Genomic DNA, 222,205 nt, shown 5'->3' on the forward strand with positions numbered 1-222,205 from the left:
ACCATAGCGTGCGGGAACCACCTGATCCCTTGCCGAACTCAGCAGTGAAACCGCTCAGCGCCGATGGTAGTGTGGGGCCTCCCCATGCGAGAGTAGGTCATCGTCAGGCACTTATTCTGAAACCCCGGCCATTGGTCGGGGTTTGGCATGAAAAACCCCGAGTTCATTAGAGCTCGTGGTTTTTTCATGCGCGGCCCGTGAAAGTGTCACCTGTTATCATGGCGTTGCGAATCACAACCGGAGATCGTACGTGACGCTGACCACCCCGGCCCTGCTCTTTCCCGCCATCTCGCTGCTGCTGCTGGCCTATACCAACCGCTTCCTGGTGCTCGCCCAGCTGATCCGCAAGCTGGCGGACGAGGAGCGTGACCGGCATCAGACCGGCACCGCCCGACAGATCGTGTTGCTGCGTCGGCGCATCTCCCTGACCAAGCGCATGCAGGTGGCGGGGGTGCTGAGCTTCCTGCTCTGTACGCTGTCGATGTTCGCGCTCTTCCTGTCGCTCGAACTGCTGGGCATGCTGCTCTTCGGCGTGAGCCTGGTGACCCTGTCCATATCGCTGATCTACTCGCTCTGGGAGGTGACCATTTCCACCAATGCACTCAATGTCCAGTTGCAGGATATCGAGGATCAGAGGAAGGGCACTTCCCCGGTGGCGCCCGAGGAGGCCAGCCCATGACAGTGCCCGGTGAGCTGCTGCTCTATTGTCGTCCGGGGTTCGAGCCGGACCTGGCGGCAGAACTCGCGGAGAAGGCCATGGCGCTCGGCTGGCAGGGAGAGGCCGACGTCAGCCCAGACGCCGGTTTCGTGCGCTTCATCGCCGCCGGGGATGCACCGGCCAATGCCCTGCATCGGGCATTGCCGCTGGAAAGCCTGGTGTTTGCCCGCCAGAGCCTGCTCGCGCTGCCGCCCCTTTCGCTTCTGCGCGAGGATCGCCTCACCCCGATCATCGAGCAGGTGGTGGCGAGCGGCTGGAGCTTCGATTCGGTCTGGCAGGAGACACCGGACACCAACGAGGCCAAGGCCCTCGCCGGCCTGATCAAGGCCCTGAAGCGGCCGCTGGAGTCGCTGCTCAAGAAGCGGGGCGCCCTGCGGCGCAAGGCCGGCGGGCGCCGGCTTCACCTGCTGTGGAGTGACGGGGACCGCGTGCAGCTGGGCATGAGCTTTCCCGGCAACCGCAGTGAACTCCTCGGAGGGATTCGCCGGCTGCGCTTTCCCCATCGTGCGCCCAGCCGCTCCACCCTCAAGCTGGAGGAAGCCTGGCACGAGTTCATCCCGCGAGATGAATGGGACGAGCGCCTGGGGGAGGGTATGCAGGCGGCCGACCTGGGCGCCGCCCCCGGCGGCTGGACCTGGCAGCTGGTGCAGCGCGGCATGCATGTCTATGCCATCGACAACGGCCCCATGGACAAGGGGTTGATGGCCACGGGGCTGGTGGAGCACCTGTGCGAGGATGGCTTCGTCTGGGAGCCGCCGGGTCGGCTCGACTGGCTGGTGTGCGATATCGTCGACAAGCCGTCGCGCGTGCTGTCGATGGTCCAGCGCTGGCTGGTGCGTCGCTGGTGCCGGGAGGCGGTCTTTAACCTGAAGCTGCCCATGAAACGGCGCTGGCAGGAGGTCTCCCGCTGCCTGTCGGGCCTGGAGTCGGCGCTCGCCGAGGCCGGCGTCCGTGCCGAGGTGGCGTGTCGCCACCTCTACCATGATCGCGAAGAGGTGACGGTACACGTGCGGATCCTGGACTGACGCTGATCCGCGAGCCGTCAGTGGGTCGTCGGCTCGTAGATGCGGATACGTTCCTCCTCGGTCAGCAGCGGCAGCAGGCTCTGCATGACCCGGGCGCGTGTCTCGCTTTGGTACCACTCCTTCCAGGCGCGCATGTCACGCCACTTGGTGATCATCAGACGGCGATCGCTGTGGCCAAGCTCGACGAGGCTCTCGCCGCCGACGAAGCCACGCGCGCCGAGAGAGTGGCGCATGGCCTCCCGGGCGGCTGCCTCGTATTCCTCCTCCAGGCCGGGCATGATACGACGTTCGATAATGATCTTGATCATCCGTTACTCCCTTACTTAACTGTCCTGCAACGAGGTCATCGATGGTTGATTCCGCGGATTCCCTGCCGGCCTGTGATGTGCAACTCGATACCACGGGGCTCTACTGCCCTGAACCGATCATGCTGATGCACAACAAGGTGCGTGACATGCACTCGGGAGAGGTGCTCAAGGTGATCGCCAGCGACCCGGCCACGACCCGTGACATCCCCAAGTTCTGCAGTTTCCTCGGGCATGAGCTCCTGCATCAGCAGGAAGACGACGGCCGCTACCTCTACTTTATCCGTCTCGGCTGAGCCGCGACCAGCCCGTCAGTCGGTCGACGAGTCAACGTCGCCGCCGGGCATGACCATCAGCGCCAGGGCCTCGAGGGTGGTGGGGTCCTCGTGGCGGATGCGGTTGGCGATCTGCCGCTGGAAGAAGTAGACCACCTGGTGGCGGCTGTGGCCGGGATAGAGGCAGGGGTCGCCGGGAAGGATCGGGGTGGTCTCGATCAGCCGCTCGTCGACGAGCAGGGCCTCCACGGTGCCGTCGCTGTAGAGGCGCCAGCCGAAGACCTGCTTCAGCTGCCAGGGAGCATCGCTCTCGTCCATGCACAGAGCATGGGTCCCCTGGGTCTCGGGCAGCTGCTGGATCAGCGTGGTCTCGTCGGTCTCCTCGTAGTCGAAGTAGGCGGCGGCGTGCTCGAGTTCCAGCACCTTGTGCTCGGGGGGCTGCTCGAAGAGCTCCTCGGTCTCCGGGTCGCGATAGCCGATGAAATGGCCATGCTCGGCGTCATCCAGGCGACGGCAGGGTGTGAGGGCCTCCATCCAGGGCACCAGGCCGACTACCTCGCCATCTTCCTGCAGCCCCCAGGCCAGCAGAGGCATGCCGTACAAGGTGTCGGTATCTGAGGCGAGCCGATAGACCATTTCCAGATTGTCCAGCTCGGGCGAAAGGCGAACCAACCGGCGCCGGGCCAGTTGACGTTGGCGCATGGCCTCGAGGTCGATGACCCGGGCGGAGCGGGGTGACTGCGGGATTCCCATGATGTCCCTCCAAGTGCTGCGTGGTCACGGCATCGGCCTGGTAAGCAGCGCACTGCGTCACTATTTATCTCATCAATAGCACAGAGTGATTGCCAAGGTTAAGTCCCGGCGGCTCATCTGCAGTGACGGGCGAGACGGTTGCGCAGTGCAGCGTGGCGCTCGCGGGCCGCCGCGAAGGCCGGCAGCGGGGCTTTGGGGGCGGTCAGCGACAGCCAGCGTCGCCGGTAGTCGGCCACCGCCGGTGGGGACGCCACATGCACCTCGAGGAGGGCGTCGATGGCCCCGAGCCAGTGCCGGGCGGCGCGGTCGAGGTCCTCCAGCCAGGTCGCCAGTCGGGTCGCCTCTGGCGATCCGGCCAGGCGGTCGGCCGCCCCGCGACAGGCTGCGCGGTCCTCGCGCCTCAGGGCGCCCTCGATCAGCGTCGAGGCCTCGGCCAGGCGCTGTTCGGCGAGCAGCAGGGTGCGCAGAAGCTCGGCAGACAGCGGGCGTTCCTGCAGGGTCTTGAGGTGGCCCTCGAGGGTGGCCGAATCGGCCATCCAGTCGCGGTCGAACTGATGCAGGGTCGCCTTGCGCAGATAGCGCAGCGCGGCACTGCGCGGCTCGATCTCGTCGAGGGCCTCGGGGGAGAGGGGAGAGCTCGCCCGGGAGAAATTCTTGACCCACTCCTCGGAGGCGAATAGGGCGTTCCAGCTGACCCGGGGCAGCTGTTCGGTCTTGGTGCCGGTGAGCCGGGCCAGGCGTTCACGGCTGTCATCGGAGAGGGCGTCCGGGACGTCGCCGTTCCAGCAGCCGCTCAGCCGGCGCCACAGCTGGAGTTCGTAGAGCCAGCGCTGGCTGGGGGCCGCCACCTTGCCGAGCTGGTTGTTGCGTCCCGCCACGAGGTTGGTGATATGGCACTCGCGCAGGGCATAGATGTCGAGCATGCCCTCGCGGGTCTCGGCGACTTCGAACAGCCGCTGGTCGTGTTCGGGGAAGGCCGCGATGTTGTCCGGGGTCGAGCGCGGCGGCGCCTCGAGCGAGACGGTCTCGGCGAGGCGCTGCTGGTAGTCGCTCAGCAGGGCCTCGCTGTCGCCCTCGCCGCAGCCGGCCAGCAGCAGTAACGGCAGCGCCATCAGCCTCCGGATCCCGCGGCGGCGGGATGCACGGCCGGCGTCACTCGGCAGGAATCTCGATCTGTCCATGGGTCGTCGCCTTGCTGATGCGCCTGAGTCGCTCGCCCAACAGCACGGCTGCCGTGGTCAAGCCGGCAATCAGGCCGATCCAGTAGCCGTACACGCCCAGCGGGCCGAGCCATCCGAACAGGCCATGTGCTCCCAGCCAGTGGCCTCCGCCGAGCCCCACCAGCCAGTAGGCCAGCAGGGTGATCAGCATGATGATGCGGGTGTCCTTGTAGCCTCGCAGGGCCCCGGCCAGGTTGACCTGCAGGGCGTCCGACACCTGGTAGAGCATCGCCAGGCCGACCAGCGTTAGGGTCAGGCGCTGCACCTCGCTGTCATGAGTATAAAGCCCGATCACCGGCTCGGTGGTGAGCCACAGCAGCAGGCTGTTGAGCCCCGCCACGGCCAGCGCCACCAGGATGCCGTGCCAGGCCACCAGCCGGGCGGCATCGGGGCGGCCCTGTCCCAGGGTGTTGCCGACCCGCACGGTCAGGGCCATGCCCAGGGAGAGCGGCAGCATGAACAGGATCGAAGTGTAGTTGAGCGCCACCTGGTGGGCCGCCACGGTGATCTCGCCGAGGCTGGCGATGAACAGGGCGATCAGCGTGAACAGCGTCACCTCCACGAAGATCGCCACGCCGATGGGCACGCCCACGTGCAGCAGCTCGCCGATCAGCGGCCAGCGCGGAGGCGTGGGCGAATGCCACAGCGCGACGTCGCCGTAGGCCCGGGAATGCCGGGTGTAGGCGATCATCGCCAGGCCCATCACCCACATGGAGAGCGCCGTGGCGATGCCGCAGCCCAGGGCGCCGAGGGCCGGCAGACCCTGCACGCTGCCGGGTAGCCAGTCGCCGAACAGCCCCGCCAGCCCCTCGCCGCCGTAGATCAGCACGAAGTTGCAGGGGATGTTCACGCCGAGGCCAACCAGACTGATCCACAGTGACGGTCGGGTATGGTTCATGCCGTCCGAGAAGGCGCGTAGCGCCTGGAAGAGCGCCACCCCGGGCATGCCGAAGGCCACGGCGGCCAGGTAGGCGGCGGCGCGCCCGGCGACCTCCTCGGGCACCGCCATCAGGCGAAAGATCGGCATCACCGTGAACCACAGCAGCACCGCGGCGACCATGCCCAGGGCGAGGGCGATCCACAGCGCCTGGTGGACGCTGGGGCGGATCCCTGCCGTGCGGCCGCCACCCAGCAACTGGGCGACGATCGGCGTCAGCCCCATCAGGGTGCCGGTCATGAACAGCATCAGCGGCAGCCACAGGCTGGAACCCACCGAGACGGCCGCCAGGTCGGTGGCACTGAGTCGCCCGGTCATCATCACGTCGACGACGCTCATCCCGGCCTGGGCCAGCTGGGACCCGCAGATGGGCAGCGCCAGGCGCATCAGGGGGCGCGTTTCCTGGCGGCTGGTGGCCAGCAGGCGTGAGGCGAACGAGGCCAAGGCAGCAGCTCCATGCGTCAAGGGTGAGTCGGCAGCGTCCGGCCCGGGACGAGCGCCGGCAGGCCGTCCAGTCTATCAGGAGGCAACGATTTTCGCGCCGCGCGGCCTTGCCTCTATAATGGCGCCCTTTACGCCTTCCAGGAGCCTGCGTGAGCCACCGACTCGAGGATGTCATTGCGCTGTTCGACGGTCTCTTCCTGTCCCGCTACCAAACCCACCTGGTGCGCGGCGGAGACGAGCCGCTCTACCTGCCGGCAGACGAGGTCTCCCCCTGGCATCGGGTGATCTTCGCCCGCGGCTTCTACGCCAGCGCCCTGCACGAGGTCAGCCACTGGTGCATCGCCGGAGCCCGGCGGAGACAGCTCGAGGACTACGGCTACTGGTACCTGCCCGACGGCCGGGATGCCCGCCAGCAGCGCGTCTTCGAGGCGGTGGAGGTGGCGCCCCAGGCACTGGAGCGGCTCTTGTCGCAGGCCTGTGGCCTGCCCTTCAACGTCAGCGTCGACAACCTGGGCGAGGTGGAGGTCGACCGCGAGGGCTTCCAGGCGCGGGTCGAGGCGTGGGCCGAGCGCTACCTGCGCGAGGGTCTGCCGGGGCGCGCGGCGGCCTTCCGGCAGACGCTGGCGGCCTTCTACCGGGAAGGGGCCAGCCTCGAGCAAGCCGTGGCGGCCGGGCACCGTCGGCTCGAGTCGGCAGGATCGCGGCCCCTCGGGGTGATCGACTAGGCTGTAGGGCAATGTCCCGCCGACCGGAGGCCGACCGTGGCCGACTCCCTGCCCCAGGAACAGCGCTTCCTCGCCGCCCTGCATGACGACACCTGGCCCGCCCCGTCACACGACGGCTCCCTGGAGGCGGCCGGGCTCGACACCGAGGGGCTCGTCGAGCTCTTCGAGTCCCAGTTGACCAGCCGCCACCTCGACCTCCAGGCCCGGCGGGTCCAGGCACGGGGCGAGGGCTTCTACACCATCGGCAGTGCCGGCCACGAGGGCAACGCCGCCATCGCCCGCGCCTTCCGCCCCGATGATCCCGCCTTCCTGCACTACCGCGATGCCGCCTTCCTGATCCAGCGCAGCCGCGCCGTGCCGGGCCAGACGCCGATCCGCGACCTGCTGCTGAGCTTCACCGCCTCGTCGGAGGACCCGATCTCCGGTGGGCGCCACAAGGTGCTGGGCTCCAGGGCGCTCAGCATCCCGCCGCAGACCAGCACCATCGCCTCCCACCTGCCCAAGGCGGTGGGGGCGGCCCACAGCCTCGGCCTGTGGCGTCGCCTGGGCGGTGGCGGCGAGTGGCCGCCGGACAGCGTGGTGATCTGCAGCTTCGGCGATGCCTCCTTCAACCACTCCACCGCCCAGGGCGCCCTCAATGCCGCGGGCTGGGCCGCCTGGCAGGGCGCGCCCATGCCGCTGGTGATGGTCTGCGAGGACAACGGCATCGGCATCTCCATGCCCACGCCGCCCGGCTGGATCGCCGCCAGCATGCGTGCCCGCCCCGGCTTCCACTATCTCGCCTGTGACGGTCTCGACCTGCTGGACACCTGGCAGGTGGCCCGCGAGGCGGCGCACCTCGCCCGCAGCCGTCGCCAGCCGGTGTTCCTGCACATGCACTGCGTGAGGCTGTTCGGCCATGCCGGCTCCGATGCACAGCAGGCCTACCTGTCGACCGCGCGCATCGAGGCCGACGAGGCCCGCGACCCGCTGCTGGTCAGCGCCGGGCTGCTGCGTCGCCACGGCGTGCTCTCCGTGGAGGAGATCGCCCAGCGCTACCGGGCGATCGGCGAGCGGGTGGCCCGGGAAGCCGAGGCGGTGATCCAGCGACCCAGGCTCGAGAGCGCCGCGCAGGTCATGGCGAGCATCGTGCCGCCGCCGCGCCCCGGCCGGCAGACCCCCTGGCAGGGGGAGGTCGATGCCACCCCGTCCCCCATGGCCAGGCTGATCAACCAGGCGCTGGCGAGGCTGATGACCCGCTACCCGCACCTGGTGATGGCCGGCGAGGACATCGGCCGCAAGGGCGGCGTCTACGGGGTCACCCAGCGCCTGCAGGCGCAGTTCGGCCCGCACCGGGTGATCGATACGCTGCTCGACGAGCAGAGCATCCTGGGGCTGGGGATCGGCCTGGCCCAGAGCGGCCTGGTGCCGATCCTGGAGATCCAGTTCCTCGCCTACCTGCACAACGCCGAGGACCAGCTGCGCGGCGAGGCGGCCACGCTTAGCTTCTTCTCCGCTGGCCAGTTCACCAACCCGATGGTGGTCCGAATCGCCGGGCTCGGCTACCAGAAGGGCTTCGGCGGCCACTTCCACAACGACAATGCCATTGCTGTGCTGCGCGACATTCCCGGGTTGCTGGTGGCCTGCCCGTCCAGCGGGGCCGAGGCGGTGGGGCTGCTGCAGGAGGCCGTCCGCCTGGCCGACGAGGAGCAGCGGGTGGTGGTGCTGATCGAGCCCATCGCCCGCTACCACGCCCGGGACCTGCTGGAGGAGGGGGATGATCGCGGCTGCTGCGCCGACCCGGGGCCGGACTACCGCCTGGCGGTGGGCGAGCTCGGCCAATGGGGGGAGGGACGCGACCTGGCCATCGTCAGCTACGGCAACGGGATGCACCTGTCACGGCAGGCGGCCACCCGCCTCGAGGCCGAGGGCATCGCGCTGCGCCTCATCGACCTGCGCTGGCTCACCGCCATCGACCACGATGCCCTGCATCGCCGGGTGGCGGATTGCTCGCGAATCCTGGTGGTCGACGAGTGCCGGCGGTCGGGCTCGCCGAGCGAGGAGCTGATCACCGGCCTGGTCGAGCGCGGCGTGGCGGGCCAGCGCCTGGCGCGGCTGACCGCCGAGGACAGCTTCATTGCCCTGGGGCCGGCCGCCACGGTCACGCTGCCCTCGGTGGCGGGTATCGTCGAGCGGGCCCTGGCGCTGCTGGGACGCTCGGGGGCGTAGTTGCCGTGGGGCCCCTCAGTCGTCGACGTCATCGCCGTCCAGCAGACGGCCATCGAAGGGACTGGCCTCGGGGGGTGCGACGCCCGGGGCGAGGCGCTGGTGCAGGTTGAGCATCACCGCCACCTCGTGCTCGGGGCGCAGTGGCTCGAGGCCCAGCTCGCCGAAGAGTTCGCCCCTTGCCCGGGCCCAACCGCCGGGCTCGAGGTCATCGTAGAGGCTCTCGGCCGGGGCCAGTTCGACGAAGGGGTCGAGGCCGTAGGTGTCGAAGAGTCGCGAGATCGTCGCCTCGTCATCACTCACGCCGGCCGTGAAGAGGGTTTCGCTGAAGTGGTCGTTCTCCAGCTCGCGAATAACGTCCAGCGGGCTTACGCCCATGCTGTTGAGCTCCTCCAGGCTGTACTCGCCCAGCGAGACCATCTCGCTGTCCAGCCAGTCGTCGTCCGGCTGGATCAGGGTGTGCTTGACCCGCCCGTCGGGCAGCGTCCAGGCGATGGCCAGCGGCAATCCGCCGTCCTCGCCGGTCTCGACGGCGATGAAGCCGGGGATCTCTTTGCTCTCGGGGCCGGCCATGTCAGGACTCCTCGTGTTCGGTGGCTGGGCGCGCCTCGCCTGCCGGCAGGCGGAAGAAGGCGAGCGCGGTCGCGGTGGTGGCACGGGCCAGTTCGGCCTCGTCCATGCCCCGCCAGTGGGCGATCTCCCGCACGATCCAGGGCAGCAGCGCCGGTTCGTGGCGTCTGCCCTTGAGTTTGGCAGGTAAATTGCGCGGCAGCAGGTACGGGCAGTCGGTTTCCACCATCAGCCGGTCCAGGGGGATCTCGTTGACCAGCTCGCGCAGGTGGTGGCCGCGACGCTCGTCGCACAGCCAGCCGGTCAGGCCGATATGCAGGTCCAGGTCCCGGTAGCCGTAGAGGGTCTCGCGGTCGGCAGTGAAGCAGTGCACCACGGCGTCGGGGATATCGTCTCGCCAGGCATGCAGCATCTCGCGCATGCGGCGCCCGGCGTCCCGCTCATGGAGGAACAGCGGCTTGCCGCTCTGGGCCGCCAGGCCGAGCTGGGCCTCGAAGGCACGCTCCTGCTCGGCGGGGGTGGAGAAGTTGCGGTTGAAGTCCAGGCCACATTCACCCACCGCCACCACCTCGGGCTGGCAGTGCAGGTCGCGCATCGCCCGCTCCAGCGCCGGGTCCCAGCGGCTGGCGTCGTGGGGATGCACCCCGGCGGTGGCGAAGAGCCCCGGGTGGCGGCGGGCCAGCGCCACCGCCTGTTCGGCATGCTCACGGTCGGTGCCGGTGAGGATCAGGGTGGTGACGTTCGCCGCCCGGGCGCGGGCCAGCACCGCCGGCAGGTCCCGAGCGAAACTGTCGTGGGTCAGGTTGGCGCCGATGTCTACCAGCGGCGCGGGCGAGGTGAAGCGCAGGGCCTCGGGCAGGACGTCGTCGCAGGTGTCGGTCGGGGCAACCAAGGCGGAACTCCTTCAGGGATCAGGCGCGTATTGTACCCGTCGCCACGCCGGGCCGGCCATGCGTTACACTAGCGCCCTTGATGAATGAAGAGGTGAGCGCGTGACCCTGCTACGTCTGGAACAGCTGCAACTGGCCTATGGTACCCAGGTACTGCTCAACGGCGCCGATCTGGTGCTGGAGAAGGGCGAGCGCCTCGCCCTGGTGGGGCGCAACGGCACCGGCAAGTCGACCCTGCTGAAGCTGGTGGCCGGCGAGGTCCAGGCCGATGGCGGCAACATCTGGCGCGCGCCGGGGTTGAAGATCGGGGTGCTCGCCCAGGAACTGCCGGATGCCACCGGCCAGACCATCTTCGACGTGGTGGCCCAGGGCCTGCCTGAGGCCGGTGAGTTGCTCTCCGAGTATCACCACCTGATCCACGACGAGGACCCGGACATGCGGCGCATGGCCGAGTTGCAGACGCGGATCGAGGCGATCGACGGCTGGTCGTTCCACCAGCGCATCGACGTGGTGCTGACCCGGCTGGGGTTGCCGCCCGACGCCGAGATGGCCGCGCTCTCCGGTGGCTGGCGCCGCCGCGTGGCGCTGGCCCGGGCGCTGGTCGCCGAGCCCGACCTGCTAATGTTAGACGAGCCCACCAACCACCTGGATCTGGACACCATCGCCTGGCTGGAAGAGCAGCTGCTGGACTTCAATGGCGCCGTGCTCTTCATCACCCACGACCGTGCCTTCCTCTCGAAGCTCGCCACGGCGATCCTCGAGCTCGACCGCGGCCGCCTGGGCCGCTACCCCGGGGATTATGCCGCCTACCAGGAGCAGAAGAACCACGAGCTGGAGGTCGAGGCCCGCGAGCATGCCGAGTTCGACAAGAAGCTCGCCCAGGAGGAGGCCTGGATCCGCCAAGGCATCAAGGCACGCCGCACCCGCAACGAGGGCCGGGTGAGGGCGCTGGAGCAGCTGCGCCGGGAGCGCAGCGAACGCCGCGAACGCCAGGGCAAGGCCTCGCTCGCCGTCGATAGTGGTGGGCGCAGCGGCAAGCGGGTGGTGGGTCTCGAGCACGTCACCCAGCGCTTCGGCGATGAGGTGGTGATCGACGACCTCAGCCTGGAGATCCAGCGCGGCGACCGCATCGGCTTCATCGGCCGCAACGGTGCCGGCAAGACGACGCTGCTCAAGATTCTGCTCGGCGAGCTCGATCCGACCGAGGGCAAGGTGCAGTTCGGTACCAAGCTGCAGGTGGCCTATTTCGACCAGCTGCGTGCCGGCCTGGAGCCCGAGAAGAGCGTCTACGACAACGTCGCCCAGGGCAGTGATCGCATCAGCGTGGGGGGGCGCGACCGTCACGTGATGAGCTACCTGCAGGACTTCCTGTTCACCCCCGAGCGGGTGCGCCAACCGGTCAAGGCGCTCTCCGGTGGCGAGTCCAACCGCCTGCTGCTGGCCAAGCTGTTCACCCAGCCGGCCAATGTCCTGGTGCTCGACGAGCCGACCAACGACCTCGACGTCGAGACCCTGGAACTGCTCGAGGAGCTGCTGCTCGACTTCGACGGCACCCTGTTGCTGGTCTCCCACGACCGTGCCTTCATGGACAACGTGGTGACCAGCGTGCTGGCCTTCGAGGGCCAGGGGCGGGTGCGCGAGTACGTGGGCGGCTACAGCGACTGGGTGCGCCAGGGTGGCCGGCTGCCCCCCGCGCCCTGGGAGGGGGCGGCGCGTCAACATGCCGAACCCGTGGCCCCGGCGGCGAGCGACACGTCGGCACCGGCCAGGGCGTCCTCCGGCGCGAGCTCGGCGAATCGGCCGGTCAAGCTCTCCTACAAGCTGCAGCGCGAGCTCGATGGCCTGCCGGCCGAGATCGAGCGCCTCGAGGGAGAGGTGGCCGCCTTCGAGGCACGGGTGGGCGACCCGGCCTTCTACCAGCAGGAGGCCGAGACCGTTTCGGCAACCCTGCAGTCGCTGAACGACACCCAGGCCACGCTGGAAGCGGCCATGGAGCGGTGGATGGAGCTGGAGGCGATGGCGGCCGGGGAGTGATACCGGGCACCGCATCCGCACGGCGATGGTCGCGGTGGTGGTCCGCCGTCGCCTCACCTGCGGGCATCAACACCAAAGAAGGCGCCCTCGGGCGCCTTCGCAGTGGAGCGGGGCGAGGCGCGTTATTCCTCGCTCTCCTCGCCCTTGGCGCCGACCCGCACGGCCAGCACGTCGCACTGGGCGCCGTGCAGCACGCCGGTGGAAGTGGAGCCGAGCAGGAGGGCGAAGCCATGGCGGCCGTGGGAGCCGACCACGATCAGGTCAACGTCATGCTCCTCGGCGAAGCGGTGGATCTCGGTGTCGGGCATGCCCACCACCACGTGCTGGTTCTCGCGGGGCACATGGGTGTCGGCGATTTCGGCCAGGCGCTGCTTGGCATGTTCGTCGAGCTGGTCCTGGATGCTGGTGAGGTCCATGGGGATGTCGCCGCCATAGGCGAAGCCCAGCGGCTCCAGGGTATGCATGATCGACAGCGTGGCCTGGTTGCGGTCGGCGATCTGCATCGCCCGCTCCAGGACCTTGTGGGAGTCCTTGGTCAGGTCGACGGCGACCAGGACATGGCGATATTCGTTGCTCATGGTGTGACTCTCCGTACAGCATCCAGCGTGTTGGGGGATGCTTCCACTCTAGGACGCCTTGCGTGACAAGACAACGACTTGCATCAAGATTCACAGGGAGAACCGCATGGCCTGGTTGATCATTCTTGTCTCGGTGATGCTGGTGATCTCACCGGCACTCTGGCTCAAGCCGAACCCGCGCCAGAAGCGGGTGGCACGGATGCGCACGGCCATGAACCGGGCTGGCGTCACCGTCAAGCTGGCCCGGCCACCGCTGCATGATATCAAGGGCGTCATGCCCCACTACCGTTGGCCCTATCCGCCGCAGCAGCCTGGGCCCGACTTCATGCTGGTGCGGGACACCGAGGCCGGACCGGCGCTCAAGCCGTTCCGGCATGGCTGGTACTGGCGCTTCGAACCGCTGCGGCCGCTGCCGGCGGGGGCCGAGGCGCCGCTCGAGGCGTTGCTGACGCGCCTGCCCCTGGATGCCCTGGTGCTGGAGTCGAACCGGACGGCTCTCGGCCTCTGGTGGTGGGAGTCACAGGATGCCGAGCGTTTCTCCCGCTACCTGGAGGACTTCACGGCCCTGCGCGACGCCCTGGCCGGGCATCCCGACTATCCCGGGAGGGACGTGCCCCTGGAGGGGCCGCGCGCCTGAGGGCGATCACTCCGCATCCTCGCGGGCCTGGATCGCCAGGCCGTTCTCCTCGATGCGCGACAGCAGACTCGCCAGCTGGCCGACCTCCGCATCGTCGAGGCTGGCCAGCATCTCGCTGCGCGCCTGGCTGACCACCGTATCGATCTGCTCCAGCAGCGGCGTGGCCTTGGGTGTCAGGTAGATGCGCTTGGTGCGGCGGTCCTGCTCGCAGCCGCGCCGCTCGATCAGCCCCTGCTCGGAGAGCTGGTCCAGGGTGCGGACCAGAGAAGGGGCCTCGACGCCGATGGCGCGGGCCAGGTCGCACTGCGGCTGGCCGTCACCGAGCTGCCAGAGGTGGTAGAGGGTGATCCAGCGGGTCTGGGTCAGGCCCAGCGGCGCCAGTCGCCGGTCGATGACCGCGCGCCACAGGCGCGGCACGCGGGACAGCTGGAAGCCGATGTTCTGGTGCATGGTCTGTGCATCCGGGAGAAGCCTGACCGGATTGTCCGAACCGGCGACGTGGAATGCAAGCAGGCTTATCATTGCAGGTCATCGGCCATCCCCGCGTCATCCCCGCGTCATCCTCTGCCTCGCCTGCCTCGCCTGCCTCGCCTGCCTCGCCTGCCTCGCCTGCCTCGCCTGCCTCGCCCTCGGCGTTTCTCGGTTCATCCGTCGAGTCTAACAGCGCCCGTCCCGCTGGGGTGAGCCGTCGGGACCTGCCATGATGTCGGTAGGGGCTTGACGTTCGGGCTCGGCTGCACCAAGCTGTCGAAAATCAAACGACCGTATGAATTTCTGTAGGGAGGTTCGTGGATGATCTATCAAGGCAATGCCATCACGGTGGCGCGCGGTCTCGAGGACGGGGGCGATGCCATCGCCACGCTCACCTTCGACCTGAAGGATGAGTCCATCAACACGCTCTCCAGCGCCGTGGTCGCGGAACTGGGCGAGGCCGTCGCGGCCATCCGCGCCGAGAAAGGCCTCGAGGGCCTGGTGATCGGCAGCGCGAAGGAGGCGTTCATCGTCGGTGCCGACATCACCGAGTTCCACGGCATGTTCGAGCAGGGCGCGGAGCAGATCGAGGCCATGCTCGAGCGGGTGCACGACATCTTCAATGCCATCGAGGACCTGCCGTTCCCCACGGTCACCGCCATCAATGGCCTGGCCCTGGGCGGGGGCTGCGAGATCACCCTGACCACCGACTTTCGCGTCATGGCCGAGTCCGCCAGGATCGGCCTGCCCGAGACCAAGCTCGGCATCCTGCCCGGCTGGGGCGGCTGCGTGCGCCTGCCGCGGCTCATCGGCGCCGACAACGCCATCGAATGGATCGCCGGCGGCACCGAGAACCGCGCCGAGGCCGCCCTCGAGATGGGGGCGGTGGACACCGTGGTGCCGGGCGAGCAGCTGCAGGCCGCGGCCCTGGACATCCTGGCCCGCGCCCAGGCCGGCGAGCTCGACTATCGGGCCCGCCGTGCCGAGAAGAGCGCGCCGCTCACGCTCGGCCCCATCGAGCAGATGATGACCTTCGAGACCGCCAAGGGCTACGTCAAGGGCAAGGCGGGGCCGCACTACCCGGCACCGGTGGAGGCGATCAAGGTGATCCAGAAGGGCGCCGGCGAGTCGCGCGCCCGGGCCCAGGCCATCGAGACCAAGGCCTTCGCCAAGCTGGCGCTCTCCGAGGTGGCCTTCAACCTGGTCGGCCTGTTCATGAATGACCAGGTGGTCAAGAAGAAGGGCAGCCAGTACGCGAAGCAGGCGCGGCCGGTCGAGCAGGCGGCGGTGCTCGGCGCCGGCATCATGGGCGGCGGCATCGCCTACCAGAGCGCCTCCAAGGGCACGCCCATCCTGATGAAGGACATCAAGGAGGAGGCCATCGAGCTCGGCCTCAAGGAGGCCCGCAAGCTCTTCGCCAAGCAGGTGGAGCGGGGCAAGCTCTCCACCGGGCAGATGGCCGAGAAGCTCAGCAACATTCGCCCGACCCTCTCCTATGGCGATTTCGGCCACGTCGACCTGGTGGTCGAGGCGGTGGTCGAGAACCCCAAGGTCAAGGGCAAGGTGCTGGCCGAAGTGGAAGAGGCGGTCGGCGAGGAGGCGATTCTTACCACCAATACCTCGACCATCTCCATCACCCGCCTGGCCGAGAACCTCAAGCGGCCGGAGAACTTCTGCGGCATGCACTTCTTCAACCCGGTGCACCGCATGCCCCTGGTGGAGGTGATCCGCGGCGAGAAGTCCTCGGATACCGCCGTCGCCGCCACCGTGGCCTACGCCCGTGCCATGGGCAAGACGCCCATCGTGGTCAACGATTGCCCGGGGTTTTTGGTCAACCGCGTGCTCTTTCCCTACTTCGGCGGCTTCAGCCAGCTGGTGGAGCAGGGCGCCGACTTCCAGCGCATCGACAAGGTGATGGAGACGTTCGGCTGGCCCATGGGCCCCGCCTATCTGCTCGATGTGGTGGGCATGGACACCGCGGTGCACGCTGGCGAGGTGATGGCCGAGGGCTTCCCGGAGCGGATGGCCGGCATGGCCGGTGAGCGGGGAGACGGCCAGGGCAAGAGCGCCATCCAGGTCATGGTGGAGAACGACCGCCTGGGCCAGAAGAGTGCCAAGGGCTTCTACGCCTACGAGGAGGATCGCAAGGGCAAGCCCCGGAAGGTCACCGACGAGGCCGCCATCACGCTGGTCAAGGGCGTGGCCGGGGAGCGCCGCGAGTTTTCCGATGAGGAGATCATCGCCCGCATGATGGTGCCGCTGTGCCTGGAGACCGTGCGCTGCCTGGAAGACGACATCGTCGGCAGCCCCGCCGAGGCCGACATGGCGCTGATCTACGGCATCGGCTTCCCGCCGTTCCGCGGCGGCGCGCTGCGCTACATCGATGCCATGGGCGTCGACGCCTTCGTCAGCCAGGCGGAGCGCCTGGCCGAGGAGCTCGGCCCGCTCTACGCGCCCACCGAGAAGCTGCGCCAGATGGCCGCCTCCGGCGAGACCTTCTATGCCAGCAAGGCCCAGGGCTGACGCGTCCCCAGGATATGCCACGCAACGGTCAGGACGTTCCGGACACTATTTAAGGAGTTATCGATGAGCTTGAATCCGAGAGACGTGGTGGTGGTCGACTGTGCCCGTTCCGCCATGGCCAGGGCGAAGCAGGGCGCCTTCCGCCATGTGCGCGCCGAGAACCTCTCCGCCGCGGTGATGCAGGCACTGTTCGACCGCAACCCGGGGCTCGACCCGGCCGAGGTCGACGACGTGATCTGGGGCTGCGTCAACCAGACCCTGGAACAAGGCATGAACATCGCCCGCAATGCGGCGATCCTCACCGGGATCCCGCACACCGTGCCGGCGCAGACGGTCAACCGCCTGTGCGGCTCCTCGATGAGCGCGCTGCACATCGCCGCCGCCAACATCCGGGCCGGCATGGGCGAGTTCTACATCATCGGCGGCGTGGAGCACATGGAGCATGTGGGCATGACCCATGGCGTCGACGTCAACCCGGCGGCCAGCAAACACGTGGCCAAGGCGGCTATGATGATGGGGCTGACCGCGGAGCTGCTGGGCAAGATGCACGGCATCTCCCGCCAGGAGCAGGACGCCTTCGGCGTGCGCTCGCACCAGCGGGCCCAGGCGGCCATGGAGAACGGCGGGTTCGACCGCGAGATCATTGGCATCGAGGGCCATGACGCGCGCGGCTTCCGGGTCCGGGTCGATCGCGACGAGGTGATCCGCGGCGACGCCAGCCTGGAGAAGATGGCCGAGCTCAAGCCGGCCTTCGACCCCCGCGGCGGCACCGTCACCGCCGGCACCTCCTCGGCGCTCTCGGTGGGGGCGGCCGGCATGGCGGTGATGAGCGGCGAGCGCGCCCAGGCCCTGGGCCTTGCGCCCATCGCCCGGGTGCTCTCCACCGGCCTGGCGGGCTGTGATGCCTCCATCATGGGCTACGGCCCGGTGCCGGCCTCGAAGAAGGCGCTGAAGAGCGCGGGCCTGACCATCGACGACATCCAGACCGTGGAGCTCAACGAGGCCTTCGCCGCTCAGGCGTTGCCGGTGCTCAAGGACCTGGGCCTGCGCGACGCCATGGACGATAAGGTCAACCTCCACGGCGGCGCCATCGCCCTGGGCCACCCGCTGGGCTGCTCCGGGGCGCGCATCAGCACCACCCTGCTCAACGTGATGCAGGAACGCGATACCACCCTGGGCCTGGCCACCATGTGCATCGGCATGGGGCAGGGCGTGGCCACGGTGTTCGAACGCCTCAGGTAACCCGCCCGGCCTGATAAGCGTCGCGGTGATACGCACAACGGCACCCCTCGGGTGCCGTTGTGCATTGCGCGCTCGAATCTCAGTCGGGACTTGCCGCGTCGTGCACGGCCAGGCGGGGTTGCGCGTGGCGTTCGGACATCATGCTTTCGGCCTCGACCCATCCCTGTTCGCGGTAGTAGCGCAGCGCCCCTTCGTGCAGAGGGGCGCTGAGCCCTTCCTGGATCATCGCCTGGGGCGTCAGCTCGCCCAGGGCGGGATGGGCCGCCTGGAAGCGTGCGAAGTTGTCGAACACGTTGGAGACCAGCCGGTAGACCAGGTCGGGGTCGGTGTCCGCCGTGGTGACCAGGGTGGCCTTGACCCCGAAGGTCTCCACTGCCTGCTGGTCCGGGCCGTAGAGGCCGGCGGGGATCGAGGCCCGCGTGAAATAGGGGTAGGCATCCACCAGCAGGTCAACGAAGTCGCCCTTCACGTCGACGATCTCGGCATCGCACAGCCGGATGGCCTGGGCCACCGAGGCGTTGGGATGGCCCACGGTATAGACCATGGCGTCGATGTTGCCGTGGCAGAGCTCCATGGACTGCTGGTCGGCCGGCAGGTCGTGGGTCTGGCGGAAGTTGGTGCGGCTCCAGCCCCGGGCATCCATCAGCCTGAGCATGGTGCCGCGCTGGCCGGAGCCCGGGTTGCCGATGTTCACCGAGCGCTGCTGCAGGTCCTCGAAGTCCCGAATCTCGGCATCACGGCGCACCACCAGGGTGAAGGGCTCGCTGTGCAGCGAGAAGACCGAGCGCAGCGCCTCGTTCGGGCCGTCATTCCGGAAGCCCTCGGTGCCCAGGGTGGCATACAGGTGCAGGTCCGACTGGGCCATGGCGAGCTGCAGGTCACCGCGTCGCAGCCCGCGCAGGTTGGCACTGGAGCCCTCGCTGGGCTGCGCCCGGCAGGGCGTCTCGACGACACGGCACAGCGCCCGGCCGACCACGTGGTAGACCCCGGCGGGGCTGGCGGTAGCGATGATCAGGGGGTCGTCGGCCTCTGCCGACGGCGGGTTCCAGAGGAACAGGCTGGTCAGGCCGATGCCCAGCAGCCTTGCGGTTGTTTTCATGACTCACCTCGCGTCAGTGAGTCGGCCAGAGGCACTCCAGGTCCAAGGGGGGCTGGGCGGAAGCCGAAAGGAGGGACTTCACATCGCGTCTGGTCGACGTGTCGTGTTGTTCTGTTGATCTTGTTGTTGTCTTGTTGTCGCGCGATCAGCCGATGCGGCGTTCGACAAGGCCCGAAAGTCCCTGAAATTGGACGGGCCTCCTCGAGGTATAGCAGCTGTTCAAGGATCGGAAGGGACTATCAACGGAATTTAATCGTATATGGTTAGAGCACGCCGGCGTCGAGTCCCGCAGCCATCGCCATGCCCAGCTCCTCCACCTGGTCGACGAACCCCTGCTGCCATTCGCCGCGCAGGAGCAGCGGTTCCTGCACCCACTTCCAGCGCAGGCCGGTGACGATCCCCTCCACGGCCCGGCGGGTGCCGGTGCCGTCATGGCCGGCGCGGATATAGAGGGCACAGGGCAGACCCTGTTTCTCCTCCAGCACCGGGTAGTAGCTGCGGTCGAAGAAGTCTTTCAAAGCGCCGCTCATGTAGCCCAGGTTCTCGGTGGTGCCGAGCAGGATGGCATCGCAGGCCAGCACATCCTCGGGGCCGGCCTCCAGCGGCGCCTTGACGGTGACCTCGACGCCCTCGATATCGGGATGGCGTCCCCCGCGCTCGGCCGCCTCGCGCAGCCGCAGGGTATTGGGCGAGGGGGCATGGGCGACGATCAGCAGGCGAGGCATGGCGGTCTCCCGGGTTGAGCTCGTGGCTGTCGGTCATCATGCCATGGTCAGGTGGCGTTGACAGGCGTCGAGCTTTCTCCGACGCTGAGTCAGCGCTGTCGCACCGTCACGCCGAAACGTTGACATCTTGAACATCCAGGGAGGTTGATCACCATGGCCTTTGCACTCTCGACCATGCAGCTCGAAAGCTCCGCCTTCGCGGCGGGGGGTGCCATTCCGACGCAACACACCGGCGAGGGGGACGACATCTCGCCGGCCCTCTCCTGGCAGGGCGCCCCGGAGGGCACCAAGGGCTTCGCGGTGATCTGCCACGACCCGGATGCCCCCCTGGTGCAGAACGGCAGCTACGGCTTCGTGCACTGGGTGCTCTACAACCTGCCGGCCTCCACCAGCGCGCTCAAGGAGGGTAGCGGCGAGGGCACCGCAGGGCTCAACGATTTCGGCAAGACCGGCTACGGGGGCCCCATGCCGCCCGACGGTCACGGGGTGCACCAGTACTACTTCTGGGTGCTGGCGCTGGACAAGGCCACCGACCTGCCGGGGGGCTTGTCGCTGCCCGAGCTGCTCAAGCAGGTCGAACCGCACCTGATCGGCATGAACCGCCTGGTGGGCACCTACCAGCGCGACTGATCCGGGCGGCGTTGCGTCGTCCCTGCCGAGCCAGAAAGCAAGCGAGCCCGCGTCGATCGTCGACGCGGGCTCGCGGCGTCTAACGCCCATGGCTCAGGTGACGGCCTCGCTCGGCGCCGGGGCGGCCACGTCGTGGTGGTCGATCACCAGGTACTCCAGTTCCTCGCAGAAGGCGTCCAGGGCCTCGCTGGTATGCCCCGGCCGGCGGTGCAGCTCGATCTCCACCTGCCCCAGGGGCGGCAGGCCTTCCGCTTCGCCGACGATGCGACACCCCTCGGGCACGCTGCGCGGGGTCTTCACCGTCATCGCCAGGCCCGCCTGGACCGGCAGGTTGATGCCGGTGGGCGACTGGCTGGAATAGTGGACCTCCCAGCGCCGCTCCTCGCGGCCCAGGGCCGAGAGGGCATGGGCGCGGAAGATGCATCCCTCCGGGTTGAGCGCCAGAGGCAGGGTCGCCCAGCCGGCCGGCGAGATGCCCTCGGCCACCACCCAGACCATCGGCTCCCAGCCGAGCAGCTGGCCCGACTGGGTCGGCAGGTGGCGGATCGACAGCACCACGTCCAGCAGCCCCTCCTGGAAGCGCTTCACCAGGCTGGCGCTCATGTCGCAGTGGATCTCCAGGCGCGTGTCGGGGAAGCGCTCGGCATAGCGGGGCAGCAGGGCGGGCAGGTAGGCGGCGGCCTGCTCCTCGGAGGTGGCGAAGCGGATCAGCTCGCCGCGTTGTGTCTCGCCCAGGGCCTCCCGGGCCTCGTCCTCGAGCTTGAGCATGTGACGGGCATAGGGCAGCAGTCGCTCCCCCGGGGCGGTCAGCAACACGCTGCGGCTGGTGCGCTCCAGCAGCGCCTGGCCCATCTGGTCCTCGAGACGCTTGATCTGCAGGCTCACCGCCGACTGGGTGCGGTGCAGCACCTTGCCGGCGGCGCTGAAGCCCTGGCACTCGGCCACGGTGACGAAGGTGCGAAGTAGCGCGGTATCCATGATCAATGAGCTCTTGAAATTAGTTGTATCTCAATCATTCATTTTTATTATGAATGAGGCGTCACTATGCTGTCCAACATGTACTCGAAACCGGAGCCATCAATGTCTGTGGACACCTCGGTCAACGCCAGCAACGCTTCCCTGCAAGGCCTCATCGACCTGGCCCGCTATCCCGTCGATGACCTGGACGGCGAGGCCGGCCGCGCCCTGATCGAGCAGTGCCGTCACCAGCTCGACGAGGACGGCTGCGTGGTGCTCAAGAATTTCGTCCCGCAGGACGCCCTGGCCCGGCTCGAGCGCGAGACCGAGCGCCTCTCGCCGGAGGCGCACTACAACCAGACCGAGACCAACCCCTACAACAGTGCCGGTGATCCCGAGAAACCGGCCCACCATCCGGTGAACCGCTTCGACGACCGCACCAACGGCTTCGTCGCCGGCGACCGCATCGATGGCGATACCATCATCCGCCAGGTCTACGAGCATCCCGGTTTCCAGCGCTTCATCGGCGCCGTGGTGGGCATGGAGCAGATCCACCAGTACGCGGACCCGCTGGCCGACCTGGTGGTCAACGTGCTGCGCGAGGGCTGCCAGCATCCGTGGCACTACGACACCAACGAGTTCATCGTCACCATGATGACCCGCCAGTCCCACGCTGGCGGCCGCTTCGAGTACGCCCCGGGCATCCGCAGCCCCGAGGGCGAGAACTTCGACGCGGTCGAGAAGGTGATCGACGGCGACCGCACGCGGCTCAAGAGCCTCGACCTGTCGCCCGGCGACCTGCAGGTGTTCTTCGGCCGCTACTCGTTGCACCGGGTCACCCCGGTGGAGGGCGACAAGGAGCGCCACACCGTGATCTTCGCCTACGCCAAGGAGCCGGGCTTCATCGGCCGCCCCGAGCGCGCCCAGCGCATCTTCGGGCGCATGGCGCCGATCCACGAAAGGCTGCTCAAGGACGGCATGAACCGCAGCGACAGCCTGGCCGACTGAGCCCCCGCCCTGAACCAACGCCTGGACCGCCACTTCCAGCGGCCAGGCCCCTGACGACACCCGCAAAGGCCTGACATGAGCATCGTCGAATCCGAGAAGCTGACCGATAACGAGCCCGATCAGATCCCCGTCGTCCCTTCGGCCCCCATGGCCAATGGCGACAGCATCCCCACCGCTTTCGACCCCAAGCAGCTGCGCGCCGGGCGCCTTGAGCGCCTGCGCGCCATGATGGCCGAGCAGGGCTATGCCGCCCTGGTGCTGTTTGACCCCAACAACCAGCGCTACGCCACCGGCTCGCGCAACATGTTCGGCTATTTCCTGCGCAACTCCTCGCGCTACATCTATGTGCCGCTGGACGGGCCGGTCATCCTCTTCGAGTACCCGGGCAGCGCCCACGTCTCCACCTGGCTGGAGACCATCGACGCCTCGCGCACCTCCAAGGTGGTCTGGTCGGCGGTGAACCAGCGCGACAACCTCTCCTCGGATCCCTTCGGCGTGGAGATCGCCGAACTGGTGGAGGAGCACGGCCGCGGCAACAGGAAGGTCGGCATGGACCGCTGTACACTGAACCTGGCCCGTTCGCTGGAGGCCCAGGGCCTCGATGTGTACGACTGCATGCAGGACACTCTGTACTGCCGGCGCATCAAGACTCCCGAGGAGATCGCCTGCCTGGCCCAGTCCATGGCCGCGAGCGAGGCCTCGGTGGCCGAGGTGGAGGCGGCCATCAAGCCCGGCGTCACCGAGAACGAGCTGTTCGCCATCATGTACGGCGAGGTGATCCGCGGCGGCGGCGAGTTCATCGAGACCCGCCTGCTCAACTCCGGGCCGCGCACCAACCCCTGGTTCCACGAGGCCAGCGACCGCAAGATCCGCCCCGGCGAACTGGTGGCGCTGGACACCGACACCATCGGCTGTCACGGCTACTACTCCGACTTCTCGCGCACCTTTCACGTCGGGCCGGGCCGGCCCAGCGCCTACCAGCGCGAGCTCTATCGCATGGCCTATGACCAGGTGCACCACAACATGGGCATCCTCAAACCCGGCATGAGCTATCGCGAGATCGCCGAGCAGGCCTGGAAGATCCCCGAGCGCTTCCTCGACCGGCGCTATCCCTCGATCATCCACGGGGTGGGCATGCACGGCGAGACGCCGCTGGTGGCGCACCACATGGATTTTGACCGCTTCTCCAAGGACGGCGTCCTCGAGCCCGGCATGGTGGTCTCGGTGGAGAGTTACATCGGCGAGGTCGGTGCCGCCGACGGCGTCAAGCTCGAGGAGGAGGTGCTGATTACCGACACCGGTATCGAGAAACTCAGCCGCTACCCCTTCGACGAGGCATTGCTCGGCCGTGAATTCTGAACCACAAGGACACGAGATGCAGACCCTGAAGACCGGCCCCGGCACTGAGAAGGGCCTCGACATGGGCGACCTGGCCAACGCCGCGCACCGCGACAAGGTTGCCGGTTATACCGAACAGGGCGAGGCTCCACGGCGCGTTGCCGATGCCATCGAGGTTGGCATGGTGGGCACCAACGTGCCGGCGCCCACGGTCTGATGACGTTGAAGTGGGCCGCGTGAATGCACTCGAAGGCGATAGATGCCTTGACAACTATCGCTGCCGGCTCAAAGCCGAAGCGGGCAACCCAGCAAACGAAGTCACATTGATGGACGGTGTTGAAGTGCGACCAAAGATTGCTTTGTTGTTCTGATCAATTCGATCGTGCTCGTTATTTGATCAACCGAGTCGGCACCCAGCGCAGAAAAGCCACCATCCCAAGCAGCTCCACCAGCGATTGCAGCACGATCACCACGACCGCTGCGCTCCAGGCTTCCGGCAAGGACAGTGCCAGTGGCAGCATGACGAAGGAGTTGCGTGTGCCCAGACTGAAGGTTAGCGTACGCCCCGTGGCAGCAGGGAGCCGGAACACCTGGCTGAGCAGTTTGCCGATGGCCGCGGCGACCACCAGGTAGAGCAAAAAGACCATCACGACCCGCCACAGCAAGGTGCCGTTTTCGATCACTAGGCTGACCTGGGAGCCGGCGATCAGGAATACCGCCAGTGCCAGCAGGGGGATGGGGAGCCAGCCCACCTCATCGATGATTCCCTTGATGGCGACGTGTCGCTCGGCCAACCGTTCGGTCAGCCAGGCCAGCACCAGAGGAGTGACGATCAGCCCAAGGAAGGCGGGCAGCAGGTGGCCCCCGGTAGTCAGTTCGATGGCCAGATCCCCCATGAACCACCACACATACACCGGCAGCATCAACAGCTGAACCAGCAGCAGCAAGGGGGCCGCTGCTATCGCCCGCGCGCTGTCTCCTCTACCCATATGGGCAAAACTGATAAACCAATCCGTGCAGGGGACCAGCAGCACCAGGAGTACGCCGAGCCGAATGGCGGGCTCCTCCGGCAACAGCAGTAGCAGGGCGCCGACGGCCAGCGGCATCAGCAGGAAGTTGCCTACCAGTAGCGCGGTCATGAAACGCCGGTCACGAAAGGCATGGCTCAGATGAAGCAGTGGCACCTGGGTGAAGGTGGTATAGAGCAGCACGCCCAGCAGTGGCCAGAGGAATGTCTCCCAGCCTTGAGTGATATCTGGCGAGTCCCACCCGATCGCCATGCCGATCAGAATGGCGATGAGATAGATCCAGACCTGATGCTGCTCCAGTGTGGCGCGCATGGTGTAAGCGATGGCCTCGTCGAGGGCGGAACTGCTACTGCGGCAAAAGGCCCATCAGCCTAGGTATCACCGGCAAGCCTTTCAAGGTCGGCAACCATGGCTTCCATGGGGTCGCTGTCGCGGATCAACAAGCGGGCCTCTCCCTGGTCATTGAAGGCGAAGACGGCGCTGGAGTGCGACACATCGTAGTTGCCGTTGCTGTCTTCTTCGCCGTACCCGTAGGTAACCCGATAGCGACGTGTCAACTCTTCGAGGGCCTCTTTATCACCCGTGAGACCGATGAACCGAGGACCGAAGGCATCGGTGTAGGTGCGGAGCGTCTCGGGGTCATCGCGGCGGGGATCCACCGAAACGAAAAGTACCTGGATGTCATCGCGGGCCGCCTCATCCATGCGTTGAGTGGCGGCGTCGAGGCGCGCGAGGGTGGTAGGGCAGACATCGGGACAGTGGGTAAAGCCGAAGAACAGCAGAGTGCTCTTGCCGAGGAATCGTTCGGCGTTCACGGTATTGCCATTCTCGTCGACAAGCTCGAACGCCAGGGGTGGCATCAGCCCGGAGATATCCTTGGTCTGCCATGCTTGTTCGCCGCATCCCACCAGCCATAGCGATGCGAATGCTGTCATGATCCATCGGCGCATCCTGCTACTCCTACTGTATTGTCGGTGATACGGCGCGAAACGTGATGCTCTGTTGCTGCCCGTTGGCGAAGAAAAGGGTTACCTCGATGTCGTCACCGATGGCGAGGGAGCGGGTACGCTTCATGAGCATGAGATGATACCCGCCCGGGGCGAACTCGATCTGCTCACCCGCCGCCAGTTCTATCTGGGCGACGGGCTGCATGCGGGTGACGCCATCCTGATTGACGGTGCGATGCATCATGACGTTGCCGAAGGCGGGGCTATCCGCCCCTGTCAGGGTGATATTCGTCTCACTGGGGTTCACAAGGATAAAGTAGCCCGCCGCGGGAAGATCTCCCGGCAACAGTCGCAGGCGAGCCTCGTTGACCTTCAATTCTGCAGCGGATAGCGTGCCGGACGTCCCGATCAGCAGCAGAAAGATCCCGCACCAGGGGCGCGCCATGCGCGGTAGCCTAGCGAGTGGGGTGAGTGACATAAGCGGCATCCTCATTACGGGCGTCACGGTTAAGCAAGCCGAGAATGATCAGAACCCCGATGGCACTCATCATCGTGGCCGGAATCCAGGTCAGTAGACCGCCGAGGCGCTGATCATCCAGGGGATCAAACGGCCAGGCACGGCCGCAAACCTCATAGACATCGAAAATCACCTCCTTGCCGAAGGCGATATAGGCGCCCAGGAGAATCTGCGGCGGGATCACCGCCAGCATAATGGCGATTCGCTTGCCATAGCCCAGACCGCCCTGTTGCGGCGAGCGGCGATCCAGGATCAGCCACCAGAACAGCAGGCCATCCAGCGCCATGCTCCAGTTCATCACCTGATAGAGATCAGCACTGAGCATGGCGTCGAAGTGAATCTCGGGAATCAGCCAGAAATAGATTAGCCCGACGAACAGCACGGGGGCGATCAGCGGATACTGAAGGGTCCGATAGACGGGGCGCAGCAGGCGCGTAGCCAGGCTCCGCCCGGGGAATTGCCTGATTCGCGTCGGTAGGCCATCGGCCAGTACCGGCAGGGGTGCGGCCAAGGCGATCAGGAAGGGGCCGGCGTGATGCAGTACCAGGTGCTGGGCCCGATGGGTAAAGAACATGTACTGGGCGAGGTAGTCGTAATGCGTCTGGGTGACGCCATAGATCGCCACGACCCCCAGCAGGTAGAGTAGGATTCGGCCCACGCCAGTGGCCTCGCCTCGCCGTTGGCGCTGCCGCAGGCCTCGCAGGTAGATCACGATGGCCAGCAGGCAGGTCGCAAACCAGGTCAGTGAGAACTCCCACGGCAGCAGGTAGCGCAGAGCGACGTCGAGCTCGATAGCCCTTCCCTCCCCAGAATTGGCACGCCAATAATGACCTTAGGGGCCAAACGTAGCGTGCGGCAAGGTGGGCCTGTAAACGCAGGCGTCACCGGTGTTCGCGCTTCTTTGCCAGTAGCCTCGCTCTCTCATGCCGCTGCGGTACCGTGCTGCTGGCTCGTCGGGGCGGTGCCGGGGGAAAAGCGATAGCCCAGCAGCCGCATGGCATTCAGGGTCACCAGCACGGTGGCACCGGTATCCGCCATCACGGCAATCCACATGCCGGTGATCCCCAGCGCCGTGGTGACCAGGAAGATGGCCTTGAAACCCAGGGCCAGCACCACGTTGGTCTTGACGTTGCGTAGGGTGGCGCGGGACAGATCGATCAGTTCGGCAATCCCGGTGACGCGGTTCTTGAGCAGTGCCGCATCCGCGGTTTCCAGTGCCACATCCGTGCCGCCGCCCATGGCGATACCCACCTCTGCCACGGCCAGTGCCGGCGCATCGTTGATGCCGTCGCCCACCTTGCCGACCGGGCCCCGGCCGGCGGCTTGCCAGTCGCGAACGCGCTGGGCCTTGTCCTCGGGCATCAGTTCGCCGTACGCCTCGATGCCCAGGCTGTCACCGATGGCCGCGGCGGTCCGGGCGTTGTCGCCGCTGAGCATTACCGCTTGCACGCCCAGGCGCGACAGCGCCGCCAGGCCATCGCGGGTATCTTCACGCGTTTCATCGCGCACGGCGATCAGGCCCAGCGGGCGCTCGCCTTCGAAACGCTCACTTTCAACCAGGACGGCCAGGCTCTTGCCGGCTTCTTCCAGCTCGGCGATTCGGGTGCTGAACGCGTCATCGAGCGTGACCTGGTCTGCAAGGTGGCGAGGAGTGATCAAGCTCAGCTTACGCCCCTCGACCTGGCCGGCGATCCCACGCCCGGCCAGGGCCCGGCTGTCGCTCACCCTGGCCAGTGTCAGGCCAAGCTGCTCGGCCTGCGTCAGGATGGCCATGGCAATGGGATGACTGGAGTCACGCTCCAGCGCGGCCGCCAGCCTCAATATCTCGTTTTCGCCCTGACCGGTGGCCCAGTCTTCCACGTCGGTGACGGTTGGGGAGCCTTCCGTGAGCGTGCCGGTCTTGTCCAGGGCGATCAGGCGCAGCTTGCCTAGCTGTTCAAGCACCGCGCCGCCCTTGATCAGCAGGCCCTGACGGGCACCCGCCGAGAGACCTGCGGCGATCGCTGCGGGGGTCGAGATCACCAGCGCGCAGGGGCAAGCGATCAACAGCAGGGCCAGGGCGCGGTAGATGGATTCCGACCAGGCCATGCTCCAGACCAGCGGCGGCACCACCGCCATCAGCAGGGCGAGCCCGACCACCGCAGGCATGTAGTAGCGAGCGAAGCGGTCGATGAAGCGCGCCACCGGTGCCTTGGCGGCCTGGGCTTCCTCGACCAGGCGGATGACCCGGGCGATGGTGTTGTCCTCGGCGCCGCGTGTTACCTCTACCTCCAGGGCGGCATCGAGGTTCACCGTGCCGGCAACGATGTCATCGCCAGGCGCACGCGAGCGGGGCATGGATTCACCGTTCACCGGTGACTCATCCAGGTCGGATTCACCGGCCAGGATGCGACCATCGCAGGGAACGCGGTCGCCGGGGCGCACCAGCACTCGCTGCCCGGGCTTGAGAGAGGCAGCCGAGACCTCGCGGGTACCTCCCTCTTCCATCAGCCTCGCCGTTGACGGGGTCAGATCCGCCAGGGCCGAGATGCTGCGTCGCGCCCGTGAGGCGGCCACGCCCTCCAGTAGTTCACCCACGGCGAACAGCAAGACCACCACCGCCGCCTCGGCGGCGGCATCGATGGCCAGTGCGCCCAGGGCGGCGATGCTCATCAGCATTTCGATGGTGAAGGGGTTGCGCATCTTCAGCGCGCCCCAGGCGCCCTGTGCGATGGGCACCAGGCCGACCAGGGTGGCCGCCACGAAGGGCCAGTTGCCCAGGGTTGGCCAGACCCAGCGGAGGACCAAGGCCAGAGCCAGCAGGCCGCCTGTGACGAGCACCAGGCGTCCCTTGGCGGTTCGCCACCAAGGCGCTGGAGACGCATCTGCGTCATCCGTCTCATCATTGTCGGCAAGCTGGTAGCCGAGCTCGTTAAGGGTCCGCTCGATCGTCTCGTGAGAGGGCGCCGTGTGCTGTTGGGGATGGATCCTCACTGAACCGGTGACCGAGCTGGCCGACACCGCCTCGATGCCCTCCAGACGGCCCAGGGCGGCTTCGACCTTGCGCTCGCAGCCGCCACAGTCCATGCCCTCGATACGGAACCGATAGGGCTCACCAGCGGGAAGGTTTCGCGATTGATCGACCATGGAAATTCTCCAGGTATTCGTTCAGGGTCATGCCTCACAGGGTATTCCCTACAGCGACTAGAGGTTCAAGCCGTGATTGGAGACGCGCTCCGCCGCACGCTCTCGAGCCTGACGATCGAGGGAATGGCAAAGTGAATCGCCCTGCATCGGCTAAGCCTGGGGAGGTGGAGCGGGGGGTTGCCGGATAGCGAAGGTACGGTCTGCATCAGGAGATGGAATAAAGGCGGAGCGCTTCGATGGTCCTCTCTTGAAGCCTCATATCGGCACCAGAAAGGCCGTGGTGTACATGATCACCACCCCCAAGGCAAAACCGGCCGACGATATGCCTGAGACAGGGGAATTCCCACTAGTCCCACTCATACGTCGCAAATAGTCTCCAACTTCCACCAAAACCTGCAGGATGGCACCAACACCAAGGCCGAGGAAGAGTGCCGACCAGTGAGGGGCAAACGCATAGGCACCCATCCAGATGCCCAACACCGCGGGCAAGCCGGCAACAGCGACCAGGCCCCCCCATACTCTGGCGGGTACGGGTTCGTGGGTCACAGGGGCGGCGATGGCAATCCCTTCTGTTAGATTATGCAGCGTAAAGCCTATCACCAGGAAGGTGCCGAGTGCCCCAGCACCGGCGGCGAAGGCCCCGCCGATGGCAAGGCCCTCACCAAGGTTGTGTAGACCGATACCCAGGGCAATATACCATGCGAGGATCCTGCCATTCGGCGGTCGACCGTGGCGCCGACCGATCGCCATCAGCATGAAGAAGGCCACCAAGGCCGCCAGCCAGACGGTAACTTGCCCCTGGAACAGAGAGGCCGCTTGTGCCCCCAACTCGAGCCCCGCGTCGAGGGTATCCACCAACAGGAAGGTGAGTAGTCCCAGCGTCAACGCCAGGACGAATTGAAATGCGTTCCGCCCGGCTCGTTGTAATGCAGGACGGAAGCACAGCCCCAACGCCACGGGAAACACCCCGACGAAGAGACCGAGCAGCCCGTATCCCGATAGTTGGCTGGCATTCAGCCGCGGTGTCGCCTCAGCCACCTCGATGGTGTGTCCAAACGTCATGCCGGTGTTGGTGACAAAGGTGATTTCGTGCAGCTCGTCTTCCACCCAAGGATAGGCAAGACGAACCCACGTCACCTCGCCTCGGGACAAGGCACCAGGAGGATCCAGGCTGAATCGCCAGTAAGCCCCGTCAACCATTACCTGTCCTATCCGCATGGGCTCGGATCCCACCGCGCGTATTTTCAAGGCAATGCCGTCACCATCGAGCACCGTACGTTCCACCGTGAGCTCTTCCAATGGCGGTGGTGACACGCCAAGCAATGCGAGCGGATTCGCCAGTTGAAACAGTGCGATGGCCGCACCGAGTATCACCAGCGGAAGCAGCAGCGAGGACCACCGACGCAGATCCATCAGACCACCTCGAAATGGCTCATCCAACCGAGTTCCACGAATTCGCTCTGGTGAGCATGGAACATATACAGGCCCGGTTCATGATCGGAGAAGGAAAATTCCAGAATCCCGCGCTGCGCCTGACACTGCATTACCGTATCCACGGTGCGCAGGGTCGGCGTCAGCGTCGTCCCATGGTCATAATAATCGAAGAAATTCGCGTGCAGGTGCAGCGAGTTCACCGGATCGAATTCGGTGACGTTGATCAGATAGATCCGTACCGGTCGGTCACGCTGGATGCGGATTGGTCGATTGACATAGGCATGGGCAACGGTGTTGACCGCATAGACTTCGTTTTCCTCATCGAAGTTGGTGTCGAAGCCATTCATGACCATTACCAGCTCCTGCCAGCGCATATTTTCCGCACTGCCGAGCAGGCGTGATGAGGCTGCCACTCTGTGCTCAGCATGAAGCTCTGGAGCCGGATCGACGATGAAGGCGCCATACAAGCCCTTGTGTATATGACGTTTCAGCGGTACAGAATGACAATGATACAGATGGCAACCGAAGGGCTTGGCATCGAATTCATAGGTGAAGGACTCACCGGGCGCTACCTCTCCGGCTCCCGGGACGCCATCCATCCGCGCCGAGTGGATGCCATGAAAATGCAGGGTATGCGGGTGGCTGCCATAGTTGATGAAGCGGATACGAACGCGGTCTCCCTCGGTAACCCGCAGGGTCGGTCCAGGTACCCGACCGTTGTAGGTCCAAGCGGGGAAAAAGATCCCGGGTGCAATCTCGATCTCCTTGTCCACGGCAATGATCAGGAACTCCCGCAAGCGCCGTCCATCAGCCAAGCGGCTTGTCTTGCCTGTCGCCCAACTGGAAAGGATGTCACTCGGATCGAAGCCGTTTCGCACATGGTCTACCTCGCCCACCGTGACCATGCCTCCGGTACGACCCTCATGGGCGCCGGGATGATAAGCGCTTGTTCTCCCTGGACGCTCGGTCTCGGCGACAGCGGGTCGCAATGTTGTCACGCTAAGCGTCGAGGCCAGGCTCCAACCCCATGTCTTGAGGAAATCACGACGATTGAGGCGCGGTATCTTCATGGAAGTGTTTCCTGATTGCTTCCTTATCTGATCACACTATAGGATAGCCTATGAGAATAAGTATCAATGTTCTTAGCATCCGCTGTTAACGCCACTGAAAGCTGGCGGTGATTCGCCAGCTGGCCGCCGCAGTCCTGGCCGAATCCAGGGGGCACCTGCCTTGACGGACGCTTCCCCAGCGTGGCGACATCGGGTGATAACCCGGGATAGGAGAGAAGCCCGATGTGTGAGTTGCCACCGCTGAAGGTCTACTACGACGGCATCTGTCCCGGCTGCCGGCGGGATCGCGCCCGGTACGAGCGCTGGGCAGGGGAGGCCGGTCGTCAGGTGACGTGGTGCGACGTGACCGAGTACCAGGCGACGCTGCGCGAGAAGGGCGTCGACCCCCAGGCGGCGCTGCTCTCGCTGCATGTGGAGGAGGAGGGCGGGCGCATCGAAGAGGGTATCGACGCCTATGTGCTGCTGATGCGCCGGGTGCCACGCCTCAAGCCGCTGGCCTGGCTGATCGGCCTGCCGGGGCTCAAGCCGGCGCTGCGCTGGTGCTATGACCGCTGGGTGCGAAAGCGCCTGGCGCGAGAGGGGCGCCTGCCCTGAGCCGGTGCATGCAGCACGGGGTAGCATGCTCCTCGCCGGGTCTCGCTCAGCGCTCCTGCCGGGCCGACCAGTGACGCTGCATTTCGAGGAAGGTCAGCGAGGCCGACCAGGTGATCAGCATGAAGCCGGTCAGTGCCTCGGTGCCGGTGACGAAGCGGATAGGCCCTGTGGCAACGAGATCCCCATAGCCCAGGGTGGTGTAGGTGATCGCCGAGAAGTAGACGTAGTCCAGGAAGTCCATCGTCTCGCGGCCCACGACCTCTCCTGCCAGGGGGTGGGCGCTGAGCAGGGCCATGGCGGTGGCGAAGATCCATATCTCGACCACATGGGTGCAGAGCAATCCGACATTGAGCTTGAAGAAACGCCGGCGCAGGCTGCCGTGAGACTGCTCCAGGCGCCGCCAAAGTCGCAGCGATACCTCGTAGTGCAGCAGGATGCAGATCAAGACGGCGATCAGGGTGATGGCCACGGCCCAGAGGTGGCCGGCATCCAGGGCAGCATCGAGCACGGGCGGTGGTCCTTCTGTCGAGATGTGACAAGCCTAGCGCGATCCCGGGGCCGCCGTCACGGCTCGAGCCGCGCCCGAATGACGCCTCGGCGGGGCGCTGCTAGGATGGGCTATTCGTCACTCGTGTGACGCGCGGTCGGCAGGCCAACACCCGCCGCAAGGAAGGCTGTCATGAAGACGACCCATGCCACCCGGGCGGAAGCCCTGGACGATACCCTCTCGCCGCTCTCGCTCAAGCGGGTCGGCATCGACACCTACCGCGAGAGCGTGGCCTACCTGCACCGCGAGTGTGACCTCTATCGTGCCGAGGGCTTTCAGGCGCTCTCCAAGGTGGAGATCCGCGCCAACGGCCAGCGCATCCTGGCGAGCCTCAACGTGGTGGACGATGCCGCCATCGTCGACTGCCAGCAGCTCGGCCTCTCCGAGGACGCCTTCGATGCCCTGGGCGTGGAAGAGGGCCATCCGGTCAGCGTCTCCCAGGCGGAGCCCCCGGCGTCGATTCCCGCCCTGCACCGCAAACTCGCCGGCGAACGGCTCTCCCGGGACGACTTCCGGCACATCATCCGCGACATCGCCGAGCTGCGCTATTCCAAGATCGAGCTGACGGCCTTCGTGGTTGGCTGTGACCGCGGCGAGCTCGACCGCGAGGAGGTCTTCTACCTGAGCGATGCCATGAGCCGAGTGGGGCGCCGCCTCAACTGGCACGAGCATCCGGTGGTCGACAAGCACTGCATCGGCGGTATCCCGGGCAATCGTACGTCCCTGCTGGTAGTGCCCATCGTCGCCGCCCACGGCCTGCTGTGCCCCAAGACGTCCTCGCGGGCCATCACCTCACCCTCGGGCACCGCCGACACCATGGAGGTGCTAGCCAACGTCGATCTGCCCTTCGATGTGCTGGGCGATATCGTGCGCACCCACCGCGGCTGCCTGGCCTGGGGCGGCACCAGCGAGCTCTCGCCCGCCGACGACGTGCTGATCTCGGTGGAGCGCCCGCTTTCCATTGATTCGCCGGGCCAGATGGTCGCCTCCATTCTCTCCAAGAAGGTAGCTGCCGGTTCCAGCCACCTGCTGCTCGATATCCCCGTGGGCCCCAACGCCAAGGTGCGCTCCATGCCCGAGGCGCGGCAATTGCGCCGGCTCTTCGAGTTCGTGGCCGGGTGCATGGGCCTGACCCTGGACGTGGTGATCACCGACGGCAGCCAGCCGGTGGGGCGCGGCATCGGTCCCGTGCTGGAGGCCCGCGATGCGATGCGAGTGCTCACCAACCACCGCGAGGCGCCCATGGACCTGCGCCTGAAGGCGCTGCGCCTGGCCGGGCGAATGCTGGAGTTCGACCCGGACGTGCGTGGTGGCGCCGGTTTCGGCATCGCCCGGGACATCCTCGACGACGGCCGGGCTGCCGAGAAGATGCAGGCGATCATCGCGGCTCAGGGCGCCAAGCCCTTCGACCCGGACAACCCGCCGCTGGCCCCCCACAGCTTCGAAGTGCTGGCCGCGACGGACGGCGTGGTTACCGGCATCGACAACCTCAAGCTGGCGCGTATCGCCCGCCTGGCGGGTGCCCCCAAGGCGGCCGGCGCCGGGGTCGACCTGCTGATGCGCATCGGCGACCCGGTGGCCACGGGCCAGCCGCTCTATCGTGTCCATGCCGCCTATCGCAATGAGCTGACCTTCGCGCACCAGTCCACCGAGCGGGAGTCCGGCATCGCCATCGGCCGCGCCGAGGAGATCACCCGGCTCAACGTCGAGTTCTGAACAGGGAGGCCCGATGACCCGCGCACTGCTGCATTTCCCGGACGAAATGGCCCCCGCACGGCGCCTCGCCGAGGCGGCGGGCCTGCCCACCCACGCCGTCGAGCGCCACCGCTTTCCCGACGAGGAGCTCAAGCTCCGGCTTCCCTTCGCCGAGACGAGCGCCTTTCCCGAGACCCTGGTGCTCTATCGCAGCCTCGACCGGCCCAACGACAAGCTCGTCGAGCTGCTGCTGCTGGCACGACACGCCCGACAGCAGGGCGTGACCCGCCTGGTGCTGGTGGCGCCCTATCTCGCCTACATGCGCCAGGACATCGCCTTCCATCCCGGCGAGATCGTCAGCCAGACCATCGTCGGCGGTTTCCTCGCTGAGCTGTTCGACGCCGTGATCACCGTGGACCCGCACCTGCACCGCATCGAGTGCCTCGACCAGGCGATTCCCCTTGAACACGCCATCGCGCTCTCCGGCGCCCCGCGCCTGGCCGAGCTGATCGCCGAGAAGCGCCACGACCCCCTGCTGCTGGGCCCGGACGAGGAGGCCCTGCAGTGGGTTCAGCAGGCCGCCGAGGTCACCGGCTTCGATGTTGGCACCTGTCGCAAGACCCGCAACGGCGACCGCAACGTGCGGGTCGAGCTGCCGGACATCGCGATCGCCGGCCGCCAGGTGGTGCTGATGGACGACGTGGCGAGCTCCGGCCACACCGTCGCCCGTGCCGCCGAGGCGCTGCTTGACGCCGGGGCCGCCTCGGTGGACGTCGCGATCACCCACGCGCTGTTCGCCGGCGATGCCCTGGCGGTGATCCAGGCCGCCGGCGTCGGTGAGGTCTGGAGCACCGACTGCATCGCCCACGACAGCAACGCCATCGCCATGGCGCCGGTGCTCGCGGAGGCGCTGGCAGGGCTTTCAGAACGAGAAGGATGGGCAAGACAGGCCAGCCGCAGGCCCGGTAAGCGGTAGCCTACCGGGCGGGCCGCGCCGGATGCGCCTTCGGCGTATCCGGCCTACTCGCATGCCAGGTGTTTGCCAGGAGCGCTTATTTCTCTTTCTCCTGTTTCTCTTTCTCCTGGGCTTCCGGCTTGTCGCCGCCGCGGTGGGCGAGCGCCCCGGCCTGGTCCAGTCGCGGGTGGTTGTCGCGGAACTCGCGGTGCGGATCCGGCAGGGCGTCCAGCGCCTGCACGGTATGGGTGATGGCGTGGATCGCGGCCAGCACGTCCTTGGTGTAGCCGGTCTCGGAGATGGTGTGCATGTTGCGGATCGGGAAGCCGATCGAGGTGGCGACGCAGTCCACAGCGGCGAGCACCCCGGCCATGCCGTCGGTGCCGGTGTCGGGCCCCACGATGTCGCGCTGCATGGGAATGCCCCGCTCCCGGGCGGTGGTCTCGACGATCCGGTTGAGCTGTTCGCTGGCGATGGCGCCCACCGACAGGGTGAATCCCTTGCCCATCTCCAGCGGCTGCATGCGCCGATCTCCGATGCCGGGGGCGGCCACGTAGTCGTGGTTCACGTCCACGGCGATGATGGCGTCGGGGCGCAGTTCACCGGCCAGCACCCGACTGCCGAAGCGGCCGATCTCCTCGTAGCTGGCGATCGCGAACAGCACGCGCACCTGCTCGGTGCCGCCCGCCTCGGCGATCAGCCGCGCCACCTCGGCAGTGACGAAGCAGCCCAGGCCGTTGTCCAGGTAGGCGCCGTAGAAGGTGTCCGGGCTGAAGCCGGGGCGGATGGGCCGGTCGAGGAGGATCGAATCCCCGGGCCGCACGCCAAGGTTCTCCACCTGCTGCTTCTTGTTCTCGCCGTGGATCTGCAGGTCGAGGTAGATCTGCTCCTTCTTGATGCCCTTCTCGCCGGAGCGCTGCGCCGGGTCGGAGAAGTGAATGGCGCCCAGCGCCTCCACGGTGCCGCCCTCGATGCGTCGGTAGCTACCGGGCGCCTCGGGGTCCTCGCTGAACAGCGTGACCTCGTGGCCGATCAGCACCGTGGGCAGGAAGGAGTCGGTGTTGATCCAGATCTTGCCGTCCTCGCCGATGGAGCGGACCTGCATGCGGATCTTGTCAGCATGGCCGATGATCATCACCTTGAAGAGATCGTCGCGGCCCGGGTGGGTGTCCAGCACCACACCCGCGTGGCCCATGAACTGCTGCAGCTGCCAGCCGGCGGGGGCAAAGCTCTCGAAGTGGGGCTTGAGGACGCCGTAGGTCATGGCGGCCTCGAGCCCCACCGGGCTGGGCGCGGAGAGGATGCGCCGCATCAGGTCGAACTGCGGCTCGGGCATGGGGCTGTTCCAGGGCTTTGGCATATCGCTCATGGCGTTCTCTCGCTCGTTCAGGAAGTGGGGGAAAATAGGGCAATCGCATCAGCGCTGGCGACCCATCCAGTAGCGCCGGCCCATCGGGCCCGGGCGCTCGTTGATCACCGGGGGCTCGTGGGCGTGGTCCTCGTGGTGATCATGCAGGGGCGGTTGCGGTGGCTCGTCGACACTCATCAGCCGGCGAATGCGCTCCTCCGTCGGCGGGTGGGTACGCAGCCAGTCGAATCCCGCGGGCGGATAACGGCCGAACAGCGTGGCCAGCCAGCGGCCCACGACGCCGAACCCGCCGGCCAGCAGGTAGCCGGGCACGGCCAGAATCGGGGCCAGGCCCGCCATGATCAGCAGGGGCTGCAGGCCGTTCTTCATGCGGCTTCGCCAGAGTCGTTGTGTCCCGATCGGCATGGCGCCCTTCGTCACTCCCAAATCTCGGCAATGACCTCGCCGGTCTCCTCGCTCAGCCCCGTCTCCTGGAAGCCGAGGCTGGCGTAGAAGTCCCGGGCGACCTGGTTGGTGGCCACATAGCAGATCGCGATGCGCTCGAAGAGGCCCTGTGCCCGGATCTCGTCCAGCACGCACTGCATGGCCCGGTATCCGATGCCTCTGCCCTGGTGGTGTCGGTCGACCATGAGACGGAAGATGTTGTAGGCCGGCGGCCGGTCGTCGTGGTCGAAGGATTCGTACATGAGAAAGCCTACCACCTCCCCGTCGCAATAGATGGCGCGAGGCCGGTAGGTCGGATGCAAGCTCGATTCGGCAATGGAATAGAGGTTGTCAGCGACATAGCCACGCTGTGATGCCGCGACCTCCAGCGCAATGACGGACTCGAAGTTCTCGCGGATGACGTCCTTCAGTGCGATGTCCATCGCCTGCTCCTCCCGTTGGGGGGCATGACCCGTCGCATGGGGTGAGGCGTCGCGGTTGCTCAGCCAGGGCCCGGTGCACCGGGTTCCCCGGGGATCGGGATCGTCTGGTGCACCTCACCCAGCCGCGAGCGGCCGACCCGCACGGTCACCTCGCCCTCGCCCAGTATCACCCAGAGGATCGGGGTAGCGCCACCAGTCGGGCAGCGGGTCCTCCACCCGGCGCGGTAGCATCAGTCCGGGGTAGTCGGGAGACGCGATGAAATCGCCCGCCTCGCCGTGCCGTATTGCGCTGTCAGTATGGTGCATCCTTCGGGAACGGGATGTCGGCTTACCCGTCTCGGGCCGGCTGTGCCAAGCTGGAGCCAGGATGAATCACCCAGCGACGGGAGGCCCCATGAACGATCGGCGGCGCGAGGCGCTGGAGCACGAGCATCGCCCGGAGGTGATCGAGCGGCGGCTGCGCGCCCCCTCCCGGTTCCGGCACCTGCCCGATGCCATCCTCGGCGGCATCGACGGCTGCGTGACCACCTTCGCGGTGGTCTCCGGGGCCTTCGGCGCGGGGTTCTCGTCCACGGTGGCGCTGGTGCTGGGGGTCGCCAACCTGCTGGCCGACGGCTTCAGCATGGCGGTCAGCAACTACGAGGCGATCCAGGCCCAGCGCGAGCATGTCGAGGGGGTGCGTCGCACCGAGCACCACCATATCGACGAGGTGCCGGAGGGCGAGCGCGAGGAGATCCGCCAGATCTTCCAGCGCAAGGGGTTCGCCGGCGAGACCCTGGAGCGGGTGGTGGAGACCATCTGCAGCGACCGCGAGGTGTGGGTGGAGACCATGGTCTCCGAGGAGCATGGCCTGCAGACCGTGGGGCTGAGCCCGCTGCGCTCGGCACTGGCCACCTTCCTCGCCTTCCTGGTGGTGGGCGCCATGCCGCTACTGCCCTATGCGATGCCGGGGCTGGATACCACCCGGCAGTTCCTGGCGAGCCTGGCGGTAGCCGGGCTGATGTTCTTCCTGATCGGCATGGGCAAGAGCCTGGTCTACCACCAGCCGGTGCTCAAGTCGGGGCTACGAACCCTGCTGATCGGTGCCGCCGCGGCGGGGCTGGCCTACCTCACCGGCCACCTGGCGCAGGCGCTGTTCGGCGTGGCGCCGTAGCTCTCCCCTGACCACGTTGGGTTCAGTCGATTTGGTCTGCGGGGTCGCGCTGGCGACGAACCGGCCACCCGAGTCACTCACGAGCCTCGCGAGGGTGAGCGGGACGGGGTGGCCTGGTGGCTGGCATGCTCCGGCCAGGGCGGCGTAGGCTGGGTGGTACCGCCACGCTAGGGAGTCAACGAATGGATCGCTTCATGCAGGCCGCGCTCGAGGAGGCCCGCCATGGCCTCGAGGAGGGCGGCATCCCCATCGGCTCGGTGCTGGTGCACCGCGGAGTGGTCATCGGACGTGGCCACAATCGTCGCGTGCAGCTGGGCAGCGCGGTGCTGCACGGCGAGATGGATGCCCTGGAGAACGCCGGGCGCCATCCGGCCGAGACCTACCGCGAGAGCATCCTCTACACCACCCTCTCGCCCTGCCCGATGTGCAGTGGCGCCATCCTGCTCTACGGCATCCCCAAGGTGGTGGTCGGCGAGAACCGCACCTTTCTGGGCGAGGAGGCCCTGCTGCGGGAGCGCGGCGTCGAGGTGGAGGTGCTCCAGGATCCCGAGTGCATCGCGCTGATGGAGGGCTTCATCGCCGCCTCGCCCGAACTGTGGCACGAGGACATCGGCGAGTAGCGCCTGCTCGCAAGGGCATGACGAGAATCATGCTGATCTGGGTCAAGTCGGCCGGGCAGGGCTGGACTACCTTTGAGGATGAGGCGGGCCTGCTCGAGGAGTGACAGCTGGTGATTGCCGGTATCCGGCTCCTCGAGTTCCCATGGGCCACGCCATTCCTGATCCGAATTGCTGACCTGCATCACAGGAGTCATCGCCATGGCCAAGAAAGCGTCCAAGGATGTCCCGGTCTCGACCGAGAAAACTTCCCAGCCGTCGGAGTCCCGGGCGATGAGCCCGTTCCGGGAGTTCGATCGGATGCTCGATAGTTTCTTCGACCGCGGCTGGATGCCCTCGCGCTGGGAGCATCCCCTCTGGCAGCGCTTCGCCGCCTTCGAGAAGGGCATGCCGAAGGTCGATGTCATCGACCGCGATGCCGAGGTGGTGGTGCGCGCCGAGGTCCCGGGTTTCGAGCGCGAGGAACTCGACGTCTCGGTGACCGACGGCGCGGTGACCCTCAAGGGCGATCACCGTGAGGAGAGCAAGAAGGAGGAGGGTGAGTACTTCCACTCCGAGATCTCCCGCGGTTCCTTCACCCGGACGGTGGCCCTGCCCAGCGAGATCGATGCCGACAAGGCGGCTGCCAGCTTCAAGAACGGCGTCCTCGAGCTGACGCTGCCCAAGCTCAAGCAGGCCAATCGCCGCAAGATCGAGGTCAAGTAACCATCCGGGATGACCGGCAGGCCCGGGACCCCGGCCTGCCGGCTCCCCTCGCGTGAGGGAACGACATGGATACCATCTGGGTAGTAGTCGCCGATCAGGCACGGGCACGGCTCTTCTCGGCGTCCGACCAGAGAGGGCCGCTGGAGGAGGTGGAGGACCTGGCCAATCCCGAGGGCCGCCTGCATGACCAGGACTTGAATGCCGACAGCCCGGGACGCGCCTTCGATTCCATGGGCGAGGGGCGCCATGCCATGGGCAAGCACCATTCGCCCAAGGAGCAGGAGGCGATCCGCTTCGCCCATGAGGTGGGGGAGCGCCTGGCGGCCGGCCTGCATGACGGCGCCTATCGGCACCTGATCATCAGCGCCACGCCGCGCTTCCTGGGGCTGCTGCGCGAGACGTTGCCCGATGCTGTCGCGAAGCGCGTCGTGCTCGAACTGCACAAGGACCTCACGGCACTGAGCCGCGACGAGATCCGGGCCCACCTGCCGGAGCGACTGCCCCGGGCCCCGCTTTCCTCGCAGGGCTAGGGGCCGAGACCCGGGTACGGCACGATGGCCCTGACCGGCGGGTGCTCGAATGGCAAGCCGAGCAATGAAGCCGCTCAACTCATGTCGTGCCTGATGGCCCGTCCGAACCGGCGTCGGGTGGAGTGCTCGGTGCATCCGGTTCGGTGACGAAGGCACTGCGATGGAAGGCCGCCGCGGCCTCCACCTCGACAAGACCGCGCAGGCCGGGTTCCCGTGGCTCATCGCCGGCCAGCACCTGGAGTACCGACCTGACGCCGCGCGACAGCGATATCAGGTTGTAGCCGCCTTCCAGCACGAAGACCAGCCTTCCTCCGCACTGCCGGCGTGCCAGGCGCTGCAGGATGCCGGTCATGGCGGCAAAACCGTCATAGGACACGTTCAGCGCCAGGTCATGGCTGTGGGGATCGAACCCTGTCGAGACCAGGATCAGGTCGGGTCGGAACCACTCGGCCGCCGGTACCAGGATCTCGCGGAAGGCCTTGAGATAGGCGGCGTCGCCGGCATCGGCAGGCAGCGGCACATTGACGATGGCGCCTTCCCCGAGGCCCACCCCGACCTCCTCGAGACTCCCCGTGCCGGGATAGAAGGGAGCGGCACGGTGGATATCGAAGAACAGCACATCCGGGTCGGCCCAGAAGATGTCCTGGGTACCGTTGCCGTGATGGGCATCCCAGTCGACGATCATGACCCGCTGACAGCCCAGCGCCGCCCGGGCATGGGCGGCCGCCACCGCCACGTTGTTGAAGAGGCAGAAGCCGCGGGCCCGCACCGGCTCGGCATGGTGGCCGGGGGGCCTGACCAGCGCGAAGCTGCTCTCGGCGCGCCCCGCTACCACGGCCTCGACGGCGGCGATCGCCGTGCCGGCTGCCACCTCGGCGGCATCGACGCTGCCGGGTGACACGGCCGTGGTATCCACGTCCAGCCAGGCGCTCTTGCCGCGCAGCTGGTAGATGCTGTTCAGGTAGGAGTTGGTGTGGACGCGCCCCAGCTGCTCGCGAGTGGCCGGCATGCCGGCCTCGAAGATCACCCCGGGGAGCGGTTCGAGTTCCAGCAGGTGCCGGATGGCGGTGAGACGGGCGGGGTGTTCGGGATACTTCCAGGGGACGCCCAGGCCCGACAGCAGGGAGCGGACTCGCTTGTCCATGCGCCCCGGCAGGAAGGGCACCTCGATATCCGGTTCATGGGCCAGCATCCGCTCGTCATAGAAGGCGATCACGCTGTTCTGTTCGGCCACTGCAAGGCTTCCTGTTGTGCGCAACATACGGGCGAGACCTGGCTACAGCATATCAGGGGGATGGCGCCGGGGGGGGAATGGCCCGTCACATCAGCGCGCGGCATCGAGCAGGCGTTCCACCGCCAGCAACAGCTGGCGGCGCGGCTGGGCACCCTCGAGCACGCCGGCGTGCTCCCCATCCAGCGAGAAGCGCAGGCCCGGCACCCCGCCGATGCCGAGCTCCCGGGCGGTCTGCTGGTCGATCCGTACCTGCTGGCGGAACTGGCCCTGCGCCAGGGCCTGGCGCAGGGCCTGACCATCCAGCTCGAGCGTCTGCGCCACGCGGACCAGTGCCTCGGGGTCGGCCAGGTCGAGGCTCTCCTCGAAGAAGCCGCGGAACAGCGCCGTGCGCATGGCGCCGTCGGCCCCGGGCCGGACGACCTCCTGCGTCCGGGCCCAGGCACTGGCCTCGTGGGCCAGCCGTGAACGGGGCTGCAGGCGGGGCAGGCGCAGGGTCATGCCGCGCTCCGCGGCCATCGGATAGACCGCCCGTTCCCAGGTGTCGTGCAGGTAGTCGCCGTCGGGGTCGAGGGTCGGTTCGGGCTCGGGGCGCAGCTCGAAGGCGCGCCAGCGGATCGCCACGACGTCGCCGAAGTGCTCTTCCAGGGCGTCGAGCTCCGGGACCTCCAGGTAGCAGAAGGGGCAGACGAAGTCGCTGAAGACGTCGAGGGTGATGCGCGGCCGGGTCATCGGGCCTCCTGGGGCGTTGCGGCAGGGTACGACAGGGTAACAGCCGGTCGCCCACAGGCAACCCCGGCAGGAGGGGCGGGAAGGGCGGTCTCAGGCACTGCAGGCGGCGGGTTCGGCGCGAATGTGCAGGTGCACGGCGCAGGCGACCCGCAGCATGGAGGTGAGGTTGGGCACCGCACCCTTGGTCGCCATCACCTCGCCGTAGAGCTCGCTGATGAACTGCCCGGTGGAGAGCTGCTGGTCGTGGGCAAGGTGGTCGAGGATCTCCCAGAACTCGTTCTCGAGCCGCACGCTGGTCACGCTGCCCTGCAGGCGCAGCGAGCGGGTGGTGCATTCGTAGCGGTGGGGGTCGGTGGAGGCATAGACGTGGCACATGGTTTTCACTCCGCAGGAAACAAGGTGCCGGATCCGTCCCGGCTCGTTCGACCTTGCCTGCTGTGGCCACCCATGAGCATTAGACCATCGTCGATGTAGTAACCCGCTGTTACCCGGCCGACACCGCTTGCGCCTACTCTCAAGTTAGGTGGTCGGTACCTGGGCCACCCTACAACAAGAGGCAATGCGCGGCTCACCTTCTGGGGGCGCTGCGCCATCCACCCCGGAGAGGTCAGCGATGAGTTCACCCAATATTTCCCGCCGCGTCTTTCTCAAGGCGAGTGGCGGCGTTCTGGCCGGCACCCTGGCCTTCGCCAGCGGCCCCATCGCGCTGCTGGCGCCCTCGCGCAGCTGGGCGATGCCGCTCGACAACCTGACGACCCGCCAGGGCGAGGTCCTGCTGGCCGTCACGCGGCAGATCTTTCCCCATCCCGATCTCGAGGACGCCGTCTACGCCTATGTCGTAAAGAGCCTGGATCGCAAGACCCAGGCAGCGGATAACCTGGACCAGAGGAGCGTCCTGGGTCATACCCTTGACGAAGGCATCGCTGAGCTGGATGCCGCCGCCGGTGGTGACTTTCTGGCGCTGGACAATGCCGGGCGGCTCGAGCACCTCGCTCCCATGGCCGGCACGCCCTTCTTCGAGGCCATCCGTGGCGATGCGGTGGTCTCGCTCTACGACAATCCCCTGGCCTTCGCCCACTTCGGCTATGAGGGCGCGGAGGGCGACGGCGGCTACCTGACCAAAGGCTTCAATGACCTCACCTGGCTGCCTGACCCGCCCCAGCCCGAGGGCGGCTACCTGCCCTTCGAGGAACCCACGGCCTGACGGGGCCGCCGAGCGATCGACGACCAGAACAACAACGCATGTGGAGACGCCAAGATGGCAATGACCGACAACCAGAAGACCTTCGCCCACGATGACGACAGCGTCGTGGTGGTGATCGGATCGGGTGCCGGGGGCGGGACCCTGGCCAACGAGTTGGCCCAGCAGGGCATCGACGTGGTGGTGCTGGAGGCCGGTGCCCTGCACACGACCGGTGACTTCCTGGCCGACGAGTGGGCCTCCTTCGCCCAGCTCGCCTGGCTCGATCCCCGCACCACCTCGGGCAGCTTCCGCCTGGCCAGGGACTTTCCCAACCTGCCGGCCTGGATCGTCAAGTCGGTGGGTGGCACCACCGTGCACTGGGCGGGGGCGAGCCTGCGCATTCAGCCCCATGAGTTCGCGGCACTGACGAATTACGGAAATATCGAGGGTGCCAACCTGCTCGACTGGCCGCTCACCTACGACGACCTGGCCCCCTACTACGACCGCGCCGAACGGCGCATGGGGGTGACCCGGACCAACGGCAACAAGGGGTTGCCCGGCAACAACAACTTCAAGGTGATGTATAACGGCGCCAAGAACCTCGGCTATTCGTGCAACACCGGCCATATGGCCATCAACAGCGCACCGCGCGACGGACGTGCCGCCTGCCAGCAGCGCGGCTTCTGCTTCCAGGGCTGCACGACCGGCGCCAAGTGGTCGACGCTCTATACCGAGCTGCCGGAGGGGATTGCCACCGGCCACCTGGAACTTCGGCCCGAGTCTCACGTGGCGCGCATCGAGCACGATGACACTGGCAAGGTCACGGCGGTGGTCTACTTCGATGCCGCAGGCAAGGAGCAGCGTCAGAAGGCGCGGCTCGTGGCGGTGGCCGGCAACTCCATCGAGACGCCGCGCCTGCTGCTCAATTCGGCCAGCACGATGTTCCCGGAGGGGCTCGCCAACTCCTCGGGCCAGGTGGGACGCAACTACATGCGTCACATGACCGGCTCGGTCTACGCCACCTTCGAGGAGCCCGTGCACATGTATCGCGGCACCACCATGGCCGGCATCATCTCCGACGAGGCCCACCATGACCCCGCTCGAGGCTTCGTCGGTGGCTATGAGATGGAGACCCTGTCGCTGGGCCTTCCCTTCATGGCGGCCTTCCTCGACCCTGGTGCCTGGGGGCCACGCTTCACCGGCGCGCTCGACCAGTACGAGAACATGGCCGGCATGTGGTTGGTGGGCGAGGACCTGCCCCAGGAGAGCAACCGGATTACGCTCAACACCGAGGTGACTGACCGCTACGGCCTGCCGGTGGCCAACGTTCACTACGACGACCATCCCAATGACATCGCCATGCGCGAGTACGGCTACCGTCAGGGCGCCGAGCTCTACCGCTCGGTGGGCGCCAGGGACATCTACGAGGTGCCGCCGTATCCCTCGACCCATAACCTCGGCTCCTGCCGGATGAGCGAGCGACCCGAGGACGGCGTCTGCAATGGTTACGGCCAGGCCCACGAGATTCCCAACCTGTTCATCTCGGATGGCAGCCAGTTCACGACCTCTGCGTCGGAGAACCCCACCCTGACCATTGTCTCGCTGGCCATCCGCCAGGCCGAGCACATCGGCCAGCGGATACGGCAGGGCGAGGTCTGACGCGCGCCCGTGACGCGCCTGGCAGCATCAGGCGCGTCTCTCGTCAATTCACGTCATCGATCAAGGAGTTGCGACATGAGCTTTGCAGGTGAGCAGTATCCCGGCGTCCAGGCGCCGCCCCCCGAGGCCGAGGGCTTTCGCCTCAACCACACCATGCTCAGGGTCAAGGACCCCGAGGCATCGCTGGGCTTCTATACCCGGGTGTTCGGCATGCGCGTGCTGCGCCGGCTCGACTTCGAGGAGATGCAGTTCTCGCTCTACTTCCTGGCCCAGCCGGAAGCCGGCGAGGCTGTTCCCGAGGATGCGGGCGAGCGAACCGTCTGGACCTTCAGCCAGCGTGGCGTGCTGGAACTGACCCACAACTGGGGGACCGAGAGCCAGGAGGGTCGGATCTATCACGATGGCAATGCCGAGCCCCAGGGCTTCGGCCACATCTGCTTCTCGGTGCCGGACCTGGAGGCGGCCGAGGCCTGGTTCGACGCCAACCAGGTGGAGTTCGTCAAGCGCTCGGACCAGGGCAAGATGAAGGACGTGGTCTTCGTCAAGGATGTCGACGGCTACTGGATCGAGGTGGTCCAGGCTGATCGGCTCGCCGCCCTGGGCGACTGAGCCCGGCCTACCTGGCGGCAACGTTCTGGGCTTCCAGCTCGGAGGGGCGGCCCGCCATGGGCGCGCCCCGGCGATGGCCGGACTGGAGCGGCGGGGCCGGTCGGTGTAGGCTTGCCGCCCTCGTTCACAGCACAGGACCCGATCATGAGTGACCTGCCCAACTGCCCCGAGTGCGGCTCCGAATTCACCTACGACGACGGCCTCCAGCTCGTCTGCCCGGAGTGCGGCCACGAGTGGTCGAGGGATGCCGGTGCCGAGCCAGCCGAGGACGAGGCGGTGGTCCGCGATGCCAATGGCAACCCCCTGGCCGACGGCGACACCGTCACGGTGATCAAGGATCTCAAGGTCAAGGGCAGCTCCTCGGTGGTGAAGGTCGGGACCAAGGTCAAGGGCATCCGCCTGGTCGACGGCGACCATGACATCGACTGCAAGATCGAGGGCATCGGGGCCATGAAGCTCAAGTCCGGGTTCGTCAAAAAGGTGTGATACCCTCTCGCCACGACGGGAGGTGCCCCCCATGGCCGAGGATTCACTCCACAAGGCTGATGCGGCCGCAAACGATGTCTCGCTCCGGGACAAGGTCGCGTTCCTGTCGAGTGCCCGGGCTTACCCCGGGTTCGAGGATGAGGTCGATGTCCGGGAGACCCATATGGCCTGGGTCTTCCTGGTGGGGGAGCGCGTCTACAAGCTCAAGAAACCCGTCGAGTACAAGCATCGTGATTGTCACTTCCTGCGCGACCGCGAGCTGCTCTGCTACGAGGAGGTCCGGCTCAACCGTCGCCTGGCGCCGGAGGTCTACCTCCGGGTGGCGGCCTTGCGGTTCGATCCCGCGGGCCGGCTGGTGCTCGATGGTGGGGGCGAAGTGGTCGACTGGCTGGTCGTGATGAAGCGGTTGCCCGAGCATCTCATGCTGGATGCGGCGCTGTTTCGGGGCACCGTCACCGGGGCCAGGGTGACCCGGGTCGCTCGACGGCTCGCCGCCTTCTATCAGGGGCTCGAGCCGGTCGAGATGCCGGTAGCCTCCTACCTTGACCGTTTCAAGCGCGAGCTCGACCGCAACCGCGAGGTCATCGCCGATACCCGGTTCTCCCTGGCAAGCGATGGAGTGGCGGCCATGCTCGACCGTCTCGACCGCCTGCTCGAGGAAGAGCCCGACCTGCTGGGGGATCGCCCTCGCCAGGGACGGATCGTCGAGGGGCATGGTGACCTGCGCCCCGAGCATGTCTGCCTCTCCGAGCCCCCCGTTGTCATCGATTGCCTCGAATTCAGCCGTCCCCTGCGGCTGGTGGACCCCTTCGACGAACTGTGTTTCCTGGGCCTGGAGTGCGAGCGACTCGGGGCTGCCTGGATTCTCGAGCGACTGGTCAGCGAATGCGCCCGGACGCTCCGGGACCGGCCAGGAAAGTTGTTGCTGGCCTTCTATACGGCCTATCGTGCCTGCCTCAGGGCACGACTGTCCCTTTGCCACCTGCTCGAGCCGGACCCGCGCACCCCGGAGAAGTGGGAGCCGCAGGCCAGGGAGTATCTGGCGTTGGGGCTGCGGGCCTGTCGTGAACTGGACTAGCGAGGGGCCCTGTACGGATCCCTGGCCACCGGGGCAAGGAGGGGGCTGGTGTTACGAAGGGCCCTCGAGCAGTTCGGTGAGCGAGCCATTCTCATGGACGCGGCGAATCGCCTCGGCAAAGAGCGGGGCGGCGCTGACCACCTCCAGGTGTCGGCTGGCCACCCCGGCATCGAGGTGGGTCGGCGGTACGGTGTCGGTAACGACAAGCTTTGTCAGCTGCGGGTCACTGACCACCCGGTCGGCATCACCGACGAAGAGGCCATGTGCCGCCAGGCCGTATACCTCCTTTGCGCCCCGGTCCAGGCAGGCCCGGGCGGCGCGCAGCAGGGTGCCGCCCGTGCTGATCAGGTCATCCACGACCAGCACCCTGGCCCCTTCGACCTCGCCGGTCAGCAGGGTGCCGCTGACCTTGCCCTCGCTGCGGCGTTTCTCCATGTAGGCCGAGCCGACCTCGCGACCCAGCATGGGCTCGAGCATTTCCCTGAAGCCCTGCGCTCGCTTCACGCCGCCCGGGTCGGGGGAGGCCACCACCACCGGTCCGTTGCCGCAGCGCTCCCGCATGTGATCGGCGAACAGGCGACGGGTATCGAGAGTATGGGTAGGGCAGCGGAAGGCGTTCTGGAAGGCCGCGGGATTGTGCACATCCAGTGTCATGACGGCGTCGATGCCCATGGCCTCCAGCAGCATGGCCAGATAGCGGGAGGTGAGCGGGTCGCGGGGCTTGGTCCGGCGGTCCTTGCGCGCATAGGCCATATAGGGAATCACGGCAGTCACCCGCCGGGCTCCCGCGTCGCGGACGGTGCCCAGGAAGAACAGCAACCGGCAGAGCCGTTCGTTGACTCCCTGCTCCGGGTCGCCATTGAGGCTCTGCAGGACGTAGACATCCTCGCCACGCACGCTTTCCAGTGGTCGCGCCTTGTGCTCGCCGTCCTCGAAGTCGCGTTCCTCGTGTTCGGCAAGCGAGATGCCAAGCGCCTGTGCCACCTTCTCGCCGAAGGCTCGGCTGGGATTGAGGGAGAAGAGTTTCATGCCCTGCAGCATAGACGCTGGGTCCCGAACCTGGCGAGCACGCAGTTGGGTGGGGATCAGGAGCCGGAAGCGGACAGGCAGCTTGGCAGGCTCTCGCGCAGCGAATGGGGCAGGATGCCCAGGTCGTGGAAGCCGCCGATGTCCTCGTCGGCGACGTTGTCCGTCTGCATCAGGATCACCTGGTCGCGCGTCAACGGCGGGCCGGGCAGCCAGGCGGCCAGGGCCGCCATCAGTCGCCAGGCGAGGAAGGGGAGCGGCACCAGCGGCCGCTCGCGCTGCAGGTGGGCGAGCAGCGTCGCGAGGATCTCGCGGTAGCTCAGTACCTCGGGGCCGCCGAACTCGAAGAGGCGCCGTGCGGTGGCGGGGTGGCCGGTGAGCCGGGCGATGGCCCGCGCCACATCTGTTACATGTACCGGCTGCAGCCGGGTCGTGCCGCGACCGAAAAGCGGGACCAGCGGAAGCCGGGTGAGGCCCTCCAGGCCGGTGAGGAAGGCATCCCCGGGGCCGAACAGCACGCTGGGCCGCACGATGATCGCCTTGGGCATGGCCTGGAGTACCGCGTCCTCGCCCCGGGCGCGGGCCCGCACATAGGCCGAGGCCGAGTCGCGACGAGAGCCGATCCCCGAGACCAGCACCAGCCGCTCGATGCCCGCCGCCCGGGCTCGGCTGGCCAGCCGCCTGGCCCCCGTGACATGGATGGCCTCGAAGCTGGCATCGCGTGTTTCCACATAGAGGCTGACGGCATTGACCACGGCGCTGGCGCCCTCGAGGGCCGCATCGATGCTCGCCTCGTCGCGCAGGTCGGCGGTGGCGAGTTCCACCGGATCGCCGTCTTCCAGCCAGGCGGGCAGGGCCGGGTGGCGGGCGGCGATACGCACCCCGCGGCCGGCCTCGATCAGCTCCCGGGCGATGGCGTCGCCGAGAAAGCCGGTGCCGCCGAAGACCGTGACCGGACCCTCGCGCATCATCGTCCTCCAGCGTGGCCGCTCAACGGTAGCCGGCCATCAGCTCGCGCACCAGCGGCGTATCGGCATCGCGGTGGGTGGGCAGCTCGAAGCGGGCCCGGGCGATGGCGGTGCGTGACAGCTCGGCGGTGATCAGCATCTCGCCTTCCTCGGCCTCGGCGAGCAACTCGCCGCGCGGGCCGAGGATGCGCGACCCGCCCCAGAAGTGGCTCTGGCCCTCGGGGCCGAAGCGGTTGGCCATGATCACCGGCGTGCCGTAGGTCATGGCGTAGAAGCGCACGTTCAGGGCCCAGTTCTGCTCGTTGGAGAAGTCATCGCTGACGATGCCCGAGGCCGAGTTGATCGGCGCGCAGAGCACCGTGGGACGGGGCAGCAGGGCGGCATGGACCAGTGCCGGGTTCCACAGGTCGGCGCAGATCAGCTGGGTGGCCGACCAGCCGGGGCGCACCGGGGTATGGGTGAGCGCGCTGCCGTGGGTGAACCACTTGCCCTCCTCGAGACCGCCGTAGGTGGGCAGGTTCAGCTTGCGGTGCACCGCGGCGATCTCACCGTCCTGGAGGATGGCCAGGGCGTTGTAGTACTCGCCGGGACTCGCTTCCTCGACGAAGCCCACCACCGTCTGCATCTCGCGGCAGGCCAGGGCCAGCTCGCGCAGGCGCGGGTCCTCCAGTGGCATGGCCACCTGCATCACCCGGCTGCCCAGGCCGTAGCCGGTCAGCGAGAGCTCGGGGAAGACCAGTAGCTCAACGCCTTGATCGCAGGCGTCCTGAATGGTGTCGAGATGCTGCGCCAGGTTGGCATCCACCTCGCCAAGGGTGGTGTTGATCTGGGCGGCGCCGACCCTGAGTCTGTCCTGATAGTGCATCTCATCCCCCTAGAAAGAGGGAAGGCCACCCGTGGGCGGCCTTCCTTGCCGTAGGCAATGGCCGGCATTATGCCAGCCATGTCGGGGCGCGTCACAGCAACTCGTTGTCCTCGAGGAAGGACTGGGACACGTCTTCGATGTTCTCCCGTTCGACGTCGACCCGTGCGTTGAGCTCGGCCATGGTCGCGTCGTCAAGCAGCGCCGACAGCGCGTTCATCTGCTCGGCGAGCTCGGGATTTTCTTCCAGGGTCTCCTGGCGCACCACCGGGGTCAGGGCATAGGCCGGGAAGTAGCCCTGGTCGTCCTCGAGGACTCGGAAGTCGAAGGCGGGGATGCGACCGTCGGTGGCGAAGACCAGGCCGACCTCGACATCGCCGTCGCGCAGGGCCGGGTAGACCAGGCCGGAGTCCATGCGCTTGACGTCGCCGCGGTCGACGCTGAAGTCATAGGCCTCCTGCAGCGGCCGCCAGCCGTCCTCGCGGGCATAGAATTCCGCGTTCAGGGCGAAGGTCAGCTCCTCGCCGTCATTGACCGCCTGGGCCAGGCCGGAGAGGGTGGCGATGCCACGCTCCTCGGCGTCCTCCTCGCGCATGGCCAGGGCGTAGGTATTGTTGGCATTGGAGGGCTCCAGCCATACCAGGCCCTTCTCGGCGTCGAGCTCCTTGACCCGCGCGTAGGTCTCCTCCGGCGACAGGCGCTCGGTGACGTCGTTGTAGTTGATCAGCGAGGTGCCGGTGTACTCCCAATAGAGATCGATCTGGCCATTCTCCTGGGCCTGTCGCAGCACGGCGGAGCCCATGCCGGAGCGATTCTCCACATCGTAGCCGAGCCCCTCCAGATACTGAGTGGTCATGTTGGAGAGGATCTGCTGCTCGGTGAAGTTCTTGCCCCCGACGGTGATCTCGGCGGCGCCGGCGGTGGTCATGGCACCGGCCAGGGCCAGGCCGGACAGGGTGGTCATCAGGCGTTTCATGGGGTCTTCTCCTCGTGTGCCTTGAAATGGTGTAGCACGTTTCGAATGATCAGGCGCGCGACGGGTTGACCCCGCGCGGCACCACTAGATAGGCGACGGTGGCGATCAGGGCATCGACGATGATCGCCAGCAGGGCGGTGGGGATGGCACCGGCCAGCATCATCACCGGATCGTACAGGTCGATGCCGGTGAAGATCAGCTCACCCAGCCCCCCGGCACCGATCAGGAAGGCCAGCGGCACGGTGCCCACGTTGATGGTCAGGGCGGTGCGCATACCTGCGAAGATCACGTAGAGGGCGTTGGGCAGTTCCACGCGGAGCAGGCGCTGGTTCGACGACATGCCAATGCCGGCGGCGGCCTCCATCAGCGCGGGATCGACCCCCTTGAGCCCGGTATAGGTGTTGCGGGTGATCGGCAGCAGGGTGGCGACGAACAGCCCGAAGACCGCCGGTACCGTGCCGATGCCCAGGAAGCTCATGGAGAGTGCCAGCACCGCGAGTGTGGGGATGGTGGTGCCGACGTTGAGCACCTGCATCAGCGATTCCGCCCAGCGGGTCATGCTGGGGCGCGACAGCACGATGCCCAGCGGGATGGCTGCCAGGATCGCCAGGCTGCCGGAGATCACCGTCAGCCACAGGTGCTGGACAGCCAGGTACTGCACGTCGGGCAGATAGAAGATGAAGTCATCGATGACCCCGGTCGATTGGCTCCACACCCCGGCGAAGAAGATCGTCACCAGCAGGAGTGCACGCAGGGCCCCTTTCAGGCTCTGGATGGGCATCGGCTCACTCCTTGACGGCGCTGTCGGGATTCCGGGTGGCGGCCTCGCGGGCACGGAAGCGTGAACCGAGGTGATGCGTCATGGCACGCTGGGTGATCTGGCCGCAGACACGACCGTCATCGTCCACGCAGGGCAGCCAGGTGGCGTCCTGAGAAAACATCAGCGAGGCGACCTTGCGCAGGTCGTCGTCCAGGGTCACCGTGCCCGGGACGTTCTCGTAGTGGTCACGACAGTAGCCCTTGGTGGTGCGCGCCTTGGCCCGGGTGATCAGGCCCACCGGCTGGCGCTGGTCGTTCACCATCAGGATGGCGTTCTGGTAGCCGTAGTCGTCGATGCGGGCCAGCGCCGTCTCCAGGGTGTCGCCGGGGCTCACCGTGGCGATCTCGTCGGAGACCACCTCGTGCACCTTGACCAGGTTGAGCCGCTTGAGCGCGCGGTCCTCGCCGAGGAAGGACTCGACGAAGGCATTCTTCGGCGCGGCCAGCAGGTCGTCGGGCGAGGCGTGCTGCACCAGCTTGCCCTCGCGGAATATCGCCACCCGGTCGCCCATCTTGATTGCCTCGTCGATGTCGTGGCTGACGAACATGATGGTCTTCTTCAGTTCCTGCTGCATCTTGAGGAACTCGTCCTGTATCACGGCCCGATTGATGGGGTCGATGGCGCCGAAGGGCTCGTCCATCAGCATCACCGGCGGGTCGGCGGCGAGCGCTCGAGCCACCCCGATGCGCTGCTGCTGGCCGCCGGAGAGCTCGCTGGGAAAGCGCTTGAGGAAGGCGTCGGGTTCCATGGAGATCATCGCCATCAGTTCCCGGGCACGTTCCCGGTAGCGGGCCTTGTCCCAGCCCAGCAGCTGGGGCACCACCGTGATGTTCTCCTCGATGGTCATGTTGGGGAACAAACCGATCTGCTGGATCACATAGCCGATGTTGCGGCGCAGGTCCTGGGTGTTCATGCCGGTGGTGTCCTCACCGTTGATGAACACCTTGCCGGAGGTCGGCTGCACGATGCGGTTGATCATCTTCAGGGTGGTGGTCTTGCCGCAGCCCGAGGGGCCGAGCAGGATGCAGATCTCGCCGCTGGGCACCTTCATGCTGATGTGGTCGGCGGCGACCACCGCACCCTTGGGCGTGTCGAAGACCTTGGTCAGGTTATCGAGTTCGATCATTGGGATGTCCTTGTCGTCTCGGTCGTCAGGGGCTTGTCCTCAGGCGGTGGAGGTGTCGAGCTCCATGCCCCTGGGCGTCAGGCGCTTCTGAACGTAGAGCAGGCTGTAATCGACGATGATGGCCAGCAGGCTCACCGCCACGGCGCCGACGATCAGCTGGCGCGGATCCGACTGGGAGATTCCCCGGCTGATGAAGGTGCCCAGGCCTCCGGCGCCGATATAGGCGGCGATCGCCATCACGCCGATGTTGAGCACCACGGCGGTACGGACCCCAGCCATGATCACGGGTACCGCCAGCGGGATCTCCACCCGCCGCAGCCGCTGGTTCGGACTCATGCCGATTCCCCGGGCCGCCTCGCGCAGGGCCGGGTCGACGTTGTTGATGGCGGTATAGGTGTTGCGAATGATCGGTAGCTGGGAGTAGAGCAGCACGGCGATGACCGCCGGCACATAGCCGATACCGTGGCCGATCAGGGAGAGCACTGGAATCATGATGCCGAACAGGGCAATGGAGGGGATGGTGACGATGATCGAGGCCACATACAGCACGATACGTGCGGCTTGCTCGTTCTTGGTGATGGCGATGCCGATCGGCACCCCGGTGAGGGTGGCAATCCCGACGGCCACGCCCACCAGGGAAATATGCTCGAGGCTCCGCGTGAGCAGCAAGTCAATGTTGTCCAGTGCGTAAAGAATCAGTTCCACGTCGTTTCTCCTTGCGAGCCCCGGTCCCTTGGCAAGCATAGCCGCCGGGCAACGACCCTGCGGTGCCAAGGTGTGACGATGTCGCGGAAAGGGGCGAGGGGGGCGACGAATTGCCCCATGCGAGGCGTCACAGCATAGCAGAGCGCCCTATCTATTTGTTTTTCCGAGAATGAGGATGCGCAATGAGTCGAATTGGGAGTGCTGATGCCTCCCGGGAAGCCGGCTGCGCCTGCTAGATCCTTCAAATGGGACTGATTATCGTTATTGTCGGCAACGTCCGTGAACGTGCTGCGATCCGCTCGATTTAGCGGCGGGGCTTCACATCAAAATCATACAGGACTAAAATGGTCCCCAATCGAATCTGAGGGGGAAATGCCCCCGGGGAGTCAGGCCTTGCTCAAGCTTTCGCGGCTGACCGACTACGCCGCCGTGGTGATGGCGCAGATTGCCCGTCACCCGGAGCAGCCCCAGGCCGCGGCGGAGCTCGCCGAGGCGGTCCAGCTGCCCCATCCCACGGTCAGCAAGACCCTGAAGATGCTGGTGCGTGCCGGGCTGCTGGAGTCGCGACGCGGCGCCCAGGGCGGCTACTCGCTGGCGCGTCCGGCGTCCCGGATCACCGCCAGCGACATCATCTCCGCCATCGAGGGGCCGGTGGCGATGACCGAGTGCAGCCAGGCCGGCGGCGACTGCGACCTGGCCGCCACCTGCGGGGTCGCCGACAACTGGCAGCGGGTCTCGCTGGCCATCCGCACCCTGCTCGACAGCGTGACCCTGGCCCACCTGGCCGACACCAGCCCGATCAAGCTGCCGGTGCAGCTGCCCATTCAGAGCGTGAATCTGGCCGCCGAGGCCTGACGCACTCGAGCATTTCACTACCCGTGGCGAGCTTCGCTCGCCGACCCAACCGCCCGGGAGGGGACACATCATGGCAAGTCAGGAAATGGAACAGCTTGTCCGTCGCGAGTACAAGGAAGGCTTCGTGACCGACATCGAGAGCGACACGGTACCGCCCGGCCTGGACGAGAGCACCATCGCCTTCATCTCGAACAAGAAGGGCGAGCCGGCGTGGATGCTGGAGTGGCGCCTGAAGGCCTACCACCAGTGGCTGAAGATGACGCCGCCCTCCTGGGCTCACCTGGACTATCCGCCGATCGACTACCAGGCGATCTCCTACTACAGCGCGCCCAAGCGTGATGAGGACCGTCCCCAGAGCCTCGACGAGGTGGATCCCAAGCTGCTCGAGACCTACGAGAAGCTTGGCATTCCCCTGCACGAGCGGGCGGCGCTGGCCGGCGTGGCGGTGGATGCCGTGTTCGACTCCGTCTCGGTGACCACCACCTTCAAGGAGAAGCTTCACGAGGCGGGCGTGATCTTCTGTTCCATCTCCGAGGCGATCCGCGACTACCCGGAGCTGGTCCGGCAGTACCTGGGCAGCGTGGTGCCCCAGGGCGACAACTACTTCGCGGCGCTCAACTCGGCGGTGTTCACCGACGGCTCCTTCGTCTTCGTCCCGGAAGGCGTGACCTGCCCGATGGAGCTCTCCACCTACTTCCGCATCAACGCCGCCAATACCGGTCAGTTCGAGCGCACCCTGATCGTCTGCGAGAGCCGTGCCCAGGTCTCCTACCTGGAGGGCTGTACCGCGCCGCAGCGCGACGAGAACCAGCTGCATGCGGCGGTGGTGGAGCTGGTGGCGCTCGAGGATGCCTACATCAAGTACTCCACGGTGCAGAACTGGTACCCCGGCGACGAAGATGGCAAGGGCGGCATCTTCAACTTCGTCACCAAGCGTGGCGATTGCCGCGGCGACCGCTCGCGCATCAGCTGGACTCAGGTCGAGACCGGCTCGGCGATCACCTGGAAGTACCCCTCCTGCGTGCTGCGCGGCAAGGACAGCATCGGCGAGTTCTACTCCGTGGCGGTGACCAACGGCCGCCAGCAGGCCGATACCGGCACCAAGATGATCCACATCGGCGAGGGCACCCGCTCGAGCATCATCTCCAAGGGCATCTCCGCCGGGCGCAGCAACCAGTCCTATCGCGGCCTGGTGAAGGTGGGTCCGCGGGCCAAGGGCGCGCGCAACTACACCCAGTGCGACTCGCTGCTGATCGGCGACCAGTGCGGCGCCCATACCTTCCCCTACCAGGAGATCGGCAACAGCACGGCCACCGTCGAGCACGAGGCGACCACTTCCAAGATCGGCGAGGACCAGCTCTTCTACTGTCAGAGCCGAGGCATCTCCGAGGAGGATGCGGTCAGCATGATCGTCAACGGCTTCTGCAAGGACGTCTTCCAGGAGCTGCCGATGGAGTTCGCCGTGGAGGCCGAGGCGCTGCTCAATGTCACCCTCGAGGGTGCGGTGGGTTAGGCGCCGCTCGCGCATTTCTCCGGATTCGCGAAAAGGTCAAAACATTCAAGGAGTCGCGCCGGCGGCTCACCACGAATCAAAGGTAGTCAACATGCTCGAAGTCAAGGATCTGCACGTCACGGTCGAGGGTTCCGAGATCCTCAAGGGCCTCAGCCTGACCATCAACGCCGGTGAAGTCCACGCCATCATGGGCCCCAACGGGGCCGGCAAGTCGACCCTCTCGGCGGTGATCGCCGGCAAGGACGGCTACCAGGTGACCCAGGGCTCGATCACCTTCGAGGGCCAGGACGTGCTGGAGATGGAGATCGAGGAGCGGGCCCGTGCTGGCCTGCTGCTGGGCTTCCAGTACCCGGTTGAGATTCCGGGGGTGAAGAACATCTACCTGCTCAAGGCAGCGCTCAACGCCCAGCGTGAGGCGCAGGGCCTGGGTGAGATCCCGGCACCGGCGTTCATGAAGCTGATCAAGGAGAAGGTCGCTTCCATGAAGATGGATACCAGCTTCCTGCAGCGTGCCGTCAACCAGGGCTTCTCCGGCGGCGAGAAGAAGCGCAACGAGATCCTGCAGATGCTGGTGCTGCAGCCGAGGCTCGCGATGCTCGACGAGATCGACTCGGGCCTCGACATCGACGCCATGAAGGTGGTCGCCGACGGCGTCAACTCGCTGCGCGCCGAGGACCGGGCCATCCTGCTGGTGACCCACTACCAGCGCCTGCTCGACTACATCGTGCCGGATCGCGTGCACGTGCTGGTCGATGGCCGCATCGTCAAGAGCGGCGATGCCGAGCTGGCCCGCGAACTCGAGAGCCGTGGCTATGACTGGGTGCAGGAGGAGACCGCCGCATGAGTGAAGAAGTGCAGAGCGATGTGAAACGTTTCCTCGACCGGCTGGACGAGCGCGTTGCCGAGCGTCTTGCAGCACAGGGAACTGAGCCGAGCTGGATCGCTGCCCGGCGCCAGGCGGGGGCCGCGCGCTTCGAGGCGCTGGGCTTTCCCCACCGGCGCATCGAGGAGTGGAAGTACACCGACGTGCGGGCCATCGCCCGCGGCGACTTTCGCCTGGCCACGGATGCCGACTTCTCCCCGGCCACGGCGGCGCGCCTGACCCTGCCCGTGGAGGCCCACCGCCTGACCTTCGTCGATGGCGTCTTCGCCCCGGCCCTGTCGAGGCTCGATGACCTGCCCGGCGGCGTGCAGCTGGTGCCGCTCTCCCGCGCACTCGAGGAGAACCACGAGGCGGTGGGCGGCCCGCTGGGCCGGCTCACCGGGGTCGAGTTCTCACCCTTCGCGGCGCTCAACACCGCCTTCATGGAGGAGGGCGCCGTGCTTCGCCTGGCGCCGGGCACCGTGGTGGAGAAACCGATCATCCTGCAGTTCCTCTCCCGTGCGGGCGAGGCGCCGGTGATGAGCCACCCGCGCATCCTGCTCGAGATGGCCGGGCGCAGCCAGGCCACGGTCATCGAGCATCACGTGGGCGAAGAGCAGGCCGCCAACTTCACCAACCTGGTGGAGGAGATCATCCTCGATCGCGGTGCGATCCTCACCCACTACAAGCTGCAGGAGGCGCCGCTCGGTGACCTGCACGTGGCCAGCATCCACATCGAGCAGGCCCGCGACAGCCGCTACACCTCGTTCAATCTGAATCTGGGCGGCGGCCTGGTGCGCAACGACCTGGTGGCCGAGCTCAACGGCCAGGGGGCCGAGACCCACTTCAACGGCCTCTTTTACGGCCAGGGGCGCCAGCACGTGGACAACCACACCCTGGTCAACCACAACGCGCCCCACACCTTCTCCCACGAGAACTACAAGGGCATCCTCGACGACCGCGCCCATGGCGTGTTCAACGGCAAGGTGATCGTCAAGCGCGACAGCCAGAAGATCGAGGCCGAGCAGAGCAATGCCAACCTGCTGCTTTCCGACCGCGCCGAGATCGACACCAAGCCCGAGCTCGAGATCTACGCCGATGACGTCAAGTGCGCCCATGGCGCCACCACCGGCCAGCTCGACGAGGAGGCGGTGTTCGCCCTGCGCACCCGCGGCATCGACGCGCAGACGGCCCGTGGCCTGCTGACCCTGGCCTTCGCCGGCGAGGTGCTGGAGCAGGTCGACCTCGACGCCATCGCCGAGCGGGTCGAACTGGCCGTGGCGGGCAAGCTCCCCGAGCGCTTCAACCTGGCCGGCCTGGTGGAAACCGCCGCCGCCCTGAACGAGGAGTGAACCATGGCCGACTTCAGCGACCTGACGCTGGACGTGGCAAAGGTGCGACGCGACTTCCCGATCCTCGAACGGGAAGTCCACGGCAAGCCGCTGGTCTACCTGGACAACGCCGCCACCAGCCAGACCCCGCGCCAGGTGATCGCGATGTTCGACGACTACTACGCTCGCTACAACGCCAACATCCACCGCGGGCTGCATACCCTGGCCGACGAGGCCACGGCGGCCTTCGAGGGGACTAGGGAGACGGTGCGTGCCTTCCTGAACGCGGCCGAGACCCGCGAGATCGTCTTCACCCGCGGCACCACCGAGGCGATCAACCTGGTGGCCAACAGCTGGGGGCGCGCCAACCTCGGCCCCGGTGACGAGGTGCTGATCTCGCGCCTCGAGCACCACTCCAACATCGTGCCCTGGCAGCTGCTGGCCGGCGAGCGGGGGTTCACCATCAAGGTGATTCCGGTGGACGAGCGCGGCGTGCTGGACATGGCGGCCTATCGCGACCTCGTCACCGAGCGCACCCGGCTGGTAGCGGTGAACCATGTCTCCAACGCCTTCGGCACCATCAACCCGGTACGCGAGATGGCGCGGGTGGCCCACGAGCAGGGCGCGCGGATCCTGGTCGACGGTGCCCAGGCCGCACCCCACCAGGCCATCGACGTGCGCGACATCGATGCCGACTTCTATGCCTTCTCCGGCCACAAGGTCTACGGGCCCACCGGGGTGGGCGTGCTCTACGGCAAGGCCGGGCTGCTCGAGGCGATGCCGCCCTGGCAGGGCGGCGGCGAGATGATCAAGACGGTCTCTTTCGAGACGCCCACCACCTTCGCCGACATCCCCCACAAGTTCGAGGCCGGGACCCCGGCCATCGCCGAGGTGATCGCCCTGGGGCGTGCCCTGCAGTGGGTCCAGCAGATCGGCCTCGAGCTGATCGGCGCCTGGGAGTCGCGGCTGCTCGAGCATGCCACCGAAGGCGTGCTAGGCATCGAGGGGCTGCGCGTGCTGGGGACCGCGCCGGACAAGGCGAGCGTGCTGTCGTTCGTGGTCGACGGGGTGCACGCTCAGGACATCGGGCTGCTGATCGACCAGCTCGGGGTGGCGATCCGCACCGGCCATCACTGTGCCCAGCCGCTGCTGGCCCAGTTCGGGCTGGACGCCACCTGCCGGGCATCCTTCGCCGCCTACAACACGCCCGAGGAGATCGAGGTCTTCGTCGAGGGGCTCGAGCGTGTCGTCGGCATGCTGCGCTGAGGTCTATCAAGGAGCGACATGAGCGATATCGAGCAGATTGCCACCCTCCACAAGGGCCAGCAGCTGCCCCTGCAGCGTGACGTGGAGGCGATCTCCATTCCCTTCGGCAAGACCGTGACCCTGCCGGAGGACAGCATCGTCAGCGTGATGCAGGCCAAGGGCAGCACGGTCAGCGTGGGCTTCGAGGGGCGCCTCTACCTGATCGAGGGGGCCAACCTGGATGCCCTGGGCCTCGAGGCGCTGCCGCGCCCGACCCTGCCCGAGGATGCCTCGGAGGACGAGATCGAGCAGTTCGTGTGGGACCAGCTGCGTACCTGCTTCGACCCCGAGATTCCGGTCAACATCGTCGACCTGGGTCTGGTCTATGGCTGTCGCATCGAGCGGCTGATCAGCGGCGAGCGCATCGTCACCATCCGCATGACACTGACCGCGCCGGGGTGCGGCATGGGCGACGTGATCGCCGCCGATGCCCGCAACAAGGTCCTCGGTGCCCCGCAGATCAGCAAGGTCCATACCGAGATCGTCTTCGATCCCCCCTGGAGTCGTGAGATGATGAGCGACGAGGCCAAGCTGGAACTCGGGATGTTCTAGCGCCTCCTCCGGGGAGAGCGATGCACCGGCCATTCTGGAAGGTCTTCAAGGCGGTACTGATGTCGCTGGGAGCGCTTGCGCTGCTGGCGACGTTGCTGTTCGTGCTGGCCAATCTCTATGTGCTGGGCCGCACCCAGGGGAAGATCGAGGCCGAGCTGTCGCGCTGCGGCAGTGAGCCCGTGGGCATCGTCTTCGGCACCTCCCACTGGACGCGCAGCGGGGCGCGCAATCCACACTTCGAGGGGCGCATGGGCGCCGCCGCCCAGCTGATCCATCTCGGGCGGGTCGACCACCTGCTGATCTCCGGCGACAACAGCACCCGCTACTACAACGAACCGGTGACCATGTGGCGTGACCTGCGCGGCCGCGACGTGCGCGACGCGGACATGACCCTTGACTATGCCGGCTTCAGTACCTTCGACACCCTGGCGCGGGCGCGAGACGTGTTCGGCGTGGAGCGGGCGCTGCTGATCACCCAGGACTGGCACCTGCCGCGGGCGCTGTTCATCGGCGAGGCGCTGGGGCTCGAGGTGAGGGGCTGTGCGGCGCCCGAGCGCGTCGTGGCCGGGCTCTGGCGGCTCAAGCTGCGCGAGTGGGTGGCGCGGGTGGCCACCCTGGGGGATCTCTACCTGTGGGAGCGCGAGCCGCATTTCCTGGGGCCGCTCGAACCCCTGCAGATCATGCCGCGGGAGCGTGACCGCCTGCGGCTCCCGTCGGGGATGTTCAGCGCTTCGGATGCTGCTTCTGAAGACGATACAGCTCGCGGATCAGCGCTCGACAGCCCATCCAGCACTCCTCGATGACCGGCTCCATCGGCTCGGGCAGGGGGTGGGTGAACAGCGTCGAGAGCGACTGCATCAGCACCCGCTCCTGTTCCAGCAGCTCGCCGATCACCACCTGGCTTTCGTTGCCGACGAAGCTCTTCAGCCGGCTCCACAGCCACATGTAGTCGTCGCGCTCGACATCGGCGTCGCGGGGCAGCAGGTTGAGGTGTTTGCGCGACAGCTCCTGGAGCTTGTGCATCGACGTCGCCCGCGCCTCGTAGTGGGGTTTCAGGCTGTCGCGCAGCGCGGGACGCAAGCGCTCCAGGTTGTCCTGAAAGTAGTCGATGCTATCAGCCATCGCCTCTAGGGCGCTGTCCATCGCCACCTGGCGATTGTCGAGAAACATGAGCGGTCACCTCCTCCGGTGACGCAGATTGTGGGGCTGTCGCCGCCCATTTGCCACCCCCGGGGATCAATAATTTGCCGCTTCCCCGTTAGCCTTTGGGCTGAGGATTCAGCCCCTGGGGCGAGGCGGGACCTTGCGGCGCGGGGCGGCATTCTTCTCCAGGTGCTCGATGACCAGCCCGGCGATGTCATTGCCGGTGGCCGTCTCGATGCCCTGCAGCCCCGGCGAGGAATTGACCTCCATGATCACCGGGCCGTGGTTGGAGCGCAGCAGGTCGACGCCGGCCACCCGCAGCCCCATGGCCTTGGCGGCGCGGATCGCCGTGGAGCGCTCCTCCGGGGTGATGCGGATGACGCTGGCACTGCCACCGCGATGCAGGTTGGAGCGGAACTCGCCCTCGGCGGCCTGACGCTTCATCGAGGCCACCACCTTGTCGCCGATCACGAAGCAACGGATATCGGCGCCCTTCGCCTCCTTGATGTACTCCTGCACCATGATGTTGGCCTTCATGCCCATGAAGGCCTGGATCACGCTCTCGGCGGCCTGGTTGGTCTCGGCCAGCACCACGCCGATGCCCTGGGTGCCCTCCAGCAGCTTGATGACCAGCGGGGCGCCCCGGACCATGGTGATCAGGTCGGGAATATCGTCCGGGGAGTGGGCGAAGCCGGTGATCGGCAGTCCCAGCCCCTTGCGCGAGAGCAGCTGCAGCGAGCGCAGCTTGTCGCGGGAGCGGGTGATGGAGACGTTGTCGTTGAGCACATAGGTGCCCATCATCTCGAACTGGCGCAGAACCGCACAGCCGTAGAAGGTGATCGAGGAGCCGATGCGCGGGATCACCGCGTCGAAGGGCTCGAGCTCCTTGCCCTTGTAGTGGATCGAGGGGTGGTGCGAGGCGATGCTCATGTAGCAGCGCAGGGTATCGACCACCCGTGCGGTGTGGCCGCGCAGCTCGGCCGCCTCGATCAGGCGCCGCGTGGAGTAGAGGTTGCGGTTGCGGGACAGCAGCGCGATATGCATTCGGGGCTCCAGGGTCGATGGCCGGGAAGGGTCAGGGTTCGCCATGCAGGAAGGCCACGCCGGGCGCCACCAGCAGGCGGCGCAGGGCCCGACGGCCCAGCAGCATGGGGTGGCGCATGTCGCGGCGGTCGGTCAGGCTCAGCTCCACCGGGAACGCCAGGCTGCCCAGCTGCATCGTCGTGCGGATCACGTAGCGCCATTCGGCCTGGCCGTTGGAGCTGGTCACCCGCCGGCGGTCATGCAGGTGCATGCGGTGGACGTGGGACGGCGTGCCGGGGCCACCGCTGCGGGTCGTGAAGCCGACCCAGAGATGGCCATCCTCCTCGTAGGATTCGATGTCCTCGGCATGCAGCGCCGAGGTCCGGGCGCCGGTATCGGCCTTGGCGCAGAGCGTCAGGTGCAGTTCCGGCAGGGTGACCATCTCGCGGCGGCCGATCACCGCCTTGGGCGTGTAGGGCAGTTCTTTCATCATTTCCTCCCAGGTCTCTGCACTCAACGTGACAGGCCGGCCAGACGGCGGCCGATGGCGGAGTCCGCCCCGGCCTCGCGCAGCGTCATCAGCAGCGGCAGGCGCAGTCGCGGGATCAGCGCCAGGTCACGGGCCACGGCCGTGAAGTCGGCCCCGGGGGTCTCGGCCAGGCGGTTGAGGAAGCGGGGCAGGCGCTCGGCATCCTCCAGGTGGTGCCAGCCGCGTCCGGCGATGGCCGCCAGCAGGTCGGGGCCGCAGGCGTCCGGGTCATCGAGCAGCACGTCGAACCAGGCGCCGGCCAGCTCGCTCGAGGCGCCGCCCATGGCCCGCACGCAGGCGCAGAAGGTCTCGATGTCCCCGGCGCGGCCCGCCGCTTCTCCGCGACGGCGCAGGGCGCGGGCCAGGTCGTCGGCAATCGCCACATGCTCCAGACAGTAGCACAGCGAGGTCAGCACCTCGCCGGGCAGGGTGTCGAGGCGCGCGGCCAGCGTTCGGCTCGTGTCCGCGTCCAGGCGCACCGCGACATCGGCCAGGCCCTGCAGGCCCAGAGCGCGCCAGTCGATCGCCTGTTGCCCGGTCAGGTAGGCCTCGGCCGGCTCGAAGTGCTGGCTGGCGGGAAGGCCCGCATCCCGGCTGGCGCGCGCATGCAGCACGGCCTGGAAAGGCAGCGTGGGGCTGAAGGCCAGGGGGTTGTCCTGCATCAGGTTGTCGATCCCGGCACTCTGCGTGCGCCCCAGGTCCTGCACGCCGTGGCCGAGGGTCTCCAGCAGGCGCTGCACGAAGGCGTCCCGCGGGGCCGGGTCGAGATGGCCCTGCTCGTCCAGCGGCAAGGCCAGGAACCAGATCAGTGGGTCCTCCAGGTCGCCCAGGCGGAACACCATGGCCAGGCGTGCCGTTCCCCGCCAAGGTGCCGGCCAGGCCAGATCGCCGGCCTCGAAGGCGGCCAGGGTGTCGAGCGAACAGGGCTCGACCCGGCGGCCCAGGTGGTAGAGCCTCACCTCGGCACCGCTGCGCAGGAAGAAGTCGTGAAGGCTGTGGATCGGTTGCATGCTGTCTCCCGGTCAGGAACCGTGCACTCTACCGCGGTGTCGGGGTGCTGTCAGCCGCCCGTGAGGGTCGTCGTCGCGACCCGTCGTTGGTCAGTTGTTGACCAGTCTGCCCCACGGCCCATGGGAAGCGGCCAGGGGAGATCTTTCCAACGTTTATCCACAGGCCCGTTCAGGATATCTGTGCACTGTGCACAAGGCGGGTAACGGGGACGCTTCCGGATGGGCCAAGGCCCGCGGGGTGGCCAGCGGCGGGGCCGAACGGGGATAATGGCCCCACATGCACCGAAGAGATTGCTGATGACCGTTCACGACGAACTCGGCGCCGCCCTGCGCGAGCTCGAGGCCACCATGAAGGCCGCCGACCTGTGGCGCATGGAGCGACCCGACCCGGAGGCCTACCGCAGCGTCCAGCCGTTCTGCATCGACACCATGACGCTGCCCCAGTGGCTGCGCTTCGTGCTCATCGTGCGCCTGGAGGCCCTGGTCGAATCGCGCTCGCCGATGCCATCGACGTGCGACGTGGCGCCCGCGGTGGAGGCCTGGCTGACGCAGGAGGGCGCGCGCGTCAGCGACCGGCTGCTGCTATGTCGCGTGGTTGAGGAGATCGACCGCCTGGTCACCGAGAACTGAGCCATGCCCTGGTCCTTCGCCTACGGCAGCAACATGAATCCTGGCCGGGTCGCGGCTCGCATCGGCTCTGCCCGCCGGGCGAAGTGGCTCGGCGGTGGAGGCGGTCACCGGGCTCGACGAGGCGACCCTGGTAGAGTTGGATCTTTCGCGGCATTCGCCTCGCTAGGCGCCTGAAGGCACCGAACGCAATGAGGCCCGCCGAATGGCGGGCCTCGTGGTGTTGGGCGGAGCGATCAGAAGCGGAAGCTGAGGCCCGCCATCACCACCACCGGGTCGATCTCGACCGTGCCGATGTCGTCACCGTCGAGGCTGGCATCGGTATCGATATCCAGGTACCAGGCGGCGGCGTTGAGCGCCCAGTGGTCGTCGATCAGCAGGTCGACGCCCAACTGGCCGGCGGCGCCCCAGGAGTCATCCAGCTCAAGGTCACCGCCGCCCACGATCTCTTCATCGGAGAACGTGGTGTAGTTGACGCCGATGCCGGCATAGGGCTGGACGCGGGCCGCGGTGCCGCCCAGCGGGTAGTACTGCACGGTCAGGGTCGGCGGCAGATGGTCGGTGGAGCCGGTAACAGCCCCGTCGGCGATGTTGAAGTTGTGGTCGAAGGGCTCGGCGGCCAGCAGCTCGACGCCCAGCTTGTCGGTGAAGCGATAGCCCAGGGTAAAGGCAAAGGCGCTATCGTCCTCGACATCGATCTCAAGATTGTCTGCGGTGAGTTCGCCGTTGTCGCTCTTGGGCTCGACCTTGGCCACGCCCACGCGGGTGAAGAAGTCGCCGGCGCCGTAGGCGAAGGCCTGGGTGCTGGCGGTGAAGGCGGCCGCCGCGATGCCGGCGGCGAGCAGGGTGGGGAGGGCGGTCTTGTGCATGGGTCGACTCCTGGTTGACGAAGGTGCGGCCGCTTGCCGCAACGGAACATGCCGGCAGTCTATCGCGGCAGGGGTGGGGAGTTATTGATCCAGCGCAAGGGTCGGTTGTCAGTGCCATGAAGGTGCGAAAGGTAAGACGCCAGGGGCGGTGGCATGCCGCGCTGGGAACTCGCATCCTGGCCGTGAATCGTCTTGACTGGGAGCAGGCGACAAGGAGAGCCGAGATGGAGATCAAGATACGTCGACGCCTGCCCGGCGTGACCCTGGGGGCGATGCTGCTGGCGGCGGCGCTGGCGCTGTGGCTGCTGTGGCAGCCCGCCCTGATCAGCGCGCTGCCGATGGGGCTACGCCTGCCGCTGATCGGGCTGGGCGTCTGGGCGTTGGGCGCGGCCTTCATGGCACCGATGGGGCTGGAGGCGCGCCAATACTGGCTGCGGCGGATGACCACGCCCCCCTGGAGCCTGGTGGCGCTCGGTGCCTTCACCCTGGTGCTGCTGGTCCGGGCGGCCATGGCCTGATCCGTCGCGACGGGCAGCGCGCCGCTTTCGAGCAGAAGGCCAGCCAGAAACGAGAAAAGCCGCCCGAAGGCGGCTTTTCTGCGTGTGCGCCAGACAGTCGCGGACAGCGATGCCTGTCGCCCCGATAACGGCAAGGGCTCCCGCAGGAGCCCTTTCTTTACCTTCAGTGCGTTAGACGCGCTCTCGCGCTCTGTTAGCGAGTGATGTGCTGATACTCACCGGCGTCGGCAGTCACGCTGCTCACCACCAGGATGGCGATGAAGGAAGCGATGAAGCCAGGAATGATCTCGTACACGCCGGGTCCCCCCATGAACTTTCCGTTCCAGCCCAGTGAGATCCAGAGCATGACGGTGAGGGCACCCACCACCATGCCCGCGAGGGCGCCAGCCCCATTGGTGCGCGGCCACATCAGCGACAGGATAATGAGCGGGCCGAACGCCGCACCAAAGCCTGCCCAGGCGTTACTGACCAGCCCCAGAACCTTGGAGTTCGGATCGGATGCAATGATGGCGGCAACCAGACCCACCAGTACGACACAAGCCCGGCCGATGGCGACGACCTCCTTTTCCCCAGCCTTTTTACGCAGGAACAGGCGGTAGAAGTCCTCGGTCAGCGAGGAAGACGACACCAGGAGCTGGCTGGAAATGGTGCTCATGATCGCAGCGAGCAGTGCCGCATAGAGGAAGCCGGTAACCAGCGGATGGAACAGCAGGTCCGCCAGGATGATGAAGATCGTTTCCGGATCTTCGACATTCATGCCGTTGCGTACTGCATAGGCACGCCCGAAGATGCCAAGAGAGATCGCGCCGATCAAGGAGATGAGCATCCAGCTCATGCCGATGTTACGGGCAATCGGAACATCCTTCTGAGACCGGATGGCCATGAAGCGCACGATGATGTGCGGCTGCCCGAAGTACCCCAGACCCCAGGTCACCGCAGACAGCCAGCCGACAATGGTCAGTCCCTCCGTCCACGAGAGTAGCGTAGGATCGACCTCGTTCAGGGTTTGTGAGGCCTGGGAGAAACCCCCGCCACCTTCGCCAAAGAGCACCACCGCCGGCATGATCACCAGGGCCAGCATCATGATGCAGCCCTGCACGAAGTCCGTCATGCTCACGGCCAGGAAGCCGCCAACTACCGTATAGGCAAGCACCACGCCCAGTGTGATGACAACGCCCGACGCATAGTCACTCATGCCACCAATGTTGAGAACGCCGGCAAACGCACTTTCGAACAGCTTGCCGCCTGCCACCAGGCCAGAGGCCGTGTAAACCGCGAAGAAGATCACGATGACGATAGCGGATACCGTTCTCAGCGGAATGGCCTGAGTCGGGAACCGGTTCCCGAGGAATTCCGGAATGGTTATCGCATCATTATAGTGAAGCGTCTGCTCGCGAAGGCGGGGTGCGACCAGCGTCCAATTGAAGAACGCACCCACGAGCAGGCCGATACCGATCCAGGCAGACCCCAGCCCCGATACGAACATCGCCCCGGGGAGGCCCAGCAGCAACCAGCCACTCATGTCCGACGCGCCGGCCGACAGGGCCGCCACTTGTGGGCTGAGGGCTCGGCCACCCAGCATGTAATCCTCAGAGGTGGACGTGGACTTGCGCATGGCATAAAAGCCGATAGCGATCATGAGCGCAAAGTAAGCGAAGAGACTGATCCAAACGCCAGTAGCCATAAAAACTTCTCCCGTTTATTGGGCCGGATGTAGCTCCGACATCTTGTTGGTAGGCGTGCCGGCCAGAACACTGGTGGCGAGCACCACGATCGGGTCGGGCGCTAGCGTGAGGCCGTTATTGGCATTGTTTTCAATCATTAGGGGGTTCCTTCAGTTTCTTGTTGATGATGAGTGAGGTTCACTCGTTTCCCAGCGCAAGCAGTGACGCATTGCCACCCAGGGCGGCGGTATTAACGGTCACTGTCTTCTCGGTGGCGAAGCGCAGCAGGTAGTGCGGCCCGCCGGCCTTGGGGCCGGTGCCGGAGAGACCCTGGCCGCCGAATGGCTGAACGCCGACCACGGCACCGATGATATTGCGGTTGACGTAGACATTGCCAACACGAACCTTCCGGGCGATCTGCTCGGCGAAGGATTCGTTGCGACTGTGCACGCCGAAGGTCAGGCCATAGCCCCGCCCGTTGATGGCGTCGACCACCCGGTCGATCTCGCTGGCCTTGTAGCGCACGATGTGCAGCACAGGGCCGAACTGCTCGCGCTCCAGCGCCTCGATGCCATCGATCTCGAAGGCCACCGGCGCAACGAAGGTGCCGTCGGCGGTCTGTGCCGGATCGAGGCGTGTCTCGGCCACCAGGCGACCCTCGCCCTTGAGCCTGTCGATATGGGCGGTGAGTCCCTGGCGGGCGTCCTCGTCGATCACCGGGCCCACGTCCGTCCCCAGGTCGCGGGGATCGCCGACCTGCAGCTCGTCCATGGCCCCTCTCAGGATCTCGATGACCCGGTCGGCCACGTCCTCCTGGAGGTAGAGCACCCGCAAGGCCGAGCAACGCTGGCCGGCACTCTGAAAGGCCGAACGGACTGCGTCCACCACCACCTGCTCGGGCAGGGCGGTGGAGTCGACGATCATGGCATTCATGCCGCCGGTCTCGGCGATCAGCGTGGGCAGCGGGGCATTGTCGCGTGCGGCCAGGGCGCGGTTGATGATCTGGGCGGTGTCGGTGCCACCGGTGAACACGACCCCGGTGATGCGCGGGTCGCTGGTCAGCACGCTGCCTACGGTGGGACCGTCGCCCGGCAGCAGCTGTACCACGTCACGGGGCATGCCGGCCTCAAAGAGCAGTTCGATCACCCGGTGGGCGATCAGCGAGGTCTGCTCGGCGGGCTTGGCGAGCACGGTGTTGCCGGCCACGGCGGCGGCGACCAGCTGGCCGCAGAAGATCGCCACCGGGAAGTTCCAGGGACTGATGGCGGCGAACACCCCCTTGCCGCCCATCATCAGGTCGTTGGACTCGCCGGTCGGCCCGGGCAGGCGGGTCGGTTCGGCGAAGAGCTCCTCGGCCTTCATGGCGTAGTAGCGGCAGAAGTCCACCGCCTCGCGCACCTCGTCGATGCCATCAGTGAGCAGCTTGCCGCCTTCCCGGGAGCAGAGCGTCATCAGCTCGGCCATGTGTTCTTCCATCAGGTCGCCGAGGCGCCGCACGATGGCGGCGCGTTCGGCCACGGGCGTGGCCTCCCAGCGCGGGAAGGCGGCCCAGGCGGCGTCCAGGGCCTTGCCGGCCTGCTCTCTGGTGGTCCACTGGATGGTGCCGACCTGGCGGCGGCGGTCGTAAGGGCAGGTCACCTCATGGGTATTGGCCGGGTCGGCCTTCACCTCGAAGGCCAGCAGGGGGGCGGCCTGCCAGGTCTTGTCCATGGTCGTCGCCATGGCGTCCATCAGCGGCTGGTACTGGCTGCGAATGTTGAGGTCGAACCCGCGGGAGTTGCGACGCTTGGGTCCATAGATGTCGGTCGGCAGCGGAATCTGCGGGTTCGCGTAGCTGCCGTATTGGCGCAGGGTATCCACCGGGTGCACGCAGAGCGACTCCACCGGCACCTTGGGATCCACCAGCTGGTGCACGAAGGAGGAGTTGGCGCCGTTCTCCAGCAGGCGGCGCACCAGGTAGGGCAGCAGCTCCTTGTGGGCCCCCACCGGCGCATAGATACGGCAATAGGTGCCCTCGGGGGCGCGCTTGAGGGCGGCATCATAGAGCGCCTCGCCCATGCCATGCAGGCGCTGGAACTCGAAGGCGCGGGTGGCCTCGTTGGCCAGCTCGAGGATGGTGCTGATGGTATGGGCGTTGTGGGTGGCGAACTGCGGGAAGATGCGCCCGCGGGTCTCGTCGGAGAGCAGGAAGCGGGCGCAGACCAGGTAGGCGACGTCGGTGGAGGCCTTGCGGGTGAAGACCGGGTAGCCGTCGACGCCGAGCTGCTGGGACTCCTTGACCTCTGTGTCCCAGTAGGCCCCCTTGACCAGCCGCAGCGGGATCTCGTCGCCCTGGGACTCGGCCAGGCGATTGATGTAGTGCAGCACCGGCAGGGCGCGCTTGGCGTAGGCCTGCACCACCAGGCCGAAGTGGCCCCAGCCCTTGCAGGTCTCGCTCTCGTAGACGGCGCGGAACACCTCCAGGGAGATCTCCAGGCGGTCGACCTCCTCGGCGTCGATGGTCACCGCGACGTTACGCTCGCGGGCCAGGGTGGCGAGTTCACGCACGCTGTCGACCAGTTCGCGCAGTACCTGCTCGCGGAGGCCGAACTCGTAGCGCGGGTGCAGGGCCGAGAGCTTGATGGAGACCGACGGCGAAGGGGTCTTCGAGGACAGCGCCTTGCGGGTCTTGCCGACCCGTTCGATGGCGCGGGCATAGTCGTCGAAATAGCGCTTGGCATCGGCGCGGGTGCGGGCGGCCTCGCCGAGCATGTCGTAAGAGTAGGTGTAGCCCTTGTCGAACAGCGGCTTCGAGCGCTTCAGCGCCTCGTCGATGTCACGGCCGAGCACGAACTGCCTGCCCATGATCTTCATGGCCTCGACCATGGCGCGGCGGATCACCGGCTCGCCCATGCGGTTGACCAGCCTGTTGATGAAGCTCGACGGCTTGCCCTCGCGTGACTTGTCCATGGTCACCACGCGCCCGGTCATCAGCAGGCCCCAGGTGGAGGCGTTGACCATCCAGGACTCGCTCTTGCCGATGTGGGCCTGCCAGTCGGCGGGGCCCAGCTTGTCCTCGATCAGGGCATCGGCGGTGGCCTTGTCGGGGATGCGCAGCATGGCCTCGGCCAGGCACATCAGCATCAGCCCCTCGTGGGTGTCCAGGCTGTACTGCTGGAGCAGCTCGTCGATGGTGTCGACGGCGGTGTCCATCTCGCGGACTTCGCGCACCAGCTCGGCGGCCTTGCCGGCGATGCGCCGGAAGTCCTCGTTGTCGGCATCGAGGACCTTGACCAGTTCGCCGACGAAGGCATTCTCGTCGACGATGTAGTGGTCACTGATGCGTACGAAGAGAGTGTCGAGCTCATGGCGCCAGGTGCTGGCGTCGAGCATGTTGTTGGCGTTGAGCATCTAGGTCCCCTGGTTGTCACCCGTCGTCAGAGGGCAGGACCCGGCCGCTGTGGCGAAGAGTTGCAGGCGGGCGCGGGGCATTCAATGAGGGTAGGGCGGCAGGCGCTGTCTTGCTTGCCGAAATCCCGGCACTATTTCACGATTCCACGGTTTTTGGCCGCGGCAGGATTGAAGTTTCGACCTTCGTCTAGCGACATGGGGTGGGCGAAGCGAGCCGTTGGCCCTGGACGCGGCGCAACTGGCTGGGAGGGTGACCGAAGGCCTGGCGGCAGGCCCGCGACAGGGCGCTCTGGCTGGTGAAGCCGGTCAGGGCGGCGATCTCGGAGAGCGGCAGGTGGCTCTGCTGCAGCATCTGCCTGGCGCAATCCAGTCGGCGGCGCATCACGTACTGCCAGGGGGAGAGGCCCGTGCGTTGGCGGAAGCGTTCGCTGAAGTGCGTCTCGCTCAGGCAGGCCACGGCGGCCAGGTCGGCCACGCGCAGTCGGCTGCCCAGGTGGTGGTCGATGAAGCGGTCGAGGGCAGCCAGGTCGAGGGCGCGACCCGGCGCCGGCGACTCGGCAGCCAGGCGGGCATGCAGGGAGCCCAGCAGGGTGCCGGCCAGACGCTCGTTGTGGATGGGGTCGATGGGCGCCTGGCGAGAGAGCAGGCTCAGTTCCTGGAGCAGGAAGTCCAGGTAGTGGCGCAGCGAGGTGTCGAGCGCAAAGAAGCGCGGGGCATCGAACAGCCGCACCAGTTCGTGGTGATGCCCGGTGACCGCGAAGGCATCGCTGGGCAGGTCGAGGATCAGCTGGCGGTTGTCGCCGGTCCCGGCATAGTGGTGCAGGTGGTTGGCCGGCACGATGCATCCCGAGCCGGCCGCGATGGAGCCCCCGAGCCCCTCGATCTCGAACTCCGCCTCGCCGCGCAGGCCGATCACGATCTGATGGAAATCGTGGGCATGGTGGTGGATCGCGGTGTCGAGCGGGATCTGGCGGATGGCACTGGTCATGGATGGCCTCCGGCTGGGCATGTCAGGGGCATGACACCACAGTCTATCGGATGCTTCATCAACGCTGGGCTCAGTCCTGGCGGCGCTGCAGCGAGGTATGCGCCGCCAAGTGGTCGCGTAGTGCCGCGAGTTCCTCCTGGCCGATGGTGTCGAGCAGCGGCTTGCCGCGGGTCACACGGCCATGTCGCCCGTGTTCGTCCATCAAGCGCTGGGCGCGGCGACGGATCCCGTCCAAATAGTCGTCATGGCGGATCGGGTAGCCGATGATGGTGTTCCATTCGGTCTCGCCGACGCGACTCTCCAGGGCCTTGTCGAATAGCTCCAGCAGGTGCTCGGGCTCGGTGCGGTAGCGCGGAGTCCCGGATAGCATCAGCAGGGCGATCATGCCGCCGAAGATGACCAGGCAGACGACGAGGACCAGCAGGAACAGGGCCATGGTTCGCGACTCCGGATGGCCGGGCCCGGTCGCTGCCGGGCCCGGTGGTGCGCGGGGTGTCAGGGCATCGGGATGTCGAGGATCTGGCGGGCCTGCTGCCAGGTGGCGACAGGTCGACCATGTTGCTCGCACATCTCGGCGACGCGTTGGACAAGGGCCGCATTGGAGGGTGCCAGGGTGTCCTTGTCAAGGCGCACGTTGTCTTCCACTCCCGTACGGGTATAACCAACGGCGGCGATCGACCCCTCGTTGAGGGTCTCCTGGTGGGCGCCTATCTCGGCGCCGCACCACTGGGAGTCAGGTGCCATGCTCGATACGCATCCTTTTTTGATGGTATTCGCTCGGCAGCGCGCTTGTGATGCTAACGGAAAAAAATCAATAGCTTATGGCCATCGAGAATGGCATGGCGCAAGGCGAGGAAAGAAAGCGGTGCGGGCAGGGTGGGCCTGGAGCGGGTGAAGGGAATCGAACCCTCGTCTTAAGCTTGGGAAGCTTCTGCTCTACCATTGAGCTACACCCGCGAGGCGATTTCGATAGTAAAACCAATCGGTTAGCCTTTGCAAGCCGTCGCGGAAGTTTTTTGCTTCCTCCCCGCTAAGTCGCTGTTTTTCTCTGTCTTACCGATAGGTATAAGAGGTTGGTGCGCCCGGAGAGCGTCCCGTCACCGATATTTTATGACTGCCTGACGAACTTTTCTCCGTGGCGCTGTCTGAATGAGCGTAGGCAGCAACGCGATAGCAGTCGCTAACACTGTTGCCTCAGCTTGCACTTTCGATTTTGCCGCCCCATGCCTCATGGGGCGGCTTTTCTTTGTCGCCGCCCCTTTCGGTATCGCCGCCCCTTTCCGTATCCCGGAAACGACGACACCCGGCGCCGGGCCGGGTGTCCAGGGAGAGGGGCAGGGCGGTTCAGGTGTGGCGCATGCGTAGCAGCGCGCTGAGCACGTCGCGGCGGGTGACGATGCCCACCAGTCGGCCTTGCTCGACCACCGGGTAGACCTTGGGCTTGGCGCCGAGCATCTCCTGGGCCAGGTCGGTGATGCTCTTGTTGGGCGGTACCGAGAGCACCTCGTTGCGCATCAGTTCCCGAACCAGCGGCGGCTCATCGTTGAGGTAGGAGCTTTCCAGCACCTTGCCCATCACGTCCTGTTCGGAGATGAAGCCGATCAGGTGGTCCCGCTCGTCGACCACGGGCACCCCGGGCAGGCGATGCAGCGCCAGGCCCTCGGCCAGGGTGGAGACCGAGGTCTTGCCGGTGACCCGGTAGCAATCGCGGGACATGATCTCGCGCACGATGGTAGGGGCCTTGTTGGGCATGGCGTGTCTCCTTGTGCCGGACAGTAATGGCCTGGGCTGCAGCCAGCGTTTGCGATGCCAGGCACGGGCCGCAGCCGTATCTCGTCTCCAGCATAGCCGACTCGCGGGAATCGCCGGTACGCGAGCCGCCAACGCTTCTCCACGCTGGCCAGGGCCTTGGGCCAGCGGTCGGGAACCCGGCCTCGGTTACCGGTTCCAATGTGTCACACTCTGGAGAACACGGGCCGGCCGTGGCGCTGGCATGCAACGATCAATGGAGCTGCCTCATGGATGCTCGGGAGTACATGGCCAGAAAGGGGCTGGACGGCGAGCAGGACCAGGAGCGCCCCAACACCCTGGAGGAGAAGGCCTGGTCGCGGGCACGGGAAGCCGGGGAACACCGCCCCCGTGCGGGGACACCCTTCGACTGGGAGGAGTGGGAGCGCTACCACGAGACGCTGGCCGAAGGCGCCGGCGCACTCGACCAGAAGATCGACCACGAGGCTCATCGCCGGGCGCTCGAGCACGAGTCCCGGGAGGCCGTTCAGCACTTCACCCCGGCGGCGGGCGACCGGGCCCGGGTCGACCGGACACCGGCATCGTCTGAGCGGGACGAAGGGCAGGCGCCGGCCGCCGAGCCGCGGCGCGGCCTGCATGTCCTGGCGGTGCTGCTGCCGCCGCTGGCCGTCGGTCTCTCGCAAGGTGGCAAGGGGCGGGTGGCGGCCAGCCTGGCACTGACCCTGCTGGGCTGGCTGCCCGGGGTCGTGCATGCGCTGTGGTGGCTGCGCCGCGCCTCGCATTGATGGGGCGGATCACGCAGGGCAATCGCACGTAGAGAAGGCTTCTCATTCCAAGCCAAGTAGATGAGCGCGATATTCATCTGAGGTGGCCGCAATGATTCGCTTGGTCTTGAAGCTTCCCTTGCGTTTTACCGGATCCAAGCGAATCAGGTTGAGCGTCAACCGCTTGAGAATCGCCAGGTTATGCCCCGCGTGCGCCGTTCATGCCTGCATCTGGTCATTCGCAAAGGTCACGTCCAGGCACCAGTGCACCGGGTTCTCGATGCGCCAATGCTGTCGAACCGCCTTGGCCAGCTGGTTGGCGCCGACGAGGACCCCGAGACGGCAACGGTGAGCAAGTCGGGCAAGGGGTGCTGCACCTTGCTGGGATGACGCGGATCGGTAACGGTGGCGAAGATATTCAGGATTGGCACGGCAGTCTGGGGCAACGCATCCTCCGATCAAATGCCCCAGCTATATCGAATCATTCTTTATGAAGCAATTGCCAATTGCGAACGAATCTCTACGTACGATCACCCTGTGCTACGGGGTGTATCGGTCACACGACCCAATCAGGTACAATTTAGTAGGGCATATTTCCAATATTTCAGGCTGATACCAAGGCTTGAGAATGGTATCATAAGAGACTTTTTTGAGAGCCCGGAATCAGAATCAGGCCTTCCATGATGCAAAATTTCCAAGAAGTAGAATGACTAAACCCAAGAGTAAAAGTCAGACGATTGAACGTGCTTTTCTCATTTTTGATGAGCTGATGATCGCTGACCAAGATATTCCGACTCTGGCCGAACACTGCAAGTTGACCTACAGCACGGCGTACCGTATTGTGCAGTTTTTGTACGATCAGGGCTATGTCCAGAAAGCCAATGGCAAGAAATACAAGCTTGGCTCTAAGCTGATTCAGCTGGGTTTTCGTGCTTATGACAGTACCAATCTGGTTCGCTCGGCCCGGCCCTATTTGGAAGCACTTAATGAGCAGACACAAGACACCGTCCATCTGGCGGTGCGCGAATCTGGTAAAGTCGTGTACCTGGACAAGCTTGTCGGTTACCGAGCCGTTAACATCAGCTCCAGTATCGGTGGCCGCAAGAACGTGCACAACACCGGCGTAGGTAAGGCGCTGGTGTTGCTGGACACACCCGAAGAATGGGCCAAGGTATACGAAAGGGAGGGCGGGACTCCAAAAAAGAAAGCCGAGTTTCTGGCCAACATGCAGCAGTATGCCCGGATCGGTTATGCGCTGGATATCGGCGAAGACAGCCGGAATATCCGTTGTGTGGCTGCGCCCATTCTGGCTAAACCGGATCGTCTGGTTGCCGCGATCAGTGTTTCCAGTGCGGTAGAGTACATGAACGATCAGAGAATCGAGGAGTTGATTCAAACGGTCAAAAATACCGCTACCGATATTAGTTCAGAGGTCTATGGATATCGGCCGGACTGAGTCCGGCTGGAATTCAAGTCAATCCAGAACCTTGCCGGGGTTCAGCAAGCCCTGCGGGTCTACCGCCTGTTTAATCAATTTCATTAAAGCCAGCTCAGCCTCCGAGCGGGAATAGCCCAGCCATTTTTTCTTGTGCAGTCCAATGCCGTGTTCGGCAGAGATAGAGCCTGAGAAGTCCCGGGTAGTGCGGTAGACCTCGGTTTCAATGGCGTGCTCTATCGCCTTGCCTCCCTGCACCGGCCCGGCCACCAGGTGCAGGTTGCCATCACCAACGTGGCCGAAGAACAACTTGTTTAGATCTGGGAAGCGTTCATCCAGGGTGGCTCTAAGCTGGTCGGCAAAAATACCGATCTGGTTCAGACCCACAGAGACATCAAAGTTAATGGTCGGCGCGTTGATTGACAGGATTTCCGAGACGCAATCGCGCAGTTGCCAGAGTTCCTCAATTTCCCGTTCTGAAGTGGCCAGTACGGCGTTGTCTACAGTGCCGTTCTCGAAGGCATCGGCCATCAGTTGTTCAAACTGCGGATAATCCTGTTCTGGGTGACTGCTTTGAACGTCGAATAGCAGGTAGTAGCCGTATTCACGGTCAAATTGATCGGCTTGACAAAGGGTTTTCAATGCAAACTGATAGTAATCAGGCCACATTAGTTCGAATGCGCTGACGTGTCCAGAAAAGGCCGTTTGTGCCTGCTTCAAGAATTGCAAAGCCTGATCGTAGTTGGTAAAGGTAATCAGGGCAGTATTAGCCCCTCTTACACCCGGACTAAGTTTCAGAACCGCCCGGGTGATAATACCCAAAGTTCCCTCGGAACCGATGAATAACTGTCGGAGATCCAGCCCGGTGTTGTTCTTTTTCATCGATTGCATCAGGTCCAGCACCTGGCCATCGGCCAGAACCACTTCCAAGCCCAATACCAGATCACGCATCACGCCATAACGTATGACCCGATTGCCTCCAGCATTGGTGGCGATGTTACCGCCGATCTGGCAGGAGCCGCGGGCACCCAGATCAAGCGCAAACATCCAGCCTTCTGACTCGGCCTGCTCCTGAATGGTTTGCAGAACCGCACCGGTCTGCACACGCATGGTGCCAACGGCGGAATCGAGTTCTTCAATGGCATTCATGCGTGCTAGAGACAGCAGCAGGCAACCATCGGAGGGTACGGCACCACCAGCCAAACCACTGAGCCCACCCTGGGGTACCACGGGTATGCCATGGCGGGCACAAACAGCCATCACTGCTGACACCTGTATGGTTGAGCGAGGGGTGACCAAGCCCAGAGGCTGGCCAGCGGCCTCGTCACTCCAGTCATGTAGGTGCGCCGGCGGCACCTCCTGATGTAGATCTCTGGCGTCGATACAGTCTGTCAGTTCGGCAAAAAAGATCTTCGGATCAGTACTTGGCTTCATGACATATCCAATTTCTGCGTGGTTTCAGCTGGACTGACGGTTCTTGGCCATAGTCAGTGCCAGATCCTCAATCATGTCTTCCTGGCCACCGACGGTGCCGCGGCGGCCCAGTTCCACGAGGATGTCACGGGCAGACACGCCGTATTTCTTGCCGGCACGCTGGGCAAATAGCAGGAACGAAGAATAGACTCCGGCATAACCCAAGGTCAGCGCGTCACGATCAACCCGGATCGGCTGGTCCATCATCGGCACCACACAGTCTTCGGCTACATCCATGATCTTGTACAGATCCACCCCGGTTTCTACACCCATGCGGTCAAGCACCGCACAGAAAACTTCCAGCGGCGTATTACCGGCACCGGCACCTAGGCCCGCAACTGACCCGTCAATCCGGGTGGCGCCGGCCTCAATGGCTGCTAGCGAGTTGGCAATGCCCATGCCTAAATTGTGGTGGCCGTGGAAGCCGACCTCCACCTCGGCAGGTAGTTCTTTACGCAGCAGGCCAATGCGGTCGGTAACGTCGTCCGGCAGCATGTAGCCGGCGGAGTCAGTGGCGTAGATGCAGTTGGCGCCAAAGGATACCATCAGTTTGGCCTGCTCCAGAATGTTCTCCGGGCTGATCATGTGCGCCATCATCAGGAAGCCGACAGTGTCCATGCCCATGTCTCGGGCCATGCCTATGTGCTGTTCGGAGACATCGGCTTCGGTGCAGTGAGTGGCCACACGAATTGTGGAAACTTCGCAGTCCCGGGCCATTTTCAGGTGATCGACGGTGCCAATCCCGGGTATAAGAAGCGCCGATACTTTAGCGTTCTTCATTTTCGGGATCACGGCGTTGAGGTATTCCTCATCGCTGTGGGCGGGGAACCCGTAGTTCACTGAGCGCCCACCAAGGCCATCTCCATGGGTGACCTCAATCAATGGCATGCCGGCCTCGTCCATACCGGTGGCGATATCTACCATCTGTTCCAAGCTGATTTGGTGGCGCTTGGCGTGCATGCCATCGCGCAGGCTCATGTCGTGCAGTATGACTTTTTTACCTTTAAGATTCATTGGGATATCTCCTGCTTAGCGGCGATCGGGTAATGAAATGACGCCGCTATGGGCTTCTTTGGCAAACATTTCTGCTGTCCGCAGGCCCGCTGCGGTCATGATGTCGAGGTTACCGGCGTACTTGGGTAGGAAATCGCCCAATCCTTCCACCTCCATGAACATGGATACCCGGTTGCCGTCGAAGACCGGGCCATTGACCAGGCGGTACCCGGGAACATACTGCTGAACTTCTTTCACCATCGTATGGACTGATTCGGTAATGGCATCCTGGTCTGGTTGACTTTCGGTAAGACAGTGCACTGTGTCGCGCATGATCAAGGGAGGCTCAGCCGGGTTGATGATAATGATGGCCTTACCTTCTTTGGCTCCGCCGACTTTCTCCACGGCTCCAGCGGTGGTACGGGTAAATTCGTCGATGTTCTTACGGGTGCCCGGGCCGACAGAGCGGCTCGACACAGTGGCAATAATCTCACCGTAGTCGACCGGTTGTATCCGGGACACCGCCGCAACCATAGGTATGGTGGCCTGGCCACCGCAGGTCACCATGTTGACGTTCATTTCCAAATTACGGGCATGGTCCGCCAGGTTTACCGGCGGGACACAGAAAGGGCCGATGGCGGCGGGCGTGAGATCCACCATGATGACGCCCAGCTCGTTCAGCTTACGGCTGTTTTCAGCATGGACATAGGCTGAGGTGGCATCAAAAGCAATGCGGATGTCGTCTTCAATCACATGTTCGAGCATGCCTTCCACGCCAGTGGCGCAGGTCTTGATACCCATTTCAGCTGCGCACTTGAGGCCTTCTGATTCAGGGTCAATACCCACCATCCACACGGGCTCAATCCACTCGGACCGTTGCATTTTCATCAGCAAGTCGGTGCCGATATTTCCGGGGCCAATGATGATTGCTTTCAGTTTTTTACTCATATCTATCTCTCGCCTTTCAGCTATTTATCAGGTTACCAAGGCCCAGGGAAATGGCGGGCACGTAGGTGATTAACAGCAATGCAGCCAGCATCACAATCAGGAAAGGAATAGCGCTGTGCATGACTTTCTCAAGCGACAACGATGCCACCCGTGAGGCGACAAAGAGGTTGACGCCCACTGGCGGAGTGATCATGCCGATCGCTAGGTTTACGATCATGATAATGCCGAAATGAATCGGATCGACGCCGATGCTATTGGCGATGGGCAACAGAATCGGAGTCAGAATGATGATCGCTGCGAGGGTTTCCATGAAGGTGCCGATGATCAGCAGCAGGATGTTGATCAGCAGCAATAGTATCAGCGGATCACTGATAATTTCTACAACCCATTCAGTTAGCTGGATCGGAATGCGTTCGATGGTCAGCACCCGCCCAAAGATGGTGGCAGCGCCTACGATGATCATAATGGTGGCGGTCACCAAGGCAGAGTCCGCCAGGATGTGGTATAGAGATTTGAGGGTCAGTTCCCGATACAGCAACAGACCGACAATCAGACCATAGAACACCGCTACCGCAGCGGCTTCGGTGGGGGTAAAAACGCCGCCGTATATGCCGCCGAGAATGATGACAGGCACCAGCAAAGCCCATTTGGCATCCCATACTGTGGCGAGGGCTTCCGTCATACTGGGACCAGGCTCTTTTAGATCCACACCTTCACGCCGGCTTACAAACCAGGCATAACCGATCAGAAACAGGCCGATAATCAGGCCTGGAATAATGCCTGCCAGGAACAAGGAGGTTACTGATACGTTAGCTGATGAGGCATAGATCACCATCGGAATGCTAGGAGGAATGACAATGCCAAGGCCGCCGGCGGAGGCAATCAGGCCGCTGGAAAATGCTGGTTGATAACCGTTCCGGGTCATTGCTGGCAGCAGAATGGCACCTACCGCGGCTACCGTGGCAGGCCCGGAGCCTGAAATGGCACCAAAGAACATGCAGGTAACCACTGCGATCACCGCCATGCCGCCATTAAACCGACCGAACAGAATCTTGCCCACGGCCAGCAGGCGCTCGGACAAGCCGCCGTGGCTCATCAGGTTGCCGGCCAGGATAAAGAAGGGCACCGCCATCAGTGGGAACGAGTCGATCGAGGTCACTAGTCCCTGGGCGACGTAACTTGAGCTGACTTTACCGCTGAATAACAGTGCGGCGCTGGAGGCCAGACCCAGGGCGATGGCTATGGGGACGCTCAGCAACAAAAATAGACCGAACAAGCCAAACAGGATCAGGGCGGTCATGCGGTTGTACCTCCACGGTGGATGGCGCGGATCTCCTGATAGATAGCCTGTAGTAACCGCAGGGCGGTCAACGCCAGTCCGAATACAGGGGCGATATAGACATACCCCATGGGCACCCTGAGGGACGCGGATTGCTGGTTGAAGCGGAAGATTTTCTCTGTCAGGGCAATGCCTTCCTTGATAACCAAGCCGCAGAATACTAGAAATACTATGTAAACCAGGATGTTGAAGTGGTGGCTAAAGCGCAGCGGGAACTTTTGTGAAAATGCGGTTACCCGGATGTGTGCGTGTTTCTTCACGGCATAGCTGGTACCAATCCAAGTCATCCAAATAAATAGGTACCGAGCGAGTTCTTCCGACCAAGTGATGGACGAACCGATAACAAAACGCATGAAAATCTGCGCGATAATCAGGGCAGACATGGCGCTGATCAGGGTAACCAACAGGATTTCTTCAAAGTATTTGTCAAGGAACTTCATGGCGAGGCCTCTTCCCGGGCAGGCACAGGACCTGCCCGGTGGTGCGATTATTGAGCTGCCTCGATCACGCGGTTGGCAAAGTCAGAACCAACAATTTCTTTGATGCGGTCGTAGACCGGCTGCATTTGTGATGAGAAGGTCTTGAGCTCTTCCGGTGTCAGGGTAGTGATGGTTACGCCCTTTTCTTCCAGTTCGATTTCTGCCGCCTCGTCGGCTTTCTGGGCCAGACCGCGCTGGTAGGCTTTGGTATCTTGAAATACTTGGCGGAAGATCTCTTGCTGATCGTCACTCATCTGGTGTTGCACTTCCGGGTTCATCAAAACCACGAATGGGGAGTAAATGTGGTTGGTTTTACTGATGTACTTCTGTACCTCATCAAAACGCATGTCCCGGAACAGGTTGATGGGTCCTTCTTGGGCTTCGAAAGTGCCTTGTTGTAGTGCGGTGTAGAGCTCGTTGAAGGCCAGTGGTGCGGGGTTGGTGCCCAGCTCGCGCCAGGTCATCAGGTGGATCTGGTTTTCCATTGTGCGCATATCCAGACCCTTCACGTCTTCGGCAGTGTGAACAACTTGACGGTTGTTGGTGAGCTGGCGGAAACCGTTTTCCCAATAACCCAAACCAACCATGCCGACGTTATCCAGACTGCTCAGCAATTCCTCACCTATATTACCATCAAGCACTTTGTAGACTGACTCGCGATCCTGGAATAGAAACGGCATGTCCAGGGCGAAAAACTTCTTGTTGAAGCTGGCCAGTGGCGCGGAGGACACAAACACCATGTCGATGTTGCCCAGCTGAATACTCTCGATTAGTTCACGTTCACCGCCGAGCTGGCCGTTGGGAAAAATTTCCAACCCAATGGCACCATCGGTGCGTTCGCGGAGTTCCTTGTCCATATATTCCAGCGCTAGGTGGCCGGTATTGGTGGTGGAGGCAGCGTGGGCAGCCTTGATGGTCAATTCAGGCGCAGCCTGTACTTGGCTGAAGGTAAAAGTGGTAGCCAGCGCGCCGGCCAAGACAAGTTTACTGCTAATTTGTAACAAATTTTTCATGCTTACCCCGTTTGGTTATCATTGCCGTTGTTCTTGTCAATGCGCCAAGAGTGTTGAAGCTTTGATTGACGAAGTATAACAGTAAGGGAAAAATAAAAATCTGTCAAATAGCGAATGAATATTTCATTATGTGGAAGATTCGGCATCTTCTGGATTAGCAGCGAACATTAGCTGGCCAAATTGCCCGCTGCGGGTGCAGCCCACAGTTGGTTGCACGATGACCAACGCCCTATGGTCGACCTGCCGGTGCCCGCGAACGCGCTGACACCAGCCGAAGAGCAGGAGATCCCGACGTGTGCCACCGCCCCGAGTCCACTAGTCTGCCACTTGAGCAGATCGTGGTGCGCCTAGTGGTACAACCATGAGCACCGCCACAGCGGGATTCGCTTCGTGACACCGGCACAGCGGCATGCCGGAGAGGATACCGAGGTGCTGGCCAAGCAGCATGCCATCAATCAGGCAGCGTGTGCGTCTAACCCTGCTCGCTGGAGCGGCGCCACCCGCAACTGGTCGGCGCGTCGGACGGTCTGGCTGAATCCGGACCAGGAAGATCCGCTTGTTCAACACGATCAGCGGTTAGAATAGAGCAATCGCACGTAGAGAAGGCTTCTCATTCCAGGCCAAGTAGATGAGCGCGATATTCATCTGAGCTGGCCGCAGTGATTCGCTTGGTCTTGAAGCTTCCCTTGCGTGTTACCGGATCCAGGCGAATCAGGTTAAGTGTCAACCGCTTGAGAATCGCCAGGTTATGCCCAGCGTACGCCGTTCGTGCCCGCATCGGGTCATCGGCAAAGGTCACGTTCAGGCACCAGTGCACCGGGTTCTCGATGCGCCAATGCTGTCGAACCGCCTTGGCCAGCTGGTCGGGATTCGGCTCCAGACTACTGAGGTAGTAACGGCGCTGATGTTCCGTCTTGCCTTGTCTTTCGCGTGTTGACTCGATGACGGCGAAGCAGCGCAGGTCCGGCCAGCGAGCCGGCTTCGGCAGGCAGTCCAGCGCATCGAACACGTAGCAGCGTCGTGTCTCCAGGCGGCCATGCGCCTTGCTGACCTCCTCCTTGAGCTGGTGTTGGTTCTCCTTGACGGCCAGTACATAGTCGGGCCGACGGTCGCGGATCGCCTGGGCAATCGAAGGCTGGGTGCCCATGGCATCAATGGTGACAATGCAATCTTCCAGTGCCAGGGTGACCAGCAGGTCCGGAATGGCGGTCTTCTCGTTCGACGTGGTGGCGGTCGCCTGTTGGCCGAGAATGACGTGCGCATCAGCGGCAAAAGCGCTGACGAGGTGCAAGGGTGCCTGGCAGGCCTTGGCCGACCGTCGGCTGGTCTTGCCATCCAGCGCAACGACCTGTGGCGAGACGCTGGGCAAGACGCCTTCTACTCAGCGGCGGAAAGCGGCTTCAAACGCGTGCGGGTCCATCAGGCCGAAGAGCCGGGCGAAGGTGTCATGCGAGGGGACCCCATTTTGGGCAAAGCGAGGTACTGGCGGAGCCAGGGGAGCTTCTCCTTGGCCCAGAGTTCGATCTCCTCAAAGGTGTCGGCGCTCACGAGGACCCCGCAGACGGCAACGGTGAGCAAGTCGGGCAAGGGGTGCTGCACCTTGCTGGGATGACGCGGATCGGTAACGGTGGCGAAGATATCCAGGATTGGCACGCCAGTCTGGGGCAACGCATCCTTCGCTCAAATACCCCAGCTATATCGAATCATTCTTTATGAAGCAATTGCCAATTGCGAACGAATCTCGTCGTGCGATTGCCCAGCCGTATCACGCCGGTGGGCTTTGTTCTGCGCCCACGCCGGGTATAATCGGTGTCAACTCACTAATCAGCAGGAGTTGACCTTGGGCCTTCTCGTCGGTGTCACCGCCCTCTGGGCGTTCTCGTTCTCGTTGATCGGCGTCTACCTGGCTGGCCAGGTGGACAGCTACTTCGCGGTCCTGATGCGGATCGGTTTGGCGACGCTGGTCTTCCTGCCCTTCCTGCGCCCCTCGCTATTGCGCGGCCGCCAGCGGCTCGCGCTGATGGGGCTGGGGGCGGTGCAGCTGGGCGTGATGTATATCTTCTTCTACCAGTCCTTCCTGCTGCTCTCGGTGCCGGAGGTACTGCTGTTCACCATCTTCACACCGATCTACATCGCCCTGCTCGACGACGCCCTCTTCGGGCGCTTCACACCTTTCTATCTGGTGACCGCGTCGCTGGCGGTGTTGGGTGCGGCGATAATCCGCTACCAGGGCCTCGACAGCGGTTTCTGGGTGGGCTTCCTGGTGGTCCAGGGGGCCAACCTCTGCTTCGCCCTGGGGCAGGTGGGCTATCGGCGCCTATCGGCGGGCCTGCCCGCCTCGCTGCCCCGTCACAGTGTGTTCGGATGGTTCTACCTCGGCGCGCTGGCGGTGGCCGTGCCTGCCTTCGCGCTGCTGGGCAATGCCGCGGCACTGCCGGCTTCCGGGGTCCAGTGGGGCGTGCTGCTGTGGCTGGGGCTGGTGGCCTCGGGCCTGGGCTACTTCCTGTGGAACCTGGGGGCCACCCGGGTCGATGCCGGAGCCCTGGCGATCATGAACAATGCCCTGATCCCCGCCGGCCTGCTGGTCAACCTGGTGATCTGGAACCGCGATGCCGACCTCGCGCGCCTGGGACTGGGGGGGGCCATCATCGTCGGCTCGCTGGCGCTCAACGAGTGGTGGCTGAAGCGCCGCAGCCTCAAGGCAGCCTGACCAACGCGTTTGCCCGCCTCGTGGCCAGTCGCCATACTGAGCGGCCGCGAAGCGAGAGGCCTGCGCATGCCAACCTTCAAGAACATCGGTCTGATCGGTCGCCTGGGCAGTGCCAATGTGGTCGACACCCTCAAGCGCCTGATCCGCTTCCTCGACGCCGGTGGCTATCATGTCATCATCGAGGACAGGACCGCCACGGTACTGCTTGACCATGGCCATCCCGAGGCCAGTCGACGCCTGCTCGGCGAGCTCTGCGACCTGGTGATCGTGGTCGGTGGCGACGGCAGCCTGCTCGGCGCCGCCCGTACCCTCTGCCACAGCGGCACCCTGGTGCTGGGCGTCAACCGCGGTCGCCTGGGCTTTCTCACCGACATCTCGCCCGACGAGATCGAGGCGCGTGTCGGCGAGGTGCTCGAGGGCCGCTATGAGCTCGAGGAGCGCTTTCTGCTGGATGCCGAGCTCTACCGGGGCGACGTCCAGGTCGGCAATGGTGATGCCCTCAACGAGGTCGTGCTGCATCCGGGGAAGGCGGTGCGCATGATCGAGTTCGAGCTGTTCATCGACGACCAGTTCGTCTACAGCCAGCGCAGCGACGGCCTGATCATCGCCACGCCCACCGGCTCCACGGCCTATGCGCTCTCCGGCGGCGGGCCGATCATGCATCCCAAGCTCGATGTCATCACCCTGGTGCCGATGTTCCCGCATACCCTGTCGAGCCGCCCCATCGCCATCGATGCCGCCAGCGAGATCCGCATCCATATCGGCGAGACCAACCAGACCTATCCGCATATCAGCTGCGATGGCCAGACCCGCGCGGTGGCCAAGCCCGATGATGTGCTGGTGATCCGGCGCAAGCCCCGGCGGGTGCAGCTGGTCCATCCGCTGGGCCACAACTTCTACGAGGTCCTGCGCAGCAAGCTGGGCTGGAGCAATCGCCTGGGGGACTGAGGTGAGGAGAGCGACGTGAGCATGCAAGGTGGCCTCGAAGGCTACGACCTGATCGGCGATGTCCACGGCTGCGGTGCGACCCTGGGCTCACTGCTCGAGCGGCTTGGCTACCATCGACGTGGCGGCGTCTATCGCCATCCGCGCCGCAAGGTGATCTTCCTCGGTGACCTGATCGACCGGGGGCCGCGCATCCGCCTGGCGGTCAGCATCGCCCGGCGGATGGTCGAGGAGGGGGAGGCCCACATCGTCATGGGCAACCACGAGGTCAATGCCCTGGCCTACTGCCATCGAGCCCCGGGCGGCCTGGGGCGCGAGTGGCTGCGCGAGCACACGCCGCGCCACAATCGCATCATCCAGGAGACCCTGGAGCAGTACCGCGACCATCCCGAGGAGTGGGAGGAGGCGCTCGCCTGGTTCCTGGACATTCCCCTGTGTCTCGAACTCGACGGCCTGCGGGTGGTGCATGCCTGCTGGGACCCGCCGCTGGTGGAGGCGCTGCGCCGCGAGCATCCCGACGGCCGCATCGATGAGGCGTTCCTGGCCGCCTCGGTGGTGCCGGGGACCCTGGAGTTCCGTATCCTCGACCGCCTGACGCGTGGCACCCATGTGCCCCTGCCGGAGGGCGTGGAGATCCAGTCGGGTGACGGCTTCACCCGGCGCAGCTTCCGTGCCCACTTCTGGGCCCGGCAACCGCAGACCTGGGGCGACGTCATCTTCCAGCCGGACAACCTGCCCGATGACCTGGAGCGTCGCGAGCTCTCCGCCGAGGAGCGCGCCCGATTGAGCTACTATGGGCCCGAGCAGCCGCCGCTGTTCATCGGCCACTACTGGTGCGAAGGTATCCCGGCCCTGCCTGCCGCCAACGTCGCCTGCCTGGACTACAGCGCGGTCAAGTTTGGTCGCCTGGTGGCCTACCGCTGGAGCGGTGAGTCGACCCTCGATGCCAATCACTTCGTGTGGGTCCGCGTGCCTCGCGAGGAAGAGGCCCGGCCGCAGCCCTGGGAGATCGATTTCGATTGATACAATTCGTTACAAGAAAGTCATGTCATCGGGCTGAACTCTCGCCCACCCACGCCATCAGAGTAGGTGTTCCCTTGAATGATCCCTTGCTCTTGTCCGGCGGCCCCCTCCGCCGGACTTTTTCTTTGCGTGGCCTGCACGCGCCGTCACGCCGGGCTCGTCACCTGCTGGAGAGGCCATGTACCGGGTAATCCTGCTGCCCCACGATGTCGACACCCGTGAGCTGCGGCGTGCCCTGTGGGCCCATCGCATCGGCCACCGCGTCACCGAGGAGAGCGAGGGGCAGGTGCTGTGGCTGGTCGACCCCGAGCAGCACGAGGCGATGCTCAGGCTGCTAGAGCACTGGCGGCAGGGCGAGCCGCTGATGCCCGAACAAACGCCGGCCGCGAGGCGCTCGCCCGGCGAGCTGCTCGGCCCCTTTCGCCAGGTGCCGGTGACGTCCCTCGCGCTGGTGCTGTGCCTGATGGTCTTCGCCGCCATGGGGGTACTCGGCGACCGGGTGGTCGCGGCGCTGACCGTCGTGCCGGTGGTCGTGGCCAATGGCGGCCTGGCCTTCGGCAACCTCGGTGAGGCGCTCGCCTCGGGCCAGGTATGGCGGCTGCTGTCACCGGCCTTCCTGCACTTCGGCTGGATGCACCTGATCTTCAACATGCTGTGGCTCTGGTACTTCGGTCGCCAGGTGGAGGCGCTGCAGGGCAGCAGGCGGATGTTGACGCTGTTGCTCGTCGCCGGCATCGGCGCCAACCTGGCCCAGTACGCCGCGGGGACCGTGCTGTTCGGCGGCATGTCCGGCGTCGATTTCGCGCTGCTGGCCTATGTCTGGCTGATGTCGCGCCGCGCGCCGCGCAGCGGCTTCTTCGTGCCCCAGATGCTGGTGGTCTTCATGCTCGGCTGGCTGGTCTTCGCAATGACTGACATGGCCGCCATGGTCGGGTTCGGCAACGTGGCCAACGAGGCGCACCTGGGCGGGCTGGTCGTGGGCCTGGCGCTGGGCTGGTATCATTCCGGCCGCGCCCGCCGTCAATCCTGAGAGACCCCGTCATGAGCGAGATGTCCTTCGATCGCATGATCCAGCAGATGACCCCCTCCATCTACGAGAGCCTCAAGCGGGCCGTATCGCTGCGCAAGTGGCCGGATGGCCGGATGCTGACGGCCGAGCAGACCGAGCTGTGCCTCGAGGCGGTGATGCGCTATGAGGCGGAGAACCAGGTGCCCGAGGAACAGCGGGTCGGCTACCTGCAGCGACGCACCTGCGGCAGCGCCAGCAGCGGGGTTGACGTGCCCCCCGAACGGGCCGGCCTGGCCCGGGATGCCAGCCGTGACTGAGCCGATCGATACTGCCACGGTGGTTCAGGGTTGCCTGAACAAGATGGCTGTCGAACCAGGGACTCCGGCCCGCTACATGCTGCGCGCCGGCGAGGCGAGAATCGACCTCAATGCCTGTCTCGGCAAGCCCTTGCGGCTGGAATGGACCGGGGCCATCGCCTGCACGCACTGTGGCCGGGCCACCCGGAAGAGCTTCGCCCAGGGCCACTGCTACCCGTGTTTCAAGCGGCTCGCCCAATGCGACACCTGCATCATGAAGCCGGAGCTCTGCCATTTCTTCGAGGGCACCTGTCGCGAGCCCGATTGGGGCGAGCGTCACTGCTTCCAGCCCCATGTGGTCTATCTGGCCAACGCCTCGGGCCTCAAGGTGGGCATCACCCGCTCAAGCCAGATGCCGACCCGCTGGCTCGATCAGGGCGCCGTGCAGGCGCTGCCGATTCTCGAGGTGGACACCCGCCAGCAGTCGGGGTTCGTGGAGGTGCTGTTCAAGGAGGAAGTCTCCGACCGCACCAACTGGCGGGCCATGCTCAAGGGCGACACCCTGGCCCTTGACCTGGTGGCCGAGCGGGACCGCCTGCTGGCGCGCCTGGAGGCTGGCCTGGCCAACCTGCGCGAACGCTTCGGGGCCGACGCCATCCGCCTCCTCGACGAGGCGCCGCTGAGCTTCGACTATCCGGTGCTGGCGTTTCCCGCCAAGGTGGTCTCCCACAATCTCGACAAGAATCCTGTGGTGGCCGGCATCCTGCTGGGCATCAAGGGCCAGTACCTGATTCTCGACAGTGGCGTGATCAACCTGCGCAAGTTCACCGGCTACGAGGTCAAGGTCGCCGCCTGATCCCTGCGCTATGCTTCTGGTACCCCAGGCATTTTTCTGCAGGAGAGCAACCGATGAGCGAGTCCATGCGTGCCATGTGCCTGCATGCCCCGGGCAGGCCACTCGAACTGGAGCGGGTCGCGCGCCCCGTGCCCGGGCCCGGTGAGGTCGAGGTGCGCGTGCTGGCCTGCGGGGTCTGCCGGACCGACCTTCATGTCCTCGATGGCGATCTCACCGAGCCCCGCCTGCCGCTGATCCCGGGCCACGAGATCGTCGGTGAGGTGACGGCGCTGGGGGAGGGCGTCCAGGCGCCGGCCCCGGGAACGCGGGTCGGGGTGCCCTGGCTGGGCTGGACCTGCGGCGAGTGCGAGCCCTGCCGGGCCGGTCGCGAGAACCTCTGCGAGCGGGCCGAGTTCACCGGCTACACCCGCGATGGTGGTTACGCGGAGTACTGCGTGGCCGATGCCCGCTACTGCTTTCCCCTGGATGTCGAGGATGCCCAGGCCGCCGCCCCGCTGCTGTGTGCCGGCCTGATCGGCTATCGCACCTGGCGGCTGGCCGGTGGCGAGGCGAACCGCCGGCTCGGCATCTATGGCTTCGGTGCCGCGGCACACATCCTCGCCCAGCTCGCCGTCGCCCGGGGGCAAGCGGTCTATGCCTTCACGCGCCCCGGGGACACCCAGGCCCAGGCGTTTGCCCGTCGCCTGGGTGCCGTCTGGGCCGGCGGCAGCGACGAGGCCCCGCCCGAGCGCCTGGACGCCGCCCTGCTCTTCGCTCCGGTGGGTGAGCTTATCCCCACGGCACTGGCCGCGGTGCGTCCCGGCGGGGCGGTGGTCTCCGGGGGCATCCACATGTCCGATATTCCTTCCTTTCCCTACCGCCTGCTCTGGGAAGAGCGCTCGGTGAAGTCGGTGGCCAACCTGACTCGCCGCGATGGCGAGGAGTTTCTGACGCTCGCGCCCGAGGTGCCCATCAACACCGAGACCCAGGCCTACCCGCTGGAACAGGCCAACCAGGCACTGGAGGATCTGCGCGAGGGGCGCCTCTCCGGGGCCGCGGTGCTGATTCCCTGAACCGTTCCCTGACCCGGTGGCCCACGCCGAGTCTGTTCTCGAGGTGTCAATCGAACAGATCTCCCTGGGCATGGGGCGGTCGGAAGGCCGAGGTATCCAGTCTCTGGGCCGCCTCGGCCGCCGGGTCATTGAGGCCGAAGCGGCGGCAGGCCTTGCGGAAGCGTTGCTCCAGCAGCTCCGCGAACACCCCCTCGCCGCGCATGCGCTTGCCGAAACGCGAGTCGTAGTCCGCGCCGCCGCGGTACTGGCGGATGAGGCTCATCACCTTGCTGGCCCGTTCGGGGTAATGCGTCTCAAGCCACGACTCGAACAGCGGGGCGACCTCCCGGGGCAGGCGCAGCAGCATCCAGCCGGCGGTGGTGGCTCCGGCGTCCGCGGCGGCCTCGAGCAGGCGTTCGAGCTCGTGGTCGGTCAGCCCCGGAATCACCGGCGAGACCAGGGCACCCACCGGAATGCCGGCGTCGGCCAGGGTGCGGATCACTCTGAGCCTCGTGGACGGGGAGGCGGCCCGCGGCTCCAGGGTTCGCTTCAGCTCGGTATCGAGGCTGGTGAGGCTGACCATCACCCGCACCAGGCGCTGTCTGGCCAGGGCCCGCAGCAGGTCGAGGTCGCGCAGGATCAGCCCGCCCTTGGTCACCAGGGTCACCGGATGGCGGCACTCGAGCAGCAGCGCCAGGATGGCGTGGGTGGTGGTGTAGCGGGCTTCCAGGGGCTGGTAGGCATCGGTGTTGCCGGCAAGATTGATGGAGCGGCACTGGTAGCCGGGCCTGCACAGCTCTTCTCGCAGTCGCTCGACCAGCCCGGTACGGGCGATCAGCCGGGTCTCGAAGTCCAGACCCGGCGAAAGATCCCAGTAGGCATGGCTCGGCCTGGCGAAGCAGTAGATGCAGCCATGCTCGCAGCCACGATAGGGGTTGATCGAGCGGTCGAAGGGCAGGTCGGGGGAGCTGTTCCAGGACAGCGCGCTGCGAGTGCGTTCCTCGCGCACCTCGGTGGCCAGGCTCGTCGGCGACTCCTCCTGCCACCAGCCGTCGTCGACCGGCTCGCTGGTGGTCGGGGCGAAGCGGTTGTGGGGGTCGAAGGTGGCGCCGCGGCCCTTGCGCGCCACCCCGTCGCGGTTCGGCTGATGGACCATCGGGGGTGCCTGTTTGCTGTATTTATAAACAGTATATGTGCACAGTGATGGTCTGTCAGCTCATCGGCAAATCGGCTGCGCCAGGTCAATCCGCCCGAGGGTGCGCGTTGACGCTTCATCGGAGGGTTGCTAGCTTACGCGCACTCTCAGGTGCTGGTGGATGCTTCTGCCAGTGAAACGGGAAGTCGGTGACTCATTCCGACGCTGCCCCCGCAACGGTGATCGAGGAAAGAACGGCCATCACGCCACTGTGCTGCTGCACGGGAAGGCGGTCGTTCGGGACGTCGGGTCTGCTTCATGCCCGGCACTCACTCGTCAGCCCGGAGACCGGCCCGAGAGTTCATGCCGAGTTGCGGTGGGCAACCTCGAAGCAGGGCCGGCGCCACTTTTCCGTTTGTCCTTCTTCCTCGATCCCTCGCCGCCTCGGTACTCAACACGCCATCACGCCGTGCGGGTGAGTACGGTGAGCAAGGGACACACCATGAAAAGTAGACACCACGCCGTCCAGGGCCTGGCCGCCGTTGGCCTCGCCGCACTTCCGCTGGCCGTCCACGCCCAGGCGACCAGCGACGACCAGGCGTCCCCCACCGTCGAGCTCAATCCGATGGTCGTGACCGCCGCCCTGTCGCCGCGTACCGCCGACCAGAGCCTCTCCTCCGTCACCGTGATCGACGAGGCCACCCTGCGCCGCCAGGATCCCGCCAGCATCACCGATGTGCTGCGTGGCCAGCCCGGGGTGGATGTCAGCACCAGCGGGAGCTTTGGCAAGGTCAGTAACGTCTATATCCGCGGTACTTCCAACAAACAAAGTTTGCTTATGATCGATGGCATCCGCCTGCGTTCAGCGACAGCCGGAGGAGCTGCCTGGCAGTTTCTCGATCCACGGATGTTCGCGCGTGCCGAGATCGTGCGCGGGCCGCGTGGCAGCCTCTACGGCGCCGATGCGGTGGGCGGCGTGGTCCAGTTGTTTACCCCGGAAGGGGAAGAGGGCGAGCCCATGCCGAGTATTTCGGTGGGCGGCGGCTCCTTCGAGACCCAGCGATACAGTGCCAGCCTCTCCGGCGCCGAGGACGGCACCCGCTACCACTTCGCCGCGAGCCGTTTCGATACCGAGGGCGCACCGGTGCGCCGCGGTGGCGACGACAAGGGCTACGACAACACCACCGGCCTGGTGCGGCTCTCGCATACCCTGCAAGGCGGCGCCGAGGTGGGCATGCTCGCCCTGCGGGGCAAAGGTGAGACAGAGATCGAAGCTGGGAGCACGGATTATATCCAGCAGGTGGCGGGTATCTACGGTGAGGTTCCCGTAACCGAAAATTGGCGTAGCCGTCTAACCTTAAGCGATGCAAGAGACGAGCAGGAAACAGCTGCTTATAGCGATGCATACCTTACAAAGACTCAAACGGCTAGATGGAAGAATACTTTTGATATTGGTGCCCATGAACTGATTGTTGGCGCTGAGCACACAGAGGATAGTGTAGGCGGAAGCAATACGGGTAGTGGGGCTTACGACGTCGAGAGTCGTTATAATTCGGCAGTATTCGCCCAAGGGCTTCTCGATTTTTCGCCTTTTTCGCTCCAGGCTAGCCTTCGACACGACAGCAACGAGGCATTCGGTGACGAGGTGACGGGAAGTGTGGCTTTGGGGTATGAGCTGAACACTTATCATACCCTTCGGGCTAGCTATGGTACGGCATTCCGAGCACCAAGTTTCAACGAGCTTTACTTTCCTTACACTGATTATGGTTATGGCTATACATTTGAGGGTAATCCTGACTTGAAGCCCGAGTCATCCTACACCGCGGAGATTGGTATTCGTGGCCAATATAGCGACCACTTCTGGGACTTCGTCGTTTACCAGACTGATGTTGATGACTTGATTGTGTCTGCTGGGAATTCGGTCGACAATATTGATAGTGCGAAGATAAAAGGCGCTGAGCTCTCGGCTGGCACCGATCTTGCCGGTTGGACATTGCAAGCCGCACTTACCTATACGGACGCTCAAGACTCTGATTCTGGCGAAAGGCTTTCGAATAGAGCCAAGCGGAGTTTTCGGGTCGATATCGATCGCTCAATTTCTGACTTCGATGTTGGGGCATCCTGGCTTGCGCAAAGCGATCGGATCGATGGGTTCAGCCAGGAGCGTGTAGCAGGTTATGGCATCGTCAACCTGCGCGCCGGCTGGGAGTTTGCGCCGATGTGGTCTGCCCGTCTGACAGTCGATAACGCCCTGGACAAGGAGTATGAGACCGTGAAGGACTTCATCAATGCCGGCCGGGCGGCCTTTGTCAGCGTTCACTTTGGCCAGTAGGACCTCGTCAGTGCCCCGCCGTCTGTTCGGCTGGCCTGGGCTCTGGTTCGTGCTGCTGTGCGGCCTGGCCGGGCAGGCGTCTGCCGATGAGGTCTGCGCCATCGATGATACCGACCGCGAGGTCTGCCTGGCGGCGCCCGCCGAGCGGATTGCCGCGTTGTCCCCCGGCGCCACCGAGCTGCTTTTCGCCGCCGGGGCGGGGGAGCGGGTGGTGGCGGTGGTGGATCACAGCGACTATCCGCCCGAGGCCAGCGAGCTGCCCACGGTAGGCAGTCATGCCCGCCTGGACCTGGAGCGGTTGGTGGTCCTGCAGCCGGACCTGGTGATCGGCTGGGTCACCGGCAATCCCGCCGAACAGATGGAGCGCCTCGAGCGGCTGGGGGTGCCGGTGTTCCGCATCGAGCCTCGGGACTTCGAAGGCATCGCCTCGGCCCTCGAGCGGCTGGCGCGTCTGGCCGGCAACGAGGCGCAGGGACGCCTGGCCGCCGAGCGTTTTCGCCAGGGGCTCGCTGAGCTGGCGGCGCGCCATGCAGCCGCGCCTCCGGTGCCTGTGTTCTACCAGGTGTGGGACGCGCCGTTGATGACCGTCAACGACGACCATCTGATCGGCAAGGCGATCACGCTGTGCGGCGGCGTGAACATCTTCGGCGGCCTGTCGCGACTGGTACCGCGCATCGACGATGAGGCCCTGCTGGCGGCCGATCCCGAGGTGATCCTCGCCGGTGGGCGGGGGGAGGAGAACCGCAGCTGGCTGGAATACTGGCAGCGCTTTCCCGAGCTGACGGCGGTGGCCCGTGACAACCTCTTCTTCGTGCCCCCGTCACTGCTCCAGCGCCCCACGCCGCGCCTGCTCGAGGGCAGCCGGCGGCTCTGTGACAGGCTGGAGGTGGCCCGTGGGCGGCGCTAACCCGAGCCAAGGCCAAAGTGCCAGGGCCCACGGGCACCTCACGCCGGGCCAGCTGGCGTTGCCCCTGGGCGTGCTGGCCGCGCTCGCCCTGGCCGCCCTGGTGCTCGCCGTTGCCCTGGGCAGCGCCGATGTATCCCTGGGGGAGAGCCTCGCCGTGCTGGCGGGCGGTGGCGAGGTCCTGTCACGCACCCTGATCCTTGAGCTGCGCCTGCCGCGGGCCCTGGCCGCCTTTGCCACCGGCGGCCTGCTGGCAGTGGCCGGTGCCCTGATGCAGGTGTTGCTGCGCAACCCGCTGGCGGACCCCTATGTGCTGGGGCTTTCCGGCGGCGCAGCGGTGGGCGCCCTGCTGGCGATGCTGGCGGGGCTGGGCAGTGCCCTGATCTCGGGATCGGCCTTTGCCGGCGCCCTGACGGCGACCCTGCTGGTGTTCGGCCTCGCCCATGGGACCGGCAGCTGGACCCCCTCGCGGCTGCTGCTCACCGGGGTGGTCGTCGCGTCCGGCTGGGGGGCTTTGATCACTCTGATCCTGTCGCTCAGCCCGGCCCGGCAGCTGCCGGGCATGCTCTACTGGCTGATGGGCGACCTCGCCCATGCGCGGGGCCCCGGCGTCGCGCTGGGCCTGCTGGCCCTGGTCTGCCTGCTGGTGGTGCCCCTCGGGCGAAGCCTCAACGTGCTGGCCCGGGGCGGGCTGCAGGCCGCGGCCCTGGGCGTGGCGGTCCGGCGCCTGGAGTGGCTGATCTACCTGCTGGCGAGCCTGGTCACCGCCGTGGCGGTGACGACGGCGGGGAGCATCGGCTTCGTGGGGCTGGTGGTGCCGCACATGCTGCGCCTGGTGCTGGGCAACGACCAGCGGCTGATCCTTCCCGCCTGTGCCCTGGCCGGCGGCACCCTGCTGGTGCTGGCCGATACCCTGGCGCGGACGGTGATCGCCCCCGAGCAGTTGCCGGTGGGGGTGATCACCGCCTTGCTCGGGGTGCCGACCTTCCTCTACCTGCTGCATCGGAGCCGCTGATGAGTCGCCTGGAGACCCGCGGGTTGGTCATCGATATCCCGGGCCGCGACGGGGGAGATCCCCTGGACCTTGCCGTGCTGCCGGGCCAGGTGTGGGGGGTGCTCGGCCCCAATGGCGCGGGCAAGACCACCCTGCTGCATACCCTGGCCGGACTGCGCTCGCCGCGGGTCGGCCGGGTGGAGGTGGATGGCGTGCCCTTGACGCGCCTGCGCCGCCGCCGACGGGCCCAGTGCCTGGGGCTGGTCTTCCAGGAGCATCACGACGGCTTCCCCGCTACGGTGGAGGAGAGCGCCCTGATCGGCCGCCATCCCTGGCTTTCCCCGTGGCGGATGGAAACCGCCGAGGACCTGGCACTGGCCCAGCGTGCCCTGGCGCGGCTCGACCTGGCCGCGCTGGGCGGTCGCCAGGTGGCCACGCTCTCGGGTGGTGAACGCCAGCGGCTGGCGATCGCCACTCTGCTGGCCCAGGATCCGGGCGTCTGGCTCGCCGACGAGCCCACCAATCATCTGGACCTTCACCACCAGGTGGCGGTGATGCGGCTGCTGGCCGAGCAGGCGGCCGGCGGCCGCGCCGTGATGATGTGCCTGCATGACCTCAACCTGGCCGCTCGCTGGTGCGATCACCTGCTGTTGCTCTATCCGAACGGTGAGGCCTGCTGGGGCCCGGCGGAGAGCATGCTGGTCCCCGCGGCCCTCGAACGGCTCTATGGCCAGCGCCTGGCCAGTGCCGAGGTGGAGGGCTCGAGGGTGTTCGTCGCCGTTCCCTGAAGCCTGGCGCCGGGCCAGCTCAGGCGGGCAGGTGGCCGGCGAAGCGCGCCGGGTCGTCGCTGATCACCGCCTCGACGCCCCATTGCCAGCGCGGGGCGAAGGCGGTGGGATCGTTGGCCGTGTAGCAGAGCAGCCGGTAGCCCGCCGCGACGACCTCGCGAACGCGTGCCGGCTTGAGGCGCTTCCAGTTGGCATGCACGCTGTAGGCCTGCACCGGTTCGCAACGCCGCCGCCAGTCGCGGGAGATGCCCTCGAAGAGCACGCCCAGCGCAAGCGTCTCGGGCCCGGCCAGCGCGCGTGCAAGGGCCAGGGCGGTGTCGTTGAAGGAGGAGACCAGGCACCGCGCCGGTGGCAGTGCCTCCATCACCGCGGGCAGGGCGGTTTCCACCAGAGCCCGGGGGTCCCGGCCGCGATTCACCTTGAGCTCCAGGTTCACCCCCATCTCGAGCTCGTCGAGCAGGATGAGCATCTCTTCGAGGGTGGCCATGCGCTCGCCCAGGAAGTCATCGCCGAACCAGCTGCCCGCGTCGAGCCGGCGGGCCGCGGCCAGGTTCAGGTTGGCCAGTCGGCCGCGGCCATCGGAGCAGCGCCGGATGTTGGCGTCGTGCCAGATCACTGGTGTCCCGTCGCCGAGCAGCTGCACGTCCAGCTCCACCCAGGAGACGCCCGCGGTGTGGGCGGCGCGCACGGCGGAAAGCGTGTTCTCCGGAGCGTGGGCGGAGAGGCCGCGATGGGCGATCAGGCGGGGCAGGGGGATGTCGGGATGGGGCATGCACGGTCGTCCTGGTCAGCGAGGCGCCGTCCACTGGCGGCGAGGAAGCGGCCTACAGCGTATCGCCATCCGCCATGGACTGGATATGGTAGGCTGCGCGATTTCGACGCCGGTGATGGTGCCGGACTCGACGATGCGAGGACAGTGAGATGAGAGTCGTGCATATCAACAATCCCCGGCAGCGCGAGGCCTGCCTCGCTCGCCTGTGTGCCGAGGCCTATGGCCAGGAGGCGGGTCTCCGGCCGCTGGCGACCTTCGCCGGCACCTTGGGGGTGCTGGTCAAACAGGAGGCGGCCAGGGTGCTGGCGCTGGTGGATGACCAGTCGCATCCCGTGGCGCTGGCCCTGCTCGTGCTCGATGAGCTCGGCAGCAGCATGACCGTGATGCTGCTGGCCGAGCTTGACCAGGACCCGCAACAGGAGGGCGTGGTGCGGCCGGCCGAGCGCCTGGTCGCCGAGCTGGCGCTCAAGGCCCCCCTGCGGGTCGATGCCGTGGACGCCGAGCAGGTGGCTCGCTTTCGCGACGCCGGGATCACGCGCTGGCTGGACGGCAAGGCCGGGGTGCGGATCGGGCTGGGCCCCAAGCATCCGGCCACGTCTGTCGAGGACCTGCCTCGGGCCTTGACCTTCGACGAGGAGGCGGTAATCCAGTCCTTCAAGCGCGACCGCCCGCAGTTCGATGACTACAAGGCGCGCTTCATCCGCGGCCTGGAAACCTTTCCCGCCACGCTCTGACCGCGGCGCGACTTGACCCTGGGCAGCCACGGCGCTTGACTGGTGGGCCCATCCCGCAGGCAGCACAAGGAAAGCACTCCCATGGCCAAGCGCATCCAGTTCGCCCGTACCGGCGGGCCCGAGGTCCTTGAACTCGTCGACGTCGCCCCGGCCGAGCCGGCGCCCGGTGAGGTCCGCGTCAGGAACCAGGCCGTCGGCCTCAACTTCATCGACATCTACTTCCGCACCGGCCTCTATCCGGCGCCGTCGCTGCCCTCCGGCCTGGGCACCGAAGGGGCCGGCGTGGTCGATGCAGTGGGCGAGGGCGTCACCCATCTCAAGGCGGGGGACCGGGTCGCCTATGCCCAGGGGCCGCTGGGCGCCTATGCCGAGCAGCATGTGCTACCGGCGGAGAAGGTGGTCGCGCTGCCCGCCGCCATCGACATCGAGACCGCCGCCGCCAGCATGCTCAAGGGGCTGACCGTGCAGTACTTGCTGCGCCAGACCCACGAGCTCAAGGGCGGCGAGACGATCCTCTGGCACGCCGCTGCCGGGGGCGTGGGCTCCATCGCCTGCCAGTGGGCGAAGGCGTTGGGCGTGAAGCTGATCGGCACCGTGAGCTCGCCGGAGAAAGCAGCACTGGCCGAGCGTAACGGTGCCTGGGCGACCATCGACTATTCGCGCGAAGACGTCGTCGAACGGGTGCGCGAGCTGACTGGCGGCGCCATGTGCGACGTGGTCTATGACTCGGTGGGAAAGGACACCTGGGAGACCTCGCTGGACTGCCTGAAGAAGCGCGGGCTGATGGTCAGCTTCGGCAACGCCTCGGGCGCCGTGGAGGGGGTCAACATCGGCATCCTCAACCAGAAGGGGTCGCTGTTCGTCACCCGGCCAAGCCTCAACGGCTATGCCGACACCCGCGAGCGGCTGGAGTGGATGGCCGGCGAGCTCTTCGAGATGCTGGAGAGCGGCAAGGTGAGGGTCGATATCGCCCAGCGCTACCCGCTGGCGGAGGCCGGCAAGGCCCAGGAGGCCCTCCAGGGGCGCCAGACCACCGGGTCCACCATCCTGCTGCCCTGAAGGCCTGCGGGCAGCGCCCAGCTGCAAGCGCCGAGCGCCCAGCTGCTCAGTGACGGGCGGCAGGTGTTGAGGTAGACAACGAGAACCCCCGCCGGATGTCGAGTCCGGCGGGGGTTCTCGTTGACGCCGCTAGCGTAGAGGCATCAACTTGCGGCGCTCGGCGCTCGGCGCTCGGCGCTCAGCCGTTCTCTACATAGGCCCCCATCTCCCGCATCCGCGACTCGAAGCGTGCCACGTTGTCGACCAGGTCGTCGGGGCCGAAGGCCACGCACTCCGCCAGCAGCACCTCGATCAGGGTGATCGCCGAGAGGATCGAGGGGAAGAAGTGCGGCGTGGCGTTGGCCACCGGGAAGGTGATGCTGGCGCCGGGGACCAGCGGCGAGCGCAGGGTGTCGGTGACCACGATGGCATTCACGCCGTTGGCGCGGGTGATCTCCAGGGCGCGCATGGTCTCGGCACAGTATGGCTCGAAGCCGAAGGCGATCACCACGTCGCCCTCGCCGAAGGGGGCCAGCTCGGTGAGCAGCCCCCCCTCCTGTCCACGGATGAGGTGGACGTCGGGCATGGCGATGCGCCCCACGTAGGCGAAGTGGTAGGCGCAGGCGAATGTGTCGCGAAAGCCGACCACCGCCACCTTGCCGGCGCCCAGCAGTAGCCGGGCCGCCTCGCGGACCTTCTTCTGGTTGTCGGCGGTGAACAGCCGGCCGATGTTGTCGAAGGCCGCGTCTCCCACGTCCAGGAACACCTGATCGTCGGTCTGGCTGGCCAGGCTGCGCAGCTGGCTGGCCCGCCCCGAGAGTTCCACCGGGCCGGCCTGTACCGCCGACTGGAACACCTCGCGAAACTGCTCATAGCTCTCGAACTCGAGCCGCTTGGCCAGTCGCATCAGCGTCGAGGGGGTGACCTCGGCGGCGGCAGCCGACTTGCGGATCGACTGGAAGGCGATCTCCACCGGGTGTTCCAGCACGTAGCCGGCGGCCAGCTTGAGCTGCGGGCTCAGTTCCGGATAGGCCTCGGCCAACTGCTGGTTGACGGCATCCAGTCCCGCCGGGGCCTCCAGCGCAGCATCCGGGCTCGGGGTCTGCGGTTCCAGCACGCGGTTCTCCTCAGCTGTTCATGTTGATGGCATCCGCCCATCGCGCAAGCGCGCATTGTACCGCAAGCGGACCGGTATGAATGAAACGACTGTGTCTCATGACAAAAAATAATGGCACATATGTGTTGACGCCTGTCGGGACCTTCGTCTAGGATTTCCGCAAAACAGGCGTGCCTCATTGTCATGGTGACTGATACGTTTGTTTCGTCTATCGTCAACCACGCCCAGGAACCACCGAACCCGACATGAGCCACTCCGCCAAACATCCCGCCTACGAGACCCTGATCACCCAGCGCCACGGCCAGGTGATGGAGATCCGCTTCAACCGGCCCCATCGCCTCAATGCCGTGGTCGAAGCGCTGTATACCGAGCTGCTCGATGCCCTCGCCGTCGCCTCCGCCGATGTCGATATCCGTGCCGTAATCCTCACCGGCGAGGGGCGCGCCTTCTGCGTCGGCGCCGACATGAAGGAGCATGGCAGTGCCAAGCGTTCGCTGTTCCAGCGCCGCCAGTACCTGCAGCTGGGCAACGACGTCTGCGAGGCGATCCTGCGCCTCAACAAGCCCGTCATCGCCGCCGTCAACGGCTATGCCCTGGGGGCCGGCGCCGAGATGGCGGTCTCCTGCGACTTCATCCTGATGGCCGACGACGCCCAGATCGGCTTCCCCGAGACCAGCATCGGCACCTGCGTGGGTGGCGGCGTCTCCAAGCTCCTGCCCGAGCTGGTAGGCCTGGCCCAGGCGCGCCGGCTGCTCTTCACCGGCCGACGCATCGATGGCGAGGAAGCCGCCCGCATCGGCCTGGCAACCTCCAGCTGGACCACCGACTCCCTGCTCGACGAGGCCCGGGCCCTGGCCGGCGAGCTGGCGAAGCAGGCGCCGGTCTCCATCGCCATGCTCAAGAGGCTGGTCAACCAGGGCAGCGACACGAACCTGGAGAGCCAGTTGCAGCAGGAGCTCGATGCGGTCTTCACCTGCTCCACCACCGAAGACTGGCAGGAGGGCGTCGACGCCTTCGCCGAGAAGCGCGCGCCCCTGTTTCAAGGGAAATGAGTCCAGGGCAAGTAATCCCGATCTCTCGTGCCCGGCCATTCCCCGGGCCCGTTGTCACCGTTCAACGACCCTTGCGGTCAAGGTCAGCAGCACATGAATCCCATCGAAGGACACCTCCCGACCCGCAGCCCGCTGCACGACATCCTGGCGCCCACCGGCATCGCGGTGATCGGTGCCTCCGCCGACCCCACCAAGCGGGGCTACAAGGCCATGGTCGGCCTGATCAAGGACGGCTATCGCGGCGACATCTATCCGGTGAACCCCAAGGCCGACCTGATCCTCGGGGTCAAGGCCTGGCCCTCGGTCACGGCGATCCCCGGCAACCCGGAGCTGGCGCTGATCTGCACGCCGGCGCCCACGGTGCCCGGGCTGATCGCCGAGTGTGGCCGCCGCGGCATCAAGGGGGCGGTGATACTGGCCAGCGGCTTTGCCGAAGTCGGCGGGGAAGGTGCTGCCCTCGAGCGCGAGATGATGGCCAAGGCCGAGGCGCACGGGGTGCGCATCATCGGCCCCAACACCTCCGGCATCTTCAACCTGCACCACCGGATCAACCTGCTGGCGCTGGACAACGTCAAGCCGGGCGACGTGGGTATCATCTCCCAGTCTGGCAACATGCTGCTGTCGCTGGCCCTCGAGGCCCAGCACAACGGCCAGGTGGGCTTCTCCACCTACGTGGGCCCCGGCAACCAGAGCGACATCGGCTTCAACGACTACCTGCGCTACCTGGGCGAGGATGAGCACACCCGGGTCGCCACCCTCTACGTGGAGGGCTTCCGGGACGGCCGCAAGTTCCTCGAGGTGGCCCGTGACGTCACCGCCATGAAGCCGGTGGTGGTCTACAAGTCCGGCTCCACCGAGCAGGGCCAGAAGGCCGCCAGCTCCCACACCGGGGCCCTGGCCGGCAGCTACGCCATGACCGTGGACCTGCTCAGGCAGTCCGGGGTCAGCGTGGTGCAGTATTCCGACGAGATCCTGCCGGTGGCCGAGGGCCTGGGGCTGCTGCAGAAGTCCCGCGGCAAGCGGGTGGCAGTGATCTCCGACGGTGGCGGCCAGGCCACCATCGCCTCCGACCGCCTGGCCGAGGCGGGCCTGGAGCTCGCCGAGCTCTCCGAAGCCACACGCCAGAAGCTGCGCGAGGTGCTCTTCCCCCAGGCATCTACGGTCAACCCGGTCGACGTGGCCGGCTCCACCGATGCCAACCCCTCGCTGCTCGCCACCTGCATGGAGATCGTCGCCGCCGACGACAACGTCGACAGCGTCTTCCTGGTGGGCATGTTCGGCGGCTACAGCATCCGCTTCGCCGAGTCGCTGCTGGGCGACGAGATGCGTGGCGCCGAGGCGATGGTGGATCTGTCCAATGCCACCGAGAAGCCGCTGGTGATCTACAGCCTCTATACGCCGATCAAGCCGCCGGCGCTGCGTCGCCTGCACGAGGCGGGCCTGCCGGTCTATGCCTCCATCGAGCAGTCGGTCCGGGTGCTCGCGGCGCTGGGCGAGCGCGGCCAGTACCTGGCGCAGTCGCATGGCCAGTCCCGCGAGACGCCGGTGGAGGCCCGTCTCGAGCTTACCGCCATGTTCCGGCAGGCCCGGGCCGAGGGGCGTGACCTCTTCGAGTACGAGGCCAAGCAGCTGCTGCGCGATCACGGCGTCGATGTGCCGCTGGAACTGGTGGTGCGCAACGAGGCGGAGCTGGCCGAGGCGGCGAGCCGGTTTGCAGGAGAGAGTGGCGAGACGCCGCTGGCCATGAAGGTGGTCTCGAAGGACATCCTGCACAAGTCCGACGCCGGCGGCGTGATGCTCAACGTGGTGGGCGAGGCTGCCATGCAGGATGCCCGCGAGGCGATCCTTGAATCCTGTATGGCCTACGACGCCAATGCCGAGATCGAGGGCGTGCTGGTGGCGCCCATGGCGAAGAAGGGCGTGGAGGTAATCGTCGGGGTGATCCGCGACCCGATCTTCGGCCCGGTGCTGATGTTCGGCCTCGGCGGCATCTTCGTCGAGATCCTCGAGGACGTGGCCTTCCGCGCCATTCCGCTGTCGCGCCACGACGCCCGCTCCATGGTGGAGCAGATCAAGGCGAAGCGGATCCTCGAGGGGGTGCGCGGCGAGTCCGCCGTGGACAAGGAGGCGCTGGTCGAGCTGCTGCTCAAGGTGTCGAGCATCGTCGCCGCCTACCCGGACCTCAAGGAGCTCGACCTCAACCCGGTGATCGTCAATGCCGACGGCTATGCGGTGGTGGATGCCCGGGTTATCGTCGACCGTGACAGCGATGCCACCGACAAGGACGCCCGAGCATGAGCATGAGCCTGCCGTCACTGACCGATGCCCGCCTGACGCTTGAGGGACGGGTGGCCACCCTGACCCTGGACCGCCACGACGTGCGCAATGCCCTGACCGGCACTGCCCTGGTGGATGACATCGTGGCCGTGGCCGACTGGGTCAATGCCTGCGACGAGGTCTCCGTGCTGGTCATCACCGGGGCGGGCTCGGCGTTCTCCGCGGGAGGCAACGTCAAGGACATGGCCGAGCGCGACGGCGACTTCGCCGGTGACGTGGCCGAGGTCGCCAGCCGCTACCGGCGTGGCATCCAGCGTATCCCGCTGGCTCTGCAGGGCGTGGAGGTGCCGATCATCGCCGCGGTGAACGGCCCGGCGATCGGGGCCGGCTTCGACCTGGCCAACATGGCCGACGTGCGCATCGCCTCCCGCAAGGCCAAGTTCGGCGAGACCTTCCTCACCCTGGGCATCATCCCCGGCGACGGCGGCGCCTGGTTCATGCAGCGCCTGATCGGCTACCAGCGTGCCTTCGAGCTGACGCTCTCCGGCCGGGTGATCGACGCCGAGGAGGCGAAGGCGTATGGCATCGTGCTGGAGGTCACCGAGCCCGAGGCGCTGCTCGAGCGGGTCGGCGAGATGGCCGGGCAGATGGCGGCCCAGCCGCCCAAGGCGACGCGCCTGACCAAGCGGCTGATGAAGATGGGCAGCCGCATGGAGCTGCCCGACTTCCTCGACCTCTGTGCGAACTTCCAGGGCATGTGCCATAACGAGCCCGAGCACCTCGAGGCCGTCAATGCCATGCTGGAGAAGATGGCCAGGAAGTAGGCGTTGCGGCCAGTCAATCTGCGCAGAGCCCGGCATCGGCCGGGCTCTGCGCATCCGGTCGGGGGCGAAAGGTCTGGCTTTTCTGTCCCGCGGCTGATGTGCTTGAATCTCCATGAAGGGACAGGGAGGTGTCATGGCCGACAGCACGCTGGTCTTCATTGTCCTGGGGCTGACGCTTGCCGCCTTCGTCTGGGGGCGCTTCCGCTACGACCTGGTGGCGCTCTCGGCGTTGCTGGGCTCGGTGATCCTGGGGCTGGTGCCGGGCGATGTTGCTCTGTCGGGACTGGCTTTCATCGTGATCGTGGGTTGAATCATTAACCTCAGGCAAAATCTAGCTCCCAGGAATGTACTAATGACCATCGAAATCGCGCTCGTTTTTCTGATTACAGCTGGTGGACTATATCTGTTCGCCTCACAGAAACTACCGATCGATGTCACTGCCATGACCATCTTGACCACCGTGATGGCCATTCCTCAGCTTTTCCATTCGCAGTGGCTTATGGAGAGAGGGGTCGACCTGAAGTCTTCATTTCCGAGCATATCCGAAAGCCTGTCGGGTTTTTCCAGCACGGCAACGGTGACGGTGTTGTGTATGTTCATCCTGTCGGGCGGCATCCAGCGTTCGGGAATGGTCAATCTGCTGGCCAAGAAACTTATACCCCTGATCGGCAATTCCGAGACGCGACAGATTATTGTCGTGGGCGTGATGATCGGCTTGGTATCAGGTTTCATCAATAATACGGCTGCGGTGGCAATGGCCATCCCGCTGATGCTGAATCTTGCCAGAAACAGCGATTTCAAGGCCTCCCGGGTGCTGATCCCTCTCAGTTTCTTCGGCATGATGGGCGGCACGTTGACGCTGGTCGGTACCTCTACGAATATCCTGACCTCTTCCATTCTCGCCGATGCCCCGTCGTTCGGCCGGCCGCTGATGATGTTCGAGTTCACACATATCGGCACTCTGGTCCTCCTTAGCGGACTGGTCTACTTCCTGTTTATCGGGCGCTGGCTCTTGCCAAAGGAGGATGCCAACCCGGTGGTCAACGAAGAGGAACAGGAATTCGTCACTGAACTCACGGTTAACCATGACAGCAAATTGGTCGGCAAGACGCTGGAAGATGCAAATTTCGAGGCTATCAGCGGCGTAGAGGTCAAGCGGCTGATCCGTGGTGGAAAGACCTGGACCGATAAGGCGACCGAAACTGAAATAAAGCCTGATGACGTCATCATAGTCTGTACTTTCGCGCACCAGATCATGGATCTGATCAAGGAAGACGGGGTAGATGTGCTTTCAGAATTCAACGATAGCGGTAAGGCACGCACCGATACTCAGGTGGTACAGGTGCTGCTGCGCAACCGGCTGCTGTTCGACGGACGCAAGGCGAGTAAAGTAGATCTCTGGAGGCGTTTCAATGCGCACCTGATCGGCCTGGGTACCAATGAAGTGACTTCCACGCGCCTGGCTGACCAGGAACTCCATGTCGGGGAGGTCGTCTTGCTCGACATCTCGAAAACCGCCCTGAAACGGCTGCAGAGGAGTTACGATGTCGTTCTGCTCGATCAGTTCGAGGATGAATTCAGCTCACGCCGCATGATCACCGCCGGTGGCATCGTGGCAGCCGTGATCTTCCTGGCGGTTCTGACGCCGATGCCTATCGTGCTGACTGCGATCGCTGGCGTTATCGCCATGGCCGTGACAGGTTGCATCCCCTATCAGGAGATGTATGAGGATGTTTCCTGGAGTGTGATCTTCCTGCTCGCCGGTGTGATTCCCCTGGGTATCGCGATGACCAAGTCCGGGGCGGCCGACTGGGCGGGTTCCCTGATCGCCCAGTATGCGGGGGCCTGGCACCCTATATTCATCCTGATGGCCTTGTATGCCATGACCACGGTGCTAACTGAGATCGTCAGTAACAATGCGTCCGCCGTGATACTGGTGCCGGTTGCCATCTCGCTGTCCCAGCAACTGGCACTGGAGCCACTGGCCCTGGTGATGGCCATCATGTTCGCGGCATCGACCAGCTTCCTGTCGCCTATTGGTTATCAGACCAATACCATGATTTATGGCACGGGGGCGATGAAGTTCACCGATTTTGCGCGCGTGGGTGCGCCACTGAACCTGATGCTGATGGTGGTAACGAGCTGCGCGATCTACTGGACAATCTAAGTCGTTCTCCACACGCCGCCTATCTTTTCGCCGAAGAAACCCTCACCGGCAATGCCACCTCCTTTCCGATGTATTCTCCTCTTGAAGATGGCATTGACTCGCGCGGGCTGGTTGATGTGCTTCAGGCGGCGTTATGGCGCGGTACCTGGCTCTTGTCGATGACGAAGGCATCGTACTCGAAGTCGTCCACGCTGAGCAGTTCGAGTACCTCGGCCTCGCGCTCGCGCATGAAGGTGGCGTCTTCCGCGGAGATCAGCCCCTTCTCCCGTGCAGCCTCCACCTTCTGCTCGGGGTGCAGGGCGTCAGCCGGCAGCTCGCCCTTGGCATGGGCCTTCTGGACTCGGCGGTAGAGCTCCTCGGCGCGTTCCTGGCTGACCAGCAGGGCATTGTAGTGGGCGAGGGGATTGTCCCGGCTGCCATCGTTCTCCTGCCAGGTGGTTTCCAGCAGGTAATGGCGCAGCGCCGTGTCGCGGGAGACGGCCTGGGCGATCTCGCGGGTCAGGTCATCCTGGGGGCGCTTCCAGCGGCGCCCGGCGGGCATGACCACGACGCGCAGCAGCCGACCCAGGGCACGGTTCGGCAGGTTGTCGAAGAGCTCGTCCAGGGCCTGCTCGGCACGACCCAGCAGGAAGCGGCAGCCATAGTGCAGCAGGGCGGCCTCGCCCTCGACCTTGTCGCCCTCGTGCCACTGCTTGAGCGTCATCGAGGCGAGGTAGAGGTTGGAGAGCACGTCGCCCAGGCGCGCCGAGAGCATCTCCCGCTGCTTGAGGGTCGAGCCGAGGCTCGCCATGGCGGCATCGGCGCACAGCCCGAAGCCGGCGGAGAGGCGGGCGACATCCCGGGCATAGGGCGCGGCGACCTCGTCGAAGGGCACGCCTGGCCGGCCGAGTCCCAGGCCCTGGGTGAGAGCACGGGCGGCGTTGCCGAAGATCAGCCCGGCATGGCCGAAGAAGGCGCGGTCGAAGGCTGGCAGGTTGTCGGCCTCCTTGGCGGCCAGCTCCTCGAGCACGTAGGGGTGGCAGCGGATCGCTCCCTGGCCGAAGATCATCAGGTTGCGGGTCATGATGTTGGCGCCTTCCACGGTGATCGCCACCGGGTTGGCGCTGTAGCCGATGCCGAGGTAGTTGCGCGGCCCCAGGGTCACCGCCTTGCCGCCGTGGATGTCCATGGCGTCGCCGAGGATCTGGCGCTGGAACTCGGTGAGCTGGCTCTTGAGGATCGCCGAGGGCACCGCCGGCTTCTCGCCGTGGTCGATGGTGTTGGCCGTCTGGTAGACCGCGGCCCGGGAGACGTAGGCCAGCGCCGCCATGCGCGCCAGGGGCTCCTGGACCCCCTCCATCTCGGCCACCGGCACGTTGAACTGGCGACGGATACGGGCGAAGCCGCCGCTCCAGCCCAGGGCGTAGCGGGCGGTACCGGTGGCACCGGAGGGCAGGGTGATGCAGCGGCCGATGGAGAGGCACTCCACCAGCATCCGCCAGCCCTGGCCGATCATCTCGGGCCCGCCGATGATGGTATCGAGCGGCACGAAGACGTCCTTGCCCTTGATGGGCCCGTTGAGGAAGGGGCTGCCGATGGGGTGGTGGCGGCGGCCGATCTCCATGCCCGCGGTGTCGCGCGGAATCAGCGCCAGGGTGATGCCGCGATCGCTCTCCTCGCCCAGCAGGTGGTCGGGGTCGAAGAGCCGGAAGGCCAGGCCCACCACGCTGGCGATGGGCGCCAGGGTGATCCAGCGCTTCTCGAAGTTCAGGCGCAGGCCCAGCACCTCCTCGCCGTCGACCTCCTGCCGGCAGACCACGCCGGTATCGGGGAGGGCCGTGGCGTCACTGCCGGCACGCGGGCCGGTGAGGCCGAAGCAGGGGATCTCGCGCCCGTCGGCCAGCCGCGGCAGGTAGTGGTCCTTCTGGGCCTCGGTGCCGTACTTGAGCAGCAGCTCGCCCGGGCCCAGGGAGTTGGGCACGCCCACCGTGACCATCAGCGTCTCGCTGACCGAGAGTTTCTGCAGGACCAGCGACTGGGCCTTGGCGGAGAAGCCGAGGCCGCCGTACGCCTGGGGGATGATCATGCCGAAGAAGCCTTCCCGCTTGAGGTAGTCCCAGAGTTCCTGGGGCAGGTCGGCGCGCTCCCGGGCGATCTCCCAGGCGTTGCACATGCCGGCGGCCACGCTGCACTGGTGGTCAAGGAAAGCCTGCTCCTCCGCCGTGAGCCCCTCATCGTGGAAAGCGAGCAGCGTCTGCCAGTCGGGGCGCCCGGTGAAGAGTTCGCCGTCCCAGGCCACGGTGCCGGCCTCGAGCGCCGTGCGTTCGGTCTCCGAGACTCGGGGCGCGACCTTCTTGAACAGGGCGAAGAGGCGCGGCGAGAGCCAGCGGATCCGCAGGGCGGGAAGGCCGGTCACGGCCACCAGCGCGGCCGCGAGCAACAGCACCACGCCCAGCAGCGAGGAGGCGAGGAGCAGGCTGGCCAGGCCGGTGACGGCGAGCAGGACCAGGGCGGGCAGGGCGCCCGCCTCGCGGCGCATTATCGCCGGCAGGCCGACCACGGCCACGATCAGCAGGATCAGGGTGAGCATGGAGTGACTCCGGTTATTGTGGAACGCAAGGATTCGAACAGACGTTTGAATTCTTGCAGACTAGTCCACTTTCCTGCAACTGGCCAGCCATGGTCTCGTGCCTTAGACGTCGGCAGGAGCGAGAGGCGCCGGGGGCAGGTCATAGAGGGGGGCCTACGCCAGGAATGGCGTCGGTAGTGCCAAGTGAGGGGTTTACAGCGCCCCCTCGCCCTCGCTGTCGCCGGAAAAGCCCGAGCGTGGTAGTCATCCGCGATGGTCTGTAATCCAAAAACGCCCCGCGCTGCAGGGCAGGGCGGGGCGCATGGGAGCCGAGGGACTGGCGCTGTCAGTCGAGGCGGCGCTGGGGCTCGCCGCGGGCCGGGGCGTCACCCGCCACGTAGTAGGGGGCGTCCGAGCGCGGCAGGGGCTCGCGGCCGCGGATACGCTCGGCGATCTTCTCGGCGAGCATGATGGTCGGCGCGTTGAGGTTGCCGGTGGGAATCAGCGGGAACAGCGAGGCGTCCACGACCCTGAGCCCCGCCACGCCGTGCACCCGGCCCTGGCCGTCCACCACGGCATCGTCGCCCTCGCCCATGCGGCAGCTGCCGCAGGGATGGTAGGCGGTCTCGGCATGGGCCTTGACGAAGGCATCCAGCTCGGCGTCGGAGGCCACGTCCGGCCCCGGCGAGATCTCGCGGCCGCGATAGGGGTCGAAGGCGGGCTGGGCGATGATCTCGCGGGTCAGGCGGATGGCATCGCGGAACTCCTGCCAGTCCTTCTCCCTGGACATGTAGTTGAAGAGGATGCTCGGCGCGGCCTCGGGGTCGCGCGAGGCCAGGCGGATGCGCCCGCGGCTCTCGGAGCGCATGGAGCCCACGTGGGCCTGAAAGCCGTGCGCCTGCACCGCGCTCTTGCCGTTATAGCTGATGGCGATGGGCAGGAAGTGGTACTGCAGGTTGGGCCACTCCTCCTGGTCATTGCTGCGGATGAAGCCCGCCGCCTCGAACTGGTTGCTGGCCCCCACGCCCTTGCCCAGGAAGAGCCACTCGGCGCCGATCTTTGGCTGGTTGACCCACTTCAGCGCCGGGTAGAGCGAGATCGGCTGGGTGCACTCGTACTGGATGTACATCTCCAGATGGTCCTGGAGATGGGCGCCGACGTTGTCGTTGACGTGCACCGGGGGAATGCCGAATTCGTCCAGGACCTCCTTCGGCCCGATGCCGGAGCGCTGGAGGATCTGCGGCGAGGCGATGGCCCCGCCGCACAGCAGCACCTCGCGGCGGGCGCGGGCCTGGCGCGGCTCGCCCTTGCGATCGCCGTTGAGAAAGTAGCGCACGCCGGTGGCCCGTTTGCCCTCGAACGCGATGACGTCGGTGAGCGCGCGGGTCTCGATGGTCAGGTTTGGTCGCCCCTTGGCCTGGTCGAGGTAGCCGCGGGCCGTGGAGGCACGCCGGCCGTTCGGGGTGACGAAGCGGTCCATGGGACCGAAGCCCTCCTGCTGGTAGCCGTTGACGTCCTCGGTCTCCGGGTAGCCGGCCTGCTTGCCCGCCTCGATAAAGGTCCGATACAGGGGGTTGTTGCCCTCTTTCGGGGTGGTGACACTCACCGGCCCGTCGCCGCCATGGTAGTCATCGGCACCGATGTCGCGGGTCTCGGACTTCCGGAAGTAGGGCAGGCAGTCGGCGTAGCTCCAGTCCGCAAGGCCCGGCGCCTTGGCCCAGTGGTCGTAGTCCAGGGCGTTGCCGCGGATGTAGCACATCCCGTTGATCAGCGAGGAGCCACCCAGCCCCTTGCCGCGGCCGCACTCCATGCGTCGGCCATCCATGTGCGGCTCGGGGTCGGTCTCGAAGGCCCAGTTGTAGCGCTTGCCCTGCAGCGGATAGGCCAGCGCCGCCGGCATCTGAGTGCGGAAGTCGAAGCGGTGGTCGCGGCCGCCGGCCTCGAGCAGCAGCACCGAGACATCTTCGTCTTCGGTCAGGCGCGTGGCCAGCACGTTGCCGGCAGAGCCGGCGCCGATGATGACGTAGTCGAATTCACGGATCTGGGACATGGAGTCTCCTGAGGCAACATCTATACGGGGCTGTTCCGGCGGCAGGCCTTCGCGAGGGCGCTGTGACCCCATCCCTGGGCGCTACCGATGCCGTCCCTGGCACAGGACCCTCGCTACGACCTGCCCCCGGCGCCCCTGGCAGTGGGGTAGGCGGCGCTAGAGGTGACGGAAGGCTTAGAACACCGACTCGAAGGGGCCCATCTCGATCTGCACCGACTTGGTCTGGGTGTAGTGGGCCAGGGTCTCGAGGCCGTTCTCGCGGCCCACGCCGGACTGCTTGACACCGCCCACCGGCATCTCGGCGGGGGATTCGCCCCAGGTGTTGATCCAGCAGATGCCCGCCTCCAGGCGGTGGATCACCCGGTGGGCGCGGTTGAGATGCTCGGTGAAGACGCCGGCGGCCAGCCCGTAGTGGGTATCGTTGGCGCGGCGGATCACCTCCTCCTCGTCATCGAAGGCGAGGATCGCCATTACCGGGCCGAAGATCTCCTCGCGCACGATGCGCATCTCGTCCGTGCAGTCGGTGAACACCGTAGGGGCCGCCCAGGCGCCTCTTGACCATTCGACCCCGCCGTGCTCGCCCTGGTCCCAGGCCTCGCCGCCGGCCAGCACCGTGGCTCCTTCCTGCTTGCCCAGGGCGATGTAGGAGAGCACCTTTTCCTGGTGCTCGAAGCTCACCAGAGGGCCGAAGTTGACGCTCGGGTCCAGCGGGTCGCCGGCGCGGATGCGCGCCACGCGCTCGGTGATCTTCGCCTCGAAGGCTTCTTTCACCGAGCCCTCGACGAAGACCCGCGTGCCGTTGGTGCAGATCTGCCCGCTGGAGTAGAAGTTGGCCATCATGGCGGCGTCGGCGGCGCGATCCAGGTCGGCGTCGGCGAAGACGATCAGCGGCGATTTGCCGCCCAGTTCCATGGTCACGTCCTTGAGGGTGGAGCCCCCGGCGGCGGCCATCACCTTCTTGCCGGTGCCCACCTCGCCGGTGAAGGAGATCTTGTCGATGCCGGGATGTCCGGTCATCAGCGCACCGACGCGGCCGTCGCCGTGGACGACATTGAAGACGCCGTCGGGCAAGCCGGCCTCGGTGAAGACCTCAGCGAGCTTCATGACGGTGAGCGGAGTGACTTCGCTGGGCTTGAAGACCACGGCGTTGCCGGCGGCCAGCGCCGGGGCAGTCTTCCAGCAGGCGATCTGGATGGGGTAGTTCCAGGCGCCGATGGCGCCAATCACGCCCAGTGGCTCGCGGCGCGTATAGACGAAGGAATCCTCGCGCAGCGGGATCTGGCTGCCCTCGATGGCGGGCACCAGGCCGGCGTAGTACTCGAGAACGTCGGCGCCGGTGACGATGTCCACCGCGGCCGTCTCGCTGATCGGCTTGCCGGTGTTGCGGGTCTCGAGTTCGGCGATCTCATCGTTGCGTTCACGGAGCAAGGCCACGGCGCGATTGAGGATGCGGCCGCGCTGCATGCCGGTCATCGCCGCCCAGGTCCGCTGGCCCTTGCGGGCGGCGGCCACGGCGGTGTCCACGTCGGCCTCGGCGGCCTGCTGCACCTCGGCGAGCGGTGAGCCGTCGAAGGGGTTGACCACGGTGAAGGTCTCGCCGGAAGTGGCGGCGGTGTGACGGCCGTCGATGTAGAGGGTCTGGGTGTCCAGAGATGGCATGTGGCTATCCCTTCAAGAAGAAGTTGTGTGGTGGGTATCCAGCAGGCGATCGAGATAGTCCCGGGCCAGGCGGCGCGCCTCGTCACTGTCCAGGCCTTCGTGGGTCAGGGCGCCGCGTAGCCAGAGGCCATCGATCAGCGCGGCCAGCGCTCGGGCACAGGCGCGGGCCTTGTCACGGGGCATCACGCGGCGGAACTGGTGGCAGAGGTTGGCGTAGAGGCGCCGGTCATTGACCTGCTGCAGGCGCGCCAACTCCGGCTTGTGCATGCTGCTGGCCCAGAAGGCTAGCCAGGTCTTGGCCACCGGCCCGGTGACCTGGCTGCGGTCGAAGTTGCCGTCGATGATGGCGCCGATGTGGTCCCGGGGGCTCGTGGTGGAGAGCTCGCGGCGCCGCGCCGCCACCGCTTCGCCAAGATCGCTGAGGATCTGGCGCATGGTGGCTTCCAGCAGGCCGTCCTTGCCGCCGAAGTAGTGGCTGATGATGCCGGCGGATACGCCCGCGTGGCGGGCAATACGCATCACCGTGGCATCGGCCAGGCCGACCTCGTCGATCGCCGCCATGGTGGCCTTGATCAGTTGCTGGCGGCGGATGGGTTCCATTCCAACCTTGGGCACCGTTGCTGGCTCCTTTCCCGGGGAATTGATCTTGCAACCACCACATGAAGCATGGTTACCATGTGCACAGCTTGCCAGACCTTTATTGAACGTTCAATCAATAAAGGTCTGGCAGACCAACCCGCTGACCGGTGGTACTGCCACTGCGGCTATACTTCAAGTGCCACAAGAGGAGTGTCTTCATGCTCACCCGCAACCTGAATCGTCGCCTGACCCTGGGGCTCGGCGCCGCCGCCCTCGGTCTCTCCGTCTCGCCGCTGCAGGCCGCCGAGCCCGAGAGCTGCGAGACCGTACGCTTCGCCGAGGTCGGCTGGACCGACATCACCGCGACTACCGCGCTCACCACCGAGGTACTCGAGGCGCTGGGCTACGACACCCGTATCGATACCGTCTCAGTGCCCATCGCCTACCAGGGCATGAAGAACGGCGACTTCGACGTCTTCCTGGGCAACTGGATGCCCTCCATGGCATCGATCAGTGACCCCTACGTTGAGGATGGCGATATCGATCGCCTGGGGGCCAACCTCGAGGGCGCCAAGTACACCCTCGCGGTACCGCAGTATGTCCACGATGCCGGCGTCACCTCGGTGGCCGATCTCGCCGAGCATGCCGAGCAGTTCGACAGCCGGATCCACGGCATCGAGGCCGGCAACGACGGCAACCAGCTGATCCAGCAGATGATCGACGATGACGCCTTCGGCCTGGGCGACTGGCAGCTGATCGACTCCAGCGAGGCCGGCATGCTCGCCGAGCTGAGTGCCCGGGTGCCGGAAGAACAGTGGATGGTGTTCCTCGGCTGGGAGCCGCATCCGATGAACACCAACTTCGACATGGCCTACCTGGAAGGTGCCGATGATTACTTTGGCCCCGACCTCGGCGGCGCCACCGTCTACACCAACACCCGTAGCGGCTATGTCGAGGAGTGTGCCAACGTCGGTGCGCTGCTGGAAAACCTCGAGTTCACCCTCGAGATGGAGAACCAGCTGATGGGTGAGATCATGGACGCGGGCTCCGATCCCCGCGATGCCGCCCGTACTTACCTGCAGGCCAACCCCGAGGTCCTGGAGGCCTGGCTCGAGGGCATCGAGACCCGTGAGGGCGAGCCGGCGCTGCCGGCGGTCAAGCGCGCCCTCGACATCGAGGCGTGAGGGCGCGCGCGGGCTTGCCATGCGGCGGGCCCGCGTGCATAATCCTTCCCCGTTGCCCGGCCTCGGCCGGGCAAGCCGTTGATAAGGCTACGTAGCTCAGCTGGTTAGAGCACATCACTCATAATGATGGGGTCCCCTGTTCGAATCAGGGCGTAGCCACCAGGACACACAAAAAAACGCCCGCCAGGCCTCGCCCTGGCGGGCGTTTTTTGTGTGTCCCGGTGCTCCTCGCGAGGGGGCAGAATGCCAATCCCCGCTTGACCTTTCGGGCCCGATCCGTATAATACTGCCCGTGCTTGAGGTCGTTCCCCGATAGCTCAGTTGGTAGAGCAAATGACTGTTAATCATTGGGTCGCAGGTTCGAGTCCTGCTCGGGGAGCCAGCTTCGCTCATGCGGCGAAGGATCTCGTGAATGTGAAGAGCACAGTGCGGCATGCGGTCATTCCCCGATAGCTCAGTTGGTAGAGCAAATGACTGTTAATCATTGGGTCGCAGGTTCGAGTCCTGCTCGGGGAGCCAACCGCTCCTAACTGCCTGCCGCATCATCCTGCATCGTTCCCCGATAGCTCAGTTGGTAGAGCAAGTGACTGTTAATCACTGGGTCACAGGTTCGAGTCCTGTTCGGGGAGCCAGTCCTGTCTGGCCGTCATCCCTTCTCATCTTGCCTGTCGCACCGATGCCTCGCCGGCTTCTGGCCGGGTAGCGTCTGCCCTTTATCACGCCGCATTGTCACCGGGGCCGCCTGCGGCCTGATGTCTGCCGCCGTGGCGCTTGCCTGCGAGGCGAGCAGACAAGGACGCCGGGCTCGAGGCCCGGCGTCGCATGTCGCACCCGCTGACAGGGGAGGGGGGGTCAGCTGCCTTTCGCGTAGCGCCAGGTGCCCTCGAGCTGGGTGTAGTCGAGCAGGATCTGGGCCGTCTCCAGGATCTGGACGCGGTCGACCGGTTCCTCGTCGCGCGCATCGTTTTCGGTATCCGCCTCGTCGCGGGCATCGACCCACTCCTCCAGCGGGTCCAGGCCAAGGGCGCGTCGGCGCTGGTTCTCCAGGGCGAGCTGTTCGGCCTCCCGGGCTTCCACCTCGCGCTGGCGCTGCTCGCGATTGAGGCTGACGCTGGTGTGCTGCTCGCGAAGTCGGCTGGCCAGCGCTGACTGCTGCTCGAGGTAGTGGAAGTTCGGCTGCTGTTCGGCACGCTCGCGATGGCGGCTGCGAAGCGTCTCCAGGTACTGTCGGGGCTCGCCGTAGGTGCGATACTGCACCTCGCGCACCGTGTCCCATTCCAGGGCGTTGTCGAGGCTGCTCTCGCCGATCAGTTGCGGGTCGATCAGGCTCGGGAAGCGGATGTCCGGCTCCACGCCACGGTGCTGGGTGCTTTCCCCGGAGATGCGGTAGAACTTGGCGCGGGTCAGCTTGATCTCGCCATGACTGAGCTCGTTGAGAGTCTGGACCGTGCCCTTGCCGAAGGTGTCGGTGCCCACCACCAGGCCACGGCCGTAGTCTTGGATGGCCCCGGCGAAGATCTCGGAGGCCGATGCCGAGAGGCGGTTGACCAGCACGGCCAGCGGGCCGTCGTAGAGGGTGCCGCTCTCGGTATCGCCGTAGAGGCTGATGCGGCCGCGGGCATCGCGGACCTGGACGGTGGGGCCGCGGTCGATGAACAGGCCGATCAGCGAGTTGGCTTCCTGCAGGGCGCCGCCGCCGTTGTTGCGCAGGTCGAGCACGATGCCCTCGACGCCCTCGGCCTGGAGTCGCTCCACTTCCTTGGACACGTCGCGGGTGGTGCTGCGGTAGTCCTCCTCGCCGGCCTGCCAGGCATCGAAGTCCACGTAGAAGGTGGGGATCTTGATTACCCCGAGGCGGTGGGTGCCGTCGTCCCGCGCGATCTCGACTACCTCGCCCTGGGCGGCCTGGTCCTCCAGGTCCACGGTGTCGCGGGTGATCTCGATGACCTTGGAGCGCGTCATGTCGACGGCCTGGGCGGGCACCACGTCGAGACGCACCACCGAGCCCTTGGGGCCGCGAATCATGTCGACCACGTCATCGAGGCGCATGCCCACCACGTTGACGATCTCCTTGCCCTCCTGGCCCACGCCGACGATGCGGTCGGCCGGCTGCAGGGCCCCGGCCCGCTCGGCGGGGCCACCCGGCACCAGGCTCGATACCTTGACGTACTCGCCGTCGGCCTGGAGCAGGGCGCCGATGCCCTCCAGGGAGAGGCGCATCTGGATATCGAAGGATTCGCCCTGGCGCGGCGAGAGGTATTCGCTGTGGGGGTCGATGCTGCCGGTCACCGCCGACATGAAGAGGCCGAAGACATCCTCGTCGTTGGTCTGGCGCAGGCGCGACAGCTGCCCCTCGTATCGCTGGCGCAGGGTGGCTTCCACCTGCTCGGCGTCCTGGTCGCTGATGGCCAGGGTCAGGGCGGCGTTCTTTAGCCGCTTCAGCCACAGCTCGTCCAGGGCCGCCTCCCGGCCGGCCCAGGGGGCTTCCTTACGCTCCAGCTCCAGGCGCTTGTCGCTGTCGAAGGAAAAGTCGATGCCCTCGTCGAGTCGGTCGAGCAGCCATTCGAAGCGTGACTCGGCGCGCTCGTGGTAGCGCTGATAGAGGGCAAAGGGGCGTGCCAGGTCGCCGTCGAGCAGCGCCTCGTCCATGCCCGTTTCCAGGTCGCGGAACGTGGCCACATCGCGGTCGAGCAGGTAGGCGCGCTGGCTATCGAGGATGTCCAGGAAGCGCGAGAAGGCCCGCCGTGACCAGTCGTCGTCGAGGCTGACATCTGCATAATGGCCATAGCGCAGCGACTCGGCCACTTCCACGGCCACCTGGCGCTGGGCGTCGCTCGGCTCGACGGCGGCCAGTAGTGGCGTGGCCAGCAGCAGGGCCAGGACCGCTGAACGCCCAAGGGTGACTAACAGGCTCATCGATGAAGCACTCCCCGATTCGTGTACACTCACTCTCAATCCAGACCCCGACTCGGCCGTCGAGTTGCATGGACCGACAGGTCATTGTATCAGCTTGGTCGTGCCGCCAAGACCCCTGAAATGCCCCGCGATAGAGGAATTCCATGTCCCAGGATGCCCGACTCGAGCGCCTGCTCGACTTCCTGCGTCGATCCCCCACGCCTTGGCATGCCACGGCCAACATGGCCAGGCGCCTGGAGGCGGCCGGCTACCGGCGTCTCGAGGAGACCGAGGCCTGGCGGCTGTCGCCCGGCGAACGTGTCTACGTCACCCGCAACGACTCCTCGATCGTCGCCCTGCAGCTACCCCGCGAGCGACTCACGGCGCTGCGCCTGGTCGGTGCCCATACCGACAGCCCCGGCCTGCGCCTCAAGCCCAACCCCGCGCAGAGCGCGGCGGGCTGGCTCCAGCTCGGCGTCGAGGTCTACGGCGGGGCCCTGCTGGCGCCCTGGTTCGACCGTGACCTGGGGCTCGCCGGGCGGGTGCACCTGCGCCACGCCGACGGCCGCATCGAGGGTGTGCTGCTCGATGTGGAGACGCCGCTGGCGATCATCCCGAGCCTGGCCATCCACCTGGACCGCGAGGCCAACAACGGCCGTGCCATCAATGCCCAGACCGAGATGGCCCCCGTCTTCCTGCAGGGCGGGGAAAAGCCCGACCTCGAGCGGCTGCTCGCGGGCTGGGTCGCCGAGCAGCACGGCCTCGAGGACGTCGAGCTACTCGACTTCGAGCTCGCCTTCCGCGACATGCAGCCGCCGTCACGGGTCGGCGTCGACGGCGAGCTGATCGCCGGTGCCCGCCTCGACAACCTGCTCTCCTGCTTTATCGGCCTGGAGGCCCTGCTGGAGAGCGACGGCCAACAGGGAGCGGTGCTGGTGGCCAACGACCACGAGGAGGTAGGCAGCGCCAGCGCCTGCGGCGCCCAGGGGCCCTTCCTCCGCGACGTGCTGCGGCGGGTGAATGCCCAGCTCGGCGAACCCGGCGACGAGGGCTTCATCCGCCTGGTTCAGGCCTCGCGGCTGATCTCCTGCGACAACGCCCACGCCCTGCATCCCAACTTCCCGGACAAGCACGATGCCGGCCACGGCCCGGTACTCAACGGCGGGCCGGTGATCAAGGTCAACGCGAGCCAGCGCTATGCCACCAACAGCGCCACGGCGGCACTGTTCTGGGATCTCTGCCGCGCGGCCGAGGTGCCGGTGCAGAGCTTCGTGACCCGGGCCGACATGGGCTGCGGCAGCACCATCGGCCCCATCACCGCCACCGAGCTCGGCGTGCCGACCCTGGACGTGGGCGTGCCCCAGTGGGCCATGCACTCGATCCGCGAGACCGCCGGCGCCCGGGACGTGGAGTCCCTGACGCGGGTGCTGACCGCCTTCTTCGATCGCCCCGAACTGGTCTAGAGCGGTATGGTATAGAGGAAGACGAAAAAACCCGGCGCCAGGGGCGCCGGGTTTTCGGTATCTGGTGGCTACGCCCTGATTCGAACAGGGGACCCCATCATTATGAGTGATGTGCTCTAACCAGCTGAGCTACGTAGCCGAACAACGGGGGCGAAGTCTATGGAGTTTGCCCCCTCGGGTCAAGGCCTGCGTGCCTCAGACATTGAAGCGGAAGTGGATCACGTCGCCATCCTGGACGATGTACTCCTTGCCCTCCAGGCGCCACTTGCCGGCGTCCTTGGCCCCCTGTTCGCCGCCCAGCGCGACGAAGTCGTCATAGGCGATGACCTCGGCGCGGATGAAGCCCTTCTGGAAGTCGGTGTGGATCACCCCGGCTGCCTCGGGAGCGGTGGCCCCGACCTTGACCGTCCAGGCACGGACTTCCTTCACCCCCGCGGTGAAGTAGGTCTGCAGGCCCAGCAGGGCATAGCCGGCGCGGATCACCCGGTCGAGACCGGGCTCTTCCATGCCCATCTCGTCGAGGAACATGGCGCGCTCCTCGTCCTCCAGCTCGGCGATCTCGGCCTCGAGCTGATTGCACACCGGCACCACCACGGCGCCTTCCTCGGCGGCGATCTCGTTGACTACCTCGAGGTAGGGATTGGCCTCGAAGCCGTCCTCGTTGACATTGGCGATGTACATGGTGGGCTTGAGGGTCAGGAAGCCGAAGCTCTTGAGCTGTTGCTTCTCCTCCTCGTCGAGGCCGACGCTTCGCAGCGGCAGGCCCTCGGCCAGGTGGGGCTGGATGCGCTCGAGGATCGCCTTGGTGGCAATGGCCTCCTTGTCGCCGCCCTTGGCCACGCGTACCAGGCGCTGGATGGCGCGCTCGACGTTGTCGAGGTCGGCCAGCGCGAGCTCCATGTTGATGATCTCGATATCGGCCCGCGGGTCGACCTGGTTGGCCACGTGGATCACGTTGTCGTTGTCGAAGCAGCGCACCACATGGGCGATGGCCTGGGTCTCGCGGATATTGGCCAGGAACTTGTTGCCCAGCCCCTCACCCTTGGAGGCGCCGGCCACCAGGCCGGCGATGTCGACGAACTCCATGGTCGTGGGCAGTACCTTCTGCGGCTTGACGATCTCGGCCAGCCGGTCGAGGCGCGGGTCGGGCATCGGCACGATGCCGACGTTGGGCTCGATGGTGCAGAAGGGGAAGTTCTCGGCGTCGATGCCGGACTTGGTCAGCGCATTGAACAGCGTGGACTTGCCGACGTTGGGTAGGCCGACGATACCGCAGTTGAAACCCATGGGATCTTCCTGGAAAGCGTGTTCGGGAATGGAGAATGGCCGGCATTCTACGCGACCAAGTGGTAAGCCATAAGCTGTAAGCCGTAAGAAAACCATCCCGGCCAGCAGTCGGGGTGACTTACAGCTTATAGCTTCAAGCATACAGCTAGCTTTTCCGCGTCAGGCGGAAAAGCTGTGCAGCCGGTTCATGGCCTTTGCCCAGTCGCCGGCCATGGCCTGGGGCAGGGTGGCCAGGCATTCGTCGATGGCGGCGTCGATAGCGCTACGCTCGGTCTTGCCGGGCCGACCCAGCACGTAATTCGTCACCTGGCGGCTATCGCCGGGATGGCCGATGCCGATGCGCAGGCGATGGAAGGCCCGGTCGTTGCCCAGGGCGCGGATGATGTCGCGCAGGCCGTTGTGCCCGCCGTGCCCGCCGCCGGTCTTGTAGCGCGCCGTGCCCGGCGGCATGTCGAGTTCGTCGTGGGCCACCAGCAGCTCGCCCGGTGCCAGCTTGAAGAACTGGCAGAGGGCCGCCACGGCGCCGCCGCTGCGGTTCATGAAGGTGGTGGGCTCGAGCAGGTGCAGCTCCTGGCCGTCGAGCCTCACCCGCGCGTGCAGGCCCAGGAACTTCCTGTCGGGGCGCAGCTCGCCGCCCGCCGCCCTCGCCACGGCCTGCACCAGCCAGGCACCGGCGTTGTGGCGGGTGGCCTCGTAGTCGGCCCCGGGGTTGCCCAGGCCGATGATCGCCTTGACCTGGCTCATCTCGTGTCTCCAAAAAAAATCAAGCGCCGAGGCGCTTGATGGATGAAAGGAGGGCCATGCCGCGCATGGCCCCCGGCAGGCGCGATTACTCGGCGCTGCCTTCGCCTTCTTCGCCCTCGGCGGCTTCACCGCCTTCCTCGTCCTCTTCCGTACCGCGGACCTTGGGCTTGGTGATGCTCAACACGGCGTTGTCGTGATCCTCGCCATGGGTGAGCGCGACCAGGGTCACGCCGGCCGGCACGTTCAGGTCGGAGAGGTGCAGGGTGGTGCCCAGCGCGACCTCGGCGATGTCGACCTCGATGTAGTCGGGCAGGTCCTTCGGCAGGCAGCTGACCTCCACCTCGTTGGAGAGCAGGTGGAGCTCGCCGTCCTCGTCCTTGATGCCCTTACACTGGTCCTCGCCCACCACGTGCAGTGGCACGCGCAGGGAGATCTCGTGGGTGGCATCGACGCGCAGGAAGTCGGCATGGGTGATCAGCGGCTTGAAGGGGTGACGCTGCAGGTCCCGCACCACCACCTGCTGGGCCTTGCCATCCACGTGAAGGTTGATCACGGAAGAGAAGAATGCCTCGTCTTCCAGCGCCTTGTAGAAGCTGGTCTTGTCGACGGCAATGGGCTGCGGCGCCTGCTCACCACCATAGATGATGGCCGGCACCTGTTCGTTCGCACGACGCAGGCGGCGGCTCGCACCTTTCCCCAGGTCGTTGCGAACGCTGGCATTGAGTGTGTAATCGGACATGGAATTGCCTCTTTCTGGAAGTAAGGAAAGCGCCGTGGCCCGCGACCAGACCACGACGTTTCCGGGAGCCCCGCAGGGCATGTGTCCCGCGCCTCGTCCCACCGAGCGAGTCCCGGTGGGCCCGCGTTCAGTGGAACATGGCGCTGACGGATTCCTCGTTGCTGACCCGGCGGATCGCCTCGGCGATCAGTCCGGCGACGCTGAGCTGGCGGATCTTGCCGCTGCGCCGCGCGATCTCGGAGAGGGGGATGGTGTCGGTCACCACCACCTCGTCGAGCACCGAGCCGGTAATGTTGTCCACCGCCGGGCCCGACAGGATCGGGTGGGTGGCGTAGGCGACCACGCGTCGGGCGCCCCGGGCCTTGAGGGCCTCGCCGGCCTTGCACAGGGTGCCGGCGGTATCGATCATGTCATCCACCACCACGCAGGTGCGGTGCTCGATCTCGCCGATGATGTGCATCACCTGGGCCTGGTTGGCCGAGGGGCGACGCTTGTCGATGATCGCCAGGTCGGCGTTGAGCTGCTTGGCGATGGCGCGGGCCCGCACCACGCCGCCGACGTCCGGCGATACCACCACCAGGTCGTCGTAGTTCTGGCGCTCGATGTCGTCGAGCAGGATCGGCGAGCCGTAGACGTTGTCCACCGGCACGTCGAAGAAGCCCTGGATCTGGTCGGCGTGCAGGTCCATGGTCATGACCCGGTCGACGCCGGCCTTGACCATCATGTCGGCGACGATCTTGGCCGAGATCGGCACCCGCGCGGAACGCACGCGGCGGTCCTGGCGAGCGTAGCCGAAGTAGGGCACCACGGCGGTGATCCGGGTGGCGGAGGCCCGGCGCAGGGAGTCCACCATCAGGATCAGTTCCATCAGGTTGTCATTGGTCGGTGCACAGGTGGACTGCAGGATGAACACATCCTTGCCGCGCACGTTCTCGTTGATCTCGACCGCGACCTCGCCGTCGCTGAACTGGCCGACCGTGGCATTGCCCAGGTAGGTGTCCAGACTCTCGGCGACCTTTCGGGCGAGTTCGGGATTGGCATTCCCGGCGAAAACCATCAATTTTGACACGCGCAGCCACCTTTGCTGTGTTGGGTCTTCAGGGATTCGGGTCGATGGTTGTTCCGGGGTGTTCAGGGATGCCTCGGCGCCCGTGGGCGGGTGAGGGTCATCGACCCAGCGCAGCATGGAGAGGTGAGCGATTCAGCCCGTGGGCCTTGAAGGCTTGCCAGCCCTCGGGCGTCTCGGCCAGGAGTTGGTCGGCCTGCGCCTCGCTGCCGAGCCGGGCAAAGACACAGGCGCCGGTGCCGGTCAGCATGGTCGGCGCTCGGGTCGCCAGCCAGTCGAGCGCATGCGCCACCTCGGGATACAGTTCCCGGACGGTGGGCTCGCAGTCGTTGCTCCAGCTCTCCGCTCCCCCCTGCAGTGCGCGCGCCATGGTAATCGGGGGGGTGTGGCGTGTCAATTGCGGCGCCCCGAACACCGCCGCGGTGGCGACCGTCACGCCCGGGTGGATCACCACGAACCAGGGAGTGTCGAGCGCGACCGGGGTGAGGCGTTCGCCGACCCCCTCGGCCCAGGCGGCACGGCCATGCACGAACACCGGGACGTCGGCTCCCAGGGCGAGGCCGAGGCCGGCCAGGTGCGCGAGGCCGAGGCCGAGTCCCCAGAGGGCATCCAGGCCGAGCAGGGTGGTAGCGGCATCCGAGCTGCCGCCGCCGAGCCCCCCGCCCAGGGGTAGACGTTTCTCGAGGTGGATGTCCGCGCCCAGGCGGCAGCCGCTCTCGGCCTGCAGCAGGCGAGCGGCGCGCACGACCAGGTTGTCCTCGGCCGCCACCTCGGGCAGGCGGGGGGAGAGGCGGATCTCGCCGTCCTGACGGCCGCGCAGGGTGAGGGTGTCGCCGTGATCGAGGAACTGGAACAGCGTCTGCAGCGTGTGGTAGCCATCCGGCCGGCGGCCGGTGATGTGCAGCAGACGATTGAGCTTGGCCGGCGCCGGTAGCACCAGCGCCTCGGCAAGGGGAGGGGTCCGTGGCATGTCAGTCGTCGAGGGCCGGGCGCCAGTCGGTGACCACCAGGGTGACCCGCAGGTCGTCATAGGTCATCACCAGGCGCCTGGGCAGCCAGAGGTCGGCGACGCGCACCCAGTCGCGGTACGCGATCTCCCAGCCATCCTGCTCGAGGCGAAGCGGGAAGCCCAGTTCGTCCTTCTCCAGTCGGTGGGGCGTGTCGTCCGCCGGCAGGCCGCGGATCCAGTCGGAGAGTGCGCTGACCGGCAGCGACCAGCCCAGCTGCTGTTCCATCAGTGCCTCCGGGGTCTCGGCCTCGAAGCGCCCCTCGGCGGTGGTCAGCGAGAAGCGCCCCTCGCGTCCCTCCAGGGTGCTGCGCCCGCTGCCGAAGGGCCCGCTGATCAGCAGCCGGTAGTAATGGGGGTGCTGGCTCCAGTCCAGGTTGGCGCTGGTGGAGTCCTCGGGGGTGCGCAGGCCGGCCTTGCCCACCAGTATCCAGGTGTCGAGTTCGGCCAGGCGCTCGGCCTGGGCCTGCCACTGGCCCGCGGCGCGTTCGCCCTCGGGAGCGGGCGCCCGGCCGGCACAGCCGGCCAGCAGGGCCAGGGCGAACAGGGGGATCAGCAGTCGCGGCAGTGTCGTCATGGCGAGTTCCGTTCGTCAGGGTCAGTCGTCACGCCCGGGAACGCCGAGCTCTGGGTAGCGTTGCAGCAGTTCGTCGATCAGCGGGCGCTCCTCGAAGCGTCGCTGGGATTCCTCGAGCAGGTCGCGTGCGCGCTCCTCCTGGCCCAGCGCCCAGAGCACCTCGATGAGGTGGGCGGCGATCTCTTGGTCGGGCATCGCCGACCAGGCGCGCTCGAGCCAGGGCAGGGCGCCCTCGGGGTCGCCCTGGCGGTAGCGGACCCAGCCCTGGCTGTCGAGGATCGCCGGGTTGCCCGGTTCGAGGGCGTGGGCCCGCTCGATCAGCTCGCGTGCCTCCTCCAGACGGCCCTCGAGGTTGGCATCGGCGAGGGTGTAGCCCAGGGCGTTAAGGGCATGGGCGTTGTCCGGGGCGGCCTCGATGACATGGCGAAGGTCCGCCTCCATGGCGGCGAGGTCACCGTCGGTGAAGGCACGCATGGCCCGCTGGTAGCGCAGCTGCTCGTCGTCGGGGCGCCGGGAGAGCTCACTGTCGAGCAGGGCATCGGCCTGCTCGTCGAGTCCCGCCTCGTCGAGCAGCTCGACCTCCAGGGAGACCAGTTCGCTGTAGTAGGTCTCGTGGCGCAGCCGCTCGAGGCGCAGGAAGGTGCGCGCGTCGAGCAGCCGGTCATCGGCGATCAGCATCCGAGCCGCACTCAGGCGGGCGTTCAGGAACTGCTCGCCCTCGGGCACCTGGCGATAATAAAGCAGGGCGTTGTCCACCTCGTCCTCCTCCTCGGCGATGGCGCCCAGCAGCAGGAAGGCCAGCGGCGGGGCCTCGTCATCGCCGACCAGAGGCAGCAGCAGGCGGCGCGCCGGGGGCAGGTGCTCCTCCTCCAGGAACAGCCGTGCCAGGCCGAGGCGAAGCTCGGGATCGTCACCGTGGTCGTCGAGCAGGGCGTCGGTGGTGGCCTCGGCGGCCTCGATGCGGCCCAGCCGGATCTCGGCGCGCGCCAGCAACAGCATCAGGCGCGGGTCGCCCGGTGCCACCTCCAGGCCGCGCCGCGCCGCCGACCGAGCGCTCGCCGGATCGTCGGCCTCCAGCGCCAGGCGGGCACGGATCTGCCATAGCTCGGGAAGCTCCGGAGCCGCCCGGGCCAGTCGCGCCAGGCGTTGCTCGGCCGCCCCGCGCTCACCGGTGGCGGCCTCCAGCAGGGCGGTGGCCAGTTCGCTGTCGTGGCGTGTCTCGTCGAGGTTGGCCAGGTGTTCACGCATCCTCGCCAGCAGTGGTACCGGGTCGGTCCCGGCCTCGAGGGCGCTCTCCACGAAGCCGGTCAGCTCCTCCTGGGCGCCACGCGAGATGGCGGCCAGGCGTTGCGCCAGGGCGGCATCCCAGTCGCCGCGCTGGATGGCGAGGCTGGAGAGCAGGCGCGCGGGAGCATCGCTCTGGGGGGCCAGGGCCTGCCAGCGTCGTGCGGTGTCCTCGAGCAGCCGGGCATCCTCGCTGAAGCGGGCGGCCAGGGTGGCGCGCTCGGCGAGGGCCGCGGAGCCGTAGCGCTCGGCGACGTCGAGAAAGCCGCGGGTGGCACGCGGATAGTCGCCGCGCTGTCCGGCCAGCTCGGCCTCCAGCAGGCCCGAGAGGCTGTCGGCATCCAGGCCGCGGGTGACCGGGGGCGCATCCGCCATCGGGTCCTCGGCGGGTTCGGCGGCCGAGGAGGCCCCCGGCATGCCTTGGCAGCCGGCGAGCAGAGTCGCCAGCACCAGCGGCGCCAGGGGGAAGCGGCGAGTGATTCGGGGGAGCGTTACGCGGGGCATGCGCGTCTCGTGCCAAAGGACGAGTGGCCAGCATAACGGCTCGCCTCCCCCGGGCAAAGCATGATCCTGATCACGGGATGCCATTGCGCCCCGGACGGGTGGCCTGTGGTAGAATGCGGCGCTTCGAGGATGGGCGGTCCGCGTCGGCGGACATCACCACTGCGCCCCTGCCGGAACCACGACTCGCGAAGACCCCGAACGCATGACGCTTCTTGCCCTGGGAATCAACCACCGGACTGCCACCATCGAGGTGCGCGAGCAGGTCGCCTTCTCGCCGACTCAGCTTGAGGCGGCGCTGGTCGAGCTGCGTGCCCTGCCGGAGGTGCGCGAGGCGGCGGTCCTTTCCACCTGCAATCGCACCGAGCTCTACTGCGTCACCGATGCCGTCGGCGAGCGCGAGATCCTCGACTGGCTGGGTCGTTTCCATGGGCTGAGGGTGGAGGACCTCACGCGCTGTGCCTATCACTTCCACGAGAACGACGCGGCCCGACACCTGATGCGGGTGGCGGTGGGGCTGGACTCCATGGTGCTGGGCGAGCCGCAGATACTGGGCCAGCTCAAGGAAGCCTACCAGACGGCCCGCCGGGCCCGTGGCCTGGGCGGTGAGCTGGAGTGCCTGTTCCAGAACACCTTCGCCGTGGCCAAGCAGGTACGCACCGAGACGGGCATCGGTCGCAACCCGGTGTCGGTGGCCTATGCGGCGGTGAGCCTGGCCAGCCGTATCTTCGGCGACTTCACCCGTTCGCGGGCGCTGCTGATCGGCGCCGGCGAGACCATCGAGTTGGTGGCGCGCCACCTTCACGAGGCCGGCGTGCGCCGGCTCACCGTGGCCAACCGCACCCGCGAGCGGGCCGAGACGCTGGCCGGCCCGCTGGGCGGCGAGGCGATCACCCTCGATGCGATCCCCGAGGCCCTCGTCGAGGCCGACATCGTGATTTCCTCCACCGCCGCGCCGCTGCCGATCCTCGGCAAGGGCATGGTCGAGCGGGCGCTGAAGAAGCGCCGCCATCGCCCCGTCTTCATGGTCGACATCGCCGTGCCCCGGGATATCGAGCCCGAGGTGGGCGAGCTCAGCGATGTCTTCCTCTACACCGTCGATGACCTCCAGGAGGTCATCGAGGAGAACCGCCGGCATCGCCAGGTGGCCGCCGACCAGGCCGAGTCGTTGATCGAGCACGGCGTGGGCAACTGGCAGCACGAGCGGCGGATCCGCAGCGGCGGCGAGCTGATCCGCGACGTGCGCGCCCGCGGCGAGGCCATGCGCGAGCTCTCCGAGCAGCAGGCCCTGGCGCGCCTGGCCCGCGGCGAGGACCCCGAACTGGTGATCCGCCGCCTGGCCCACCAGCTGACCAACCGACTGATGCACCGTCCCACCGTGGCGATGCGCGAGGCGGCCTCCCTGGAGCGTCGCGACCTGCTGGAGGCCGCCACCGCCCTGCTGCTGGATGAATCCACCGACCACCCCCGATAGGATGCGCCGATGAAAGCCACCCTGCGCCAGCGCCTCGATGCCTTCGTCGAGCGCTTCGAGGAGCTTTCCGCCCTGCTGGCGGAGCCCGAGGTGATCAGCGACCAGACCCGCTTCCGCGACTACTCGCGGGAATATGCCGAGCTCGAACCCCTGGTGGAGGCCTGGCGCGAGTATCGCGCCGTGGAGGCCGACATCGCCTCCGCCGAACAGTTCCTCGGCGATGCCGACGCCGAGATGCGCGAGCTGGCCGAGCTCGAGCGGGACGAGGGGCGCGACAGGCTGGAGGCCCTCGAGGTCCGGCTCAAGCAGCTGCTGGTGCCGAAGGACCCCGACGACCGGCGCAACGTCTTCCTCGAGATCCGCGCCGGCACCGGCGGCGACGAGGCGGCGCTGTTCGCCGGTGACCTCTTTCGCATGTACTCGCGCTACGCCGAGCAGCACGGCTGGAAGGTGGAGGTGGTGAGTGCCAGCCATGGCGAGCAGGGCGGCTACAAGGAGATCATCTCGCGGGTCAGGGGCGAGGGGGTCTATGCCCGGCTCAAGTTCGAGTCCGGCGCCCACCGGGTGCAGCGCGTGCCGGCCACCGAGTCCCAGGGGCGCATCCACACCTCCGCCTGCACGGTGGCGGTGATGCCCGAGGCCGACGAGGTGGGCGACATCGATATCGACCCGGGCGACCTGCGGGTCGACACCTTCCGTTCCAGCGGGGCCGGCGGCCAGCACGTCAACACCACCGACTCCGCGATCCGCATCACCCACCTGCCCAGCGGCGTGGTGGTGGAGTGCCAGGAGGAGCGCAGCCAGCACAAGAACCGCGCCAAGGCGATGTCGCTGCTCGCAGCAAGGCTCAAGCAGTCGGCCGTGGCCAGCCAGCGGCAGCAGCAGGCCGATGCCCGGCGCAGCCTGGTGGGCTCGGGTGATCGCAGCGAGCGCATCCGGACCTACAACTTCCCCCAGGGCCGGGTCACCGATCACCGCATCAACCTGACGCTCTACAAGCTCTCCGAGGTGGTCAGCGGCGAGCAGCTCGACGACGTGATCGAGCCGCTGATCCACGAGTACCAGGCCGAGCAGCTGGCGGCCCTCCAGCAGGACGCCGGATGACCCTCGACGATCTGCTGGCGCGGGCGGCTCGGCGCCTCGTTGATGCCGGCTCGCCGAGCGCACGGCTCGATGCCGAGGTGCTGCTCTGCCACGTGCTGGGCGTCGATCGCACCTGGCTCTACACCTGGGGCGACCGCGAGGTGCCGGTCTTCGAGCGGGCCCGCTTCGAGGCGCTGCTGGCGGCGCGCGCCGCCGGCCAGCCGGTGGCCTACCTGACCGGTGAGCGCGAGTTCTGGGGGCTGCGGCTTTCCACCTCGCCGCACACCCTGATTCCCCGCCCCGATACCGAGCGGCTGGTGGAGGCGGCCCTGGCGCATGGTGCCTCCCCGCAGGGACGGCTGCTGGACCTCGGCACCGGCACCGGCGCCATTGCCCTGGCCTTCGCCAGCGAGCGACCCGGCTGGTCGGTGGTCGGCATCGACCTTAGCCCGGAGGCGGTGGCCCTGGCCCGGCACAATGCCGAGCGCCTCGCCATCGGCAACGTCGACTTCCGTGCGGGAGACTGGTTCGCGGCGCTGGACCGCGAGGCCGGCGGCGAGCGCTTCGCGCTCATCGTCTCGAACCCGCCCTATATCGCCGCGGACGACCCGCACCTGCGCCAGGGTGACCTGCGCTTCGAGCCGCACAGCGCCCTGGTGGCCGCCGAGCAGGGGCTGGCCGACCTGTGCCACCTGGTGGGCGAGGCCCGTGCCCACCTCGTCCCCGGTGGCTGGCTGCTGCTCGAGCATGGCCATGGCCAGGGGGAGGCGGTGCGCGACGCCCTCGCCGATGCCGGCTATGGGGAGGTCGCGACCTTACGCGATTTCGGCGGTCACGACCGGGTCAGCCTGGGGCGTCACGTTGAGGGCGAGACTGGAGGGGAGGGGGCGTGATGTGGTACATCTTGGTCAGTAAAAAACGCCACGTCTCGTTGACTTTGCATTCATGAAACCCAAGACCCGCTCGCTCGACCGCATCGACCTCAAGATCCTGCGCTGCCTGCAGGAGAACGCCCGCATCTCCTATGTCGACCTGGCCTCCCGGGTCGGGCTTTCCACCACGCCCTGCCTGGAGCGTGTCAAGCGTCTGGAGCGCGCCGGTATCATCCGCGGCTACAAGGCCCTGCTCGACCCCCGGGCGCTCAAGGCCAACCTGCTGGTGTTCGTCGAGATCAGCCTGGAGACCCAGTCGCCGGCGGTGTTCGACGAGTTCCGTCGCGCCGTGGCCAAGCTGCCGCAGATCCAGGAGTGCCACCTGGTGTCGGGGCAGTTCGACTACATCCTCAAGTGCCGGATTCCCGAGATGTCCGCCTATCGCCAGCTGCTCGGCGACGTGGTGCTGACCCTGCCCGGGGTGAAGGAGTCCAAGAGCTATGTGGTCATGGAGGAGGTCAAGGAGGACTTTAGCCTCCACGTGCCCGATATCGAGGAGTTCGACGAGAAGTGACCATCGATGGATGACCAGGCCCTGCTGCGCTACAGCCGCCAGATCATGCTCGACCCGATCGACATCGACGGCCAGGAGCGGCTGCTGGCCGGCCACGCCCTGGTGGTCGGCGCCGGCGGGCTGGGCTCGCCGGTGGCCCTCTACCTGTCGGCCGCGGGCCTCGGCCGGCTGACCCTGGCCGACGCCGACGAGGTCGAGCTCTCCAACCTGCAGCGCCAGATCGCCCACGCCACCGCCGACCTCGGTCGCAACAAGGCCGAGTCGGCCCGGGAGGCGGCGCTCGCCCTCAATCCCGGCTGCGCCATTCAAGCGATCACCGAGCATCTCGACGGCGCGGCGCTGGCGCGGGCGGTCGCCGAGGCGGACGTGGTGCTCGACTGCACCGACCGCTTCTCCAGCCGCTATGCCATCAACGCCGCCTGCCGCACGGCGCGGGTGCCGCTGGTCTCCGGGGCGGCGATCCGCTTCTCCGGCCAGCTCGCCGTCTTCGATGCCCGCGACCCCGACTCCCCCTGCTATGCCTGCCTCTATCCGCCTGGGGGAGGGGAGAGTGGGGAGAGTGGGGAGGGCGACGAGGCGCTGAGCTGCGCCGAGAGCGGCGTGGTGGCGCCCCTGGTGGGGCTGATCGGCAGCTTCCAGGCCCTCGAGGCGATCAAGCTTCTCAGTGGCGCCGGCACGCCCCACCGCGGGCTCTCCACCTTCGACGGCCTCGGCGGCCAGTGGCGCCACTTCCGGGTGCCTCGCGACCCCGCCTGTCCGGTCTGCGGCCCGGCCTGAGGCGAGGTCGATGGTCGATGCTCCCCGGAGCTGCTCGTCACGCCAGCCGGTCCAGGGTCGTGGCCACGGCATCGAAGAGCCGCTCGAGCTCCGTCTCCGTGCTGGCGAAGGGTGGGCCGAACTGCAGGGTGTCGCCGCTGTAGCGCACGTAGAAGCCCGCCTCCCACAGCGCCAGGTGGGCATCCCGCGGGCGGATGGTCGGGTCACCGTCGCGGGGAGCGAGCTGCACGGCCCCGGCCAGGCCGTGGTTGCGGATATCCACCACATGAGGACGGCCCCTGAGGGCGTGGAGCTTCTCCTCGAACGCCGGGGCGATGGCTCGTACCTGGCCGGGGAAGTCCTCGCGCTCGAACAGGTCCAGGGTCGCCAGCGCCGCGGCGCACGCCACGGGATGGGCGCTGTAGGTATAGCCGTGGGGGAACTCGATGGCATGCGCCGGCCCGCCTCCCGCCGTGAAGGTGTCGAAGATCTCGCGGGAGGCGATCACGGCCCCCATGGGCACCGCGCCGTTGGTAAGCTGCTTGGCCACGTTCATGATGTCCGGGGTGACGCCGAAGGCCTCGGCCCCGGTACGCGCCCCGGCGCGGCCGAAGGCGGTGATCACCTCGTCGAAGATCAGCAGGATGTCGTGGGCGGAGCAGATCTCGCGCAGCCGTTCCAGATAGCCCACCGGCGGCACGATGACCCCGCCCGAACCGGACATGGGCTCGACGATCACTGCGGCGATGTTTGAGGCGTCGTGCAGGGCGATCTGGTCGAGCAGGGCGTCGGCGAGCTCCGCCCCGCTCTCCGCCTGGCCGTGGGTGAAGGCGAGTGCCGGCTGGAGAGTGTGGGGCAGGTGGGTGACGTCCAGCAGCTGGCCGTAGGGCTTGCGGTTGGCGCCGATCCCGCCGAGGCTGGTGCCGCCCACGTTGACGCCGTGGTAGCCCTTGGCGCGGCCGATCAGCCGGGTCTTCTCCGGGCGCCCCTGGAGTCGCCAGTAGGCACGCGCCATCTTCACGGAAGTGTCAGCGGACTCGGAGCCGGAGTCGGTGAAGAACACGTGGTCCAGCCCCGGCGGGGTCAGCGTCGCCACCCGTTCGGCCAGCTCGAAGGCCAGCGGGTGAGCGACCTGGAAGCCCGGGGCGTAGTCCAGCCGGCCCAGCTGGGCCGCCACCGCCTGCTGGATTTCGGCGCGGTTGTGGCCGGCGCCGCAGGTCCAGAGCCCGGAGAGGGAGTCGAACAGTCGCCGTCCGCGGTCGTCGATGAAGTGGCGTCCCTCGGCGGCCGTGATCACCCGCGGATGGGCATGGAAGTCGCGGTTGGCGCTGAACGGCATCCAGTAGTGGTGGTTCAGCGGGCTGGCTCCCTTGCCGTTCTCGACGGCATGGGGGGTAGGGGCAGTCGACGTCTTCATGGTGGTCTCCTCGGTCGGGGCGTGGTCTTGATGAGAGGATGGGGGGTGTGTCGAGTCGATGAAAGGGATTTCTGCTGAGCCTTGCGTGCTGAGCCACGCCTGGGTGATGGTGATTAATTGACGACACCTGCCTGGATTTGCGGATGCCTGCCTGACGTTCACCTGTCTTTTCTTTCTGTGACTTTCGTTATTTTACTTTGGAAACAAAGTTTTGTGAAAATATCGTGGAGTTGCCATCTGATCTCGTGTGGAGCCCGGCATCCTTCAAGGTATTAAATACTTGACAGCTGTTGTGGTGCTGGTGTCAAACTGAGGTGGCCTGCCCGGGCCCGTTCGCCGGGCGAGTGATCCAATAACAACCAGCGCACCGCGCATCACAGACAGGTGTCACGCATGACGACCCCGCCACCACCACCCGCCTCCTGGTATCGCGACTCCATCGCCGTCGAGCTCGGTGACTGCCCTCCGCTCGAAGGCGAGGTGCGGGCCGATGTCTGCGTGGTCGGCGGCGGCATCACCGGCTGCTCGGCGGCACTGCACCTCGCCGAGCGGGGTTACTCGGTGGTGCTGCTGGAGGCCGGGCAGATCGGGCATGGCGCCTCCGGGCGCAGCGGGGGGCAGATCCTCCCCGGCCTGGGTACCGACATCGGCACCGTGGAGAAGGCCCTGGGCCGAGAGCGTGCCCGGGACATCTGGGAGATGAGCCGCGAAGCGGTTCGCCTGACCGCCGAACTGGTCGAGCGCCATGCGATTCCCTGCGAGTTGGCCTGGGGCTACCTGCATGCCGCGGTCAAGCGGCGCCACGTGCACGAACTCGAGGCCTTTCGCGAGCGCATGGCGCGCGATTACGGCTACTCGGCGCTCACCATGCTCCAGGGCGATGCGCTGCGCGAGCATGTGGCGACCGAGGCCTATCCGGCCGCCCTCCACGATGCGGAGGGCGGCCACCTGCACCCCCTCAATTACACCCTGGGCCTGGCGCGGGCGGCCCGCCAGGCCGGGGTGACCATCCATGAGCGAAGTGCCGCCGTGGAGATCCGCCACGGTCAGCCGGTCAGCGTGATCACCGCCGCGGGCCGTGTGACTGCCGACTTCGTTGTGCTGGGTACCAACGCCTATCAGGCTGGCCTCGTGCCCGAGCTCTCCGGCCGCATCATGCGCGCCGCCAACTACATGATCGCCACCGAGCCGCTCTCGCCCGAGCGGGCGGCTCGGGTGCTGCCCCGCAATGATGCCCTGTCGGATGCCAACTTCGTGCTCGACTACTATCGGCTCTCGGCCGACCGGCGCCTGATCTATGGTGGTGAGGTCAGCTACGACGGTCGCGAACCGCGAGGCCTCGAGGCGCGCATGGACGCCAAGATCGCGCGGATCTTTCCCGTGCTCAAGGGCGTGCGCATCGACTACCGCTGGGGCGGGGACGTGGCCATCACATTCGATCGGGCGCCCGACTTCGGCCGGCTTGGCAGCAACGTCTATTACGCTCAGGGCTACTCCGGACATGGAATGGCCCTGGCGGGGCTGGCGGGCAAGCTGTTGGCCGAGGCTATCGCCGGGCAGAGCGAACGCTTCGACGTCTTTGCCTCCATGCCCCACCGGCACTTTCCGGGCGGTGCCCTGCTGCGCAAGCCCCTGCTGGTGCTGGCCACCAACTTCTACAAACTGCGAGACCGGCTGTGAACCGGGCCATCGAGAACCGAGAGGGCACGCCCATGAGCGACACCATCGCGACGGAAGCCACCGAGTCACCGGGAGCGCGCCCGGCTGGGGAGACGACGCAAGCCGAGGCGACCCGAGAGGCCTCCTCCATCGAGATGAAGGGCCTGCACAAGCGCTTCGGCCGCGACACCGTGGCACTGGACGGCGTGGATCTGACCATCGAACCTGGCGAGTTCTTTACCCTGCTCGGCCCCTCGGGCTGTGGCAAGACGACCTTGCTGCGCATCCTCGCCGGCCTCGAGGAGGCCGACGATGGCCGCCTCGCCATCGGCGGCAGGGACATCACCGAGGTGCCGCCCCACAAGCGCAGCGTCAATACCGTCTTCCAGTCTTACGCGCTCTTCCCGCATCTGTCCGTACGCGAGAATCTGGCTTTCGGCCTCAAGATGCGCGGCATGTCCCCCGCGAGACGCGAGGCCCGTGTGGCGAAGATCGCCGAGTTCATCCAACTGGGCGATCTGGTGGACCGTCGCATCGACCAGCTCTCCGGTGGTCAGCGCCAGCGCATCGCACTTGCCCGCGCCCTGGTCAACGAGCCCGACGTGCTGCTGCTCGACGAACCCCTCTCGGCCCTGGACGCCGGCCTGCGTAGCCAGTTGCAGGTGGAGCTCTTGCGCGTCCAGAAGCGGCTGGGGATGACCTTCGTCTTCGTCACCCACGACCAGCAGGAGGCGATGGTGATGTCGGATCGCATCGCCGTGCTGAACGGCGGGGTCATCCAGCAGGTCGGGCCGCCTCGCCAGGTCTACGAACATCCGGTGAATGCCTTCGTCGCCCGTTTCATGGGCCACGACAACCTCTACCCGATTACCGCTCGCGACGGCGGCCGGCTGACCACGTCGCTGGGCGAACTCACCGCCGAGGAGGCCGGGCAGGGCGAGCTCTTGCTGATCCGTCCCGAGACCCTGGACCTGCTGCCCGGCGAGGTGGCGGGCGAGAACCACCTGCCCGCCGTGGTAAGCGAGCGGCTCTACCGCGGCAGCCATGCCGAGTATCGCCTCGAGATCGGCGCAAGCACCCTGCAGGCAACCCTCAACAACAGGGGCAGGCACCTGCCCGAGGTGGGGGATCGGGTCACGGTCTCGGTGGCCCCCGAAGACCTTGTCACCCTGAGCGAGTGAGGAGACGCACATGGCCTACACCGGCGTAACGCCCTCCGCCCGCAGCCGTGGCATGGTGCGGGAATCACGGCACCTGCTGTTCACCGTGGCCCCGGGGGCCACCTGGATCGTCATCTTCCTGGTGCTGCCCAGCGCCTACCTGATGGGCGTGGCCTTCATGACCAACGGCCCCTATGGCCTGCCGGAGATGCCGCTGTCGCTGGAGTCCTTCCGGCGCCTGGCGGGCTTCGGTTTCCTGGGCTGGAGCCCCGGCAACCTCTATACCCTGCTGCGCTCGCTGTGGCAGACGCTGGTTTCCACCGGCCTGGTGGTGGTCGTCGCCTATCCCATCGCCTACTACATCAGCACCTGCCGCGCCAGATGGCGGCCGATCATGCTGCTGCTGGTAGTGGTGCCGAGCTGGACCAACCAGGTGATCCGCACCTTCGGCTGGATGAACCTGCTCGCCCCGGGCACGCCGCTGTCCAACCTGGCCGAGAGCCTCGGTTTCATTGCCCCCAACATGGGGCTCTACCCGTCGAACTTCGCGGTGACCCTGGGCCTGGTCTACAACTTCCTGCCGTTCATGGTGTTGCCGCTCTACGCCGCCTTCGAGAAGCTCGACACCGCCCAGGTGGAGGCCGCCCAGGACCTCTTCGCCTCGCCGGTGCGGGCCTTCTGGCACGCCGTCTTCCCCCAGACCCTGCCGGGGCTGCTGGCCGGCATCGTGCTGGTGGCGATCCCTGCCTTCGGCATGTACGTGATCCCCGAGCTGCTCGGCGGCGGCAAGGGCATGATGCTCGGCAACCTGGTGGCCAACCAGTTCGCCGGCGGGGCCAACTGGCCGCTGGGCGCGGCTGGCGCGATCCTGATGCTGATCGCCACCTTCGTGGGGCTGTTCGCCATGCGTCGCATCGGCAAACGCCTGGGTGGCGGCGAGGAGGTGGTGATATGAGAAAGCGCACGCTCAAGCGCGGCCTGACCGGCTTCTGGTGGTTCACTCTGGCCTTCCTGTATCTGCCGCTCGCCGTGGTGGTGCTGTTCTCCTTCAATGCCTCCAACAGTGCGGCCACCTTCACCGGCATCTCGCTGCGCTGGTATGGCCGCCTGATGGGCAACGAAGAGATCCTCTCGGCCTTCGCCAACAGCATGATCCTGGCGATCACTTCGTCGGTGATCGCGCTGGGGGTCGGCTGCCTGATCGGCTACGGCATGTATCGCCATCGCCACCGCAAGCTGGGGTGGCTGATCGTGCTGATCTACCTGCCCATCGTGCTGCCCGACATCGTCTTCGGTATCTCGGAGATGACCTTCTTCGTGCAGATCCATCGCCTGACGGGATTGCTGCAGCCGGGCCTCGGCACCATGATCATCGCCCACATCACCTTCCAGATCCCCTTCGTGGCGCTGATCGTCTACTCGCGCTTCGTGGGTCTGGATCCGACGCTCTTCGAGGCCGCCAAGGATCTCTACGCCACGCCGGTCAAGCGGGTCGTGCATTTCATGCTTCCGACCATCAAGCCAGCGTTGATCTCGGCGTTCTTCCTCTCCTTTACGCTGTCGGTGGATGACTTCGTGATCAGTTTCTTCACCGCGGGGCCGGAGAGCGCGACCCTGCCCATCTACATCTGGGGAGCGATCAAGAAGGGCGTGTCGCCCGAGATCAATGCCATCGCCACGCTGATGATCGGCGCGGTGGCCCTTGCCGCCCTCATCAGTCTGGTGTTCAGCCGTCGCCGGCAGGCATGAGCCGGCCAACCCTTCCCTTAGGGGAAACGAGGAGAGTCCGAGATGACAATCAACAAGACCGCACTTGCCCTGTCCGTCGGCGCTGCGTTGCTGGCCGGCAGCGTCCAGGCCCAGGAGAACAAGCTTTACCTGTTCAACTGGACCGAATACATGGACCCCGAGATCATCGAGGCCTTCGAGGAGAAGTACGACGTCGACGTCGTGCAGAACTACTTCAACTCGCTGCCCGAGATGTTCGCCAAGCTCAATGCCGGCGGGGTCTCGCAGTACGACATCATCGTGCCGTCCAACTACTATGTGCCGCGTCTGATCCAGACCGGCCTGGTGCAGAAGCTCGACAAGTCGAAGCTCGATAATCTCGACAACGTCATGCAGCAGTTCCAGGATCCGGCCTACGACCCGGGGGCCGAGTACACCGCCCCCTACCAGTGGGGCACCACCGGGGTGGTCTACAACACCGAGACCTTCCCAGACGCGCCCAAGAGCTGGTCGCTGCTGTTCGATCCCGAGGTCAATCCCGACCATCCCTTCGCCCTGATGGGCGATGGCCAGGTGAGCCTCGGTGGCGCCTGCGCCTACCTGGGGCACGGCTACGACTGCACCGATCCTGAGGCCTGGAAGGAGGCCGCGCGCCTGCTGATCGACACCAAGGGGCGCGACACCTTCAGCGGCTTTACCGATGGCACCCCGGCGCTGCAGCAGCTGGCCCGCGGCGTCACCCATGTGGGGCTCTCCTACAATGGCGACTACCTCTTCTTCAAGGATGAGAACCCGGAGTCCTTCGAGAACCTCGCGTTCATGATCCCCGACGAGGGCGCCGAGATGTGGGTGGACTCGATGCTCATCCCCGCCAAGGCCCCCAACCCGGACATGGCGCACAAGTTCATCGACTTCATCCTCGACGCCGAGGTGGGCGCCCAGCTCTCCAACTACAACTACTACGCCAGCCCCAATGCGGCCGCCAAGCCCTACCTGGACGCGGTGCTGATCGAGCCGCCTGTCCAGCCCAGTGAGGCGGACATGGAGCGACTGCGCTTCACCCCCAGCCTGGAAGGCGATGCCCTGCAGACCTTCCAGCAGCTGTGGTCCGAGGTCCAGTCTCGCTGAGCGCAGGGCCCCCGGCATCGGGCCGGGGGCTCGCCATTCCGAGCAAGGAAATTTCCCATGAGTAACCGACAGGAGCAGCCGCTCCTCAACGACTGGTTCCAGAGTTACGGCATCACCGAGGTCGAGTGCCTGGTCAGCGACCTGACCGGCATCCTCAAGGGCAAGATCATGCCCGCCGGCAAGTACCTCAACGGTGGCCGCCCGCGGCTTCCCGACTCGATCTTCATCCAGACCGTCACTGGCGGCTATCCGGACGACGAGGACATCCGCTTCTGGAATCCCGCCGAACGGGACATGGAACTGGTGCCCGATGCGAATGCCATCTATCTGGTGCCCTGGGCCGAGGATCCCACGGCACAGATCATCCATGACTGCTTCTACCTGACCGGCGAGCCGGTGGAGCTGGCGCCACGTTATGTGCTCAAGCGGGTGCTGGAGCTCTATGCCGCCCGCGGCTGGACGCCGGTGATCGCCCCGGAGGTGGAGTTCTACCTGGTCAAGACCAATACCGACTCCGACTACCCCCTGGAGCCGCCGATCGGTCGTACCGGTCGCCAGGAGAGCAGCCGCCAGTCGTTCTCCATCGACGCGGTCAACGAGTTCGATCCGCTGTTCGAGGAGATGTACGACTACTGCGAGGCCATGAACCTGGACCTCGACACCCTGATCCACGAGGAGGGGGCCGGTCAGATGGAGGTCAACTTCCAGCACGGCGACCCTCTCTATCTGGCCGATCAGGTCGTGATGTTCAAGCGCACCCTGCGTGAGACCGCGCTGCGCCACGGCATGTATGCCACCTTCATGGCCAAGCCCATGGCCAATGAGCCGGGCAGCTCCATGCATATCCACCAGAGCCTCCTCGACGCCAAGGATGGGCACAATGTCTTCGCCGACGCGGACGGCCAGCCCAGTAAGCTATTCCACCACTTCATCGGCGGCCTGCAGCGCTACCTGCCCGCGGTGATGCCGCTGCTGGCGCCCAACGTCAACTCCTACCGCCGGCTGATGCGCACCGAGACCAGCGGCTCGGCACCGATCAATGTGGAGTGGGGCATGGACAACCGCACGGTGGGGCTGCGGGTGCCGGTCTCCACCCCCGAGGCGACGCGGGTCGAGAACCGTCTGGCGGGCGCGGATGCCAACCCCTACCTGGTGATGGCGGCGTCGCTGGCCTGCGGCTATCTGGGCCTGATGGGACACCTCGAGGCGCGCCCGCCGATGGTGGGCTCCGCCTGGTCCGGCGGCAACAAGCTGCCCGACGACATCGGCCCGGCGCTGGACCTGCTGCACGACAGCCAGCCCCTGGCCGACATCCTCGGCGAGCGCTTCATCCATAGCTACCTGGCGGTCAAGCGTGCCGAGCATCGCGCCTACTTCCAAGTCATCAGCTCCTGGGAACGCGAGCATCTGTTGTTGAGGGTATGACCCATGTCCATGTCATTAATCAGTGATCACGCCGCGTCCTGGTACGCTGCCACCGCCAACGCCGCACCCGAGCGAGCTGCCCTGGAGGGCGAGGTAGCCTGCGACGTCTGCGTGGTGGGCGCCGGCTTCACCGGTATTTCCGCCGCCTTGCACCTGGCCGAGTGTGGCCTCTTGGTGGTGGTGCTGGAAGCGGTGAGGGTCGGCTATGGCGCCTCGGGTCGCAATGGTGGCCAGATCGTCAACAGCTACAGCCGCGACCTGGACGTCATCGAGGAGAAGTACGGCGCCGATACTGCCCGAGCCCTGGGCGACATGGCCTTCGAGGGCAACCGCATCATCCGCGAGCGGGTCGAGCGCTACGCCATCGACTGTGACCTCAAGGACGGCAATCTCTTCGCCGCCTGCAACGTCAGGCAGATGCAGGGGCTGCGCGAGCACAAGGCGCTGTGGGAGCGCTATGGCTATCGGGAGCTCGAACTGCTGGAAGGCGAGGCAGTGACGCGCGAGGTCAACTCCCAGCGCTACACCGGCGCCCTGGTGGACCACGGCGGCGGCCACCTGCACCCGCTCAACCTGGTGCTGGGCCAGGCGGCGGCCGTCGAGTCGCTGGGCGGGCGCATCTTCGAAGCGTCGCCGGTCACTGGCGTGGAGCACGGCGAGCCGGTGCTGGTGCGCACCGCCCGCGGCCGCGTGAGGGCCGAGCGGGTGGTGATGGCCGGCAATGCCTACCTCAAGGGCGTGCTGCCGGAGATCGAGGGCCGGTCGATGCCCTGCGGCACCCAGATCATCACCACCGAGCCGCTGGGCGAGGAGCGGGCCCGCGCCCTCATCCCCAATGGCCTGGCGGTGGAGGACTGCAACTATCTGCTCGACTATTACCGCCTCACCGCCGACAACCGACTGCTCTATGGCGGTGGCGTCAATTACGGCGGCAGCGACCCGGCCGACATCGAGGGTGTCATCCGGCCCAAGTTGCTCACGACCTTCCCGTCGCTCGACGACGTCAAGGTGGACTTCGCCTGGAGCGGCACCTTCCTGATGACGCTCAACCGCCTGCCGCAGTTCGGGGTGGTCAACGACAACGTCTACTATGCCCAGGGCTACTCGGGGCACGGCGTCACCTGTACCCACCTGGCCGGGCGGCTGATCGCCGAGGTGATGACGGGGCGCGAGGAACGCTTCGATGCCTTCGCCGGCCTGCCCCAGCTGCCGTTTCCCGGCGGCCGCCTGCTGCGGGTACCGCTGTCGGCCATCGGCGCATGGTACTACCAGACCCGCGACAAGCTCGGGGTCTGAGCACCCCCCCGTGCCTTGCCTCGGCGTTGGCCTCCTTGAACCCGGGACAACGATCGATCCGTATAACGATCGAATACCAGGCGAGGAGCTGGCGATCAGGTGAACTTGCGGAAGAAATGGGTCATGTCGAACAATTCATCCAGTCGTTCATAGCGATCACGGGCTTCGGGCCAGCGCTGCTCCTGGACGGCGGCGATCATGGTTTCCAGCAGCATCATGGTCGCCACGCTGGAATCCCATCCTGAGGGAATCTCACCCCAGCAGTTGAAGGTGAAGTCGGCCAGTGACGAGATGGGGGATCCCCACTGATCGGTGAATAGCACCACTCGCACGCCGCGCTTGCACACCATTTCCGTGAGGCGCAGCAGGTTGGTCTCATAACGCCGGATATCGAAGATCAGCAGGGTTTCACCCGGCTCCATGTCCAGTACGTAATGTGGCCACGTGCCCGAAGACGAGGTCATGTGGGTCACGCGGGGGCGCACCGCCTGGAAATGCGTGAAGGCATAATCGGCGAGCGCCTGGGTGATGCGCCCGCCGACAATGTAAAGCCGTCGGTCGGTATCGGCCAGTTGGCTGGTTGCCTGATCGAAGCGTTCCGTCTCGATATGCGCAAAGGTCTGCTGCAGGTTGCTCGTGACCGCCTGAGCGAACCGGTTCAGCAGATGCGTTTCGGGGGCTTCGGATGACCAGTTGGCGCGCCTCTGGGTGGGCCCGACCCCCGTTGCCTCCAGCTCGCGCAAGAGGGCCTTGTGGAACTCCGGATAGCCCTTGAACCCCAGCTTCTTGACCATCCGCGCCACCGTGGGAGATGACACGCCCACCTTGCTCGCCACGATAGTGATCGAGGCGAGGCCTGCCGCTGGGTAGTTGTCGAGCAGCGCGTTGGCAAACTTTCGTTCCGACTGCGTCAGCGCCGGGTAATGCTGCCGGATCAGTTCGCGCACGGTGGAGGTAGAGTCGGTGGTCGTCATAACGCCCCCTTCATAACGAGTCCTCCGGCTATGCCCGGGCCTTCGATTGCGGCTGCGGATCGACGTGGAAACGGTATTTGAAGAAATATTGACACAGTGGCTTTTCGACGTCTATATCTTTACAGGACCGTGGAGGAGTCCTGATGGCCAGCAAAATCGAGCAGTCGTCCCCGAGCGTCGAGATCCACAATCGTCAGGCCAACGGCCCTGTCGTTATCCTGTGTGAGCATGCTTCACATCATATACCCGAGCCATATCATGACCTTGGTCTGAATCCCGCGCATCGGTGCAGTCATGCGGCATGGGATCCCGGCGCCCGCACCGTGGCCGTGAAGTTGTCGGAGATGCTGCATGCACCGCTGGTGGCGAGCCGGATCTCGAGGCTTGTGTACGACTGCAATCGCCCCCCCGAGGCAGCCAGCGCGATGCCTCAGCGCGTGGAAATCATCGATGTGCCGGGCAATCACAAGCTGACCGCAGCGCAGCGTTCTGCCCGGGTCGAGGCGTTCTATCGTCCGTTTTGCGACGCCGTGACGAGCGTGCTGGTAGAACGAGAAGCGCACGATATCCCGACGGTGCTGATCACCATACACAGCTTCACACCGAACTTTCATGGTCGGGCCCGTGCGGTCGAGATCGGCATTCTCCATGATGCCGACCAGCGGATGGCCGATGCGATGCTGGCGCATTCCCAACTCCTGCCGCATCGAAGGATTCAGCGCAACGTCCCTTATGGGCCCGAGGATGGCGTGACCCACTCCCTGAAGCTCCATGGTATCGACAACGGGCTGGCGAATGTGATGATCGAGATTCGCAATGACCTGCTGGCCACGCGGGAAGGGGAAGACACCTTGGCCAGGGAGTTGTCGCAGCTGATCCTGCCCGCGCTGGTCACCCTGGGATTCGAGCCATCGCCCCGGGAGGGCAAGCCAGATGCCTAGGGCCATCCTGATCTATATCAGTGCCATCGATGCGATGAACCGCGTTATCGGTCGAATGGCGATGTACCTGATATTTGTCCTGATGGGGGTGCTGCTGTGGTCATCGGCCTCCAAGGTGTTCATGACACCATCGATGTGGACGCTGGAAACCGCGCAATTCGTCATGGTGGCGTATTTCGTGTTGGGTGGACCCTACTCGATCCAGCTGGGGTCGAATGTTCGCATGGACCTCTTCTATGGTGAATGGAGCCCGAAAACCAAGGCATGGGTCGATGCCATCACGGTCTTCTTCCTGATCTTCTATCTCGGCGTCCTTCTCTATGGCGGCCTGGTGTCGACGGCATATTCGCTTGGGTACTTTGGTAGTGAGCCATTCACTTTCTTCCTCGATCTCATCGGTACCTTCTTCACCGAGGGTCCGTCAGCGGCTGGAGAGGAGCTTGGCTTCATGGAGCGAAGTCCTACGGCTTGGCGGCCCTGGTTGTGGCCCATCAAGACGGTACTTTGTCTCGGAGTGTTTCTGATGATCCTTCAATCTCTTGCCGAGTTTTTCAGGGATATCGGCCGTCTCCGCGGGGTGATCGACTGATGCCGTATGAGATGATCGCAATCGTGATGTTCAGCGCGATGATGCTGATGCTGCTCACCGGTCAGCGTGTGTTTGGCGCTATCGGATTTGTCGGGGCGTTAGCGGGTGTCCTGTTGTGGGGGACCGGTGGGGTCGATATTCCATTCTCATCCGCGATGAAGTTGATGAAATGGTATCCACTACTGACCCTTCCGATGTTCATCTTCATGGGCTATGTGCTGTCGGAAAGCCGTATTGCAGATGACCTTTATCGGATGTTCCATGTCTGGATGGGGCCGGTCAGGGGTGGCCTTGCCATCGGCACGATCGGGTTGATGGTGCTCATCTCGGCCATGAACGGGTTGTCGGTGGCCGGGATGGCGATTGGCGCCACCATCGCCTTGCCCGAATTGCTGCGGCGGGGCTATGACAAGATCATGGTCACTGGCGTCATCCAGGCGGGCTCCAGTCTCGGGATTCTCGTGCCGCCTTCGGTGGTGCTGGTGCTGTATGCGATGATCGCGCGCCAACCCGTGGGGCAGCTGTGGCTTGCCGGGGTGTTGCCGGGGCTGATGATGGCGACGCTGTTCATCATCTATATCTATGTCCGTTGCCGCCTGCAGCCATCTCTGGGCCCCGTCCTGCCCGCCGAAGAGCGCGATGTATCCCTTTCCGAGAAGCTACGTCTGCTGAGAGCCGGTTTGCTGCCGCTGGCGATCTTTGCGGTGATGATGGTCCCCTTCGTCAAGGGCTGGACATCACTGGTCGAGAGTTCGGCTGTCGGGGCGATGGCCGCGTTACTGGCCGCAACACTCAAGGGGCGAATGACGCGCAAGGTGTTCGAGGTGTCGGTACGACAGACGCTGGCCATCTCCTGCATGTTCATGTGGATCATCCTGGCCGCGCTCGCCTTTGGTGCCATCTTCGACGGGCTGGGCGCGGTCAAGGCCATCGAGGACCTGTTCACCGCTCGCCTGGGGCTGTCGCCCTGGATGATCCTGATCCTGATGCAGCTCAGTTTCATCGTGATGGGCACCTTCTTGGACGATACTGCCATGCTGGTGATCGTGGCGCCGCTTTATGTGCCGCTGGTCGATGCGCTTGGTTTTGATCTGATCTGGTACGGGGTGCTCTACACGATCACGACACAGATCGCCTACATGACGCCACCGTTTGGTTATAACCTGTTTTTGATGCGTGCCATGGCGCCGCCCGAAATTGGGCTTCGCGATATTTACTGGTCGATCCTCCCCTTCGTATTGGTGATGACGGCTGCCCTGAGCCTGGTGATGGTCTTTCCGCAAATCGCACTCTGGCTTCCGGGCTACATTTATGGGAGTTGACCACAGCGGGAATGAACAACAAGAGCCTCACCAAGGGCCGAATCCATGTCACATCCGGTAGTTAACACCAGGAGAGCGAGAAAATGACAACAAGACGCAAGTTTCTGATCACGGCCGCGACCGGTGCTGCCATCGCGCCACTGGCTTCAAGGGTCATGGCCCAGTCGTCGTCCGAGCCCGCCATCACGTGGCGCATGCAGACCTATGCCGGTGCCGCCTTGGCCGAACATGTCGCCAAGCCTGCCATCGACCTGTTCAACAGGATCGCCGGGGATCGTATGCAGATCGAGCTGTACTATGCCGATCAGCTGGTGCCGACGGGCGAACTCTTCCGGGCGATGCAGCGCGGCACCATCGATGCTGTGCAATCGGACGACGATTCGATGGCATCTCCCACCGAGGTCGCCGTCTTTGGTGGGTATTTTCCCTTTGGCTCACGTTACAGCCTCGATGTGCCGGTGCTGTTCAACCAGTATGGGCTCAAGGAGATCTGGGAGGAGGAGTATGCCAAGGTCGGTGTCAAGCATGTCAGTGCTGGCGCCTGGGATCCGTGCCATTTCGTCACCAAGGAGCCGATTCGCAGCCTCAAGGATCTGGAGGGAAAGCGCATCTTTACCTTCCCCACCGCGGGGCGCTTCCTGTCGCAGTTCGGCGTGGTACCGGTAACCCTGCCTTGGGAGGATATCGAGGTTGCCGTACAGACCGGCGAGCTGGACGGCATAGCCTGGTCCGGTATCACCGAGGATTACACGGTGGGTTGGGCCGATGTCACCAACTACTTCCTGACCAACAACATCTCGGGTGCCTGGATCGGGCACTTCTTCGTCAACATGGAGCGCTGGGAAGAGTTGCCTGAAGACCTCAGGCTGCTGTTCGAGGTGTGCTGTGAACAGTCCCACTATTATCGCCAGCATTGGTATTGGGGCGGCGAGGCCAGTCTGCGCGTCCATGGTGACAAGCTGGAACTTACCACGATTCCCGATGCCGAGTGGGATCAGGTGGAAAATGCCGCTCATGAATTCTGGAACGAAATTGCGGCGCAATCCGAGACCAAGGCCAAGGTGGTCGAGATCTTCAAACAATACAATGCCGATATGCGCAAGGCTGGCCGGCCCTATCGCTACAGCGATGCGTGACCAGATCACATGCCCCGGCGCATGCCGGGGCATTCCGCTTGAGGAAGGTTCCTGACTGAGCGCTGGGCCTTGATATCTTGATGCGATGAGGAGCGTCGGTAATGACCAACGCGCTGGCTTTGGATGCCCTGGAGGACCTGAAGGCCAAGGTGGGGAGTGGTGAAGTGGATACGGTGCTCGTGTGCATCGTCGACATGCAGGGGCGCCTGATGGGCAAGCGACTCCATGCGCGTCACTTCGTGAATGATGGTTGGGACGAGACGCATTGCTGCAACTATCTGCTGGCCACTGATCTCGAGATGGAAACGCCTGATGGCTATGCCAGCACCTCCTGGAGGGCCGGCTATGGTGATTATGTCATGAAGTCGGACCTCGCCACGCTACGACCCGTGCCATGGCTTGATGGCACGGTCATGGTGCTGTGCGATGTGCTGGATCATCACACCCATGCCCCGGTGCCCCATTCGCCGCGCGCCATTCTCAAGCACCAGCTCGCACGGCTGGACGAGATGGGGTTCGACGCGGTAATGGCAACCGAACTGGAGTTCTTCCTGTTCGAGAAGAGTCTCGACGAAATTCGCAAGAACGGGTTCCGCGATATCGAGCCGATCAGTGGATATAACGAAGACTATCACATCTTCCAGACCACCAAGGAAGAGCACGTATTGCGCCCACTTCGCAACCATCTATACGCGGCTGGCATCCCTGTAGAAGGTACCAAGGGTGAAGCCGGCTCGGGTCAAGGGGAGCTCAATATCCACTATGCGAAGGCACTCGATACGGCGGATTATCATACTATCGCCAAGCATGCGACCAAGGAGATTGCTTGGCAGCAGGGGCGCGCGGTAACCTTTCTGCCTAAATGGCATCACGACCATTCGGGTAGTTCCACCCATATCCACCAGTCGCTGTGGCAGGGGGGCTACCCCACCTTCTTTGACGAAAGCGATGTGCATGGCATGTCCCCGCTGATGAAGCATTACCTGGCCGGCTTGCTCAAATACGCGGCTGACTATACCTACTTCCTGGCCCCTTATATCAACAGCTATAAGCGTTTCCAGAAGGGCTCCTTCGCTCCCACACGTACGGTTTGGTCGGTTGACAATCGCACCGCGGGGTTTCGTCTGTGCGCCGATAACACCCAGGCGGTGCGTATCGAGTGTCGCATCGGTGGGTCAGACTTGAACCCCTATCTGGCCATGGCCGGACAGCTGGCTGCCGGCATCAAGGGAATCGAGGAACGGCTGGAATTGCCCCCACCCGCCGAGGGTGACACCTATGAAGGAGAGACTGGCCTGATCCCGAAAAACCTGCGCGATGCCATGCAGGCCCTGAAGGATTCCGCCATGCTGCGCGAGGCCATGGGGGATGACGTGGTCGATCACTATACCCGTGCCGCCGAAGTGGAGCTGGAAGACTTCGCACGGGTGGTGACCGATTACGAGGTGGCACGCGGCTTCGAGCGTTCATGACGAGAGCCCATGACGAGAGCTCATGACGAGCCCGTTACGAGAGCCCGGTGACATCGGGGGCCTGGCGGACGAGAGCTGCCGGAGCGCACCTTCCACAAACTGGAGAAGACGATGGGTCATATCCTGCAATGTATCTCACCGATCGACGGGTCGGTCTTCGCCGAGCGTGACGCCCTGTCGCCCGAGGCCGCGCAACAGGCGGCCGCACGGGCGCGGTCGGCTCAGGCGAGCTGGGCCGCACGGCCTATCCGGGAGCGTATCGAACTGGTTCGGGCCGGCATCGCCGCCGTGGGTGGCATGAATGACGAGGTGGTGCCGGAGCTGGCGCACATGATGGGCCGCCCGGTTCGTTATGGTGGCGAGTTCGGCGGCTTCGAGGAGCGTGGTGGCCACATGGCGACCATTGCCGAGGAGGCGCTGGCCGATATCGCGGTGGGTGAGGATGCCACGGTCAAGCGCTATATCAAGCGCATCCCACACGGCGTGGTGCTGGTGGTGGCACCCTGGAACTATCCCTACATGACGGCGATCAATACGGTGGCGCCGGCGCTGATTGCGGGAAACACGGTACTGCTGAAACATGCCACCCAGTCCCTGCTGGTCGGCGAGCGAATGGCGCGTGCCTTCCATTCGGTCGGCGTGCCCGAGGATGTGTTACAGAATGTCTTTCTGGATCACGATACCACCTCGGCCTTGATCGCCGATCGGGCATTCGATTTCGTGAACTTTACGGGTTCCGTGGGCGGCGGGCGCACCATGGAACAGGCGGCAGCTGGCACCTTTACCGGGCTTGGCCTGGAGCTGGGCGGCAAGGATCCGGGCTATGTCATGGACGACGCCGACCTCGATGCAGCGGTCGCGACCCTGATCGACGCAGCGATATTCAACTCGGGGCAATGCTGCTGCGGGATCGAGCGCATCTACGTGCATGAGAGCCTTTATGAGGCCTTCGTCGAAAAGGCAGTGGCGATCGTCGAGGGCTACAAGCTGGGCAATCCTCTGGCCGCCGATACGGATATAGGCCCGATGGCAAATATCCGCTTTGCCAAGGAGGTTCGTGACCAGATTGATGAGGCCTTGGCCGCCGGTGCGAGGGCCCATATCACGCAGAAGCTCGAAGATGACGGTGGCGCCTATCTGACCCCGCAGATCCTGACCCAGGTGACCCATGACATGCGCGTGATGCGCGATGAGAGCTTCGGTCCGGTGGTCGGCATCATGAAGGTGGCGGGAGATGATGAGGCGATCCAACTGATGAACGACAGCCGGTTCGGCCTGACGGCCAGCCTGTGGACGGCCGATATCGAGCGCGCCCAGCGTGTGGGTGACCGCGTCGAGACCGGTACCGTGTTCATGAACCGCGCGGATTACCTTGACCCGGGCCTCTGTTGGACCGGCTGCAAGGATACGGGCCGCGGCGGCGGCTTGTCGGTGATCGGCTACCACAACCTGACAAGGCCAAAGTCCTACTACCTGAAGAAGGTGACGAAATGATGCTGACGGGAAACTGGACCTATCCCACCGCCATCAGATTCGGCGCGGGCCGTCTCGATGAGTTGCCCGAGGCCTGTGCCGAGGCGGGCATCACCCGTCCTCTGCTGGTGACGGACCGAGGCCTGGCCGATCTGCCGATCACCCGGGCCGCGCTGGACATCCTCGAGGCGTCAGGCCTTGGCCGTCGTCTGTTTGCCGAGGTCGACCCCAACCCGAATGAACAGAACCTGGAGGCAGGGGTCGAGGCCTACCGGGCGGGGGGCCATGACGGGGTGATTGCGTTCGGCGGCGGCTCGGGGCTGGATCTGGGCAAGATGGTAGCCTTCATGTCCGGCCAGACGCACCCGGTGTGGGATTTCGAGGATATCGGCGACTGGTGGAGGCGGGCCGATGCCGATGCGATCGCGCCCATCGTGGCGGTGCCCACTACCGCCGGGACCGGTGCGGAAGTGGGCCGGGCCAGCGTCATTACCAACTCCCGAACCCATGAGAAGAAGATCATCTTTCACCCCAAGGTGTTACCCACTGTGGTGCTCTGTGATCCCGAACTGACGGTAGGCATGCCCAAGCCGATCACCGCCGGTACCGGGCTGGATGCCTTTGCCCACTGCGTCGAGGCGTTCTCGAGTCCGCATTATCACCCGATGAGCCAGGGCATCGCGCTGGAAGGCATGCGGTTGGTCAAGGATTACCTGCCGCGCGCCTATGCCGACGGCACGGATCTGGAGGCACGTGCTCACATGATGAGCGCGGCGATAATGGGCTCCACCGCGTTTCAGAAAGGGTTGGGGGCCATCCATGCGATGAGCCATCCCATCGGCGCGGTGTTCAACGCCCACCACGGCACCACCAACGCGATCTGCATGCCGGCGGTGCTCGAGTTCAACTCCGACAAGATCCGCGCGCGATTCGACATGGCGGCCGATTACCTGGGTATCGAAGATGGCTTCGATGGTTTCAGGGCTTTCGTGCAGGAGCTCAACGATCAGATGGGCATCCCAGGCACCCTTTCGGAGATCGGCGCCACACCTGACCGCATCGACGATCTGGCCGAAATGGCCATTCAGGATCCCAGCTGTGGCGGGAACCCGGTGACGTTGACTGTCGAGGATCTCAAGGCGCTGTTCCGCCAGTGTATGTGACTGTCGCTCGACAACATGCACTCTTTTCAGCCCTTTGGGAGCCAGCGCCACCCGTTTACCCCCTGTGACTGCAGAGGTCAGTACAGTCCCGTGATCTCGCCGTTGTCGTCGATATCGAGCCGCGTGGCGGCCGGCGAGGCGTTGAGCCCGGGCAGGGTGCGGATGTCGCCGGCCAGGGCGTAGACGAAGCCGGCACCAGCGGAGAGTCGCACCTCGCGCACCGGCAGCCGCCAGCCGGTCGGGGCGCCGAGCCGGCTCGCATCGTGGGACAGCGACATGTGTGTCTTGGCGATGCACACCTGAAAGGACCCGTACCCCTGGCGCTGCCAGGCCTCGAGCCGCTCCCGGGTGCCGGGGGCGAAATCGACCCCCTCGGCGCCGTAGAGGCGCGTGGCGATGCGCTCGATCTTCTCCGCCAGAGCCATCTCGGCGGAATAGAGGAAGTGGAAGCCGTTGCCGGCCTCGTTGGCCTCGTCAATCGCCTCGATCAGCGCCTCCGCGAGGGCCAGGGCGCCCTCGCCGCCGTCGCGCACATGGCGGGAGACCTCGGCGCGCACCCCCACCGAATCGCATAGCTCGCGGATGGCGGCGTATTCGCTGGGGTGGTCGCCGGGGAAGGCATTGATCGCCACCACGGGCGAGAGGCCGTGGGCGCGCACGTTGTCGATCTGCTTGAGCAGGTTGGCGCCGCCTTCCCGGACCTCGTCGGGGGACTCCGTCAGCAGCGAGTCGGGCAGCGGCTGTCCGGGCACCACCCGGTGGCGGCCGCTGTGGTACTTCAGCGCGCGCACCGTGACCACCAGCACCGCGGCATCGGGGACGAGGCCCGAGGCCCGGCACTTGATGTTGAAGAAGCGCTCGGCGCCCATGTCGGCACCGAAGCCCGCCTCGGTGACCAGGAAGTCGCCGGCGTGCAGGCCGATGCGGTCGGCGACGATCGAGGAGTTGCCGTGGGCGATGTTGCCGAAGGGGCCGGCGTGGATCAGCGCCGGGGCGTGCTCCAGGGTCTGCAGCAGGTTGGGCTTGAGCGCCTCCTTGAGCAGCACCGTCATGGCGCCGGCGGCGCCGATCTGCTCGGCGGTGACCGGCTCGCCGTCGCGGTCCAGGCCCACGATCAGCCGGCCCAGGCGGCGGCGCAGGTCGGCCAGGGAGTCGGCCAGCGCCAGCACCGCCATCACCTCGGAGGCGGCGGTAATCTCGAAGCCGCCCTGGCGGGGCACGCCGTCGCCGCGCCCGCCGAGACCCAGTACAAGATGCCGCAGGGCGCGGTCGTTGAGGTCGATGACCCGCTGCCAGCACACCTCGCGAGGATCCAGCTCGGGCTCCAGGCGATGGTGCAGGTGATTGTCGACCATGGCCGCGAGCAGGTTGTGGGCCGCGCCCACCGCGTGAATGTCGCCGGTGAGATGGAGGTTAATGCGCTCCATGGGCAGCACCTGGCTGTAGCCGCCGCCGGTGGCGCCGCCCTTGAGCCCCAGGGTGGGGCCCATGGAGGGCTGTCGCAGGGCCACGGTAGCGGTGTGGCCGAGCCGCTGCAGCCCCTGCACCAGGCCGATGGCGGTGGTGGTCTTGCCCTCGCCGGGCGGGGTCGGGGTCATCGAGGTCACCACCACATAGCGTCCTCGCGGGCGCTCGGCCAGGGTCGCCACGGCCGCCAGGTCGAGCTTGGCGATGCCGCGGCCGTAGGGCTCCACCGCCTCGCCGGGCAGACCCAGGCGATGGGCGATCTCCTCAATGGGCCAGAGGCGCACCGCGCGGGCGATGCTCAGGTTGTCGGCGGGCCGGGATGGGGCCTGCTGGGTCGCTTGGGGTGCCATCACCGTCTCTCCTCCTGGGCGTCGGCGGATCATGCCTCGCATCTCGTTCAGTATCGTGCGCCTGACGCTGCCCTCTTGCCTGTCGACGTCCGCGGCCTTGGGCGCAGCGACACGCGGCGTAAACTCGCTGCCCTTGCCGAGGGTCGAAGGGATGGGCTATTCCTGATGACAACGTCGCCCGGCCGAGCGCCGGCGAGGGGAAGGAGGGGTGATGGAAGCTCCCGTACCGGCCAAGGACCACCATGACATCGGTTTCCTGCTGCTGCCGGGCTTCTCCCAGCTCGCCTTCTCCGCGGCGCTGGAGCCGTTGCGCATGGCCAACCACCTGGCCGACCGACCTCTCTATACCTGGCACCTGGTGAGCGCTGACGGTACTGCGGTGACGGCCAGCAACGGCCTGGCCATGGCGGTGGATCAGGCGCTGGAGCCCATGCCGGCCCTGGACCTGCTGCTGGTGTGCGGTGGGGTCGAGGTGCAGCGCCACGACGATCGCGCGACCCTGTCCTGGCTGCGGCGCCTGGCCGAGCGACACATCCCCTTGGGGGCGGTGTGCACCGGCGGTTATGTGCTGGCCCGTGCGGGGCTGCTCGACGGCTATCGCTGCACCCTGCACTGGGAGCATATCGGCAGCCTGCACGAGGCGCGGCGCTTCCCCGCGGTGACCTTCACCTCCCAGCTCTTCGTCATGGATCGCGACCGCTACACCTGTTCGGGCGGCATTGCCCCCCTGGACATGATGCTCAACCTGATCGGTCGCCAGCAGGGGCTGGCCGTGGCCGAGGCGATCGCCGAGGAGTTCATCCACGAGCGCATCCGCGGCGTGGGCGACCGCCAGCGCAGCCCGCTGCGGGTGCGCCTGGGCCACAGCCATCCCAAGCTGGAGGAGGTGGCCACCCTGATGGAGGCCAACCTCCAGGAGCCGCTGGCCCTGGACGAGCTGGCCCGCTATGCCGGGCTGTCGCGACGCCAGTTGGAGCGGCTTTTTCAGCGCTATGTGGGCTGCTCGCCGCTCAAGTACTACCTCGAGCTGCGCCTGGCCCGGGCGCGGTTGCTGCTGCAGCAGACCCATATGCCGATCACCGAGGTGGCCCTGGCCAGCGGCTTCGTCTCGCCGCCGCACTTCACCAAGTGCTACCACGACCATTTCGGCCACTCGCCGAGCGGGGAGCGCAAGCGCCGCCACGACCGCCAGGCCGATCTGGCATCGCCGCCCGGCGATCGGACGCTGGACGGCTGAGCCCTCAGCCGCGCGGCCGGGCGTTGTCCGGATCGTAGAGTGGCCGGTAGCCCACCGCTGCCACCCGCATCGGATAGTGCTCGGCGAAGTACTCCAGCAGCAGGGTGCGCCCCTCCTCGGCATAGTCGACGGGCAGATAGCCCAGGGCGATGTTGCGCCCGATGGATGGCCCGTAGGCGATGCTGGTCACGTAGGAGCGTCGGCCCAGGGCGTCCACCGGCACCTCGCCGCTCTCGGGGTCGAGCAGCGGCGACTGGCCGACCGGGAAGCGCTGGGTGCCGGCGGCATCATGGTGATCCTCCATCACCAGGGTACACAGGGTGGCCGGCTGGCCGTGCCGTTCGCGCTGTTCCAGGTAGGCGGCCTTGCCGTGGAAATCCGCGGCCTTGACCCTGGGCCGTGCAAGGCCCGCTTCGACGAGGTTGTAGTCGGTGAGCAGGTCGACGTTCTGCAGGCGCAGGCTCTTCTCCAGGCGGCGGCTGTTGGCGTAGGCCTCGATGCCCACCGGCGTGACCCCGGCCTCGAACAGCCGATCCCAGAGCGCCAGGCCGTAGTTGAAGGGCACATAGAGCTCCCAGCCCTGCTCGCCCACGTAGGAGATGCGAAAGGCCCATGCCGGCAATCCCTGGATGCGGATCTCGCGGGCGGTGGCGAAGGGGAAGCGGGCGTCGTCCAGGCCCTCGGGATCGTCCGCCAGGGCCTGCAGGGTACGCCGGGCGTTGGGGCCCCACAGGCCCAGGGTGGCCAGGCCGTCGCTGCGATCCTCCAGGTGCCAGCGGGTCAGGCCGGCCGCCTCGGCGCGGCGGGTGATCCACATCAGGTCGCGGTGGCCGGTGTCGCCGCCGCAGATCACCCGCCAGGCGTCCCTGGCCAGGCGCACGATGGTGAGGTCCGAGTGGACGCCGCCGGCGGCATCGAGGAAGTGGGTATAGACCCCCTTGCCGACGGGGGTGTCGCCGCCCACGCGGGCCACCGAGAGCCACTCCAGCAGCGCCTCGGCATCGCGGCCCGCGATATCGTAGATGGCGAAGTGGGAGAGGTTGATCATGCCCACGTCGTCGGACAGCGCCAGGTGCTCGGCATTGGATACCCGCCAGAAGTGGCGGGCGTCCCACTCGGCCGGACGCTCGGGCACCCGCTCGGCATAGCGCTCCAGCAGCGCCTCGTTGGCGGCATAGCCGTGGGCGCGCTCCCAGCCGGCGGCCTCCATGAAGTGGCCGCCGAGCGCCTTCTCGCGGGGCCAGAAGGGGCCGCGGCGCAGGTCGCGGCCGCTCTCGAAGGGCTCGCGGGGGTGCACCGGCGGGTCGTAGATCTTGCGGGCGATCTCCCGGCAGCGGCCCAGGACGTGGTGGGGCGTCTTCTGCACCGGGTAGAAGCGCGCGATGTCGATGCCGCAGGGGTCGAGCTCGGGGCGGCCATGGGTCAGCCAGTCGGCGAGCAGCTTGCCCATGCCGGGGCCGTCCTTGACCCAGACGGCCTCGCAGAACCACAGGCCGCGGGTCTCCGGCGACTCGCCCACCAGGGAGCCGCCGTCCGAGGTGACCGAGAGCAGGCCGTTGAAGGAGTGCTTCTCGTCCCAGCCCAGTTCGCCGAGCACGGGGGCGAGTTCGATGGCCCGCGCGAAGGCCTCGGCCACCTGGTCCAGCTCGAGGTCGCGCATGGAAGGGGAGAGGCGTGCCCGGTCGCGCGGGAGGATGGCGCGAGGATCCACCAGCCGCGGCTCGCGGGACTCATAGTAGCCCCACTCCAGCTGGCCGCCCTCGGTGCTGGTCGGGTCGCCGGTATCGCGCAGGTAGGCGGAGTTGCCCTGGTCGCGCAGCAGCGGGTAGCCGATCTCCTTGCCGGTGCCGGCGAAGGTCTCGAAGGGGCCGAAGAACAGCAGCGGATGCTCCACTGGCATCAGCGGCAGGGCCGCGCCACCCATGGCGGCGGGGATCGGCCCCCAGATGCCCGAGGTGATGATCACCCGCGGGGTGGCGACATAGCCCCTGGGCGTCTCGACGCCGCACACCCGGCCGTCCTGGACGTCGATATCCAGCGCCGGGGTCTCGGCGAAGGCGCGCAGCTGGCCGCCCGCCACGGCGCGTTCGATCAGCTCGCCGGCCACCCGCTGGGAGCGCGGGATCACCAGGCCGGCGTCGGGGTCCCACATGCCGCCCAGCACTTGGTCGCGGTCGAGCAGGGGAAAGCGTGCCACCACCTCGTCGGCATTTACCATGCGGACGTTGGTGCCGAAGGCCTTGCCCGAGGCGACCTTGCGCTGCAGTTCGGCCAGGCGCGCCTCGTCGCCGACCCGGGCGATCTCCAGGCCGCCGACCTTGTGGTAGTGCCCCAGGGCCTCATAGAAGCGCTGGCTGTAGGTGGTGGTGTAGCAGGAGAGCCGATCGTGGGCGGTCATGAAGCAGAAATCGGAGGCGTGGGCGGTGGAGCCGATGTCCGAGGGGAGGGCGGAGGTCTCGAGCCCCACCAGGTTCGTCCAGCCCTGCTCGATCAGGTGGTGGGCCACCGAGGCGCCGACGATGCCGCCCAGGCCGATGATCACCGCGTCTGCCTGCGAGGGTAGGGTCGCCATGGTCGTCCTCCTCATTTCGAGGGTTTCCCGCAGGATAAGGCAGGCCCCGGGCGGCATGCTGTCCCGCGGCGACGCCCCCTTGCCTGGCGGCGACAGGCCGCGGCCGGCCCTGTCGCCCACGCCAAAGAGCGGGGCGTCCATGGCGAGATGGGCCGTCGCCACCGGGGCTAGTGTCGAAGGCAAGGGCGGCCGGCGGGCGCCGGTCCCCGCCAGCGAGACAGGGGAGGAGGCGGTCATGTCCCAGGCCATCGAGAGCATCCAGAGCACTCAGAACACCCCATCGGCGCCGGAGATCCTGCTCTATCCGCGCATCCGCAAGTCACCGTTCTTCTATGCCTCGCGGCGACACGGGGTGCGCAAGTACAGCGTCTATAACCACCACTACCATCCGCGCCTCTACACCGATCCGGTAGACGAGTACTGGGCCCTGGTGCAGGGCGTGACCCTGTGGGACGTCGGCGTCGAGCGCCAGATCGAGATCGCAGGCCCCGACGCCTTCGCCTTCACCCAGCGGCTGGTCCCCCGGGATATGCGTCATTGCCAGGTGGGGCAGTGCAAGTACGTCTTCGTCACCGCCCCCGACGGCGGCATCCTCAACGACCCGGTACTGCTGCGTGTCGAGGAGAACCGCTTCTGGCTCTCGCTGGCCGACAGCGACATCCTGCTATGGTGTCGCGGCCTGACGGTCAATTCCGGCCTCGAGGTGACCCTCCAGGAAGTGGACGTGGCGCCGGTGCAGGTCCAGGGGCCGAAGGCCAAGGCGGTGATGGTGGACCTGTTCGGCGAGGCGGTGCTGGCGATGCCCTACTACCACCTGATGGAGGCCGAGCTCGACGGCATGTCGGTGGTGATCTCGCGCACCGGCTACTCCGGGGAGATCGGCTACGAGATCTACCTGCGCGAGGCCAGCCGCTTCGGCGAGGCGCTCTGGCAGCGGGTCTTCGAGGCCGGCCGCCCCCACGACATGCAGGTGATCGGCCCCTGCCACATCCGCCGCATCGAGGGCGGCATCCTCGCCTTCGGCTGCGACATCTGGTACGACACCAACCCCTTCGAGGTGGGCATGGGCTACGACTGGATGGTCGACCTGCGTGGCGACGACGACTTCATCGGCCGCGCCGCCCTGGAGCGCATCAAGGCCGAGGGGGTGTCGCGCAAGCTGGTGGGGGTGGAGATCGACGGCCCGAGCGTCGGCTACTTCACCGACGGCGCGATGATCGACGTCTTCCCGGTGTTCGCGGCGCACGGCGAGCGGATCGGCAAGGTGACCTCGGCCACCCGCTCGCCGCGCCAGGAGCGCAACATCGGCTACGCCATGGTGCCGGTCGAGTACGCCGAGCTGGGCACGCCGCTGCGCATCGAGGCCAATACCGGCCCCCAGGACGCCGTGGTGGTGGATAAGCCCTTCCATGATCCCAGCAAGGCGATCCCCAAGGGATAAACCGCCATGAACGATGCCAATCGGGCCGCCCTGACGGCGGCCCTCGCCCGCCCCGTCTGGCAGGCGAGCCGCTACGAGCTGTTGCCCATCACCGGCCTGCAGGAGGCGGCCCGGGCCCTGCCGTACGGCGCCGTGGTCACCGTGACCTGCTCGCCGCGCCGCGGCCTGGAGCGCACCCTGGAGGCCAGCGAATGGCTGGTCGGGCGGGGCTTTCGGGTGGTGCCGCACCTCGCCGCCCGGCTGGTGCACGACCGCGCCCACCTGGAGCGGCTGCTGGGGCGCGTGGCGGCGCTGGGCATCGATGACGCCTTCGTGGTGGGCGGGGATGCCGAGCGAGCGGTGGGGGCCTACCCCCACGGCCTGGCACTGCTCGAGGCCATGGACGGGCTCGAACTGCGCCCGGCGCGCCTCGGCGTGCCCGCCTATCCCGAGGGTCACCACCGCATCGAGGCGGCCGACCTGCAGCGTGACCTGGAGGCCAAGGCGGCGCTGGCCGACTACGCCGTGACCCAGCTGTGCTTCGAGGCGAGGCCGCTGCTGGCCTGGCGCGAGCGGCAGCGGCGGCTCGGCCTGCCGCTGCCGGTCCATGCCGGCATTCCCGGGGTGATGGAGCCCAGACGACTCCTCGCCATCGCCCTGCGCCTGGGGCTGGGCCCCTCGGTGCGCGCCCTGCGCCGCCAGTCGGGCTGGATGGCACGGCTGCTGAGGCCCTCGCCCTACTATCCCGATGCCCTGCTGGAGGGGGTGGGGCCGGTCCTGGGCGATCCCGGTGCCGGCTTCGTCGGCCTGCATGTCTTCACCTTCAACCGGGTCGCCGCCACCCGCCGCTGGCTGGAGGCACGTCAGCACCTGATGCCCGATCGGCCGGCGGTCGATGCGCCGAATGCCCAGCTCGTCACCTCCGCCAGCGAGCCGCTGGCTTGACCGCCGTGGCCGTCTCCATCGGGCGACAGCCAGGGAGAGAATGTGGAAGCCGTCTCCCTCGCCACCTCGAGAGGGCAAGTCGGCCTATACTGGGCCTCGTCGGGTGGTGCCGGATTGCGCGACCCCTCTCATCGCCCCAAGCCGTCATGGTCACTCACGCCTGGAGTCCGATGGTATTTCAGCAGTGGCGTCCCGCGCCCTTCAGGAGGTGACAGATGAGCAAATCGATCGTGGTGGGGTCTACCCTGGCCGTGCTGGGGCTGGGCGGGCTGGCCTTCGGAGCCTGGCAGATCCAGGACCAGCAGCGCGGCCCCGAGTACGCCGAGATTACCAGCGTGGAGACCCTGACGCGTACCGTGGAGACCCCCCGCGAGGTGTGCGAGCAGGTGGTCGTGCAGCTGCCACCGGAAGCCCCGACGGGGCAGGGCGCCAGCCGTGATCCCCATCGCGTGGTGGGCACCGCCGCCGGGGCCATCGTCGGCGGCCTGCTCGGCAACCAGGTCGGCGGCGGCAGCGGCAAGAAGATAGCCACGCTGGCCGGGGCCATCGGCGGCGGCTTGGCCGGCCGTGAGGTCCAGGAGCGCGTGGAGGCACGCCAGCATGCCCAGGCGGCACAGTCCCAGCCGCGTACCACCACCCGCCAGGAGTGCCGTACCGTGGTCGACACCCGTCAGGAGACCGAGGGCTACCAGGTCACCTGGCGCCACGGCGAGACGGTGCAGACCAGCCGCCTGGACAACCCGCCCCAGGGCGACCGGGTGCTGCTCGAGGAGGGGCAGCCGCAGTGGAATGCCGTCTCCTCGCAAGGTGGCTGAAGGAGCGCCATCTCGTCATGAAAGACAGCGCCCCGGCCAGTGATGGCCGGGGCGCTGTCGTTGTCGGGGGCAAAGCGCCTCAGACGTCCGGCGGTTGATCGCGTTGGCGGTGGCCGTGCTTGAGGTCGCAGGGAATGGCGTATTTCTCGACACGTTCGCGAATGATGCGCTGGCCGCGCCAGCGGAGATCCCAGACGAAATCGGCGGCCTCATCGCCGAGGGTGCGACGCATCTGGCGGCGCATGGCGTCCTCGCCGGACAGGCTGCCGGTGACCTGGCCGCCGTTGCGTCCACTGGCCCCCCAGCCGATCTTGTTCGCCTCGATCACCGCCACCCGATAGCCCCGCTCGCTCAGCTCGACGGCCGTGGCCACGCCCGTGAAGCCGCCACCCACGATGGCGACGTCGACCCGGTGATTGCCCTCGAGAATGGGGTAATCGGATTCCCTGATGACGGACGCAGAATAGTAGGACGGGGGGCGCGACTGGGTCATGACAATGCTCGCTGTAAGGTGTGATCACACTCTCAGGGCCTCATGGAGGTAGCAACCGGGTGATGGGCGGAGCTGCATATGAGTCTGTTTGGGGTATGGTGACTGACCCTGGCCCTGTCCCGGGGAGACAGGGAAGGGTTCTGCCACGCCATCGCCGCCGATATCGAACAGGGGATGCGTCTCCTCGAGTAGGCCTGCCGGGTCGCGCGATCGGTGTCGTGACGGCACGACAACGCTCTCCCGGTGACCATGGAGTCGAGGGCACTCGAGGTCACACGTGGCGCAGGTACCAGTCGTACTCGAGCTTGCTGACCGCCTGCAGGGCCTGGTCGCGCTCGGCACGGCGATTGGCCAGGAAGACCGCGAGGAAGTCCGCGCCCAGTGCCTCGGCCAGGGGCTCGCTCTGCTCCAGCAGGTCCAGGGCCTGGCACCAGCTGTTGGTCAGGCTGGGTGCGGCCTGGTCATAGGCGTTGCCGGTGATGGCCGGCGGCGGTGTCAGCCGCTGCTGCAACCCATGGTCGATGGCGCCGAGCAGGGTCGCCAGCAGCAGGTAGGGGTTGACGTCGGCGCCGGCCACCCGGTGCTCGATGCGCCGCGCCGCATTGGGTCCCGAGGGGATGCGCAGCGCCACCGAGCGGTTGTCGTAGCCCCAGGTGGGGGCCATCGGCACATAGAGCCCGGGCTGGAAGCGGCGGAAGGAGTTGAGGTTGGGGGCGAAGAGCGCCATGGAGGCCGGCATCAGCTCGAGCAGCCCGGCCACGGCGTGCTGCATCCGCGGCGTGCCGAGCGGGGCGCCGTCATCGGCCGCGAAGACGTTGTTCCCCGCCTCGTCGAGCAGGCTGATATGGACATGGGTGCCGTTGCCGGCCTCCTGGCCATAGGGCTTGGCCATGAAGGTGGCCTCGAAACCATGGTGCAGGGCCACACCCTTGATCAGGCGCTTGAGCAGCACCGCGCTGTCGCAGGCCGCGAGGGCATCATCGCAGTGGATCAGGTTGATCTCGAACTGTCCCGGGGCGCACTCCTTGAGGGCGGTATCCAGCGGCAGCCGCTGGGTCCGGGCGGCGGCATGGATCTCCTCGAGCAGGTCGGCATACTCGTCGAGCTCGTTGATCGAGTAGAGCTGGCTCTGCGCGGCGCGCTCGCCGGTCGCCGGCGAGCAGGGCGGCTGGACCATGCCCAGGGGGTCCCGGCGGCGATCGACGAGACTGAACTCCATCTCCACGGCCACCACCGGCGTCAGCCCGGCGCGGCGGAAGCGCTCCAGCACCCGGGCGAGCACCTGGCGCGGGTCGGCGAAGAAGGGCGCCCCGTCGGCCTCGGTCATGGTCATCAGCAGCTGCGCCTGGCGGGCGTCGCGCAGCCAGGGGCTCGGCATCAGGCTGCCCGCCACCGGGCGGCAGACCCGATCGCTGTCGCCGATCGAGAGGCCCAGACCCGTGGCCTCGATGGTGTTGCCCAGGATGTCCAGGGCGAACACCGACGCGGGCAGGTTGACCCCGTCGCGGAAGGCCTTCTCGAGGTTGTCGCGGGGGATGCGCTTGCCGCGCAACACGCCGTTCAGGTCGCTGATCAGCAGGTCAATGCTGTCGACGTCGGGATGGCGGTCGAGGAAGTCGCGGGCTTCATCGGCAGAGGAGGGCATGGGGCCACCTATCGGCTGTGGGTCATTGTTCGATGGCTGTCATCTTTGAATCACAGGTCTATGTTGTCAAATCTTTTACGCATGGTGGTGGGTGCTGATGGCTAAAGGATCATCGGCATCTCTTTCTTTTCAATGAAAAACAATGGGTTGATGGGCATGGGCGCCGGCCGGGCTTCGGCGGGGGTTGGCAAGGTTAATCAACGACGTTATGTTGAGCAAAGCATAACAATCATCATGCGTGTTCCGAGGAGACCGCCATGCGCACTCGACCCCTGGTAGGCGTGATCGCCTGTCGGCGCGAGGTGGAAGGCCACCCCGCGCACATGGTCACCGACAAGTACCTCTCCGCCCTGCGCGACTATGGTCTGGCGCCGGTGATCCTGCCGGTGTGGGAGGACGCCGTGGAGAGCGAGCTGTTGGCGTCGCTGGACGGCCTGCTGCTCACCGGCAGCTACACCAACGTGGAGCCGCAGCGTTACGGGGCCGAACGTGCCCCGGAGAACACCCGGGATGACCCCCATCGCGATGCCGCGGCGCTGGGCTGGATTCCCGCTGCCCTGGACCTGGGGCTGCCGCTGCTGGGCATCTGTCGCGGCTTCCAGGAGCTCAACGTGGCCTTCGGCGGCACCCTTCACCAGGCGGTGCAGCGGGTGCCGGGCATGCTTGACCATCGTGAGCCGGAAGGCGACCGCGAGGCGAAGTATGCCCCGAGCCACGACATCACCCTGGTGCCCGGCGGACGGCTCGCCGCGCTCTACCCCGAGCCGCTGTCCCGCGTCAATTCGCTGCACCAGCAGGGCATCGCCGAGCTGGGGCCGGGGCTCGTCGCCGAGGCCCTGGCCCCGGACGGGCTTGTCGAAGCGGTATCGGTCGCCGGTGCCCCTGGCTTCGCCCTGGCGGTGCAGTGGCACCCCGAGTGGAGGCCCTGCGAGCACCCGCTCTACGACGCCCTTTTCCGGGCCTTCGCCGCGGCCTGCGACGTCCATCGCGGTGCCCGCAATCCGTCACCCGCCGTCGATGCCTGAGGCCGTCGTCCCGACCCGGAGAGCCAGCATGCCGCATTCGCTTCAAGCACTGGATCGTGCCCACCACCTGCACCCCTTCACCGACTTCAAGGCACTGGGCGAGGAGGGTAGCCGCGTGATCGAGCGCGCCGAGGGGGTCTACATTCATGACGCCGAGGGCAACCGGATTCTCGACGGCATGGCCGGCCTGTGGTGCGTCAACCTCGGCTACGGACGCGAGGAGCTGGTAATGGCCGCCACCGAGCAGATGCGCCAGCTGCCCTTCTACAATACCTTCTTCAAGACCACGCACCCGCCGGCGGTGAAGCTGGCCGAGAAGCTTTGTGCGCTGGCACCCTCGCACCTCAACCACGTCTTTTTCACCGGCTCCGGCTCCGAGGCCAACGACACCGTGTTGCGCATGGTGCGCCGTTACTGGGCACTCAAGGGCAAGCCGGAGAAGCAGTGGGTGATCGGCCGCGAGAACGGCTACCACGGCTCCACCGTAGCCGGCCTGAGTCTGGGCGGCATGGCGCCGATGCACGACCAGGGTGGCCCCTGCGTGCCGGGCATCACCCATGTCCGCCAACCCTACTGGTTTGGCGAAGGGCGGCTTGGAGAGGGCCGCAATCAGGATCCCGAGGCCTTCGGCCGTGAGTGCGCAGTGGCCCTGGAGGCGAAGATACAGGAGTTGGGGGAAGATCGGGTGGCGGCATTTATCGCCGAGCCGGTGCAGGGCGCCGGCGGTGCCATCATGCCACCGGCGAGCTACTGGCCCGCCGTCAAGGCGGTCCTGGCACGATACGACATCCTGCTGGTGGTCGATGAGGTGATCTGCGGCTTCGGTCGCCTCGGCGAGTGGTTCGGCAGCGTCCACTTTGATCTCGCCCCCGACCTGATGCCCATCGCCAAGGGGCTTTCCTCCGGCTACCTGCCGATCGGCGGGGTGCTGGTCGGCGATCGGGTCGCCGACACACTGATCGAGGAGGGCGGCGAGTTCTTCCACGGCTTTACCTACTCGGGTCACCCGGTATGTGCCGCGGTGGCGCTGAAGAACCTGGAGATCATGGAGGCCGAGGGCGTGGTCGAGCGGGTGCGCGACGAGCTGGGGCCCTACCTGGCGCGTCGCTGGGCCACGCTCGCCGACCATCCGCTGGTCGGCGAGGCCCGCTCGCTGGGGCTGATGGGGGCCCTGGAGCTCATCGACCCCGCCAGCGGCGAGCGCTTCGACAAGGCCCTCGCCGCCGGCAACCGGTGCCGCGACATCAGCTTCCGCCGTGGCCTGGTGATGCGCTCGGTGGGTGATACGATGATCATCGCCCCGCCCCTGGTGATCACCCGCGAGCAGATCGATGACCTGGTAACCCTGGCCCGCGAGGCGCTGGACGAGACCGCCCGGTGCCTGGCGGCGAGGGTCGCCGACGAACCGCATACCGAGGAGAGACCCGCATGAGCCGTCCCGAACCCCCCAAGACGCTGGCCGACTGGCAGGCCCTGGCCGCCGGCCTGCCCCTCGAGTCGCGTGCCTTCATCGACGACGCCTTCGTCGCGGCTGCCAGCGGCGAGACCTTCGAGACCCTCAACCCGGCCACCGGCGAACGCCTGGCCCGGGTCGCCAGCTGCGACGCCGCCGACGCCGAGATCGCCGTGGGCCATGCCCGGGCGGCCTTCACCCGTGGCGACTGGTCGCGCCTGGCGCCGGGGCGGCGCAAGAAGGTGCTGCTGCGCCTGGCCGACCTGATGGAGGCCAACAAGCACGAGCTGGCGCTGCTCGACACCCTGGACATGGGCAAGCCGGTGAATAGCTCGCTGGGCGACATGGCGGGGGCCATCGGCTGCCTGCGCTACCAGGCGGAGTGCATCGACAAGCTCTACGGCGAGGTGGCCCCCACCGGCGAGGAGACCCTGGCGCTGGTGCTGCGCGAGCCGCTGGGGGTGGTGGCCTCCATCGTGCCCTGGAACTTCCCGCTGATGATGACCGCCTGGAAGATCGCCCCGGCGCTGGCCGCCGGCAACAGCGTCATCCTCAAGCCCTCGGAGAAGTCGCCGCTCTCGGCGTTGCGCCTGGCCCAGCTGGCCCAGGAGGCGGGCCTGCCCCGCGGGGTCTTCCAGGTGCTGCCGGGCTTCGGTCACACCGTCGGCAAGGCGCTGGCGCTCTCCATGCAGGTCGACTGCCTGGCCTTCACCGGCTCCACCGGGGTCGGCAAGCAGCTGATGCAGTACGCCGGCCAGTCGAACCTCAAGAAGGTGTTCCTGGAGTGCGGCGGCAAGAGCCCGAACCTCGTCTTCGCCGACTGCAAGGACCTGGACGGGGTGGCCCAGCACGCCGCCGAGGCGATCTTCCACAACCAGGGCGAGGTGTGCATCGCCGGTTCCCGCCTGCTGGTGGAGAACTCGATCCGCGAGGCCTTCGTCGAGAAGGTGCTGGCCGCCGCCGAGGGGATGCAGCCCGGCGACCCGCTCGACCCGGAGAGCTTCATGGGGGCGATCGTCGACGAGACCCAGCATCGGCGCGTCATGGACTACATCCGCCGCGGGGTGGAGGAGGGCGCCCGGCTGCGCACCGGGGGCCAGGCGCTGGAGGGGAAGGGGCTGTTCATCTCGCCGACGGTGTTCGATGGCGTGACCCCGGCGATGGCCATCGGCCGCGAGGAGGTCTTCGGGCCGGTGCTCTCGGTGTTCGGCTTCGACAGCGAGGAGGAGGCCGTCGCCATGGCCAACGACAGCGACTTCGGCCTGGCCGCGGGCCTGTGGAGCCAGGACATCGACCGCATCATGCGCGTGACGCGGCGGCTGGCCTCCGGCCAGGTGTTTGTCAACAACTGGGCCGGTGGTGACCAGACGGTCCCCTTCGGCGGGGTCAAGCAGTCAGGCAATGGCCGGGACAAGTCCCACCACAGCCTGGAGGAATACTCCGAGCTCAAGATGGTATGGATGTCGCTTTCGACCTGATGAAAACGCTCTCGGTATTCGATACCACAAGGCCGGCGCCAGGGCGCCGGCCTTGTGGTTTTCGTGTACGAAAATTTATAAGTGTACAACTATTGCATCGCTTTATGCCGGCGAGACGCGTAGCCTGTCGGGACATTCCCGGCAGGAGCCGCCGCCATGTTCGGACTCTTCAAGAGCGATCCCTCCAAGAAGCTGCAGAAGACCTACGAGCGCAAGCTCGAGCAGGCCATGCTGGCCGCCCGAAACGGCGACATGCGCGCCAACGCCTCGCTGACCGAGGAGGCGGAGGCGCTACGCGAGGAGATAGAGAAGCTGAAGGGCGCCTGAGGCGGCGGGTCAGAAGGTCCGCGCCGGGGTGGCGCAGCTGACCAGCCGGCAGGGCTCGCGGCCGGGATTGCGGAAGCGGTGGGGGACGTTGGTGTCGAAGTAGTAGGCCTCGCCGACCGTGAGCAGACGCGTCTCGGCGCCGATGGTGATCTCGATTTCGCCCTCCAGTACCACGCCGGCCTCCTCGCCCTGGTGGGCGATCATCTCGCGGCCGGTGTCGGCGTCGGGCGGGTAGGTCTCGATCATGAAGGCCAGGGCGCGGCTGGCGCGGTTGGCGCCTACCAGCTTGTAGATGACATCACCCGAGCCCACGTCGGCCAGCTCGTCGGCCGAATAGAACACCTGGTTGCGACTCTCCAGGTCCATGGTGAAGAAGTCCCCGACGCTCATCGGAATGGCGTCGAGGATCTTCTTCAGCGAGCTGACCGAGGGGCTCACCTTGCCCTGCTCGATCAGCGACAGGCTGGAGTGGGTGACGCCGCAGCGCTTGGCCAGCTCGCGCTGGGAGATGCCCTTCAGGGTGCGCAGGGCACGCAGGCGCGCGCCGACATCGTCTGCCATGGGTCGTCCTTTGAAATCGGGGGGCGGGCGCGAGGCCCGCCCCGATGCTCAGCACAGGGCGTCGAGCTTTTCCTTGAGCAGGCCGTTGACCTGCTGGGGATTGGCGGTGCCCCGGGAGGCCTTCATCACCTGGCCGACGAAGTAGCCGATCATCTTGCCACGCTTGTCGGGTTCGGCATCCCGGTATTGCGCCACCTGGGCAGGGCTGTCGGCGATCACCCGGTCGATCATCGCCTCGATGGCGCCGGTGTCGGTGACCTGCTTGAGTCCCTTGGCCTCGATCACCTCGTCGGCGGATTGGCCCTCGCCGTTCCACAGCGCCTGGAAGACCTGCTTGGCGGCCTTGCCGTTGATGGTGTCATCCATCACCCGACTGACCAGCTCGCCGAGCTGGGTCGCCGAGACCGGGCTGTCCTGGATCGGCAGGCCCTCGCGGTTCAGCGCGCCGGAGAGCTCGCCCTGGACCCAGTTGGCGGCCAGCTTGGCATCGCCGCAGACCTCCTTGACCGCCTCGAAGTACTCGGCCATCTCGCGGCTCGCCGAGAGCACCCCGGCGTCATAGGCGGAGAGCCCCAGCGCCGCCTGGAAGCGGGCGCGCTTGTCGGCGGGCAGCTCCGGCAGGTGGTCGCGCAGGTGGTCGACATAGGCTCGATCGAGCACCACCGGCAGCAGGTCGGGGCAGGGGAAGTAGCGGTAGTCGTTGGCCTGCTCCTTGGTGCGCATGCTGCGGGTCTCGTCGCGCTCCGGGTCGAACAGGCGGGTCTCCTGGACCACCTCGCCGCCGTCCTCGAGCAGCTCGATCTGGCGCTCCACCTCGAAGGCGATGGCGCGCTCGACGAAGCGGAAGGAGTTGACGTTCTTGACCTCGGCGCGGGTGCCGAAGCTCGCCTGGCCCCGCGGGCGGACCGAGACATTGACGTCGCAGCGCATCGAGCCCTCGGCCATGTTGCCGTCCGAGATGCCCAGGTAGGTGACGATCGAATGGATCGCCTTGAGGTAGGCCGCGGCCTCCTTCGCCGAGCGCAGGTCCGGCTCGGAGACGATCTCCAGCAGCGGGGTGCCGGCGCGGTTCAGATCGATGCCGGTCATGCCGTGACCCCTGCCGTTGGCAAAGGGATCGTGGAGCGACTTGCCGGCATCCTCCTCCAGATGGGCATGGTGCACGCGGATGCGCCGGGTCTCGCCGTCCTCCAGGGTGATCTCCACCTCGCCGGGACCGACGATGGGGTGATACATCTGGCTGGTCTGGTAGCCCTTGGGCAGGTCCGGGTAGAAGTAGTTCTTGCGGTCGAACACCGAGACCTCGGGGATCTCGGCGTGGATCCCCAGCCCGAACTGCACGGCCATGGCCACCGCGGCCTCGTTGAGCACCGGCAGCACGCCGGGCAGGCCCAGGTCCACGGCGCAGGCCTGGCTGTTGGGGGCGGCGCCGAAGGCGGTGGGGGCGCCGGAGAAGATCTTCGACTGGGTGGCGAGCTGGACGTGGACCTCCAGCCCGATCACGGTTTCCCATTGCATCAGAGGGTCTCCTCGGCAAGCGCGGGGCGACGCAGGTGCCAGTCGGTGGCCTGCTGGAACTGGTGGGCGACGTTGAGCAGCCGCGCCTCGGCGAAGTGGGTGCCCAGTATCTGGAGCCCCACGGGGCGGCCGCCGGAAAAGCCGGCCGGCACGCTGATGCCGGGGATGCCCGCCAGGTTGATGGCGATGGTGTAGATGTCCTGCAGGTACATCGAGACCGGGTCCTTGTTGGCGCCCAGGTCGAAGGCCGGGGTCGGCGAGGCCGGGCCCATCAGCACGTCGACCTCGTCGAAGGCATCCAGGAAGTCCTGGCGGATCAGCCGGCGGACCTGCTGGGCCTTCTTGTAATAGGCGTCGAAGAAGCCTTCGGAGAGGGTGTGGGTGCCCATCAGGATGCGCCGCTTGACCTCCTCGCCGAAGCCTTCGGCCCGCGAGCGCTTGTAGAGGTCGGTCAGGTCGGCGGGGGCGTCGCAGCGGTGGCCGAAGCGCACGCCGTCATAGCGCGCCAGGTTGGACGAGGCCTCCGCCGGGGCGATGACGTAGTAGGCCGGGATGGCGTAGTGGGTGTGCGGCAGGCTGACCTCGCGCACCGTGGCCCCCAGCGACTCGTAGACGCGGATCGCCTCGCGCACGGCGCCCTCCACCGCGGGGTCGAGGCCGTCGCCGAAGTATTCCCGGGGCAGGCCGATCTTCAGCCCGGCCAGGGGCGCGTCGAGCTCCTCGGTGTAGTCGGGCACGCCGCGGGCCACGCTGGTGGAATCGCGCGGGTCATGGCCGGCGATGGCACCGAGCAGGCGGGCGCAGTCCTCGGCGCTGCGTGCCATGGGGCCGGCCTGGTCGAGGCTCGAGGCGTAGGCGATGATGCCGTAGCGCGAGACCCGTCCGTAGGTGGGCTTGAGGCCGGTGATGCCGCAGAAGGCGGCCGGCTGGCGGATCGAGCCGCCGGTGTCGGTGCCCATGGCGGCGGGTACCAGGCCCGCGGCCACGGCGGCGGCGCTGCCCCCGGAGCTGCCGCCCGGCACGGCGTCCCGGTCCCAGGGGTTCTGCACTGGCCCGAAGAAGCTGTTCTCGTTGGAGGAGCCCATGGCGAACTCGTCCATGTTGGTCTTGCCCAGGCTCACGGTGCCGGCGGCCTTGAGCTTCTCGACCACGGTGGCGTCGTAGGGGGCGACGAAGTTGTCGAGCATCTTCGACCCGGCACTGGTCTTGACGCCCGCGGTGCAGAAGATGTCCTTGAGCGCCAGGGGGACGCCGGTCAGCGGGCCGGCCTCGCCGGCGGCGCGGGCGGCATCGGCACGGTCGGCGGTTGCCAGGGCCTGCTCGGCGGTCACGGTGATAAAGCTGTTGAGGCCGCCGTCGAGGTGGTCGATGCGCGCGAGCAGCGCCTGGGTGAGCTCGCGGCTGGAGAACTCGCCGGTCGCGAGGCCGGTGGCGAGTTCCGTCAGAGTCTTGTCATGCATGGGCCCTGGGCTCCGTGATGGCTTGCCGGAAACGGATGGGAGTGGCACGGGTCATTCGACGACCCGCGGGACCAGGTAGAGGCCCTGCTCCACCGCCGGGGCGCAGCGCTGGAAGCGGTCGCGCTGGTCGGTCTCGGTGACCTCGTCGGCGCGCAGCCGCTGGGTGGTCTCCAGGGGGTGGGCCAGCGGTGCGACCCCCTCGGTGTCCAGGGTCTGGAGCTGGTCGACCATCGCCAGGATGCGGCCCAGGTCGTCCAGGTAGTGGGCGGCCTCGTGATCGTCCAGGCCGAGCCGGGCCAGGTGGGCGGCCCTGAGAACGTCTGCGTGTTCAAGCGCCATGATCGGATGTCCTCGACAGGGAGTGGAATCTGGGAAATGACCGCAGAAGGTATCACATCCGCCGCCTCGCTGGCAGGTCCGGGAATGCCGCGCGCCGCGGGACTTTGCTTGCTGCCGGGGGGCCGCGGTGATACCGTTTGCGTCCGCACAGGGTTCCCGGACTGCACTAGGTAACGACTCCATGTTCAAACGCTTGAGGGGGCTGTTTTCCAGCGATCTGTCGATCGACCTGGGGACGGCCAATACGCTGATCTATGTCCGCGGTCGCGGCATTGTGCTCGATGAGCCATCGGTCGTGGCGATTCGCCAGTCCGGCAACATGCGCAGCGTGGCCGCGGTGGGGGCCGATGCCAAGCGCATGCTGGGTCGCACCCCCGGTAACATCACCGCCATCCGCCCGATGAAGGACGGTGTGATCGCCGATTTCACCGTCACCGAGCAGATGCTACAGTACTTCATCCGCAAGGTTCACCAGAGCACCTTCCTGACGCCGAGCCCCCGCGTGCTGGTCTGTGTGCCCTGCATGTCGACCCAGGTCGAACGCCGTGCCATCAAGGAGTCCGCCGAGGGCGCCGGCGCCCGCGAGGTGTTCCTGATCGAGGAGCCCATGGCGGCCGCCATCGGTGCCGGCCTGCCAGTAGATGAGGCCCAGGGCTCGATGGTTGTCGACATCGGCGGCGGCACCAGCGAGATCGCCATCATCTCGCTCAACGGCGTGGTCTACTCGGAATCCATCCGCGTCGGCGGTGACCGCTTCGACGAAGCGATCACTGCCTACGTGCGCCGCCACTACGGCAGCCTGATCGGCGAGGCCACCGCCGAGCGGATCAAGGAAGAGATCGGCTGCGCCTATCCGGGCGGCGAGCTGCGCGAGATCGACGTGCGCGGCCGCAACCTGGCCGAGGGGATCCCGCGCAGCTTCACGCTCAACTCCCACGAGATCCTCGACGCCCTCCAGGAGACCCTGGGCTCCATCGTCGCTGCGGTGAAGAGTGCCCTCGAACAGTCGCCACCGGAGCTCGCCTCCGACATCGCCGAACGCGGCCTGGTGCTGACCGGCGGCGGGGCGCTGCTGCGCGATCTCGACAAGCTGATCGCCGAGGAGACCGGACTGCCGGTGATCGTCGCCGAGGACCCGCTGACCTGCGTGGCCCGGGGCGGTGGCAAGGCCCTGGAGATGATCGACCAGCACACCTTCGAGTTGCTGTCCAGCGATTGACCCGGGGGGACGCCCTATCAAGCCGCTGTTCTCGCATGGACCGCTGCCGGGCTATCGCATGCTGTTGTGCGTGATCCTGGCGTCGGCGCTGATGTTCGTCGACACGCGCTTCACCCGTATGGAGCCCGTGCGGACCCAGCTCTCGACCCTGGTGGCGCCCGTTCAGTGGCTGGTCAGCCTGCCCAGCGATGTCCTCAACTGGGCCGCGCTGGCACTCTCCGACCAGCGCGCCCTGGTGGACGAGAACCGTCGCCTGCGCAAGCAGATCCTGACGCTGTCGCATCGGGTGCAGCGCATGGCGAGCCTCACCGCCGAGAACGTGCGGCTGCGGGAACTGCTCGCGGCCACCCGCCTGCGCGACATGCCCTACATCACCGCCGAGCTGCTGTCGCTCGACCCCGACCCCTTCACCCACCAGATGGTCATCGACCGTGGCCGCCGAGACGGTGTCTACGTCGGCCAGCCGGTGCTGGATGCCTCGGGGCTGGTCGGCCAGATCACCGCCACCTCGGCCTATTCCAGCCGGGTACTGCTGCTGGCCGATGCCAGCCATGCCCTGCCGGTGCAGATCAATCGCAACGGGCTGCGCTTCATCCTCCAGGGGGCGGGTAGCTACGATGCCCTCAACGTCATGCATGTGCCTGACACCGCCGACATCCGCGAGGGCGACCTGCTGACCACCTCGGGGCTGGGCGAGCGCTTCCCGCCGGGCTACCCGGTGGCCAGGGTCTCGGCGGTGGTCCATGACCCGGGCGAGCCCTTCGCCCGGGTCACCGCCGCGCCGGTGGCACAGCTGCAGCGCTCACGGCACTTTCTGCTGCTGTTTCCGCCCGCGCCGCCCGCCGCCCCCCCCGAGGGCGAACTGGCTGCCCCGGCCCTCGAGGCGGCCCGTCGCACCGGCACGGCGGCGGCCGACGAGGAGACGCCCTGATGGCCACATTCCCGCCCGCCAACCTGCTGTGGATCTGGGTGACCCTGCTGCTGGCCCTGTGCCTGCAGGTGATGCCGCTGGCCGATGGCTGGCAGGTGTGGCGCCCCGACTGGCTGGGGCTGATGCTGATCTACTGGTGCATGCGCGAGCCGCTGCGGGTCGGCGTCTTCCACGGCTTCGTGCTGGGCCTTCTGGTGGATCTCATCGAGGGCGCGCCGCTGGGACAGAATGCCCTGCTGCTGTCGCTGCTGGCCTTCCTCTGCGCGCTGGTCTATGCGCGCTTCCGGGCCTATTCGCTGGTCCAGCAGGCGGTGCTGATCTTCGTGCTGCTGGGCATGGTCCAGCTGGCCGAACAGTGGCTCAGGGCCCTGTTCGGGCCCTTCTCGATGCACCTCTCCTTCCTGCTCTCCGCGCTGATCGGGGCCGTGCTCTGGCCCTGGTTTACCACCCTGTTCGTGGCGCTGGGCCGCCGCCTCGCCGGCAACTGACCCTCATGCCCCCCGCTCCGGAGCTGCCATGACCCCCGACACCGTGCTGTGCCTGGCCTCGGCCTCGCCGCGTCGTCGCGACCTGCTCGCTTCGATCGGCGTGGTGGTGGAGGTGCGCCCCGTGGACATCGACGAGACCCCGAGATCCGGCGAGGCGGCGCACGACTATGTGCTCCGCCTGGCCCGGGAGAAGGCGCTGGCCGGTGCCCGCCTCTCCGCGCACCCCGCCCTGGGCTCGGATACCGCCGTGGTGTGCGACGGCGCGATCCTCGGCAAGCCGGCGGGGCGCGAGCAGGCCGCGGCCATGCTGCGGGGGCTATCCGGTCGTGCCCACGAGGTACTCACCGGCGTGGCGGTCACTGGCCCCGCCGGGCTGCTGACGGCCTGCGTGACCACCCGCGTCTTCATGCGCGCGATCACCGCCGCCGAGCTTACCGCCTACTGGGCCACCGGGGAGCCGGCGGACAAGGCCGGCGGCTATGCCATCCAGGGCCTGGCCGCGGTGTTCGTCGAGCACATCGAGGGCAGCCACTCGGCGGTGGTGGGGCTGCCGCTCTTCGAGACCGCCGAGCTGCTGGCCCGGCAGGGCGTGCCGCTCTGGAACGGGGCTCTCCCGAGCGGGCCTATGTCATAATGGCGGCAGACTTTTCTGGACAAGGATTTCCGCATGAGCGGTGAAGTACTCATCAACCTGACGCCGATGGAAACCCGTGTCGCCGTGGTGGAGAACGGCGTGCTGCAGGAGGCCTTCATCGAGCGGGCCCGACGCCGTGGCATCGTCGGCAACATCTACAAGGGCAAGGTGGTACGCGTGCTGCCGGGCATGCAGGCCGCCTTCGTCGACATCGGCCTGGACCGTGCCGCCTTCATTCATGCCCACGAGGTGATGCCTTCCGGCACCCCGGCCGACGAGCAGGTCTCCATCGCGGCGCTGCTGCATGAGGGCCAGGCCCTGGTGGTGCAGGTGACCAAGGACCCGATCGGCTCCAAGGGGGCGCGGCTGACCACCCATCTCTCGGTGCCCTCGCGCTACCTGGTCTACATGCCCGATTCGCCCCACCACGGGGTCTCCCAGCGCATCGAGGACGAGATGGAGCGCGAGCGCCTGCGCGGCCTGGTCGAGGCGGCCGGCACCGAGCAGCAGCTGGAGGTGACCGGCGGCTTCATCGTGCGCACCGCCGCCGAGGGCGTCGGCGTCGAGGAACTCGCCGCCGACATGCACTTCCTGCTGCGTCTGTGGCGGCGGGTCAGCGAGCGCAAGGTGACCGCGCCGGCCCCCGGTGTGGTCTACGACGACCTCCCCCTGTTCATGCGCACCCTGCGCGACGTCATGCGCGACGATATCGAGAAGGTGCGCATCGACTCCCGGGAAAATTACGTCAAGCTGATCGAGTTTGCCGAGGAGTTCATGCCTGCGGCGGTGGAGCGTATCGAGCACTATGCCGGCGAGCGGCCGATCTTCGACCTGTTCAGCGTCGAGGACGAGATCCAGAAGGCGCTGGGGCGCAAGGTGCAGCTCAAGTCGGGCGGGTATCTGGTCATCGACCCCACCGAGGCGATGACCACCATCGACGTCAACACCGGCGGCTACGTGGGCCATCGCAACCTCGAGGAGACGATCTTCAAGACCAACCTCGAGGCCGCCACCGCGATCGCCCGCCAGCTGCGGCTGCGCAACCTCGGCGGCATCATCATCATCGACTTCATCGACATGGATGACACCGAGCATCAGCGTCAGGTGCTGCGCATGCTCGAGAAGTCGCTGGAGCGCGATCACGCCAAGACCAAGTGTACCGGCGTCACCGAGCTGGGCCTCGTCCAGCTGACCCGCAAGCGCACCCGGGAGAGCCTGGAGCAGACGCTGTGCGAGCCCTGTCCGACCTGTGCGGGCCGCGGCACGCTCAAGACCCCGGAGTCGGTCTGCTACGAGGTCTTCCGCGAGATCCTGCGCGAGGACCGGGCCTACAGTGCCGAGACCTATGCCGTGCTGGCCTCCCAGGCGGTGGTGGATCGCCTGCTCGACGAGGAGTCCGCCGCGGTGGCCGATCTGGAAGAGTTCATTGGCAAGCCGATCCGCTTCCAGGTGGAGATCCACTACTCCCAGGAGCAGTACGACATCGTGCTGATGTGAGCCCATGTCCTTGACCCGCCTGGTCTCTCGCTGGCTGTTGACCCTGGTGGCGCTGCTGCTGTCGCTGCTGGCGGTGCTGACCCTGATGCTGCGCCTGCTACCGGTGCTGCTCGAGGAGCAGGCGCCGCGACTGGAGCGCCTGCTCTCGGCGCGCTTCAATGCGGTGGTCGAGCTGGACGAGTTGACGGTTGGTCTGCAGCGGCTGGATCCGCACCTGGCGATCGACGACCTGCTGATCCGCTCCCGGGAGGGGCTGGGGCATGTCCCCTTGCTCGAGGTGAAGCGGGCGCAGCTGCGCCTGGACAGCCTCGCCAGCCTGGCCGCCGGGGTGCCCCTGGTGGCTGATGCCCGGGTACAGGGCGTGACCGTGCACCTCTACCAGGATCCGGCCGGACGCTGGCACTGGCCAGCGCCCGCGGAGCTTCCCCCCGAGCTGGTGCCCGAGGCCGCCTTCGACCTCGATCGCCTCGACTTCTGGGTCGGCATGTTGCTGCGCCAGAGTGCCTGGGTCGAGGACGTCAGCCTGGTGCTGCATGGCCGCAAGGAGCGTGCCGTGCTCAAGGCGCCGCGCCTGGTGATGACCGGGGACGCGCGCCGCACCCACCTGGAGGGCGAGGTGCTGGTGGAGGGGCAGCGGGGGCAGGCCATCCGGGCGGTGATGGAACTGGTCCCCGGGCCCTCGGGACTGCGCGACTTCAGCGCGGCCCTGCAGGCCGAGATGCGCCTGGACAGCCTGCTGGGGCTGTCCGAGGTGCTGGGTTATGGCGACGCCCTGCGCCTGGAGGCCGCCAGCGGCGAGGCGCGCCTCTGGGGCCGCTGGCATCGGGGCGCCCTGGCCGACCTGCGCCTCGACATCGACGCCCCCCTGCTGGCCCTCGCCCAGCCCGAGTCCGCCGCCGACGAGACGTCACCGTCGGCCATCGTGCTCAACCGAGTGACGGCCCGCGGCCAGTGGCTGCGCGAGGCGTCGGGCTGGCAGGGCTGGCTCGAGGGCGATGCGCGCAGCGCCGACTGGGCCCGCCCCGAGGGGGAGGGCGAAGCAGCAGCCACCGGGCCGGCCGTGCCTCGCTACTGGCATGTTCGCAGCCGAGACGATGGCTGGTGGCTCAACACCAGCGAGTTCGACCTCGGAGCCCTGGCCGCCTGGCGCGACCGGCTGCCACTGCCCGAGGCCCTGGCGCGGGTGCTCGACAGCCTGGACCCGCGCGGACGGGTCACCGCCCTGGGGCTGGGCCGGGAGGGCGGCGACTGGATCGCCCGGGCCTCGGCAACCGAGGTGGCGGTGTCCCCCTGGCAGCACGCCCCCGGGGGCGGCCCCCTGGATGTCTGGGTGACCTCGCGGGGCCTCAGGGGCCACGTCGAGTTCGCCGGCCGCGACAGCCGGCTGCACTTTCCGCGGGTGTTCGGCGCGCCCATGGCGCTCTCCCGGGCCAGCGGCGTGATCGACTGGGCCTACGATGGCCCGCGCAGCTTCGTCAGCGGGCGCGAGCTCGAGGTCGTCTGGAACGGGGCAACGGTCGAGGGAGGCTTCGGGCTCTCGGTGGGCGGTGGCCAGCGCGGCGGCTTCGGTCTCCAGCTCGACTTCCGCGAGGTGGACGCCGTCGACACTCCCCTGATCGACTGGCTGCCGGTGGGCGTGCTGGGGCCGGAGCTCGCCGACTGGCTGGCCGGCGGGCTGGCCGGCCGGGTGCCCGAGGGCTCACTGCGCCTCCATGTGCCCTTGAGCGGTGAAGGCGAGCAGACCTCGCCATCCCTGCAACTGGATCTGGCCGTGGAGGAGGGTCGCCTGCCCTTTGCGCTCGGCTGGCCGGCCCTCGAGGAGGTCAGCGGGCGCCTGCGGATGGAAGACGGGACCCTGACGGCGGAGGTGGACCGCGCTGAGAGCCTGGGGGTCGAGGCGCGTGCCGGCGAGGTGCGCCTGGCGGACGAGCGTCTGGAGGTGAATGGCGAGCTGGAGGCCTCGGCCGCGGCGCTGCGCCGCTACCTGCTGGCGCTGCCCGTCGAGGGCATGGCGGCGGTGGAGGACTGGCAGGGCGAGGGCCGAGCGTCTGGCACCCTGGACCTGTCGCTGACCCTGGGCGAGCCCGAGTCCCTGGCCCTGGACATCGCCACCGAGGCGGACTTCCCGAGGCTCGTCCATGCCCCCTTGCAGCTGGCGTTCCGCGACCTCCAGGGCCCTCTCGCCTGGCGTCAGCGCGGCGAGGAGGGCGGCCTGGAGGGTCGCCTGGCCGGGCGACTGCTGGGCGGGCCCGTGACCAGCGAGATCGACACTCTCGGCGGCGGGTTCGACCTCGCCGGCCGGGCCGAGGCGCAGGCCATCGCCGAGTGGAGCGGCATGCCGGGCCTCGGCGGCCTGATCGCGGGCCAGCTGCCCTGGCAGGGGCGCCTGGCGTTCGGCGACGAGGGCATCTCGCTGCGCCTCGACAGCGGCCTGGAGGGACTGGCCATCGCCCTGCCGGAGCCGCTGGGCAAGCGCCGCGAGGCACGCCTCCCCCTGCAGCTGACCTTCGACCTGGCCCAGGGCCGCCTCGATGGCCGCCTCGGCGACCGGCTGGGCCTGCGCTGGCGCGAGCTCGACGGTGGCGCCTCCGGGCAGGGGCAGGCATGGCTGGGCCGCCGGCCGGACGCCTGGCCCCGCGGGCCCGGCTGGAGCGTCGCGGCCTATCAGCCGCGCCTGCCGGTGGCCGACTGGGCCCGTGCGCTGTCGCCGTTGATCGCCCAGAGCGGCCGCGGCCAGGGCGGCAGTGCCGGGCCGGCGGCGCTCTCCTCGCTAGCCATCGAGACCGACTGCCTGCAGGTCCAGTCACGCTGCCTGGGGTCGCTGGCCATGGAGGGCGGTGCCCGCGGCGGGGGCTGGGAACTTTCGCTGGATGGCAGCCTGGCCAGCGGGCACCTGTCGTATCGGCCCGCTCTGGGAGACGCCCTGGATATCACGCTGGAGCGGCTGGCGCTGGACGCCCTGGTGCCGCCGGCCAGCGGCAGCGGCCGGCTGCTGGACGAGCTCGATGTGCCGCCCGAGGCGACCCCCCTGCCGGACGGCCTCGAATCCTTGCCCGACGGCCGGCTGCGGATCGCCGAGATCACCTGGCAGGGGCAGCGCCTCGGCCCCTTCAATGGGCGCTGGCGGTCGGCGGCCGACCGGCTGGTGGTCGATCCCCTGGGCCTGACGCTGGGCCAGATCAGCGCCCATGGCAACCTGGTGTGGGAGGCGAGCGGGGCCGGGGACAGCCTGACCCGGGCGCGGCTCGACCTGGATGGCCGGGACCTGGGCACTGCCCTGGCGGTGCTGGGCCAGCCGGTGGCCGTGCGCAGCGCCGAGACCCGGGTGACGAGCCAGCTGGCCTGGCCGGGGGCGCCCTGGCAGTTCGCCCTGGCTCGCTCCCGGGGCAGTCTCGAGGTGGCGCTGCGCGACGGGCGCTTCGTCAACATCGAGTCGCCCTCGGCGCGGGTCGTCGGCCTGCTCAACGTCGACAACCTGTTGCGTCGGTTGCGGCTCGACTTCTCCGATGTCACCGGCCAGGGGACCGCCTTCGATCGTGTCACCGGTGCCGCTACCCTGTATGGTGGAGTGCTGGAAACCCGCGGTCCGGTGGAGATCGAAGGGCCGGCGACCCGCTTCACCCTGGACGGCAGCGTCGACCTGGCGCGTCGGGAACTCGACCAGCGCCTGGCCGTCACCGTCCCGGTGAGCAGCAACCTGCCGTTGGCGGCAGTGCTGGCCGGCGCCCCGGTGGTCGGCGGCGCCCTGTACCTCGCCGACAAGCTGTTCGGTGACGCCATCGACCGCGTGACCCGAATCCACTATCGCGTGCAGGGCCCCTGGACCTCGCCGCGGATCTCTCTGGAAAGTGCCGAATGACATCACAGACTCACGCCATGCTCGACGAGGCCTCCGCTGTCCTGCTGACGCCGGGCGGCCTCGACCTCGCGGCCCTGGATGACGGGCTGGGCCACGCCATGGGCCCGGGCATCGACTATGCCGACCTCTACTTCCAGCGCAGCTGGCACGAGGGCTGGGTGCTGGAGGACGGCGAGGTCAAGGAGGCCAGCTACAACATCGATGGTGGCGTCGGGGTGCGCGCCCTGGCCGGCGAGAAGACCGGCTTCGCCTATTCCAACCAGATCACCGTCGATGCCCTGGCCGAGACCGGACGCACTGCCGCCGGCATCGTGCGCCGCGGCGAGCGACGGGCGGCGGCGCCGGGCGTGGCCATGGCCAGCCAGGCCCGCTATGCCGGGGTCGATCCGCTTACCGGCCTCTCCGCCGAGGACAAGATCGCCATGCTCAAGCTCGCCGACCGGGTGGCCCGGGCGGCGGATCCCTCGGTGGCCCAGGTCAGCGCCTCGCTCACCGGAGTCCACGAGGTGGTGCTGGTGCGTGCAAGCGATGGCACCCTGGCGGCGGACATTCGCCCGCTGGTGCGCTTCAATGTCAGCGTGATCGCGGTGCGCAACGGACGCCGTGAACGGGGCAGCGCCGGCGGTGGCGGCCGCTATGCCATGGTGCGACTGCGCGACGAGAACGTCGCCGAGCGCTATGCCAAGGAGGCGGTGCGCCAGGCACTGGTCAACCTGGAGGCCGTTGCGGCGCCGGCCGGCCAGATGCCGGTGGTGCTGGGCCCGGGCTGGCCGGGCATCCTGCTCCACGAGGCGGTGGGCCATGGCCTGGAGGGGGACTTCAATCGCAAGGGCAGCTCGGCCTTCGCCGGGCGGATCGGCCAGCGGGTCGCCTCACGCGGCGTCACCGTGGTCGACGATGCCACCCTCGACGACCGGCGCGGCTCGCTCTCCGTCGATGACGAAGGGACCCCGGGCCAGAGCACCACCCTGATCGAGGACGGCATCCTGACCGGCTACATGCAGGACAAGCTCAATGCCCGGCTGATGGGCATGGCGCCGACCGGCAACGCGCGGCGCGAGTCGTTCGCCCACCTGCCGATGCCGCGCATGACCAACACCTACATGCGCGCCGGCAACGATGACCCGGCGGACATCCTGAAGAGCGTGCGCCGCGGGATCTACGCGGTGAGCTTCGGCGGCGGCCAGGTGGACATCACCTCCGGAAAGTTCGTCTTCTCGGCAAGTGAGGCCTACCTGATCGAGGACGGCAAGATCACCGCGCCGGTCAAGGGGGCGACCCTGATCGGCAACGGCCCCGAGGCCATGGGCCGGGTCTCGATGATCGGCCACGACATGGAACTCGACACCGGCATCGGCGTCTGCGGCAAGGAGGGGCAGGGCGTGCCGGTGGGCGTGGGACAGCCGACGCTCAAGCTCGACGAACTGACCGTGGGGGGAACCCAGTCATGACCCCTTCGGGGAGCTGTAAGCTGTAAGCTTGAAGAGCGCCGCTTCGCGGCTGGAAGCGGGAAGAAGTCATGGTTTGACGGGGCTTTGGTAACTTCCAGCTTCCGGCTTAAAGCTTCCAGCTTCAGAGGCCGGCGGTATCGCGAATCAGCCGGAAGAGTCGGCGAGCGTTGGTCGGGGGCTTGTCCTGCTCCCGCTCGCGGCGAGCATTGCGGATCAGCTGGCGCAGGGCCTGACGATCGACCTCGGGGAACTCGTCGACGAAGGTCTCCACGGCGTCGTCGCCCTCGTCGATCAGCCGGTCGCGCCACTTCTCGAGGCGATGAAAGGCATGATCGCGGCGCAGCGTCTCGTTCTCGATCGCGTCGAACACCGCCTGGATGCCGTCGAGGTCTTCGCCGCGCATCAGCTTGCCGACGTACTGCATGTGGCGGCGGCGAGCCTCGCGGGCCTTGATGCGTGCCGTCTCCTCGATGGCATGCAGCAGGTCGTCGGAGAGCGGGAAACGGGCGCGCTGGGCATCGCTCATGGCGATGATCTGCTCGCCGAGCTGCTGCAGGGCCTGCATCTCGCGCTTGATCTGGGACTTGCTGGGCCGCTCGTCGGCCGGGGAGAGGTCATCCTGGGTCATGCCGGTTCCACTTCAGTCGGGATCGAATTGCGCACTAGTATATCAGCCCGCGGCACGGGGCTGGACAATGCACCATCGACAGGGCCGGCCCGATGGCCGACCAAGTGAGGAGAGACGTTCATGACACAGGCTTTCGATGCCGCCGCGCAGCAGACCCTGCTGGAGAGTCGCGCCCGGACGGCCCTGGACCTGGCCCGTCGGCTGGGGGCCGATGCCTGCGAGGTGGGGGCCAGCGTCGACCAGGGCGTCGGCGTCAGTGTCCGCGAGGGCGAGGTGGAGACGGTCGAGCTGTCGCGGGACCAGGGGATCGCCGTGACCGTCTATGTGGGGCAGCGCAAGGGCAGTGCCTCCTCCAGCGACGCCGGCGAGGCCTCGGTGCGTGCCGTGGTCGAGAAGGCCCTGGCCATCGCCCGTCACACCGGCGAGGATCCGGCCTCGGGCCTGGCCGAGGCGCGACGGATGGCCAGCGAGCTGCCGGACCTCGATGTCCACCATCCGTGGCCGCTGTCCATCGATGCGGCCACCGATCTGGCCCTGCGCTGCGAGTCGGCCGGCCGCGGCATGGCGGGCATCAAGAGCTCCGACGGGGCCAGCCTCTCCAGCGGCGAGGGAGTGCGCGTCTATGCCAACAGTCACGGCTTTCTGGGCAGCCAGCGCGGCAGCCGCCATTCGCTCTCCTGCATGCTGATTGCCGAGGACGAGAACGGCATGCAGCGCGACTATGACTACACCAGCGCCCGGGACCCACGCGATCTGGCCGCCGCCGACGCGGTGGGCGAGAGTGCTGCTCACCGCACGCTGCGACGCCTGGGTGCCCGTCGGCCGGTCACCGGGCGGATGCCGGTGCTCTTCGACCCGACCCTCGCCAGTGGCCTGATCGGCCACCTGATGGGGGCGATCGCCGGAGGCGCCCTCTATCGCCAGGCCTCCTTCCTGTGCGATCGGCTCGATACTCCGCTCTTTCCCGAGTGGTTCAGCCTCGGTGAGCGGCCCATGGAAGTCGGCGCCATGGCGAGCTCGCCGTTCGACGGCGACGGCGTGCAGACCCGCGACAATGTCTTCGTGCGCGACGGCCGCCTGGCCAGCTACATGCTCTCGGCCTACAGTGCCCGGCGGCTGGGCCTGGAGACGACCGGCAATGCCGGGGGGGCGCGCAACCTGCGCATCACCGCACCGCTGGAGAGCCGCGAGGCGCTGCTCGCCCGCATGGGCCGCGGCGTGTTGGTCACCGAGCTGATGGGGCAGGGGGTCAATGGCGTGACCGGCGACTACTCCCGTGGCGCCGCCGGTTTCTGGGTCGAGGACGGCGAGATCCAGCATCCGGTGGAGGAGTTCACCATCGCCGGCAACCTGGAGACGATGTTCCAGGGCCTGGTCGGCGTCGGCGACGATATCGATACTCGCGGCAGCATCCATACCGGCAGCTGGCTGGTCGACGAGATGATGGTGGCGGGTGGCTGACGCCGTCAGCCGTCCTCCTCGAAGCGGGCCTCGAAGAGTCGGGTGATCGCCTCGAGGGCCGCCTCGGCGTCCTGCCCTTCGGTGCAGACCTCGAGCTCGGTGCCGTAGGGGGCGGCGAGTATCAGCAGCGACATGATGTTGTCGGCATCGGCCTGTTGGCTACCGCGGCATACGGTGACCCGGGCGGCGAAGGGCTGGCAGCATTGCACCAGCTTGGTGGCGGCGCGGGCATGCAAGCCGCGCCGGTTGGTCAGGGTCAGCTTGCGACTCGGCACGCGTCAGGTTCCTTCCTGCTCTTGTTTATCCCCGGCCACGTCCTGGTCGGCGGGGAGGGTGATTTGCACCCTTAGTTCACGATGGCGCAGCCGCACTCCGGCATGCCGGCTCGCCAGCTGATCGGCGAGGCGTTCGGCCAGGTAGACCGAGCGGTGCTGGCCGCCGGTGCAGCCGATGGCCACGGTGAGGTAGCTGCGCTGGCTGGCCTGGTAGTGCGGCAGCCAGCGCTCCACCCAGGCGAGGATGTCGTCGAGCATCTCGCCGACGATCGGGTAGCCGTCGAGGAAGGCGATGATGCTAGGGTCGCGCCCGGTGGCATCACGCAGCGCCGGATCCCAGTAGGGGTTGGGCAGGCAGCGGGCATCGAAGACGATGTCCGCATCGAGCGGCACGCCGCGCTTGAAGCCGAAGGACTCCACGGTCAGGGTCATCCGCTCGGCGCGGTGGCCGGCGACCTGGTCGGTGATGCGCCCCCGGAGATCGTGCACCGAGAGGCGCGTGGTGTCGATCACCAGGTCGGCGAGGTCGCGGATCTCGGAGAGGGAGTGCTCCTCGGTATCGATCGCCTCGGCAAGGGTCATGTCGCTGCCGCGGGTCAGGGGGTGTCGGCGGCGGGTCTGGGAGTAGCGTTCGAGGAGCACACGCACGTCGGTGGTCAGATAGACCACTTGGCAGTCGACCCGGCGGCCCCGCAGCTCCTCGAGCAGCTCGGGAAAGCGCTCCAGGGCCGCGGGCAGATTGCGGGCATCGATGCTGACGGCGATCGAGGAGCGCAGCGAGCGGTCATCCTGCAGTTCATCGACGAGCGGACCGAGCAGCATGGCCGGCAGGTTGTCGATGGCGTAGTAGCCCAGGTCTTCCAACGCCTGCAGCGCGATCGACTTGCCGGAGCCTGACCGGCCACTGATGATCACAAGCTGCATGCGGGTCTCCTGGTCGTGGGTATGGCCGGGCAGAGGCCCCCTAGGCGGGAGGGCTCAGCCGGCCGAGGCCTGTCGTCGGATCGCCTCTGTGAGGCGTTCATGGAGTTCGCGCTGGCTGGTGCTGTGACGCAGCCCGGCCCGGGTGTCGGCATCGTTCATCACGCTGGCGACTTGGCCGAGCAGGGCCAGGTGGGCCTCGTCGGCTTCCTCGGGCACCAGCAGCACGAACACCAGGTCGACCGGCTCACCGTCGATGGCGTCGAAGTCCACCGGTTCGGCCAGCTTGAGGAAGCCGGCGATGGGGGCCTTGCAGTGGGGGTTACGGGCATGGGGAATGGCGACCCCGTGGCCGATACCGGTACTCCCCAGCCGCTCGCGCCCGATCAGCCGGCTGAAGACCTCCTGGCTGTCGAGACTGGGCGTGTTCTGGGCGATGAAGGTGCTGAAGAACTCCAGCACGCGTTTCTTGCTCCCTCCAGGCACATCGAAGAGGGTGCGCTCCGGGGGCAGGATGGCGTCCAGTGTCATGACGGAATCAGCGGGCACCGGCGCCCTGGGCGCGGGCCTGGGCCTTTTCCTTGTGCTTGACCAGTTGGCGATCGATCTTGTCGGCCAGCGCATCGATGGCCGCGTACATGTCGTTGTCCATGGCTTCGGCATGCAGTTCGGCACCGGCAGCATGCAGGGTACAGGCCGCCTGCTGGCGCTCCTTCTCCACGGAGAGGGTGACCTGCACGTTGGTGATATTGTCGTAGTGGCGCTCCACGCGGGTGAGCTTTTCTTGCACATAGTCACGCAGGGCGTCGGTCAGTTCCACATGATGGCCGGTGATGTTGACTTGCATGACACGCTCCTTGCTCTTTCGGGTTATGGGTCGATTGTAACCCTTTTTGCTGTTCTGCATAGCCCCTCGACCGAGGGGATTCGAAAGGCGCATGACCGGCGTCATTTCAACCGCTTGCGGCCACGCGAGAGGAGGAAGTCCGGGGCCTGCGGGAGCGCCTCAACGCAGCCGCTTGCGTTCGCTGGAGGAGGGGATGCCCATCGCTTCGCGGTACTTCGCGATCGTGCGCCGCGCGACGCTGATGCCGGCTTCGTCGAGCAGAGTGACCAGCTTGCTGTCGGAGAGGGGTTTGCGAGGCGGCTCGTCCTGGATCAGCTTGCGCAGGCGCGCGCGGATGGCGGTGCTGGAGTGGGCATCGCCCTCGCTGCCGCTGCCCCCCACCTGGCTGGAAAAGAAGTACTTGAGCTCGAACATTCCGCGCGGGGTGTGGATGAACTTCTGGGTGGTGACCCGCGAGATAGTCGATTCGTGCATCTCCACGACCTGGGCGATGTCGGCCAGGATCAGCGGCTTCATCGACTCCTCGCCGCGCTCCAGGAAGTCGAGCTGGCGCACCATGATCTCGCGGCCCACGCGCAGCAGGGTGTCGTTGCGGCTGGAGAGGCTCTTCATCAGCCAGCGCGCCTCCTGCAGGTGGTCCTTGAGGAACTGGTTGTCCTCGCTCTTGTCGGCCCGTCGGATCAACGCGGCATAGTCGGGCTGGATGCGCAGCCGCGGCATGGCCTCCGGGTTGAGTTCCACCTGCCAGCCATCGCGGGTGTGGCGGGCGATGAGGTCGGGGATGACATAGGCGCCATCGCTATCGGAGAAGGCGCTGCCGGGGCGCGGGTCCAGGGAGCGCACCCGCTTGATCACCGTGTTCAGGGCGTCGTCGTCGAGGCCGAGCCGGCGCTTGAGCAGGCGGCGATCGTCGCCGGCGAGCGCCTCTAGGAACTGGCGGATCAGGCGGCGGGCCTGCGGCAGCAGCGGGGTGGTGTCGGGCAGGGCAGCCAGCTGCAGCATCAGGCACTCGCGCAGGTCGCGGGCGAAGACCCCCGTGGGCTCGAACTGCTGCAGGCGCAGCAGCACCTGCTCGACTTCGCGGGTCTTGAGGCCGTCGAGGCCCTGGGCCCTGAGGCCGTCACGGATATCCTCCAGGGGCTGGGTCAGGTAGCCGTCGCCGTTGACGCCGTCGATCAGGCTTTCGGCGATGTGCAGCTGGCGTGCGTCCAGGTCGGTCATGGCCAGCTGCCAGGCCAGGTGGCCCTGGAGGCTCTGGCCCGATGCCTGGCGCTCGAAGTCCGGGCCCTCGCCACTGCCGCCGGTGGGCGCGGTGCCGAGGTCCTGGTAGGTGTCGGACCAGTCGCTGTCGGTGCTGAGTTCGTCGGGGATCTCGCTGGCCCACTCCTCGTCGGTCGCCTCGCTCACCGCCTGCTCGCCGAAGTCATCCTCGACCTCGAGCATCGGGTTGGATTCCAGCGCCTGCTGGATCTCCTGGCGCAGGTCCAGGGTCGAGAGCTGCAGCAGCGCGATGGCCTGCTGCAGCTGGGGGGTCATGGTCAGCTGGGTACCGACACGCAGTTGCAGGGACGCCTTCATGGCCATGAGACGAGTGCCCTCGACTTGCCGAAAACCCCAACCCTAGCCGCTGGTCGGGGGGCTTGCAAGCGCAAAAAATGCAACAATCGTGCCATGCGCAATCTTCATGCCGTCGCGGAATAACGACAGATATATCAGGTGACTGTGGTCAGAGACGGAAGTCCTCGCCCAGGTAGACCTCGCGGACCCGCTGGTCGGCGAGGATCGTTTCAGGATCTCCATTGGCGATGATGCGCCCGTCACCGACGATGTAGGCGGTATCGCAGATGTCCAGGGTATCGCGGACGTTGTGGTCAGTGATCAGCACCCCGATGCCGCGGGCCTTGAGCTGGCGGATGATGCCCTTGATCTCGCCCACCGAGATGGGATCGACCCCGGCGAAGGGTTCGTCGAGCAGGATGAAGGCGGGCTCCGTCGCCAGCGCACGGGCGATCTCGACCCGGCGGCGTTCGCCCCCGGAAAGGCTCATGCCGAGGTTGTCGCGGATATGCGTCACGTGGAAGTCCTCGAGCAGCTGCTCGAGATGGTCCCTGCGAGCGGCGCGGTCGAGCTCCTTGCGGGTCTCGAGGATCGCCATGATGTTGTCGGCGACCGACAGCTTGCGAAAGATCGAGGCCTCCTGGGGCAGGTAGCCGATGCCGGCCCGTGCCCGCTCGTGCATGGCCGCCGTGGAGAGGTCGAGGTCGTCGATACGGACTTCCCCGGCGTCGGCCCGCACCAGTCCGACGATCATGTAGAACGAGGTGGTCTTGCCGGCCCCGTTGGGGCCGAGCAGCCCGACGATCCGGCCCTGCTCGATGGAAAGGCTGATGTCCTGCACCACCCGGCGTCGCTTGTAGCTCTTGGCCAGATGGAGGGCGCTCAGGGTCTTCATCACTGGCCGTCCTGCTGCTCGGGTTCCAGGGTCATGCGTACGCGCTGGCGTTCATTAACGCCCTCGGCCTCGGCGCGCGCCTGGACCACGCGACGGTCGAGGAAGTATTCCAGGTAGCCGCCGTCGAAGGTATCGCCGCTCTGATGCAGCTCGGCCCGGTCGATCAGCTCGATGCGGCGCTCGGCGACATGGTAGACGATGGTGCGCCCCCAGCCGCGGACCAGAGGCTCGTCCGGGGCGGGCTTCTGCTCGATGTAGGCGCGTTCGCCGGTGGCGGTGGCGCGAGCCAGTTGGCCCTGGTCGTTGCGCTGGATCTCCACCCGGGCGCCGGTCAGCTGCATGCTGCCCTGGCGGATGTCCACGTCGCCGGTGTAGACGGCGGTACCGGCACGATCATCGAGGTCGAGACGGTCGGCCGTCACCTCGACCGGGGCGCTGGCATCGCCCTCCAGGGCCAGGGTTGGTGCACTGCCCATCAGCAAGCCGACCATAGCAAGGGTCAGCAAGGGGGCTAAGGGGGGGGGCGTCATGACTCGGGCTCCTCGCGGGTGTCGGGCGGATGGTGGCCGCGTACATTGTCGGTCAGCCGGGCGCGGTTGTCATGGATCCAGGCGTCGAAGTGCTCGCCACGCATCCGCTGGGGCGGCTGGCGCAGCTGGGCCGGGGTGTCGCTCCAGGCATGGCCGCTGTCGGCGTCGAAGTGGAGCACCTCGGTGTCGAGCTGCCAGCGCTCGGCGGGGGCCAGGAGTCGTGCATTGCCGGAGAGGGTCAGTGGGTTGCCGCCCGTCCCCAGGGTGCCGCGCTCTCCGCTGGCCAGCCAGACCCGTCCCGAGTCGTCCAGCAGCCGTCCCTGCGGCTGCTCCAGACGGGTGACGTCGTCATGCGGGGTGTGGGTCAGGCGCGGCGAGTCGAGCCGCTGGTGGGGGCGTCCTTGGGCATCGAAGCGGGTCAGCCTGGCGTCTTCCAGGTAGTAGTCCGGCTCGCCGGCCTCGCCCCCCGGCACGGGGCCGGGGAGCGGGGTGTCGCGCAGGTCGAGCAGCGCCAGTCCGCCGCCCAGGGCGAGCAGCAGCAGCAACAGGCCGGTGCGAAAGCCAGGGCGCGGCAAGCGCATGGCTCAGGTCGTGCCGTGCAGGTAGGTGTCGAGTACGGCGTCCCAGTGCCCCTGGGCCTGGAGCAGGGTGTCGCAGATCTCGCGCACGGCGCCATGGCCACCCACGGCTTCGGTAACCCAGTCGGCATGCTGGCGGATATAGGCCGGCGCGCCAGGCACGCTGATGCCGACTCCGGCGCGTCGGATGGCGGCCACATCAGGCATGTCGTCGCCGCAGTAGGCGACCTGCTCGAGCTCCAGCCCCAGGCCGCGGCACAGCTCGCGCAGCACGCTGAGCTTCTTCTCGGCCCCCTGGAAGACATGCTTGACGCCCAGCGCGGCGGCACGCTGGTTGACCATCGGCGAATCGCGGCCGGTGATCAGCGCCACCACGATGCCGGCACGCTGCGCCAGCTTGATGCCATGGCCATCGTGGGTGTGGAAGGCCTTGATCTCGACGCCATCGGCCTGGAAGTAGAGGCGTCCATCGGTGAGTACGCCGTCCACGTCCAGGGCGAGCAGGCGGACGCGGCGCAGGCGGTCGATGAGTTGGCTGTCGAGCGGAGGGGAATCGAGGCTCATGGTGTCTCCAGCAGTCTGGGGCTTGGGGTGGGCGTAAAGGGCGTCAGATGACGCCGCTGGCGAGCAGATCATGCATGTGCAGGGCGCCGACCGGGCGGCCGTCGGCATCGACCACGGCCAGCGCCGAGATGCGGTTGTCCTCCATGATGCGTACCGCCTCGGCGGCCAGGGTGTCCGGGGCGATGCGCTTGCCGGGCCGGGTCATGACATCGTCGACGGTGAGGCCCGAGAGGTCACTGTGCTGGTCGAGGGTACGGCGTAGGTCGCCGTCGGTGTAGACCCCGGCCAGGCGTCCGTCGGCGTCGACCACGCAGGTGAAGCCCAGCCCCTGGCGGGTGATCTCCAGCAGGGCATCACGCAGCGGGCTGCCCAGGTCGACCCTGGGCAGTCGAACGCCTTCGTGCATCAGATCGGCGACCCGCAGCAGCAGGCGCTTGCCCAGGCTGCCGCCGGGGTGGGAGAGGGCGAAGTCCTCGGCGGTGAAGCCGCGTGACTCGAGCAGCGCCACGGCCAGGGCGTCGCCGAGCGCCAGGGCGGCGGTGGTGGACGAGGTGGGGGCCAGGTCCAGCGGACAGGCCTCGCGCTCGACGCCGGCATCCAGGTGGGCGTCGGCATGGCGGCCGAGGGTCGAGCCCGGTCGGCCGGTCATGCTGATCAGCGGCGTGCCCATGCGCTTGAGCAGGGGCAGCAGGGCGGTGACCTCGGCGGTCTCGCCGGAATGGGAGAGGGCCAGCACCACATCGCCGGGGGTGATCATGCCCAGGTCGCCGTGGCTGGCCTCGCCGGGATGCACGAAGAAGGCCGGTGTGCCGGTGCTGGCCAGGGTGGCGGCGATCTTGCCGGCGATATGGCCCGACTTGCCCATGCCGGTGACCACCACGCGTCCGCGGCAGGCCAGGATCAGCGCGCAGGCGTGGTCGAAGGCATCGTCGAGGCGTCCGGCCAGGGCGGCGATGGCCTGCTGTTCCAGTTCCAGGGTACGGCGGGCACTCTCGCGCAGGAGGGACGTGCCGGCCGCTGAGGGAGCGTCATTGGTCATGGCGGTGATTGTTGCCCGTTGTGGGGTTTCACTCAAGGGTCAGCCGACGGCGGAAGGGCCGGCGATGCCGAGCCAGGCCAGATAGCCGGCATAGCTTATCACCAGCAGGCCCCCGGGCAGGCGCCCCAGGTGGCCGCGGCGGTTCCACAGCAGCAGCGCCCCCAGGGCCAGGGTCAGCAGCAGCATTACCGGGTAGTCGCGACCGGCCGCGGCGGGGTCCGTGGCGCCCGGGGCCAGCAGCGCCGGCACCGGAAGCACGGTCAGCATGTTGAAGAGGTTGGAGCCGATGACGTTGCCGATGGCCAGGTCGTGGTGGCGCTTGAGAGCGCTGGCCAGGCAGGCCGCCAGTTCCGGCAGGCTGGTGCCGATGGCCACCACGGTCAGCCCGATCGTAAGCTCGCTGACGCCGAGTCCTCGGGCCAGCTCGCTGGCGCCCCACACCAGGGCGCGCGAGCTGGCCACCATGATCACCAGCGTGGCCACCAGCCAGCCCAGGGCCTGGCCCATTGGCATGCCGGGGATCTCGCCGGCACTCTCGTCATCGGGGGTGTCGGCGCGGAACAGCCACCACAGGCTGAACACCAGCAGCACCAGCAGCAGCACGCCGTCGAAGCGCTCGAGGTGGCCGTTGGCCAGGGCGTAGCCGGCCAGGCCCGTGGCGCCGAGCAGCAGCGGCAGCTCGCGGCGCACGATGGAGAAGCGCACCGGGATCGGCACCACCAGCGCCGTCACGCCCAGCACCAGGGCAATGTTGGCGATGTTGGAGCCCAGCGCATTGCCGATGGCCAGGTCAGGCGCGCCATCGAGAGAGGCCATCACCGAGACCACGATCTCCGGTGCTGAGGTGCCCAGCGAGACGACGGTCATCCCCACCAACAGGGTGCTCATGCCAGCCCGCCAGGCGGTGGCGGCGGCGGCACCGACGAAGCGGTCGGCACTCCATAGCAGGCCGACGAAGCCGAGCATGACGATCAGCAGGGGGAGAAGCATGGCGAGATCCGGGACGGTGAGTGGCGGGCGCACATTGAACATGTCGGGCCCGGGCGGTGCAAGACGCGCGGGACGCTGGCGCCGCGGGGCATGGTTAGGATACGATGTTCGATAATATTTTCGAGGATGGTAAAACGATGACGGACTCGCCCTTCGTGGAAGTGGAGAGCCTGCACTTCTCGCGCGGCGAGATGGACATCTTCCGCGGCATCGATCTGGTCATCCCGCGCGGCCGGATCACGGCCATCATGGGCCCCAGTGGTACCGGCAAGACTACCTTGCTCAAGATGATCGGCGGTCAGCTGACCCCAGATGCGGGGCATGTTCGCATCGATGGCCAGGACGTCCATGCGCTGTCGCGCAAGGCGCTGTTCGTGCTGCGCCGACGCATGGGGATGCTGTTCCAGAGCGGGGCGCTGTTTTCCGATATTGATGTCTACGAGAACGTGGCCTTCCCGCTGCGGGTGCATACCGACCTGCCCGAGGCAATGATCCGTGACGTGGTGCTGATGAAGCTGCAGGCCGTCGGGCTGCGCGGGGCCCGGGGGCTGATGCCCTCGGAGCTTTCCGGCGGCATGGCCCGCCGGGTAGCGCTGGCACGCGCCATCGCCCTGGACCCGGAGCTGATCCTCTACGATGAGCCCTTCGCCGGCCAGGACCCCATCTCCCTGGGCGTGCTGGTGCAGCTGATCAAGCGCCTCAACGAGGCCCTGGGACTGACGGCGGTGATCGTATCCCACGACATCAAGGAAACCCTGAGCATCGCCGACTACGTCTACGTGATCGCCGATGGCCAGGTGATGGCCCATGGCACGCCGGCGAGCCTCGATGCGGACCTCGATCCCCGGGTCAGCCAGTTCATGCACGGCGAGCCCGACGGGCCGGTGCCCTTCCATTACCCGGCGATGGATTTCCATGCCGATATCCTGGGCAGCGGGGGACCGCGATGATCGACCGCATTCAACATCTGGGCCGGCAAGGCTGCGCTCTGCTGGAGTCGCTGGGTCGCGCCGGGATATTCCTCGGCCAGTCGGCGGTGGGGGTGCCGTCCCGCGAGGGCCTCCACCTCTGGGTGCGGCAGATGCACTTTGTCGGCGTGATGTCGCTGGCCATCGTGCTGGTCTCGGGGCTGTTCATCGGCATGGTGCTGGCCCTGCAGGGTTACACCATCCTGGTCGACTTCGGGGCCGAACAGGCGCTGGGGCAGATGGTAGCCCTCTCCCTGCTGCGCGAGCTGGGACCGGTGGTGGCGGCGCTGCTGTTTGCCGGCCGTGCCGGCTCGGCCCTGACCGCCGAGATCGGCCTGATGAAGGCCACCGAGCAGCTGACCAGCATGGAGATGATCGGCGTCGACCCGCTGCGGCGCGTGGTCGCGCCACGACTCTGGGCCGGCTTTGTGGCCCTGCCTTTGTTGACCATCGGTTTCAGCGCGGTGGGCGTCTGGGGCGGCCAGCTGGTCGGGGTCGAGTGGCTCGGCGTCTTCGAGGGCTCCTACTGGGGTAACATGCAGGCCAGCGTCGGGTTTGTCGATGATGTCGGCAACGGCCTGATCAAGAGCCTGGTGTTCGCCCTGGTGGTGACCTGGATCGCGGTGTTCCAGGGCTATGACCTGATCCCCACCTCGGAAGGTATCTCGCGAGCCACCACCCGCACGGTGGTCTATTCCTCTCTGGCGGTACTGGGCCTGGATTTCGTGCTCACCGCCCTGATGTTCGGAGAGCTTTCCTGATGTTCGGAGCAAACGGATGAAGCGCAGCAAGACGATGGAGCTCGGGGTCGGCCTGTTCATGCTGGCCGGCATCCTGGGCCTGGTGTTTTTGGGGTTGAGGGTCAGCGGCCTGAGCCTCGCCCTGCCCAGCGAGACCTTCCGGCTGGAAGCCAACTTCGCCAATATCGGCGGCCTCAAGCCGCGGGCGCGGGTGACGATGGCCGGTGTCACGGTGGGGCGGGTCGAGGCCATTGAGCTGGATACCGACTGGTACGATGCGCGAGTGGTGATGGAGCTCGATGGCCAGCTGGAAGGCCAGCTCCCGGAGGACAGCACTGCTGCCATCCTTACCGCGGGCCTGCTGGGGGAACAGTATATCGGGCTCTCGGTGGGCGGCGCGCCCGAGACCCTCGCCGATGGCGATACCCTGCGCGATACCCAGTCTGCCCTGGTGCTCGAGGAGCTGATCCAGCAGTTCGTGTCCAGCATGGCCAAGGAGTGAACGAGATGAAGAAGATGATGAACCTACGCGCGCTGTTCGCCGGGCTCGGCCTGCTGGTGCTGGCATTGCCGTTGCTGGCCGCGCAGCACGATCAGCGCCCTGAGCAGATGATCCGCGACAGTATCGACGAGCTGATGACGCGCATCGAGGGGCGCGAGGCCTATTTCGCCGACCACCTCGACGAGCTCGAGGCGATCGTCGACGACAGCCTCGAGGACGTGGCCGATTTTCGCTATATCGGCGCCAGCGTGATGGGGCGCTACTTCAGCAACGCCACGCCGCAGCAGCGCTCGCGCTTCGTCGAGACCTTCCGCAAGACGTTGATCGACACCTACGCCAAGGGTCTGGTCACCTTCGACTATCGCGAGATTCGGGTGCTCGACAACCAGCAGACCTCGCGCTACGAGGACCAGGCCAGCGTGGCCATGGAGGTGGTGGCCAACGACGGCAGCGTCTATCCGGTCAGCTATTCGCTGCGCCTGGACGACGGCCAGTGGAAGGTAGTCAACGTGATCGTCAACGGCATCAACCTGGGGCTCACCTTCCGCAACCAGTTCGACCAGGCGATGCGCGACCAAAATCGCGACTATGACGCGGTCATCGATGACTGGGCGCCCGAGCTTGCTGTCGAGGAACTGGAAGAGGGCGGCAGCGCATGAGCGTGCTGCTCGAGCATAACGGGGCCCGCCTCGAGGCCGGTGATGCCGTGCTGACGGTCACCGGCGAGGTGGGCTTCGAGGGGGCCTCGGCGATGGCTGAGGCCGGCAGCGCCTGGCTGGCCGAGCGGTCGGCCGGCAGCGAGGTGGCCTTCGACCTGAGCGGTGTTGGCCGGGTCAGCAGCGCGGCGCTCAGCGTGCTGCTGGAGTGGACCCGCCAGGCCCGTGATGCCGGCGTCGAGGTGTCCACCGTGCGCCTCTCGGTTCCCCTCGAGCGCCTGACCCGGGTCGCCGGGCTGGATACTCTGCTGCCGGTCGCCGCCTGAGCCGCACCTCCCTTCCCATCGCCAAGCGCGGTGCTTTTCTTTACCATGTGCTGCCATGAGATTTCCGCTGCCGGGGCCACGGCGTGGCCGTTGGCAGCGTGCCCCCGACGAATCGACGAACCACAGGAGTGCCGGTGCCATGCAACCGAGCGAAGTGAAGGCGCTGCTCGAGAGCCGACTCGACGGCTGCGAGTTCCATATCCAGGGCGAAGGCTGCAACTTCCAGGTGGTGGCCGTGGGCGAGGTCTTCGAGGGGCTCTCGCCGGTCAAGCGCCAGCAGATGATCTATGGCGCGCTCTCCGAGGAGATCGCCTCCGGCGCCCTGCATGCGGTGAGCATCAAGACCTATACCCCGCAGCAGTGGCAGGCCGCCACCGACAACCAGGGGGCCTGACGGTCGACCTTCCATGGACAAGTTGATCATTACCGGCAATGGCCCCGTCGACGGCGAGGTCTGGGCCAGCGGTGCCAAGAATGCCGCCCTGCCGATCCTCTGCGCGACCCTGCTGGCCGACGAGCCGGTGACCATCGGCAATCTGCCGCACCTGCAGGACATCACCACCACCCTGGAGCTGCTCGGCCACATGGGCGTTGAGGCGGTAATGGGCGACAGGATGTGCATTCAGCTCGACGGCGCCCAGGTCGCCGACTGTCACGCGCCCTACGAGCTGGTCAAGAAGATGCGCGCCTCGATCCTGGTGCTCGGTCCGCTGTTGGCCCACTTCGGCCATGCGGACGTCTCGCTGCCCGGCGGCTGTGCCATCGGCTCGCGCCCGGTGGACCTGCACATCCGCGGCCTCGAGGCCATGGGGGCCGAGATCAGCGTCGAGGCCGGCTACATCCGGGCACGGGTCGATGGCCGACTGCACGGCGCCACCATCTTCTTCGATACCGTCACCGTGACCGGCACCGAGAACCTGCTGATGGCGGCGACCCTGGCGGACGGCACCACGGTGCTGGAGAACGCCGCCCGGGAGCCCGAGGTGGTCGACCTGGCCGAGTGCCTGAACAAGATGGGTGCGAAGATTCGCGGCCACGGCACCGACACCATCGTCATCGAGGGCGTCGAGCGGCTGCACGGCGCCTACCATGACGTCATGCCCGACCGCATCGAGACCGGCACCTTCCTGGTGGCGGCCGCGCTCTCCCGGGGGCGGGTGCGGGTGCGCAACACCCGCGCCGACATCCTCGATGCGGTGCTGGCCAAGCTCGAGGAGGCGGGAGCCACCATCACCACCGGCGAGGGCTGGATCGCGCTCGACATGCAGGGCCGGCGGCCGAAGGCGGTCAACGTGCGCACCGCGCCCTATCCGGCCTTTCCTACCGACATGCAGGCCCAGTTCGTGGCGATGAACGCGGTGGCCGAGGGCACCGCCCGGGTGGTGGAGACCATCTTCGAGAACCGTTTCATGCACGTGCAGGAGCTCAACCGCATGGGGGCCGACATCGCCCTGGAAGGCAACACCGCGGTGATCACCGGGGTCGAGACCCTCTCCGGAGCACCGGTGATGGCCACCGATCTGCGCGCTTCCGCCTCGCTGGTGATCGCGGCGATGATGGCCGAGGGCGAGACCCTGGTCGACCGGATCTACCATATCGACCGCGGCTACGAATGCATCGAGGAAAAACTGCAGCTGCTGGGCGCGCGCATCAGGCGCATCCCCGGCTGAGCCGACCTACAGGCGAGACCATGAGCAAGCAACTGATTCTGGCCCTCTCCAAGGGCCGCATTCTCGACGAGACCCTGCCGCTGCTGGCCGATGCCGGCATCGCCCCGGTCGAGGACCTGGGCAAGAGCCGCAAGCTGCTGTTCGATACCAACCTGCCGGATGTCAAGCTGGTGGTGATCCGGGCCACGGACGTGCCGACCTATGTGCAGCTCGGGGCGGCGGATCTTGGCGTGGCCGGCAAGGACGTGCTGCTCGAGCACGGCGTCGAGGGCCTCTACGAGCCCCTCGACCTGGAGATCGCCCGCTGCCGGCTGATGACCGCCGGCGTCACCGGGGCCGAGCCGGCGCGGGCCCGCCGGCGGGTGGCCACCAAGTTCGTCAACGTGGCGCGCCGCTGGTATGCCGAGCAGGGGATCCAGGCCGAGGTGATCAAGCTCTACGGTGCCATGGAACTGGCTCCGCTGATGAACCTGGCCGACGAGATCGTCGACATCGTCGATACCGGCAATACCCTTAGGGCCAACGGCATGGAGCCGCGCGAGCTGATCGCCCCGGTCAGCACGCGGCTGGTGGTTAACAAGGCGGCGATGACCATGAAGCACGAACGCCTGAAACCGCTCATCGCCCGCCTGCGCGAAGCGGTGGCGGCGCGTCGCGATAGCCTTGCCGTGTCGGCTCCATAGCCATGCCTGTCTTGCCCGCGGCCCGACGCCGCGGCAGTCTCACAGACAACGAGCCCCGTTTCGAGAGGAAGTCACTGCCATGAGCCAATCCCCCACCGATGGCGTCGAGATCGCCCGGCTGTCGACCTCGCAGGCCGACTTCGATCGCCGCCTGGCCGACCTGCTGGCCTGGGAGGGGGTCTCCGATGCCGCGGTCCAGCAGCGCGTCGACGAGATCCTCGCCGCTGTCAAGGCCCGGGGCGATGCGGCCCTGGTCGAGTACTCGAATCGCTTCGACCGACTCGCCGTCTCTTCCATGGCCGAGCTGACCCTGAGCGAGGGCCGGCTACGCCAGGCCTTCGAAGGCCTGCCGGCCGACCAGCGCGAGGCCCTGACGAGCGCCGCCGAGCGCATCCGCGCCTACCACGAGCGCCAGAAGCCGGCCTCCTGGCACTACACCGAGGCCGACGGCACCGTGCTGGGCCAGCAGGTCACGCCCCTGGATCGCGCGGGCATCTACGTGCCGGGCGGCAAGGCGGCCTACCCCTCCTCGGTGCTGATGAACGCCATTCCTGCTCATGTGGCCGGGGTGCGCGAGATCGTCATGGTGGTGCCGACCCCCGATGGCATCCTCAACGAGCTGGTGCTGGCCGCCGCTTATCTCGCCGGCGTCGACCATGTCTTCACCATCGGCGGCGCCCAGGCGGTGGCGGCCCTGGCCTTCGGCACCGAGACGGTGCCGCGGGTGGACAAGGTCGTCGGCCCGGGCAACATCTACGTGGCGACCGCCAAGCGGGCGGTGTTCGGCCAGGTGGGCATCGACATGATCGCCGGCCCCTCGGAGATCCTGGTGGTCTCGGACGGCGGTACCGACCCGGACTGGCTGGCCATGGATCTCTTCTCCCAGGCCGAGCACGACGAGGATGCTCAGGCGGTGCTGGTGAGCTGGGACCTCGAACACCTGCAGGCGGTGGAGGCGTCGATCGAGCGGCTGCTGCCGACCCTGGAGCGCGCCCCCATCGTGCGCGAGTCGCTGGCCCGCCGCGGTGCGTTGATCCACTGCCAGGGGCGTGACGAGGCGCTGGCGCTGATCAACCGCATCGCCCCGGAGCACCTGGAGCTCTCTGTGGCCAATCCCGAGGGCTGGCTGCCGGAGGTGCGCCATGCCGGGGCCATCTTCATGGGGCGCTATACCGCCGAGGCGCTGGGCGACTACTGCGCCGGCCCTAACCACGTGCTGCCCACCTCGGGGACGGCGCGCTTCTCCTCGCCGCTGGGGGTCTACGACTTCCAGAAACGCTCCTCGATCATCCACTGCTCGGCACAGGGTGCCGGGGAACTCGGCAAGGTCGCCTCCACGCTGGCCAGGGGCGAGTCGCTCACCGCCCATGCCCGTTCGGCCGAGTATCGCCTCAAGGCGTGACGCCCCGGTGAGCGGAGGTGGCGCATGATTGCCCCCATGACAGCAGAGGGCCCCGCCAGTCGGCGGGGCCCTCGCGTCGTTGGGGGCGTCACTCTCCGTCGGGGCGGCGCGGCTCCGGGGTCGGGCGCTCGCCGAGCTCGATGGTCACCTCGCGGCGCTCGCCGCCACGCACCACCGTGAGTGGCAGGCGGGTGCCGGGCGCCATCGCGGCGAGGTCACTCATGGTGCGCCGGGGATCGAGCACCGGCTGGCCGTCGACCTCCAGCAGCACGTCGCCGGGCTGCAGGCCCGCGCGGTCGGCGGGGCCGTCCGGCACCACGCCGGCGATGATCACCCCGGCCGGCGTCTGCAGGCCGAAGGAGGCGGCCAGTTCCTGGTTGAGCTCCTGGGCCTCGATGCCCATCCAGCCGCGGATGACGCGCCCGCGGGTGACCAGCTCCTCGAGGATGTTGCGGGCCAGGTTGGCGGGGATCGCGAAGCCGATGCCCTGGGAACCGCCGGAGCGCGAGAAGATGGCGGTATTGATGCCGACCAGGGCGCCCTCGGCGTTGACCAGCGCGCCCCCCGAGTTGCCGGGGTTGATGGCGGCATCGGTCTGGATGAAGTCCTCGTAGGCATTGAGTCCCAGGTGGCTGCGCCCGGTGGCGCTGATGATGCCCATGGTCACCGTCTGGCCGACCCCGAAGGGGTTGCCGATGGCCAGCGAGACGTCGCCCACGGCGACCTCGGTGGTGTCGGTCAGCTCCATCACCGGCAGCGACTCCAGGTCGATGCGCAACACGGCAAGGTCGCTCTCGGGGTCGGTGCCGATCACTTCGGCCAGGGTCTCGCGACCGTCGCGCAGGGCGACCTGGATCTGGTCGGCACCGCGGATCACGTGGTGGTTGGTCAGCACGTAGCCATCGTCACTGACGATGACCCCGGAACCGAGGCTGGAGAGCATGCGTTGGCGGCTGGGCAGCTCGTCACCGAAGAACTGGCGGAAGAAGGGGTCCGACATGAGGGGGTGCTCCTCCCGCTCGACCACCCGGGTGGAGTAGATGTTGACGACCGCCGGCGCGGCGCGCTCCACCGCCTGCGCATAGCTGGTACGCCCCTGCTGGCGAGTGAGGGGCTCGGCCTGGCGCACCTCCGGGGCCTCGCGGGGCTGGGTCTCGCGGGACTGGGTCTCGTCCTCGGACTGTACCAGCCCCGGTGTGACGGGGGCTGTCGGCGGCGGGGCCGGTCGGCCGATCAGCTGCGGGAAGGCGTTGAGCAACACGATGGCCGCCAGCACACCGATGAGGACGGGCCAGAGGTAGGGGAGCAGGGTGCGTCGCATGCAGCGGGGGTCCTTGTCGACGGTGCTGGATCGCGGGCTATCCTCCCGCTGTTACACTGGACGGATTGTAACATTGCCAACCCGACCGCGCCCGGAGGCTGCATGACGAATCGAGACGACCTGGTCGCCGCCTGCGACCGACTGCTGGAGCCCGAACGCTTCAAGGACTACACCGTGAACGGCTTGCAGGTGGCCGGCACCGAGCGAGTCACGCGGGTCATGACGGGGGTGACCGCCTGCCAGGCCCTGCTCGATGAAGCTGCGGCCTGGCAGGCCGACCTCGTGCTGGTGCATCACGGCTACTTCTGGAAGAACGAACCGGTCACCATTACCGGCATCAAGCGTCGGCGCCTGGCGACGCTGCTGGCCCACGACATTAACCTGTTGGCCTATCACCTGCCACTGGATAGCCACCCCGAGCTCGGCAACAACGCTGAACTTGGCCGCCGGCTAGGCTTCACCGTGACGGGCTGCGCCGATGGCGAGTTCGGCGAGGGGCTGGTGTGGCTGGGTGAGCCGCGGCCGGGTCTCGACGCCGCCGGCCTGGCCCGCGACGTCGGGGCGTGCCTGGGTCGCGAGCCGCTGCTGATCGAGGCGCCGGGGGGCGGCGAGATTCGCCGTGTCGCCTGGTGCACCGGCGGGGCCCAGGACATGATCGCCGATGCCCGGGAGGCCGGGGCCGATGCCTTCATCTCCGGCGAGATATCCGAACGCACCACCCACCTGGCCCGCGAGATGGGCATCCACTACCTGGCGGCGGGCCACCATGCGACCGAGCGTTACGGGGTTCAGGCCCTGGGCGAGTGGCTCGCGGCCGAGTTCGGTCTCGAGCATCGCTTCGTCGACATCGATAACCCCGCCTGAGCAGAACGCGCACCCCAGAGCAGTCGAGTCGAGGGTGAGCATCCAGCGAGAGGGCAGGCTCAGTAGCGCGGCGGCTGGGGGGCGGCGGCCTCGTCGCCGCTCTTGAGGCCGAAGTCCTCGGAGAGGGTGCCGCGGTTGCCGTCGGCGTAATCCCGGGGCACGGCGGGCTCCGTCGTGGTCGTGGCGGGGTCGGGGGAGACGGCGTCCATGGCCTGGCGGCGCAGCGAGCGGGCGCCAAGGCGGTCTCTGGCCTCTTCGGCTTCCTGCTCGAGGCCCTGGCTCTCGCGGTGCAGGCTCTCGGCGAGCCGAGCGATACGTTCGATGCTGTCGCCCATGCCGTCCTTGAATTCCGCCAGTTCGCGCTCGCGCTCGGCGAGACGCTGGCGCAGGCGCTGGGTGTTGCCGGCGCTGGCATTGAGCAGGTGGTAGCCCAGTGCGCCGATGCCGATGCCGGCCAGCAGGCAGGCGATGGCCAGCACCCAGTTGATGTTGGTCTCATCCACGTTGTGCGTTCTCCCTGGAGCGTTGGACGACATGCCGCGCGAGGCGCGGGTATCGTCATCTGGCCGGACTCGATCCGGGCGTCCATTATAGGGGCGACGCGGTACGCCGGGTCAACGCGGTGGCCGGCGATGCCAAGTGAGGTCGGGAAGCGTATAATGCCCCGCGAACGTCCCGAGTACCGGCCCTCAGGAATCCCCATGAGCGAGACGCACCCCCCCACGGCTTCCCGCAATGCGCGGCGCCCCGAGACGCCGATGACCCGTTACCAAGCGGACCTCGAGCGCCACGGTTTCCAGCCTGACGCCGCCCAGGCGCAGGCGGTGAAGCACCTGCAACGTCTCTATGACGAGCTGGTGGCCACCCCGCCCTCCCGGGTGGTGCCGCCGAAGCGCGGTGGCGGGCTCAAGTCACGTATGGCAGGCCTGTTCGGCCGGCGCGATCGCGAGGAGCCATCCGCGCCGGCGCTGCCCGCGATCCATGGGCTCTACTGCTGGGGTGGGGTAGGGCGTGGCAAGACCTACCTCATGGATACCTTCTTCGAGACGCTGCCCTTTCCCGAAAAGATGCGCACCCACTTCCACCGCTTCATGCAGCGGGTGCACAACGAGCTCGAGCACTACAAGGGCGAGCGCAACCCGCTGACGCTGATCGCCGCCAAGTTCGCGGCCGAGGCCCGGGTCATCTGCTTCGACGAGTTCTTCGTCAAGGACATCACCGATGCCATGATCCTGGCCAACCTGCTCGAGTCGCTCTTCGCGCACGGCGTGGTGCTGGTGGCGACCTCGAACATCGTCCCCGGGGAGCTCTACAAGGATGGCCTGCAGCGCGCCCGCTTCCTGCCGGCCATCGACCTGCTCGAGCGTCACTGCGAGGTGGTCAACGTGGACTCGGGGATCGACTACCGCCTGCGCGCCCTGGAGCGCGCCGAGATCTTCCATGCCCCGCTGGACGACGAGGCCGAGGCCGAACTGGCCCGCAGTTTCCGCGAGATCGCCGGCCACGAGGGCGAGGCGGGGGCGCCGATCGAGATCAATCGTCGCGTGCTGCATGCCCGCCGGCTGCATGACGACGTGGTGTGGTTCGAGTTCGGCGAGCTCTGCGATGGCCCCCGTAGTCAGAACGACTACATCGAGCTGGCCCGCGAGTTCCACAGCGTGCTGGTCTCCAACGTCACGCGCATGGGGGCCTCCCAGGACGACCAAGCCAGGCGCTTTATCAACATGGTCGACGAGTTCTACGACCGAGGCGTCAAGCTGCTGATGTCCGCCGAGGTGCAAGCCGAGCAGCTCTACCGCGACGGTCGCCTGGAGTTCGAGTTCCAGCGCACCCTCTCGCGGCTCCAGGAGATGCAGTCCCACGACTACCTGGCACTGCCGCACAAGCCTTGACCCGGCCTGGCTTCTCCGGGGGTCTTAAGCCGTAAGCTTGAAGCTGGAAGAAAAACCTTGAGCCAAATGCCATCGGTAGCATGCTGGCTTCGAGCTTGCGTGCGGCATTGCCTTGACGATGACGGCTCGTGTAGAATGCGCGCTCGATCGACTGTTGCCTCGCCCTTAGGGAGCAGGCAACCAAGAAAAATAGGGATGGTTCCATGCCGGACGCCCGGCGGCAGAACCCAATACATCAAATGGTGATTCATCCATGAAGACGTTCACTGCCAAACCGCAGTCCGTCCAGCGCGACTGGTTCGTCGTCGATGCTACGGACAAGACGCTCGGCCGTCTGGCCACCGAGATCGCTCGTCGCCTGCGCGGGAAGCACAAGCCGGAATACACCCCGCATGTTGATGGCGGCGACTACATCGTCGTGATCAATGCCGAGAAGGTCCAGGTCACCGGCAACAAGGCCCGCGCCAAGACCTACTACCGCCATACCGGCTACCCGGGTGGCCTGCGCTCCATGAATTTCGAGAAGATGATCGCCCACGCACCAGAGCGTGTCATCGAGTCGGCCGTCAAGGGCATGTTGCCGAAGGGTCCCCTGGGTCGTGCCATGTATACCAAGCTGAAGGTCTACGCCGGCACCGAGCATCCGCACGCTGCCCAGCAGCCGCAAGCACTGAACATCTGAGGGAATCTTCGCCATGACACAGCAGTATTACGGTACCGGGCGCCGCAAGACCTCTACCGCCCGCGTTTTCATGAAGCCGGGCACCGGCAAGATCACCGTCAACAGCCATGAGCTGGACCAGTATTTCGGCCGCGTCACTGGTCGCATGGTGGTTCGCCAGCCGCTCGAGCTGACCGAGACCCTCGGTCAGTTCGACGTCTACGTCACTGTCAAGGGTGGTGGTGGTTCGTCCCAGGCGGGCGCCATCCGTCACGGCATCACCCGTGCCCTGTTGGACTACAATGAGGACTTCCGCGGCCAGCTGCGCGAAGCGGGCTATGTCACCCGTGACGCCCGTCAGGTCGAGCGCAAGAAGATCGGCCTGCGCAAGGCGCGTCGTCGCCCGCAGTTCTCCAAGCGCTGATACGCCTCGTATCGCCGCACGAAAACGCCCAGGTCCAGCGACCTGGGCGTTTTTTGTTCTGGATCAAGAATTTGTCGTCAGGTTTCCCGCTTGCTAAGGGAACCTTTCCTTGTGCGGGGCGACACGATTTTTTACCATACACTGCATTTGGTATCCGTGGTCGCGGGGGATTCACTGCTCGTGATGGAACAACGGGTAAGCTGATGGGAGAAACCTGAAAATGGCAGATAACGGCGTAAACAAGGGTCGGCGCCGTTTCCTCGTAGGTGCCACCACCGTCGTGGGTGCGGTGGGTGCCGTCGGGGTTGCGGTCCCCTTTGTGGCTTCCTGGCAGCCGAGTGCCAGGGCAAAAGCGGCGGGTGCCCCCGTCCAGGCCGACGTGTCGAAGCTCGAACCCGGGCAGCGCATGACCGTCGAGTGGCGGGGCAAGCCGGTATGGATCCTCAATCGCTCTCCGGAGATGATCGAGCGTACCAAGTCTATCGAGGCCGACCGGCTGGTTGACCCACAGTCCGAAGTGCCCCAGCAGCCCGCCTACATCGAGGGTCTGCTGCGCTCCATCAAGCCGGAAATCGGCGTGATCGTCGGCATCTGCACTCACCTGGGCTGCTCACCGCTGTTCAAGCCCGAGCCGGATGCCGAAGGGGTCGGCGTGGATGACTGGCCGGGTGGCTTCTTCTGCCCCTGTCACGGTTCGCGCTTCGATCTGGCCGGTCGGGTGTTCCGCAACGTGCCGGCACCGGCCAACCTCGAAGTGCCGCCTTACCGTTTCGACAGCGATGTGCTGATCACTGTCGGCGAAGATGAGGAGACTGCCTGATGGCTAACCCTAACAAGGTCAAGGCGGAGCGCGGCTTGATGCGCTGGGTCGATGACCGCTTCCCGGCCACCCAGATGTGGCAGGACCACATGGCACAGTATTACGCGCCGAAGAACTTCAACTTCTGGTATTTCTTCGGTTCGCTGGCGCTACTGGCGCTAGTCAACCAGATCCTCACCGGTGTCTGGCTGACCATGAGCTACAATCCCACCGCCGAGGGCGCCTTCGCCTCGGTCGAGTACATCATGCGTGACGTGGAGTTCGGCTGGCTGATCCGCTACATGCACTCCACCGGCGCCTCGGCATTCTTCGTGGTGGTCTACCTGCACATGTTCCGCGGGCTGCTCTACGGCTCCTACAAGGCGCCCCGCGAGCTGGTGTGGATCTTTGGCATGGCCATCTACCTGGCGCTGATGGCCGAGGCCTTCATGGGCTACCTGCTGCCCTGGGGGCAGATGTCCTACTGGGGCGCCCAGGTCATCATCTCGCTGTTCTCGGCGATTCCGGCCATCGGGCCCGACCTGACCCAGTGGATTCGTGGTGACTTCCTGATCTCGGGTATCACCCTCAACCGCTTCTTCGCCCTGCACGTGGTGGCGCTGCCGATCGTCATTCTGGCGCTGGTGGTGCTGCACATCATCGCCCTGCACGAGGTCGGGTCCAACAATCCCGACGGCATCGATATCAAGAAGAAGAAGGACGAGGCCGGCAAGCCGCTGGACGGCATCCCCTTCCATCCGTATTACACGGTGAAGGACCTCGTCGGCGTGGCGGTGTTCCTGTTCGTCTTCTGCGTAGTGATCTTCTACTTCCCGGAAGGGGGCGGCTACTTCCTCGAGAAACCCAACTTCCAGCCGGCTGATCCGCTGACGACACCCATTCACATCGCGCCGGTATGGTACTTCACGCCCTTCTACGCGATGCTGCGTGCGATCACCTTCTCGCTGTTCGGCCTCGAGGCCAAGTTCCTGGGTGTCATCGCGATGGGTGGGGCGATTGCCATCCTGTTCGTGCTGCCTTGGCTCGATCGCAGCCCGGTGCGCTCCATACGCTACAAGGGCTGGATGTCCAAGGTCATGCTGGCGCTGTTCGCGATCAGCTTCGTGGTCCTGGGTGTGCTCGGGGTACTGCCGGTCACCGAGGGGCGCACGCAGCTGTCCCAGTTATGTACCGTCATCTACTTCGCCTTCTTCCTGCTGATGCCGTTCTACACCCGGCTGGAGAAGACCAAACCCGTTCCGGAAAGGGTGACTGGCTAATGAAAAAGCAACTGTTCGCACTGCTCTTCGCGCTGGTGCCGATGGTCGGGTTCGCTGCCGGAGGCGGTGGCGTCCATCTGGAGGAGATGACCCCGGACCTTGAGGACAAGGCCTCCCTGCAGAACGGCATGAAGCTGTTTGTCAACTATTGCATGGGCTGCCATTCGCTGGCGTATCAGCGTTTCGCGCGCGCCGCCGAGGACCTGGACATCCCCCAGGAGCTCGTCGAGAAGAACCTGATCTTCTCCTCTGACCTGGCCTTCAACGACCAGATGCATATCGCCATGAATAACGGCGATGCCAAAAATTGGTTCGGTGCGCCGCCCCCCGACCTGACTCTCGAGTCGCGCCTGCGCGGCACCGACTGGATCTATACGTACCTGCAGAGTTTCTACAAGGATCCGACACGTCCCACTGGCGTCAACAACAAGGTCTTCCCGCTGGTGGCCATGCCCAACGTGCTGGAGCCGCTGCAGGGTGTGCAGGAGAAGGTCTGCGCCGCGACGGACAAGCCGGTCGAGGGGGCCGAGCTCGATCCCCTGACCGGCAAGTACCAGTCCTGCGAAACCCTGCAGATCACCCAGCCCGGCGAACTGGAGCCTGCGGAATTCGAGGAGGCGGTCTACGACCTGACCAACTTCCTCGCCTACGTGGGCGAGCCGTCCAAGCTGCAGGCGCAGTCGCTGGGGCCGAAGGTGCTGATCTTCATCTTCATCTTCGGGGTTATCTCCTACTTGCTCAAGCGCGAGTACTGGCGCGACGTTCACTGATCCGTCAGTGACGGTCGTCCACGGGGGCGCATGGTCGAGGGCCATGCGCCCCTCGTGGTCTCTGCCCGATACCGGGCAGCACGATGGCCCTCAAGGCGGGGCTGGTCGTGTTATCATCTCGGCACGAACTGATGCGAGGATTGTTACATGGGTGTAGTGGCCAAGCGGTCGTCGATGATCTTCTATTCTGGAGGGGGTGACCATTACAGTCATCGTGTGCGAATCGTGCTCGCCGAGAAGGGTGTGGCCGTCGATATCGTCGAGGTGACCGACGAGCAGCACCCCGAGGAACTCGCCGACCTCAACCCCTACAACAGCGTGCCCACGCTGCTCGATCGCGACCTGGTGCTCTACGAGTCCAAGGTGATGATGGAGTACCTCGACGAGCGTTTCCCGCATCCGCCGTTGCTACCCGTCTATCCCGTGGCGCGTGCCAAGAGCCGCCTGTGGATGCACCGCATCGAGCGTGAATGGTGTCCGCTGGTCGAGCAGATCCAGCGCGGCGCGAAGAAGGACGCCGAGAAGGCCCGCAAGGAGCTGCGCGAGAGCCTGGTCGGTATCTCGCCGATCTTCGAGGACATGCCCTATTTCATGAGTGAGGAGTTCACCCTGGTGGACTGTTGCCTGGCCCCGATCCTCTGGCGCCTGCCGGTGCTGGGTATCGAGCTGCCCGAGAAACAGGTCAAGCCGCTGATGAGCTACATGGAGCGTGTGTTCGGCCGCGATGGCTTCAAGGCAGCCCTCAGCGAAAGCGAACGCGAGATGCGCCCCTGAACTTCGACCCGGTGTAGACCGGGTCCCCGGCCCAGGAGGGCCAAACGATGCAATCGAGCCGTCCCTATATTGCCAGGGCCCTTTACCAGTGGCTGCTGGACAACGACCTGACTCCCTACATCGTCGTCGATGCCGAGCAGGCGGGGGTCGAGGTCCCCCGCCAGTTCGTGCAGAACGGCCAGATCGTGCTGAACCTGGCACCCACCGCCGTGCGTGACTTTGCCATGGAGAACGCAGCGGTGAGCTTCTCGGCGCGTTTCGGCGGCCGTCCCATGCAGGTGATGGTGCCCATCGAGGCGCTGATCGCGATCTACGCCCGAGAGAGCGGCGTGGGCATGGTGTTCGGTCATGAGCCGGTGATTCCGGTCGAGGCCGCCGAGGCGGAGGAGAAGGAGCCCCGGCTCAATGAGGTGGAGAGTGCCGATGACGCTCCATCGGAAGAGGATCAAGGCGACGAGGCGCCGCCGCGCAAGGGGCGTCCCTCGCTGCGGGTCATCAAGTGATCCGCTAGTGATCGGGTTGCCGCTCTCCCCAGAGGCGGGTCATCAACGCGAAACGGCAGGCCACTGGCCTGCCGTTTCGCGTTCCGGAGGGTGCTCAGTCCAGGTAGTCGAAGACCTTGACGATGCGCTGCATGCCGCCGACGTTGGAGACGGCCTGGACGATGCGCTCTGCCTCGTTGCGAGTGACGATACCCATCAGGTAGACGCTGTTGTTCTCGACGATCACCCGGATGCGCCCCGAGTCGATCTCCTGGTTGGCCGCCAGGCTGGTACGGATGCGGGTGCTCAGCCAGGTGTCGGCGAGGCGCTGGCTGGCCGGCAGGTTGGCGGCGATGGAGAGCTCGTTGTGCACCTCGCGCACGTTGCGCACCTTATCGGCGACCTGCTCGGCCTTCGCCTTGAGTTCATCGCTGGGCACCTGGCCGGTGAGCAGCACCACGCCGTTGAAGCTGTCGACATTGATGCGGGCATCGCCCAGCCGGGCATCGGTGCGGCCGAGGTTGTGGCCAATCTTGGTCTCGATGCTCTCGTCCTCGACCTGGGTGCCGAAGGTGCGCTCGCCGTAGTTCTCGTCGATGGTTCCGGGGGTGGTGACGCCGGTCACGGTGGTGCAGCCGGCGAGGCCGAGGCCGAGGGTGAGCAGCAGGGGGGTAAGAAGGGACTTCCTGGTCATGGGGGTCACTCGCTTGTACCGAAGAGTTGTTCGTCGATCAGGTCGCACAGGCAGTGGATCGCCAGCAGGTGGACCTCCTGGATGCGTGCCGTGGACGTCGCCGGCACCCGAATCTCGCAGTCGTCCTGGCCCAGCAGCGAGGCCATGTCGCCGCCGTCCCGGCCGGTCAGAGCCACCACCGTCATGTCGCGGTCGTGGGCGGCCTGGATGGCCTGAATGACATTGGCGGAATTGCCGCTGGTGGAGATCGCCAGCAGGATGTCGCCGGGCTGACCCAAGGCACGGATCTGCTTGGAGAAGACCTCGTTGTAGCTGTAGTCATTGGCGATCGAGGTCAGGGTCGAGGTGTCGGTGGTCAAGGCCAGGGCCGGCAGGCTGGGGCGCTCCCGCTCGAAGCGGTTGAGCAGCTCCGACGAGAAATGCTGGCTGTCCCCGGCGCTGCCGCCGTTGCCGCAGGCCAGGATCTTGCCCTCGCTGACCAGGCACTGCACCATCATCTGGCTGGCCACCTCGATGAAGGGCGGCAGCACCTCACTGGCGTAGGTCTTGGTGTCGATGCTGGCATTGAAGTGGCCGAGAATGCGCTGCTGGAAATCCATGCGGGGTTCCTGGTCCTTATTCGCAGAGGGGTTTGACCGGTCAGGACGCTTCGAAGGCATCCGCCACCCATTCGATCTCTAGGTTGGGGGGCGTGCCAGTCACGGCCAGCACATCGAAGCGGCAGGGACATGATAGCCCGTTGCGCTGGAGATAAAAACGCGCTGCCCGGATCAGACGGCGCTGTTTGGTGGCGGTGACGGTTTCCAGCGGGTGCCCGTGGCGGCGGTCGGCGCGGTGGCGGACCTCGACGAACACCAGCACCTCGCCGTCGCGCATCACCAGGTCGATCTCGCCGCCCTTGGCATGCTGGTTGCTGGCCTCCAGGGAGAGCCCGCGTGCCATCAGCCAGCGCGCGGCGAGCTGCTCGATGGCGCCGCCGCGGGCGCGAGCGTCACGGGGCCCGGTCATCGCCGAACACCCCCGGGGTCAGCATGGGCTGGGGCACGCCGTTGACGAAGCGGGCCCAGGGCAGGCGGCGCTGGATGCGGCCATCCTCGCCGGCGCTCAGGGTGCCGGTGGCGCCGAACAGTTCAATGCCACCGATGGCTTGCAGTTGTGGCAGGCGAGTGGCCAGCTCGTAGGCATCCACGCCCATGGCCATCAGCCGGAACAGGGCGGGGTCGGACTCCTCGCGCAGCCGGCGATAGCTTTCGAGGAAGGGCAGGGCCTCGACGCCGCCCACGGCCGCATCGGGAATCTGCCAGGGGATATCGGCGAACAGCACGTCGTCCAGGTCGTGATCCAGGCGGGGCTGCAGGCGGCCCTCGAAGAGGTGGGAGGTGGCATAGATCGGCAGGTCGCCGCTGTCGTAGTAGTCCAGCGTCGGCGGTACCTGGCGGGCATAGTCCGGCAGGGCCAGCAGGAACAGCATGTCCGGCCGGGGGTTGGTCACGGCCCGGCGGGCGCTCTCGGTGGCCGGGGCCTCGGGGTTGTAGCGTACCGCGTTGGCGATCTCGCCCCCGCGGTCACGCCAGGCGCTCCAGAAGGCCTCGCCAACGCGGCGTCCCCAGTCGTTGTCCGGGACCAGCAACGAGGCCAGGCGGTGGCCATCGACCCAGGCACGAGAGGCGGCCTGGCGGGCCTCGTCCTCGGCAGACAGGCCGTACTGGAAGAGCCCCAGGGCCTGGTTGTGCTTGCCGCGGCCGTAGTTGAGCGCCAGGGTCGGCAGGGGGACCCGATCGCGCCTCTCCAGCTCGCTGACGGCATCCTTGTCCAGCGGGCCGATCACCACCTGGGCACCACGCTCGCTGGCCTCCCGGTAGAGCGCCTCCAGATCGCCGTGACTGCTGTCGAGGAAGGTCAGGCGGGCGCCACTGTCGACGCCCTCGAGGTGGTGGGTGCGGATCCCCTCGCGGATCGCCTCGGCAATGCCGGCGAGCGGCCCGGACTCGGGGAGGAAGATCGCGATATGGCTGACCTGCTGGCCGCGCAGCTCACCCAGGGCGGTGATCTCGCCGGGCAGGCGTCGCGCCGCCGGGTGGCCGCGATGGCGCTCGCGCCAGTCCTCCAGGCGCGCGAAGAGCCGCTGGATGTCGCCGCCACTGGAGCGCACCAGCTCGGCCAGGGCCGCCCATCCCCGGGTCAGGTCGCCGCCCTCCTCGCGCAGGCTGGCCAGTGAGCCGCCGTCCAGTCGCGAGAGCTGGTCCCAGATCGGGTCGTTGAGGTCCTCGCGCTGGGTCTCGGCCTGGACGCGAATCAGGGCCTGGGCGGCGGCGCGGGGCTCGTCGACCTTGGCCAGTGCCATCCCTAAGCGTTCACGCAGGGTCAGGGAGGCCTCGCGAGGCAGGTCGACCTCGTCGAGCAGCTGCCCGGCCTGGATCACCGCCCAGGGGTCCCCCTCGGCCTCGCCCAGCTCCGAGAGCAGCAGCGCCCAGCGGGTCCGTGCCTGGCGCTCCAGCCGACTGTCGTCGATCTCCTTGGCGACCTCCAGTGCCTGGGTGCGGCTTCCCTGGCGTGCTAGGATGTCGGCCGCCTCCAGGCGCGACAGGGCGGCCTGGCCGGGCGCCTGCTGCTCGGCCTGCTGCAGCAGGCGCTGTGGATCACCGTTGGCCTGTCGCTCGATGATGCCCGGCTGGAAGCTGCAGCCCGCAAGCAGCAGTGCGGTGAGTGCGGCGGCCAGCGGGCCGCGAAACGAGATCTTCATGAATCCTTCCTTGTCCCCATGTCCGAGAGCACCCCAGGGAGCCGAGATGTCCGATACGCCTGCCGGTTCATTGTACGTCGTCGCCACGCCCATTGGGAATCTGGACGATCTGAGCCCTCGGGCCGCCCGGGTGCTGGGGGAGGTGGCGGTGATCGCCGCCGAGGATACCCGCCACAGTGGCCGCCTGCTGCGCCACCTGGGCCTGTCGCGGCCGATGCTCTCGCTGCATGAACACAACGAGGCCGCGCGGGTCGACGCCCTGGATGCCCGCCTCGTCACCGGGGAGGATATCGCCCTGGTCAGTGACGCCGGCACGCCGCTGATCAGCGATCCCGGCTTCGTGCTGGTGCGCGAGCTGCGTGCCCGCGGGCGTCGCATCGTGCCGGTCCCGGGGCCCTGTGCCTTGGTGGCGGCCCTGTCGGCGGCGGGGCTGCCCACCGACCGCTTCCTTTTCCAGGGCTTCTTGCCGGCGAAGGGGGGCGGTCGCCGGGGGCGGCTGGAGGCGCTGGCGACCCGCGAGGAGACCCTGGTGTTCTACGAGTCTCCCCACCGCATCCGTGACACCCTGGCGGACCTGACTGCCACCCTCGGAGCACGCCGGGTGGTGCTGGCCCGTGAGCTGACCAAGGCCTTCGAGACCTTCCTGGACGGCAGCGCCGCTGAGCTGCTTGAGCGCATGGACGGGGATCCGGACCAGGCGCGTGGCGAGTTCGTGGTGATAGTGGCCGGGGCTCCTCCTCGCGGCGACGTAAATGCCTCGACGGTGGAGGCCGATGCACTGCTTTCGGCCCTGCTCGAGGAGGGGGTGGGGGTCAAGCAGGCGGCCGCCGTGGCGGCGCGGATGCTGGGCGGTGCCAAGAAGGTCTGGTATGGCCGGCTGCAGGCGCTCAAGGACGGGCATTGAGGCAGGGGGAGGGCACTGGTATCCTTGCCCCGGGAGTTGGCCAGACAGTCGCCGCCGCTCTGGCCTTCGGGCCGGGGCGGGGGAGGAAAGTCCGGGCTCCACAGGGCAGAGTGCCAGGTAATGCCTGGGCGGCGTGAGCCGACGGAAAGTGCAGCAGAGAGCAGACCGCCTACGTCTCCCTCGGGAGGCCGGCAAGGGTGAAAGGGTGCGGTAAGAGCGCACCGCGCGCCTGGCAACAGAGCGTGGCACGGTAAACCCCACTCGGAGCAAGACCAAATAGGAACCCCATGACGTGGCCCGCGTCGGGTTCGGGTAGGTTGCTTGAGGGCCCTGGTGACACGGCCCCTAGAGGAATGACTGTCCACGACAGAACCCGGCTTATCGGCCGACTCCCTTTATTCGAATACTGCCGTTTCGTACGGCCCCTCAGCCCCTCGAACGAGAGTCACATGCCGTCATCCGCCCCTGAACAGCCCGCCCGCGGCTTTCGCCATGCCAGCGTGCTGCTCGATGGCGCCGTGGAGGTGCTGGTCCACGACCCCGAGGGCGCGTACCTGGACGGTACCTTCGGCCGCGGTGGCCATTCGCGCGCCATCCTCGCGCGGCTGGCCCCCGAGGGCCGCCTGCTGGCCATCGATCGCGACCCCCAGGCCGTCGCCGAGGCCGTGGCCATCGACGACCCGCGCTTCACCATCGAGCAGGGCGAGTTCGCCCGTCTCGGCGAGATCGCCGATCGCCACGGCCTGCATGGCCGGCTGGCCGGCGTCCTGCTCGACGTGGGGGTCTCGTCACCCCAGCTCGACGATCCCGAGCGGGGCTTCAGCTTCCTGCGCGACGGCCCCCTGGACATGCGCATGGACCCCACCCGCGGCGAGAGTGCCGCGGGCTTCCTGGCGCGGGCCAGCGAAGGCGAGATCGCCGCTGTCTTCAAGGCCTATGGCGAGGAGCGCTTCGCCCGCCGCCTGGCCCGAGCCATCGTGGCGCGGCGCGCCGAGCGCCCCTTCGCGCGGACCGCGGATCTCGCCGAGGTGGTCAAGGTCGCCCATCCCGCTTGGGAGAAGGGCAAGCACCCGGCGACCCGGGTCTTCCAGGCCCTGCGCATCCAGGTCAATGGCGAGCTGGAACAGCTCGATACCGCCCTCGAGGCGGCGCTGGAGGCCCTTGCTCCGGGCGGCCACCTGGTGGTGATCAGCTTCCACTCGCTGGAAGACCGCCGGGTCAAGCGCTTCATTCGCGACCACGTGCGTGGCGACATCGACCTGCCGCGCGGCATCCCGATCCGCGACGACCAGCTCAAGCGGCGCCTGGCGTCGCTGGGCAAGGCGCATCGTCCCTCTGCCGAGGAGGTCGAGGAGAACCCCCGTGCGCGCAGTGCGGTGATGCGTGTGGCGCGCAAGCGATACTGAGGTCGGTCATGGCACAGGGGCGATCCGCGGCAACCTCCTCGTTCGGCTGGCCCCTTCGCCTGGGGGCATCGCCGCGGCTGCTGCTGGTCGCCTTGCTGCTGACGGCCTGCCTGGGCTCGGCCCTGGCGGTGATCACCACCAGTCACCTGATCCGTGGCCAGTATGCCCGCCTGCAGCAGCTCGAGCGCGAGCAGCAGCAGCTGCAGACCGAATGGGGACAGTTGCTGCTCGAGGAGAGCGCTTGGTCCTCGCCCGCCCGCATCGAGCGCCTGGCCCAGGAGCGCCTGGAGATGCGCCTGCCCGACATCGACGAGGTCGAGGTCATCCGGCCATGAGCGCCGACCCCCGCAGCGGTGTGACGCCGCGTCGGCCGCCGCCCATGGCACCCATGGGCCGGCTGCGCTACGGGGTGATGATGACGCTGGTGCTGGCGGGGCTGGCGCTGCTGACCGGCCGCATCATCGACCTGCAGGTCTTCGACCGTCCCTTTCTGCAGGGGCAGGGCGATGCCCGTACCCTGCGCACCGACACCATCCCCGCCCATCGCGGCATGATCACTGACCGCCACGGCGAGCCGCTGGCCATCTCTACCCCGGTGGTCACCCTCTGGGCCAATCCCCAGGACCTGCCGGCCGACGACATCCAGCGCCTGATGCTGGCCAGGGCCCTAGGCCAGGAGCTGGATGCGCTCAACGAGCGCATCACGCGCTACGCCGAGCGCGAGTTCATGTACCTCCGCCGTCGCATGACGCCGGAGGCGGCCCAGCAGGTGCTGGACCTGCGCATTCGCGGCGTCCACGCCCGGGAGGAGTACAAGCGCTACTACCCGGCGGGGGAAGTGACCGCGCAGTTGCTGGGGGTGACCAATATCGACGACCTGGGTCAGGAGGGTCTGGAGCTGGCCTACCAGCATCACCTCGCCGGGGTGCCCGGCAAGCGCCGGGTGCTCAAGGATCGCCGCGGCCGCCTGGTGCGCGACCTGGCGCTGCTGCAGGAGGCCCAGCCGGGGGGGAATCTGACCCTGGCGCTGGATCAGCGCCTCCAGTACATGGCCTATCGCGAGCTCAAGGCGGCGGTGGCCGAGCATGACGCCGATGGCGGCATCGTGGTGATGCTCGATGCCCGCAGTGGCGAGGTGCTGGCCATGGCCAACCAGCCCTCCTACAACCCCAACAATCGCGCCGGACTCGACACCCAGGGGTTGCGCAACCGGGCCATCGTCGACACCTTCGAGCCTGGGTCGGTCATCAAGCCGTTGGCGATGGCCGCCATGATCGAGAGCGGCAAGGTGCCGCTGGATACGGTGGTCGATACCTCGCCGGGCTGGATGGTCATCGACCGTTTCACCATCAAGGACATCGGCAACTACGGCAAGCTGACCCTGTCCGGTATCCTCGAGAAGTCCTCGAACATCGGCATGTCCAAGCTGGCGCTGCGTCTGGACGACCCGGTAGTGCCGGCGACCTACCGGGCCGTGGGCTTGGGGCAGAGCCCGGGGACCGGCTTCCCTGGCGAAGCGACCGGCAGTATCCCGGCCCCGGTGCGCTGGTCGAGCAGCCAGTGGGCGGCCCTCGCCTACGGGTACGGCCTCTCGGTCTCGGCGCTGCAGCTGGCCAGTGCCTACACGGCGATTGCCAACGACGGCCGGCGCCTGCCGCCTTCGCTGCTCAAACTCGGCCAGGCGCCGGCCGGCGAGCCGGCCATCGACCCGGGCGTGGCGCGGCGGATCCTGGGGATGATGGATAAGGTCGTCGAGCCCGGCACCGGCGCCCGCCGGGCACTGGTGCCGGGCTACCGGGTCGCCGGCAAGACGGGGACCGTGCGCAAGACCGATGCCGGCGGGTATCAGGAGAAGGTCTACCGCGGCCTGTTCGTCGGCATCGCCCCCGTCTCGGACCCGCGCATCGTCACGGTGGTGATGATCGATCACCCGCGGGGCGACAGCTACTACGGCGGGGCGGTGGCGGCGCCAGTCTTCTCGCGGGTGGCCGGCAATGCCCTGCGCCTGCTGGACGTGCCACCGGATGCCCGGGAGCCGGATTCATGAGCGCAAGCCCTGGGGAGGAAATGCGATGCAGCTGACCGCCGAGCGACTCGAGACGGGCCTGGTCGGGCTCTGGCCCGGCTGTCGCCGTGCCCTGGCGGATATCACCCTGCCGGAGGCCGTCCGGCTGGTGCTCGACAGCCGTCGACTGACCGCGGGCGACGTCTTCGTAGCGGTGCCGGGGGTGGCGGCCGACGGCCGCGACTTCATCCCGGCGGCCCTCGAGGCCGGCGCCTCGCTGGTGCTGGCCCATGACGACGGTGCCCCCGGGCCCGACGACCCCCGGGTGCTGTGGCTGACGGGGCTGCGCGAGGCCCAGGGCGAGCTGGGCCAGGTCCTGTTCGCCGTGCCCCGGGACCTGGCGCTGGTCGGGGTCACCGGCACCAACGGCAAGAGTTCGGTGACCCACTACCTGGCAGAGCTGAGCCAGGCCCTCGGGGTGGACGCCGGCCTGGTCGGCACCTTGGGGCACGGCCGGCCGGGGCGCCTGGCGGCCGGCCGGCTGACCACGCCGGGCCCCCTGGCCCTGCAAGCCGCACTGGGCGAGCTGGCGGCCGACGGCGTGCGCCGGGTGGCCATGGAGGTCTCCTCCCATGCCCTGGAGCAGGGCCGCCTCGATGGCTGTCGCGTGCATGCGGCAGTGTTCACCAACCTCAGCCGTGACCACCTGGACTACCACGGCAGCATGGCGGCCTATGCCGCTGCCAAGGCGCGGCTGTTCCGTCGCCATGAGCTCGAGCTCGCGGTGGTCAACGGGGACGACCCGCTAGCGCGCCTGATGCTCGCCGGCGTGCATCGCCACGTGCGGGTGCTGGGCGTGGGGCAGGATGCGTCGGTGACCCTGCGCGTCATCGACTGGGTGCCGCATGCCGAGGGTCAGCGGGCGCTCATCGCCACGCCGGAAGGGGAGCGGGTGCTCGAGCTCGGGCTGATGGGCCGCTTCAACCTGGACAACGTGCTGCTGGCCATGGCCACCCTCCTCGGCCTGGGCCATTCCCTGGAGGCACTCTTCGCGGCGGCGGCCGACCTCGCCCCGGTGCCCGGTCGCATGCAGTGCCTGACGCGGCCGGGCGGCCCCACGGTGGTCATCGACTATGCCCATACCCCGGACGCCCTCGACAACGCCCTCTCGGCGCTGCGGGCCCACCTGCCGGGCGACGGCCGGCTGTGGTGCCTGTTTGGCTGCGGCGGCGACCGCGACGCCGGTAAGCGCCCGTTGATGGCCGCCGTCGCGCGGCAGCGGGCCGACCGGCTGGTGGTCAGCGACGACAACCCGCGCAGCGAGGACCCGGCCGCGATCCGTGCCCAGATCCTCGCGGGCCTGGGCGATGCGCTGTCACGCGAGGTGCTCGAGGTCGACGGTCGCGGCGCGGCCATCGCCCGGGTGCTGGCCGAGGCCGCACCGGACGACGTGATCCTGATCGCCGGCAAGGGCCACGAGGCCTACCAGGAAGTGGCCGGGGTGCGCCAGCCCTTCTCGGACCTGGCCGAGGCCGAGCGGGCGCTGGATGCCCGTAGTGCCGCGGCGGGCGCTGAAAAAGGCGCGGGGAAGGAGGCCCCATGAGCCGCTGCGGTCTGACGACCCTGGCCGAGGTGGCCGAGGCCCTGGGCCTGCCGGCCCCGGCCGTCGACCTGCCGATCGGCGCGATCGTCACCGATACCCGGCGGCTTACCCCTGGTAGCCTGTTCGTAGCGCTCGCCGGCGAGCGCTACGATGCCCACGACTTCGTGACCCAGGCGCGCGAGGCGGGCGCCGTGGCGGCCGTGGTCGAGAGGACAGTGGAGCGGCCGATGGCCAGCTCGTTCTCCCAGCTGGTGGTGGCCGACACCCGGCTGGCCCTGGGGCTGCTGGCGCGTGCCCGGCGGCGAACCTGGGGCGGCCCCCTGGTCGCCGTGACCGGCAACAGCGGCAAGACCACGGTCAAGCAGATGCTGGCGACCCTGCTTGAGCAGAGCGGGTCGACGCTGGCCACCCAGGGCAACTTCAACAATGACATCGGTGCGCCCCTCACCCTGCTGGCGCTGGAGCCCGGGCACCGCCAGGCGGTGGTGGAGCTGGGCGCCAATCATCTCGGCGAGATCGCCTGGACCACGGCCCTGGCCGAGCCCCGAGTGGCGGTGATCACCAACGTCACCGGGGCCCACGTGGGCGAGTTCGGCGGTCTGGGCCGGATCGCCCAGGCCAAGGCGGAGATCCTGGCCGGCCTGCCGGCCGATGGCGTGGCGGTGCTCAATCGCGACGATGCCTTCTTCGCCACCTGGGCGAGCCTGGCGGCGCCCCGCGAGGTGCTCGACTTCGGCCTGGATCCGCGGGCGCGCCTGAGAGGTGAGACGCTGGCCTGCGACGCTCTCGGGCGCTATGCTTTCACGCTTGTCCTGGACGGTCGCGAGCTCGGACGCATTAGCCTGGCGCTGCTGGGACGCCATAACGTGGCCAATGCCCTGGCGAGCGCAGCCGCGGCCCTGGCGATGGGGCTCTCTGAGGGCGAGGTGCTGGCCGGACTCGAAGAGGTGGCTCCGATGTCGGGCCGCCTGAATGTTGTCGAGGGCCTTCGTGGCGCTCGGTTGCTGGATGATACTTATAATGCCAACCCCGGTGCGGTAAAGGCAGCGCTCGATGTTCTGGTGACGCTGCCCGGGCCGCACTGGTGCCTGCTGGGTGCCATGGGAGAACTGGGGGGCGAGTCCGACCGGCTGCATGCCGAGCTCGGACACTACGCGCGGGAACGGGGAATCGATTTCCTGGGCACCCTCGGTGAGCCGGCGAGGCCGGCCAGCCGGGCCTTCGGCGAAGGCGGGGTCCATTTCGACGATAGGAAGGCGCTGATGCGCCACGTCCTCCACCATCTACCGCCCGCGGCCAGCGTGCTGGTCAAGGGCTCACGCAGTGCCGGCATGGAACACGTCGTGGCGGCACTGCGTGCGGATGCTTCAAGGTGAACGCGATACATGCTGCTCTTTCTGGCTGATTTCCTGGCGCAATTCCAGACTGCCTTCAACGTCTTCAACTACCTGACCCTGCGCATGATCCTGGGGACCCTGACTGCCCTGGTGCTCTGCCTGTGGCTCGGGCCGGTGATGATCCGCCGCCTGGTGGAGCGCCAGATCGGCCAGGCGGTGCGCGACGACGGCCCCCAGTCCCACCTCTCCAAGGCCGGCACCCCCACCATGGGCGGCGCGATGATCCTGATGGCCATCGCCGTGAGCACCCTGCTGTGGGGCGACCTCACCAACCACTACGTGTGGCTGGTGCTGGCGGTGACCCTGGGCTTCGGCGCCATCGGCTGGGTGGATGACTACCGCAAGGTGGTGGAGAAAAATCCCCGAGGCTTGCCGGCACGCTGGAAATACTTCTGGCAGTCGTTGATCGGCGTGGCGGCTGCGGTGCTGCTCTACGTCACCGCCGCCTCACCGGTGGAGACCAGCCTGATCGTGCCGCTGTTCAAGGAGTTCGTGCTGCCCCTGGGGGTGTTCTACATGGTGCTCACCTACCTGGTGATCGTCGGCAGCTCCAATGCCGTCAATCTCACCGACGGCCTCGATGGCCTGGCGATCATGCCCACGGTGCTGGTGGCCATGGGCCTGGCGGTATTCGCCTATGCCACCGGCAACACCGTGTTCGCCGACTACCTGCAGATTCCCTTCATCCCCGGGGCGGGCGAGCTGGCCGTGTTCTGTGCCACCATTGCCGGCGCCGGTCTGGGGTTTCTGTGGTTCAACACCTACCCGGCCCAGGTCTTCATGGGCGACGTCGGGGCCCTGGCACTTGGGGCCGCTCTTGGCGTGGTGGCGGTGATCGTGCGCCAGGAGATCGTGCTGTTCATCATGGGCGGCATCTTCGTCATGGAGACCGTCTCGGTGATCCTGCAGGTGGGCTCCTACAAGCTCACCGGGCGGCGCATCTTCCGCATGGCGCCGTTGCACCACCACTACGAGCTCAAGGGCTGGCCGGAGCCGCGGGTCATCGTGCGCTTCTGGATCATCACCGTGGTGCTGGTGCTGATTGGCCTGGCCACCCTCAAGGTCCGCTGATCCCCAGGGGTCGCGTCGCCATCCGCAAGGAGCTCAACATGGTCAAGGTGCCGAAGGGAACGACGCTGGTGGTCGGGCTCGGGCTCTCCGGGCGGGCCATCTGCCGACACCTTGGCCGGCTCGGTGTGCCCTTCATGGTCGCCGATACCCGCACCACGCCGCCGGGCCTGGCGGACTTCCACGCCGCCCACCCGGGCATCGAGATCCACTGCGGGCCGCTCACCGGCCTGGATCTCTCCGCGGTGGAGGAGGTGGTGGTCAGCCCCGGCGTCGACCCGCACACGCCGGGTCTCGAAGCGTTGGCGGGGCGCACCCGCGAGGCCACCGGTGAGCCGGCGCTGGTGGGGGAAATCGCGCTCTTCGTGCGCGCGGCCCGAGCGCCCATCGCTGCCATCACCGGCTCCAACGCCAAGTCCACCGTGACCACCCTGGTGGGCGAGATGGCCCGCGAGGCCGGGGTGCGGGTGGCGGTGGGCGGCAACCTGGGGACCCCGGCGCTCGACCTGCTCGAGGCGGCACCCGATGCCGAGCTCTTCGTGCTGGAGCTCTCCAGCTTCCAGCTCGAGACCACGCCCTCGCTCGGCGCCGAGACGGCCGCCTTCCTCAATCTCTCCGAGGACCACCTGGACCGCCATGGCGACATGGCCGGCTACCGGGCCGCCAAGCAAGGCATCTTCCGCGGTGCCCGGCACGGCGTGGTCAATGCCGAGGACCCGCGGACCTGGCCGGAGGGGCCGCTGCCGGCCCTGGACCGCTTCACCACCCGGGCCCCCGAGGGCAACGACTGGGGCATCGCCCGGCGCGCCGACCGTGACTGGCTGATGCACGGGGACGAGCCGCTGCTGCCGGCCGCCGAGATGCGCCTGCCGGGGCGGCACCACCAGGCCAACGCCCTGGCGGCGCTGGCCATGGGCCATCGCCTGGGCCTTCCGCTCTTGGCCATGATCGAAGTGCTGCGGCGTTTCCCCGGCCTGCCCCATCGTGGCGAGCTGGTGGCACAGGTCGCAGGGGTGCGCTGGATCAACGACTCCAAGGGCACCAACGTCGGCGCCACCCTGGCCGCCCTCGAGGGGCTCGGGCCGACCCTCGAGGGGCGCCTGATCCTGCTCGCCGGCGGGGTGGGCAAGGGGGCCGATTTCCACCCCCTGGCGGCGCCCCTGGCGCGTTACGGCCGCGAGGCGATCCTCTTCGGTCGGGATGCCGATCAGCTGGAGCAGGCCCTGCATGGCCGGCTGCCGGTGACCCGGGTCGAGGACCTGCAGGCTGCCCTGGCGCGGGCGGTGGAAATCGCCCTGCCCGGGGACTGTGTGCTGCTGTCGCCGGCCTGCGCCAGTCTCGACCAGTTCACCGACTACCAGGCCCGCGGCGAGGCCTTCCGCGGCGCGGTGCTCAAGCTGGCGGAGGCGACCCCATGAACCGGCTATCCCGCCTGCGCCAGCGGCTGAGCACCGCCGATCACGCCTTCGATGGCTGGCTGGTGTTGGCATCTTTCGCGCTGCTGTTGATCGGCTGGGTGATGGTGACCTCGGCGTCCAGCGAGGTGGCCTCGAGCCTCACCGGCAATGCCTGGTATTTCAGCCTGCGGCACGGCTTCTTCCTGCTGGTGGCGCTGGCCGCCGGGGCGCTGGCCCTGCGGGTGCCGCTGGCCTGGTGGAAGGCCAACGGCCCGCTGCTGTTGCTGGTAGGGCTGGTCCTGCTGCTGCTGGTGTTGCTGGTGGGGCGCGAGGTCAACGGCAGCCGGCGCTGGCTCTCCGTGCCGGGTCTGCCCTTCAACCTGCAGGCATCCGAGGTCGCCAAGTTCTGTCTGATCGTCTACCTGGCCGGCTACCTGGAGCGCTTCCTGCCCCTGGTGCGTCGCCAGTGGGGAGCCTTCCTGCGCCCCCTGGCGGTGATGGCGGTGATCGCGGGGCTACTGATCCTCGAGCCCGACTACGGTGCCGTGGTGGTAATGACCGGTGCGGTGATGGGCATGCTGCTGATGGCCGGTGCCCCTTGGGGGCGCTTCCTGGTGCTGCTGCTGCTGGTGGGCGCCCTCGGGGCGCTGGCCGCCGTGGCCGAACCCTATCGGATGGCGCGCCTGACCAGCTTCGCCGATCCCTGGGCCGACCAGTTCGCCAGTGGCTACCAGCTGACCCAGGCGCTGATCGCCTTCGGGCGCGGGCACTGGCTGGGCGTGGGGCTGGGCAACAGCGTGCAGAAGCTGTTCTACCTGCCGGAGGCCCACACGGACTTCGTCTTCGCGGTGCTGGCCGAGGAGCTCGGTCTGCTGGGCGCCATCGCCGTGGTGGGGCTCTTCGCCCTGCTGATCTGGCGGGCCATGGCGGTGGGGCGGCGGGCCGAGCTGGCCGGCCTGGCCTTTGCCGCCTACCTCGGCTACGGCTTCGCCCTGCTCATCGGGGCCCAGGCCTTCATCAATATCGCCGTGAGCACCGGGATGCTGCCCACCAAGGGGCTGACCCTGCCGCTGCTCAGCTATGGCGGCTCGAGCCTGGTGGTGAGCTGCGTGATGATGGCGCTGCTGCTGCGTGCCGACATCGAGACCCGCCTGGCCCGTCGCCGGGCCGGGCCCACGGCTTCCCGGGCGCCCTCGTCCGGCAGCACACAAGGACGCGCAACATGAGTCGACGCGAGGGACGTCGTGTCCTGATCATGGCCGGCGGTACCGGCGGCCACGTCATTCCGGCCCTGTCGCTGGCCCGCGGGCTGGAGGCGCGGGGCGTGCAGGTCGCCTGGCTGGGCAGCCCGCGCGGGATCGAGAACCGCCTGGTCCCCGCGGCCGGCATCCCGCTGCATCGCATCGCGGTGAGTGGGCTGCGCGGCAACGGCCTGGCCGGCTGGCTGCTGGCCCCCATCAACCTGGTCCGCGCGGTATGGCAGGCGGGCCGGGTGATCCGCGACGTCGATCCTCAGCTGGTGGTGGGGCTGGGCGGCTTCGCCAGCGGGCCCGGCGGCCTGGCGGCCTGGCTGGCCCGCCGGCCCCTGGTCATCCACGAGCAGAACGCCGTGGCCGGCCTGACCAACCGGGTCCTGTCACGCCTGGCGCGCCGCGTCTATGCCGCCTTTCCCCAGGCCTTCCCCGGCCGGGCCGAGGTGGTCGGCAACCCGGTGCGCGATGAGATTGCCCGCCTCGGCGAGGCCCCGCGGCGTGCAGGCGAGATGGCCGGGCGGCGCCTGCGGCTGCTGGTGGTGGGCGGCTCCCTGGGGGCGCAGGCCCTCAACGAGCGGCTGCCCGAGGCCCTCGCCCGGCTGCCCGAGGCCCGTCGCCCCGAGGTGCGCCACCAGGCCGGCCGCGACAAGGACGCGATGACCCGCGAGGCCTATGAGGTCCGGGGCGTGGCCGCCGAGGTGACGGCCTTTATCGACGACATGGCCGGCGCCTACGCCTGGGCCGATCTGGTGGTGTGTCGGGCCGGCGCCCTGACCGTGGCGGAGCTGGCCGCCGCGGCCAAGCCGGCGCTCTTCGTGCCCTTTCCCCACGCGGTGGACGACCACCAGACGGCCAACGCCCGGGCGCTGGTCGACGAGCAGGCGGCGCGACTGATGCCCCAGCAGGAGATGAGTGCGGCGACGCTGGCCGAGTGCCTGGTGTCGCTGCTGGACCCCGACACTCTCGCCACCATGGCGGCACGGGCCCGTGGCTGTGCCCATCTCGATGCCGTCGAGCGCCTGGTGGCCGGTTGCATGGAGACAGGCTTTGAGCGATGAGACCCTCGGACCGGTTCCCGGTCAGGCCACGCCCCCGCACCCCGGACGGGGGCTGGGCATGCGTCGAATCCGGCGCATCCATTTCGTCGGTATCGGCGGTGCCGGCATGTGCGGCATCGCCGAGGTGCTGGCCAACCAGGGCTATACGGTCAGCGGCAGCGACCTGAAGGCCTCCCCGGTGGTAGCCCGCCTGCGCCAGTGCGGCATCCGCGTGGCCATCGGCCATGCCGCCGAGCATGCCGCGTACGCCGATGTGGTGGTAGTCTCCACCGCGGTGGACGAGGCCAACCCCGAAATCCGCTGGGCCCACGAGCATCGCGTGCCGGTGGTGCGCCGGGCCGAGATGCTCGCCGAACTGATGCGCTTCCGCCACGGCATCGCCGTGGCCGGCACCCACGGCAAGACCACCACCACCAGCCTCACCGCGACCCTGCTGGGCGAGGGTGGGCTGGATCCCACCTTCGTGATCGGCGGGCGGCTGACCAGTGCCGGCACCAATGCGCGGCTGGGGGAGGGCGACGTCCTGGTGGCGGAGGCCGACGAGTCGGATGCCTCCTTCCTGCACCTGCAGCCCATGGTGGCCATCGTCACCAATATCGATGCCGACCACATGGCCACCTACGGCGGCGACTTCGAACGGCTCAAGGGCACCTTCATCGAGTTCCTGCATAACCTGCCGTTCTACGGCCTGGCGATCCTGTGCATCGACGATGCGCACGTGCGTGGCCTGCTCGACCGCGTCAGCCGCCAGTTCGTCACCTACGGCTTCAGCGAGGATGCCGACTACCGCATCGAGGGCTTCGTCCAGCAGGCCTGCGAGGTGCACTTCACCGCGGCGCGTCCCGAGGGGCTGGCGCCGCTCGAGGTGCGCCTGGCCATGCCGGGTCGCCACAATGCGCTCAATGCCCTGGCGGCGATCGCCGTGGCCAGCGACGCGGGGGTCGACGACGCCGCTATCCTGCGGGGCCTGGCGAGCTTCGAGGGGGTGGGGCGACGCTTCCAGGTGCATGGCCACTACCCGGCCCCCCAGGGCGGGGGCGAGGTGATGCTGGTGGACGACTACGGCCACCATCCCCGCGAGGTGGCTATGGTGATCGACGCGGTGCGGGCCGGCTGGCCCGCGCGGCGCCTGGTGATGGTCTACCAGCCGCACCGCTATTCGCGCACCCGCGACCTCTACGAGGACTTCGTGCGGGTGCTGGCCGGGGTCGACACCCTGCTGTTGCTCGACGTCTACAGCGCCGGGGAGGCGCCGATTCCCGGGGCCGACGGGCGCACCCTGGCGGGCTCGATACGCCAGCGCGGGGCGGTCGACCCGATCTTTGTCCAGGACAAGAGCGAGCTGCCGGGGCTGCTCGCCCGGGTGCTGCGCCCCGGCGATATCCTGATCACCCAGGGGGCCGGTGACGTGGGCGGCATCGCCCAGCAGCTGGCCGATGCCGCCCTGGCACTCGACGAGGTGGCGCTATGA

General features: G+C 66.9%; 214 protein-coding genes, 6 tRNA genes, 1 rRNA gene, 1 other RNA gene, 3 pseudogenes and 1 riboswitch (1 of these 226 cut by a window edge). Of the genes and pseudogenes, 128 read left to right on the forward strand and 97 right to left on the reverse strand.

Going from position 1 to position 222,205, the window contains the following annotated elements; genetic code table 11:
* The 3 genes from rrf to rlmM all read left to right on the forward strand — a co-directional run.
* Positions 1-109: ribosomal RNA gene (rrf, locus tag OP497_RS02985) — 5S ribosomal RNA — on the forward strand; the annotation flags it as partial.
* 141 nt (positions 110-250) lie between these two features.
* Entirely contained in the window at positions 251-679 is a 429-nt protein-coding gene (locus OP497_RS02990) for a DUF2721 domain-containing protein (protein WP_280546400.1), read from the forward strand.
* A complete protein-coding gene (gene rlmM / locus OP497_RS02995) occupies positions 676-1,743 on the forward strand; it encodes a 23S rRNA (cytidine(2498)-2'-O)-methyltransferase RlmM (RefSeq protein ID WP_280546402.1) in 1,068 nt (355 codons plus the stop codon). The genes OP497_RS02990 and rlmM overlap by 4 nt, the downstream gene beginning before the upstream one ends.
* Before the next feature lie 17 nt (positions 1,744-1,760).
* On the opposite strand, the gene OP497_RS03000 is transcribed toward rlmM, so the two are convergent.
* Positions 1,761-2,051: an antibiotic biosynthesis monooxygenase gene (locus tag OP497_RS03000; RefSeq protein WP_106228982.1), complete on the reverse strand. Its 291-nt coding sequence runs from the start codon at positions 2,049-2,051 to the stop codon at positions 1,761-1,763.
* Positions 2,052-2,092: 41 nt separating this feature from the next.
* Here OP497_RS03000 and tusA point away from each other — a divergent pair, with 41 nt between their 5' ends.
* Entirely contained in the window at positions 2,093-2,344 is a 252-nt protein-coding gene (gene tusA, locus OP497_RS03005; protein ID WP_280546413.1) for a sulfurtransferase TusA, read from the forward strand.
* 15 nt (positions 2,345-2,359) lie between these two features.
* On the opposite strand, the gene OP497_RS03010 is transcribed toward tusA, so the two are convergent.
* From OP497_RS03010 to OP497_RS03020, 3 genes are all read right to left on the reverse strand, one after another.
* On the reverse strand, positions 2,360-3,076 hold the full coding sequence (locus OP497_RS03010; protein ID WP_280546415.1) for a hypothetical protein: 717 nt from the start codon (positions 3,074-3,076) through the stop codon (positions 2,360-2,362).
* Positions 3,077-3,189: 113 nt separating this feature from the next.
* The gene (locus tag OP497_RS03015; protein WP_280546417.1) at positions 3,190-4,188 is read right to left on the reverse strand and encodes a DUF3080 family protein; all 999 of its coding nucleotides are present in this window, start codon (positions 4,186-4,188) and stop codon (positions 3,190-3,192) included.
* 40 nt (positions 4,189-4,228) lie between these two features.
* Entirely contained in the window at positions 4,229-5,677 is a 1,449-nt protein-coding gene (locus OP497_RS03020; protein WP_280546418.1) for an MATE family efflux transporter, read from the reverse strand.
* 149 nt (positions 5,678-5,826) lie between these two features.
* Between OP497_RS03020 and OP497_RS03025 the strand changes: the two genes are divergently transcribed.
* The gene (locus OP497_RS03025; RefSeq protein WP_280546420.1) at positions 5,827-6,402 is read left to right on the forward strand and encodes an elongation factor P hydroxylase; all 576 of its coding nucleotides are present in this window, start codon (positions 5,827-5,829) and stop codon (positions 6,400-6,402) included.
* A gap of 36 nt (positions 6,403-6,438) precedes the next feature.
* Positions 6,439-8,610 (forward strand): thiamine pyrophosphate-dependent enzyme, encoded by a 2,172-nt coding sequence (locus OP497_RS03030; RefSeq protein WP_280546423.1) that lies wholly within the window; start codon positions 6,439-6,441, stop codon positions 8,608-8,610.
* Positions 8,611-8,625: 15 nt separating this feature from the next.
* On the opposite strand, the gene OP497_RS03035 is transcribed toward OP497_RS03030, so the two are convergent.
* Positions 8,626-9,180, reverse strand: a complete 555-nt coding sequence (locus OP497_RS03035; protein WP_280546424.1) for a hypothetical protein — start codon at positions 9,178-9,180, stop codon at positions 8,626-8,628.
* 1 nt (position 9,181) lies between these two features.
* Entirely contained in the window at positions 9,182-10,069 is an 888-nt protein-coding gene (locus OP497_RS03040) for a TatD family hydrolase (protein WP_280546426.1), read from the reverse strand.
* Between the two features lie 100 nt (positions 10,070-10,169).
* Here OP497_RS03040 and OP497_RS03045 point away from each other — a divergent pair, with 100 nt between their 5' ends.
* Positions 10,170-12,101, forward strand: a complete 1,932-nt coding sequence (locus tag OP497_RS03045) for an ATP-binding cassette domain-containing protein (protein WP_280546428.1) — start codon at positions 10,170-10,172, stop codon at positions 12,099-12,101.
* Positions 12,102-12,223: 122 nt separating this feature from the next.
* Here the strand turns inward: OP497_RS03045 and OP497_RS03050 are convergent, their stop codons facing one another.
* Positions 12,224-12,679: a universal stress protein gene (locus OP497_RS03050; protein ID WP_280546430.1), complete on the reverse strand. Its 456-nt coding sequence runs from the start codon at positions 12,677-12,679 to the stop codon at positions 12,224-12,226.
* Between the two features lie 106 nt (positions 12,680-12,785).
* Between OP497_RS03050 and OP497_RS03055 the strand changes: the two genes are divergently transcribed.
* On the forward strand, positions 12,786-13,316 hold the full coding sequence (locus tag OP497_RS03055; RefSeq protein ID WP_280546432.1) for a preprotein translocase subunit YajC: 531 nt from the start codon (positions 12,786-12,788) through the stop codon (positions 13,314-13,316).
* Positions 13,317-13,322: 6 nt separating this feature from the next.
* Here the strand turns inward: OP497_RS03055 and slyA are convergent, their stop codons facing one another.
* Positions 13,323-13,766 carry a transcriptional regulator SlyA gene (slyA, locus tag OP497_RS03060; protein WP_280546434.1) on the reverse strand — a complete coding sequence of 148 codons (444 nt, stop codon included), beginning with the start codon at positions 13,764-13,766 and terminating at the stop codon, positions 13,323-13,325.
* A 342-nt stretch (positions 13,767-14,108) separates the two neighbouring features.
* On the opposite strand from slyA, the gene fadB reads away from it, so the two are divergent.
* Both fadB and fadA read left to right on the forward strand, forming a co-directional pair.
* Entirely contained in the window at positions 14,109-16,310 is a 2,202-nt protein-coding gene (gene fadB, locus OP497_RS03065; protein ID WP_280546436.1) for a fatty acid oxidation complex subunit alpha FadB, read from the forward strand.
* A 63-nt stretch (positions 16,311-16,373) separates the two neighbouring features.
* Complete coding sequence (gene fadA / locus OP497_RS03070) at positions 16,374-17,552, forward strand: acetyl-CoA C-acyltransferase FadA (RefSeq protein WP_280546439.1); 1,179 nt, start codon at positions 16,374-16,376, stop codon at positions 17,550-17,552.
* Positions 17,553-17,631: 79 nt separating this feature from the next.
* On the opposite strand, the gene OP497_RS03075 is transcribed toward fadA, so the two are convergent.
* A complete protein-coding gene (locus tag OP497_RS03075) occupies positions 17,632-18,651 on the reverse strand; it encodes a TAXI family TRAP transporter solute-binding subunit (protein ID WP_280546441.1) in 1,020 nt (339 codons plus the stop codon).
* A gap of 263 nt (positions 18,652-18,914) precedes the next feature.
* Positions 18,915-19,376: a flavodoxin family protein gene (locus tag OP497_RS03080; protein ID WP_280546444.1), complete on the reverse strand. Its 462-nt coding sequence runs from the start codon at positions 19,374-19,376 to the stop codon at positions 18,915-18,917.
* Positions 19,377-19,529: 153 nt separating this feature from the next.
* On the opposite strand from OP497_RS03080, the gene OP497_RS03085 reads away from it, so the two are divergent.
* Entirely contained in the window at positions 19,530-20,006 is a 477-nt protein-coding gene (locus OP497_RS03085) for a YbhB/YbcL family Raf kinase inhibitor-like protein (RefSeq protein WP_280546445.1), read from the forward strand.
* Positions 20,007-20,099: 93 nt separating this feature from the next.
* On the opposite strand, the gene OP497_RS03090 is transcribed toward OP497_RS03085, so the two are convergent.
* Positions 20,100-20,984 (reverse strand): LysR family transcriptional regulator, encoded by an 885-nt coding sequence (locus tag OP497_RS03090; RefSeq protein ID WP_280546447.1) that lies wholly within the window; start codon positions 20,982-20,984, stop codon positions 20,100-20,102.
* A gap of 102 nt (positions 20,985-21,086) precedes the next feature.
* Here OP497_RS03090 and OP497_RS03095 point away from each other — a divergent pair, with 102 nt between their 5' ends.
* The 3 genes from OP497_RS03095 to OP497_RS03105 all read left to right on the forward strand — a co-directional run bounded on the left by OP497_RS03095 (position 21,087) and on the right by OP497_RS03105 (position 23,526).
* Positions 21,087-21,971, forward strand: coding sequence for a hypothetical protein (locus OP497_RS03095; RefSeq protein WP_280546450.1), 885 nt, complete (start codon positions 21,087-21,089; stop codon positions 21,969-21,971).
* Between the two features lie 75 nt (positions 21,972-22,046).
* Positions 22,047-23,330 (forward strand): Xaa-Pro peptidase family protein, encoded by a 1,284-nt coding sequence (locus OP497_RS03100; protein WP_280546451.1) that lies wholly within the window; start codon positions 22,047-22,049, stop codon positions 23,328-23,330.
* A gap of 16 nt (positions 23,331-23,346) precedes the next feature.
* Complete coding sequence (locus OP497_RS03105) at positions 23,347-23,526, forward strand: hypothetical protein (protein ID WP_280546452.1); 180 nt, start codon at positions 23,347-23,349, stop codon at positions 23,524-23,526.
* Positions 23,527-23,698: 172 nt separating this feature from the next.
* On the opposite strand, the gene OP497_RS03110 is transcribed toward OP497_RS03105, so the two are convergent.
* The 7 genes from OP497_RS03110 to OP497_RS03140 form a co-directional block, all read right to left on the reverse strand.
* A complete protein-coding gene (locus OP497_RS03110) occupies positions 23,699-24,649 on the reverse strand; it encodes an arsenic resistance protein (protein ID WP_280546455.1) in 951 nt (316 codons plus the stop codon).
* Between the two features lie 59 nt (positions 24,650-24,708).
* Positions 24,709-25,287 (reverse strand): SCO family protein, encoded by a 579-nt coding sequence (locus tag OP497_RS03115; RefSeq protein WP_280546457.1) that lies wholly within the window; start codon positions 25,285-25,287, stop codon positions 24,709-24,711.
* A gap of 10 nt (positions 25,288-25,297) precedes the next feature.
* Positions 25,298-25,729 (reverse strand): copper chaperone PCu(A)C, encoded by a 432-nt coding sequence (locus OP497_RS03120; protein ID WP_280546460.1) that lies wholly within the window; start codon positions 25,727-25,729, stop codon positions 25,298-25,300.
* A 10-nt stretch (positions 25,730-25,739) separates the two neighbouring features.
* On the reverse strand, positions 25,740-26,594 hold the full coding sequence (locus tag OP497_RS03125; RefSeq protein WP_280546762.1) for a cytochrome c oxidase assembly protein: 855 nt from the start codon (positions 26,592-26,594) through the stop codon (positions 25,740-25,742).
* A 128-nt stretch (positions 26,595-26,722) separates the two neighbouring features.
* Positions 26,723-28,927: a heavy metal translocating P-type ATPase gene (locus tag OP497_RS03130; protein ID WP_280546462.1), complete on the reverse strand. Its 2,205-nt coding sequence runs from the start codon at positions 28,925-28,927 to the stop codon at positions 26,723-26,725.
* A 255-nt stretch (positions 28,928-29,182) separates the two neighbouring features.
* Positions 29,183-30,340 carry a hypothetical protein gene (locus OP497_RS03135; RefSeq protein ID WP_280546463.1) on the reverse strand — a complete coding sequence of 386 codons (1,158 nt, stop codon included), beginning with the start codon at positions 30,338-30,340 and terminating at the stop codon, positions 29,183-29,185.
* Complete coding sequence (locus OP497_RS03140; RefSeq protein ID WP_280546466.1) at positions 30,340-31,431, reverse strand: multicopper oxidase domain-containing protein; 1,092 nt, start codon at positions 31,429-31,431, stop codon at positions 30,340-30,342. The genes OP497_RS03135 and OP497_RS03140 overlap by 1 nt, the downstream gene beginning before the upstream one ends.
* Before the next feature lie 222 nt (positions 31,432-31,653).
* On the opposite strand from OP497_RS03140, the gene OP497_RS03145 reads away from it, so the two are divergent.
* Entirely contained in the window at positions 31,654-32,025 is a 372-nt protein-coding gene (locus OP497_RS03145; RefSeq protein WP_280546469.1) for a DCC1-like thiol-disulfide oxidoreductase family protein, read from the forward strand.
* A gap of 46 nt (positions 32,026-32,071) precedes the next feature.
* Here the strand turns inward: OP497_RS03145 and OP497_RS03150 are convergent, their stop codons facing one another.
* Entirely contained in the window at positions 32,072-32,533 is a 462-nt protein-coding gene (locus OP497_RS03150) for a potassium channel family protein (protein ID WP_280546472.1), read from the reverse strand.
* Between the two features lie 171 nt (positions 32,534-32,704).
* Between OP497_RS03150 and OP497_RS03155 the strand changes: the two genes are divergently transcribed.
* Entirely contained in the window at positions 32,705-34,288 is a 1,584-nt protein-coding gene (locus OP497_RS03155; protein ID WP_280546474.1) for a thymidine phosphorylase family protein, read from the forward strand.
* Positions 34,289-34,301: 13 nt separating this feature from the next.
* Positions 34,302-35,243: a ribose-phosphate diphosphokinase gene (locus tag OP497_RS03160; protein WP_280546475.1), complete on the forward strand. Its 942-nt coding sequence runs from the start codon at positions 34,302-34,304 to the stop codon at positions 35,241-35,243.
* Between the two features lie 76 nt (positions 35,244-35,319).
* Here OP497_RS03160 and OP497_RS03165 read toward each other — a convergent pair whose 3' ends face one another.
* The 3 genes from OP497_RS03165 to OP497_RS03175 are packed head-to-tail and all read right to left on the reverse strand — an operon-like array spanning position 35,320 to position 37,457.
* Complete coding sequence (locus OP497_RS03165; RefSeq protein WP_280546477.1) at positions 35,320-36,591, reverse strand: M20/M25/M40 family metallo-hydrolase; 1,272 nt, start codon at positions 36,589-36,591, stop codon at positions 35,320-35,322.
* A gap of 48 nt (positions 36,592-36,639) precedes the next feature.
* On the reverse strand, positions 36,640-36,996 hold the full coding sequence (locus OP497_RS03170) for a hypothetical protein (RefSeq protein WP_280546478.1): 357 nt from the start codon (positions 36,994-36,996) through the stop codon (positions 36,640-36,642).
* Between the two features lie 11 nt (positions 36,997-37,007).
* Complete coding sequence (locus tag OP497_RS03175; RefSeq protein WP_280546479.1) at positions 37,008-37,457, reverse strand: GNAT family N-acetyltransferase; 450 nt, start codon at positions 37,455-37,457, stop codon at positions 37,008-37,010.
* Between the two features lie 394 nt (positions 37,458-37,851).
* Here OP497_RS03175 and OP497_RS03180 point away from each other — a divergent pair, with 394 nt between their 5' ends.
* From OP497_RS03180 to OP497_RS03195, 4 genes are all read left to right on the forward strand, one after another.
* Positions 37,852-38,610, forward strand: a complete 759-nt coding sequence (locus OP497_RS03180; protein ID WP_280546480.1) for a VIT1/CCC1 transporter family protein — start codon at positions 37,852-37,854, stop codon at positions 38,608-38,610.
* Positions 38,611-38,792: 182 nt separating this feature from the next.
* Positions 38,793-39,230 (forward strand): nucleoside deaminase, encoded by a 438-nt coding sequence (locus OP497_RS03185; protein ID WP_280546481.1) that lies wholly within the window; start codon positions 38,793-38,795, stop codon positions 39,228-39,230.
* Between the two features lie 198 nt (positions 39,231-39,428).
* A complete protein-coding gene (locus OP497_RS03190) occupies positions 39,429-39,932 on the forward strand; it encodes an Hsp20/alpha crystallin family protein (RefSeq protein ID WP_280546483.1) in 504 nt (167 codons plus the stop codon).
* 65 nt (positions 39,933-39,997) lie between these two features.
* Positions 39,998-40,462, forward strand: coding sequence for a host attachment protein (locus OP497_RS03195; protein WP_280546484.1), 465 nt, complete (start codon positions 39,998-40,000; stop codon positions 40,460-40,462).
* A 79-nt stretch (positions 40,463-40,541) separates the two neighbouring features.
* On the opposite strand, the gene OP497_RS03200 is transcribed toward OP497_RS03195, so the two are convergent.
* From OP497_RS03200 to OP497_RS03210, 3 genes are all read right to left on the reverse strand, one after another.
* The gene (locus tag OP497_RS03200; protein WP_280546486.1) at positions 40,542-41,696 is read right to left on the reverse strand and encodes a histone deacetylase; all 1,155 of its coding nucleotides are present in this window, start codon (positions 41,694-41,696) and stop codon (positions 40,542-40,544) included.
* A gap of 90 nt (positions 41,697-41,786) precedes the next feature.
* Positions 41,787-42,425, reverse strand: a complete 639-nt coding sequence (locus OP497_RS03205; RefSeq protein WP_280546487.1) for a DsbA family protein — start codon at positions 42,423-42,425, stop codon at positions 41,787-41,789.
* A gap of 90 nt (positions 42,426-42,515) precedes the next feature.
* Complete coding sequence (locus OP497_RS03210; RefSeq protein WP_280546489.1) at positions 42,516-42,800, reverse strand: ribbon-helix-helix domain-containing protein; 285 nt, start codon at positions 42,798-42,800, stop codon at positions 42,516-42,518.
* Between the two features lie 238 nt (positions 42,801-43,038).
* Here OP497_RS03210 and OP497_RS03215 point away from each other — a divergent pair, with 238 nt between their 5' ends.
* The 5 genes from OP497_RS03215 to OP497_RS03235 all read left to right on the forward strand — a co-directional run bounded on the left by OP497_RS03215 (position 43,039) and on the right by OP497_RS03235 (position 47,440).
* Complete coding sequence (locus tag OP497_RS03215) at positions 43,039-43,629, forward strand: twin-arginine translocation signal domain-containing protein (RefSeq protein ID WP_280546490.1); 591 nt, start codon at positions 43,039-43,041, stop codon at positions 43,627-43,629.
* Positions 43,630-43,683: 54 nt separating this feature from the next.
* Complete coding sequence (locus OP497_RS03220) at positions 43,684-45,267, forward strand: GMC family oxidoreductase (RefSeq protein ID WP_280546491.1); 1,584 nt, start codon at positions 43,684-43,686, stop codon at positions 45,265-45,267.
* A 75-nt stretch (positions 45,268-45,342) separates the two neighbouring features.
* Positions 45,343-45,876 carry a lactoylglutathione lyase gene (gene gloA / locus OP497_RS03225; RefSeq protein ID WP_280546492.1) on the forward strand — a complete coding sequence of 178 codons (534 nt, stop codon included), beginning with the start codon at positions 45,343-45,345 and terminating at the stop codon, positions 45,874-45,876.
* A 144-nt stretch (positions 45,877-46,020) separates the two neighbouring features.
* Complete coding sequence (locus OP497_RS03230) at positions 46,021-46,362, forward strand: zinc ribbon domain-containing protein YjdM (protein ID WP_280546494.1); 342 nt, start codon at positions 46,021-46,023, stop codon at positions 46,360-46,362.
* Between the two features lie 31 nt (positions 46,363-46,393).
* On the forward strand, positions 46,394-47,440 hold the full coding sequence (locus tag OP497_RS03235; RefSeq protein ID WP_280546496.1) for a phosphotransferase: 1,047 nt from the start codon (positions 46,394-46,396) through the stop codon (positions 47,438-47,440).
* Positions 47,441-47,491: 51 nt separating this feature from the next.
* Here the strand turns inward: OP497_RS03235 and OP497_RS03240 are convergent, their stop codons facing one another.
* The 7 genes from OP497_RS03240 to OP497_RS03270 all read right to left on the reverse strand — a co-directional run bounded on the left by OP497_RS03240 (position 47,492) and on the right by OP497_RS03270 (position 53,923).
* Positions 47,492-48,469: a ribose-phosphate pyrophosphokinase gene (locus OP497_RS03240; protein WP_280546497.1), complete on the reverse strand. Its 978-nt coding sequence runs from the start codon at positions 48,467-48,469 to the stop codon at positions 47,492-47,494.
* Between the two features lie 56 nt (positions 48,470-48,525).
* Positions 48,526-49,434, reverse strand: coding sequence for a complex I NDUFA9 subunit family protein (locus tag OP497_RS03245; protein ID WP_280546498.1), 909 nt, complete (start codon positions 49,432-49,434; stop codon positions 48,526-48,528).
* Positions 49,435-49,456: 22 nt separating this feature from the next.
* Positions 49,457-50,299, reverse strand: a complete 843-nt coding sequence (locus OP497_RS03250; RefSeq protein ID WP_280546499.1) for a nitrilase-related carbon-nitrogen hydrolase — start codon at positions 50,297-50,299, stop codon at positions 49,457-49,459.
* A gap of 91 nt (positions 50,300-50,390) precedes the next feature.
* A complete protein-coding gene (locus OP497_RS03255) occupies positions 50,391-51,272 on the reverse strand; it encodes a glycine betaine ABC transporter substrate-binding protein (RefSeq protein WP_280546500.1) in 882 nt (293 codons plus the stop codon).
* Positions 51,273-51,321: 49 nt separating this feature from the next.
* Positions 51,322-52,053 (reverse strand): ABC transporter permease, encoded by a 732-nt coding sequence (locus OP497_RS03260; RefSeq protein WP_280546502.1) that lies wholly within the window; start codon positions 52,051-52,053, stop codon positions 51,322-51,324.
* Between the two features lie 4 nt (positions 52,054-52,057).
* Complete coding sequence (locus OP497_RS03265) at positions 52,058-53,218, reverse strand: ABC transporter ATP-binding protein (protein WP_280546503.1); 1,161 nt, start codon at positions 53,216-53,218, stop codon at positions 52,058-52,060.
* A gap of 39 nt (positions 53,219-53,257) precedes the next feature.
* On the reverse strand, positions 53,258-53,923 hold the full coding sequence (locus OP497_RS03270) for an ABC transporter permease (RefSeq protein WP_280546504.1): 666 nt from the start codon (positions 53,921-53,923) through the stop codon (positions 53,258-53,260).
* 393 nt (positions 53,924-54,316) lie between these two features.
* Here OP497_RS03270 and OP497_RS03275 point away from each other — a divergent pair, with 393 nt between their 5' ends.
* From OP497_RS03275 to OP497_RS03305, 7 genes are all read left to right on the forward strand, one after another.
* Complete coding sequence (locus tag OP497_RS03275) at positions 54,317-54,778, forward strand: SUF system Fe-S cluster assembly regulator (RefSeq protein WP_280546506.1); 462 nt, start codon at positions 54,317-54,319, stop codon at positions 54,776-54,778.
* A gap of 70 nt (positions 54,779-54,848) precedes the next feature.
* The gene (gene sufB / locus OP497_RS03280) at positions 54,849-56,291 is read left to right on the forward strand and encodes a Fe-S cluster assembly protein SufB (RefSeq protein ID WP_280546508.1); all 1,443 of its coding nucleotides are present in this window, start codon (positions 54,849-54,851) and stop codon (positions 56,289-56,291) included.
* 91 nt (positions 56,292-56,382) lie between these two features.
* Positions 56,383-57,135, forward strand: coding sequence for a Fe-S cluster assembly ATPase SufC (gene sufC, locus OP497_RS03285; RefSeq protein ID WP_280546510.1), 753 nt, complete (start codon positions 56,383-56,385; stop codon positions 57,133-57,135).
* Positions 57,132-58,505, forward strand: coding sequence for a Fe-S cluster assembly protein SufD (sufD, locus tag OP497_RS03290; RefSeq protein ID WP_280546512.1), 1,374 nt, complete (start codon positions 57,132-57,134; stop codon positions 58,503-58,505). Before sufC ends, sufD begins: the two co-directional genes overlap by 4 nt.
* A 3-nt stretch (positions 58,506-58,508) precedes the next feature.
* Positions 58,509-59,750, forward strand: coding sequence for a cysteine desulfurase (locus tag OP497_RS03295; RefSeq protein WP_280546514.1), 1,242 nt, complete (start codon positions 58,509-58,511; stop codon positions 59,748-59,750).
* 18 nt (positions 59,751-59,768) lie between these two features.
* Entirely contained in the window at positions 59,769-60,341 is a 573-nt protein-coding gene (gene sufT / locus OP497_RS03300; RefSeq protein WP_280546516.1) for a putative Fe-S cluster assembly protein SufT, read from the forward strand.
* A 20-nt stretch (positions 60,342-60,361) separates the two neighbouring features.
* Positions 60,362-61,144 (forward strand): ElyC/SanA/YdcF family protein, encoded by a 783-nt coding sequence (locus OP497_RS03305; RefSeq protein WP_280546517.1) that lies wholly within the window; start codon positions 60,362-60,364, stop codon positions 61,142-61,144.
* On the opposite strand, the gene OP497_RS03310 is transcribed toward OP497_RS03305, so the two are convergent.
* The 4 genes from OP497_RS03310 to OP497_RS03325 form a co-directional block, all read right to left on the reverse strand.
* On the reverse strand, positions 61,065-61,511 hold the full coding sequence (locus OP497_RS03310; protein ID WP_280546518.1) for a hypothetical protein: 447 nt from the start codon (positions 61,509-61,511) through the stop codon (positions 61,065-61,067). The two genes, OP497_RS03305 and OP497_RS03310, sit on opposite strands and share 80 nt — an antisense overlap.
* A gap of 108 nt (positions 61,512-61,619) precedes the next feature.
* Positions 61,620-62,528 (reverse strand): 30S ribosomal protein S6--L-glutamate ligase, encoded by a 909-nt coding sequence (gene rimK, locus OP497_RS03315; RefSeq protein WP_280546519.1) that lies wholly within the window; start codon positions 62,526-62,528, stop codon positions 61,620-61,622.
* Positions 62,529-62,559: 31 nt separating this feature from the next.
* Positions 62,560-62,997: a RimK/LysX family protein gene (locus tag OP497_RS03320; RefSeq protein ID WP_280546521.1), complete on the reverse strand. Its 438-nt coding sequence runs from the start codon at positions 62,995-62,997 to the stop codon at positions 62,560-62,562.
* Between the two features lie 23 nt (positions 62,998-63,020).
* Entirely contained in the window at positions 63,021-64,046 is a 1,026-nt protein-coding gene (locus OP497_RS03325) for a DUF3549 family protein (protein ID WP_280546523.1), read from the reverse strand.
* Between the two features lie 297 nt (positions 64,047-64,343).
* Here OP497_RS03325 and OP497_RS03330 point away from each other — a divergent pair, with 297 nt between their 5' ends.
* Positions 64,344-64,676, forward strand: coding sequence for a YqcC family protein (locus OP497_RS03330; RefSeq protein WP_280546524.1), 333 nt, complete (start codon positions 64,344-64,346; stop codon positions 64,674-64,676).
* A gap of 233 nt (positions 64,677-64,909) precedes the next feature.
* Here the strand turns inward: OP497_RS03330 and OP497_RS03335 are convergent, their stop codons facing one another.
* A complete protein-coding gene (locus tag OP497_RS03335) occupies positions 64,910-65,542 on the reverse strand; it encodes an OmpW family outer membrane protein (protein WP_280546525.1) in 633 nt (210 codons plus the stop codon).
* A gap of 224 nt (positions 65,543-65,766) precedes the next feature.
* On the opposite strand from OP497_RS03335, the gene OP497_RS03340 reads away from it, so the two are divergent.
* Complete coding sequence (locus tag OP497_RS03340; protein WP_280546526.1) at positions 65,767-66,060, forward strand: hypothetical protein; 294 nt, start codon at positions 65,767-65,769, stop codon at positions 66,058-66,060.
* A gap of 193 nt (positions 66,061-66,253) precedes the next feature.
* Here OP497_RS03340 and putP read toward each other — a convergent pair whose 3' ends face one another.
* The 8 genes from putP to OP497_RS03380 form a co-directional block, all read right to left on the reverse strand.
* Positions 66,254-67,744, reverse strand: coding sequence for a sodium/proline symporter PutP (gene putP, locus OP497_RS03345; protein WP_280546527.1), 1,491 nt, complete (start codon positions 67,742-67,744; stop codon positions 66,254-66,256).
* A gap of 15 nt (positions 67,745-67,759) precedes the next feature.
* The gene (locus OP497_RS03350; RefSeq protein ID WP_280546528.1) at positions 67,760-67,882 is read right to left on the reverse strand and encodes a hypothetical protein; all 123 of its coding nucleotides are present in this window, start codon (positions 67,880-67,882) and stop codon (positions 67,760-67,762) included.
* Between the two features lie 40 nt (positions 67,883-67,922).
* A complete protein-coding gene (gene putA, locus OP497_RS03355; protein ID WP_280546529.1) occupies positions 67,923-71,114 on the reverse strand; it encodes a bifunctional proline dehydrogenase/L-glutamate gamma-semialdehyde dehydrogenase PutA in 3,192 nt (1,063 codons plus the stop codon).
* A gap of 187 nt (positions 71,115-71,301) precedes the next feature.
* Positions 71,302-72,102 (reverse strand): AraC family transcriptional regulator, encoded by an 801-nt coding sequence (locus OP497_RS03360; protein WP_280546530.1) that lies wholly within the window; start codon positions 72,100-72,102, stop codon positions 71,302-71,304.
* Positions 72,103-72,172: 70 nt separating this feature from the next.
* Entirely contained in the window at positions 72,173-72,538 is a 366-nt protein-coding gene (locus OP497_RS03365) for a hypothetical protein (RefSeq protein WP_280546531.1), read from the reverse strand.
* A 59-nt stretch (positions 72,539-72,597) separates the two neighbouring features.
* Complete coding sequence (locus tag OP497_RS03370; protein WP_280546532.1) at positions 72,598-72,846, reverse strand: 3-keto-5-aminohexanoate cleavage protein; 249 nt, start codon at positions 72,844-72,846, stop codon at positions 72,598-72,600.
* Positions 72,847-72,985: 139 nt separating this feature from the next.
* A tRNA-Gly gene (locus OP497_RS03375) sits at positions 72,986-73,059 on the reverse strand.
* Positions 73,060-73,446: 387 nt separating this feature from the next.
* Positions 73,447-73,854: a CBS domain-containing protein gene (locus OP497_RS03380; RefSeq protein WP_280546534.1), complete on the reverse strand. Its 408-nt coding sequence runs from the start codon at positions 73,852-73,854 to the stop codon at positions 73,447-73,449.
* Positions 73,855-74,120: 266 nt separating this feature from the next.
* Between OP497_RS03380 and OP497_RS03385 the strand changes: the two genes are divergently transcribed.
* On the forward strand, positions 74,121-74,636 hold the full coding sequence (locus OP497_RS03385; protein WP_280546535.1) for a YqaE/Pmp3 family membrane protein: 516 nt from the start codon (positions 74,121-74,123) through the stop codon (positions 74,634-74,636).
* 42 nt (positions 74,637-74,678) lie between these two features.
* Here the strand turns inward: OP497_RS03385 and OP497_RS03390 are convergent.
* Positions 74,679-74,936: pseudogene (locus OP497_RS03390) on the reverse strand (ISAs1 family transposase); the annotation flags it as partial.
* Positions 74,937-75,321: 385 nt separating this feature from the next.
* On the opposite strand from OP497_RS03390, the gene OP497_RS03395 reads away from it, so the two are divergent.
* Positions 75,322-76,071: an IclR family transcriptional regulator gene (locus OP497_RS03395; RefSeq protein ID WP_280546536.1), complete on the forward strand. Its 750-nt coding sequence runs from the start codon at positions 75,322-75,324 to the stop codon at positions 76,069-76,071.
* A gap of 18 nt (positions 76,072-76,089) precedes the next feature.
* Here the strand turns inward: OP497_RS03395 and OP497_RS03400 are convergent, their stop codons facing one another.
* The 6 genes from OP497_RS03400 to OP497_RS03425 are packed head-to-tail and all read right to left on the reverse strand — an operon-like array spanning position 76,090 to position 82,295.
* Complete coding sequence (locus OP497_RS03400) at positions 76,090-77,484, reverse strand: FAD-binding oxidoreductase (RefSeq protein WP_280546537.1); 1,395 nt, start codon at positions 77,482-77,484, stop codon at positions 76,090-76,092.
* Positions 77,485-77,508: 24 nt separating this feature from the next.
* Positions 77,509-78,537 carry a 4-hydroxy-2-oxovalerate aldolase gene (gene dmpG / locus OP497_RS03405; RefSeq protein ID WP_280546538.1) on the reverse strand — a complete coding sequence of 343 codons (1,029 nt, stop codon included), beginning with the start codon at positions 78,535-78,537 and terminating at the stop codon, positions 77,509-77,511.
* A gap of 15 nt (positions 78,538-78,552) precedes the next feature.
* The gene (locus tag OP497_RS03410) at positions 78,553-79,464 is read right to left on the reverse strand and encodes an acetaldehyde dehydrogenase (acetylating) (RefSeq protein ID WP_280546540.1); all 912 of its coding nucleotides are present in this window, start codon (positions 79,462-79,464) and stop codon (positions 78,553-78,555) included.
* A gap of 16 nt (positions 79,465-79,480) precedes the next feature.
* Positions 79,481-80,764, reverse strand: coding sequence for a TRAP transporter large permease (locus OP497_RS03415; RefSeq protein ID WP_280546542.1), 1,284 nt, complete (start codon positions 80,762-80,764; stop codon positions 79,481-79,483).
* Positions 80,761-81,243, reverse strand: coding sequence for a TRAP transporter small permease (locus OP497_RS03420; RefSeq protein ID WP_280546543.1), 483 nt, complete (start codon positions 81,241-81,243; stop codon positions 80,761-80,763). The genes OP497_RS03415 and OP497_RS03420 overlap by 4 nt, the downstream gene beginning before the upstream one ends.
* Positions 81,244-81,290: 47 nt before the next feature.
* Positions 81,291-82,295 (reverse strand): TRAP transporter substrate-binding protein, encoded by a 1,005-nt coding sequence (locus OP497_RS03425; RefSeq protein WP_280546544.1) that lies wholly within the window; start codon positions 82,293-82,295, stop codon positions 81,291-81,293.
* A 351-nt stretch (positions 82,296-82,646) separates the two neighbouring features.
* Between OP497_RS03425 and OP497_RS03430 the strand changes: the two are divergent.
* Positions 82,647-82,880 (forward strand): annotated as a pseudogene (locus OP497_RS03430) (hypothetical protein); the annotation flags it as partial.
* Positions 82,881-82,905: 25 nt separating this feature from the next.
* Here the strand turns inward: OP497_RS03430 and OP497_RS03435 are convergent.
* A pseudogene (locus tag OP497_RS03435) lies at positions 82,906-83,963 on the reverse strand (ISAs1 family transposase).
* A gap of 172 nt (positions 83,964-84,135) precedes the next feature.
* Between OP497_RS03435 and OP497_RS03440 the strand changes: the two are divergent.
* The 7 genes from OP497_RS03440 (at position 84,136) to OP497_RS03470 (ending at position 90,186) form a co-directional block, all read left to right on the forward strand.
* The gene (locus OP497_RS03440) at positions 84,136-85,005 is read left to right on the forward strand and encodes an EamA family transporter (RefSeq protein ID WP_280546546.1); all 870 of its coding nucleotides are present in this window, start codon (positions 84,136-84,138) and stop codon (positions 85,003-85,005) included.
* Positions 85,006-85,071: 66 nt separating this feature from the next.
* On the forward strand, positions 85,072-85,953 hold the full coding sequence (locus OP497_RS03445) for an NAD(+) kinase (RefSeq protein ID WP_280546548.1): 882 nt from the start codon (positions 85,072-85,074) through the stop codon (positions 85,951-85,953).
* Between the two features lie 21 nt (positions 85,954-85,974).
* A complete protein-coding gene (locus OP497_RS03450; protein WP_280546763.1) occupies positions 85,975-86,973 on the forward strand; it encodes a metallophosphoesterase in 999 nt (332 codons plus the stop codon).
* A gap of 178 nt (positions 86,974-87,151) precedes the next feature.
* Positions 87,152-88,003 carry a rhomboid family intramembrane serine protease gene (locus OP497_RS03455; RefSeq protein WP_280546549.1) on the forward strand — a complete coding sequence of 284 codons (852 nt, stop codon included), beginning with the start codon at positions 87,152-87,154 and terminating at the stop codon, positions 88,001-88,003.
* An 11-nt stretch (positions 88,004-88,014) separates the two neighbouring features.
* Positions 88,015-88,299: a DUF1315 family protein gene (locus tag OP497_RS03460; RefSeq protein ID WP_280546550.1), complete on the forward strand. Its 285-nt coding sequence runs from the start codon at positions 88,015-88,017 to the stop codon at positions 88,297-88,299.
* Positions 88,283-89,134, forward strand: a complete 852-nt coding sequence (locus OP497_RS03465) for a DUF2797 domain-containing protein (RefSeq protein WP_280546551.1) — start codon at positions 88,283-88,285, stop codon at positions 89,132-89,134. The genes OP497_RS03460 and OP497_RS03465 overlap by 17 nt, the downstream gene beginning before the upstream one ends.
* A 53-nt stretch (positions 89,135-89,187) precedes the next feature.
* Positions 89,188-90,186 carry a zinc-dependent alcohol dehydrogenase family protein gene (locus tag OP497_RS03470; RefSeq protein WP_280546552.1) on the forward strand — a complete coding sequence of 333 codons (999 nt, stop codon included), beginning with the start codon at positions 89,188-89,190 and terminating at the stop codon, positions 90,184-90,186.
* 46 nt (positions 90,187-90,232) lie between these two features.
* On the opposite strand, the gene OP497_RS03475 is transcribed toward OP497_RS03470, so the two are convergent.
* Positions 90,233-91,321 carry a PA0069 family radical SAM protein gene (locus OP497_RS03475; RefSeq protein WP_280546553.1) on the reverse strand — a complete coding sequence of 363 codons (1,089 nt, stop codon included), beginning with the start codon at positions 91,319-91,321 and terminating at the stop codon, positions 90,233-90,235.
* A gap of 131 nt (positions 91,322-91,452) precedes the next feature.
* Positions 91,453-91,672: riboswitch (cobalamin riboswitch) on the forward strand.
* Between the two features lie 130 nt (positions 91,673-91,802).
* Here OP497_RS03475 and OP497_RS03480 point away from each other — a divergent pair.
* The 4 genes from OP497_RS03480 (at position 91,803) to OP497_RS03495 (ending at position 96,318) form a co-directional block, all read left to right on the forward strand.
* A complete protein-coding gene (locus OP497_RS03480; RefSeq protein ID WP_280546555.1) occupies positions 91,803-93,632 on the forward strand; it encodes a TonB-dependent receptor in 1,830 nt (609 codons plus the stop codon).
* A 49-nt stretch (positions 93,633-93,681) separates the two neighbouring features.
* Complete coding sequence (locus tag OP497_RS03485; protein WP_280546764.1) at positions 93,682-94,539, forward strand: cobalamin-binding protein; 858 nt, start codon at positions 93,682-93,684, stop codon at positions 94,537-94,539.
* A 64-nt stretch (positions 94,540-94,603) separates the two neighbouring features.
* Positions 94,604-95,551: an iron ABC transporter permease gene (locus OP497_RS03490; RefSeq protein ID WP_280546765.1), complete on the forward strand. Its 948-nt coding sequence runs from the start codon at positions 94,604-94,606 to the stop codon at positions 95,549-95,551.
* Positions 95,551-96,318, forward strand: coding sequence for an ABC transporter ATP-binding protein (locus OP497_RS03495; protein ID WP_280546556.1), 768 nt, complete (start codon positions 95,551-95,553; stop codon positions 96,316-96,318). The genes OP497_RS03490 and OP497_RS03495 overlap by 1 nt, the downstream gene beginning before the upstream one ends.
* Before the next feature lie 19 nt (positions 96,319-96,337).
* Here OP497_RS03495 and OP497_RS03500 read toward each other — a convergent pair whose 3' ends face one another.
* On the reverse strand, positions 96,338-97,090 hold the full coding sequence (locus tag OP497_RS03500) for a glycerophosphodiester phosphodiesterase family protein (protein ID WP_280546557.1): 753 nt from the start codon (positions 97,088-97,090) through the stop codon (positions 96,338-96,340).
* Positions 97,091-97,239: 149 nt separating this feature from the next.
* Between OP497_RS03500 and OP497_RS03505 the strand changes: the two genes are divergently transcribed.
* Both OP497_RS03505 and OP497_RS03510 read left to right on the forward strand, forming a co-directional pair.
* Positions 97,240-97,824: a hypothetical protein gene (locus OP497_RS03505; protein WP_280546559.1), complete on the forward strand. Its 585-nt coding sequence runs from the start codon at positions 97,240-97,242 to the stop codon at positions 97,822-97,824.
* Positions 97,825-97,905: 81 nt separating this feature from the next.
* Complete coding sequence (locus OP497_RS03510; RefSeq protein ID WP_280546560.1) at positions 97,906-98,883, forward strand: NADPH:quinone reductase; 978 nt, start codon at positions 97,906-97,908, stop codon at positions 98,881-98,883.
* A gap of 178 nt (positions 98,884-99,061) precedes the next feature.
* Here OP497_RS03510 and OP497_RS03515 read toward each other — a convergent pair whose 3' ends face one another.
* The gene (locus tag OP497_RS03515; RefSeq protein ID WP_280546561.1) at positions 99,062-99,979 is read right to left on the reverse strand and encodes a MurR/RpiR family transcriptional regulator; all 918 of its coding nucleotides are present in this window, start codon (positions 99,977-99,979) and stop codon (positions 99,062-99,064) included.
* 245 nt (positions 99,980-100,224) lie between these two features.
* On the opposite strand from OP497_RS03515, the gene OP497_RS03520 reads away from it, so the two are divergent.
* From OP497_RS03520 to OP497_RS03540, 5 genes are all read left to right on the forward strand, one after another.
* Positions 100,225-101,031, forward strand: a complete 807-nt coding sequence (locus OP497_RS03520; RefSeq protein ID WP_280546562.1) for an enoyl-CoA hydratase/isomerase family protein — start codon at positions 100,225-100,227, stop codon at positions 101,029-101,031.
* Between the two features lie 93 nt (positions 101,032-101,124).
* A complete protein-coding gene (locus tag OP497_RS03525; RefSeq protein ID WP_280546565.1) occupies positions 101,125-103,329 on the forward strand; it encodes an acetate--CoA ligase in 2,205 nt (734 codons plus the stop codon).
* Complete coding sequence (locus OP497_RS03530; RefSeq protein ID WP_280546567.1) at positions 103,326-104,132, forward strand: enoyl-CoA hydratase-related protein; 807 nt, start codon at positions 103,326-103,328, stop codon at positions 104,130-104,132. Before OP497_RS03525 ends, OP497_RS03530 begins: the two co-directional genes overlap by 4 nt.
* 133 nt (positions 104,133-104,265) lie before the next feature.
* The gene (locus OP497_RS03535; protein ID WP_280546569.1) at positions 104,266-104,442 is read left to right on the forward strand and encodes a hypothetical protein; all 177 of its coding nucleotides are present in this window, start codon (positions 104,266-104,268) and stop codon (positions 104,440-104,442) included.
* A 42-nt stretch (positions 104,443-104,484) separates the two neighbouring features.
* On the forward strand, positions 104,485-106,299 hold the full coding sequence (locus OP497_RS03540) for an SLC13 family permease (RefSeq protein ID WP_280546571.1): 1,815 nt from the start codon (positions 104,485-104,487) through the stop codon (positions 106,297-106,299).
* Positions 106,300-106,420: 121 nt separating this feature from the next.
* Here the strand turns inward: OP497_RS03540 and OP497_RS03545 are convergent, their stop codons facing one another.
* From OP497_RS03545 to betI, 4 genes are all read right to left on the reverse strand, one after another.
* Positions 106,421-108,868 (reverse strand): acyl-CoA dehydrogenase, encoded by a 2,448-nt coding sequence (locus OP497_RS03545; protein WP_280546573.1) that lies wholly within the window; start codon positions 108,866-108,868, stop codon positions 106,421-106,423.
* Positions 108,869-109,193: 325 nt separating this feature from the next.
* Positions 109,194-110,897, reverse strand: coding sequence for a choline dehydrogenase (gene betA / locus OP497_RS03550; RefSeq protein WP_280546575.1), 1,704 nt, complete (start codon positions 110,895-110,897; stop codon positions 109,194-109,196).
* Positions 110,898-111,071: 174 nt separating this feature from the next.
* Entirely contained in the window at positions 111,072-112,556 is a 1,485-nt protein-coding gene (gene betB / locus OP497_RS03555; protein ID WP_280546578.1) for a betaine-aldehyde dehydrogenase, read from the reverse strand.
* Positions 112,557-112,568: 12 nt separating this feature from the next.
* Positions 112,569-113,171, reverse strand: a complete 603-nt coding sequence (betI, locus tag OP497_RS03560) for a transcriptional regulator BetI (protein WP_280546579.1) — start codon at positions 113,169-113,171, stop codon at positions 112,569-112,571.
* Between the two features lie 182 nt (positions 113,172-113,353).
* Between betI and OP497_RS03565 the strand changes: the two genes are divergently transcribed.
* The 5 genes from OP497_RS03565 (at position 113,354) to OP497_RS03585 (ending at position 114,951) form a co-directional block, all read left to right on the forward strand.
* On the forward strand, positions 113,354-114,319 hold the full coding sequence (locus OP497_RS03565) for a choline ABC transporter substrate-binding protein (RefSeq protein ID WP_280546580.1): 966 nt from the start codon (positions 113,354-113,356) through the stop codon (positions 114,317-114,319).
* A gap of 85 nt (positions 114,320-114,404) precedes the next feature.
* A tRNA-Met gene (locus tag OP497_RS03570) sits at positions 114,405-114,481 on the forward strand.
* Between the two features lie 144 nt (positions 114,482-114,625).
* Positions 114,626-114,701: transfer RNA gene (locus tag OP497_RS03575), tRNA-Asn, on the forward strand.
* A 61-nt stretch (positions 114,702-114,762) separates the two neighbouring features.
* Positions 114,763-114,838 (forward strand) — tRNA-Asn (locus OP497_RS03580).
* A 37-nt stretch (positions 114,839-114,875) separates the two neighbouring features.
* Positions 114,876-114,951, forward strand: a tRNA-Asn gene (locus OP497_RS03585).
* 220 nt (positions 114,952-115,171) lie between these two features.
* On the opposite strand, the gene OP497_RS03590 is transcribed toward OP497_RS03585, so the two are convergent.
* Positions 115,172-117,235: a carboxy terminal-processing peptidase gene (locus tag OP497_RS03590; protein ID WP_280546581.1), complete on the reverse strand. Its 2,064-nt coding sequence runs from the start codon at positions 117,233-117,235 to the stop codon at positions 115,172-115,174.
* Between the two features lie 143 nt (positions 117,236-117,378).
* Between OP497_RS03590 and OP497_RS03595 the strand changes: the two genes are divergently transcribed.
* Entirely contained in the window at positions 117,379-118,677 is a 1,299-nt protein-coding gene (locus OP497_RS03595; protein WP_280546582.1) for a M18 family aminopeptidase, read from the forward strand.
* Positions 118,678-118,739: 62 nt separating this feature from the next.
* On the opposite strand, the gene OP497_RS03600 is transcribed toward OP497_RS03595, so the two are convergent.
* From OP497_RS03600 to OP497_RS03635, 8 genes are all read right to left on the reverse strand, one after another.
* Positions 118,740-118,816, reverse strand: a tRNA-Met gene (locus tag OP497_RS03600).
* Positions 118,817-118,872: 56 nt separating this feature from the next.
* Complete coding sequence (gene ychF / locus OP497_RS03605) at positions 118,873-119,964, reverse strand: redox-regulated ATPase YchF (protein WP_280546584.1); 1,092 nt, start codon at positions 119,962-119,964, stop codon at positions 118,873-118,875.
* A gap of 159 nt (positions 119,965-120,123) precedes the next feature.
* On the reverse strand, positions 120,124-120,708 hold the full coding sequence (gene pth / locus OP497_RS03610) for an aminoacyl-tRNA hydrolase (protein ID WP_280546585.1): 585 nt from the start codon (positions 120,706-120,708) through the stop codon (positions 120,124-120,126).
* Positions 120,709-120,793: 85 nt separating this feature from the next.
* Positions 120,794-121,447 (reverse strand): 50S ribosomal protein L25/general stress protein Ctc, encoded by a 654-nt coding sequence (locus OP497_RS03615; protein ID WP_280546586.1) that lies wholly within the window; start codon positions 121,445-121,447, stop codon positions 120,794-120,796.
* A gap of 127 nt (positions 121,448-121,574) precedes the next feature.
* Entirely contained in the window at positions 121,575-122,504 is a 930-nt protein-coding gene (locus OP497_RS03620; RefSeq protein WP_280546766.1) for a ribose-phosphate pyrophosphokinase, read from the reverse strand.
* A 109-nt stretch (positions 122,505-122,613) separates the two neighbouring features.
* Positions 122,614-123,483 carry a 4-(cytidine 5'-diphospho)-2-C-methyl-D-erythritol kinase gene (ispE, locus tag OP497_RS03625; RefSeq protein ID WP_280546587.1) on the reverse strand — a complete coding sequence of 290 codons (870 nt, stop codon included), beginning with the start codon at positions 123,481-123,483 and terminating at the stop codon, positions 122,614-122,616.
* A gap of 1 nt (position 123,484) precedes the next feature.
* On the reverse strand, positions 123,485-124,096 hold the full coding sequence (lolB, locus tag OP497_RS03630; RefSeq protein ID WP_280546588.1) for a lipoprotein insertase outer membrane protein LolB: 612 nt from the start codon (positions 124,094-124,096) through the stop codon (positions 123,485-123,487).
* 21 nt (positions 124,097-124,117) lie between these two features.
* A complete protein-coding gene (locus OP497_RS03635) occupies positions 124,118-125,884 on the reverse strand; it encodes a tetratricopeptide repeat protein (RefSeq protein WP_280546589.1) in 1,767 nt (588 codons plus the stop codon).
* Between the two features lie 202 nt (positions 125,885-126,086).
* Here OP497_RS03635 and hemA point away from each other — a divergent pair, with 202 nt between their 5' ends.
* The 5 genes from hemA to moeB are packed head-to-tail and all read left to right on the forward strand — an operon-like array spanning position 126,087 to position 130,661.
* A complete protein-coding gene (gene hemA / locus OP497_RS03640) occupies positions 126,087-127,355 on the forward strand; it encodes a glutamyl-tRNA reductase (RefSeq protein WP_280546591.1) in 1,269 nt (422 codons plus the stop codon).
* 9 nt (positions 127,356-127,364) lie between these two features.
* The gene (gene prfA / locus OP497_RS03645) at positions 127,365-128,459 is read left to right on the forward strand and encodes a peptide chain release factor 1 (protein ID WP_280546592.1); all 1,095 of its coding nucleotides are present in this window, start codon (positions 127,365-127,367) and stop codon (positions 128,457-128,459) included.
* Positions 128,456-129,331 carry a peptide chain release factor N(5)-glutamine methyltransferase gene (gene prmC / locus OP497_RS03650; protein WP_280546594.1) on the forward strand — a complete coding sequence of 292 codons (876 nt, stop codon included), beginning with the start codon at positions 128,456-128,458 and terminating at the stop codon, positions 129,329-129,331. The genes prfA and prmC overlap by 4 nt, the downstream gene beginning before the upstream one ends.
* Positions 129,332-129,383: 52 nt before the next feature.
* Complete coding sequence (locus OP497_RS03655) at positions 129,384-129,884, forward strand: Lrp/AsnC ligand binding domain-containing protein (protein ID WP_280546595.1); 501 nt, start codon at positions 129,384-129,386, stop codon at positions 129,882-129,884.
* A 6-nt stretch (positions 129,885-129,890) separates the two neighbouring features.
* Positions 129,891-130,661 carry a molybdopterin-synthase adenylyltransferase MoeB gene (gene moeB / locus OP497_RS03660; RefSeq protein WP_280546596.1) on the forward strand — a complete coding sequence of 257 codons (771 nt, stop codon included), beginning with the start codon at positions 129,891-129,893 and terminating at the stop codon, positions 130,659-130,661.
* A gap of 37 nt (positions 130,662-130,698) precedes the next feature.
* On the opposite strand, the gene OP497_RS03665 is transcribed toward moeB, so the two are convergent.
* On the reverse strand, positions 130,699-132,057 hold the full coding sequence (locus OP497_RS03665; RefSeq protein ID WP_280546597.1) for an aspartate aminotransferase family protein: 1,359 nt from the start codon (positions 132,055-132,057) through the stop codon (positions 130,699-130,701).
* 393 nt (positions 132,058-132,450) lie between these two features.
* Here OP497_RS03665 and OP497_RS03670 point away from each other — a divergent pair, with 393 nt between their 5' ends.
* The 7 genes from OP497_RS03670 to OP497_RS03700 are packed head-to-tail and all read left to right on the forward strand — an operon-like array spanning position 132,451 to position 140,453.
* Entirely contained in the window at positions 132,451-133,737 is a 1,287-nt protein-coding gene (locus OP497_RS03670) for an FAD-binding oxidoreductase (RefSeq protein WP_280546598.1), read from the forward strand.
* A gap of 32 nt (positions 133,738-133,769) precedes the next feature.
* Entirely contained in the window at positions 133,770-134,897 is a 1,128-nt protein-coding gene (locus OP497_RS03675) for an ABC transporter ATP-binding protein (protein ID WP_280546599.1), read from the forward strand.
* A gap of 10 nt (positions 134,898-134,907) precedes the next feature.
* Positions 134,908-135,831, forward strand: a complete 924-nt coding sequence (locus OP497_RS03680; RefSeq protein ID WP_280546600.1) for an ABC transporter permease — start codon at positions 134,908-134,910, stop codon at positions 135,829-135,831.
* Positions 135,828-136,625, forward strand: a complete 798-nt coding sequence (locus tag OP497_RS03685; protein WP_280546602.1) for an ABC transporter permease — start codon at positions 135,828-135,830, stop codon at positions 136,623-136,625. The genes OP497_RS03680 and OP497_RS03685 overlap by 4 nt, the downstream gene beginning before the upstream one ends.
* Positions 136,626-136,667: 42 nt before the next feature.
* On the forward strand, positions 136,668-137,732 hold the full coding sequence (locus tag OP497_RS03690; RefSeq protein ID WP_280546604.1) for a spermidine/putrescine ABC transporter substrate-binding protein: 1,065 nt from the start codon (positions 136,668-136,670) through the stop codon (positions 137,730-137,732).
* 57 nt (positions 137,733-137,789) lie between these two features.
* Entirely contained in the window at positions 137,790-139,157 is a 1,368-nt protein-coding gene (locus tag OP497_RS03695; RefSeq protein WP_280546606.1) for a glutamine synthetase family protein, read from the forward strand.
* Positions 139,158-139,160: 3 nt separating this feature from the next.
* The gene (locus OP497_RS03700; RefSeq protein ID WP_280546607.1) at positions 139,161-140,453 is read left to right on the forward strand and encodes an FAD-binding oxidoreductase; all 1,293 of its coding nucleotides are present in this window, start codon (positions 139,161-139,163) and stop codon (positions 140,451-140,453) included.
* A gap of 95 nt (positions 140,454-140,548) precedes the next feature.
* Here OP497_RS03700 and OP497_RS03705 read toward each other — a convergent pair whose 3' ends face one another.
* Positions 140,549-141,427, reverse strand: a complete 879-nt coding sequence (locus OP497_RS03705; RefSeq protein WP_280546608.1) for a MurR/RpiR family transcriptional regulator — start codon at positions 141,425-141,427, stop codon at positions 140,549-140,551.
* A gap of 143 nt (positions 141,428-141,570) precedes the next feature.
* Here OP497_RS03705 and OP497_RS03710 point away from each other — a divergent pair, with 143 nt between their 5' ends.
* The 7 genes from OP497_RS03710 to OP497_RS03740 all read left to right on the forward strand — a co-directional run bounded on the left by OP497_RS03710 (position 141,571) and on the right by OP497_RS03740 (position 149,523).
* Positions 141,571-142,368 carry an N-formylglutamate amidohydrolase gene (locus OP497_RS03710; RefSeq protein WP_280546612.1) on the forward strand — a complete coding sequence of 266 codons (798 nt, stop codon included), beginning with the start codon at positions 141,571-141,573 and terminating at the stop codon, positions 142,366-142,368.
* Positions 142,361-142,957, forward strand: coding sequence for a TRAP transporter small permease subunit (locus OP497_RS03715; RefSeq protein WP_280546614.1), 597 nt, complete (start codon positions 142,361-142,363; stop codon positions 142,955-142,957). Before OP497_RS03710 ends, OP497_RS03715 begins: the two co-directional genes overlap by 8 nt.
* A complete protein-coding gene (locus OP497_RS03720) occupies positions 142,957-144,279 on the forward strand; it encodes a TRAP transporter large permease subunit (protein ID WP_280546615.1) in 1,323 nt (440 codons plus the stop codon). Before OP497_RS03715 ends, OP497_RS03720 begins: the two co-directional genes overlap by 1 nt.
* Positions 144,280-144,362: 83 nt before the next feature.
* On the forward strand, positions 144,363-145,415 hold the full coding sequence (locus OP497_RS03725) for a TRAP transporter substrate-binding protein (protein WP_280546616.1): 1,053 nt from the start codon (positions 144,363-144,365) through the stop codon (positions 145,413-145,415).
* Positions 145,416-145,516: 101 nt separating this feature from the next.
* Positions 145,517-146,887, forward strand: coding sequence for a glutamine synthetase family protein (locus tag OP497_RS03730; protein WP_280546618.1), 1,371 nt, complete (start codon positions 145,517-145,519; stop codon positions 146,885-146,887).
* Positions 146,888-146,998: 111 nt separating this feature from the next.
* Entirely contained in the window at positions 146,999-148,381 is a 1,383-nt protein-coding gene (locus OP497_RS03735; RefSeq protein ID WP_280546620.1) for an aldehyde dehydrogenase family protein, read from the forward strand.
* Complete coding sequence (locus OP497_RS03740) at positions 148,378-149,523, forward strand: iron-containing alcohol dehydrogenase (RefSeq protein ID WP_280546622.1); 1,146 nt, start codon at positions 148,378-148,380, stop codon at positions 149,521-149,523. The genes OP497_RS03735 and OP497_RS03740 overlap by 4 nt, the downstream gene beginning before the upstream one ends.
* Before the next feature lie 77 nt (positions 149,524-149,600).
* On the opposite strand, the gene OP497_RS03745 is transcribed toward OP497_RS03740, so the two are convergent.
* Positions 149,601-151,340 carry a formate--tetrahydrofolate ligase gene (locus OP497_RS03745; RefSeq protein WP_280546623.1) on the reverse strand — a complete coding sequence of 580 codons (1,740 nt, stop codon included), beginning with the start codon at positions 151,338-151,340 and terminating at the stop codon, positions 149,601-149,603.
* A gap of 211 nt (positions 151,341-151,551) precedes the next feature.
* Here OP497_RS03745 and OP497_RS03750 point away from each other — a divergent pair, with 211 nt between their 5' ends.
* Positions 151,552-152,577 (forward strand): GlxA family transcriptional regulator, encoded by a 1,026-nt coding sequence (locus tag OP497_RS03750; RefSeq protein WP_280546624.1) that lies wholly within the window; start codon positions 151,552-151,554, stop codon positions 152,575-152,577.
* A 4-nt stretch (positions 152,578-152,581) separates the two neighbouring features.
* Here OP497_RS03750 and OP497_RS03755 read toward each other — a convergent pair whose 3' ends face one another.
* On the reverse strand, positions 152,582-155,149 hold the full coding sequence (locus OP497_RS03755; RefSeq protein WP_280546626.1) for an FAD-dependent oxidoreductase: 2,568 nt from the start codon (positions 155,147-155,149) through the stop codon (positions 152,582-152,584).
* 139 nt (positions 155,150-155,288) lie between these two features.
* Between OP497_RS03755 and OP497_RS03760 the strand changes: the two genes are divergently transcribed.
* The 3 genes from OP497_RS03760 (at position 155,289) to OP497_RS03770 (ending at position 158,329) form a co-directional block, all read left to right on the forward strand.
* Entirely contained in the window at positions 155,289-156,590 is a 1,302-nt protein-coding gene (locus OP497_RS03760; RefSeq protein WP_280546627.1) for a glycine cleavage T C-terminal barrel domain-containing protein, read from the forward strand.
* A 6-nt stretch (positions 156,591-156,596) separates the two neighbouring features.
* Positions 156,597-157,514, forward strand: coding sequence for a methylenetetrahydrofolate reductase (locus tag OP497_RS03765; RefSeq protein ID WP_280546628.1), 918 nt, complete (start codon positions 156,597-156,599; stop codon positions 157,512-157,514).
* A gap of 215 nt (positions 157,515-157,729) precedes the next feature.
* On the forward strand, positions 157,730-158,329 hold the full coding sequence (locus tag OP497_RS03770; protein WP_280546630.1) for a glycine zipper 2TM domain-containing protein: 600 nt from the start codon (positions 157,730-157,732) through the stop codon (positions 158,327-158,329).
* Positions 158,330-158,408: 79 nt separating this feature from the next.
* Here OP497_RS03770 and OP497_RS03775 read toward each other — a convergent pair whose 3' ends face one another.
* Entirely contained in the window at positions 158,409-158,822 is a 414-nt protein-coding gene (locus OP497_RS03775) for an FAD-binding oxidoreductase (RefSeq protein ID WP_280546631.1), read from the reverse strand.
* 271 nt (positions 158,823-159,093) lie between these two features.
* Positions 159,094-160,467 carry a glutamine synthetase family protein gene (locus OP497_RS03780; RefSeq protein ID WP_280546632.1) on the reverse strand — a complete coding sequence of 458 codons (1,374 nt, stop codon included), beginning with the start codon at positions 160,465-160,467 and terminating at the stop codon, positions 159,094-159,096.
* A 257-nt stretch (positions 160,468-160,724) separates the two neighbouring features.
* Here OP497_RS03780 and OP497_RS03785 point away from each other — a divergent pair, with 257 nt between their 5' ends.
* From OP497_RS03785 to OP497_RS03800, 4 genes are all read left to right on the forward strand, one after another.
* Positions 160,725-161,492, forward strand: a complete 768-nt coding sequence (locus tag OP497_RS03785) for a gamma-glutamyl-gamma-aminobutyrate hydrolase family protein (RefSeq protein WP_280546633.1) — start codon at positions 160,725-160,727, stop codon at positions 161,490-161,492.
* 28 nt (positions 161,493-161,520) lie between these two features.
* A complete protein-coding gene (locus OP497_RS03790) occupies positions 161,521-162,924 on the forward strand; it encodes an aspartate aminotransferase family protein (RefSeq protein ID WP_280546635.1) in 1,404 nt (467 codons plus the stop codon).
* The gene (locus tag OP497_RS03795) at positions 162,921-164,423 is read left to right on the forward strand and encodes an aldehyde dehydrogenase (protein WP_280546636.1); all 1,503 of its coding nucleotides are present in this window, start codon (positions 162,921-162,923) and stop codon (positions 164,421-164,423) included. Before OP497_RS03790 ends, OP497_RS03795 begins: the two co-directional genes overlap by 4 nt.
* A 156-nt stretch (positions 164,424-164,579) precedes the next feature.
* Positions 164,580-164,750, forward strand: coding sequence for a DUF6435 family protein (locus OP497_RS03800; RefSeq protein WP_280546637.1), 171 nt, complete (start codon positions 164,580-164,582; stop codon positions 164,748-164,750).
* Positions 164,751-164,759: 9 nt separating this feature from the next.
* Here the strand turns inward: OP497_RS03800 and OP497_RS03805 are convergent, their stop codons facing one another.
* The 4 genes from OP497_RS03805 to gatC are packed head-to-tail and all read right to left on the reverse strand — an operon-like array spanning position 164,760 to position 168,628.
* Positions 164,760-165,311: a cupin domain-containing protein gene (locus OP497_RS03805; RefSeq protein WP_280546639.1), complete on the reverse strand. Its 552-nt coding sequence runs from the start codon at positions 165,309-165,311 to the stop codon at positions 164,760-164,762.
* 48 nt (positions 165,312-165,359) lie between these two features.
* Positions 165,360-166,829, reverse strand: coding sequence for an Asp-tRNA(Asn)/Glu-tRNA(Gln) amidotransferase subunit GatB (gene gatB / locus OP497_RS03810; RefSeq protein WP_280546640.1), 1,470 nt, complete (start codon positions 166,827-166,829; stop codon positions 165,360-165,362).
* On the reverse strand, positions 166,829-168,289 hold the full coding sequence (gene gatA, locus OP497_RS03815; RefSeq protein ID WP_280546642.1) for an Asp-tRNA(Asn)/Glu-tRNA(Gln) amidotransferase subunit GatA: 1,461 nt from the start codon (positions 168,287-168,289) through the stop codon (positions 166,829-166,831). Before gatA ends, gatB begins: the two co-directional genes overlap by 1 nt.
* Positions 168,290-168,340: 51 nt before the next feature.
* Positions 168,341-168,628, reverse strand: a complete 288-nt coding sequence (gatC, locus tag OP497_RS03820) for an Asp-tRNA(Asn)/Glu-tRNA(Gln) amidotransferase subunit GatC (RefSeq protein ID WP_280546645.1) — start codon at positions 168,626-168,628, stop codon at positions 168,341-168,343.
* A gap of 181 nt (positions 168,629-168,809) precedes the next feature.
* Here gatC and OP497_RS03825 point away from each other — a divergent pair, with 181 nt between their 5' ends.
* Genes OP497_RS03825 through tldD form a run of 7 tightly spaced genes read left to right on the forward strand, consistent with a single transcriptional unit; the run spans position 168,810 to position 178,707 of the window.
* Positions 168,810-169,847, forward strand: a complete 1,038-nt coding sequence (locus OP497_RS03825) for a rod shape-determining protein (RefSeq protein ID WP_280546646.1) — start codon at positions 168,810-168,812, stop codon at positions 169,845-169,847.
* 16 nt (positions 169,848-169,863) lie between these two features.
* On the forward strand, positions 169,864-170,778 hold the full coding sequence (gene mreC, locus OP497_RS03830; RefSeq protein ID WP_280546767.1) for a rod shape-determining protein MreC: 915 nt from the start codon (positions 169,864-169,866) through the stop codon (positions 170,776-170,778).
* A complete protein-coding gene (gene mreD / locus OP497_RS03835) occupies positions 170,778-171,266 on the forward strand; it encodes a rod shape-determining protein MreD (protein ID WP_280546647.1) in 489 nt (162 codons plus the stop codon). Before mreC ends, mreD begins: the two co-directional genes overlap by 1 nt.
* A gap of 28 nt (positions 171,267-171,294) precedes the next feature.
* Complete coding sequence (locus tag OP497_RS03840; RefSeq protein WP_280546648.1) at positions 171,295-171,900, forward strand: Maf family protein; 606 nt, start codon at positions 171,295-171,297, stop codon at positions 171,898-171,900.
* A gap of 33 nt (positions 171,901-171,933) precedes the next feature.
* Positions 171,934-173,397: a ribonuclease G gene (rng, locus tag OP497_RS03845; protein ID WP_280546650.1), complete on the forward strand. Its 1,464-nt coding sequence runs from the start codon at positions 171,934-171,936 to the stop codon at positions 173,395-173,397.
* 4 nt (positions 173,398-173,401) lie between these two features.
* On the forward strand, positions 173,402-177,256 hold the full coding sequence (locus tag OP497_RS03850; protein WP_280546652.1) for an AsmA-like C-terminal region-containing protein: 3,855 nt from the start codon (positions 173,402-173,404) through the stop codon (positions 177,254-177,256).
* Positions 177,253-178,707, forward strand: a complete 1,455-nt coding sequence (gene tldD, locus OP497_RS03855) for a metalloprotease TldD (RefSeq protein ID WP_280546654.1) — start codon at positions 177,253-177,255, stop codon at positions 178,705-178,707. Before OP497_RS03850 ends, tldD begins: the two co-directional genes overlap by 4 nt.
* A gap of 121 nt (positions 178,708-178,828) precedes the next feature.
* On the opposite strand, the gene yjgA is transcribed toward tldD, so the two are convergent.
* Complete coding sequence (gene yjgA, locus OP497_RS03860; protein ID WP_280546655.1) at positions 178,829-179,335, reverse strand: ribosome biogenesis factor YjgA; 507 nt, start codon at positions 179,333-179,335, stop codon at positions 178,829-178,831.
* A 120-nt stretch (positions 179,336-179,455) separates the two neighbouring features.
* Between yjgA and pmbA the strand changes: the two genes are divergently transcribed.
* The gene (pmbA, locus tag OP497_RS03865) at positions 179,456-180,796 is read left to right on the forward strand and encodes a metalloprotease PmbA (RefSeq protein ID WP_280546656.1); all 1,341 of its coding nucleotides are present in this window, start codon (positions 179,456-179,458) and stop codon (positions 180,794-180,796) included.
* A 5-nt stretch (positions 180,797-180,801) separates the two neighbouring features.
* On the opposite strand, the gene OP497_RS03870 is transcribed toward pmbA, so the two are convergent.
* The 11 genes from OP497_RS03870 to OP497_RS03920 form a co-directional block, all read right to left on the reverse strand.
* On the reverse strand, positions 180,802-181,071 hold the full coding sequence (locus OP497_RS03870; RefSeq protein ID WP_280546657.1) for an HPr family phosphocarrier protein: 270 nt from the start codon (positions 181,069-181,071) through the stop codon (positions 180,802-180,804).
* Between the two features lie 3 nt (positions 181,072-181,074).
* Entirely contained in the window at positions 181,075-181,995 is a 921-nt protein-coding gene (gene rapZ / locus OP497_RS03875) for an RNase adapter RapZ (protein WP_280546658.1), read from the reverse strand.
* 54 nt (positions 181,996-182,049) lie between these two features.
* Positions 182,050-182,523 carry a PTS sugar transporter subunit IIA gene (locus OP497_RS03880; protein ID WP_280546660.1) on the reverse strand — a complete coding sequence of 158 codons (474 nt, stop codon included), beginning with the start codon at positions 182,521-182,523 and terminating at the stop codon, positions 182,050-182,052.
* A gap of 7 nt (positions 182,524-182,530) precedes the next feature.
* A complete protein-coding gene (gene raiA / locus OP497_RS03885; RefSeq protein WP_280546662.1) occupies positions 182,531-182,839 on the reverse strand; it encodes a ribosome-associated translation inhibitor RaiA in 309 nt (102 codons plus the stop codon).
* 159 nt (positions 182,840-182,998) lie between these two features.
* The gene (locus tag OP497_RS03890; protein ID WP_280546664.1) at positions 182,999-184,423 is read right to left on the reverse strand and encodes an RNA polymerase factor sigma-54; all 1,425 of its coding nucleotides are present in this window, start codon (positions 184,421-184,423) and stop codon (positions 182,999-183,001) included.
* Between the two features lie 142 nt (positions 184,424-184,565).
* A complete protein-coding gene (gene lptB / locus OP497_RS03895) occupies positions 184,566-185,291 on the reverse strand; it encodes an LPS export ABC transporter ATP-binding protein (RefSeq protein WP_280546665.1) in 726 nt (241 codons plus the stop codon).
* Positions 185,291-185,821 carry a lipopolysaccharide transport periplasmic protein LptA gene (gene lptA / locus OP497_RS03900; RefSeq protein ID WP_280546667.1) on the reverse strand — a complete coding sequence of 177 codons (531 nt, stop codon included), beginning with the start codon at positions 185,819-185,821 and terminating at the stop codon, positions 185,291-185,293. The genes lptB and lptA overlap by 1 nt, the downstream gene beginning before the upstream one ends.
* Positions 185,818-186,402, reverse strand: coding sequence for an LPS export ABC transporter periplasmic protein LptC (lptC, locus tag OP497_RS03905; RefSeq protein ID WP_280546669.1), 585 nt, complete (start codon positions 186,400-186,402; stop codon positions 185,818-185,820). The genes lptA and lptC overlap by 4 nt, the downstream gene beginning before the upstream one ends.
* A 3-nt stretch (positions 186,403-186,405) precedes the next feature.
* Positions 186,406-186,963, reverse strand: coding sequence for an HAD hydrolase family protein (locus OP497_RS03910; protein WP_280546670.1), 558 nt, complete (start codon positions 186,961-186,963; stop codon positions 186,406-186,408).
* Between the two features lie 43 nt (positions 186,964-187,006).
* Positions 187,007-188,002 (reverse strand): KpsF/GutQ family sugar-phosphate isomerase, encoded by a 996-nt coding sequence (locus OP497_RS03915; RefSeq protein WP_280546671.1) that lies wholly within the window; start codon positions 188,000-188,002, stop codon positions 187,007-187,009.
* Positions 188,003-188,041: 39 nt separating this feature from the next.
* The gene (locus OP497_RS03920; RefSeq protein WP_280546673.1) at positions 188,042-188,992 is read right to left on the reverse strand and encodes a calcium/sodium antiporter; all 951 of its coding nucleotides are present in this window, start codon (positions 188,990-188,992) and stop codon (positions 188,042-188,044) included.
* A gap of 137 nt (positions 188,993-189,129) precedes the next feature.
* On the opposite strand from OP497_RS03920, the gene OP497_RS03925 reads away from it, so the two are divergent.
* The 9 genes from OP497_RS03925 (at position 189,130) to hisD (ending at position 195,939) form a co-directional block, all read left to right on the forward strand.
* On the forward strand, positions 189,130-189,942 hold the full coding sequence (locus tag OP497_RS03925) for an ATP-binding cassette domain-containing protein (RefSeq protein WP_280546674.1): 813 nt from the start codon (positions 189,130-189,132) through the stop codon (positions 189,940-189,942).
* Complete coding sequence (gene mlaE / locus OP497_RS03930) at positions 189,939-190,721, forward strand: lipid asymmetry maintenance ABC transporter permease subunit MlaE (RefSeq protein ID WP_280546675.1); 783 nt, start codon at positions 189,939-189,941, stop codon at positions 190,719-190,721. Before OP497_RS03925 ends, mlaE begins: the two co-directional genes overlap by 4 nt.
* A 16-nt stretch (positions 190,722-190,737) precedes the next feature.
* Positions 190,738-191,202, forward strand: coding sequence for an outer membrane lipid asymmetry maintenance protein MlaD (gene mlaD / locus OP497_RS03935; RefSeq protein ID WP_280546676.1), 465 nt, complete (start codon positions 190,738-190,740; stop codon positions 191,200-191,202).
* Positions 191,203-191,207: 5 nt separating this feature from the next.
* Positions 191,208-191,861 (forward strand): ABC transporter substrate-binding protein, encoded by a 654-nt coding sequence (locus OP497_RS03940; protein ID WP_280546677.1) that lies wholly within the window; start codon positions 191,208-191,210, stop codon positions 191,859-191,861.
* On the forward strand, positions 191,858-192,184 hold the full coding sequence (locus tag OP497_RS03945) for an STAS domain-containing protein (RefSeq protein WP_280546679.1): 327 nt from the start codon (positions 191,858-191,860) through the stop codon (positions 192,182-192,184). Before OP497_RS03940 ends, OP497_RS03945 begins: the two co-directional genes overlap by 4 nt.
* A gap of 139 nt (positions 192,185-192,323) precedes the next feature.
* Complete coding sequence (locus tag OP497_RS03950) at positions 192,324-192,578, forward strand: BolA family protein (RefSeq protein ID WP_133635911.1); 255 nt, start codon at positions 192,324-192,326, stop codon at positions 192,576-192,578.
* A 13-nt stretch (positions 192,579-192,591) separates the two neighbouring features.
* Positions 192,592-193,854 (forward strand): UDP-N-acetylglucosamine 1-carboxyvinyltransferase, encoded by a 1,263-nt coding sequence (murA, locus tag OP497_RS03955; protein WP_280546682.1) that lies wholly within the window; start codon positions 192,592-192,594, stop codon positions 193,852-193,854.
* A 20-nt stretch (positions 193,855-193,874) separates the two neighbouring features.
* Positions 193,875-194,537 carry an ATP phosphoribosyltransferase gene (hisG, locus tag OP497_RS03960; protein ID WP_280546683.1) on the forward strand — a complete coding sequence of 221 codons (663 nt, stop codon included), beginning with the start codon at positions 193,875-193,877 and terminating at the stop codon, positions 194,535-194,537.
* A 79-nt stretch (positions 194,538-194,616) separates the two neighbouring features.
* Positions 194,617-195,939: a histidinol dehydrogenase gene (hisD, locus tag OP497_RS03965; protein ID WP_280546685.1), complete on the forward strand. Its 1,323-nt coding sequence runs from the start codon at positions 194,617-194,619 to the stop codon at positions 195,937-195,939.
* Positions 195,940-196,027: 88 nt separating this feature from the next.
* Here the strand turns inward: hisD and OP497_RS03970 are convergent, their stop codons facing one another.
* Entirely contained in the window at positions 196,028-197,260 is a 1,233-nt protein-coding gene (locus tag OP497_RS03970; protein ID WP_280546686.1) for a Do family serine endopeptidase, read from the reverse strand.
* 102 nt (positions 197,261-197,362) lie between these two features.
* Here OP497_RS03970 and OP497_RS03975 point away from each other — a divergent pair, with 102 nt between their 5' ends.
* Positions 197,363-198,124, forward strand: a complete 762-nt coding sequence (locus tag OP497_RS03975; RefSeq protein WP_280546688.1) for a Nif3-like dinuclear metal center hexameric protein — start codon at positions 197,363-197,365, stop codon at positions 198,122-198,124.
* Between the two features lie 59 nt (positions 198,125-198,183).
* Here OP497_RS03975 and OP497_RS03980 read toward each other — a convergent pair whose 3' ends face one another.
* Positions 198,184-198,627, reverse strand: coding sequence for a DUF1043 family protein (locus OP497_RS03980; protein ID WP_280546689.1), 444 nt, complete (start codon positions 198,625-198,627; stop codon positions 198,184-198,186).
* Positions 198,628-198,825: 198 nt separating this feature from the next.
* Here OP497_RS03980 and zapE point away from each other — a divergent pair, with 198 nt between their 5' ends.
* The 8 genes from zapE to OP497_RS04020 all read left to right on the forward strand — a co-directional run bounded on the left by zapE (position 198,826) and on the right by OP497_RS04020 (position 205,227).
* A complete protein-coding gene (gene zapE / locus OP497_RS03985; protein ID WP_280546690.1) occupies positions 198,826-200,016 on the forward strand; it encodes a cell division protein ZapE in 1,191 nt (396 codons plus the stop codon).
* 253 nt (positions 200,017-200,269) lie between these two features.
* Positions 200,270-200,698, forward strand: a complete 429-nt coding sequence (gene rplM / locus OP497_RS03990) for a 50S ribosomal protein L13 (protein WP_280546691.1) — start codon at positions 200,270-200,272, stop codon at positions 200,696-200,698.
* A gap of 13 nt (positions 200,699-200,711) precedes the next feature.
* The gene (gene rpsI / locus OP497_RS03995) at positions 200,712-201,101 is read left to right on the forward strand and encodes a 30S ribosomal protein S9 (RefSeq protein ID WP_280546692.1); all 390 of its coding nucleotides are present in this window, start codon (positions 200,712-200,714) and stop codon (positions 201,099-201,101) included.
* Between the two features lie 220 nt (positions 201,102-201,321).
* The gene (gene petA, locus OP497_RS04000) at positions 201,322-201,921 is read left to right on the forward strand and encodes a ubiquinol-cytochrome c reductase iron-sulfur subunit (protein ID WP_280546693.1); all 600 of its coding nucleotides are present in this window, start codon (positions 201,322-201,324) and stop codon (positions 201,919-201,921) included.
* Entirely contained in the window at positions 201,921-203,180 is a 1,260-nt protein-coding gene (locus OP497_RS04005) for a cytochrome bc complex cytochrome b subunit (protein WP_280546694.1), read from the forward strand. The genes petA and OP497_RS04005 overlap by 1 nt, the downstream gene beginning before the upstream one ends.
* Complete coding sequence (locus OP497_RS04010) at positions 203,180-203,950, forward strand: cytochrome c1 (protein WP_280546695.1); 771 nt, start codon at positions 203,180-203,182, stop codon at positions 203,948-203,950. Before OP497_RS04005 ends, OP497_RS04010 begins: the two co-directional genes overlap by 1 nt.
* Before the next feature lie 147 nt (positions 203,951-204,097).
* Complete coding sequence (sspA, locus tag OP497_RS04015; RefSeq protein ID WP_280546696.1) at positions 204,098-204,724, forward strand: stringent starvation protein SspA; 627 nt, start codon at positions 204,098-204,100, stop codon at positions 204,722-204,724.
* A gap of 47 nt (positions 204,725-204,771) precedes the next feature.
* Positions 204,772-205,227: a ClpXP protease specificity-enhancing factor gene (locus tag OP497_RS04020; protein WP_280546697.1), complete on the forward strand. Its 456-nt coding sequence runs from the start codon at positions 204,772-204,774 to the stop codon at positions 205,225-205,227.
* A 94-nt stretch (positions 205,228-205,321) separates the two neighbouring features.
* Here OP497_RS04020 and OP497_RS04025 read toward each other — a convergent pair whose 3' ends face one another.
* The 4 genes from OP497_RS04025 to OP497_RS04040 are packed head-to-tail and all read right to left on the reverse strand — an operon-like array spanning position 205,322 to position 208,643.
* Complete coding sequence (locus tag OP497_RS04025; RefSeq protein WP_280546698.1) at positions 205,322-205,900, reverse strand: BON domain-containing protein; 579 nt, start codon at positions 205,898-205,900, stop codon at positions 205,322-205,324.
* A gap of 5 nt (positions 205,901-205,905) precedes the next feature.
* Positions 205,906-206,499, reverse strand: a complete 594-nt coding sequence (locus OP497_RS04030) for a phosphoheptose isomerase (RefSeq protein WP_280546699.1) — start codon at positions 206,497-206,499, stop codon at positions 205,906-205,908.
* A 40-nt stretch (positions 206,500-206,539) separates the two neighbouring features.
* The gene (locus tag OP497_RS04035; protein WP_280546701.1) at positions 206,540-206,908 is read right to left on the reverse strand and encodes a YraN family protein; all 369 of its coding nucleotides are present in this window, start codon (positions 206,906-206,908) and stop codon (positions 206,540-206,542) included.
* Complete coding sequence (locus OP497_RS04040) at positions 206,892-208,643, reverse strand: penicillin-binding protein activator (RefSeq protein ID WP_280546702.1); 1,752 nt, start codon at positions 208,641-208,643, stop codon at positions 206,892-206,894. The genes OP497_RS04035 and OP497_RS04040 overlap by 17 nt, the downstream gene beginning before the upstream one ends.
* A 46-nt stretch (positions 208,644-208,689) precedes the next feature.
* On the opposite strand from OP497_RS04040, the gene rsmI reads away from it, so the two are divergent.
* Entirely contained in the window at positions 208,690-209,547 is an 858-nt protein-coding gene (rsmI, locus tag OP497_RS04045; protein WP_280546703.1) for a 16S rRNA (cytidine(1402)-2'-O)-methyltransferase, read from the forward strand.
* Positions 209,548-209,579: 32 nt separating this feature from the next.
* An RNA gene (gene rnpB, locus OP497_RS04050) (RNase P RNA component class A) lies at positions 209,580-209,944 on the forward strand.
* A gap of 52 nt (positions 209,945-209,996) precedes the next feature.
* Positions 209,997-210,953 (forward strand): 16S rRNA (cytosine(1402)-N(4))-methyltransferase RsmH, encoded by a 957-nt coding sequence (gene rsmH, locus OP497_RS04055; protein ID WP_280546704.1) that lies wholly within the window; start codon positions 209,997-209,999, stop codon positions 210,951-210,953.
* Between the two features lie 8 nt (positions 210,954-210,961).
* On the forward strand, positions 210,962-211,288 hold the full coding sequence (gene ftsL, locus OP497_RS04060; protein ID WP_280546705.1) for a cell division protein FtsL: 327 nt from the start codon (positions 210,962-210,964) through the stop codon (positions 211,286-211,288).
* Complete coding sequence (locus OP497_RS04065) at positions 211,285-213,000, forward strand: penicillin-binding transpeptidase domain-containing protein (RefSeq protein WP_280546706.1); 1,716 nt, start codon at positions 211,285-211,287, stop codon at positions 212,998-213,000. Before ftsL ends, OP497_RS04065 begins: the two co-directional genes overlap by 4 nt.
* 25 nt (positions 213,001-213,025) lie before the next feature.
* A complete protein-coding gene (locus OP497_RS04070) occupies positions 213,026-214,561 on the forward strand; it encodes a UDP-N-acetylmuramoyl-L-alanyl-D-glutamate--2,6-diaminopimelate ligase (RefSeq protein WP_280546707.1) in 1,536 nt (511 codons plus the stop codon).
* Positions 214,558-215,937, forward strand: a complete 1,380-nt coding sequence (murF, locus tag OP497_RS04075; protein WP_280546708.1) for a UDP-N-acetylmuramoyl-tripeptide--D-alanyl-D-alanine ligase — start codon at positions 214,558-214,560, stop codon at positions 215,935-215,937. The genes OP497_RS04070 and murF overlap by 4 nt, the downstream gene beginning before the upstream one ends.
* A gap of 9 nt (positions 215,938-215,946) precedes the next feature.
* Entirely contained in the window at positions 215,947-217,029 is a 1,083-nt protein-coding gene (gene mraY, locus OP497_RS04080; protein WP_040187547.1) for a phospho-N-acetylmuramoyl-pentapeptide-transferase, read from the forward strand.
* A 38-nt stretch (positions 217,030-217,067) separates the two neighbouring features.
* Positions 217,068-218,444 (forward strand): UDP-N-acetylmuramoyl-L-alanine--D-glutamate ligase, encoded by a 1,377-nt coding sequence (murD, locus tag OP497_RS04085; protein ID WP_280546709.1) that lies wholly within the window; start codon positions 217,068-217,070, stop codon positions 218,442-218,444.
* Positions 218,441-219,649 carry a putative lipid II flippase FtsW gene (gene ftsW, locus OP497_RS04090; protein ID WP_280546711.1) on the forward strand — a complete coding sequence of 403 codons (1,209 nt, stop codon included), beginning with the start codon at positions 218,441-218,443 and terminating at the stop codon, positions 219,647-219,649. Before murD ends, ftsW begins: the two co-directional genes overlap by 4 nt.
* A complete protein-coding gene (murG, locus tag OP497_RS04095; protein WP_280546713.1) occupies positions 219,646-220,734 on the forward strand; it encodes an undecaprenyldiphospho-muramoylpentapeptide beta-N-acetylglucosaminyltransferase in 1,089 nt (362 codons plus the stop codon). The genes ftsW and murG overlap by 4 nt, the downstream gene beginning before the upstream one ends.
* Before the next feature lie 58 nt (positions 220,735-220,792).
* On the forward strand, positions 220,793-222,205 hold the full coding sequence (gene murC, locus OP497_RS04100) for a UDP-N-acetylmuramate--L-alanine ligase (protein ID WP_280546768.1): 1,413 nt from the start codon (positions 220,793-220,795) through the stop codon (positions 222,203-222,205).
* On the forward strand, positions 222,202-222,205 hold the beginning of the coding sequence (locus OP497_RS04105; protein WP_280546715.1) for a D-alanine--D-alanine ligase. It continues 923 nt past the right edge of the window; the window shows 4 of its 927 coding nt (coding positions 1-4); the start codon lies at positions 222,202-222,204; the stop codon falls past the right edge of the window. Before murC ends, OP497_RS04105 begins: the two co-directional genes overlap by 4 nt.

Origin of the sequence: Halomonas sp. 11-S5 (genome assembly GCF_029889825.1) — a bacterium.
Taxonomy (GTDB): Bacteria; Pseudomonadota; Gammaproteobacteria; order Pseudomonadales; family Halomonadaceae; genus Halomonas.

Bases quoted from the DNA above. Each gene is read 5' to 3' on its own strand.
- rlmM (WP_280546402.1), top strand. From the start codon at position 676: ATGACAGTGCCCGGTGAGCTGCTGCTCTATTGTCGTCCGGGGTTCGAG.
- OP497_RS03000 (WP_106228982.1), bottom strand. From the start codon at position 2,051: ATGATCAAGATCATTATCGAACGTCGTATCATGCCCGGCCTGGAGGAG.
- tusA (WP_280546413.1), top strand. From the start codon at position 2,093: ATGGTTGATTCCGCGGATTCCCTGCCGGCCTGTGATGTGCAACTCGAT.
- OP497_RS03010 (WP_280546415.1), bottom strand. From the start codon at position 3,076: ATGGGAATCCCGCAGTCACCCCGCTCCGCCCGGGTCATCGACCTCGAG.
- OP497_RS03015 (WP_280546417.1), bottom strand. From the start codon at position 4,188: ATGGCGCTGCCGTTACTGCTGCTGGCCGGCTGCGGCGAGGGCGACAGC.
- OP497_RS03035 (WP_280546424.1), bottom strand. From the start codon at position 9,180: ATGGCCGGCCCCGAGAGCAAAGAGATCCCCGGCTTCATCGCCGTCGAG.
- OP497_RS03050 (WP_280546430.1), bottom strand. From the start codon at position 12,679: ATGAGCAACGAATATCGCCATGTCCTGGTCGCCGTCGACCTGACCAAG.
- OP497_RS03055 (WP_280546432.1), top strand. From the start codon at position 12,786: ATGGCCTGGTTGATCATTCTTGTCTCGGTGATGCTGGTGATCTCACCG.
- slyA (WP_280546434.1), bottom strand. From the start codon at position 13,766: ATGCACCAGAACATCGGCTTCCAGCTGTCCCGCGTGCCGCGCCTGTGG.
- fadB (WP_280546436.1), top strand. From the start codon at position 14,109: ATGATCTATCAAGGCAATGCCATCACGGTGGCGCGCGGTCTCGAGGAC.
- fadA (WP_280546439.1), top strand. From the start codon at position 16,374: ATGAGCTTGAATCCGAGAGACGTGGTGGTGGTCGACTGTGCCCGTTCC.
- OP497_RS03075 (WP_280546441.1), bottom strand. From the start codon at position 18,651: ATGAAAACAACCGCAAGGCTGCTGGGCATCGGCCTGACCAGCCTGTTC.
- OP497_RS03080 (WP_280546444.1), bottom strand. From the start codon at position 19,376: ATGCCTCGCCTGCTGATCGTCGCCCATGCCCCCTCGCCCAATACCCTG.
- OP497_RS03085 (WP_280546445.1), top strand. From the start codon at position 19,530: ATGGCCTTTGCACTCTCGACCATGCAGCTCGAAAGCTCCGCCTTCGCG.
- OP497_RS03090 (WP_280546447.1), bottom strand. From the start codon at position 20,984: ATGGATACCGCGCTACTTCGCACCTTCGTCACCGTGGCCGAGTGCCAG.
- OP497_RS03095 (WP_280546450.1), top strand. From the start codon at position 21,087: ATGTCTGTGGACACCTCGGTCAACGCCAGCAACGCTTCCCTGCAAGGC.
- OP497_RS03100 (WP_280546451.1), top strand. From the start codon at position 22,047: ATGAGCATCGTCGAATCCGAGAAGCTGACCGATAACGAGCCCGATCAG.
- OP497_RS03105 (WP_280546452.1), top strand. From the start codon at position 23,347: ATGCAGACCCTGAAGACCGGCCCCGGCACTGAGAAGGGCCTCGACATG.
- OP497_RS03110 (WP_280546455.1), bottom strand. From the start codon at position 24,649: ATGCGCGCCACACTGGAGCAGCATCAGGTCTGGATCTATCTCATCGCC.
- OP497_RS03115 (WP_280546457.1), bottom strand. From the start codon at position 25,287: ATGCGCCGATGGATCATGACAGCATTCGCATCGCTATGGCTGGTGGGA.
- OP497_RS03120 (WP_280546460.1), bottom strand. From the start codon at position 25,729: ATGGCGCGCCCCTGGTGCGGGATCTTTCTGCTGCTGATCGGGACGTCC.
- OP497_RS03130 (WP_280546462.1), bottom strand. From the start codon at position 28,927: ATGGTCGATCAATCGCGAAACCTTCCCGCTGGTGAGCCCTATCGGTTC.
- OP497_RS03135 (WP_280546463.1), bottom strand. From the start codon at position 30,340: ATGGATCTGCGTCGGTGGTCCTCGCTGCTGCTTCCGCTGGTGATACTC.
- OP497_RS03140 (WP_280546466.1), bottom strand. From the start codon at position 31,431: ATGAAGATACCGCGCCTCAATCGTCGTGATTTCCTCAAGACATGGGGT.
- OP497_RS03145 (WP_280546469.1), top strand. From the start codon at position 31,654: ATGTGTGAGTTGCCACCGCTGAAGGTCTACTACGACGGCATCTGTCCC.
- OP497_RS03155 (WP_280546474.1), top strand. From the start codon at position 32,705: ATGAAGACGACCCATGCCACCCGGGCGGAAGCCCTGGACGATACCCTC.
- OP497_RS03160 (WP_280546475.1), top strand. From the start codon at position 34,302: ATGACCCGCGCACTGCTGCATTTCCCGGACGAAATGGCCCCCGCACGG.
- OP497_RS03165 (WP_280546477.1), bottom strand. From the start codon at position 36,591: ATGAGCGATATGCCAAAGCCCTGGAACAGCCCCATGCCCGAGCCGCAG.
- OP497_RS03170 (WP_280546478.1), bottom strand. From the start codon at position 36,996: ATGCCGATCGGGACACAACGACTCTGGCGAAGCCGCATGAAGAACGGC.
- OP497_RS03175 (WP_280546479.1), bottom strand. From the start codon at position 37,457: ATGGACATCGCACTGAAGGACGTCATCCGCGAGAACTTCGAGTCCGTC.
- OP497_RS03180 (WP_280546480.1), top strand. From the start codon at position 37,852: ATGAACGATCGGCGGCGCGAGGCGCTGGAGCACGAGCATCGCCCGGAG.
- OP497_RS03185 (WP_280546481.1), top strand. From the start codon at position 38,793: ATGGATCGCTTCATGCAGGCCGCGCTCGAGGAGGCCCGCCATGGCCTC.
- OP497_RS03190 (WP_280546483.1), top strand. From the start codon at position 39,429: ATGGCCAAGAAAGCGTCCAAGGATGTCCCGGTCTCGACCGAGAAAACT.
- OP497_RS03195 (WP_280546484.1), top strand. From the start codon at position 39,998: ATGGATACCATCTGGGTAGTAGTCGCCGATCAGGCACGGGCACGGCTC.
- OP497_RS03205 (WP_280546487.1), bottom strand. From the start codon at position 42,425: ATGACCCGGCCGCGCATCACCCTCGACGTCTTCAGCGACTTCGTCTGC.
- OP497_RS03210 (WP_280546489.1), bottom strand. From the start codon at position 42,800: ATGTGCCACGTCTATGCCTCCACCGACCCCCACCGCTACGAATGCACC.
- OP497_RS03215 (WP_280546490.1), top strand. From the start codon at position 43,039: ATGAGTTCACCCAATATTTCCCGCCGCGTCTTTCTCAAGGCGAGTGGC.
- OP497_RS03220 (WP_280546491.1), top strand. From the start codon at position 43,684: ATGGCAATGACCGACAACCAGAAGACCTTCGCCCACGATGACGACAGC.
- gloA (WP_280546492.1), top strand. From the start codon at position 45,343: ATGAGCTTTGCAGGTGAGCAGTATCCCGGCGTCCAGGCGCCGCCCCCC.
- OP497_RS03230 (WP_280546494.1), top strand. From the start codon at position 46,021: ATGAGTGACCTGCCCAACTGCCCCGAGTGCGGCTCCGAATTCACCTAC.
- OP497_RS03235 (WP_280546496.1), top strand. From the start codon at position 46,394: ATGGCCGAGGATTCACTCCACAAGGCTGATGCGGCCGCAAACGATGTC.
- OP497_RS03240 (WP_280546497.1), bottom strand. From the start codon at position 48,469: ATGAAACTCTTCTCCCTCAATCCCAGCCGAGCCTTCGGCGAGAAGGTG.
- OP497_RS03245 (WP_280546498.1), bottom strand. From the start codon at position 49,434: ATGCGCGAGGGTCCGGTCACGGTCTTCGGCGGCACCGGCTTTCTCGGC.
- OP497_RS03250 (WP_280546499.1), bottom strand. From the start codon at position 50,299: ATGCACTATCAGGACAGACTCAGGGTCGGCGCCGCCCAGATCAACACC.
- OP497_RS03255 (WP_280546500.1), bottom strand. From the start codon at position 51,272: ATGAAACGCCTGATGACCACCCTGTCCGGCCTGGCCCTGGCCGGTGCC.
- OP497_RS03260 (WP_280546502.1), bottom strand. From the start codon at position 52,053: ATGCCCATCCAGAGCCTGAAAGGGGCCCTGCGTGCACTCCTGCTGGTG.
- OP497_RS03265 (WP_280546503.1), bottom strand. From the start codon at position 53,218: ATGATCGAACTCGATAACCTGACCAAGGTCTTCGACACGCCCAAGGGT.
- sufB (WP_280546508.1), top strand. From the start codon at position 54,849: ATGGCAAGTCAGGAAATGGAACAGCTTGTCCGTCGCGAGTACAAGGAA.
- sufC (WP_280546510.1), top strand. From the start codon at position 56,383: ATGCTCGAAGTCAAGGATCTGCACGTCACGGTCGAGGGTTCCGAGATC.
- sufD (WP_280546512.1), top strand. From the start codon at position 57,132: ATGAGTGAAGAAGTGCAGAGCGATGTGAAACGTTTCCTCGACCGGCTG.
- OP497_RS03295 (WP_280546514.1), top strand. From the start codon at position 58,509: ATGGCCGACTTCAGCGACCTGACGCTGGACGTGGCAAAGGTGCGACGC.
- sufT (WP_280546516.1), top strand. From the start codon at position 59,769: ATGAGCGATATCGAGCAGATTGCCACCCTCCACAAGGGCCAGCAGCTG.
- OP497_RS03305 (WP_280546517.1), top strand. From the start codon at position 60,362: ATGCACCGGCCATTCTGGAAGGTCTTCAAGGCGGTACTGATGTCGCTG.
- OP497_RS03310 (WP_280546518.1), bottom strand. From the start codon at position 61,511: ATGTTTCTCGACAATCGCCAGGTGGCGATGGACAGCGCCCTAGAGGCG.
- rimK (WP_280546519.1), bottom strand. From the start codon at position 62,528: ATGCATATCGCGCTGCTGTCCCGCAACCGCAACCTCTACTCCACGCGG.
- OP497_RS03320 (WP_280546521.1), bottom strand. From the start codon at position 62,997: ATGAAAGAACTGCCCTACACGCCCAAGGCGGTGATCGGCCGCCGCGAG.
- OP497_RS03325 (WP_280546523.1), bottom strand. From the start codon at position 64,046: ATGCAACCGATCCACAGCCTTCACGACTTCTTCCTGCGCAGCGGTGCC.
- OP497_RS03330 (WP_280546524.1), top strand. From the start codon at position 64,344: ATGACCGTTCACGACGAACTCGGCGCCGCCCTGCGCGAGCTCGAGGCC.
- OP497_RS03335 (WP_280546525.1), bottom strand. From the start codon at position 65,542: ATGCACAAGACCGCCCTCCCCACCCTGCTCGCCGCCGGCATCGCGGCG.
- OP497_RS03340 (WP_280546526.1), top strand. From the start codon at position 65,767: ATGGAGATCAAGATACGTCGACGCCTGCCCGGCGTGACCCTGGGGGCG.
- putP (WP_280546527.1), bottom strand. From the start codon at position 67,744: ATGGCTACTGGCGTTTGGATCAGTCTCTTCGCTTACTTTGCGCTCATG.
- OP497_RS03350 (WP_280546528.1), bottom strand. From the start codon at position 67,882: ATGATTGAAAACAATGCCAATAACGGCCTCACGCTAGCGCCCGACCCG.
- putA (WP_280546529.1), bottom strand. From the start codon at position 71,114: ATGCTCAACGCCAACAACATGCTCGACGCCAGCACCTGGCGCCATGAG.
- OP497_RS03360 (WP_280546530.1), bottom strand. From the start codon at position 72,102: ATGACCAGTGCCATCCGCCAGATCCCGCTCGACACCGCGATCCACCAC.
- OP497_RS03365 (WP_280546531.1), bottom strand. From the start codon at position 72,538: ATGGCCCTGTTCCTGCTGGTCCTCGTCGTCTGCCTGGTCATCTTCGGC.
- OP497_RS03370 (WP_280546532.1), bottom strand. From the start codon at position 72,846: ATGGCACCTGACTCCCAGTGGTGCGGCGCCGAGATAGGCGCCCACCAG.
- OP497_RS03380 (WP_280546534.1), bottom strand. From the start codon at position 73,854: ATGCCCAACAAGGCCCCTACCATCGTGCGCGAGATCATGTCCCGCGAT.
- OP497_RS03385 (WP_280546535.1), top strand. From the start codon at position 74,121: ATGGATGCTCGGGAGTACATGGCCAGAAAGGGGCTGGACGGCGAGCAG.
- OP497_RS03395 (WP_280546536.1), top strand. From the start codon at position 75,322: ATGACTAAACCCAAGAGTAAAAGTCAGACGATTGAACGTGCTTTTCTC.
- OP497_RS03400 (WP_280546537.1), bottom strand. From the start codon at position 77,484: ATGAAGCCAAGTACTGATCCGAAGATCTTTTTTGCCGAACTGACAGAC.
- dmpG (WP_280546538.1), bottom strand. From the start codon at position 78,537: ATGAATCTTAAAGGTAAAAAAGTCATACTGCACGACATGAGCCTGCGC.
- OP497_RS03410 (WP_280546540.1), bottom strand. From the start codon at position 79,464: ATGAGTAAAAAACTGAAAGCAATCATCATTGGCCCCGGAAATATCGGC.
- OP497_RS03415 (WP_280546542.1), bottom strand. From the start codon at position 80,764: ATGACCGCCCTGATCCTGTTTGGCTTGTTCGGTCTATTTTTGTTGCTG.
- OP497_RS03420 (WP_280546543.1), bottom strand. From the start codon at position 81,243: ATGAAGTTCCTTGACAAATACTTTGAAGAAATCCTGTTGGTTACCCTG.
- OP497_RS03425 (WP_280546544.1), bottom strand. From the start codon at position 82,295: ATGAAAAATTTGTTACAAATTAGCAGTAAACTTGTCTTGGCCGGCGCG.
- OP497_RS03445 (WP_280546548.1), top strand. From the start codon at position 85,072: ATGCCAACCTTCAAGAACATCGGTCTGATCGGTCGCCTGGGCAGTGCC.
- OP497_RS03450 (WP_280546763.1), top strand. From the start codon at position 85,975: ATGCAAGGTGGCCTCGAAGGCTACGACCTGATCGGCGATGTCCACGGC.
- OP497_RS03455 (WP_280546549.1), top strand. From the start codon at position 87,152: ATGTACCGGGTAATCCTGCTGCCCCACGATGTCGACACCCGTGAGCTG.
- OP497_RS03460 (WP_280546550.1), top strand. From the start codon at position 88,015: ATGAGCGAGATGTCCTTCGATCGCATGATCCAGCAGATGACCCCCTCC.
- OP497_RS03465 (WP_280546551.1), top strand. From the start codon at position 88,283: ATGCCAGCCGTGACTGAGCCGATCGATACTGCCACGGTGGTTCAGGGT.
- OP497_RS03470 (WP_280546552.1), top strand. From the start codon at position 89,188: ATGAGCGAGTCCATGCGTGCCATGTGCCTGCATGCCCCGGGCAGGCCA.
- OP497_RS03475 (WP_280546553.1), bottom strand. From the start codon at position 91,321: ATGGTCCATCAGCCGAACCGCGACGGGGTGGCGCGCAAGGGCCGCGGC.
- OP497_RS03480 (WP_280546555.1), top strand. From the start codon at position 91,803: ATGAAAAGTAGACACCACGCCGTCCAGGGCCTGGCCGCCGTTGGCCTC.
- OP497_RS03495 (WP_280546556.1), top strand. From the start codon at position 95,551: ATGAGTCGCCTGGAGACCCGCGGGTTGGTCATCGATATCCCGGGCCGC.
- OP497_RS03500 (WP_280546557.1), bottom strand. From the start codon at position 97,090: ATGCCCCATCCCGACATCCCCCTGCCCCGCCTGATCGCCCATCGCGGC.
- OP497_RS03505 (WP_280546559.1), top strand. From the start codon at position 97,240: ATGAGAGTCGTGCATATCAACAATCCCCGGCAGCGCGAGGCCTGCCTC.
- OP497_RS03510 (WP_280546560.1), top strand. From the start codon at position 97,906: ATGGCCAAGCGCATCCAGTTCGCCCGTACCGGCGGGCCCGAGGTCCTT.
- OP497_RS03520 (WP_280546562.1), top strand. From the start codon at position 100,225: ATGAGCCACTCCGCCAAACATCCCGCCTACGAGACCCTGATCACCCAG.
- OP497_RS03525 (WP_280546565.1), top strand. From the start codon at position 101,125: ATGAATCCCATCGAAGGACACCTCCCGACCCGCAGCCCGCTGCACGAC.
- OP497_RS03530 (WP_280546567.1), top strand. From the start codon at position 103,326: ATGAGCATGAGCCTGCCGTCACTGACCGATGCCCGCCTGACGCTTGAG.
- OP497_RS03535 (WP_280546569.1), top strand. From the start codon at position 104,266: ATGGCCGACAGCACGCTGGTCTTCATTGTCCTGGGGCTGACGCTTGCC.
- OP497_RS03540 (WP_280546571.1), top strand. From the start codon at position 104,485: ATGACCATCGAAATCGCGCTCGTTTTTCTGATTACAGCTGGTGGACTA.
- OP497_RS03545 (WP_280546573.1), bottom strand. From the start codon at position 108,868: ATGCTCACCCTGATCCTGCTGATCGTGGCCGTGGTCGGCCTGCCGGCG.
- betA (WP_280546575.1), bottom strand. From the start codon at position 110,897: ATGTCCCAGATCCGTGAATTCGACTACGTCATCATCGGCGCCGGCTCT.
- betB (WP_280546578.1), bottom strand. From the start codon at position 112,556: ATGCCATCTCTGGACACCCAGACCCTCTACATCGACGGCCGTCACACC.
- OP497_RS03565 (WP_280546580.1), top strand. From the start codon at position 113,354: ATGCTCACCCGCAACCTGAATCGTCGCCTGACCCTGGGGCTCGGCGCC.
- OP497_RS03590 (WP_280546581.1), bottom strand. From the start codon at position 117,235: ATGAGCCTGTTAGTCACCCTTGGGCGTTCAGCGGTCCTGGCCCTGCTG.
- OP497_RS03595 (WP_280546582.1), top strand. From the start codon at position 117,379: ATGTCCCAGGATGCCCGACTCGAGCGCCTGCTCGACTTCCTGCGTCGA.
- ychF (WP_280546584.1), bottom strand. From the start codon at position 119,964: ATGGGTTTCAACTGCGGTATCGTCGGCCTACCCAACGTCGGCAAGTCC.
- pth (WP_280546585.1), bottom strand. From the start codon at position 120,708: ATGAGCCAGGTCAAGGCGATCATCGGCCTGGGCAACCCCGGGGCCGAC.
- OP497_RS03615 (WP_280546586.1), bottom strand. From the start codon at position 121,447: ATGTCCGATTACACACTCAATGCCAGCGTTCGCAACGACCTGGGGAAA.
- OP497_RS03620 (WP_280546766.1), bottom strand. From the start codon at position 122,504: ATGGTTTTCGCCGGGAATGCCAATCCCGAACTCGCCCGAAAGGTCGCC.
- ispE (WP_280546587.1), bottom strand. From the start codon at position 123,483: ATGCCACGGACCCCTCCCCTTGCCGAGGCGCTGGTGCTACCGGCGCCG.
- lolB (WP_280546588.1), bottom strand. From the start codon at position 124,096: ATGACGACACTGCCGCGACTGCTGATCCCCCTGTTCGCCCTGGCCCTG.
- OP497_RS03635 (WP_280546589.1), bottom strand. From the start codon at position 125,884: ATGCCCCGCGTAACGCTCCCCCGAATCACTCGCCGCTTCCCCCTGGCG.
- hemA (WP_280546591.1), top strand. From the start codon at position 126,087: ATGACGCTTCTTGCCCTGGGAATCAACCACCGGACTGCCACCATCGAG.
- prfA (WP_280546592.1), top strand. From the start codon at position 127,365: ATGAAAGCCACCCTGCGCCAGCGCCTCGATGCCTTCGTCGAGCGCTTC.
- prmC (WP_280546594.1), top strand. From the start codon at position 128,456: ATGACCCTCGACGATCTGCTGGCGCGGGCGGCTCGGCGCCTCGTTGAT.
- OP497_RS03655 (WP_280546595.1), top strand. From the start codon at position 129,384: ATGAAACCCAAGACCCGCTCGCTCGACCGCATCGACCTCAAGATCCTG.
- moeB (WP_280546596.1), top strand. From the start codon at position 129,891: ATGGATGACCAGGCCCTGCTGCGCTACAGCCGCCAGATCATGCTCGAC.
- OP497_RS03665 (WP_280546597.1), bottom strand. From the start codon at position 132,057: ATGAAGACGTCGACTGCCCCTACCCCCCATGCCGTCGAGAACGGCAAG.
- OP497_RS03670 (WP_280546598.1), top strand. From the start codon at position 132,451: ATGACGACCCCGCCACCACCACCCGCCTCCTGGTATCGCGACTCCATC.
- OP497_RS03675 (WP_280546599.1), top strand. From the start codon at position 133,770: ATGAGCGACACCATCGCGACGGAAGCCACCGAGTCACCGGGAGCGCGC.
- OP497_RS03680 (WP_280546600.1), top strand. From the start codon at position 134,908: ATGGCCTACACCGGCGTAACGCCCTCCGCCCGCAGCCGTGGCATGGTG.
- OP497_RS03685 (WP_280546602.1), top strand. From the start codon at position 135,828: ATGAGAAAGCGCACGCTCAAGCGCGGCCTGACCGGCTTCTGGTGGTTC.
- OP497_RS03690 (WP_280546604.1), top strand. From the start codon at position 136,668: ATGACAATCAACAAGACCGCACTTGCCCTGTCCGTCGGCGCTGCGTTG.
- OP497_RS03695 (WP_280546606.1), top strand. From the start codon at position 137,790: ATGAGTAACCGACAGGAGCAGCCGCTCCTCAACGACTGGTTCCAGAGT.
- OP497_RS03700 (WP_280546607.1), top strand. From the start codon at position 139,161: ATGTCCATGTCATTAATCAGTGATCACGCCGCGTCCTGGTACGCTGCC.
- OP497_RS03705 (WP_280546608.1), bottom strand. From the start codon at position 141,427: ATGACGACCACCGACTCTACCTCCACCGTGCGCGAACTGATCCGGCAG.
- OP497_RS03710 (WP_280546612.1), top strand. From the start codon at position 141,571: ATGGCCAGCAAAATCGAGCAGTCGTCCCCGAGCGTCGAGATCCACAAT.
- OP497_RS03715 (WP_280546614.1), top strand. From the start codon at position 142,361: ATGCCTAGGGCCATCCTGATCTATATCAGTGCCATCGATGCGATGAAC.
- OP497_RS03720 (WP_280546615.1), top strand. From the start codon at position 142,957: ATGCCGTATGAGATGATCGCAATCGTGATGTTCAGCGCGATGATGCTG.
- OP497_RS03725 (WP_280546616.1), top strand. From the start codon at position 144,363: ATGACAACAAGACGCAAGTTTCTGATCACGGCCGCGACCGGTGCTGCC.
- OP497_RS03730 (WP_280546618.1), top strand. From the start codon at position 145,517: ATGACCAACGCGCTGGCTTTGGATGCCCTGGAGGACCTGAAGGCCAAG.
- OP497_RS03735 (WP_280546620.1), top strand. From the start codon at position 146,999: ATGGGTCATATCCTGCAATGTATCTCACCGATCGACGGGTCGGTCTTC.
- OP497_RS03740 (WP_280546622.1), top strand. From the start codon at position 148,378: ATGATGCTGACGGGAAACTGGACCTATCCCACCGCCATCAGATTCGGC.
- OP497_RS03745 (WP_280546623.1), bottom strand. From the start codon at position 151,340: ATGGCACCCCAAGCGACCCAGCAGGCCCCATCCCGGCCCGCCGACAAC.
- OP497_RS03750 (WP_280546624.1), top strand. From the start codon at position 151,552: ATGGAAGCTCCCGTACCGGCCAAGGACCACCATGACATCGGTTTCCTG.
- OP497_RS03755 (WP_280546626.1), bottom strand. From the start codon at position 155,149: ATGGCGACCCTACCCTCGCAGGCAGACGCGGTGATCATCGGCCTGGGC.
- OP497_RS03760 (WP_280546627.1), top strand. From the start codon at position 155,289: ATGGCGAGATGGGCCGTCGCCACCGGGGCTAGTGTCGAAGGCAAGGGC.
- OP497_RS03765 (WP_280546628.1), top strand. From the start codon at position 156,597: ATGAACGATGCCAATCGGGCCGCCCTGACGGCGGCCCTCGCCCGCCCC.
- OP497_RS03770 (WP_280546630.1), top strand. From the start codon at position 157,730: ATGAGCAAATCGATCGTGGTGGGGTCTACCCTGGCCGTGCTGGGGCTG.
- OP497_RS03775 (WP_280546631.1), bottom strand. From the start codon at position 158,822: ATGACCCAGTCGCGCCCCCCGTCCTACTATTCTGCGTCCGTCATCAGG.
- OP497_RS03780 (WP_280546632.1), bottom strand. From the start codon at position 160,467: ATGCCCTCCTCTGCCGATGAAGCCCGCGACTTCCTCGACCGCCATCCC.
- OP497_RS03785 (WP_280546633.1), top strand. From the start codon at position 160,725: ATGCGCACTCGACCCCTGGTAGGCGTGATCGCCTGTCGGCGCGAGGTG.
- OP497_RS03790 (WP_280546635.1), top strand. From the start codon at position 161,521: ATGCCGCATTCGCTTCAAGCACTGGATCGTGCCCACCACCTGCACCCC.
- OP497_RS03795 (WP_280546636.1), top strand. From the start codon at position 162,921: ATGAGCCGTCCCGAACCCCCCAAGACGCTGGCCGACTGGCAGGCCCTG.
- OP497_RS03800 (WP_280546637.1), top strand. From the start codon at position 164,580: ATGTTCGGACTCTTCAAGAGCGATCCCTCCAAGAAGCTGCAGAAGACC.
- OP497_RS03805 (WP_280546639.1), bottom strand. From the start codon at position 165,311: ATGGCAGACGATGTCGGCGCGCGCCTGCGTGCCCTGCGCACCCTGAAG.
- gatB (WP_280546640.1), bottom strand. From the start codon at position 166,829: ATGCAATGGGAAACCGTGATCGGGCTGGAGGTCCACGTCCAGCTCGCC.
- gatA (WP_280546642.1), bottom strand. From the start codon at position 168,289: ATGCATGACAAGACTCTGACGGAACTCGCCACCGGCCTCGCGACCGGC.
- gatC (WP_280546645.1), bottom strand. From the start codon at position 168,628: ATGGCGCTTGAACACGCAGACGTTCTCAGGGCCGCCCACCTGGCCCGG.
- OP497_RS03825 (WP_280546646.1), top strand. From the start codon at position 168,810: ATGTTCAAACGCTTGAGGGGGCTGTTTTCCAGCGATCTGTCGATCGAC.
- mreD (WP_280546647.1), top strand. From the start codon at position 170,778: ATGGCCACATTCCCGCCCGCCAACCTGCTGTGGATCTGGGTGACCCTG.
- OP497_RS03840 (WP_280546648.1), top strand. From the start codon at position 171,295: ATGACCCCCGACACCGTGCTGTGCCTGGCCTCGGCCTCGCCGCGTCGT.
- rng (WP_280546650.1), top strand. From the start codon at position 171,934: ATGAGCGGTGAAGTACTCATCAACCTGACGCCGATGGAAACCCGTGTC.
- OP497_RS03850 (WP_280546652.1), top strand. From the start codon at position 173,402: ATGTCCTTGACCCGCCTGGTCTCTCGCTGGCTGTTGACCCTGGTGGCG.
- tldD (WP_280546654.1), top strand. From the start codon at position 177,253: ATGACATCACAGACTCACGCCATGCTCGACGAGGCCTCCGCTGTCCTG.
- yjgA (WP_280546655.1), bottom strand. From the start codon at position 179,335: ATGACCCAGGATGACCTCTCCCCGGCCGACGAGCGGCCCAGCAAGTCC.
- pmbA (WP_280546656.1), top strand. From the start codon at position 179,456: ATGACACAGGCTTTCGATGCCGCCGCGCAGCAGACCCTGCTGGAGAGT.
- rapZ (WP_280546658.1), bottom strand. From the start codon at position 181,995: ATGCAGCTTGTGATCATCAGTGGCCGGTCAGGCTCCGGCAAGTCGATC.
- OP497_RS03880 (WP_280546660.1), bottom strand. From the start codon at position 182,523: ATGACACTGGACGCCATCCTGCCCCCGGAGCGCACCCTCTTCGATGTG.
- raiA (WP_280546662.1), bottom strand. From the start codon at position 182,839: ATGCAAGTCAACATCACCGGCCATCATGTGGAACTGACCGACGCCCTG.
- OP497_RS03890 (WP_280546664.1), bottom strand. From the start codon at position 184,423: ATGGCCATGAAGGCGTCCCTGCAACTGCGTGTCGGTACCCAGCTGACC.
- lptB (WP_280546665.1), bottom strand. From the start codon at position 185,291: ATGAAGACCCTGAGCGCCCTCCATCTGGCCAAGAGCTACAAGCGACGC.
- lptA (WP_280546667.1), bottom strand. From the start codon at position 185,821: ATGACGCCCCCCCCCTTAGCCCCCTTGCTGACCCTTGCTATGGTCGGC.
- lptC (WP_280546669.1), bottom strand. From the start codon at position 186,402: ATGCGCTTGCCGCGCCCTGGCTTTCGCACCGGCCTGTTGCTGCTGCTG.
- OP497_RS03910 (WP_280546670.1), bottom strand. From the start codon at position 186,963: ATGAGCCTCGATTCCCCTCCGCTCGACAGCCAACTCATCGACCGCCTG.
- OP497_RS03915 (WP_280546671.1), bottom strand. From the start codon at position 188,002: ATGACCAATGACGCTCCCTCAGCGGCCGGCACGTCCCTCCTGCGCGAG.
- OP497_RS03920 (WP_280546673.1), bottom strand. From the start codon at position 188,992: ATGCTTCTCCCCCTGCTGATCGTCATGCTCGGCTTCGTCGGCCTGCTA.
- OP497_RS03925 (WP_280546674.1), top strand. From the start codon at position 189,130: ATGACGGACTCGCCCTTCGTGGAAGTGGAGAGCCTGCACTTCTCGCGC.
- mlaE (WP_280546675.1), top strand. From the start codon at position 189,939: ATGATCGACCGCATTCAACATCTGGGCCGGCAAGGCTGCGCTCTGCTG.
- mlaD (WP_280546676.1), top strand. From the start codon at position 190,738: ATGAAGCGCAGCAAGACGATGGAGCTCGGGGTCGGCCTGTTCATGCTG.
- OP497_RS03940 (WP_280546677.1), top strand. From the start codon at position 191,208: ATGAAGAAGATGATGAACCTACGCGCGCTGTTCGCCGGGCTCGGCCTG.
- OP497_RS03945 (WP_280546679.1), top strand. From the start codon at position 191,858: ATGAGCGTGCTGCTCGAGCATAACGGGGCCCGCCTCGAGGCCGGTGAT.
- OP497_RS03950 (WP_133635911.1), top strand. From the start codon at position 192,324: ATGCAACCGAGCGAAGTGAAGGCGCTGCTCGAGAGCCGACTCGACGGC.
- murA (WP_280546682.1), top strand. From the start codon at position 192,592: ATGGACAAGTTGATCATTACCGGCAATGGCCCCGTCGACGGCGAGGTC.
- hisG (WP_280546683.1), top strand. From the start codon at position 193,875: ATGAGCAAGCAACTGATTCTGGCCCTCTCCAAGGGCCGCATTCTCGAC.
- hisD (WP_280546685.1), top strand. From the start codon at position 194,617: ATGAGCCAATCCCCCACCGATGGCGTCGAGATCGCCCGGCTGTCGACC.
- OP497_RS03970 (WP_280546686.1), bottom strand. From the start codon at position 197,260: ATGCGACGCACCCTGCTCCCCTACCTCTGGCCCGTCCTCATCGGTGTG.
- OP497_RS03975 (WP_280546688.1), top strand. From the start codon at position 197,363: ATGACGAATCGAGACGACCTGGTCGCCGCCTGCGACCGACTGCTGGAG.
- zapE (WP_280546690.1), top strand. From the start codon at position 198,826: ATGAGCGAGACGCACCCCCCCACGGCTTCCCGCAATGCGCGGCGCCCC.
- rplM (WP_280546691.1), top strand. From the start codon at position 200,270: ATGAAGACGTTCACTGCCAAACCGCAGTCCGTCCAGCGCGACTGGTTC.
- rpsI (WP_280546692.1), top strand. From the start codon at position 200,712: ATGACACAGCAGTATTACGGTACCGGGCGCCGCAAGACCTCTACCGCC.
- petA (WP_280546693.1), top strand. From the start codon at position 201,322: ATGGCAGATAACGGCGTAAACAAGGGTCGGCGCCGTTTCCTCGTAGGT.
- OP497_RS04005 (WP_280546694.1), top strand. From the start codon at position 201,921: ATGGCTAACCCTAACAAGGTCAAGGCGGAGCGCGGCTTGATGCGCTGG.
- OP497_RS04010 (WP_280546695.1), top strand. From the start codon at position 203,180: ATGAAAAAGCAACTGTTCGCACTGCTCTTCGCGCTGGTGCCGATGGTC.
- sspA (WP_280546696.1), top strand. From the start codon at position 204,098: ATGGGTGTAGTGGCCAAGCGGTCGTCGATGATCTTCTATTCTGGAGGG.
- OP497_RS04020 (WP_280546697.1), top strand. From the start codon at position 204,772: ATGCAATCGAGCCGTCCCTATATTGCCAGGGCCCTTTACCAGTGGCTG.
- OP497_RS04025 (WP_280546698.1), bottom strand. From the start codon at position 205,900: ATGACCAGGAAGTCCCTTCTTACCCCCCTGCTGCTCACCCTCGGCCTC.
- OP497_RS04030 (WP_280546699.1), bottom strand. From the start codon at position 206,499: ATGGATTTCCAGCAGCGCATTCTCGGCCACTTCAATGCCAGCATCGAC.
- OP497_RS04035 (WP_280546701.1), bottom strand. From the start codon at position 206,908: ATGACCGGGCCCCGTGACGCTCGCGCCCGCGGCGGCGCCATCGAGCAG.
- OP497_RS04040 (WP_280546702.1), bottom strand. From the start codon at position 208,643: ATGAAGATCTCGTTTCGCGGCCCGCTGGCCGCCGCACTCACCGCACTG.
- rsmI (WP_280546703.1), top strand. From the start codon at position 208,690: ATGTCCGATACGCCTGCCGGTTCATTGTACGTCGTCGCCACGCCCATT.
- rsmH (WP_280546704.1), top strand. From the start codon at position 209,997: ATGCCGTCATCCGCCCCTGAACAGCCCGCCCGCGGCTTTCGCCATGCC.
- ftsL (WP_280546705.1), top strand. From the start codon at position 210,962: ATGGCACAGGGGCGATCCGCGGCAACCTCCTCGTTCGGCTGGCCCCTT.
- OP497_RS04065 (WP_280546706.1), top strand. From the start codon at position 211,285: ATGAGCGCCGACCCCCGCAGCGGTGTGACGCCGCGTCGGCCGCCGCCC.
- OP497_RS04070 (WP_280546707.1), top strand. From the start codon at position 213,026: ATGCAGCTGACCGCCGAGCGACTCGAGACGGGCCTGGTCGGGCTCTGG.
- murF (WP_280546708.1), top strand. From the start codon at position 214,558: ATGAGCCGCTGCGGTCTGACGACCCTGGCCGAGGTGGCCGAGGCCCTG.
- mraY (WP_040187547.1), top strand. From the start codon at position 215,947: ATGCTGCTCTTTCTGGCTGATTTCCTGGCGCAATTCCAGACTGCCTTC.
- murD (WP_280546709.1), top strand. From the start codon at position 217,068: ATGGTCAAGGTGCCGAAGGGAACGACGCTGGTGGTCGGGCTCGGGCTC.
- ftsW (WP_280546711.1), top strand. From the start codon at position 218,441: ATGAACCGGCTATCCCGCCTGCGCCAGCGGCTGAGCACCGCCGATCAC.
- murG (WP_280546713.1), top strand. From the start codon at position 219,646: ATGAGTCGACGCGAGGGACGTCGTGTCCTGATCATGGCCGGCGGTACC.
- murC (WP_280546768.1), top strand. From the start codon at position 220,793: ATGCGTCGAATCCGGCGCATCCATTTCGTCGGTATCGGCGGTGCCGGC.